The 230,686-nt window shown below is 65.9% G+C and carries 207 protein-coding genes, 3 tRNA genes and 4 pseudogenes (2 of these 214 only partly in view); 92 read left to right on the top strand and 122 right to left on the bottom strand.

What is annotated here, in order from left to right; translation table 11 throughout:
- Positions 1-740, bottom strand: partial view of an acyl-ACP desaturase gene (locus MNAB215_RS17030; protein ID WP_077082092.1) — the 5' portion only. It extends 88 nt beyond the left edge of the window; 740 of the gene's 828 nt are visible here — the first part of the coding sequence; the start codon lies at positions 738-740; its stop codon lies off the left edge, out of view.
- Positions 741-821: 81 nt separating this feature from the next.
- Positions 822-2,102: a serine hydroxymethyltransferase gene (gene glyA, locus MNAB215_RS17025; protein WP_077082091.1), complete on the bottom strand. Its 1,281-nt coding sequence runs from the start codon at positions 2,100-2,102 to the stop codon at positions 822-824.
- Positions 2,103-2,217: 115 nt separating this feature from the next.
- Between glyA and coaA the strand changes: the two genes are divergently transcribed.
- Positions 2,218-3,156 carry a type I pantothenate kinase gene (gene coaA, locus MNAB215_RS17020; protein WP_077079872.1) on the top strand — a complete coding sequence of 313 codons (939 nt, stop codon included), beginning with the start codon at positions 2,218-2,220 and terminating at the stop codon, positions 3,154-3,156.
- 105 nt (positions 3,157-3,261) lie between these two features.
- On the opposite strand, the gene MNAB215_RS17015 is transcribed toward coaA, so the two are convergent.
- Complete coding sequence (locus MNAB215_RS17015) at positions 3,262-3,678, bottom strand: hypothetical protein (RefSeq protein ID WP_077079871.1); 417 nt, start codon at positions 3,676-3,678, stop codon at positions 3,262-3,264.
- A gap of 169 nt (positions 3,679-3,847) precedes the next feature.
- Between MNAB215_RS17015 and MNAB215_RS30545 the strand changes: the two genes are divergently transcribed.
- Complete coding sequence (locus MNAB215_RS30545; RefSeq protein ID WP_281253331.1) at positions 3,848-3,976, top strand: hypothetical protein; 129 nt, start codon at positions 3,848-3,850, stop codon at positions 3,974-3,976.
- Positions 3,977-4,012: 36 nt separating this feature from the next.
- Here MNAB215_RS30545 and MNAB215_RS17010 read toward each other — a convergent pair whose 3' ends face one another.
- Together MNAB215_RS17010 and MNAB215_RS17005 are read right to left on the bottom strand one after the other, a co-directional pair.
- A complete protein-coding gene (locus tag MNAB215_RS17010; RefSeq protein WP_077079870.1) occupies positions 4,013-5,398 on the bottom strand; it encodes a hypothetical protein in 1,386 nt (461 codons plus the stop codon).
- A 44-nt stretch (positions 5,399-5,442) separates the two neighbouring features.
- A complete protein-coding gene (locus MNAB215_RS17005) occupies positions 5,443-6,231 on the bottom strand; it encodes a (2Z,6E)-farnesyl diphosphate synthase (protein WP_077079869.1) in 789 nt (262 codons plus the stop codon).
- A gap of 179 nt (positions 6,232-6,410) precedes the next feature.
- Here MNAB215_RS17005 and trhA point away from each other — a divergent pair, with 179 nt between their 5' ends.
- Complete coding sequence (gene trhA, locus MNAB215_RS17000) at positions 6,411-7,148, top strand: PAQR family membrane homeostasis protein TrhA (protein WP_077079868.1); 738 nt, start codon at positions 6,411-6,413, stop codon at positions 7,146-7,148.
- A gap of 4 nt (positions 7,149-7,152) precedes the next feature.
- Here trhA and MNAB215_RS16995 read toward each other — a convergent pair whose 3' ends face one another.
- From MNAB215_RS16995 to mca, 4 genes are read right to left on the bottom strand one after another with little or no spacing between them, the layout of a single operon-like run.
- Complete coding sequence (locus MNAB215_RS16995; RefSeq protein WP_077079867.1) at positions 7,153-7,548, bottom strand: nuclear transport factor 2 family protein; 396 nt, start codon at positions 7,546-7,548, stop codon at positions 7,153-7,155.
- 14 nt (positions 7,549-7,562) lie between these two features.
- Positions 7,563-9,575 (bottom strand): thioredoxin domain-containing protein, encoded by a 2,013-nt coding sequence (locus MNAB215_RS16990; protein WP_077079866.1) that lies wholly within the window; start codon positions 9,573-9,575, stop codon positions 7,563-7,565.
- The gene (locus MNAB215_RS16985; protein ID WP_077079865.1) at positions 9,562-9,852 is read right to left on the bottom strand and encodes a hypothetical protein; all 291 of its coding nucleotides are present in this window, start codon (positions 9,850-9,852) and stop codon (positions 9,562-9,564) included. Before MNAB215_RS16985 ends, MNAB215_RS16990 begins: the two co-directional genes overlap by 14 nt.
- On the bottom strand, positions 9,849-10,721 hold the full coding sequence (mca, locus tag MNAB215_RS16980) for a mycothiol conjugate amidase Mca (protein WP_077079864.1): 873 nt from the start codon (positions 10,719-10,721) through the stop codon (positions 9,849-9,851). Before mca ends, MNAB215_RS16985 begins: the two co-directional genes overlap by 4 nt.
- A 116-nt stretch (positions 10,722-10,837) precedes the next feature.
- On the opposite strand from mca, the gene MNAB215_RS16975 reads away from it, so the two are divergent.
- Positions 10,838-11,272 (top strand): DUF4307 domain-containing protein, encoded by a 435-nt coding sequence (locus MNAB215_RS16975; protein WP_077079863.1) that lies wholly within the window; start codon positions 10,838-10,840, stop codon positions 11,270-11,272.
- Positions 11,273-11,487: 215 nt separating this feature from the next.
- Positions 11,488-11,982, top strand: a complete 495-nt coding sequence (gene greA, locus MNAB215_RS16970; RefSeq protein ID WP_077082090.1) for a transcription elongation factor GreA — start codon at positions 11,488-11,490, stop codon at positions 11,980-11,982.
- On the opposite strand, the gene MNAB215_RS16965 is transcribed toward greA, so the two are convergent.
- Entirely contained in the window at positions 11,983-13,137 is a 1,155-nt protein-coding gene (locus MNAB215_RS16965) for a cystathionine gamma-synthase (RefSeq protein ID WP_077079862.1), read from the bottom strand.
- Between the two features lie 49 nt (positions 13,138-13,186).
- Positions 13,187-14,362 (bottom strand): acyl-CoA dehydrogenase family protein, encoded by a 1,176-nt coding sequence (locus tag MNAB215_RS16960; protein ID WP_077079861.1) that lies wholly within the window; start codon positions 14,360-14,362, stop codon positions 13,187-13,189.
- Positions 14,363-14,434: 72 nt separating this feature from the next.
- Between MNAB215_RS16960 and MNAB215_RS16955 the strand changes: the two genes are divergently transcribed.
- Genes MNAB215_RS16955 through MNAB215_RS16945 form a run of 3 tightly spaced genes read left to right on the top strand, consistent with a single transcriptional unit; the run spans position 14,435 to position 17,076 of the window.
- A complete protein-coding gene (locus MNAB215_RS16955) occupies positions 14,435-15,385 on the top strand; it encodes an NAD-dependent epimerase/dehydratase family protein (protein WP_077079860.1) in 951 nt (316 codons plus the stop codon).
- Positions 15,382-16,131: a hypothetical protein gene (locus tag MNAB215_RS16950; RefSeq protein ID WP_077079859.1), complete on the top strand. Its 750-nt coding sequence runs from the start codon at positions 15,382-15,384 to the stop codon at positions 16,129-16,131. Before MNAB215_RS16955 ends, MNAB215_RS16950 begins: the two co-directional genes overlap by 4 nt.
- Before the next feature lie 6 nt (positions 16,132-16,137).
- On the top strand, positions 16,138-17,076 hold the full coding sequence (locus MNAB215_RS16945; protein WP_077079858.1) for a TIGR03564 family F420-dependent LLM class oxidoreductase: 939 nt from the start codon (positions 16,138-16,140) through the stop codon (positions 17,074-17,076).
- A 9-nt stretch (positions 17,077-17,085) separates the two neighbouring features.
- On the opposite strand, the gene MNAB215_RS16940 is transcribed toward MNAB215_RS16945, so the two are convergent.
- The 3 genes from MNAB215_RS16940 to MNAB215_RS16930 form a co-directional block, all read right to left on the bottom strand.
- Positions 17,086-17,814, bottom strand: coding sequence for an RDD family protein (locus MNAB215_RS16940; protein ID WP_077079857.1), 729 nt, complete (start codon positions 17,812-17,814; stop codon positions 17,086-17,088).
- Between the two features lie 90 nt (positions 17,815-17,904).
- Positions 17,905-19,299 (bottom strand): cystathionine beta-synthase, encoded by a 1,395-nt coding sequence (locus tag MNAB215_RS16935; RefSeq protein ID WP_077079856.1) that lies wholly within the window; start codon positions 19,297-19,299, stop codon positions 17,905-17,907.
- Between the two features lie 97 nt (positions 19,300-19,396).
- Complete coding sequence (locus tag MNAB215_RS16930; protein ID WP_077079855.1) at positions 19,397-20,464, bottom strand: alpha/beta hydrolase; 1,068 nt, start codon at positions 20,462-20,464, stop codon at positions 19,397-19,399.
- Between the two features lie 242 nt (positions 20,465-20,706).
- On the opposite strand from MNAB215_RS16930, the gene MNAB215_RS16925 reads away from it, so the two are divergent.
- Both MNAB215_RS16925 and MNAB215_RS16920 read left to right on the top strand, forming a co-directional pair.
- Positions 20,707-21,672 (top strand): SGNH/GDSL hydrolase family protein, encoded by a 966-nt coding sequence (locus MNAB215_RS16925; protein ID WP_425436540.1) that lies wholly within the window; start codon positions 20,707-20,709, stop codon positions 21,670-21,672.
- 93 nt (positions 21,673-21,765) lie between these two features.
- Positions 21,766-22,983 carry an acetyl-CoA C-acetyltransferase gene (locus MNAB215_RS16920; protein ID WP_077079853.1) on the top strand — a complete coding sequence of 406 codons (1,218 nt, stop codon included), beginning with the start codon at positions 21,766-21,768 and terminating at the stop codon, positions 22,981-22,983.
- Positions 22,984-22,996: 13 nt separating this feature from the next.
- On the opposite strand, the gene MNAB215_RS16915 is transcribed toward MNAB215_RS16920, so the two are convergent.
- The gene (locus tag MNAB215_RS16915; protein ID WP_083746150.1) at positions 22,997-23,812 is read right to left on the bottom strand and encodes a helix-turn-helix domain-containing protein; all 816 of its coding nucleotides are present in this window, start codon (positions 23,810-23,812) and stop codon (positions 22,997-22,999) included.
- A gap of 92 nt (positions 23,813-23,904) precedes the next feature.
- Here MNAB215_RS16915 and MNAB215_RS16910 point away from each other — a divergent pair, with 92 nt between their 5' ends.
- Entirely contained in the window at positions 23,905-24,351 is a 447-nt protein-coding gene (locus tag MNAB215_RS16910; RefSeq protein ID WP_217348936.1) for an ester cyclase, read from the top strand.
- A 317-nt stretch (positions 24,352-24,668) separates the two neighbouring features.
- Here the strand turns inward: MNAB215_RS16910 and MNAB215_RS16905 are convergent, their stop codons facing one another.
- Positions 24,669-25,514, bottom strand: coding sequence for a Bax inhibitor-1/YccA family protein (locus MNAB215_RS16905; RefSeq protein ID WP_077082087.1), 846 nt, complete (start codon positions 25,512-25,514; stop codon positions 24,669-24,671).
- A 250-nt stretch (positions 25,515-25,764) separates the two neighbouring features.
- Here MNAB215_RS16905 and MNAB215_RS16900 point away from each other — a divergent pair, with 250 nt between their 5' ends.
- Genes MNAB215_RS16900 through MNAB215_RS16890 form a run of 3 tightly spaced genes read left to right on the top strand, consistent with a single transcriptional unit; the run spans position 25,765 to position 29,422 of the window.
- Complete coding sequence (locus tag MNAB215_RS16900) at positions 25,765-26,811, top strand: enoyl-CoA hydratase/isomerase family protein (RefSeq protein ID WP_077079852.1); 1,047 nt, start codon at positions 25,765-25,767, stop codon at positions 26,809-26,811.
- Positions 26,812-26,823: 12 nt separating this feature from the next.
- Entirely contained in the window at positions 26,824-27,606 is a 783-nt protein-coding gene (locus tag MNAB215_RS16895; RefSeq protein WP_077079851.1) for an enoyl-CoA hydratase, read from the top strand.
- Positions 27,607-27,616: 10 nt separating this feature from the next.
- Complete coding sequence (locus MNAB215_RS16890) at positions 27,617-29,422, top strand: alpha/beta hydrolase (RefSeq protein WP_077079850.1); 1,806 nt, start codon at positions 27,617-27,619, stop codon at positions 29,420-29,422.
- Here MNAB215_RS16890 and MNAB215_RS16885 read toward each other — a convergent pair whose 3' ends face one another.
- Positions 29,423-29,863, bottom strand: coding sequence for a rhodanese-like domain-containing protein (locus MNAB215_RS16885; RefSeq protein ID WP_077079849.1), 441 nt, complete (start codon positions 29,861-29,863; stop codon positions 29,423-29,425).
- Complete coding sequence (locus MNAB215_RS16880; protein WP_077079848.1) at positions 29,860-30,447, bottom strand: cupin domain-containing protein; 588 nt, start codon at positions 30,445-30,447, stop codon at positions 29,860-29,862. The genes MNAB215_RS16885 and MNAB215_RS16880 overlap by 4 nt, the downstream gene beginning before the upstream one ends.
- Before the next feature lie 173 nt (positions 30,448-30,620).
- Here MNAB215_RS16880 and MNAB215_RS16875 point away from each other — a divergent pair, with 173 nt between their 5' ends.
- The 3 genes from MNAB215_RS16875 (at position 30,621) to MNAB215_RS16865 (ending at position 33,867) form a co-directional block, all read left to right on the top strand.
- Positions 30,621-31,013: a lipoprotein LpqV gene (locus MNAB215_RS16875; protein ID WP_077082086.1), complete on the top strand. Its 393-nt coding sequence runs from the start codon at positions 30,621-30,623 to the stop codon at positions 31,011-31,013.
- A 93-nt stretch (positions 31,014-31,106) separates the two neighbouring features.
- Positions 31,107-32,159 (top strand): patatin-like phospholipase family protein, encoded by a 1,053-nt coding sequence (locus MNAB215_RS16870; RefSeq protein ID WP_245830342.1) that lies wholly within the window; start codon positions 31,107-31,109, stop codon positions 32,157-32,159.
- 373 nt (positions 32,160-32,532) lie between these two features.
- Positions 32,533-33,867, top strand: a complete 1,335-nt coding sequence (locus tag MNAB215_RS16865; protein ID WP_217348935.1) for an aminotransferase class I/II-fold pyridoxal phosphate-dependent enzyme — start codon at positions 32,533-32,535, stop codon at positions 33,865-33,867.
- Here MNAB215_RS16865 and MNAB215_RS16860 read toward each other — a convergent pair whose 3' ends face one another.
- From MNAB215_RS16860 to MNAB215_RS16810, 11 genes are all read right to left on the bottom strand, one after another.
- Positions 33,868-34,737: a patatin-like phospholipase family protein gene (locus MNAB215_RS16860; protein ID WP_077082085.1), complete on the bottom strand. Its 870-nt coding sequence runs from the start codon at positions 34,735-34,737 to the stop codon at positions 33,868-33,870.
- 23 nt (positions 34,738-34,760) lie between these two features.
- Positions 34,761-35,645, bottom strand: coding sequence for a class II glutamine amidotransferase (locus MNAB215_RS16855; protein WP_077079846.1), 885 nt, complete (start codon positions 35,643-35,645; stop codon positions 34,761-34,763).
- 58 nt (positions 35,646-35,703) lie between these two features.
- Positions 35,704-36,771, bottom strand: coding sequence for an NAD(P)H-dependent amine dehydrogenase family protein (locus tag MNAB215_RS16850; protein WP_077079845.1), 1,068 nt, complete (start codon positions 36,769-36,771; stop codon positions 35,704-35,706).
- A 29-nt stretch (positions 36,772-36,800) separates the two neighbouring features.
- A complete protein-coding gene (locus MNAB215_RS16845; RefSeq protein WP_077079844.1) occupies positions 36,801-38,432 on the bottom strand; it encodes a long-chain fatty acid--CoA ligase in 1,632 nt (543 codons plus the stop codon).
- A 137-nt stretch (positions 38,433-38,569) separates the two neighbouring features.
- A complete protein-coding gene (locus MNAB215_RS16840) occupies positions 38,570-39,733 on the bottom strand; it encodes a YncE family protein (RefSeq protein ID WP_077079843.1) in 1,164 nt (387 codons plus the stop codon).
- Positions 39,734-40,185: 452 nt separating this feature from the next.
- Entirely contained in the window at positions 40,186-40,524 is a 339-nt protein-coding gene (locus MNAB215_RS16835) for a P-II family nitrogen regulator (protein WP_077079842.1), read from the bottom strand.
- 15 nt (positions 40,525-40,539) lie between these two features.
- On the bottom strand, positions 40,540-41,955 hold the full coding sequence (locus MNAB215_RS16830) for an ammonium transporter (protein ID WP_077079841.1): 1,416 nt from the start codon (positions 41,953-41,955) through the stop codon (positions 40,540-40,542).
- A gap of 320 nt (positions 41,956-42,275) precedes the next feature.
- The gene (locus MNAB215_RS16825; protein WP_077079840.1) at positions 42,276-43,046 is read right to left on the bottom strand and encodes a DUF427 domain-containing protein; all 771 of its coding nucleotides are present in this window, start codon (positions 43,044-43,046) and stop codon (positions 42,276-42,278) included.
- Positions 43,047-43,052: 6 nt separating this feature from the next.
- A complete protein-coding gene (locus tag MNAB215_RS16820; protein ID WP_077079839.1) occupies positions 43,053-43,325 on the bottom strand; it encodes a DUF6295 family protein in 273 nt (90 codons plus the stop codon).
- 12 nt (positions 43,326-43,337) lie between these two features.
- Positions 43,338-44,093, bottom strand: a complete 756-nt coding sequence (locus tag MNAB215_RS16815; protein WP_077082083.1) for a dienelactone hydrolase family protein — start codon at positions 44,091-44,093, stop codon at positions 43,338-43,340.
- 117 nt (positions 44,094-44,210) lie between these two features.
- Positions 44,211-44,993, bottom strand: a complete 783-nt coding sequence (locus tag MNAB215_RS16810; protein ID WP_077079838.1) for a hypothetical protein — start codon at positions 44,991-44,993, stop codon at positions 44,211-44,213.
- A gap of 280 nt (positions 44,994-45,273) precedes the next feature.
- Between MNAB215_RS16810 and MNAB215_RS16805 the strand changes: the two genes are divergently transcribed.
- On the top strand, positions 45,274-45,609 hold the full coding sequence (locus MNAB215_RS16805) for a DUF732 domain-containing protein (RefSeq protein WP_083746149.1): 336 nt from the start codon (positions 45,274-45,276) through the stop codon (positions 45,607-45,609).
- Between the two features lie 134 nt (positions 45,610-45,743).
- Here the strand turns inward: MNAB215_RS16805 and MNAB215_RS16800 are convergent.
- A tRNA-Leu gene (locus tag MNAB215_RS16800) sits at positions 45,744-45,817 on the bottom strand.
- Positions 45,818-46,180: 363 nt separating this feature from the next.
- On the opposite strand from MNAB215_RS16800, the gene MNAB215_RS16795 reads away from it, so the two are divergent.
- From MNAB215_RS16795 to MNAB215_RS16780, 4 genes are all read left to right on the top strand, one after another.
- The gene (locus MNAB215_RS16795) at positions 46,181-47,095 is read left to right on the top strand and encodes a PE/PPE C-terminal domain-containing protein (RefSeq protein ID WP_077079837.1); all 915 of its coding nucleotides are present in this window, start codon (positions 46,181-46,183) and stop codon (positions 47,093-47,095) included.
- A gap of 66 nt (positions 47,096-47,161) precedes the next feature.
- Positions 47,162-48,319, top strand: coding sequence for a PPE family protein (locus MNAB215_RS16790; protein WP_077079836.1), 1,158 nt, complete (start codon positions 47,162-47,164; stop codon positions 48,317-48,319).
- A gap of 130 nt (positions 48,320-48,449) precedes the next feature.
- Entirely contained in the window at positions 48,450-48,746 is a 297-nt protein-coding gene (locus MNAB215_RS16785; protein ID WP_077079835.1) for a WXG100 family type VII secretion target, read from the top strand.
- A 49-nt stretch (positions 48,747-48,795) separates the two neighbouring features.
- Positions 48,796-49,080, top strand: a complete 285-nt coding sequence (locus MNAB215_RS16780; RefSeq protein WP_077079834.1) for a WXG100 family type VII secretion target — start codon at positions 48,796-48,798, stop codon at positions 49,078-49,080.
- Between the two features lie 126 nt (positions 49,081-49,206).
- Here the strand turns inward: MNAB215_RS16780 and MNAB215_RS16775 are convergent, their stop codons facing one another.
- Both MNAB215_RS16775 and MNAB215_RS29775 read right to left on the bottom strand, forming a co-directional pair.
- The gene (locus MNAB215_RS16775; protein ID WP_077079833.1) at positions 49,207-50,235 is read right to left on the bottom strand and encodes a PPE family protein; all 1,029 of its coding nucleotides are present in this window, start codon (positions 50,233-50,235) and stop codon (positions 49,207-49,209) included.
- Complete coding sequence (locus MNAB215_RS29775; protein WP_165691582.1) at positions 50,235-50,396, bottom strand: hypothetical protein; 162 nt, start codon at positions 50,394-50,396, stop codon at positions 50,235-50,237. Before MNAB215_RS29775 ends, MNAB215_RS16775 begins: the two co-directional genes overlap by 1 nt.
- 454 nt (positions 50,397-50,850) lie before the next feature.
- On the opposite strand from MNAB215_RS29775, the gene MNAB215_RS16765 reads away from it, so the two are divergent.
- The 9 genes and pseudogenes from MNAB215_RS16765 to MNAB215_RS16720 all read left to right on the top strand — a co-directional run bounded on the left by MNAB215_RS16765 (position 50,851) and on the right by MNAB215_RS16720 (position 61,955).
- Positions 50,851-51,621 carry a response regulator transcription factor gene (locus tag MNAB215_RS16765; protein WP_077079831.1) on the top strand — a complete coding sequence of 257 codons (771 nt, stop codon included), beginning with the start codon at positions 50,851-50,853 and terminating at the stop codon, positions 51,619-51,621.
- Positions 51,618-53,126 carry a sensor histidine kinase gene (locus MNAB215_RS16760; protein WP_077079830.1) on the top strand — a complete coding sequence of 503 codons (1,509 nt, stop codon included), beginning with the start codon at positions 51,618-51,620 and terminating at the stop codon, positions 53,124-53,126. The genes MNAB215_RS16765 and MNAB215_RS16760 overlap by 4 nt, the downstream gene beginning before the upstream one ends.
- Positions 53,127-53,263: 137 nt before the next feature.
- Positions 53,264-53,462 (top strand): annotated as a pseudogene (locus MNAB215_RS16755) (SpoIIAA family protein); the annotation flags it as partial.
- A 268-nt stretch (positions 53,463-53,730) separates the two neighbouring features.
- Positions 53,731-53,946, top strand: coding sequence for a K(+)-transporting ATPase subunit F (gene kdpF, locus MNAB215_RS30030; RefSeq protein ID WP_342743254.1), 216 nt, complete (start codon positions 53,731-53,733; stop codon positions 53,944-53,946).
- Positions 53,946-55,616, top strand: a complete 1,671-nt coding sequence (gene kdpA, locus MNAB215_RS16740; protein WP_077079828.1) for a potassium-transporting ATPase subunit KdpA — start codon at positions 53,946-53,948, stop codon at positions 55,614-55,616. The genes kdpF and kdpA overlap by 1 nt, the downstream gene beginning before the upstream one ends.
- Positions 55,616-57,766, top strand: a complete 2,151-nt coding sequence (gene kdpB / locus MNAB215_RS16735; RefSeq protein WP_077079827.1) for a potassium-transporting ATPase subunit KdpB — start codon at positions 55,616-55,618, stop codon at positions 57,764-57,766. Before kdpA ends, kdpB begins: the two co-directional genes overlap by 1 nt.
- Position 57,767: 1 nt before the next feature.
- Complete coding sequence (locus tag MNAB215_RS16730; RefSeq protein ID WP_077079826.1) at positions 57,768-58,691, top strand: potassium-transporting ATPase subunit C; 924 nt, start codon at positions 57,768-57,770, stop codon at positions 58,689-58,691.
- A gap of 10 nt (positions 58,692-58,701) precedes the next feature.
- On the top strand, positions 58,702-61,278 hold the full coding sequence (locus tag MNAB215_RS16725) for a sensor histidine kinase (RefSeq protein WP_077079825.1): 2,577 nt from the start codon (positions 58,702-58,704) through the stop codon (positions 61,276-61,278).
- Positions 61,275-61,955, top strand: coding sequence for a response regulator (locus MNAB215_RS16720; RefSeq protein ID WP_077079824.1), 681 nt, complete (start codon positions 61,275-61,277; stop codon positions 61,953-61,955). The genes MNAB215_RS16725 and MNAB215_RS16720 overlap by 4 nt, the downstream gene beginning before the upstream one ends.
- Positions 61,956-61,963: 8 nt before the next feature.
- Here MNAB215_RS16720 and MNAB215_RS16715 read toward each other — a convergent pair whose 3' ends face one another.
- The 8 genes from MNAB215_RS16715 to mfd form a co-directional block, all read right to left on the bottom strand.
- A complete protein-coding gene (locus MNAB215_RS16715; RefSeq protein WP_245830341.1) occupies positions 61,964-63,574 on the bottom strand; it encodes an MFS transporter in 1,611 nt (536 codons plus the stop codon).
- 175 nt (positions 63,575-63,749) lie between these two features.
- A complete protein-coding gene (locus MNAB215_RS16710; RefSeq protein ID WP_077079823.1) occupies positions 63,750-64,706 on the bottom strand; it encodes a Ppx/GppA phosphatase family protein in 957 nt (318 codons plus the stop codon).
- Entirely contained in the window at positions 64,700-65,188 is a 489-nt protein-coding gene (locus tag MNAB215_RS16705) for a DUF501 domain-containing protein (protein ID WP_077079822.1), read from the bottom strand. The genes MNAB215_RS16710 and MNAB215_RS16705 overlap by 7 nt, the downstream gene beginning before the upstream one ends.
- Complete coding sequence (locus tag MNAB215_RS16700; RefSeq protein WP_077079821.1) at positions 65,181-65,864, bottom strand: FtsB family cell division protein; 684 nt, start codon at positions 65,862-65,864, stop codon at positions 65,181-65,183. Before MNAB215_RS16700 ends, MNAB215_RS16705 begins: the two co-directional genes overlap by 8 nt.
- A gap of 11 nt (positions 65,865-65,875) precedes the next feature.
- On the bottom strand, positions 65,876-67,165 hold the full coding sequence (gene eno, locus MNAB215_RS16695) for a phosphopyruvate hydratase (RefSeq protein ID WP_077079820.1): 1,290 nt from the start codon (positions 67,163-67,165) through the stop codon (positions 65,876-65,878).
- A 91-nt stretch (positions 67,166-67,256) separates the two neighbouring features.
- Positions 67,257-67,988 carry a lytic transglycosylase domain-containing protein gene (locus tag MNAB215_RS16690; protein WP_077082080.1) on the bottom strand — a complete coding sequence of 244 codons (732 nt, stop codon included), beginning with the start codon at positions 67,986-67,988 and terminating at the stop codon, positions 67,257-67,259.
- Between the two features lie 149 nt (positions 67,989-68,137).
- The gene (locus tag MNAB215_RS16685) at positions 68,138-69,271 is read right to left on the bottom strand and encodes a nucleoside triphosphate pyrophosphohydrolase (protein ID WP_083746148.1); all 1,134 of its coding nucleotides are present in this window, start codon (positions 69,269-69,271) and stop codon (positions 68,138-68,140) included.
- 38 nt (positions 69,272-69,309) lie between these two features.
- On the bottom strand, positions 69,310-72,981 hold the full coding sequence (mfd, locus tag MNAB215_RS16680) for a transcription-repair coupling factor (protein ID WP_077079819.1): 3,672 nt from the start codon (positions 72,979-72,981) through the stop codon (positions 69,310-69,312).
- Positions 72,982-73,088: 107 nt separating this feature from the next.
- Here mfd and lysA point away from each other — a divergent pair, with 107 nt between their 5' ends.
- On the top strand, positions 73,089-74,441 hold the full coding sequence (gene lysA, locus MNAB215_RS16675; protein WP_077079818.1) for a diaminopimelate decarboxylase: 1,353 nt from the start codon (positions 73,089-73,091) through the stop codon (positions 74,439-74,441).
- A gap of 162 nt (positions 74,442-74,603) precedes the next feature.
- On the opposite strand, the gene MNAB215_RS16670 is transcribed toward lysA, so the two are convergent.
- Positions 74,604-75,197, bottom strand: a complete 594-nt coding sequence (locus tag MNAB215_RS16670; RefSeq protein ID WP_108637640.1) for a TetR/AcrR family transcriptional regulator — start codon at positions 75,195-75,197, stop codon at positions 74,604-74,606.
- Positions 75,198-75,383: 186 nt separating this feature from the next.
- Between MNAB215_RS16670 and MNAB215_RS16665 the strand changes: the two genes are divergently transcribed.
- The 8 genes from MNAB215_RS16665 (at position 75,384) to pth (ending at position 81,639) form a co-directional block, all read left to right on the top strand.
- Positions 75,384-75,455 (top strand) — tRNA-Gln (locus MNAB215_RS16665).
- A 100-nt stretch (positions 75,456-75,555) separates the two neighbouring features.
- Positions 75,556-77,067 carry a bifunctional UDP-N-acetylglucosamine diphosphorylase/glucosamine-1-phosphate N-acetyltransferase GlmU gene (gene glmU, locus MNAB215_RS16660; protein WP_077079816.1) on the top strand — a complete coding sequence of 504 codons (1,512 nt, stop codon included), beginning with the start codon at positions 75,556-75,558 and terminating at the stop codon, positions 77,065-77,067.
- 103 nt (positions 77,068-77,170) lie between these two features.
- A complete protein-coding gene (locus MNAB215_RS16655; protein WP_077079815.1) occupies positions 77,171-78,151 on the top strand; it encodes a ribose-phosphate diphosphokinase in 981 nt (326 codons plus the stop codon).
- Positions 78,152-78,508 carry an arsenate reductase (glutaredoxin) gene (arsC, locus tag MNAB215_RS16650; protein WP_077079814.1) on the top strand — a complete coding sequence of 119 codons (357 nt, stop codon included), beginning with the start codon at positions 78,152-78,154 and terminating at the stop codon, positions 78,506-78,508. It abuts the gene before it with no gap.
- Complete coding sequence (locus MNAB215_RS16645) at positions 78,505-79,155, top strand: LpqN/LpqT family lipoprotein (protein ID WP_077079813.1); 651 nt, start codon at positions 78,505-78,507, stop codon at positions 79,153-79,155. The genes arsC and MNAB215_RS16645 overlap by 4 nt, the downstream gene beginning before the upstream one ends.
- Positions 79,156-79,174: 19 nt before the next feature.
- Positions 79,175-80,044 (top strand): oxidoreductase, encoded by an 870-nt coding sequence (locus MNAB215_RS16640; RefSeq protein WP_077079812.1) that lies wholly within the window; start codon positions 79,175-79,177, stop codon positions 80,042-80,044.
- Between the two features lie 347 nt (positions 80,045-80,391).
- Positions 80,392-81,051 carry a 50S ribosomal protein L25/general stress protein Ctc gene (locus MNAB215_RS16635; protein ID WP_077079811.1) on the top strand — a complete coding sequence of 220 codons (660 nt, stop codon included), beginning with the start codon at positions 80,392-80,394 and terminating at the stop codon, positions 81,049-81,051.
- Between the two features lie 12 nt (positions 81,052-81,063).
- Positions 81,064-81,639 (top strand): aminoacyl-tRNA hydrolase, encoded by a 576-nt coding sequence (pth, locus tag MNAB215_RS16630; RefSeq protein ID WP_077079810.1) that lies wholly within the window; start codon positions 81,064-81,066, stop codon positions 81,637-81,639.
- Between the two features lie 15 nt (positions 81,640-81,654).
- Here pth and MNAB215_RS16625 read toward each other — a convergent pair whose 3' ends face one another.
- On the bottom strand, positions 81,655-82,509 hold the full coding sequence (locus MNAB215_RS16625; protein WP_077079809.1) for an AraC family transcriptional regulator: 855 nt from the start codon (positions 82,507-82,509) through the stop codon (positions 81,655-81,657).
- Positions 82,510-82,534: 25 nt separating this feature from the next.
- Here MNAB215_RS16625 and MNAB215_RS16620 point away from each other — a divergent pair, with 25 nt between their 5' ends.
- Complete coding sequence (locus MNAB215_RS16620; protein ID WP_077082079.1) at positions 82,535-83,797, top strand: amidohydrolase family protein; 1,263 nt, start codon at positions 82,535-82,537, stop codon at positions 83,795-83,797.
- Here the strand turns inward: MNAB215_RS16620 and MNAB215_RS16615 are convergent.
- The 5 genes from MNAB215_RS16615 to MNAB215_RS16595 form a co-directional block, all read right to left on the bottom strand.
- A complete protein-coding gene (locus MNAB215_RS16615) occupies positions 83,790-85,424 on the bottom strand; it encodes a fatty acyl-AMP ligase (RefSeq protein WP_077082078.1) in 1,635 nt (544 codons plus the stop codon). The genes MNAB215_RS16620 and MNAB215_RS16615 overlap by 8 nt on opposite strands.
- A gap of 277 nt (positions 85,425-85,701) precedes the next feature.
- Positions 85,702-86,661 (bottom strand): 4-(cytidine 5'-diphospho)-2-C-methyl-D-erythritol kinase, encoded by a 960-nt coding sequence (locus MNAB215_RS16610; protein WP_077079808.1) that lies wholly within the window; start codon positions 86,659-86,661, stop codon positions 85,702-85,704.
- A 59-nt stretch (positions 86,662-86,720) separates the two neighbouring features.
- Positions 86,721-87,662, bottom strand: coding sequence for a 16S rRNA (adenine(1518)-N(6)/adenine(1519)-N(6))-dimethyltransferase RsmA (gene rsmA, locus MNAB215_RS16605; RefSeq protein ID WP_108637777.1), 942 nt, complete (start codon positions 87,660-87,662; stop codon positions 86,721-86,723).
- Positions 87,635-88,762 (bottom strand): resuscitation-promoting factor, encoded by a 1,128-nt coding sequence (locus MNAB215_RS16600; protein ID WP_217348934.1) that lies wholly within the window; start codon positions 88,760-88,762, stop codon positions 87,635-87,637. Before MNAB215_RS16600 ends, rsmA begins: the two co-directional genes overlap by 28 nt.
- Before the next feature lie 145 nt (positions 88,763-88,907).
- Entirely contained in the window at positions 88,908-89,765 is an 858-nt protein-coding gene (locus MNAB215_RS16595) for a TatD family hydrolase (protein ID WP_077079805.1), read from the bottom strand.
- 19 nt (positions 89,766-89,784) lie between these two features.
- On the opposite strand from MNAB215_RS16595, the gene metG reads away from it, so the two are divergent.
- Both metG and MNAB215_RS16585 read left to right on the top strand, forming a co-directional pair.
- Complete coding sequence (gene metG / locus MNAB215_RS16590) at positions 89,785-91,353, top strand: methionine--tRNA ligase (protein ID WP_077079804.1); 1,569 nt, start codon at positions 89,785-89,787, stop codon at positions 91,351-91,353.
- 108 nt (positions 91,354-91,461) lie between these two features.
- Positions 91,462-91,824, top strand: coding sequence for a PAS domain S-box protein (locus MNAB215_RS16585; protein ID WP_083746147.1), 363 nt, complete (start codon positions 91,462-91,464; stop codon positions 91,822-91,824).
- Between the two features lie 23 nt (positions 91,825-91,847).
- Here MNAB215_RS16585 and MNAB215_RS16580 read toward each other — a convergent pair whose 3' ends face one another.
- Together MNAB215_RS16580 and MNAB215_RS16575 are read right to left on the bottom strand one after the other, a co-directional pair.
- Entirely contained in the window at positions 91,848-92,546 is a 699-nt protein-coding gene (locus tag MNAB215_RS16580) for a TetR/AcrR family transcriptional regulator (protein WP_077079802.1), read from the bottom strand.
- A 137-nt stretch (positions 92,547-92,683) separates the two neighbouring features.
- The gene (locus tag MNAB215_RS16575; protein WP_077082077.1) at positions 92,684-93,361 is read right to left on the bottom strand and encodes a TetR/AcrR family transcriptional regulator; all 678 of its coding nucleotides are present in this window, start codon (positions 93,359-93,361) and stop codon (positions 92,684-92,686) included.
- 653 nt (positions 93,362-94,014) lie between these two features.
- On the opposite strand from MNAB215_RS16575, the gene MNAB215_RS16570 reads away from it, so the two are divergent.
- Entirely contained in the window at positions 94,015-95,982 is a 1,968-nt protein-coding gene (locus tag MNAB215_RS16570; protein WP_077079801.1) for a hypothetical protein, read from the top strand.
- 73 nt (positions 95,983-96,055) lie between these two features.
- Here MNAB215_RS16570 and MNAB215_RS16565 read toward each other — a convergent pair whose 3' ends face one another.
- A complete protein-coding gene (locus MNAB215_RS16565; protein WP_077079800.1) occupies positions 96,056-97,921 on the bottom strand; it encodes a putative bifunctional diguanylate cyclase/phosphodiesterase in 1,866 nt (621 codons plus the stop codon).
- Positions 97,922-98,250: 329 nt separating this feature from the next.
- Between MNAB215_RS16565 and MNAB215_RS16560 the strand changes: the two genes are divergently transcribed.
- Genes MNAB215_RS16560 through MNAB215_RS16550 form a run of 3 tightly spaced genes read left to right on the top strand, consistent with a single transcriptional unit; the run spans position 98,251 to position 101,648 of the window.
- On the top strand, positions 98,251-99,447 hold the full coding sequence (locus MNAB215_RS16560; RefSeq protein ID WP_077082076.1) for an NAD(P)/FAD-dependent oxidoreductase: 1,197 nt from the start codon (positions 98,251-98,253) through the stop codon (positions 99,445-99,447).
- The gene (locus MNAB215_RS16555; RefSeq protein ID WP_077079799.1) at positions 99,444-100,343 is read left to right on the top strand and encodes an RNA polymerase sigma-70 factor; all 900 of its coding nucleotides are present in this window, start codon (positions 99,444-99,446) and stop codon (positions 100,341-100,343) included. The genes MNAB215_RS16560 and MNAB215_RS16555 overlap by 4 nt, the downstream gene beginning before the upstream one ends.
- A gap of 51 nt (positions 100,344-100,394) precedes the next feature.
- Positions 100,395-101,648 (top strand): aminodeoxychorismate synthase component I, encoded by a 1,254-nt coding sequence (locus MNAB215_RS16550; RefSeq protein ID WP_174604595.1) that lies wholly within the window; start codon positions 100,395-100,397, stop codon positions 101,646-101,648.
- Between the two features lie 113 nt (positions 101,649-101,761).
- Here the strand turns inward: MNAB215_RS16550 and rsmI are convergent, their stop codons facing one another.
- Positions 101,762-102,601 (bottom strand): 16S rRNA (cytidine(1402)-2'-O)-methyltransferase, encoded by an 840-nt coding sequence (gene rsmI, locus MNAB215_RS16545; RefSeq protein ID WP_077079797.1) that lies wholly within the window; start codon positions 102,599-102,601, stop codon positions 101,762-101,764.
- Positions 102,602-102,626: 25 nt separating this feature from the next.
- Between rsmI and MNAB215_RS16540 the strand changes: the two genes are divergently transcribed.
- Positions 102,627-104,183 carry a dolichyl-phosphate-mannose--protein mannosyltransferase gene (locus MNAB215_RS16540; RefSeq protein WP_077079796.1) on the top strand — a complete coding sequence of 519 codons (1,557 nt, stop codon included), beginning with the start codon at positions 102,627-102,629 and terminating at the stop codon, positions 104,181-104,183.
- Positions 104,184-104,197: 14 nt separating this feature from the next.
- On the opposite strand, the gene arcA is transcribed toward MNAB215_RS16540, so the two are convergent.
- Positions 104,198-105,409: an arginine deiminase gene (gene arcA, locus MNAB215_RS16535; protein WP_077079795.1), complete on the bottom strand. Its 1,212-nt coding sequence runs from the start codon at positions 105,407-105,409 to the stop codon at positions 104,198-104,200.
- A 94-nt stretch (positions 105,410-105,503) separates the two neighbouring features.
- Here arcA and MNAB215_RS16530 point away from each other — a divergent pair, with 94 nt between their 5' ends.
- Entirely contained in the window at positions 105,504-106,127 is a 624-nt protein-coding gene (locus MNAB215_RS16530) for an alpha-ketoglutarate-dependent dioxygenase AlkB (RefSeq protein WP_077079794.1), read from the top strand.
- 13 nt (positions 106,128-106,140) lie between these two features.
- Here MNAB215_RS16530 and MNAB215_RS16525 read toward each other — a convergent pair whose 3' ends face one another.
- Together MNAB215_RS16525 and MNAB215_RS16520 are read right to left on the bottom strand one after the other, a co-directional pair.
- Positions 106,141-106,794, bottom strand: coding sequence for a DUF5642 family protein (locus MNAB215_RS16525; RefSeq protein WP_174604663.1), 654 nt, complete (start codon positions 106,792-106,794; stop codon positions 106,141-106,143).
- Between the two features lie 30 nt (positions 106,795-106,824).
- Positions 106,825-107,496, bottom strand: coding sequence for a DUF5642 family protein (locus MNAB215_RS16520; RefSeq protein WP_077079792.1), 672 nt, complete (start codon positions 107,494-107,496; stop codon positions 106,825-106,827).
- Between the two features lie 46 nt (positions 107,497-107,542).
- On the opposite strand from MNAB215_RS16520, the gene MNAB215_RS16515 reads away from it, so the two are divergent.
- A complete protein-coding gene (locus MNAB215_RS16515) occupies positions 107,543-108,514 on the top strand; it encodes a linear amide C-N hydrolase (RefSeq protein ID WP_083746146.1) in 972 nt (323 codons plus the stop codon).
- A 15-nt stretch (positions 108,515-108,529) separates the two neighbouring features.
- On the opposite strand, the gene MNAB215_RS16510 is transcribed toward MNAB215_RS16515, so the two are convergent.
- The 13 genes from MNAB215_RS16510 to MNAB215_RS16450 all read right to left on the bottom strand — a co-directional run bounded on the left by MNAB215_RS16510 (position 108,530) and on the right by MNAB215_RS16450 (position 123,483).
- Positions 108,530-109,546: a GNAT family N-acetyltransferase gene (locus tag MNAB215_RS16510; RefSeq protein ID WP_174604594.1), complete on the bottom strand. Its 1,017-nt coding sequence runs from the start codon at positions 109,544-109,546 to the stop codon at positions 108,530-108,532.
- Positions 109,547-109,629: 83 nt separating this feature from the next.
- Positions 109,630-110,835: a hypothetical protein gene (locus MNAB215_RS16505; RefSeq protein WP_165691581.1), complete on the bottom strand. Its 1,206-nt coding sequence runs from the start codon at positions 110,833-110,835 to the stop codon at positions 109,630-109,632.
- 53 nt (positions 110,836-110,888) lie between these two features.
- Positions 110,889-112,298: a hypothetical protein gene (locus tag MNAB215_RS16500; RefSeq protein WP_077079789.1), complete on the bottom strand. Its 1,410-nt coding sequence runs from the start codon at positions 112,296-112,298 to the stop codon at positions 110,889-110,891.
- The gene (locus MNAB215_RS16495) at positions 112,295-113,023 is read right to left on the bottom strand and encodes an SGNH/GDSL hydrolase family protein (protein WP_077079788.1); all 729 of its coding nucleotides are present in this window, start codon (positions 113,021-113,023) and stop codon (positions 112,295-112,297) included. The genes MNAB215_RS16500 and MNAB215_RS16495 overlap by 4 nt, the downstream gene beginning before the upstream one ends.
- Entirely contained in the window at positions 113,010-115,877 is a 2,868-nt protein-coding gene (locus tag MNAB215_RS16490) for an MATE family efflux transporter (protein ID WP_077079787.1), read from the bottom strand. The genes MNAB215_RS16495 and MNAB215_RS16490 overlap by 14 nt, the downstream gene beginning before the upstream one ends.
- 4 nt (positions 115,878-115,881) lie before the next feature.
- Entirely contained in the window at positions 115,882-116,652 is a 771-nt protein-coding gene (locus tag MNAB215_RS16485; protein WP_077079786.1) for a hypothetical protein, read from the bottom strand.
- 58 nt (positions 116,653-116,710) lie between these two features.
- Complete coding sequence (locus tag MNAB215_RS16480; protein ID WP_077079785.1) at positions 116,711-117,961, bottom strand: WcaI family glycosyltransferase; 1,251 nt, start codon at positions 117,959-117,961, stop codon at positions 116,711-116,713.
- Between the two features lie 78 nt (positions 117,962-118,039).
- A complete protein-coding gene (locus MNAB215_RS16475; protein WP_077079784.1) occupies positions 118,040-119,014 on the bottom strand; it encodes a GDP-L-fucose synthase family protein in 975 nt (324 codons plus the stop codon).
- Between the two features lie 3 nt (positions 119,015-119,017).
- Positions 119,018-120,040 (bottom strand): GDP-mannose 4,6-dehydratase, encoded by a 1,023-nt coding sequence (gmd, locus tag MNAB215_RS16470; protein WP_077079783.1) that lies wholly within the window; start codon positions 120,038-120,040, stop codon positions 119,018-119,020.
- Positions 120,041-120,502: 462 nt separating this feature from the next.
- Positions 120,503-121,012 (bottom strand): YdcF family protein, encoded by a 510-nt coding sequence (locus MNAB215_RS16465; RefSeq protein WP_245830338.1) that lies wholly within the window; start codon positions 121,010-121,012, stop codon positions 120,503-120,505.
- A 133-nt stretch (positions 121,013-121,145) separates the two neighbouring features.
- Positions 121,146-122,594: a glycoside hydrolase family 71 protein gene (locus MNAB215_RS16460; protein ID WP_077079782.1), complete on the bottom strand. Its 1,449-nt coding sequence runs from the start codon at positions 122,592-122,594 to the stop codon at positions 121,146-121,148.
- 32 nt (positions 122,595-122,626) lie between these two features.
- A complete protein-coding gene (locus tag MNAB215_RS16455; protein WP_077079781.1) occupies positions 122,627-123,088 on the bottom strand; it encodes a hypothetical protein in 462 nt (153 codons plus the stop codon).
- A gap of 8 nt (positions 123,089-123,096) precedes the next feature.
- Positions 123,097-123,483 (bottom strand): hypothetical protein, encoded by a 387-nt coding sequence (locus MNAB215_RS16450; protein WP_077079780.1) that lies wholly within the window; start codon positions 123,481-123,483, stop codon positions 123,097-123,099.
- A gap of 182 nt (positions 123,484-123,665) precedes the next feature.
- Between MNAB215_RS16450 and MNAB215_RS16445 the strand changes: the two genes are divergently transcribed.
- Positions 123,666-124,835 (top strand): glycosyltransferase, encoded by a 1,170-nt coding sequence (locus MNAB215_RS16445; protein ID WP_077082073.1) that lies wholly within the window; start codon positions 123,666-123,668, stop codon positions 124,833-124,835.
- Positions 124,832-125,557, top strand: a complete 726-nt coding sequence (locus MNAB215_RS16440) for an FkbM family methyltransferase (protein WP_077079779.1) — start codon at positions 124,832-124,834, stop codon at positions 125,555-125,557. The genes MNAB215_RS16445 and MNAB215_RS16440 overlap by 4 nt, the downstream gene beginning before the upstream one ends.
- A gap of 16 nt (positions 125,558-125,573) precedes the next feature.
- Here the strand turns inward: MNAB215_RS16440 and MNAB215_RS16435 are convergent, their stop codons facing one another.
- From MNAB215_RS16435 to MNAB215_RS16380, 12 genes are all read right to left on the bottom strand, one after another.
- Positions 125,574-126,257, bottom strand: a complete 684-nt coding sequence (locus MNAB215_RS16435) for an acyltransferase (protein WP_077079778.1) — start codon at positions 126,255-126,257, stop codon at positions 125,574-125,576.
- A gap of 163 nt (positions 126,258-126,420) precedes the next feature.
- Complete coding sequence (locus tag MNAB215_RS16430) at positions 126,421-130,383, bottom strand: non-ribosomal peptide synthetase (RefSeq protein WP_077079777.1); 3,963 nt, start codon at positions 130,381-130,383, stop codon at positions 126,421-126,423.
- A 36-nt stretch (positions 130,384-130,419) separates the two neighbouring features.
- Positions 130,420-131,928 (bottom strand): sugar transferase, encoded by a 1,509-nt coding sequence (locus MNAB215_RS16425; RefSeq protein ID WP_083746142.1) that lies wholly within the window; start codon positions 131,926-131,928, stop codon positions 130,420-130,422.
- Entirely contained in the window at positions 131,925-132,527 is a 603-nt protein-coding gene (locus MNAB215_RS16420; protein ID WP_083746141.1) for a dTDP-4-dehydrorhamnose 3,5-epimerase family protein, read from the bottom strand. The genes MNAB215_RS16425 and MNAB215_RS16420 overlap by 4 nt, the downstream gene beginning before the upstream one ends.
- Positions 132,528-132,551: 24 nt before the next feature.
- Positions 132,552-133,901 carry a PPE family protein gene (locus MNAB215_RS16415; protein ID WP_083746140.1) on the bottom strand — a complete coding sequence of 450 codons (1,350 nt, stop codon included), beginning with the start codon at positions 133,899-133,901 and terminating at the stop codon, positions 132,552-132,554.
- Between the two features lie 393 nt (positions 133,902-134,294).
- The gene (locus MNAB215_RS16410; RefSeq protein ID WP_077079774.1) at positions 134,295-135,032 is read right to left on the bottom strand and encodes a TIGR03943 family putative permease subunit; all 738 of its coding nucleotides are present in this window, start codon (positions 135,030-135,032) and stop codon (positions 134,295-134,297) included.
- Complete coding sequence (locus MNAB215_RS16405; protein ID WP_077079773.1) at positions 135,029-135,991, bottom strand: permease; 963 nt, start codon at positions 135,989-135,991, stop codon at positions 135,029-135,031. Before MNAB215_RS16405 ends, MNAB215_RS16410 begins: the two co-directional genes overlap by 4 nt.
- A gap of 90 nt (positions 135,992-136,081) precedes the next feature.
- Positions 136,082-136,333, bottom strand: coding sequence for a hypothetical protein (locus tag MNAB215_RS16400; RefSeq protein ID WP_077079772.1), 252 nt, complete (start codon positions 136,331-136,333; stop codon positions 136,082-136,084).
- Between the two features lie 110 nt (positions 136,334-136,443).
- Entirely contained in the window at positions 136,444-137,418 is a 975-nt protein-coding gene (locus tag MNAB215_RS16395) for an aldo/keto reductase (protein WP_077079771.1), read from the bottom strand.
- Between the two features lie 28 nt (positions 137,419-137,446).
- Positions 137,447-138,682 carry a fatty acid desaturase family protein gene (locus MNAB215_RS16390; RefSeq protein WP_077079770.1) on the bottom strand — a complete coding sequence of 412 codons (1,236 nt, stop codon included), beginning with the start codon at positions 138,680-138,682 and terminating at the stop codon, positions 137,447-137,449.
- A 9-nt stretch (positions 138,683-138,691) separates the two neighbouring features.
- Positions 138,692-139,819, bottom strand: a complete 1,128-nt coding sequence (locus MNAB215_RS16385; RefSeq protein ID WP_077079769.1) for a ferredoxin reductase — start codon at positions 139,817-139,819, stop codon at positions 138,692-138,694.
- Between the two features lie 127 nt (positions 139,820-139,946).
- The gene (locus tag MNAB215_RS16380) at positions 139,947-140,711 is read right to left on the bottom strand and encodes an SDR family NAD(P)-dependent oxidoreductase (protein WP_077079768.1); all 765 of its coding nucleotides are present in this window, start codon (positions 140,709-140,711) and stop codon (positions 139,947-139,949) included.
- Between the two features lie 106 nt (positions 140,712-140,817).
- On the opposite strand from MNAB215_RS16380, the gene MNAB215_RS16375 reads away from it, so the two are divergent.
- Positions 140,818-141,219 carry a lipocalin-like domain-containing protein gene (locus MNAB215_RS16375; protein WP_077082072.1) on the top strand — a complete coding sequence of 134 codons (402 nt, stop codon included), beginning with the start codon at positions 140,818-140,820 and terminating at the stop codon, positions 141,217-141,219.
- Positions 141,220-141,229: 10 nt separating this feature from the next.
- On the opposite strand, the gene MNAB215_RS16370 is transcribed toward MNAB215_RS16375, so the two are convergent.
- Together MNAB215_RS16370 and MNAB215_RS16365 are read right to left on the bottom strand one after the other, a co-directional pair.
- On the bottom strand, positions 141,230-142,432 hold the full coding sequence (locus MNAB215_RS16370; RefSeq protein WP_077079767.1) for a tetratricopeptide repeat protein: 1,203 nt from the start codon (positions 142,430-142,432) through the stop codon (positions 141,230-141,232).
- Between the two features lie 45 nt (positions 142,433-142,477).
- The gene (locus tag MNAB215_RS16365) at positions 142,478-144,286 is read right to left on the bottom strand and encodes a molybdopterin-dependent oxidoreductase (RefSeq protein ID WP_077079766.1); all 1,809 of its coding nucleotides are present in this window, start codon (positions 144,284-144,286) and stop codon (positions 142,478-142,480) included.
- Positions 144,287-144,453: 167 nt separating this feature from the next.
- Here MNAB215_RS16365 and MNAB215_RS16360 point away from each other — a divergent pair, with 167 nt between their 5' ends.
- On the top strand, positions 144,454-146,001 hold the full coding sequence (locus MNAB215_RS16360; RefSeq protein ID WP_077079765.1) for a molybdopterin-dependent oxidoreductase: 1,548 nt from the start codon (positions 144,454-144,456) through the stop codon (positions 145,999-146,001).
- Between the two features lie 5 nt (positions 146,002-146,006).
- On the opposite strand, the gene MNAB215_RS16355 is transcribed toward MNAB215_RS16360, so the two are convergent.
- The 3 genes from MNAB215_RS16355 to MNAB215_RS16345 form a co-directional block, all read right to left on the bottom strand.
- Positions 146,007-146,207 carry a hypothetical protein gene (locus tag MNAB215_RS16355; protein WP_077079764.1) on the bottom strand — a complete coding sequence of 67 codons (201 nt, stop codon included), beginning with the start codon at positions 146,205-146,207 and terminating at the stop codon, positions 146,007-146,009.
- A gap of 178 nt (positions 146,208-146,385) precedes the next feature.
- Complete coding sequence (locus MNAB215_RS16350; protein ID WP_077079763.1) at positions 146,386-147,309, bottom strand: alpha/beta hydrolase fold domain-containing protein; 924 nt, start codon at positions 147,307-147,309, stop codon at positions 146,386-146,388.
- A 103-nt stretch (positions 147,310-147,412) separates the two neighbouring features.
- The gene (locus MNAB215_RS16345; RefSeq protein WP_077079762.1) at positions 147,413-148,990 is read right to left on the bottom strand and encodes a GMC family oxidoreductase; all 1,578 of its coding nucleotides are present in this window, start codon (positions 148,988-148,990) and stop codon (positions 147,413-147,415) included.
- An 84-nt stretch (positions 148,991-149,074) separates the two neighbouring features.
- On the opposite strand from MNAB215_RS16345, the gene MNAB215_RS16340 reads away from it, so the two are divergent.
- Both MNAB215_RS16340 and MNAB215_RS16335 read left to right on the top strand, forming a co-directional pair.
- Positions 149,075-149,686, top strand: a complete 612-nt coding sequence (locus MNAB215_RS16340) for a TetR/AcrR family transcriptional regulator (RefSeq protein WP_077079761.1) — start codon at positions 149,075-149,077, stop codon at positions 149,684-149,686.
- 157 nt (positions 149,687-149,843) lie between these two features.
- Positions 149,844-151,064, top strand: coding sequence for a cupin domain-containing protein (locus MNAB215_RS16335; RefSeq protein ID WP_077079760.1), 1,221 nt, complete (start codon positions 149,844-149,846; stop codon positions 151,062-151,064).
- Positions 151,065-151,149: 85 nt separating this feature from the next.
- Here MNAB215_RS16335 and MNAB215_RS16330 read toward each other — a convergent pair whose 3' ends face one another.
- The 3 genes from MNAB215_RS16330 to MNAB215_RS16320 form a co-directional block, all read right to left on the bottom strand.
- Positions 151,150-151,821 (bottom strand): ANTAR domain-containing protein, encoded by a 672-nt coding sequence (locus tag MNAB215_RS16330; RefSeq protein ID WP_165691580.1) that lies wholly within the window; start codon positions 151,819-151,821, stop codon positions 151,150-151,152.
- 492 nt (positions 151,822-152,313) lie between these two features.
- Positions 152,314-152,613 carry a sensor histidine kinase gene (locus tag MNAB215_RS16325; RefSeq protein WP_077079759.1) on the bottom strand — a complete coding sequence of 100 codons (300 nt, stop codon included), beginning with the start codon at positions 152,611-152,613 and terminating at the stop codon, positions 152,314-152,316.
- 44 nt (positions 152,614-152,657) lie between these two features.
- Entirely contained in the window at positions 152,658-153,020 is a 363-nt protein-coding gene (locus MNAB215_RS16320; protein WP_077079758.1) for a sensor histidine kinase, read from the bottom strand.
- Between the two features lie 129 nt (positions 153,021-153,149).
- Here MNAB215_RS16320 and MNAB215_RS30270 point away from each other — a divergent pair.
- Positions 153,150-153,334 (top strand): annotated as a pseudogene (locus MNAB215_RS30270) (hypothetical protein); the annotation flags it as partial.
- 234 nt (positions 153,335-153,568) lie between these two features.
- Positions 153,569-155,455, top strand: a complete 1,887-nt coding sequence (locus MNAB215_RS16310; RefSeq protein WP_077079757.1) for a PLL family lectin — start codon at positions 153,569-153,571, stop codon at positions 155,453-155,455.
- Positions 155,456-155,566: 111 nt separating this feature from the next.
- Here MNAB215_RS16310 and MNAB215_RS16305 read toward each other — a convergent pair.
- From MNAB215_RS16305 to MNAB215_RS16280, 6 genes and pseudogenes are all read right to left on the bottom strand, one after another.
- Positions 155,567-155,956: pseudogene (locus tag MNAB215_RS16305) on the bottom strand (recombinase family protein); the annotation flags it as partial.
- A 13-nt stretch (positions 155,957-155,969) separates the two neighbouring features.
- Positions 155,970-156,042: transfer RNA gene (locus tag MNAB215_RS16300), tRNA-Ala, on the bottom strand.
- Positions 156,043-156,091: 49 nt separating this feature from the next.
- Positions 156,092-157,102, bottom strand: a complete 1,011-nt coding sequence (gene sepX, locus MNAB215_RS16295; protein WP_077082070.1) for a divisome protein SepX/GlpR — start codon at positions 157,100-157,102, stop codon at positions 156,092-156,094.
- Positions 157,103-157,288: 186 nt separating this feature from the next.
- The gene (locus tag MNAB215_RS16290; protein WP_217348933.1) at positions 157,289-157,942 is read right to left on the bottom strand and encodes a GNAT family N-acetyltransferase; all 654 of its coding nucleotides are present in this window, start codon (positions 157,940-157,942) and stop codon (positions 157,289-157,291) included.
- Between the two features lie 21 nt (positions 157,943-157,963).
- On the bottom strand, positions 157,964-159,256 hold the full coding sequence (glp, locus tag MNAB215_RS16285; RefSeq protein ID WP_077079755.1) for a molybdotransferase-like divisome protein Glp: 1,293 nt from the start codon (positions 159,254-159,256) through the stop codon (positions 157,964-157,966).
- 102 nt (positions 159,257-159,358) lie between these two features.
- Positions 159,359-160,270 (bottom strand): UTP--glucose-1-phosphate uridylyltransferase, encoded by a 912-nt coding sequence (locus tag MNAB215_RS16280; RefSeq protein WP_077079754.1) that lies wholly within the window; start codon positions 160,268-160,270, stop codon positions 159,359-159,361.
- 76 nt (positions 160,271-160,346) lie between these two features.
- On the opposite strand from MNAB215_RS16280, the gene MNAB215_RS16275 reads away from it, so the two are divergent.
- The 4 genes from MNAB215_RS16275 to mscL all read left to right on the top strand — a co-directional run bounded on the left by MNAB215_RS16275 (position 160,347) and on the right by mscL (position 162,624).
- The gene (locus MNAB215_RS16275) at positions 160,347-160,961 is read left to right on the top strand and encodes a 5-formyltetrahydrofolate cyclo-ligase (protein WP_077079753.1); all 615 of its coding nucleotides are present in this window, start codon (positions 160,347-160,349) and stop codon (positions 160,959-160,961) included.
- 58 nt (positions 160,962-161,019) lie between these two features.
- Positions 161,020-161,367 (top strand): FmdB family zinc ribbon protein, encoded by a 348-nt coding sequence (locus tag MNAB215_RS16270; RefSeq protein ID WP_077079752.1) that lies wholly within the window; start codon positions 161,020-161,022, stop codon positions 161,365-161,367.
- A 65-nt stretch (positions 161,368-161,432) separates the two neighbouring features.
- Positions 161,433-162,101 carry an SAF domain-containing protein gene (locus MNAB215_RS16265; RefSeq protein WP_077079751.1) on the top strand — a complete coding sequence of 223 codons (669 nt, stop codon included), beginning with the start codon at positions 161,433-161,435 and terminating at the stop codon, positions 162,099-162,101.
- 64 nt (positions 162,102-162,165) lie between these two features.
- Positions 162,166-162,624, top strand: coding sequence for a large-conductance mechanosensitive channel protein MscL (gene mscL, locus MNAB215_RS16260; RefSeq protein ID WP_077079750.1), 459 nt, complete (start codon positions 162,166-162,168; stop codon positions 162,622-162,624).
- 11 nt (positions 162,625-162,635) lie between these two features.
- On the opposite strand, the gene MNAB215_RS16255 is transcribed toward mscL, so the two are convergent.
- From MNAB215_RS16255 to rpmF, 5 genes are all read right to left on the bottom strand, one after another.
- Positions 162,636-163,193 (bottom strand): MogA/MoaB family molybdenum cofactor biosynthesis protein, encoded by a 558-nt coding sequence (locus MNAB215_RS16255; protein ID WP_077079749.1) that lies wholly within the window; start codon positions 163,191-163,193, stop codon positions 162,636-162,638.
- Positions 163,193-164,707 carry a S1C family serine protease gene (locus MNAB215_RS16250; protein ID WP_077079748.1) on the bottom strand — a complete coding sequence of 505 codons (1,515 nt, stop codon included), beginning with the start codon at positions 164,705-164,707 and terminating at the stop codon, positions 163,193-163,195. Before MNAB215_RS16250 ends, MNAB215_RS16255 begins: the two co-directional genes overlap by 1 nt.
- Positions 164,708-164,788: 81 nt before the next feature.
- Entirely contained in the window at positions 164,789-166,336 is a 1,548-nt protein-coding gene (locus MNAB215_RS16245) for a HAMP domain-containing sensor histidine kinase (protein WP_077079747.1), read from the bottom strand.
- Positions 166,336-167,019, bottom strand: coding sequence for a response regulator transcription factor (locus MNAB215_RS16240; protein ID WP_077082069.1), 684 nt, complete (start codon positions 167,017-167,019; stop codon positions 166,336-166,338). The genes MNAB215_RS16245 and MNAB215_RS16240 overlap by 1 nt, the downstream gene beginning before the upstream one ends.
- Before the next feature lie 63 nt (positions 167,020-167,082).
- Positions 167,083-167,256, bottom strand: a complete 174-nt coding sequence (gene rpmF, locus MNAB215_RS16235; RefSeq protein ID WP_077079746.1) for a 50S ribosomal protein L32 — start codon at positions 167,254-167,256, stop codon at positions 167,083-167,085.
- A gap of 250 nt (positions 167,257-167,506) precedes the next feature.
- On the opposite strand from rpmF, the gene MNAB215_RS16230 reads away from it, so the two are divergent.
- From MNAB215_RS16230 to MNAB215_RS16200, 7 genes are all read left to right on the top strand, one after another.
- Positions 167,507-169,228 (top strand): acyclic terpene utilization AtuA family protein, encoded by a 1,722-nt coding sequence (locus MNAB215_RS16230; RefSeq protein WP_077079745.1) that lies wholly within the window; start codon positions 167,507-167,509, stop codon positions 169,226-169,228.
- Positions 169,225-170,373 (top strand): acyl-CoA dehydrogenase family protein, encoded by a 1,149-nt coding sequence (locus MNAB215_RS16225; protein WP_077079744.1) that lies wholly within the window; start codon positions 169,225-169,227, stop codon positions 170,371-170,373. The genes MNAB215_RS16230 and MNAB215_RS16225 overlap by 4 nt, the downstream gene beginning before the upstream one ends.
- Positions 170,370-171,965 carry an acyl-CoA carboxylase subunit beta gene (locus tag MNAB215_RS16220; protein WP_077079743.1) on the top strand — a complete coding sequence of 532 codons (1,596 nt, stop codon included), beginning with the start codon at positions 170,370-170,372 and terminating at the stop codon, positions 171,963-171,965. The genes MNAB215_RS16225 and MNAB215_RS16220 overlap by 4 nt, the downstream gene beginning before the upstream one ends.
- 5 nt (positions 171,966-171,970) lie before the next feature.
- A complete protein-coding gene (locus tag MNAB215_RS16215; RefSeq protein WP_077079742.1) occupies positions 171,971-173,953 on the top strand; it encodes an acetyl/propionyl/methylcrotonyl-CoA carboxylase subunit alpha in 1,983 nt (660 codons plus the stop codon).
- The gene (locus MNAB215_RS16210) at positions 173,954-175,120 is read left to right on the top strand and encodes an acyl-CoA dehydrogenase family protein (protein ID WP_077079741.1); all 1,167 of its coding nucleotides are present in this window, start codon (positions 173,954-173,956) and stop codon (positions 175,118-175,120) included. It begins immediately after the preceding gene.
- On the top strand, positions 175,120-175,917 hold the full coding sequence (locus MNAB215_RS16205) for an enoyl-CoA hydratase family protein (protein WP_077079740.1): 798 nt from the start codon (positions 175,120-175,122) through the stop codon (positions 175,915-175,917). Before MNAB215_RS16210 ends, MNAB215_RS16205 begins: the two co-directional genes overlap by 1 nt.
- Before the next feature lie 91 nt (positions 175,918-176,008).
- On the top strand, positions 176,009-176,611 hold the full coding sequence (locus tag MNAB215_RS16200) for a DUF1707 SHOCT-like domain-containing protein (RefSeq protein WP_077079739.1): 603 nt from the start codon (positions 176,009-176,011) through the stop codon (positions 176,609-176,611).
- A 34-nt stretch (positions 176,612-176,645) separates the two neighbouring features.
- On the opposite strand, the gene MNAB215_RS16195 is transcribed toward MNAB215_RS16200, so the two are convergent.
- The 7 genes from MNAB215_RS16195 to MNAB215_RS16165 all read right to left on the bottom strand — a co-directional run bounded on the left by MNAB215_RS16195 (position 176,646) and on the right by MNAB215_RS16165 (position 186,185).
- On the bottom strand, positions 176,646-177,926 hold the full coding sequence (locus MNAB215_RS16195; protein ID WP_077079738.1) for a glycosyltransferase: 1,281 nt from the start codon (positions 177,924-177,926) through the stop codon (positions 176,646-176,648).
- 197 nt (positions 177,927-178,123) lie between these two features.
- Complete coding sequence (locus tag MNAB215_RS16190; RefSeq protein ID WP_077079737.1) at positions 178,124-180,106, bottom strand: vWA domain-containing protein; 1,983 nt, start codon at positions 180,104-180,106, stop codon at positions 178,124-178,126.
- Complete coding sequence (locus tag MNAB215_RS16185) at positions 180,099-181,484, bottom strand: sigma 54-interacting transcriptional regulator (RefSeq protein WP_077079736.1); 1,386 nt, start codon at positions 181,482-181,484, stop codon at positions 180,099-180,101. The genes MNAB215_RS16190 and MNAB215_RS16185 overlap by 8 nt, the downstream gene beginning before the upstream one ends.
- Before the next feature lie 41 nt (positions 181,485-181,525).
- Complete coding sequence (gene purH / locus MNAB215_RS16180) at positions 181,526-183,097, bottom strand: bifunctional phosphoribosylaminoimidazolecarboxamide formyltransferase/IMP cyclohydrolase (RefSeq protein WP_077079735.1); 1,572 nt, start codon at positions 183,095-183,097, stop codon at positions 181,526-181,528.
- A 7-nt stretch (positions 183,098-183,104) separates the two neighbouring features.
- Complete coding sequence (gene purN, locus MNAB215_RS16175; RefSeq protein ID WP_077079734.1) at positions 183,105-183,734, bottom strand: phosphoribosylglycinamide formyltransferase; 630 nt, start codon at positions 183,732-183,734, stop codon at positions 183,105-183,107.
- Positions 183,735-183,743: 9 nt separating this feature from the next.
- Complete coding sequence (locus tag MNAB215_RS16170) at positions 183,744-185,231, bottom strand: cell division protein PerM (protein WP_077079733.1); 1,488 nt, start codon at positions 185,229-185,231, stop codon at positions 183,744-183,746.
- A 48-nt stretch (positions 185,232-185,279) separates the two neighbouring features.
- Positions 185,280-186,185, bottom strand: a complete 906-nt coding sequence (locus tag MNAB215_RS16165; protein ID WP_077079732.1) for a DUF5336 domain-containing protein — start codon at positions 186,183-186,185, stop codon at positions 185,280-185,282.
- A 273-nt stretch (positions 186,186-186,458) separates the two neighbouring features.
- Here MNAB215_RS16165 and MNAB215_RS16160 point away from each other — a divergent pair, with 273 nt between their 5' ends.
- Positions 186,459-187,307, top strand: coding sequence for an LLM class F420-dependent oxidoreductase (locus tag MNAB215_RS16160; protein ID WP_077079731.1), 849 nt, complete (start codon positions 186,459-186,461; stop codon positions 187,305-187,307).
- Between the two features lie 7 nt (positions 187,308-187,314).
- On the opposite strand, the gene MNAB215_RS16155 is transcribed toward MNAB215_RS16160, so the two are convergent.
- The 3 genes from MNAB215_RS16155 to sucC are packed head-to-tail and all read right to left on the bottom strand — an operon-like array spanning position 187,315 to position 190,932.
- The gene (locus MNAB215_RS16155; protein WP_077079730.1) at positions 187,315-188,841 is read right to left on the bottom strand and encodes an acetyl-CoA acetyltransferase; all 1,527 of its coding nucleotides are present in this window, start codon (positions 188,839-188,841) and stop codon (positions 187,315-187,317) included.
- 12 nt (positions 188,842-188,853) lie between these two features.
- Entirely contained in the window at positions 188,854-189,756 is a 903-nt protein-coding gene (sucD, locus tag MNAB215_RS16150; RefSeq protein WP_077079729.1) for a succinate--CoA ligase subunit alpha, read from the bottom strand.
- A gap of 12 nt (positions 189,757-189,768) precedes the next feature.
- The gene (gene sucC / locus MNAB215_RS16145) at positions 189,769-190,932 is read right to left on the bottom strand and encodes an ADP-forming succinate--CoA ligase subunit beta (RefSeq protein WP_077079728.1); all 1,164 of its coding nucleotides are present in this window, start codon (positions 190,930-190,932) and stop codon (positions 189,769-189,771) included.
- 318 nt (positions 190,933-191,250) lie between these two features.
- Here sucC and MNAB215_RS16140 point away from each other — a divergent pair, with 318 nt between their 5' ends.
- Both MNAB215_RS16140 and MNAB215_RS29960 read left to right on the top strand, forming a co-directional pair.
- Positions 191,251-192,288 (top strand): M23 family metallopeptidase, encoded by a 1,038-nt coding sequence (locus tag MNAB215_RS16140; RefSeq protein ID WP_245830337.1) that lies wholly within the window; start codon positions 191,251-191,253, stop codon positions 192,286-192,288.
- 1 nt (position 192,289) lies between these two features.
- Entirely contained in the window at positions 192,290-192,853 is a 564-nt protein-coding gene (locus MNAB215_RS29960; RefSeq protein ID WP_077079726.1) for a hypothetical protein, read from the top strand.
- A 3-nt stretch (positions 192,854-192,856) separates the two neighbouring features.
- Here MNAB215_RS29960 and pcrA read toward each other — a convergent pair whose 3' ends face one another.
- Positions 192,857-195,196 (bottom strand): DNA helicase PcrA, encoded by a 2,340-nt coding sequence (pcrA, locus tag MNAB215_RS16130; RefSeq protein ID WP_077079725.1) that lies wholly within the window; start codon positions 195,194-195,196, stop codon positions 192,857-192,859.
- Positions 195,197-195,655: 459 nt separating this feature from the next.
- Between pcrA and MNAB215_RS16125 the strand changes: the two genes are divergently transcribed.
- Positions 195,656-195,973, top strand: coding sequence for a chorismate mutase (locus tag MNAB215_RS16125; protein WP_077079724.1), 318 nt, complete (start codon positions 195,656-195,658; stop codon positions 195,971-195,973).
- A 110-nt stretch (positions 195,974-196,083) separates the two neighbouring features.
- Entirely contained in the window at positions 196,084-197,748 is a 1,665-nt protein-coding gene (gene pgi, locus MNAB215_RS16120; protein WP_077079723.1) for a glucose-6-phosphate isomerase, read from the top strand.
- A gap of 6 nt (positions 197,749-197,754) precedes the next feature.
- Here pgi and MNAB215_RS16115 read toward each other — a convergent pair whose 3' ends face one another.
- Positions 197,755-198,330, bottom strand: coding sequence for a TetR/AcrR family transcriptional regulator (locus MNAB215_RS16115; RefSeq protein WP_077082068.1), 576 nt, complete (start codon positions 198,328-198,330; stop codon positions 197,755-197,757).
- A gap of 96 nt (positions 198,331-198,426) precedes the next feature.
- Here MNAB215_RS16115 and MNAB215_RS16110 point away from each other — a divergent pair, with 96 nt between their 5' ends.
- Positions 198,427-199,752 carry an oxygenase MpaB family protein gene (locus MNAB215_RS16110; protein WP_077079722.1) on the top strand — a complete coding sequence of 442 codons (1,326 nt, stop codon included), beginning with the start codon at positions 198,427-198,429 and terminating at the stop codon, positions 199,750-199,752.
- 2 nt (positions 199,753-199,754) lie between these two features.
- Here MNAB215_RS16110 and MNAB215_RS16105 read toward each other — a convergent pair whose 3' ends face one another.
- The 4 genes and pseudogenes from MNAB215_RS16105 to cobF all read right to left on the bottom strand — a co-directional run bounded on the left by MNAB215_RS16105 (position 199,755) and on the right by cobF (position 202,202).
- A complete protein-coding gene (locus MNAB215_RS16105; protein ID WP_077079721.1) occupies positions 199,755-200,504 on the bottom strand; it encodes an SDR family oxidoreductase in 750 nt (249 codons plus the stop codon).
- 41 nt (positions 200,505-200,545) lie between these two features.
- Complete coding sequence (locus MNAB215_RS30265) at positions 200,546-201,013, bottom strand: zinc finger domain-containing protein (RefSeq protein ID WP_245830448.1); 468 nt, start codon at positions 201,011-201,013, stop codon at positions 200,546-200,548.
- Between the two features lie 153 nt (positions 201,014-201,166).
- A pseudogene (locus tag MNAB215_RS30260) lies at positions 201,167-201,409 on the bottom strand (DNA-formamidopyrimidine glycosylase family protein); the annotation flags it as partial.
- A gap of 43 nt (positions 201,410-201,452) precedes the next feature.
- Positions 201,453-202,202, bottom strand: a complete 750-nt coding sequence (cobF, locus tag MNAB215_RS16095; RefSeq protein ID WP_077082067.1) for a precorrin-6A synthase (deacetylating) — start codon at positions 202,200-202,202, stop codon at positions 201,453-201,455.
- Positions 202,203-202,375: 173 nt separating this feature from the next.
- On the opposite strand from cobF, the gene MNAB215_RS16090 reads away from it, so the two are divergent.
- From MNAB215_RS16090 to MNAB215_RS16070, 4 genes are all read left to right on the top strand, one after another.
- Complete coding sequence (locus MNAB215_RS16090) at positions 202,376-203,281, top strand: AurF N-oxygenase family protein (protein WP_077079719.1); 906 nt, start codon at positions 202,376-202,378, stop codon at positions 203,279-203,281.
- Positions 203,278-204,513: a DUF4873 domain-containing protein gene (locus tag MNAB215_RS16085; protein WP_077079718.1), complete on the top strand. Its 1,236-nt coding sequence runs from the start codon at positions 203,278-203,280 to the stop codon at positions 204,511-204,513. The genes MNAB215_RS16090 and MNAB215_RS16085 overlap by 4 nt, the downstream gene beginning before the upstream one ends.
- A 422-nt stretch (positions 204,514-204,935) precedes the next feature.
- Entirely contained in the window at positions 204,936-205,727 is a 792-nt protein-coding gene (locus MNAB215_RS16075) for an STAS domain-containing protein (protein WP_108637638.1), read from the top strand.
- A 93-nt stretch (positions 205,728-205,820) separates the two neighbouring features.
- Positions 205,821-206,687 carry an LLM class flavin-dependent oxidoreductase gene (locus MNAB215_RS16070; protein ID WP_077079715.1) on the top strand — a complete coding sequence of 289 codons (867 nt, stop codon included), beginning with the start codon at positions 205,821-205,823 and terminating at the stop codon, positions 206,685-206,687.
- A gap of 3 nt (positions 206,688-206,690) precedes the next feature.
- Here the strand turns inward: MNAB215_RS16070 and MNAB215_RS16065 are convergent, their stop codons facing one another.
- A complete protein-coding gene (locus MNAB215_RS16065) occupies positions 206,691-207,497 on the bottom strand; it encodes an enoyl-CoA hydratase/isomerase family protein (RefSeq protein ID WP_077079714.1) in 807 nt (268 codons plus the stop codon).
- Between the two features lie 52 nt (positions 207,498-207,549).
- Here MNAB215_RS16065 and MNAB215_RS16060 point away from each other — a divergent pair, with 52 nt between their 5' ends.
- On the top strand, positions 207,550-208,467 hold the full coding sequence (locus MNAB215_RS16060) for an SAM-dependent methyltransferase (RefSeq protein WP_077079713.1): 918 nt from the start codon (positions 207,550-207,552) through the stop codon (positions 208,465-208,467).
- A gap of 124 nt (positions 208,468-208,591) precedes the next feature.
- On the opposite strand, the gene MNAB215_RS16055 is transcribed toward MNAB215_RS16060, so the two are convergent.
- Positions 208,592-210,529, bottom strand: coding sequence for a fumarylacetoacetate hydrolase family protein (locus MNAB215_RS16055; RefSeq protein ID WP_077079712.1), 1,938 nt, complete (start codon positions 210,527-210,529; stop codon positions 208,592-208,594).
- Positions 210,526-212,778, bottom strand: coding sequence for an ATP-dependent DNA ligase (locus MNAB215_RS16050; RefSeq protein WP_077079711.1), 2,253 nt, complete (start codon positions 212,776-212,778; stop codon positions 210,526-210,528). The genes MNAB215_RS16055 and MNAB215_RS16050 overlap by 4 nt, the downstream gene beginning before the upstream one ends.
- A 130-nt stretch (positions 212,779-212,908) precedes the next feature.
- Here MNAB215_RS16050 and MNAB215_RS16045 point away from each other — a divergent pair, with 130 nt between their 5' ends.
- The 5 genes from MNAB215_RS16045 to ku all read left to right on the top strand — a co-directional run bounded on the left by MNAB215_RS16045 (position 212,909) and on the right by ku (position 218,965).
- Complete coding sequence (locus MNAB215_RS16045; protein WP_083746135.1) at positions 212,909-214,462, top strand: mannitol dehydrogenase family protein; 1,554 nt, start codon at positions 212,909-212,911, stop codon at positions 214,460-214,462.
- Complete coding sequence (locus MNAB215_RS16040) at positions 214,459-215,316, top strand: HAD family hydrolase (protein WP_077079709.1); 858 nt, start codon at positions 214,459-214,461, stop codon at positions 215,314-215,316. The genes MNAB215_RS16045 and MNAB215_RS16040 overlap by 4 nt, the downstream gene beginning before the upstream one ends.
- Positions 215,317-215,438: 122 nt before the next feature.
- A complete protein-coding gene (locus MNAB215_RS16035; protein ID WP_077079708.1) occupies positions 215,439-216,851 on the top strand; it encodes a mannitol dehydrogenase family protein in 1,413 nt (470 codons plus the stop codon).
- Positions 216,848-217,756, top strand: coding sequence for a carbohydrate kinase family protein (locus MNAB215_RS16030; protein WP_077079707.1), 909 nt, complete (start codon positions 216,848-216,850; stop codon positions 217,754-217,756). Before MNAB215_RS16035 ends, MNAB215_RS16030 begins: the two co-directional genes overlap by 4 nt.
- Before the next feature lie 303 nt (positions 217,757-218,059).
- Positions 218,060-218,965 (top strand): non-homologous end joining protein Ku, encoded by a 906-nt coding sequence (gene ku / locus MNAB215_RS16025; RefSeq protein ID WP_077079706.1) that lies wholly within the window; start codon positions 218,060-218,062, stop codon positions 218,963-218,965.
- A gap of 3 nt (positions 218,966-218,968) precedes the next feature.
- Here ku and pstA read toward each other — a convergent pair whose 3' ends face one another.
- From pstA to pstS (MNAB215_RS16005), 4 genes are all read right to left on the bottom strand, one after another.
- On the bottom strand, positions 218,969-219,895 hold the full coding sequence (gene pstA, locus MNAB215_RS16020) for a phosphate ABC transporter permease PstA (protein WP_077079705.1): 927 nt from the start codon (positions 219,893-219,895) through the stop codon (positions 218,969-218,971).
- A complete protein-coding gene (pstC, locus tag MNAB215_RS16015) occupies positions 219,892-220,890 on the bottom strand; it encodes a phosphate ABC transporter permease subunit PstC (protein ID WP_083746134.1) in 999 nt (332 codons plus the stop codon). Before pstC ends, pstA begins: the two co-directional genes overlap by 4 nt.
- 11 nt (positions 220,891-220,901) lie before the next feature.
- Positions 220,902-222,017 (bottom strand): phosphate ABC transporter substrate-binding protein PstS, encoded by a 1,116-nt coding sequence (pstS, locus tag MNAB215_RS16010; RefSeq protein ID WP_077079703.1) that lies wholly within the window; start codon positions 222,015-222,017, stop codon positions 220,902-220,904.
- 163 nt (positions 222,018-222,180) lie between these two features.
- Positions 222,181-223,293, bottom strand: a complete 1,113-nt coding sequence (gene pstS / locus MNAB215_RS16005) for a phosphate ABC transporter substrate-binding protein PstS (protein WP_077079702.1) — start codon at positions 223,291-223,293, stop codon at positions 222,181-222,183.
- A 226-nt stretch (positions 223,294-223,519) separates the two neighbouring features.
- Here pstS (MNAB215_RS16005) and MNAB215_RS16000 point away from each other — a divergent pair, with 226 nt between their 5' ends.
- From MNAB215_RS16000 to MNAB215_RS15980, 5 genes are all read left to right on the top strand, one after another.
- On the top strand, positions 223,520-224,311 hold the full coding sequence (locus MNAB215_RS16000; RefSeq protein ID WP_077079701.1) for an SDR family oxidoreductase: 792 nt from the start codon (positions 223,520-223,522) through the stop codon (positions 224,309-224,311).
- 24 nt (positions 224,312-224,335) lie between these two features.
- The gene (locus MNAB215_RS15995) at positions 224,336-225,412 is read left to right on the top strand and encodes an NAD(P)H-dependent amine dehydrogenase family protein (RefSeq protein ID WP_077079700.1); all 1,077 of its coding nucleotides are present in this window, start codon (positions 224,336-224,338) and stop codon (positions 225,410-225,412) included.
- A 31-nt stretch (positions 225,413-225,443) separates the two neighbouring features.
- A complete protein-coding gene (locus MNAB215_RS15990; protein WP_245830335.1) occupies positions 225,444-226,724 on the top strand; it encodes an Nramp family divalent metal transporter in 1,281 nt (426 codons plus the stop codon).
- Between the two features lie 390 nt (positions 226,725-227,114).
- A complete protein-coding gene (locus tag MNAB215_RS15985; protein ID WP_425436463.1) occupies positions 227,115-227,771 on the top strand; it encodes a PAS and ANTAR domain-containing protein in 657 nt (218 codons plus the stop codon).
- Between the two features lie 14 nt (positions 227,772-227,785).
- Positions 227,786-228,718, top strand: coding sequence for a maleylpyruvate isomerase family mycothiol-dependent enzyme (locus tag MNAB215_RS15980; protein WP_165691579.1), 933 nt, complete (start codon positions 227,786-227,788; stop codon positions 228,716-228,718).
- A gap of 10 nt (positions 228,719-228,728) precedes the next feature.
- Here the strand turns inward: MNAB215_RS15980 and MNAB215_RS15975 are convergent, their stop codons facing one another.
- Positions 228,729-229,001, bottom strand: a complete 273-nt coding sequence (locus MNAB215_RS15975) for a hypothetical protein (RefSeq protein WP_077079697.1) — start codon at positions 228,999-229,001, stop codon at positions 228,729-228,731.
- Positions 229,002-229,439: 438 nt separating this feature from the next.
- Here MNAB215_RS15975 and MNAB215_RS15970 point away from each other — a divergent pair, with 438 nt between their 5' ends.
- Together MNAB215_RS15970 and MNAB215_RS15965 are read left to right on the top strand one after the other, a co-directional pair.
- Positions 229,440-230,504 (top strand): poly-gamma-glutamate hydrolase family protein, encoded by a 1,065-nt coding sequence (locus MNAB215_RS15970; RefSeq protein ID WP_077079696.1) that lies wholly within the window; start codon positions 229,440-229,442, stop codon positions 230,502-230,504.
- A gap of 28 nt (positions 230,505-230,532) precedes the next feature.
- Positions 230,533-230,686 carry the beginning of an LLM class F420-dependent oxidoreductase gene (locus MNAB215_RS15965; RefSeq protein WP_083746132.1) on the top strand. It continues 671 nt past the right edge of the window, so only the first 154 of its 825 coding nucleotides appear in the window; it begins with the start codon at positions 230,533-230,535; its stop codon lies beyond the right edge, outside the window.

Raw genomic sequence — 230,686 nt, 5'->3', positions numbered from 1 at the left:
ACGCCGAAAATTCCGGCGTCAGCGACGTTTTGCACCTTGTCCGCGTAGGAGTCGATGTCGGCGCCGACAACTTCAAGATCGGCCGCGCGGGCGGCAATCGCGGCGATTGTCTCGTCGCGGGTGTATTCGAGGCAATGCGCGACGAGGTTGGAGAACAGGAGTTCGTGGCGCGCCTCGTCGCGGGCGATCCGGTCGATGAGTCCGGCCAGGATCGGCTCCTCGAGCTGAGCGGCCAGGTTGCGGCAGAAGACAGCGTGGGTGCGCTCGGTGAACGCCATATACACCAGGGTTTCGACCTGGGTGTACGTGTCGGCCCGATAACCCTTCATCACGTACTGGACCCGCGCCTCTTCGTTGGCGGTCGGGTCGACCTCGCGAGTCACCACCAGGTATTCGCGTAGCGCGATGGCGTGCAGATGCTCTTCCCCGGTCCACCGACCGAGAAAGCGGCCCCAATAATCCTCGAGGATGAAGTGGTCAACCAACTCGCGGTGGTGTCCGGCGAGGTTGTCTTTAAGCAGCAGCAGGATTTCGCACGCGTCGGTGAACTGCCTCGGCAACGTCGCCTGGGACGGATCCCAGTCGCGCCCACCGAGGAAGGCGAAGTTCTCGCCACGGTCGAACGGTACGAAGTCGTGGGCGAACCACGTCTCATCGGTGCCGAGGTGGCGCGCCATTTCCGCTTCGACGAGCGGCTCGAGTTCCAGCGTCAGCGCATTAGCGACAGGTTTCTGTGCCATGAAGTAACTGTAACCCCCGTACACAGGTTCTACGAAATTCGCCGCGCCGTGTCGCGGCGAATCGCGGGCCCGCCCGGCCGACTACCGCCCGACCAGGGACCAGTCCTCGAGTCCCTCGTAGAGCGGGAATTCTCTGGCCAGCCGGGTAACCCGGTCGCGCAGGCCCGAAACATCGGCCGAGGTGCCTGCCGCCAGTGCGGTGGCGATGATGTCTGCGACCTCGGCGAACTCGGCGTCACCGAAGCCGCGGGTGGCCAGCGCCGGTGTTCCGATCCGCAGGCCCGAGGTCACCATCGGCGGCCGCGGGTCATTGGGGACGGCGTTGCGGTTGACGGTGATGCCCGCCTCGTGCAGCAGGTCCTCGGCGGCCTGGCCGTCCAGCAGGGAGTTGCGCAGGTCGACCAGCACCAGGTGGACGTCGGTGCCACCGCTGACCACCGACACACCGGCCTTGGCGACGTCAGCGGCCTGCAGTCGCTCGGCCAGGATCCGCGCGCCGGACAGCGTGCGCTGCTGGCGCTCGGCGAATTCCGGGGTGCCCGCGATCTTCAGCGCGACCGCCTTGCCCGCGATGATGTGCATGAGCGGCCCGCCCTGCTGGCCGGGGAACACCGCGGAGTTGATGGACTTGGCGTACTCCTGCTTGCCCAGGATCATGCCGGAGCGGCCCCCGCCGAGGGTTTTGTGAATGGTGGTGGACACCACGTCCGCGTGCGGCACCGGGGAGGGGTGCAGCCCAACCGCGACCAGACCCGCGAAGTGCGCCATGTCGACCCACAACTTGGCGTCGACCTCGTCGGCGATCGACCGGAACGCCGCGAAGTCCAGAATCCGTGGGTAGGCCGACCAGCCGGCGATGATGACCTTGGGACGGAACTCGAGCGCCTGGGCCCGCACCACATCCATGTCGACCAGATGCGTGGTCGGGTCGACGCCGTAGAAGGCGTTCTCGTACAACTTGCCCGAGAAGTTGAGCTTCATGCCGTGGGTCAGGTGACCGCCGTTGGCGAGGTCCAGGCCCAGCAGCCGCTCGCCCGGCGACATCAGCGCGTGCAGCACCGCAGCGTTGGCCTGGGCACCCGAATGCGGCTGCACGTTGGCGAAGTCGGCGCCGAACAGCGCTTTGGCGCGGTCGCGGGCGATGTTCTCCACCACGTCGACGTGCTCGCACCCGCCGTAGTAGCGCCTGCCGGGCAGGCCCTCCGCGTACTTGTTGGTCAGCACGCTGCCCTGGGCCTGCAGCACCGAACGCGGCACGAAGTTCTCCGACGCGATCATCTCCAGGGTGTCGCGTTGCCGGCCAAGCTCTTTGCCGAGCAAGTCGGCGATATCCGGGTCGACTTCGGCGAGCGAAGCGGACATCAGGGACGAGGTGGTACGGGCGTCAGGTGCAGCGGTCACGGGCGCCAGTCTATCGAGCGACGGTTTTGCCCAGCCCAGCCGCCGGGCGTGTGTTCGTCCCTGCCACACTGGCACTATGTCGCGGCTGAGCGAGCCGAGCCCCTATGTGGAGTTCGACCGAAAGCAGTGGCGCGCGCTGCGCATGTCGACGCCTCTGGCCCTCAGCGAAGAGGAACTCGTCGGCCTGCGTGGTCTGGGTGAGCAAATCGACCTGCTCGAGGTCGAAGAGGTATATCTGCCACTGTCCCGGCTCATTCACCTTCAGGTCGCCGCCCGACAGCGACTTTTCGCGGCGACCTCGGAGTTCCTCGGCGAACCGCAACAAAACCCGGACCGGCCGGTGCCCTTCATCATCGGTGTCGCAGGCAGCGTGGCGGTCGGGAAGTCGACCACCGCCCGTGTGCTGCAGGCGCTGCTGGCCCGCTGGGATCATCACCCCCGCGTCGACCTGGTCACCACCGACGGCTTTCTCTACGGCAATGCCGAATTGGAACGGCGAAACCTCATGCACCGCAAGGGCTTTCCGGAGAGCTACAACCGCAGGGCGCTGATGCGGTTCGTGACCTCGGTCAAATCCGGTTCCGATTACGTGTGCGCCCCGGTGTACTCGCACCTGCGCTACGACGTCATCCCCGGGGCCAAGCACATCGTCCGGCACCCCGACATCCTGATCCTGGAGGGTCTCAACGTTTTGCAGACCGGCCCGACGCTGATGGTGTCGGACCTCTTCGACTTCTCGCTGTATGTGGACGCCCGCATCGAAGACATCGAGCAGTGGTACGTGTCGCGCTTCCTGGCCATGCGCAGCACCGCGTTCGCCGACCCGGAATCGCACTTCCACCACTACTCGGCCCTCAACGACACCAAGGCCGTCGCCGCCGCCCGCGAAATCTGGCGCTCGATCAACCGGCCCAACCTGGTGGAGAACATCCTGCCGACCCGGCCGCGGGCCACGCTGGTGCTGCGCAAGGATGCCGACCACTCGATCAACCGGTTACGCCTGCGCAAGCTCTAGCGTGGCAGGCCCCGAGCAGGCCTTCACAAGTGCCCCGAAACGGCCGATGCGGGGCCGCACTCCGCGGGGGTGAAGCGGAGGCGCCCCGCATCGGCGGGAACGGAGTTACGCCGTCGCCAGACGGCGCACCCCGAGGTACTGCAACCCCGCGAAGGTCGCGGTGTAGATGGCACTGGCCAGTGACGCGGCCACCCCGGTCGCGGTCAACGGCAGTGCCTCGGCGGCCACGATGGCGCCCAGCGTGCAGGCGACGTTGGCCGCGACGACGCCGACCCCCACGCTGCGCAGGTTCGACATCGCGGCCAGGCTGAACACGACCACCCCGTAGAGCACGAAGAAAGCGCCGAGGGCGTATTCGGTTCCGGACGTCAGACCGGTCATCGACGACAGCGGGTCGGCGGCGACGGCGACGGCCAGGCCGCACAGGCCCGTGACGGTGGCATCAGCACGCATGGCGAAACGCAGCAACGAGTCGGTCGAGTCGTAGAGGTGTCTGGTCGGTATGCCAGATACAGCGGACATGTGATTTCTCCTCGCAATGGCGGATTTTGTCGAACAGGTTTGAGCGTGCCGCCAGAGCACTGCCATATCGACGCGTGGCACTGCCAACTACTGCCACGCAAACTATGACCAGGGATTTCCTCGCCGTATTCCCGTGATCGGCGCCGAATCTGGATTTAGACGCCAGCCTGTGGCCCAGAGAGTCGCGATCATGCTCGGGGATGACGAAATCCATCAGCAACACGTGCTTGCCGGCCCCGGCCGCGATCCGCACGTTGCCGCCAGCAGCCGCCTTGCGACTGTGGTGTCGCTGGATTAGCTGTGGTGTCGCTGGATTAGCTGTGGTGTCGTTGGATTAGTCGGTGGGGACGGCGACGCGCCCGCGGAGGTCGGCGGCGATGAGCCGGGCCGCGGCGTTTTGCCAGTTGTGCAGCGAACGCTGCGGCACCTCGGTGACCAACCACTGCCAGGCCTGCCGGGCGGTGGGATCCAGACCGGAGGCGGTGGCGTTCTGCGCGTAGGCACGCACCCCGACGACGTACGGGAAGTACAGCGCGTTGTAGTAGCGCCACTGCTCGGTGGTTCCGAAATCGCCGCCATCGCGCGGCTTGAGTCGCCCGATGTGATCGGCCAGCACGGCCTTGAGTTCGTTGGCCCGCTCCAGCGGATGGTCGGGTGCACCCCGGGCGGCCAATCGCTCGTCGATCACGGGCAGCGCGGTCAGTGGGCTGGCGACCAGCTTGGTCAGGTCGCCATAGTGGCCCAGGGCGCGGCGGGTGAGCCTGGCGAAGGTGTCGTCGTCGACATCGACGAGCGGATCGTCGGCACGCAGCGGCAACGCCGCCCCGGTATGCCGCAGCGCGGCCCGATCAGCCCGCAACGCAGGCGATTTCGAGAACGCCAGCCGATCCAGCACCCCGGCCAGCGGATCGGCCAGTACTTGCACCGCCACCGCGGCGGCCAGCGTGGTGAACAACAGCACCGTCAGCGCGGTTTGTGCAGTGGACCCATCGCGGGTCAGCGCGAGGCCGATCAACACCTGCCCACCGAACAGCGACGCCACCGCCGAACAGCCGATGAACGAGCGCAGCATGTCGGCGCGCAACGCCTGGCCCTCGTCGAAGGCATCCGACAACGCCACCGCCACGCCCAGCAGCAGCACGTCGAATCCCGTCGACGCCAGCGCCAGCCAACTGGGTAGCAGCCCGAGCGGAATGATCAGGATGGCGTTGCCCAACGCGAAGAACAGCGTCGCAACGATGACCAGTCCCAGGCCGGGCCGGCCTGCCGACGTCTGCGGCACGGGCCGGCGCACCAGCGCAACACCCATCGCGCCGAGCGTGGAGATCGAGATCACGGCGAACATCAGCACGTGACCGGGGCGCAGTGGCCCGTCGACGCTGCCGGCCATCATCGCGGCAAGCAGGGTGAGCGCGCCGACGAAAGTCACCAGCAGCACCTCGCGCGTGCGCGCCCGCCAACGATCGCGAGGACGGGCGAGCTCGATCAGCACGGCAAACCACGCGACGCTGGGCAGTGCGACCAGATAGATCTCGAGCCGGCTCAGCGGACCGGCGTGGGTCAGGCTCGCGATGCGCACGGCGTCGAGGGCCACCACCAGCGCGAAGCCGCACAACCCGATGGCGGCCAACACCAGCACAGGCTTACGCGGATCACGGGATAGCAGGTATAACCCGAGCCACCCGCTCAGCGTGAAAACCACCGCCGACAGCGCAGCCATTCATCTAGTGTGGCACGCGCCACCGACAGCGCAGGCCCGCGAAGCTACTTGCCGTACCGGCGATGCCGCTGGGTGTAGTCACGCAGGGCACGCAGAAAATCGACTCGGCGGAATGCGGGCCAGTGCGCTTCGCAGAACCACATCTCCGAGTACGCGCTCTGCCACAACAGAAAGCCGGACAGCCGCTGCTCGCCCGACGTCCGGATCACCAAGTCGGGGTCCGGCTGCCCATAGGTGTACAGGTTTTCCGAGATGGCCTCGACGGTCACCGCCTCGACGAGTTCCTCGCCGGTCGCGCCGTTGGCGAGTTCCTTGCTCAGCAGTCCCCGAACCGCATCGACGATCTCCTGGCGGCCGCCGTAGCCGACCGCAACGTTGACGTGGAAAGGCGCCACCTCCGGCGTAGACCCCACCGCTCCGCGCAGCCGGCGCGCCGGTTCCTCGCCGAGCAACTCGAGATCGCCGACGGTGCGCACGCTCCAGCGATTGGCCGGGGCGCAGATCTCCTCGACGACGTCGGTGATGATCTCGATGAGCGCGGCCAGCTCGTCGGGGTCGCGCTGCAGATTTTCGGTAGAGAGCAGATAGACGGTGGTCATCTCGATGCCGGCTTGCTCGCACCAGCGCAGCATCTCGGCAATCTTTGCCGCACCCATCCGGTAGCCGTAGCTGACGTCGTCATAGCCCGCGTCGCGTGCCCACCGCCGGTTTCCGTCGCACAGCACCGCGATGTGGCGGGGAAGCTCGGACCTGGAGGCGGACAGACCCTGGCGCAGCCGCAGCTCGTAGACGCGATACAGCGGGTTTTTGAGCCGCGGCGGGATAACTTCCACGAAGATCCACCCTACTGCGGGCCGCGACGAATTCGGTTGTGCACTTCCAGCAATCTCACGGATATTTCGGCGTCGACAATTGGTCGACCCTTGGTCGACAATTGAGCGCGCCGCACTAGTGTTGAGCGATATCCGGCGCGGGCAGTTTCACCGCCTACCTCGACACGGCAGCAGGAGACATGAGCGGCCAGACCAGGACGGCCACCACCGACGAGCCCGAACCGCACGGACTCGCGGCCAACGCCACGCAGCACCTGGTCGACGGCGTCGCCCGGGTACTGACCAAACCCCGATTCCGCGGCTGGATCCACGTGTACGCGGCCGGGATCGCCGTCTTCGCCGGCGCTTCGCTGGTCGCGGTGTCGTGGGCGGCCGGATCGACCCGCGCCGGCCTGGCGACGCTGCTCTACACCGCGGCCACGATCGTCATGTTCACCGTCAGCGCCACCTATCACCGCGTGCACTGGAGATCGGCGACCGCCCAGAAATGGATGAAGCGGGCCGATCACTCGATGATCTTCGTGTTCATCGCGGGCAGCTACACACCGTTCGCGCTGTTGGCCCTATCGCCGCGCGACGGACACGTGGTGTTGTGGATTGTCTGGGGTGGCGCGGCGGCCGGGATCCTGCTGAAGATGTTGTGGCCGTCGGCGCCGCGCTGGGTGGGTGTGCCGCTCTACATCCTGCTGGGGTGGGTGGCGGTCTGGTACACCGGCGAGATCCTGCACAACGCCGGGGTGGCCGCGATGGTGCTGCTGTTCGTTGGCGGCGCGCTATACAGCATCGGCGGCATCCTCTACGCCCTGCGCTGGCCGGACCCGTGGCCGTCGACATTCGGCTACCACGAGTTCTTCCACGCCTGCACCGCGGTCGCGGCGATCTGCCACTACATCGCGATGTGGTTTGTGGTGTTCTAGCCCGCTACAGCTGGGTGACGTCGGCCGCCGACCAGTAGGCCTTCATCGCGCTGACCTTGCCGTCGTCATTGAAGACCATGGTGTCGATCGGCTCGATGCGGATCTTGCTGTCGCCGGCGGCCACGATCAATCGGAAATGAAAAGCCGCCTCGTTGCCGGCGACCCGCAGCGAGACCAGCTCGGCGGACCGGTCGACGTTGGCTTCTTGAAAACCGAGAGCCGAGTAGAACCCCTTGATCGCCTGGCTGCCGATGTGGACCTCTCCGCCGACCGGGTCCTCGACCGTGGCGTCGTCGGCGTACAGGCTGACCAACCCGTCCACGTCGCCGTCGCCGAGGAGCGCGATGTAGCGGTTGACCGTGTCGGTGATCGCTTGGACCTTGTCGTCGGCAGTCGGCATGGGACGCAACGCTACTACCCGGGCACCCCGAGGGCGCCGGCCAGTTCCGCTGCCGTCGTGACGGGCAGATCGCAGACCCGGCCGCGGCACACGTAGGCGGCGTCGGCATCGGCGATGCGGTTGCGGCCGGCCAGCGGCACCGACGAGTCCGCTTGCCCGCCGACGACGATCGCCCCGCCGGGGGCGAGTCGGCGCGCCTCGGCCAGCAGCGCCGACCGCGACGGGTCACCGGCGACGGCGATCTGCAGGGGCCCGCGGACCGCGGCTTCGGCGACGGCCAGCCAATGCCCAGCCGACCGCGGGGCCCCCGCCAGCAGCACCGAATGCGCTTGCAGCGCAACGCCCGCCGCGTGCAGGTAGCGCTGAGCGCGCTCGTCTTCGACCAGATGCGCCGCGGTCAGCAGCGCTTCGGTGATCGTCGACGCGCCCGACGGCGTCGCCCCGTCCACCGGGTCGGCGGGCCGCAGCATCAGCTGCTCGGCGTCGTCGGCGGTGTCATACCAGCGGCCGGGTTGGTGCGGGTCCGCGAAGTGCGCCAGCGCGGTGTCGAGCAAGTCGCTTGCCGCCGTCAGCCACGCCTGGTCGGCGGTGAGCTGATAGAGCGCAAGCAGCCCGCTGGCCAGCATGGCGTGGTCTTCGAGGATGGCGGCGCTTTCGCCGACCACGCCACCCAGGCTGGCCCGTCGCAGCCGGCCGGCGACGACGTGGCTGTCCAGCAGCGCCGTCGCGCAGCGCCTCGCGGCATGGGCGAATTCGGGTTCGTCCAGGGCAACGCTGGCCTCGGCCAGCGCGGTGATCGCCAGCCCGTTCCACGAGGTGATCACTTTGTCGTCGCGTCCGGGCTGAATCCGGATGCGCCGGGCGGTCAGCAGCGCGGCCCGGATGCGTTGCAGCCGTTGCTCGTCGACGTCTGCGGGGGCCTGCAGCACCGACGCCCCGTGCTCGAAGGTGCCGTCCTCGGTGACGGCGAAAACACCTGCGGCCCAACGGCCGTCGTCGTCACCGAGAACCTCGGTCAGCTGCTCGGGCGTCCATACGTAGGTCGAGCCCTCGCGGCCGTCCGCGTCGGCATCCAGGGACGAGACGAACAGGTCGCCGTCGGCCAGGTCGTCGAGCAGAAAGTTCGCGGTATCGCGGGCGACGCGGCGCGCCAACGGATCCGCGGTGCGCCGGGCCCAGTGCGCGTAGGCACGCAGCAGTAGCGCATTGTCGTACAGCATCTTCTCGAAATGCGGTATGACCCAGGCATTGTCGACGCTGTAGCGGGCGAAGCCGCCGGCAAGTTGGTCATAGATGCCGCCGCGTGCCATGGCGTTGCCGGCCTGGGCGACGGCGTGCAGCGCGGCCGGCGATCCGGTGCGCTCGTAGTGGCGCAGCAGCGCCTCGAGCAACGCCGACGGCGGGAATTTCGGCGCGCCACCGAAGCCGCCGTGCACCGTGTCCTGTTCGCGCAGCACGGTCGCGACGGCGTGATCACACAGCTCGGGAGCGACGTTCGGGCCCCCGGAAGGCAGACCGGCCGAGACCTTGCGCAACTCGCCGACGATGTGGTCGCCGGCCTCCTCGACCTCACCGCGACGGCTCTGCCACGTGTCGCTGACAGCCGAAAGAAGCTGCAGGAAGCCCTCTTTCGGGTAATAGGTGCCACAGAAGAAAGGCCGGCCGTCGGGGGTCAGGAAGCATGTCATCGGCCAGCCGCCGTGCCCGGTCAGCGCGACGGTGGCGTTCATGTACACCGCGTCGATGTCCGGGCGTTCCTCGCGGTCGACCTTGATGCAGACGAATCCCGCGTTCATCGCCGCGGCCACCTCGTCGTCCTCGAACGATTCGTGGGCCATCACGTGACACCAATGGCATGCGGCGTAGCCGATCGACAGCAGGATCGGCACATCGCGGGCGGCGGCTTGCGCCAGCGCCTGCGGCGTCCACTGCTGCCAGTGCACCGGGTTGTCGGCGTGCTGACGCAGATACGGGCTGGTGGCCAGCCCGAGGGTGTTGGTCGCCGACGACGAGTCAGCCGGGCTCATCGTCCGGCTTCCCCGGCGCCGGCTGCCCATTCGTCTGCCCGGGGTTCTGCCCGACCGTGTCGGTGCCCTCGTCGGCGGCTTGGTCGGGCTCGGGGTGCTGGGGGTCGAACGATTCGGGCACCTTTTTCAGTTGCCGGTTCATCGATCGCAGTAAGAACAGGGTGGCGATCAGCAGCAGCACGACCACCAGCAGACCCAGCGGGCTGGCCTTGCCGAAATCCGGCCCGTTGTTGTGCGGCGCCCCGTCCGCAATCACTGTGAGCAAAAGGTGACTCACGCGTTGTTCTCGATTCCGGCGAAGAGATCCGTCTCGGGTATGTGGGCCGGCACGCGGGATCGGGCCAATTCGTATTCCTCGGTCGGCCACAGCCGCTCCTGCCACGAAAGGGGAGCGGCGAAGAAGTCGTGATTCGGGTCGATCTGGGAGGCGTGCGCGCGCAGCGCGTCGTCGCGCTGGCCGAAATATTTCGAGCATTCGACACGGGTGGTCACCCGCGATGCGAACGGGTCGTGCGCGGGATCCCAGTGCTCGAGCCACTTCTTGAACGGGGCCTCTTGACCATGCTTGATGGCCTCGTCGTGCAGCAGCTGCATCCGCGCCCGCAGGAAGCCGTGGTTGTAGTAGAGCTTGGCCACCGCCCAGGGCTCGCCGGCGTCCGGGAAGCGGCAATAGTCGGCGGCCGCCTCGTAGGCCGCGACCGAAACCTGGTGGCAGCGAATGTGATCGGGATGGGGATAGCCACCGTTCTCGTCGTAGGTGGTCATCACGTGCGGCCGGAAGTCGCGAACCACCCGCACCAGCGCCTCGGCGGCCACCTCCAGCGGCACCAGCGCGAAGCAGTCCTCGGGCAGCGGGGGCGGCGGGTCGCCGGTGGGCAGGCCGGAGTCGATGAAGCCGAGCCAGGTGTGCTCGACCCCCAGGATCTCGGCGGCCTTGGCCATCTCGTCGCGGCGGATCTCGGCGATGTGCTCGCGCACGTCGGGCAGGTCCATTGCCGGATTGAGAATGTCGCCGCGCTCGCCGCCGGTCAGCGTGACCACCAGGACGCGATGACCCTCGTCGGCGTAACGGGCCAGGGTGGCCGCGCCCTTGCTGGACTCGTCGTCGGGGTGGGCGTGCACCGCCATCAGCCGAAGCTCGCTCACGTGCCCCCTTCATTGGTCTGCCGTTTCCGCGGGTGTGACCCTATAATTCCAGTTCCCGATCGTTACCATCCTGGCGGCCGGGGTCCGGCAGCCAACAGTGCGGTTGTGAAACTCCTATGACGCAGACTTCCATTCCACGTCCCGACGCCCGCTACGGGCGTACCCGGTTGTCGCGCCCGTCGCGGCGTCGGGCGGCGATCGTGCTGGGCGTGCTGGTCGTCGCGGCGGGCATGGCCGTCGCCGTCATCGGTTATCAGCGGCTGGGCACCAGCGATGTCTCCGGCTCCCTGGCCGGCTATCAGGTGATCGACCAGGAGACGGCGGCGGTGACAATCAGCGTGACGCGATCCGATCCGTCGCGGCCGGTGGACTGCATCGTGCGGGTTCGCTCGAAAGACGGCAGCGAAACCGGTCGGCGTGAGGTCCTGGTCGCGCCGTCCACCGCGGCCACGGTGCAGGTAACCACGACGATGAAATCGTCGCGACCGCCGGCGATGGCCGACGTCTACGGATGCGGCACCGATGTGCCCGGCTACCTGCGCGCGGCCTGAGTTCAAAACGAAGGCGGACCGCGAATGGCGTCATTAGCTGTTTCCACAGTGGTAACATGGGTGAATGCACGGTTCCTATTGGGACCGTGTATTGCTGCATTAAAGGCCGTGGGCGGACGGAACGGCAGCACCGGGTGGGACCCGGATACGCCCCGACGACGGGGCCCACAGGCTTACGCGGATACGCGGAACAACAAGACGAGGAGCACGACGACATGACCGACACTCAGGTGACCTGGCTGACCCAGGAATCACATGACCGGCTGAAGGCCGAGCTCGATCAGTTGATCGCCAATCGTCCCGTCATCGCCGCGGAAATCAACGACCGCCGCGAGGAGGGTGACCTGCGCGAGAACGGCGGTTATCACGCCGCCCGCGAGGAGCAGGGCCAGCAAGAGGCCCGCATCCGCTCGCTGCAGGACCTGCTCAACAACGCCAAGGTCGGCGAGGCACCCAAGCAGTCCGGCGTCGCGCTGCCCGGTTCGGTGGTGAAGGTCTACTACAACGGCGACAAGTCCGACACCGAGACCTTCCTGATCGCCACCCGCCAGGAGGGCGTCAACGAGGGCAAGCTCGAGGTGTATTCGCCGAACTCACCGCTGGGCGCCGCCCTGATCGATGCCAAGGAGGGCGAGACCCGCAGCTACACCGTGCCCAACGGAAACACCGTCGAGGTCACGTTGATCAGCGCGGAGCCCTACCACTCCTAGTTAGGCCAGCGCCCGTTCGAGATCGGCCAGCAGGTCGGCGATGTCTTCGATGCCGACCGACAGCCGCACCAGGTCGTCGGGCACTTCGAGTTGCGAACCGGCCGTCGACGCGTGCGTCATGGCGCTGGGCTGCTCGATCAGCGACTCCACCCCGCCCAACGATTCGGCAAGGATGAACACGCGGGTGCGCGCGCACAGCTCCTCGGCCGCGGCCCGGCCGCCGCGCATCCGCACCGACACCATGCCGCCGAAGCCGTTCATCTGCCGAGCGGCGACACCGTGTCCAGGGTGGCCGGGCAGACCCGGGTACAGCACCGTGTTGACCGCGGGGTGCCCGGCGAGGAATTCGGCTACGGCGGAAGCGTTTTCGCTGTGTCGCTGCATCCTTAGCACCAACGTCTTGAGGCCGCGGATCGTAAGGTAGGCGTCGAACGGGCCCGGCACCGCACCGGCCCCGTTCTGCAAGAAGGCGAAGGCCTCGTCCAGCTCTTCGTCGTTGGTGACCAACGCACCGCCCACCACGTCGGAGTGGCCGCCGATGTACTTGGTGGTCGAGTGCAGCACGACGTCGGCACCCAGCGTCAACGGCTGTTGCAAGGCGGGCGAGGCAAAGGTGTTGTCCACCAAGACCTTTGCCGCATTTGTGCCACCGATTTGGGCGATCGCCGCAATGTCGGCGATGGACAGCAGCGGATTGGTCGGGGTTTCCACCCAGATCAGCCGGGTCTTCGGGGTGATCGCGGCGGCAACGGCGTCCAGATCCGACAGTGCGACCGGTGTGTGCTCGACGTTCCACTTCGTGAAGACCTTGTCGATGAGCCGGAAGGTGCCGCCGTAGGCGTCGTTGGGGATGACGATGTGGTCGCCCGGCCGCAGGATGGCCCGCAGGGCACAGTCGGTGGCGGCCATCCCGGAGCTGAAGGCCCGGCCGAATCTGCCCTCTTCCACCGCGGCCAGCGAGGCCTCCAGCGCCGCCCGCGTCGGGTTGCCGGTGCGCGCGTACTCGAATCCCCCGCGCAAGCCGCCGACACCGTCTTGGGCGAAGGTGCTGCTCGCGTAGATCGGAGCGTTCACCGCCCCGGTCGCCGGATCGGGGCGATAGCCGGCGTGAATGGCTTTGGTGGCCAGGCCGGTGATTTCGTGGTTTTCGCTCATCGACGATCAGCTTAGTGAGTGGCCGGCGCGCCCATCGCCGGCCGTTGGCTCAACTTCTCGGTAGGCCCAGTAGCCGTTCGGCGATGATGTTGCGCTGGATCTCCGAGGTGCCCCCGGCCGTGGTGCCCGCGAACGTGCCGATATAGCGCGCGAACCAGCCGGCGGTGAACACCTCAGGACGGTAGGGGTTGTAGGGCGCCGTCATCGTCGGGTCGACAAGACCGTCGAGTCCGGCCGCGTCCAGGGCACAGCGAGCCGCGTTCTGCTCGGCCTCCGAGCCCAGCAATTTGAGCACCGACATCCCCGCCCCATTGCCCTCGCCCCTGGCTTCGCGGGCCAACGCCGCCGACCCCAACAGCCGCAGGGCCTGCGTATCCATCGCGATGGTGGCGTAGCGATCGCGGTCGACGGCCCGCAGCGGACGGAAGTCCTCCAGCAGGTCGCGGAGCCGGTCGGCGAACGCCATCCACATCAGCGTGCGCTCGTGCATCAGCGAGCCGTTGGCCACCTGCCAGCCGCCGTGCAGTGGGCCGACCAGATTCTCGGCAGGCACCCGGACATCGGTCAGGAACACCTCGTTGAAGTCGAGGTTGTCGCGGTCGTACACCGCGGGAAACGGGCGGCACAACACGCCGGGAGCGTCCCGGGGAATGAGCAGCACGCTGATCCCCCGATGCTTGGGCGCGTCAGGATCAGTGCGCACAAAAGTGAGCAGCACGTCGGCGTCGTGGGCGCCCGAGGTCCACAGCTTGTGTCCATTGACCACGAAATGGTCGCCCTCCGGGACGGCCCTGCTGCGCAGGCCGGCCAGGTCGGACCCGGCCCCCGGCTCGCTCATGCCGAGCGAGGCCGTCATCTCCGCCCGCAGAATCGGCACCGCCCATCGCCGCTTTTGCTCGTCGGTGCCGAAGGTCAGCAGAGACGCCACAACGGTCCCGACGCCCTGCGGGTTGAACGAGTGGTAAATGCGCCGCCGGGAGAGTTCTTCCCGGTACACGTAGAGCTGCAGAATGCCGGCGTTGCGGCCGCCGAATTCCGGCGGGTTGGCGGGCAGCAGCCAACCGTGGTCGAACAACAGGCGCTGCCACTTGCGCGCCCATTCCGGCAGGTGCGCGGTCGACCGCGACCGCTCGGCGGCGGCCGCCTCGTCGGGCAGGTGTTCATCGAGGAAAGCGACGAAATCGGCTCGGAATGACTCGACTTCGGCGCCGAACGTGAGCTCCATCGACCTCCATTTAACGGCTCGCGCGTAACAGTATCAAGAACTTGACATACAAGCGCCGGGCGGGAGAACCTACTGGGACGGCGAGCGCCCCAAGAGTGCCAACAAGGAGGGAAACCCCTGCGCGGACAAAAGGTTTTGATCACAGGAGCGACCGGCAAGGTCGCCTTCCCCATCGCCCGGGCGCTGGCGGCCGACAACGAAGTGTGGGGTGCCGCCCGATTGAGGAGCCCGGCCGATCGGGACAAGCTGACCGCCGCGGGCATCACGCCGATCGCGTTCGACGTCAGCACCGGCGACTTTTCCGGGCTCCCCGGCGACTTCACCTACGTCTTGCACGCGGCCGTCGATACGGGGACCGACGACTGGATCCGCTGCCTGCACACCAACGCCCAGAGCTCGGGCAACCTGCTGTATCACTGCCGCGCGGCCAAGGGCTTTGTGTTCTGCTCGACCGGTTCGATCTACGCCTATCAAGGCAGGCGTCCGTTGACCGAGAGCGATCCGCCCGGTGCGCCACTGCGGGCGAACTATTCGTTCTCCAAGGTCGCCGCAGAGGCGGTGTGTACCTGGATCGCCGAGCAGCACCGAATTCCGTTGACCATCATCAGGATCTGTTCCACGTACGGCCCCCAGGGCGGCGCCCCGGCCGACCGCCTGGAAATGCTGTTGGCGCACAAGCCAATCCGCTTGCACCCCGACGCACCGAACAACTACAACCCGATCTACGAGGATGATTACGTCGAATTCGGCATCCGCGCAATGGAAGTCGCGGACACGCCCCCTGTCGTGGTCAATTGGGCCGGCAGCGAAACCGTCAGCATCGAAGACTACTGCGCTTACCTGGGCAAGCTGGTCGGCGTCCAACCCGTCTTCGAATACTCGCCCAACGCCCACACCCCGTTGTGGCCCGACGTCACGCGCATGCACGAAATACTGGGGCGCACAAAGGTTTCCTGGCGCGACGGGTTCCGCCGAATGGTACAAAGTCGCCACCCCGAAATCACGCTACCGGTGACGGCGTGACGACGCACTTCCCCGGGACACCGTCGGATCAGGTCGACCAGGTGCTCGCCACCGGGCGCGGCGACATCACGACGGCGTTCGTCTCGATGGCGACCCGGCATCCCGACGGCACCGACGCCGAGTACCTGCGCTGGCATACCCTCGACCACCGGCCGGAACAGCACCGGCTTTCGGCGGTGCGCGCCTCGCTGCGGCTGGTGTCCACGCCGCAGTGTCGCGCCGCACGGGCCATCACCGGGGGCAGATTCGAGCCCGTCGATCACGTGATGACGTATTTCTTCAGCGACCTCGGCGGACTCGACGGGTTCAACGAACTGTCGGCCGCGCTCGGCGGTGCCGGACGAAAGCTGGCCCTGCTGCCACACGTCGAGCGCGGCGTCTACGGCGTGGCGACCAAAGTGGCCGCGCCACGGGTCAAGATCGGTGCCGACGTCCTGCCGTGGCGGCCGATTCTGGGCGCCTACCTACTGATCGAGGACGGTAGCGTCGCGCCGGCGGAGCTGACCGACGTCGAGGGCGTGGCCGGCGTCTGGTCCTTGGAGTCGCTGCGCGTCGACGAGCGGTTGGCGGGCGCGCCGCCGGGCCAGCTGCTGACCTACTGCTTCCTGGACGACGATCCGGTGGCCACCGCGACGCGGCTGCGGCCCGTGCTCGAACGCCGTTGGCAAAACCTCGGCATCACACCGCTTTTCGCCGCTCCGTTCCATCCGGTCGTCGCCTTCGAATGGGATCGCCATGTGCCGTGAGCCGCGGTGCGGATAGGCCTGATGCTGGGCACCGACAAGGATTGCCGGCCCGCCGAACGCCTGCCCACGCTGCTCTCCGCCGCGCGGTCAGCCGAGCAGCACGGCTTTGCCTCCTTCTGGTTCCCGCAGGTGCCCGGATATCTCGATGCCATGTCGGTGCTGGCGCTGGCCGGCCAGTGCACCGACCGCATCGAGCTGGGCACCGCGATCGTGCCTATCCAGACCCGTCATCCCATCGCCATGGCGCAGCAGGCGCTGACCACGCGCATCGCGTGCGCCGGACGGTTCACCCTCGGCATCGGGGCATCCCACCACTGGATCGTGGATACACAGCTCGGCCTTTCCTACGATCGTCCGGCCCGCCAGGTGCGGGATTACCTCGAGGTGTTGGGCGCGGCGTTCGCCGGACCGGGAACCGTCGACGTGGAGAACGAGACCTACCGGGTGCACAGCCCCATCGATGTCACCGGCGCGGGGCCGCCGCTGCTGCTGGCCGCGCTGGGGCCGACGATGCTGCGCCTGGCCGGCGAACACACCGACGGGACCATCCTGTGGATGGCCGACGAACGCGCCGTCGCCGAGCACGTCGTTCCGCGCATCAGCGCGGCCGCCGCCGGGCGCCCGGCCCCGCGGATCGTCGCGGGTGTGCCCGTCGCTTTGTGCTCCAACGGTGAGGTCGAGCAGGCGCGTGCCCGCGCCAATCAGGTGCTGGGCCATGCCGAGCTGTCACCGAACTACCTGCGGCTACTCGAGCGTGGCGATGCCACCGACGTGGGCGACACCATGGCCGCCGGAGACGAGACCGCAGTGCTGACCAGGTTGCGTCGCTACCGCGACGCCGGCGTCACCGACCTGGCGGCGCGCGTCATCGCCCTGGGCGAAAGCCCGGCAGCGCGCAACGAATCACGCCGCCGCACTGAGGAATTCCTCGCAACGGTGCGGTAGCACAACCGATCACTCGATCGGCAGGACCACAGTGGTCATGATCTTGTCGGCGAGGGTCTGCCGTTTGGCGTCCCACAGCGGAAACAGGAAGCCGATGAAGCAGATGATCCCATCGACGATGTGGGCGAGATCGCGCACGATCGCCAACCCGAAACCGATTGGCTGCCCGGTGTTTTCGCTGACCAGCTTGATCTTCATCACGGTCTTGCCCAGGCTCTGCCCGGTGGTGCCCTGACGGTAGCCGCGGTTCCAGACCCAGTACGCCAGGCCGACCAGCGTCGCCACCCACTGCAGCAGCTGACCGATCAGCGAAGGCTGTGAGGCGCACACCTGGCTGACCGAGTACTGGCTGACGTCGGTGACGCATTGCGACTGTTGGGTGGCGAACATCAGCCCCGTCCCGATGCCCTGCAGGACGGCGTACGGGAGGTAGTCGATGAGCAATGCCAACACCCGGGTGATCCACGACGCGTAGGACGCCGTCGGCAGGGCGCGCAGCGCCGGTCCGGGCGGAGGCGGTGCGTACCCACCGGACGACGGGGGCGGCGGGGGGGGGGCCCCCCCGCGCTCCACCGGCACCTCCCCTACCCTCTTCGTCGGCGGCGTCAGAGGGGTATAAGAGACAGCGCCGCCCGGGGGAGGCGGAGGTTCGTAAGCGCCAGATGGCGGCTCGTATCCGCCAGCAGGTTCAGGGGCGGGCGGCGGGTAAGACCCGCCGGGCGGCGGTTGATCGGTCATGGGACAACCTTCCACTGCGGGTTAGCTGAACTAGCGGCCTAACAGTACCTGAGAGGCGAGTCCGCGCGACGGAAATTTGACCCACGCGGGCTAACGTCGCCGGGACGGATCCGAGAGGAATCCCAGCAGGTCATAGCGGGTAATGACGCCGACTGGTTTGCCCTGCTCCACCACCATCAAGGCGTCCCAGTCGCGCAGCTCCTTGCCGGCGGCGCTGACCAATTCGCCGGCGCCGATCAACGGCAACGGCGGGCTCATGTGCTCGGAGACGGCGTCGGCCAATTTGGCGCGGCCCTCGAACACGGCCGAGAGCAGTTCGCGCTCGGAGACGCTGCCGGCGACTTCGCCCGCCATCACCGGGGGCTCGGCGCCGACCACCGGCATCTGGGACACCCCGTACTCGCGCAGAATGCCGATCGCGTCGCGCACCGTCTCGGACGGATGCGTGTGCACCAGGTCGGGCAGCGCCCCGGACTTGCCGCGCAGCACGTCGCCGACCGTGGGCTGCTCGGTCGAACCGTCGAGGCGACTGCGGAAGAACCCGTACGAGGACATCCACGCGTCGTTGAAGATCTTGGACAGATAGCCGCGGCCGCCGTCGGGCAGCAACACCACGACCAGGGCGTCGGGTCCGGCTTCTTCGGCCACCTTGGCCGCGGCCACGACCGCCATCCCGCACGATCCGCCGACCAGCAACGCTTCCTCGCGGGCCAGTCGCCTGGTCATGTCGAAGGAGTCGGAATCGGAGACCGCGATGATCTGATCGGGCACGCTCGGGTCGTAGGCGGCCGGCCAGAAGTCCTCGCCGACGCCCTCGACCAGATACGGCCGGCCGCTGCCGCCCGAATACACCGAGCCCTCGGGGTCCGCGCCGATGATGCGCACCGCACCACCCGACACGTCCTTGAGGTAGCGACCCGCTCCGGAGATCGTTCCACCGGTGCCGACCCCGGCGACGAAGTGGGTGACCTTGCCGTCGGTGTCGGCCCAGACCTCCGGGCCGGTGGTCTCGTAGTGGCTGGCGGGGCCTTGCGGATTGGCGTACTGATCGGGCTTCCAGGCGCCGTCGATCTCGCGGACCAGCCGGTCGGAAACGCTGTAGTAGCTGTCCGGGTGCTCGGGCGGCACCGCCGTCGGGCACACGACCACCTCGGCGCCGTAGGCGACGAGCACGTTGCGCTTGTCCTCGCTGACCTTGTCCGGGCAGACGAAGACGCACTTGTAGCCGCGGTGCTGCGCGACCAGGGCAAGACCGACGCCGGTGTTGCCCGAGGTGGGTTCGACGATGGTGCCGCCGGGCTTCAGCACCCCGCTGGCCTCCGCGGCGTCGATCATCTTCACCGCGATCCGGTCCTTGGAGCTGCCACCGGGGTTGAGGTACTCGACCTTGGCCGCGACCGTGCCCGCGCCGGGCGGGATGACCGAGTTCAACCGCACCAGTGGTGTGCCGCCGATGAGATCGCTGATGTGCTGCGCAATTCGCATGCGTTCATGGTCTCAGGCGATTTCGGGCCACGCACACCCGCTCCTGGTGCCATCGCCGCGGCCGGCGGCCGCAAGGTCGAGCCGCGAAAATCAATTGTCAGCCGGTGGCCTCGCGGATGTACTCCCCGATCTGGCGCAGCGAGCGCGCGGCCTCGGGCACCAGCGGTCCCGCCAGCTGGAAGTCGTGCACCTGGCCGGGCCACACCCGTAGTTCGACCGGCACCCCGGCCGCGGCGAGCCTGCTGGCCGCTAGCTGCGCGTCGTGCAGCAACACCTCGGAGCCCGACACATGAATCAGGGTGCGCGGTAGTCCGGGTTTGATGTGTTCCAGGGGTTCGTACATTTCTTCCGGCTTGCCGTCGACGATGTTCTTCTCGGCGGCGCTGGCAACCAATTCGATGAGCGCATCGAACACCTTGGAGGCGAACATCGCGTCGGTCTTGATGTTGGGATGTGACTGCTTGTATTCCTTGGCCAGTTGCAGCAACGGCGAGATCGCGACCAGCGCCGCCGGCTCCTCGCCCTCTTCCTGCAGCCGCTGGGCGAGGGTCAACGCCAGGTATCCGCCCGCGGAATCGCCGGCCAGCACGATCTGGTCGGCGTCGTAGCCGCGCAGCTTCGCCCATTCGTAGCCGTCGCGGCAGTCGTCGAGCGCCATGCCGATCGAATGTTTAGGCAGCAGGCGGTAATTGACGACCAACACGGGCGAATCGGCGAACTTTGAGATGGCCTCGACGACACGGCCGTGTGAGTTCGCCCCACAAGTGAGGAACGCGCCGCCGTGGAAGTAGACGACCATGCGTCGACTGCCGTCCGCCGGCAACACTCCGGGCGCGCGGACCAACTGCGCCGAGGCATTGGCCAGCCGCACCGTGTCCCGGACGGTGGCCGACACCGGAAGCAGGGCCTTGGCCGCCAGATCGATCAGGCCCCACGGCCACGGCAGGGTGGGCGCGTTGCTGCCGGCCGCCAAGATCGGCCTGATGGTGAGTCGCGACGCCAGGGTGGCGACTCGGGCGGGGACGCTCGGCCCGGATTCGAGCACCTCGACGGGTGCGCCGTCGCTGGTCGCAAATCTGCGACTCTGTGCCTTGCGCGCCCTGAGGAGATCACGCGCGCGAACAGCCTCCCTCGGCGAGCCGGAAGCCCAACTAGGTGCACTCATGCCCAACACTTCCTACGTCGTTGTAGTCCGATACAGCATGCGGAGAGCTGACTAACTGTCAGTAACTTCCATTCACCGGGTTGTCCAACCCTCCCGTTAGAATCAGCTTCGCAGGCGTTTCTGAGTCCAACGTTTGAAGAGTCTGAATTGATACCACATTTGATTCACAACGTGACCACAACGTTTGCCAGCAGCCCACGCAAACGTCAAAGCAGTTCTAAACTGATCGCGTGACCATGCGGTTGCCAAGTCGCTCGACCCTCGCCCTTGCGGCAGCGGGTGCGCTTGCCTCGACCGGTACGGCCTATCTCGGCGCACGCAACCTGCTGGTCGGCCAGGCCAGCCACGCGCGCACTGTCATCCCCAAGGCGTGGGACATCCCGCCCCGCGCCGACGGCGTGTACAACCCCGGCGGCGGACCGGTGGAACGATGGCAGCGCGGCATGACGGTAGACCTGCACATGATGATCTTCGGGGATTCGACCGCCACCGGCTACGGCTGCATGAGCGCCGAGGAAGTGCCGGGCGTGCTGATCGCGCGCGGGCTCGCCGATCAGACCGGTAAACGAATTCGGTTGAGCACCAAGGCCATTGTCGGCGCCACGTCCAAAGGCGTCTCCGGTCAAGTCGACGCGATGTTCGTCGCCGGACCGCCGCCGGACGCTGCCGTGATGATGTTCGGCGCCAACGACGTGACGGCGCTGAACGGGATCAGCCAGTCGGCCCGGCGGCTGGGCAGGACGGTGACAAAGTTGCGCACCCGGGGTGCGGTGGTGGTCGTCGGCACCTGCCCGGATCTGGGCGTGATCACCGCCATCCCGCAGCCGCTGCGTTCCCTGGCGCACAGCCGGACTGTACGGCTGGCCCGCGCCCAGGCCGGCGCTGTGCGAGCGGCCGGTGGCACGCCGGTGCCGCTCGCGAATCTGCTGGCTCCCCAATTCCGGGCGACACCGGAGCTGATGTTCTCCGCCGACGGCTTCCACCCGTCGTCGAGGGCATACGCGCTGGCGGCGGCCCAGCTGCTGGTGGCGCTCTGCGACGCGCTGGGCCAAGAGGTGCACAGCCCGGTGCTCAACCTGGCATCGCGTGCCGGCGAGCCCGAGCTCGGGGCGGCCAACACGCGATTGAGCGCCGTGGCAAGGCTATGGCGGCGCCCCGCACCCAGTTCGTCTGGCCCGTCGTCCCACCAGCCAATGGGCCGTGACTAGATTTAACGAGGACTTGTTGAGCCCGCCTGCGTGGTGTGCCACCCGCGTGTCCGGCGAGCCCGCACTCATCCGAAGGATCTGAAGGGAACCGTCATGCCTGAAGCAGTCATCGTCTCCGCCGCACGCTCGCCGATCGGACGCGCCATGAAGGGATCGCTGGTCAGCATTCGGCCCGATGACCTGGCCGCCCAGATGGTGCGGGCCGCGCTGGACAAGGTGCCCGCGCTCAACCCGCACCAGATCGACGACCTCATCCTGGGCTGCGGCCAACCGGCCGGTGAGGCCGGCTACAACCTGGCGCGCGCTGTCGCCGTCGAGCTCGGCTACGACTTCCTGCCCGGCACCACGGTCAACCGGTACTGCTCCTCGTCGCTGCAGACCAGCCGGATGGCCTTCCACGCGATCAAGGCCGGCGAGGGCGACGCGTTCATCTCCGCGGGTGTGGAGACCGTCTCCCGATTCGTCAAGGGCAGCGCCGACTCCTGGCCGGACACCAAGAACCCGCTGTTCGGGGAGGCCCAGGAGCGTTCAACCGCGGCAGCGGCCGGCGCCGACGAATGGCACGACCCCCGCGCCGACGGGAACGTGCCCGACGTCTACATCGCGATGGGCCAGACCGCGGAGAACGTCGCATTGCTCACCGGCGTCAGCCGCGAAGACCAGGATCGCTGGGGGGTGCGCAGCCAGAACCGCGCCGAGGAGGCGATCAAGAGCGGCTTCTTCGAGCGCGAGATCACCCCGGTCACCCTGCCGGACGGCACCACGGTGAGCACCGACGACGGTCCGCGGGCCGGTACCACCTACGAGAAGATCAGCGAGCTCAAGCCGGTGTTCCGGCCCAACGGCACCGTCACCGCGGGCAATGCCTGCCCGCTGAACGACGGCGCTGCCGCGCTGGTGATCACCAGCGACACCAAGGCCAAGGAACTGGGCCTCAAGCCGCTGGCCCGCATCGTGTCCACCGGGGTCAGCGGCCTGTCGCCGGAGATCATGGGCTTGGGGCCGATCGAGGCTTCCAAGAAGGCGCTGCAGCGGGCCGGCCTGTCGGTCAGCGACATCGACCTGTTCGAGATCAACGAGGCCTTCGCGGTGCAGGTGCTGGGCTCGGCCCGCGAGTTGGGCATCGACGAGGACAAGCTGAACGTCTCCGGCGGCGCGATCGCGCTGGGGCACCCGTTCGGCATGACAGGCGCCCGCATCGCCACCACGCTGCTGAACAACCTGCAGACCTACGACAAGACCTTTGGCCTCGAGACCATGTGTGTCGGCGGCGGCCAGGGCATGGCGATGGTGATCGAGCGGCTCAGCTAGGCCTCAGCAAATCTCACGCTTCTCTTCGTAGTTGAGCCGGTGTGCGGCGCTTGAGACGGTTGAGCACCCGGGTCATATGCGCCTGATGGGCGAAGCCGACACTTTGGGCGATGTCGGCGATCGGCAAGTCCGTGCCTGTCAACAAGGCGACGGCCTGATCGGCGCGCAGCTGCAGCAGGTACTGATGCACGGATAAGCCCTTGGCCTGTTTGAACGCGGCAGCGAACGTGCGCCGAGGGAGGTTTACTTTGGCGGCAAGTCGATCGACCGTCCACGCTTCGGCCAGATGCTCTTCGACGTGGATAAGCAGTTCAGTAAGGGCCTCACCCGTTAGCGGTGGTCTCGGGTGGCTGGAGACAATCTGGCGGGCGAGGTCGAGCAGGTGGGCGAACATCAGCCCCAACGCCCACTGCTGGGCGGTGGCGGTGCGATAACCGCCGCATTCCAGGCGGCGCAGTATTTCGGCGATCACCTGGTCGCGCACCGGGCGGCGCAGCAGCGGATGCAGGTCCTGCAGCGTTCGGCCGCCGCTTTGGCGTAGAAGTTTTACCGCCGCGCGCGGCCTGATCTGTAGCAAGGTGAGCTCGCGGGCGTCTTCGCCGCGAAAGATGGTGGCCCGGTCACCCAGGGTGAGAAGGAGGTCACCGGGTCGGCTGAACACGCGGCGAAGCCCAAGCCCGAGATCGACGTCGAGGTAGGCACTTCCCCGCCGCACCAGCCGCAGTTGCACCAAACCCGTCGGCGGATGGCGGTACTCTTCGGCGGAAAAGAAGACTCGCGCAGCGGCCCACGGCTCGTCCGCGGGAAGCTCGGGATAGTCGGCACCCATTGCGGACTTGTCTACCACGCCACCCGACGCCGCACCCGCGGCGCATTATGCAACAACCGAAACAGGAAAGACGCACACGCAACGTGCGCACGATGCTGGCCGCAACGTATGCGGAGGAAACCATGACCGACCCGGCACGGCAGATGACCGATCCAGAACGGAATCGGCGCTTGGTCCTGCAGCACTTCGACGAGTTCGTCAACCAGAAAGACCTCGATGCGGTCATCCGCAACATGTCCGCGGACTTCTACGACCACGACGGTCCAGGGGGTCAACCGTGCGGACGCGACGGGGACCGCGCTCTGATGGCCGAATTGCATTTGCTGCTTCCCGACCTGCACGTCGATGTGCTCGATGCGCTGGCCGAGGGCGACAAAGTTGTGGTGCGGAATATTTGGACGGGCACGCACGCCAAGACGGGTCAGCGGATGGAGTTTCACGGGTTCGTGTTATGGCGGCTCGCCGGTGGCAAGATCGTCGAAAGATGGGCGACCGTCACACCGTTGAGCGAACTGCCGGCCGAGAGGCCGGAATGGTGACATGATCCTGGTCACCGGCGCCACGGGGAACACCGGCAGCGCAAGATGCTCTGGTCGGTTTGGGCCGCCAAGACGTTTGCGCGCTGGTGTGCTGTCCACAAGCCGACCCCGAAAAGGCCACCCGGCTCGTTGACTTTTGCTTCGAAGTCGTCGCCGATACAGTCTCGACGCTGCTGGGCCGGCCGGCCCAGCAGCTACAACCAGGGGCGCAGGCCCTCGTGTTGAGCAAGAAATGGTGATCGAGCGGCTCGGCTAGCCCTCAGCGCAGACAAAAGCCGGCACGCTTCTCAGCGTGCCGGCTTTTTCTGTCGAGCTTGCTAATCGTTCTGCAGATAACTGAGCAGACGCAGGATCTCGAGGTAGAGCCAGACCAGCGTCACGGTCAGGCCAAGCGCGATGCCCCACGCCGCCTTCTCGGGTGCTCCGGCGCGGATCATCTGGTCGGCCGCGTCGAAGTCGATGAGGAAGCTGAACGCCGCGATGCAGATCATCGCCACCGAGAACAGGATGGCAATCGGGCCGCCGCTGCGCAGGCCCAGCCCCGCGCCACCGCCGACACCGAACAGGCCCAGCAGGAAGTTACCGAGCATCAGGGCCAGCGCGCCGAACATCGCGCCAACCACCCAGCGGGTGAACTTCGGCGTGACCCGGATGGCGCCGGTCTTGTAGACGACGAGCATGCCGAAGAACACACCCAGGGTGCCCATGACGGCCTGCAGGATCAACGCACCGGCATTGGCATGCTGCACCTGGAAGTTGGCCAGGACGAACGAGATGGCACCGAGGAACAGACCCTCGAGGACCGCGTAGCTCAGCACGATCGCCGGGCTGTCCTGCTTGCGCCCGAAGGTGGCGATCAGCACCAGCCCCAGGCCGCCGAATGCACCGATCAGCGTCAGCGGCATCGCCAGCGCGAGGTTGGCCGAGACCAAGAAGTACGAAACGATCGCGGTGATCGTCAACACGCCCAGCGTGATGCCGGTCTTGGTGACGACATCGTCGATGGTCACCGGCCGGGAGGCTTTGGCCTCCTGGTACGGAGCCCTGTAGGGGTCGGCTTGGTAGTAGCCCTGCTGAGCCGGGCCCACACCAGTGCCGAATTGCGCGTATCCGCCGCTCTGCTTGGGCAGCGAACGAAATACCGGGTTGCTTGTCTCCCGCACCGTCGGATCCTCTCCTAAGACTGTGTTTCGCATGGCGCGAACACCTGATCAACGATCAGTCGCCGTTCCGGGTTCCCAGCGGAGCTGGGTATTTAACGACCTTTCCGGGCTCGGATGCTGACGTCGGGTTAAACATAATCCTTACCCGCTCCCACCGCTGCAGTAGTCACGATCTAGATTGCTGCTCAAGGCCCGGACGGCCAGCACGGCAACGCTTCGGGCATCGATTCCGGCGATGGGAGACTAGGGCGTGACCGACGGCGCGACTGAGGAATCCGAGGTCTTGACCGAGGTCGTCAATGGTGTCGGCTTGATCACGCTCAACCGCCCGAAGGCGATCAACTCGCTGAACCAGACGATGGTGGACGCGCTGCGACCCCTGTTGACCCGTTGGGCCGACGACGACGCGGTCCGCGCAGTGGTGCTCTCCGGGGCCGGCGAGCGCGGGTTGTGCGCCGGCGGCGACGTGGTCGCGGTCTATCACAGCGCCCGCAAGGACGGCGTCGAGGTTCGCAAATTCTGGCGCGACGAGTATCTGCTCAACGGCCAGATCGGCCGGTTCGCCAAGCCGTATGTGTCGTTGATGGACGGCATCGTGATGGGCGGCGGCGTCGGCGTCAGTGCGCACGGCAGCGTCCGGGTGGTGACCGAAACCTCAAAGTTGGCAATGCCAGAGGTCGGCATCGGATTCATCCCCGACGTGGGCGGCGCCTTCTTGTTGTCCCGGGCACCCGGGGCGCTGGGCCTGTACGCGGCGCTGACCGGCGCGACATTTTCCGGATCCGACGCCATCGCACTGGGATTCGCCGACCACTACGTGCCGCACGATGATCTCAAGGCGTTCACCGCGGCGATCATCTCCGACGGGGTCGAGACCGCCGTCGCTTCTCATGCCGTCGAACCGCCACCCAGTTTACTTGTCGCACAACGTGATTGGATCGACGAATGCTTCTCCGGTGACACCGTCGAGGACATCGTCGCCGCCCTGCGCGGGCTCGACGCCGGGCCGGCCAACGACGCCGCCGATCTGATCACCAGCCGCTCCCCCATCGCGGTGTCGGTGGCATTGGAGGCGGTGCGCCGCGCCGGCAAGCTCGAAACGCTGGAAGATGTTCTGGTCCAGGACTATCGGGTGTCGTCGACGGCGGCGCGCTCCCACGACCTGGTGGAGGGTATTCGCGCACTGATCATCGATAAGGACCGCAACCCGAAGTGGTCTCCGGCGTCACTGGCCGCGGTGACGGCGGCCGATGTCGACGCATATTTCGCACCGGTTGATGACGACCTAAGCTTCTAGAAAGGCGGTTCTGTGACTGACAAGGTGTACGAAACCATCCTGGTCGAGCGCGAGGAGCGCGTCGGCATCATCACGCTGAACCGGCCCAAGGCGCTCAACGCACTCAACAGCCAGGTGATGGCCGAAGTAACCACCGCCGCAGCCGAACTGGACGACGATCCCGGCATTGGGGCGATCATCATCACCGGCTCAGCCCGGGCATTCGCCGCGGGTGCCGACATCAAAGAGATGGCCGAGTTGAGCTTCGCCGACGCGTTCGGCGCGGACTTCTTCGCCCCCTGGGGCAAGCTGGCCGCCGTCCGCACACCGACGATCGCGGCGGTGGCCGGGCACGCATTGGGCGGCGGGTGCGAGCTCGCGATGATATGCGACCTGCTGATCGCCGCCGACACGGCCAAGTTCGGCCAGCCCGAGATCAAACTCGGTGTGCTGCCGGGCATGGGCGGCTCGCAGCGCCTTACCCGGGCCATCGGCAAGGCGAAGGCAATGGACCTGATCCTGACGGGACGCACCATCGACGCCACCGAAGCCGAACGGAGCGGCCTGGTTTCGCGGGTGGTGCCCGCCGACGACCTGCTGACCGAGGCCAAAGCCGTCGCGACCACCATTTCGCAGATGTCCCGCTCGGCCGCCCGGATGGCCAAGGAAGCCGTCAACCGCGCCTTCGAATCCACCCTCACCGAGGGACTTCTCTACGAACGCCGGCTGTTCCATTCGACGTTCGCGACCGACGACCAGTCCGAAGGAATGGCCGCCTTCATCGAAAAACGCGCCCCCAACTTCACCCATCGATAGGACGCCGGCGATGAACGAGACGGGCTCTGCGGCCAACACCGACACCGACGACGAAGCGGGCAGCGACCAAACGGCAGGCGTCGGATCCAGCGTCGCCGCAGACGAACTCGAATCCGAAGTCGCCGCGGACGAACCGGGAGCCAGCGTCGCGGCGACGGGCGTGGTCGCGCCCCATGCGGTCGAAACACCTTGGTGGGTACGCCATTACACCTTTACCGGCACCTCGGTCGGCCTGATCTTCATCTGGTTCTCCTTGACGCCGTCGCTGCTGCCTCGCGGCCCACTGTTCCAGGCGCTGGTCAGCGGCTTCTCCGGTGCCATCGGTTACGGGTTGGGCGTTTTTTCCGTCTGGCTGGTGCGCTACATGCGCGAAAAGGAGTCCAGCCCGCCACCGCCGGGGTGGGCGTGGAAGGTGCTGATCCCGATCGCCGCGGTGGGTCAGGTGCTCATGGCGATCTGGTTCCACGTCTGGCAGGACGACGTTCGCAACCTCATGGGCGTGGCGCACCTGCAGTGGTACGACTATCCGCTGACGGTGGTCCTGTCGGTGGTGGTGCTGTTCAGTCTGGTCGAGATCGGTCAGCTCATCCGCAAACTGGTGAGATTCCTTGTGGACCAGCTTGATCGGATCGCGCCGTTCCGGGTTTCCGCCACCATTGTGGTGGCGCTGCTCGTGGTGCTGACGATCACGCTACTCAACGGCGTGGTGGCCAAGTACACGATGCGGACCCTGAACAACACCTTCGCCTCGGTCAACAACGAGATGAGTCCGGACACCACACCGCCGAAAACCCCGCTGCGGTCGGGCGGCCCCGAATCTCTGGTGTCGTGGGAATCGCTGGGCCACCAGGGCCGCATCTTTGTCCGCGGCGGACCCCGAGTCGACGAGCTGACCACTTTCAACGGAGCCGCGGCCGTCGAACCGATCCGCGCCTATGCCGGGCTGAATTCCGCCGACGACATCAACGCCACGGCCGAGCTGGCGGCGCGCGAACTCCAGCGCGCCGGCGGCTTGCAACGCGACATCATCGCCGTCGCAACGACAACCGGCACCGGCTGGATCAACGAAGCCGAAGCCTCGGCGCTGGAATACATGTACGACGGCAACACCGCGATCGTGAGCATGCAGTATTCGTTCCTGCCCAGCTGGCTGTCCTTTCTGGTGGACAAGGAGAATGCGCGCCAGGCCGGGCAGGCGCTGTTCGAGGCGGTGGACCGGCTGGTTCGGCTGCTGCCCGAAGGCCACCGACCCAAGCTCGTCGTGTTCGGCGAGAGCCTCGGATCCTTTGGCGGCGAAGCGCCGTTCATGAGCCTCAACAACGTGGTGGCCCGCACCGACGGCGCGTTGTTCAGCGGACCGACGTTCAACAACACCATCTGGACCGACCTGACGTCGAGACGCGATGCCGGTTCACCAGAGTGGCTACCCATCTACAACGACGGCGCGAATGTTCGATTCGTTGCTCGCGCAAGCAATCTGGGCCGTCCCAGCGACGAGTGGGGACATCCGCGTGTGGTCTATCTGCAGCACGCGTCCGACCCGATCGCGTGGTGGACACCCGACCTGCTGTTCAGCGAGCCCGACTGGCTGCGCGAACAACGGGGTTACGACGTGCTGCACCAAACGCAGTGGATCCCGGTGGTGACGTTCCTGCAAGTCTCGGCCGATATGGCCGTCGCGGTGGACGTGCCGGACGGGCACGGTCACCACTATGTCGCCGATGTCGCCGACGGCTGGGCCGCGGTGCTGTCACCGCCCGGCTGGACGCAGGAGAAGACCGAGCGGCTGCGGCCGCTGCTGCACTCCAATGGGTAGTCAGATCCAGCGACGACCGGGCGTTCCGGCGTTTGCCAGTGCGCCCGGGGCGATCTCACCTCCGGCCAGCGTGGCCAGCACGCCGGCACCGGCCAGCGCGTGGTAGCCACCGATGACGTCGGTGGCGCGGTGCAGGCCGATATCCAGCAGCGCGGCCGCCGCCAGGCTGGACGTGTAGCCCTCCGAACACAGGATCACCCACTCGACGTCGTCACCGACGGCTTCGGGCAACCGGGCGTCGCTGGTCGGGTCGCAACGCCATTCCAGGACATTGCGTTCGATGATTAACGCGCCCGGCACCTCGCCCTCGCGGAAGCGCTGGGCCTGCGGCCTGATGTCGACGAGCACCGCTCCGCGCCGCAGCGCGTCGGGCACCTCGGCGGCGGGCAGCCGATGAAGCCGGCGGCGGGCGGCTCTCAGAACGAGATCGATGCGGCTCATCGCGTCCCTTCCGGTTGGTCAGTCAGCTCGGTGCGGTTCCGTCGCAGTGTATTGCGTTCGGTGACTTCGTAATACGACATTGCGGTCAGCGGCGGCGAGTAAGCGTGCACGCTCAGGGTCGGGGTCACCGGCCCCTGGATCCCTACCACCGGCTTCGGCACCGGGCGCGGTGCCCACACCACGTCGTGCACCCAGCCCAGCGGAAACCCGGCCTGATCGCCGGCATCGAGGCGACGGCGCCGCAATCCCATTCCATCCCAACGGAATTCGTTGAGCGATCCGGACAGCACCGTCAACGCGCCGAGCGAGCCACCGTGGTCGTGCAATTCGGTGGCGTGCCCGGGGACCCAGCTGATGAGCCAGATGTCCATTTCGTCGTCGCCTTGGATGCGGGTGAACCAGCGCCGCGATTGCGGTACGCCGGCCTCGGGCACCAGGTGGTCGCAGCGCCCGCTGAGCACATCGTCGGCGGCTCGATCGGTGGCGTGCAAAAGGTCGGGAACCCGCAGCCGCGTCGGCCCGGCGGACGGGGATGCGAGGGTTCGCGGGCGCAACGCAACGGAACTGGCGGCAGGTAAAGACATCGGTGAGCGCTCCAGAGAGTACGGATGGGCAAGCGGCGGCGAGTTAAGGCCGACAACACTCACAAAATCCGACGCGCTCGATCACGGCCGCCAGTGTTGCATAGATTGTCAGGGTGCGCTGGTGCAGTCGTCGGCCCCTGAAGTGGGGCGCGGTCGTCGTGGCGGTCGGCGTGATGGGTTTGTCCGGGGTCATTGCGTGCGCTCATGGTGCGCACAGCGGTACGGCCTCGTCGTCGTCGGCAGGGTTGTCAACCATTGCACGCGTCCCGAGTTCAGCGCCACCGGGCGCGATCGGGCTCTCCCCTACGGGTGTGACGACCAGGGTCGATGTCCCCGCGGAGTCGACCGAAGAGCAGTACTACCAGGCCTGTCATGCCGCAAAGGTGTGGATGGATGCCCAGCCCAAGACCGGTCAGTCACTGCTCGAGCCCTATTTGGCGATGGTTCAGGCGTCACCGGCGGGCACCGCGGGCAGCTGGAATGCCCGCTGGGCGGAGCTGACACTGGCCCGGCAGGCGGCCGTGATCACCGCCGCGCGCGCCGCGGCCAACGACGAATGCGAATAGCCGACCTTCGACCTCCCGCGCAATTGAGATCACGCGTGGAAAAAGTGCCCACCCGGGCCGACGGCAGCGGCGTGCGGCACGCAAAATGAAGGGGTGCCTGGCGAAGTCGTTCCGCGCTCCCGCGGCTCAGCACCGCCCCGGGTGGCAGTAGCGCTCGGCAGCGGTGGTGCCCGCGGCTACGCCCACATCGGGGTGATCGAGGCACTGACGGCGCGCGGCTACGACGTCGTCGGAATCACCGGCTCGTCGATGGGCGCGATGATCGGCGGCCTGCACGCCGCCGGACACCTCGACGAGTTTGCCGACTGGGCGAAATCTCTGACGCAGCGCACCATTTTGCGGCTGCTGGACCCGTCCATCACCGCCGCCGGGGTGCTGCGGGCCGAGAAAATTCTTGACGCGGTGCGCGACATCCTCGGCCCGATCACCATCGAGGAACTGCCGATTCCCTACACGGCGGTGGCCACCGATCTGTTGGCCGGCAAGTCGGTGTGGTTTCAGCGCGGACCGCTCGACGAGGCGATCCGGGCCTCCATAGCGATTCCCGGGGTCATCCCTCCGCATGAAGTCGGCGGGCGCTTGCTCGCCGACGGCGGCATCCTGGACCCGCTGCCAATGGCCCCGCTCGCCGCGGTCAACGCCGACCTGACGATCGCCGTGGGCGTCAGTGGTAGCGAGGTGATCGACAAAAGAGAGCCGGAGCCGGGGGCCACCGTTGAGTGGTTGAACCGTATGGTGCGCAGCACTTCTGCGCTACTGGACACCAGTGCCGTCCGTTCGCTGCTCGACCGGCCCACCGCGCGCGCGGTGTTGAGCCGATTCGGCGCGGACACCTGGTCGGAGGATTCGGACGAGGAAATGCGCGAGAGCGATGACGCACTCGTTGACGCGCGCGGAGTTCCCAAATTGGGCAGCTTCGAGGTGATGTACCGAGCATTCGACATCGCCCAGTCCGCGCTGACCCGACATATGTTGTCGGCCTACCCACCGAGCCTCTTGATCGAGGTGCCGCGTTCGACGTGCCGGAGCCTGGATTTTCACCGGGCGGCGGAGGTGATCGAGGTGGGTCGGGCGCTGGCCGATCAGGCCCTCGACCGTCTCGAAGCCCAGCCGGACACGACCGACCCGCCGGCCATCGAGGGCTGAACGGGACCTAAAATGCAAGGGTCCCGCAGATAGTCGGAATGCAAATAGCTTCCCATTCTTACCGGCGTAATTCATTCATTTGATTGAACCAATCACCCGCAGGGCCGTCGCCGGCATCACTAGCCGCGGCGTAATCGAGAAGCCTTGCGGAGAACCGGAACTGCTGAGCGTCAGCTCCCGGTGTGGCTGGTCGGGCATCATACGGATTAGCGTCCGCGATGCCGGGCTTTTGACAGCACGGTTCGACTTTCAGATCTGCGACCGCCGTTGTTAGGCGTCATTTACTGGACAATTCAAGATCAATTAAACACGCGCCAAGTAATCTACGAATCACCCCTCTGAACCCCCTCCGAACCACATCTCAGGAGCGCACGTGACCCTCACCGCGGGTATCAGCGAGGCGACCTCGGCCGCCAAGGCAGCCGACCGGGCAGCCCTGAGCGGCAGCGTCCACAACTTCCGAAACCTTAACGGCCACGACCTCATTCACCGCCTCGACGACTTCTACCGGTGGCAGGACCTGCGGCGGGCATTAGGCCTGTGGCCGTTCGGCCGCTCCACCGAGGCCGGCCCCAGACGACACGCCACGGTGCACGATGACAGCGGCCGCAAGATGGCCGGCGCCAATTTCGGTTCGCAAGACTATCTCTCGCTTTCCGGCCACCCCGAGATCAAGGCCGCGGCGCGAGCCGCCATCGACGAATACGGCGTCCACAGCGCGGGTTCGCCTGCGCTGGTTGGGAACACGTCGGTCTCTCTCACCCTGGAGCGTAGGATCGCCGAGTTCCTCGACGCCGAATTCGTCAGCCTGTTCCCCACCGGATGGTCGGCCGGCTACGGCGTCGTCAAGGGGCTGGTCCGGCCCAGCGATCACATTGTGATGGACCGCCTTTCCCACGCCTGTCTGCAGGAGGGCGCCGCGGCCGCGACTCGCAACATCCACCTGTTCGCGCACAACGATCTCACCGACCTTCGGGCAAAACTGGAAGCGATCCGTTCGGCCGACTCGGACCACGGCATCATGGTCGTGACCGAGACGCTGTTCTCGATGAACTCCGACACCCCCGAGATCGCGAAAATGCAGGAGCTGGCCAACGAATTTCGGGCGACGCTGGTTGTCGATGTCGCGCACGACCTGGGCTCGATGGGCCCGGGCGGGCAAGGCCATCTCGGGATTCAGGGCATGATCGGCAAGGTCGATTTGGTGATGGGCTCGTTCTCCAAAACCTTTGCGTCCAATGGCGGTTTCGTCGCCACCAAACATCGCAAGGTCACCGAATACCTGCGGTACTTTGCCTCGCCGCACACCTTCTCCAACGCGCTGTCACCGCTCCAGGCGGCCGTGGTGCTCAAGGCCTTCGAGATCGTCGCAAGCCCCGAGGGTGACGAGCTGAGGCAGAAATCCATGGCGAACATCCTGCAGCTGCGGGCACGCCTGGTAGACGCGGGCTTTGAAGTGTATGGGGATCCCTCGCCGATCGTCTGCGTCAAGATGGGCACCGAGGACGTCGCCCGGTTGGTGAGCCGCCAATTGCACGCGAGCGGGCTGGTGGCCAATCTCGTGGAGTACCCGGCGGTAGCCAAGGGCCAGGCGCGATTTCGGCTGCAGGTGATGGCGAATCACACCGAGCACGACGTAATGTGCGCGGTGGACAAGATTGCCGACGGCTACCGCGATGCGTGCATCGAGCTCGCCGAACTTATCTGATCAGACACCCAAAAACCTTGCAACAGAAGCCGCTTCGCGGCGTCCCTGTTCGCGTCCGGCCACGGCCGAGCTGATCCGGCAGCGCGGATCCAGCGGGTTGGGCCCGAACGCAGCCAGCGAATTTTCGTCGGCGAACACCGCGAACGATGTGCCGGGGAAGGCCGCGATCTCGGCGGGCGCCCCGGCACCGAACGGCGACGGGGTGTCCTCGCCGGAGGGCAGCAAGACGACGGCCACGTCGCAATCGTGGGCGACACCAAGGTTGACCGCGCTGGCCACTCCGCCGTCCATGTATCGTCGGCCGTCGATCGTCACCGGCGGCCACGCCCCTGGCACCGCGCAGCTGGCCGCGACAGCGTCGATGAGCTCAACCCCCGAATCCCGTTCGAAGACAACGAGTTCGCCGGTGGCGGTATCGATCGCGGTCAGGCGTACCACCCGCTGCGACCACTCGTGGGACGGCAACCGCTGCGCGATCACCTGGCGGCGCACCGCCTCGGCGACGGTTTTGGTCTGCAGCGCCACGGCGCCGATGCGCTGCATCTGCTCGCGGGTCCTATCGCCCGATGCCTCGTACGGCCCGGCCAGGGCGGCCAGGAAGAGCTCGGTGATGGTCTCGATGTCGACGCCGGAATCGATCTCGGCGGACGCCTCGGCGACTTGCCGATCGAATAGCGTCTCGAGCGCGGCGCCGCTGCTGAGCTGCGCGGCGACCGCCGAACCGGCGGACGTCCCGACCAACACGTCGGAATCGAGCAGCAGCCGCGCCGCCGCCGGTGACTCATCCGCGATGCCACGCAGAACACCTGTCTCCCAGGCGATTCCCGCTATTCCTCCACCGGCCAGCACCAGCGCGCGTTTGGTCGTCACGTCCAACACTCTGCCAGCCGGCCTCAAGCCGGCCGTCGGGTAGTCGGCAAGGCATGCTGGCCGTCCTGCACCGGTGTGCTCAGATCCTCGCGACGCAACAGATGCCGCGGCGGGTTGGGCAGCGCCAGGCTCCGGCCGATCTGCAGCGAGGCGTCGACGTGCACGAGTTCGCCAGGTTCCAACGGAGTCCACCGGGCGTCGTCATCCATCGGCTCGGTGGCGAACACCACCGACGACCGCGTGCACAGCTGATCCGAGCGTGCGTGAATTCGCCTGGTGCGCAAGTCGAATTTGGGGGCCAACGAACTGTCGGACCGGTCCAGCAGGTACAGCTCATGGGTTTGCGGGTAGCGCAGCGCCCACATCTCGGTGGCGGTGGCCAGCAGCACGTTCACCGCATAAATGGGCACGGTGTCCGCGAGCCACCGCATGGCGTCGACGAGCCCGGCGGAGATATCCCCGTCGTGGGCGCGTATCGAGGCGGTGATCAAGGCGAACACCCGCTCGGAGTCGGTGCGGCCCAGTACCAGGTCATCGGCACCGACCTCGCGCAGCCGCTCATCGAGGATATCGAGGCCCTCGAGTACACCGTTGTGGGCGAAGATTCGGCCGTCCTGCAGGAACGGATGGGTGTTGAGAACGTCGAGCGATCCGGTCGTCGCATAGCGCACATGCGCGATGAACGTCGTCCCGGTCATCTGGTGGGCCTCGGTGGCGAACTGGGCGTCCTGCCATGCCGCGATCGGCTCTTTGTGTAACTGGGGTTGGCCGATTGCGTCAAAAACACCCAAGCCGGTACCGTCCGGGTTCCGCCTGCTCTGTTCGGACAGGCTATCCGGCGCGTCCACCAGCCAAAAAGTGGCTGTGCAGACGTCGGTCCCGGCGTGCAGGCCGAAGAGTCGACACATGGGTGAGACGGTACCGAAGTCAGTGCGTCAGCATGGTCGAGTGGTCATGCAGCGTCTTTCAGCTGTCGGTGCGGGCCAGCGACGGCGCCGCCCGTCCGGTGATGAGCGGCAGATCGAAGAAACTTTGAATGCCCGCCGGGGCGGCGCAGGTCGCCGGGACCGCATTCACGCAATGCGCCGCGGTCGCGACAATCCCGGGGTTGCTCTGCAGGCCGGCCTCCACGCTCTCCGGCTGCCATCCCTTGACCGTCACAAAAGTGTCCGGATTCCCCAGTATCTCCATTTCGTAGCGCTCCCCGGCGGGCCCGAATGACCAAGGCGGGTCGAGGTTTTCCTCCCCCATCAACCAGTTCACGGTGATGCGCACCACCACGGTGCCACCGACGAGCGCCTCCCAGTGGAAGCGGCGTCCGGCGACCTGGCCGCGCTCGATGGTCCCGATCGGCGAGTCAATCGGCGCGGTCGCGACGGCCACCTCTTGCGAGGTGTGGATCTTGGGATCGGCGGCAAAGCCGAGCCGGTCGACGATGAGGCGCACGGATTGGATGAAGCCGCCGTCGAGCAGCTTTTGCATCGGCCCGGTCAACGCGCTGTCCGGCGTCCCGCCGAAGCCCATCACGTAGCGCAGCACGTCCGGTGCGCCGTAGGTCCGCAGATCGGAAAACTCTTCGGCGCGAACGAAAGTCACACCGGTGGACATCACCGACATCAACAGCGGGAACAGCTCGGTTGCGGCGCCGGGCCCGATGCCAGCGCCGTGCAGCGTCGCGTTTCCGGCCTGCGCGGCGACCTCCAACGGCGCGGCTTCCTTTTCGCTGGGGTAGAACCAGCCGAGCGGAGACACCACGTTCTTGCCCGACCGCAGCAGCGCGGCGACCTCATCGACGTTGGGCATCAACGGTGCGTAGATCACCGCGTCGGCATCCAGCGCGAGGATCTCGTCGATGCTGTTGGTCGCGGTAACCCCGAAGGGGGCGGTGCCGATGATCTCGCCGACGTCCTTGCCATTCTTGGCATCCGAATACACCCAGCAGCCCACGAGTTCGAGTTCGGGATGCTCGAGCACACCTTTGATCGCGGCCACACCGACCGACCCGGTTGCCCACTGAATGACCCGCAGGTTCATGGACTCGTTCTACACCACGAGGCCGGCCTTCAGTTGTGAACTTCGATCACCCAATAGCCGTGCTCGGCGTATCGCGACCGGATGGCTTTTTTGTCGTACTTGCCCACGCTGGTGCGCGGAATCTCGTCCGCAAAGGCCCACCGCTCGGGCAACCACCACCTGACGACCTTGTCCGCGAGGAACGCTCGCAGATGATCGGCGCTGACCGAAGCGCCTTGTTTCGTGACGACGACAGCGAGCGGCCGTTCCTGCCACCGCTCGTCGGGAACCGCGACGACCGCAGCCTCGAGAACGAGGGGGTGCTCGATCAAGCAGTTCTCCAGTTCGACCGAGGAGATCCACTCGCCGCCGGACTTGATGACGTCTTTGGCCCGGTCGGTCAGGGTGGTGAAGCCCTGCTCGTCGATGCGCCCGACATCGCCGGTGCGCAACCAGCCGGAGTCGAACTTGGACCCGTCGTGTCCCCGGTAGTAAGAGCCGGTGACCCACGGGCCGCGGACTTCGACCTCGCCCACGGCCTCGCCGTCGTTGGGCAACACCCCGCCCTCGTCGTCGACGATCCGCATTTCCACGCCGCACACCGGTTGGCCCACCGTCGCGCGGTACGCCCAGTGCCGGTCGTCCGGGGTACCCGGCGGCGGCCAGGCCATGGTGGCCAGTGGCGAGGTTTCCGTCATGCCCCACAACTGCTTGATCCGCACGCCGTACTTGTCCTCGAAGGTGCGCATCAGCGATACCGGCACCGCCGAGCCGCCGCAGGCCACCAACCGCAGCGACGACAGGTCATGATCGGGCTCGTTTTCCAGGTAATGCAGGACGTCGTTCCAGATGGTCGGCACGGCGCCGGCCACGGTGGGCCGCAGCTTCTCGATCATGTCGACCAGCGCTTGGGGGTTGAGATGGCAATCGGGTAACACCAAGTCGGCTCCGGCCGCCAGCGCGGCATACGGCAGCCCCCAGGCGTTGGCATGAAACATCGGCACGATCGGCAGCACCCGGTCGCTGGACCCTACCCCAATGCCGTTGGCGGTACACGCACCCAAGGTGTGCAGATAGCTCGAACGATGGCTGTAGACCACGCCTTTCGGGTTGCCGGTGGTGCCGCTGGTGTAGCACATTGCGGCCGCGGACTTTTCGTCGATCTCCGGCCAATCGAATTCGGTTGCCTCGCCGTCGATTAACTCCTCATAGCGCAGCACGGTCTTGCCCGAATCCTGCAGCGCCGACGTGTCGCCGTCCCCGACCGCGATCACGGTGTGCACCGTTTCCAGATTGGGCAGCACCGGCGCAAGCAGTTTGGCCAGTGACAGATCGACCAGCACGACCTGGTCCTCGGCTTCGTTGGCGACATAGGCGATCTGCTCGGGGAACAGCCGGATGTTGAGGGTGTGCAGCACCGCGCCCATCGACGGCGCCGCCAGGTAGACCGCCAGGTGTTCGGCGTTGTTCCACATGAATGTCGCGACGCGCTGGTCTCCGGTAATGCCGAGGCGTCGCAGCGCGTTTGCCAGCTGCGCTGCCTGTTGGCCCAGTTCGGAGTAGGTGATCTGACGGTAGCCGTCATCGGTGGCGGTGATGACGTTGCGGGCCCCGTGCACTCCGCAGCCGTGCCGCATGATCGCGGTGATCGTCAGCGGAAAGTCCTGCATCGTGCTGTCCATCGATCTACCGCCTTAGTGGGTCTTCGCTCGGCACCGCCAGTCAGTCGGGCGAAATGCTATCGCCGCACGGCGTCGGGGGAAATGGTTTCCCCGACAGCGCGCGTTGTCCCACCGAAGGTAGTCGGCCGCAGCTGCGGCTAGGTGAGTGCCGGTTCGTAGGCGATGAGCTCGGGAATCAGCCACGCCGGCGCCAGCTCGGCGTCGGCGTGGCTCTCGAGAGCCAGCGGGCCCGCAGAGGCGACCGGAGTGACGAGGATCGAGCCGGAGTAGTCGGCGATGTAGAGCTGCGTGCCGTCCGGGCTTTCCACCACGCACGACGCCTGGGACGTGATGCCCAGCGTGTCGATGACATCGTGGGTGAGCGTGCAGAGCACCGTCACCCGGTCGTCGCAAACCAGGTAGGCGCGATCGCCGTCGGCGCTCAGCGACAGTCCCGTGAGGATGCCGAGGTCGCCGAGCTTGCGGGTGGTGGCGATTTTGGTGGTCCGGGTGTCGATGACGTCGACCACCACGCCGACGTCGGGGTCGCCGCTGGCCACGTAGGCCAGCGCACCGTTGGGGCTGAGCGCGATGCCGCGGATGGGCAAACCGATCGCCACGGAGCCGACGACGCGCAAATCGGTTTGCTCGCCGTTTTCTCCCGCTGGGACCCGACGTCGTCGACGCCAGCTCGTCCGCGGTGCCGAAGTGGATTCGTCGGACTGCGCGGGCGCGCCGATCATGACGAGCCGGCCGCCGGAGGGTCCGTTGACGCCGACGTAGGCGAGATTTCCGTCCGGGCTGAGCCGCACGCATTCCGTCGTGGTCCCCGGCTCGGGTGAGTCGAGGTAGACCGTTTCGACCCGACCGGTCGCAACGTCCAGGACGGCCACGTCTGCGATCCCGGCGCCATTTCGGCTGGCGTAGACCCGCTGTGGGCCCACCGCCAGGTCGCTCACGCTGAGAGCCACCGGGTGCGTCTCGACAACCGTGAAGTTCGACGTGTCGATCACCGCGATCGAGTCGTAGGCCGGCGACACGGTGCTGACGAAGGCCCGATCACCCGCCGAGCCGCCGATGGCAATGGCGAACGGTTCGTCGACGCTGTCGACGGTCTCGATGACCCGGCACGTCTCGGTGTCGATCACCGAGACGCAGTTACTGCCGTAGTGGGACGCCATCAGTCGGCGGCCGTCACTGGTGACGGCGATGTCGCTGATCGGTCCGTTGCCGACGGCAATCTCGACGACTACGGGGGCGATCGGTGCGTCATCGAATTTCGAGGCTTCAGGGGCGGCCTCCCGGCCTTTGGCATCGCTCATGGTGCACCGCCTTTGCTGTTGTGGTGGGCCGCGCCTGCGCGCAACACATGATCGCTGCGCGCTGATCGACTAAGCCGTATCCAGCACCTAGTGCCGGCTTCGCGTCAATTCTAGTCATCGAATTTTTGCCCCAAGAATCCGAATTCCTCACTGTTGTCCATCTCACGTTCACGAATCGAACCGGCTGTTGTTGCTGTTAATTACCTAAGAGCAATCAACCGCCGCTGGCAAACCGTGTAACTCGCTTCAACTGAGAAGTAATACACCATAGCTAACTGTCTGCGGCTTCATTTATATAGAGTCTCGATAAGGAATTCTCAGGAAAGGGCACACAAAAGAGGCAAATGTCACATTCGGTAAATCGGCCGTGTCGGCACCCGGACTTTATTTGCTCATGGGCCGCTTGGGCGCCGTAATGGAGTGGCGCAGCTAACCGGTCGATGTCGCCGACGTCAGAGCGCGTTGTGATCGCGTTCGCCGGTCCGGATCCGGATCAGGCTCGCCACCGGAGAAACCCAGACCTTGCCATCACCGATCTTGCCGGTGCGGGCGGCCGCGACGATGGCATCGACGACGCGCTGGACGACCTCGTCGTCGACCAGAACCTCGACGCGGGCCTTCGGAACGAAATCGACCGCGTACTCGGCTCCCCGGTAAACCTCGGTGTGTCCACGTTGCCGTCCGTAGCCCTGGACCTCGGTGAGGGTCAAACCAAGTACGCCGGCGGACTCGATGGCATGCTTCACGCCATCGATCGTGAACGGCTGGACGATTGCGGTGATCAGCTTCATGGCGCGTTCATGACGTCAGTCATCGGATGCCCCAGCTGGTTCGGAGGCCGTCGACCCGCTGCGCAGCGAGGCCATTGGTTCAACTCGACGGCCGGATACGAGCCCTTCGTCGGGATACGCCTCTTCGTCGTGCACGCCGAGGTCGCCGGTTTCCAGGACCTCGTCGGGCAACCGCAATTTCATAAACAGGCCAAGGACTTTCAAGATGACGAAGGTGACGAGTGCATCCCAGACGATGACCGTGGCCGCGGCGCCGGCCTGGATCAATATCTGCTTGGGATGGTGTCCCCACAGCCAACCGGAGTAGGTCACGTCCTGGCCCCCGCTACCACCAAGGTAGACAACGATTTTCGGGTCGGCGAGCACCCCGACGAGCAGGCCGCCCGCGAGTCCCGCCACGCCGTGGGTGTGGAACACGCCCAGGGTGTCGTCGACCTTCTGGAACAGCCTCGTCTTGCCAAGCCAATTCCAGGACATCCAGACCAGTGACGAGGCGACGACACCGATGATCATCGCGCCGAAGCTGTTGACATAGCCGGCCGCCGGGGTGATCGCGACCAGGCCGGTGATCATGCCGTTGATGGCACCGAGGAATGTCGGCTTGCGCTGCTTGCTCGCGAAGATGTCCCAGAGCACCCAGGTGAGCAGGGCGACGGCGGTGGTCAGGTTGGTGTTGATCACGGCCAGTGATGCGTCGGCGCCGGAGAAGTACGGGTCACCGCCGTTGAATCCGTTCCAGCCCAGCCAGAGGACGCCGGCACCGACGGCGGCCAACGGAAGGTTGTTGGGCACGGCGCGTTCGCGGTCACGCGCCAGCCTTGGGCCGATCACCGCCGCAGCCACGAATCCGGTTGTCCCGGCGGCGAGGTGGATTACGTAGCCACCGCTGTAGTCCAGGGCTCCCGCCTGTGACCACCAGCCTCCGCCCCAGAGCAGGAAGGCGTTGACCGCGTAGGCGAACGTCGACCACAGGGGTACGAAGATCAGCCACACCTTGAAGCTGATCCGGCCGATCACGCTGCCGAGAAACAGCAACGGAGTGATTCCGGCGAAGACGAACTGGAAGTACGCCAGCGTTGTCTCCGAAAACCGGAATTTCGGCATGGTGCCGTCCAGTAGCGGGATGACGGCCTGCTCCTGGTTATTGCTGGACAGGATCGTGTGCGGGATCCCTACCGCGGCACGCAGGATGCCGGGACCAAGCTTGAGCGGATCCCCGAATCCCATCTTGAAAACCCATAGGACCCACACCACAAGCACGAGAGAGAACCCGGTGAAGGCCATCAGCATGGTGTTGACGGCCCACTTCTTCTGGACGATGCCGCCGTACAGCACAGCGATGCCGGGGATGCTCATCAGGCCGACGAGCGTCGCCGCCACCAACTGCCAGGCGTTGTCTCCGGGGTTTAGCCAATCGGGATAGGGCACCATGGTTCAGACACACCCCAATTCGAGCCAACGGGCTCATTGGAATCAGCTGCCGTGCGTATAACGGGTGGAAGCGTCGAATTTGAATGTTTCGGTGACGTGTTCAATGGTTTAAATATTCATTTCATTGCGCCGCATCTGCGCGCTACTCCCGATGAACAACGTTGCGCGCCAGGAAAATTGAGAAATGACTGGTGGTCACCTGCAAATTAGCTGCGAACATTTCTCAAATTGCCGTACGCCCGCTGCGGGGCCCGCACCAGCTAATTAGCTTAGCTGCATTGCTACCAGTTAAACGCCATCGGCGCGAGCCGACCGGACGGCTAGCTGAAATGGGTTTGCGGCCGGGGCGCGACGGTGCCGTCGACGGCGATGTCGAGCTTCTCGTTGTAGAAGGCCACCAGTCCGGCGATCTGGGCGACCGCGGGTACGGGATGGCGGTAGGTCCACGCGAGGTCCGGGTAAATCGCGTCACCTACCCGCACCGACCAGTAGCCCGTTGTCGTTCCCTTGTACGGGCACATCGTCTCGGTCAGACTGGGTTCCAGATGCTCGAAGGCGATATCGGTCGGATCAATGTAATACCTTGTGGGCAAACCAGTTTCGAAGAGCAAGACGGGAGATCTGCTATCGGCCAGCAGGACGCCGTCCAACTCGACCCGGACGTGCCGATGCGAGCGCAGCGCGTCGACCCGGGTGTAGGGACTGCGCGGGTGGACGTAGATCTGCTCGTCCTCCTCGAACCAGCGCAGCGCATTCCAGTCGAATCGCACGGTGCCGGCCACCGGGCTGTCGGTGCCGTCGTCGAACACTCGCGCGGCGGACTGGTGTAGCTGGCCGGCCCCGACCAGCGAGTGCAATCGCGACGCGCCGAATTGCACCTTCTGCGGGTGGTTCTCGTCGCGCAGGAACTCCATCCGCACGTCGGCCAGCGGCACGTAATAGGCTGGGTAGTAAGGGATTTCCCATACATAGCGGGCCGCGATGGTATCGAAAACCAGCTCGTGGCCGAGGTATCCGCGGACCCGACGGGGCGCAGGCTCCACCCTTCCGCGCGTGGTGGCATTCTCGGGGTAGTCACGCTCGGCGGCCATCAGCGACTACTGATCCTTGGACGCCAGCCCGGCGGGCGCATGCGAAATCGCTTTGCGGATGGCGTCGGCCAGCGCCAGCGCGCTCTCCTCGGTCAGTTCCAGAGCGACCCGCGCCGACGGGCCGAGTTCCGGGTTGAGCACGTCGATGTTGACCGTGTGGGTGTAGGGCGCGTGCACGGCGTGGTCGACGTACACGGTCGCGCGGTGGGCGCCGAACCACCCCTCCGGGCCCTTGCCGCTGCCGTCGATCTCGACGTGTTCAGTCAGATATGTGCACATGGCTTGGTGGACCTAGCCTTTCAGGTGGGTGGCGAAGAATTCGTCGATGCGGCGCCAGCCGTCCACCGCCGCCTCCGGCCGGTACGCGGGCCGGTCGACGGAGAAGAAGGAGTGGCCCGCGCCCTCGTACGAGTGGAACTCGTGCGCCTTGTCCAGCTTGGACAGCTGGGCGTCGAGTGCGGCCACCGCGGGTGGGGCCGGGAACTTGTCGTCGACCCCGAACAGGCCCAGCAACGGGCAGCTCAGGTTCGGCGCCAGATGCAGGATCGGTTGCATTGCCTTGGGCAGCCCGTCCGGCCGATCCTCGACGATGAAGGCGCCATAGCAGTCCACCGCGGCGTCGAACGGCAGCGAGCAGGCGGCCAGGTATGCGTGCCGCCCGCCCGAGCAGTGGCCGATGACGCCGAATTTGCCGTTGGCGCCGGGCAACGACCGCAGGTGCTCGACCGCGCCCGCCACGTCGCCGACCAAGCGCTCGTCGGGCACCCCACCGGCCGCGCGCACCGTGGCGGCCGCGTCGTCGGGGGCGGCGCCAGGTGCCTCGCGGGAATACAGGTTGGGGGCCACGGCGTGGTAGCCACTGACGGCGAGCCGGCGGACGAATTCCTTGGTTTCCCGGTCGTAGCCGGGCATGTGGTGGATCCAGACGATTCCGCCGTGCGATCCGTCGGCGAGTGGTGTGGCGTGGTATGCCTCGATCTCGTCTCCGCCGTGGCCGGTGATGGTGATCGTTTCCGCGCGGATGGCATCAGGGCTGAACGCGTTCATCGCGATGCTCCTCATTCGGCTTTCGGTGGAGCCCGACGGGACCAACGTATCCAAAACTACGGCCCGGTGGCTGGGGCGCTGGTCGCGCCCTGGCTCAGCCGAGCGGCGCGATCGCCGCTAGCTCGGACGGTCGCGCACTTTGTAGGTCGAGGGCCACGATTTGCGGGACTCATCGCCCGTCAGCGGGGTTCCCATACCCCCGACCTTGACGTTGTAGGCCTCCTTGCCCGGCCCGACCTCGCGGTTCGCGTGCTCCTGGGCGAGGTAGTACAGCTCGTCGATGGTGGCCTCGTCGTAGGCCACGAAAGAGGTTTCCCGGGCGACGTCCGCGATCCCGGCCAGCATCCGGGCCGGCAGCCAGCGAGACAACAGTGCCGCCAGGCCCAAGAACGAAAACGGAATCACCCAATAACAGAGGAAGGACAGCGGGGTCTTGGTGTCGAGGATGGTGGCATCACGGTCCACGGTCGGCGGGATCGCCGATGACACCGTCATGCCGGCGAACGCTGCGATCCACACCCAGCTCAAGACCTTGATGGTCCGGCCGAACAGCGCGGTCTTCACCACGTCGGCCGGCTGCTCGGCCGCGGCGAACTCACTGACGAACGGCTTGCCGATTAATAGGCCGACCACCGCGACCAGAAGGATGCCGGCGTTGCTCAACGGCTGAATCCAGCGCTGCATGAACGAGTCGCTGAGCGTGAAGGTCAGCACCGTCAGCACCGCGAACGTCGCGACGGCCCCAACCCCCAGAGTGCGTCCCGGCGCCCCGAGCCCGCTTCCGATGAAGAACGCGGCGACCGCGATCCACAGCGCGACGATGACGGCGGCGGCGAAAGGGACGTTGCCGACCAGTACCCAGTAGACGATCCACGGCGCGAAGCCAAACAGCATGCCCACGATGGGTCAGTGTATGAGTGGCGGTCCCCGGCGCCGCGACCGCCGCCGTATCGCGGGTTCGGCTGGATGTAATGCGTTGAACCCAAACATATTTGGCGCGAACGGCGAAGGAAGACCGATGGCCCCGGGTGCGCCGCTGACGTTGTGCCGATAGCGGGCAGGGGCAGGTCGTGACTAGATTCTCGCCGAATTCGGCCGATTAGGCCGCCGAGACATACTGTCGAGACATAGTTAGGATTCGGATCTTGCACGACGGTAATTCACATCGAGGAGTCATCGAATGAAGAACACGGCACGGATGGCCGGCCCGATCGCTGCCGTTGTGGCCGGTTTCGTTGTTGTCGCCGCCGCTCCGGCTGCGAGCGCCGACCCGGCAGATGACCAATACCTGCAAACGCTGCAGCAGCGCGGGCTGAGCTGGGCGGCCGGTCAGGACGGAACGATGATCAACGTCGGGCACGCGGTGTGCTCGGACTTTGACGGCGGGGACACCATGGCCCAAACCGTCGGCGACGTGAAGAAATCGCTCGGGATCAGCAACAACGGTGCCGGCAGCATCGTAGGTGCGGCGATTGCCGCCTACTGCCCGCAAAACCGCAGCAAGATGTCGGGCTAGCGTCCGCGCCTGCAGGCTCACCACACACCCCTTGGTAACGCCAGGGATCGACTCGCGAAAGCACTCGGCATCCAGGCCGCTGGGCGAGACTCATGCGCAACTCATATATATGAGGTGAACGGGCCAAAAAGCGGTGCCCCCAGTCGGACTCGAACCGACACTGTGCGGATTTTAAGTCCGCTGCCTCTGCCAATTGGGCTATGGGGGCCCCGGCGGCGAATCTAGCGCGCGCCCCCCGGATCTCCGACACCGCATCCCACCAGAATTCGGGCATTTTCTGGGGATGCGGACGGGCCGTCCCCGGCGTAGCATCCCGCCGCCCCGCGTCCTACCCCTGCTCCCGCGCCTGCGGCCAGATGACACACCCATGTCGCCCGGTAGCACCTTGTTAAAACTGCTGGCTTCTGCGTTAAAACGCCGTAAACGCCGTTCACCCTAGGCCTTTCGGTCGGGAACTTGGTCAGTGGGGAAATTAGCCTTACGCCGGTACACAGGGGCTCGTACGCCAACACCCAGGATCGGCCCAGACGGTTTTGGGGTCGACATAATTTCGACACTAGAGGAGCAATGGATGTCATTCCTGACAACAGTGACTTCAGAGTTGACTGCCGCACAGACAGTGCTGGAGGGGATCAATAGCAACCTGGCGGCGCAGAACGCGGGCGCCGCGTCGGCGACCACCGTCGTCGCTCCCGCGGCCGCCGATGCGGTGTCGATCCAGCAGGCCGCGATCTTCTCGACGTACGGCACCACGTACCAGACAACCGCCACCGCGGCTCAGACACAGTTGGAAACGTATGTGACCAACCTGGGAACCAGCGCTAACAGCTACAGCACCGCCGAGTCCAGCAACGCCGCTAGCGCCGTGGCGCAGGACTTGGCCGGTCCCGTGAACGCTCCCGCAGCAACGGCAACCGAGGGTCCCGGCGCCAGTCTTCTCGACTTTATCCAGTACCTCCTGGGCGGCACCGGCAACAACACCAACCCGACCATGCTCGGCGGGGTCTTCGGCCTGTCAAGTAACGGGGCCAATATTGGGAACATCGGCGCCGGCAACTGGGCGTCAGCCATGTCCGACCTCCTCGGTATGGCCGGTGGTGGTCTGCTCCCCGCCGGCAGCGACACCATCGGTGACGCAGGCGTCGCCGCCGCACTCGCCAGTGACACGACGCCCATGGCCGCCATGGGCAGCGGCGGCATGGTCGGTATGGGCGGGATGCCGATGGCCATGGGAATGGGTCAGGGCACCCTGGTCGGCAACCTGGCCGTGCCGCCGAGCTGGGCCGGCACGGTCACCCCGGTGGCCGCCGCCGCACCCTTGCACACCGTGGGCTGGACCGCCGCGGCGCCGCAGGCCGCGGCCGGAACGGGAATGGCCGGAATGCCCGGCATGGTCACGGGCGGCGCCGGACGCAGCTCCGCCGGCTTCGGTGCACCCCGCTACGGCGTCAAGCCCATCGTCATGCCCAAGCCGGCGACCGTCTAGGCGGCGGGCACCAGCGCGGTCGCGCGTACTTAAACCAATACAGACGAGAGGAAAAGGGACAAACAGATGTCTATCGATTTTTCCGGAGTGCTTCCCGAGGTTATATCGACTCAGATCTACACCGGTCCGGGCGCCATACCACTGATGGCCGCCGCAACGGCGTATGCCAACCTGGCCGCCGAGGTGAGCACCACCGCAACCCAATGGGAATCGGTCATCTCGCTGCTGACCACCGAGAACTGGACCGGTACTGGATCGGCGGCGGCCGCGACCGCGGCCCAGCCCATCATTGACTATCTGACGCAAACGGCGACCGCACTCGAGCAGGCGAGCGCTCAGGCGACGGCGTCGGCGGCCGCCTTTGAGACGGTGTTTGCCTCGGTGATCCCCCCTCAGGTGATCCTGGCCAACAGAGCCACCCAGACGGCGTTATTGCCGTTCGCCGTCATCCCGGTTGTCGCCGCGGAGATCGCGGAGTTGGACGCCGAGTACGCGGAATATTGGGCTCAGGACCTGGCCGCGGTAAGCACTTACCAGGCGTCCTCGGCGGCGGCCGGGACCCTGACGCCGGTGGCACCCCTGGCCGCAGCCCCCGTCGACCCGACCGCGCAAACGTTGTTGGCCCCGGTGTCGAATGCGACCAACGGTCCGATTACGCAAGCCCTCAACATTCCTGTTCAGAACACGAGCCTCCTCAATTCGATTGACAGCGCTCTCGGCACCCCAGCGATTTCGAACTCCATCAACGGTGCGGTCAACACCACGGCGTGGTTCATCGGTAACACCATCCCGACCGCCGTGTCGCTGGGCCACACGCTTGCCGGCGCTACGGTGCCGGCGCTCGCGGTCGGCGACGTGGTGCCCGATGGCAGCGCGGCCGGCGTGGTCGAAGGGACCATGGTTCGAGCGGTTGCGCCAGCCGGCGGTGTGGGCTTCGGAGGAGGCGCTGCGGCTGGTCTGGGCGAGGCGACCACCGTCGGCAAGCTCACGGTGCCGGCCACTTGGTCCGCGGCCGCCCCGGCGACGGAGTTGGCTTCGGCCACAGCCCCACTCGAGGGCTCGGGCTGGAACGTGGCCGCCGAGGAAGCTGGCGCTGGAGGCATGGGCGCCCCCGGTATGCCAGGGATGGTCGGCGGCGCCGGCGGCAAGGGCGCGGCGGGTGCTTTCGCAGGGCCGCGGTACGGCACCAAGCCCATCGTCATGCCCAAGTCGGTGGTGGTCTGATCACGGGAAAGAGGGGGCACGCGTAACGCGTAGAGGTCAGCAGTCAATACGGCAACCACTGCGCTGACACCAACGGACTTCGGATCATTGAAGTCCTGAAAAACAGAAACAAGACAAGGAGAAAACCAAAATGGCTACACGCTTTATGACTGACCCGCACTCGATGCGTTCCATGGCAGGTCGCTTTGAGATGCACGCCCAGACGGTTTCGGACGAGGCTCGCAAGATGTGGGCTTCCTCGATGAACATCGCCGGTGCCGGCTGGAGCGGCCAGGCCCAGGCGACGTCCTACGACACCATGGGTCAGATGAACCAGGCGTTCACCAACATCGTCAACATGCTCCACGGTGTGCGCGACGGCTTGGTTCGTGACGCGAACAACTACGAGACGCAAGAGCAGGCTTCGCAGCAGTCCCTTAGCCACTAGTCACGTAAACCCTTACTGTCCAATACTTTTCACATAGGAGGCATTAACCATGAGCATTAACTACCAGTTCGGAGATGTCGACGCCCACGGCGCCCTCATCCGTCAGCAGGCCGCCTCGCTGGAGGCCGAGCACCAGGCCATCGTTCGTGATGTGCTTGCTGCCGGCGACTTCTGGGGTGGCGCCGGTTCGGTCGCTTGCCAGGAGTTCATCACTCAGCTGGGTCGTAACTTCCAGGTGATCTACGACCAGGCCAACCAGCACGGCCAGAAGGTGCAGTCGGCGGGCAACAACATGGCCAGCACCGACAGCGCCGTTGGGTCCAGCTGGGCCTGACCAACGCCGTTTCCAGCGGGGCCGCACACCAATTGGTGTGCGGCCCCGTTGTTTTGGCTATGGTTCTTGTTATGCGTGACGTTGGTTGTGCGGCACTCAGACCTGCGCGACTTTGGTGGCGACCGGCTAGCCAGCCACCGACGTGCGGGGAATGACGATGCTGCGCAACCCAATTCGTTGGAGCAGGTTAACCGACTCGCGCCCGAACACGCCGCCCAACGGCAGCTTGGCGAAGCCGCGCCCTGCTGTCGGCGACCGCATCGCACCCCACCCGCCCGGCATTACGTTCGCGTCCAGCACGGGTTCGGGCGCAACCAATCCCAGCGCGTCGGCCCAACTCGGCGGCACCGACAAGGTGCCCAAGGTATCCGCTTGTCCGACCCCGGCCGCGGCCCCCTCGCCCACCGGTTGGTCCAGGCGCAGGCCCGTTAGTCCAGTCATGTCGCCGAGTGCACCGGAATCGGCGAGGGCTGCATGCCCGCCACCCACCGCGGCGTCTGACCCCGACGATCCGGGTGTGGACAGTCGCCGCAAGTCTTGCGGCACAGTGGAAGTCACGCGCGTCGCCGTCTTCTGGGAAAGGCCAGCAGCCGCGTGGGCTGCCGTCAGGACACCCGCGCTGGCGTGGCCGGCGATCGTCTGCGGCGGTACGTCGAATCTCGACAAGGACGACGCCGCAGCGGAATTGGCCGCGTACCTATACATCGCCGCCGCGTCCTGGGCCCACATTTCGCCGTACGCCGCCTCGGTGGCCATGATCTCCGCAGTGTGCTGACCGAGGGAGTTGGTGGCGATCAACGTCGTCAGCCGAACCCGGTTCGCCTTGATCAGTGGCGGAGGTACCATCGCGGCGAAAGCCGTCTCGTAGGCGCCGGCGGCGGCGGTGGCATTACGAGCGGCGTGCTCGCAGTGGCCGGCGGCGATCCGCATCCACATCAGGTACGGCATGACCGCAGCCACCATGGACATCGACGACGGACCGGCCCACGAGTCGTCGGTCAGACCCGAGATCACCGACTGATAGCCGCTGGCGGCGGTGTGCAGTTCGGCGGCCAGCGCGTCCCAGCCAGCCGAGGCGGCGAGAAAGGTCTCGGCCCCCGGGCCCAAGTACATCCGGCCGGAGTTGACCTCTGGTGGCAGCACCCCGAAATCCATCAGTTGTTCCTGTCCATGGTTTGCTGGGCCGCGCCCGAGCGACCGGCGGTGGTGATCGAGGGGTGCGGCGGCCCGGCGATTCGGCCGAGCTGTCGCCCCACGGCGGCCACTCGAGTTCCGATCCGTGGTCCGGGCGCCGCGACGGAGGTCCAGGCGTTCATCGAAAACTCACCGGCGGGCGGCTTGCCAGTGCCGCGAAATTGGCGTGTCGACGACGAATTCGCGCGCTTTGTTACGAAACGCATTGCCCACCGAGGACTCTCGTAACGTGGCGTAATGTTGCGTTAACAAATTGAGCGCCATTACCGCCTTCGGTCGTCGTGCGGACGTCGCGTGAGTCGACAGTAAGTGCCGCTGAACAGCGGTTTATGGTCAATCAAATCCATTCGTGCACAAGTTTTGAAATTGCTCGCATGCCGTGACTTGCGTCACGCGAATTGAAAGGCTGTAAATCCCATTATTTTTGGTGAGCGGCTCTTTCTCAACCCAAGGAATGGAACACATATAAAACACATATTTGTGCCGTCCGGGACGGAGAAGCCCCTGAGGACTCAGATTTGAGAACTCTATGAAGTCCGTGACAACTACATGTGTTCTTTGCAAGAATGCAGGAACATGACAGCGATGGGATACGCAGGCAGCGAGCGGCCGCGGCAGGCCATTCTTGGCCAGCTGCCCCGGATCTACCGCTCGGACGGAACGCCGATCCGGGTTTTGCTGGTCGACGATGAACCCGCGTTGACCAACCTGGTGAAGATGGCGCTGCACTACGAGGGCTGGGTCGTCGAGACCGCCCACAACGGCCGCGAGGCGATAGCCACGTTCGAAAGGGTCAACCCGGACGTGCTGGTGCTCGACATCATGCTGCCGGACGTCGACGGACTACGAATTCTGCAGCGGATCCGCGAATCCGACACCTACACGCCCACGCTGTTTCTCACCGCACGCGATTCGGTGATGGACCGGGTCACCGGGCTCACCGCCGGCGCTGACGACTACATGACCAAACCGTTCAGTCTCGAGGAACTGGTCGCCAGGCTGCGCGGGTTGTTGCGGCGCTCCAGCCAGCAGACCCCGCCCGCCGCCGAGGCACTCAAGGTCGGCGATCTGAGCGTCGACACCGCCAGCCGCGAGGTCAGCCGCGACGGCTCGCCGATATCGCTGTCGTCGACCGAGTTCGAACTGCTTCGCTTCCTGATGCGCAATCCCCGTCGCGCGTTGAGCCGCACCGAGATCCTGGACCGGGTCTGGAATTACGACTTCGCCGGGCGCACCAGCATTGTCGATCTGTATATCTCGTATCTGAGAAAGAAGATCGACTCCGGCAGAGAGCCGATGATCCACACCGTCCGCGGTATTGGATACATGCTGCGGCCACCGGAATGACCGGCGAGCGCAACACCCCGCGGTGGTTTCCCCGGTCGTTGCGCGGGCAAGTGCTCTTGGGTGTATTGGCTGTTGTCACAGTGGTTTTGGTGACCGTCGGCGTGGCATCGGTGCTCAGCCTGCGCGGCTACGTCACCACCATGACCGATGCCGAGGTCGCCAAATCGCTGCACGCGTTCAACAACTCCTACACCAGATACCGCAACGGCGAACACACGTCAGCACACCAGGGCATACCGCCGGTCTCGCAGGCACTGCTGGAGTTCACCGGACAAACGCCGGGAAACCTCATCGCCGTTCTGCACGACGGCGTCGTGATCGGCTCGGCAGTCTTCTCCGAAGACGAACCACGTCCCGCGCCGGATGACGTCGTCCGCACCATCCAGGCACAGAAGTGGCCTGACGGTCCCCCGTACACCCTGCGGCTGGGCAGCCTCGGCTCCTACCGGGTCGATTGCCTCATCGAGGGTCACGACATCCTGGTCGTCGGGGTGTCGCAGACCCTCGGCGACCGCATCATCGCGCGTAAAAACCTCACCACCACAGCGCTTGTCGCGGCCGCCCTGATAGTTACCGCGGGACTCACCGTCTGGGTGGTCGGGTACACCCTGCGCCCGCTGCGCCGCGTCGCCGCGACCGCCGCGGAAGTCGCCGCGATGCCACTCGCCGGTGAGGAGCACCGGATCAGCGCGCGGGTACGACCACAGGACACCGATCAAAACAATGAAGTCGGAATCGTCGGGCACACGCTGAATCGCTTGCTGGACAACGTCGATAGCGCGCTGGCGCATCGTGTCGAGTCCGACGTGCGGATGCGCCAATTCCTCACCGATGCCAGCCACGAGCTGCGAACCCCGCTGGCGGCGATTCAGGGCTACGCCGAACTGACCCGGCAGGACAGTTCGGCGCTGCCCCCGACCACCGAGTACGCGCTGGCCCGTATCGAATCCGAAGCGCGCCGCATGGCGTTGCTCGTCGAAGAACTGCTGCTGCTGTCCCGGCTGGGGGAAGGCGAAGATCTGCAGAGCGACGAGGTTGACCTGGCCGAGCTGGTCGGCAACGCGGTGAACGACGCGGCGGTAGCAGCTCCGACACACCACTGGGTCAAAAACCTGCCCGCCGAGCCGGTGTGGGTACGCGGGGACCATGACCGACTGCACCAGCTGGTCAGCAATCTGCTCACCAACGCCCGATTGCACACACCCCCCGGCGTCACCGTGACCACGACAATCACCTGCCACACCTTCCGGCTGGAATCGCCCTTCGCGGAACTGACCGTTGCCGATGACGGGCCGGGCATCGACGCGGATCTGCTCCCCCGGCTGTTCGAGCGGTTCGTCCGCGCCGACACGTCGCGATCCGACGGCTCCGGGATCGGGCTGGGCCTGGCCATTGTGACTTCGATCGTCAAGGCCCACCGCGGTTCGGTCACCGCCGAATCCAGCCCGGGCCGAACCGTTTTCCGGGTACAGTTGCCGTTGATCGAAATTGCGAGCAGCAGCTAGCGCCTTCAGCCGAGGCCGGAAACGATGGTCATCGCGCACCTCGGCGAGGGAAGGACACGTCAATGATCGAGCTGCTGCCGGACATGCCCGCGGGAGTCTCAACGGCGAGATCAGGATCGTGAGGTCATCGCATCCGTTACGAGGGCTTCGGGCCCGGCGGGTTGATTGAGAACCTGAAGCTGGGCTTTGGCACTGTCTTGCCGCATCATTCGGCCTACCAGCGAATCGCGATCGTATCCGACAAGGAATGGGTAACCCACGCCGCACGCGCTCGCATGGATGATCCCCGGCGAGCTCGCAGTGTTCGGGCTAGACGGGTTCGAACGCGCCAAGGTCACATTCCTTGTCGCGCTTCATGATTGGTACACGCCGAACTGCCTGCATGTGCGACGCCCCGCTGTAGGGCAGGGACGCCATCGGCTGATGCTACAGGCGGTCAGCACGCTCACGAGGCGCTGGCGCCTTTCGAACAAGCGGACGTAAAGGAAACGTAAAGGTGCATTGCGCCGTCGTTAGGAAACTGTCAACCAAAGGCCCTACCCGACTGGCCCCGTCTACTTTCAAGCTGACCTTGCCTCCGAGGACTGCAGTGTGGCTGACTTCGATGGGGTTTATCTGTATGCACGCGACCGGCCCGAAACGGAGACAAGATGGGCGTGTTGGTATTCATCGTGCTCACGATGGCAGTGTTCGCCGTGCTTGGCCTGGCACAGAAGTTGGTCGAGCGGCTGTGAGCTACGAAAACATTATTGGCTTGGCGCTTTCTGTACTTCTTGCTGTGTATCTCGCCGGCGCCCTGCTGTTCCCAGAGAGGTTCTAGTGAGCACAACAACAGCGGGGATCGTCTTCCTCGTCGTTCTCGTCGCGGCACTTGTGGCGGTGCATATCCCCCTCGGCGACTACATGTATCGGGTGTATACGTCGGAAAAAGACTCCTATGTGGAGCGCCTGATCTACCGACTGATCGGTGTCGATTCGCGCTCAGAACAGACCTGGGGCGCATATGCCCGAAGCGTTTTGGCGTTCTCCTCGATCAGCATCCTGTTCCTGTTCATATTCCAGCTCGTGCAGGGCAAGTTGCCGTTGCATCTGCATGATCCGGCTACCCAAATGACCCCGGCGCTGGCGTGGAACACCGCGATCAGCTTCGTCACCAATACGAACTGGCAGGCCTACTCCGGTGAGTCAACCGACGGTCATTTGGTACAGATGGCGGGGTTGGCGGTACAGAACTTCGTCTCCGCCGCGGTCGGCATTGCAGTCGCAATCGCGCTGGTGCGCGGGTTCGCCCGCAAGCGCACCGGTGAGTTGGGGAACTTCTGGGTCGACCTGGTCCGCGGCACACTGCGCATCTTGTTGCCAATCGCAGTCATCGGCGCGATCGTGCTGATCGCGGGCGGCGCGGTCCAGAACTTCCACCTCAACGACCAAGTTGTCAATACTCTTGGCGGCACCCAGCAGACCATTACCGGTGGCCCGGTGGCCAGCCAGGAGGTCATCAAAGAGCTCGGCACCAACGGCGGCGGTTTCTACAACGCCAACTCCGCGCACCCATTTGAGAACCCGACGACGTGGACCAACTGGCTGGAGATCTTTCTGCTGTTGATGATCAGCTTCTCGCTGCCGCGCACCTTCGGGCGCATGGTGGGCAGCCCGAAGCAGGGCTATGCAATCGCATCGGTCATGGCGACGCTGTACGGGATCAGCGTGACGTTCATGATGTGGTTCCAGCTGCAGCACCACGGCACGGTGCCGATGGCCGTCGGATCGGCGATGGAAGGCGTGGAGCAGCGCTTCGGCATCGCCAACTCGGCGGTGTTCGCCGACTCGACAACGCTCACCTCGACCGGTGCCGTCGACTCCTTCCACGACTCCTACACCAGCCTCGGTGGGATGATCGCGATGTTCAACATGCAGCTTGGGGAGGTCGCCCCTGGTGGCACCGGCTCCGGCCTCTACGGCATGCTGATCTTGGCGGTGATCACCGTCTTCGTCGCGGGTCTGATGGTCGGGCGCACCCCGGAATACCTCGGTAAGAAGATCAACCCTCGCGAAATCAAGCTCGCCGCAAGCTATTTCCTGGTCACGCCGCTGATCGTGCTGACCGGCACCGCGATCGCGATGGCGCTGCCGGGCGAACGCGCCGGGATGCTCAACGCCGGCCCGCACGGGTTGTCGGAAGTCTTGTACGCGTTCACCTCCGCGGCCAACAACAACGGGTCCGCATTTGCCGGGATCAGCGTCAATACCAACTGGTACAACACCGCCCTCGGACTGGCCATGGTCTTCGGCCGCTTCCTGCCGATCGTGCTCGCACTCGCGCTGGCCGGCTCGCTGGCCAAGCAGGGCCACACGCCGGAATCGCTCGGCACACTCCCCACCCATAGGCCCCAGTTCGTCGGAATGGTCGCCGGCGTCACCGTGATACTCGTTGCCCTCACGTTCTTGCCCATGCTCGCGCTCGGGCCTCTCGCTGAAGGAATCCACTAATGACCGCGACGATCGTCGATCCGGCTGAGCCGACACAGTCCGCGACCTCCGCAAGCACAAAACGGGTACAGGGCGGCTTGCTCGACCCGAAAATGCTGTGGAAGTCGACGCCCGATGCGCTGCGAAAACTCGACCCGCGCACGCTTTGGCGCAACCCGGTGATGTTCATCGTCGAAATCGGCGCCGCCTGGTCCACCGTCCTGGCGATCATCAACCCGACGTGGTTCGCGTGGTTGACCGTGGTCTGGCTCTGGCTGACCGTGGTGTTTGCCAACCTCGCGGAGGCGGTGGCCGAAGGCCGGGGCAAGGCCCAGGCCGAAACGCTGCGCCGAGCCAAAACCCACACCATGGCACGGCGACTCAAGAGCTGGGAGCCCGGTGCATCTGCCGTGGAGGAAGAAGTAGCGGCGCCGCTGCTGCAGCAAGGCGACGTCGTGGTAATCGAGGCCGGAGAGGTGATACCGGGAGACGGTGACGTGGTGGAAGGCATCGCGTCGGTGGACGAATCGGCGATCACCGGCGAGTCGGCGCCGGTGATCCGGGAGTCCGGCGGGGACCGGTCGGCGGTCACTGGCGGCACTACCGTGCTGAGCGACCGGATCGTCGTAAAGATCACTCAAAAGCCCGGAGAAAGCTTCATCGACCGGATGATTGCACTCGTCGAGGGTGCCAATCGGCAGAAGACCCCCAACGAGATCGCGCTGAACATCCTGCTGGCCGCGTTGACGATCATCTTCGTTTTTGCCGTCGCGACGCTGCAGCCGCTAGCGATCTACTCGAAAGCCAACAACCCTGGTGTCCCAAATACCGAGGCGCTCAACACAAACGGCGTCACCGGGATTGTCATGGTGTCGCTGCTGGTGTGCCTGATCCCCACAACGATCGGCGCGCTCCTGTCCGCCATCGGTATTGCCGGGATGGACCGGCTGGTGCAGCGCAACGTGCTCGCGATGTCCGGACGGGCGGTGGAAGCCGCCGGCGACGTGAACACATTGCTGCTCGACAAGACGGGCACGATCACCTTGGGCAATCGGCAGGCCGCCGCCTTCCTCCCGGTCGACGGAGTGTCCCCTGAACAGCTCGCCGACGCCGCGCAGTTGTCCAGCCTCTCCGACGAAACACCGGAAGGGCGCTCGGTTGTCGTATTCGCCAAACAATATTTCGGGCTGCGCGCGCGCACGCCAGGCGAACTCGCGCAAGCCCACTGGGTACAGTTCTCCGCCACCACGCGGATGTCCGGCGTGGACCTCGACGGACACCTACTGCGCAAGGGCGCGGCCAACTCTGTCGCGGACTGGGTACGCGCGCAAGGCGGCAAGGTTCCCCAGCAACTGGGCGAGATCGTCGACGGAATCTCCGCCGGCGGCGGCACCCCACTGGTCGTCGGGGAGTGTGTGAACGGCGAGGCGGCCGTCCTCGGGGTCATCCACCTCAAGGATGTCGTCAAGCAAGGCATGAGTGAGCGTTTCGACGAGATGCGGAAGATGGGCATCCGAACGGTGATGATCACCGGCGACAACCCGCTGACTGCCAAGGCGATTGCCGACGAGGCCGGTGTTGACGACTTCCTCGCCGAGGCGACACCCGAGGACAAGCTCGCGCTGATCAAGCGGGAGCAAGAGGGCGGCAAACTGGTCGCGATGACCGGCGACGGCACCAATGACGCGCCGGCACTGGCCCAGGCCGACGTGGGCGTGGCGATGAACACCGGCACCTCGGCTGCCAAAGAGGCCGGCAACATGGTCGATCTCGACTCCGACCCAACCAAGCTCATCGAGATCGTCGAGATCGGCAAGCAGCTGCTGATCACCCGCGGAGCATTGACCACCTTCTCGATCGCCAACGACATTGCGAAGTACTTCGCGATCATCCCGGCCATGTTCGTCGCGCTCTTTCCCGGCCTGGATCTGATCAACATCATGCGGCTGCACAGCCCGCAGTCGGCGATCCTTTCGGCGGTCATCTTCAACGCGATCATCATCGTCATGCTGATCCCGCTGTCGCTGCGGGGTGTGCGCTATACACCGAGCAGCGCGTCAAAACTGTTGAGCCGCAACCTCTACGTCTACGGGCTCGGCGGCATCGTCGCCCCGTTCATCGGGATCAAGCTCATCGACCTGATCGTCCAATTCGTCCCAGGGATGTCCTGACATGAAGTTGTCGAGTTTCGTCCGCATGCACTTGGCCGCCTTCCGCGCGCTGCTGGTGCTGACCGTGATCACCGGTCTCGCCTACCCGGTGCTCATTTGGCTGGTCGCGCAGATTCCCGGATTGCACGATAAGGCCGAAGGATCCATTCTCACCGTCAACGGGAAACCGATCGGCAGCCGGCTGATTGGCCAGCTGTTCACCGACAAGGACGGCAACCCGCTGCCGAAGTACTTCCAGACCCGCCCCTCAGCCGCCGGTAACGGCTACGACCCGCTGTCTTCGGGCGCGAGCAACCTCGGGCCGGAGAACATCATCGACACACCGGCCGATCCATCACAGTTGACAGCCGGAAAGTCCGCGTCTGATGCGGGCTTTAAGCCCAGCCTGCTCACTCTGGTCTGCACCCGCAGCAGCGCGGTGGGCCAACTGGAAGGTGTGGATGGGTCACGTCCGTTCTGCACCGGCGGCGGCGTGGGTGCCGTGCTTGCGGTGATCGGCCCACGGGACGCCCGTGGAAACGTCGTACACCCCACCGAGGTGGTCAGCATCAACGAACCATGCCAGACGACCCAAACGCCGTTTCTCACCATGTACGAGGGTGCACGGGTCGAGTGCGCCAAGTACGGCGAGGACTACTCGACCGGCCAGATCGTGCCCATCCGCGGCGCCGCTTCTGACAACCCCCAGGTTCCCGCCGATGCCGTGACCTCCAGCGGAAGCGGTTTGGATCCCAACATTTCACCGGCCTACGCCGACATCCAGGTCACCCGGGTGGCCAAGGCCCGACACGTCAGCCCGGATCAGATACGCGCGGTACTGGCGCAGTACCGCAGCGGTCGCGATCTGGGAGTTTTCGGTGAGCCCACTGTGAATGTCCTTGAACTCAACTTAGAACTCGACCGTCGATACCCTGTTACCGGTTAACGGCAGGGGGATGATGGTTGACGTGAGAGACGTCAGCCCTGAGGACCACCGCCCCAAACGAGGAGAGCTCCGCATCTACCTAGGTGCGGCACCGGGCGTCGGGAAAACATACGCGATGCTCGGCGAAGCGCACCGGCGTTTGGGACGGGGCACGGACATCGTGGCCGCGGTGGTGGAGACCCATGGTCGCCTGAAAACCGCGGAGATGATGGAGGGCATCGAGGTCATCCCGCCGCGCTACCTCAAATACCGTGGTGCCAGCCTCGCCGAGATCGACGTGCCTGCCGTACTAGCACGTCACCCTCAGGTGGTCCTCGTCGACGAGCTCGCGCACACCAACACGCCGGGCAGCAAGAACGCCAAGCGATGGCAAGACGTCGAGGAGCTGCTCGACGCCGGCATCTCGGTGATCTCGACGGTCAACGTCCAACATCTAGAGAGTCTCAACGACGTGGTCGCCCAGATCACCGGTATCGAGCAGAAGGAAACGATCCCGGACTCGGTTGTGCGGCAGGCGGCACAAGTTGAGCTCGTTGACATTACGCCGGAAGCACTGCGCCGCAGGCTATCCCATGGAAACGTCTACGCGTCGGAGCGCGTCGATGCGGCGTTGTCCAATTACTTCCGTCCGGGAAACCTCACCGCGCTTAGGGAATTGGCGCTGCTGTGGGTGGCCGATCAGGTGGACACCGCGCTGGCGAAGTACCGCGCGGATAACAAGATCACCGACATGTGGGAGGCGCGCGAGCGCGTCGTGGTGGCGATCACCGGTGGGCCGGAATCGGAGACATTGCTGCGGCGGGCATCCCGGATCGCGTCCAAATCCAGCGCTGAACTGATGGTGGTTCATGTGGTGCGCGGCGATGGGCTGGCTGGGCTGTCGGAGGTCCGGATGGCCAAGATCCGTGAGCTGGCGAGCAGTTTGGATGCCTCGGTGCACACCGTGGTCGGTGACGACGTTCCCACGGCGTTGCTGGATTTCGCCCGCGAGCTCAACGCCACCCAGTTGGTGATCGGCACCTCGCGACGATCGCGCTGGGCCCGGATTTTCGAGGAGGGCATCGGCTCGAACATTGTGCAGCGGTCCGGCAGGATCGACGTGCACATCGTCACCCACGACGAATCCAAGGGCGGCTTCCACTTCCGGTCGCTGGCGCCCCGCGAGCGGCGCGTCGCCTCCTGGTTGGCGTCCGTCATCGTCCCGTCGGTCGTCTGCTTCATCACGGTGGGCTTACTGGACCACTATCTCGACAACGCCGGTGAGAGCGCACTGTTCTTTATCGGAGTGTTGGCGGTAGGGCTGCTGGGAGGCGTTGCGCCGGCGGCACTTTCGGCTGTCTTGTCCGGACTTCTGCTGAATTACTATCTGATACCGCCGCGGCACAGCTTCACCATCGCCGAACCCAACAGTGCCATCACCGAGTTGGTGTTGCTCATGATCGCAGTCGCGGTCGCGGTTCTTGTCGACGGTGCCGCCAAACGTGCCCGCGAGGCGAGGCTGGCCTCACAGGAGGCGGAACTGCTGACGCTGTTCGCGGGATCGGTGCTGCGCGGCGCCGACCTCGAGACGCTGCTCGAACGGGTGCGCGAGACCTACGCCCAGCGTGCGGTCACCATGCTGCGCGAAGCGAGCGAGGAAGACCGCGCCAGCGGCAAGAAGAGCGAGGTTGTCGCCTGCGTGGGCAGAGATCCGTGTACTACGGTGGAATTTGCCGATACCGCAATCGAAGTCGGCGATGGCGAGTTCTGGATGCTGCTTGCCGGCAGGAAGCTCTTCGCACGTGACCGTCGGGTGCTGGGCGCGGTGGCCAGGCAGGCCGCGGGTTTGATCAGACAGCGTGAACTCGCCGACGAAGCCAGCCAGGCCGAGGCGATCATGCGCGCCGACGAGCTGCGACGCTCCCTGCTCGCGGCGGTCAGCCACGACCTGCGCACGCCGCTGGCCGCGGCCAAGGTCGCGGTGTCCAGCTTGCGCGCGGAAGACGTCGCCTTTTCCGCGGAGGACACCGCCGAATTGCTGGCGACCATCGAGGAGTCCATTGACCAGCTGACCGCACTGGTCGGGAATCTGCTCGATTCCTCACGGCTGGCGGCCGGCGTGGTCAAGCCCGACCTACACCGGGTGTATCTGGAGGAAACCGCGCAGCGCGCGCTGGTGAGTATCGGCAAGGGCGCCACCGGCTTCTACCGATCCGCCATCGACCGCGTGAAGGTCGATGTCGGTGATGTCGTGGTGATGGCCGACCCCGGGCTCCTCGAACGGGTGCTCGCCAACCTGATCGACAACGCGCTGCGGTACGCGCCCGACTGTGTGGTTCGGGTCAATGCCGGGCGCGTCGGCGACCGCGTCCTCATCAATGTGATCGACGACGGCCCTGGAATCCCGAAGGGGTCCGAGGACCAGATTTTCGAGGCATTCCAGCGGCTGGGCGATCACGACAACACCACGGGTGTTGGTTTGGGAATGTCGGTGGCACGCGGATTCGTGGAAGCCATGGGCGGCACGATCGCCGCCAGCCAAACGCCGGGCGGGGGGCTTACGGTGGTGGTGGATCTGGCCGCGCCGCAACGGGACGGTGCGCTATGACCCGGGTGCTGGTCATCGATGACGAGCCACACATCCTGCGCGCGTTGCGGATCAACCTGTCGGTGCGGGGCTACGAGGTGATCACCGCATCGACCGGGACGGGCGCACTGCGCGCCGCCGCCGAGCACAAACCCGATGTGGTGATCCTCGACCTCGGCCTGCCCGACCTTTCCGGGATCGAGGTCCTGGGTGGTCTGCGCGGCTGGCTCTCCGCGCCGATCATCGTGCTGTCGGCGCGCACCGATTCTTCCGACAAGGTTGAGGCGCTGGACGCCGGCGCCGACGACTACGTCACCAAACCGTTTGGGATGGACGAGTTTCTGGCCCGCCTGCGCGCCGCGGTCCGCCGGAACGCCGCGGCGTCCGAGACCGACGAACCGGTGATCGAGACTGACGCGTTCACCGTCGACCTGGCCGCCAAGAAGGTGACCAAGGAGGGCGCGGAGGTCCACCTCACCCCGACCGAGTGGGGCATGCTCGAGGTACTGGTCCGCAATCGAGGCAAGCTCGTCGGTCGCGAAGAACTCCTCAAAGAGGTGTGGGGTCCGGCGTATGCCACCGAAACCCATTACCTACGAGTGTATCTGGCGCAGCTACGGCGCAAACTTGAAGACGACCCGTCGCATCCCAAACACCTGTTGACCGAATCGGGCATGGGTTACCGCTTCGAAGCCTGAGTCGATGCTCACTGTCGTACCCGCACCGCGACGAAGTACTCGTGCTGCCGGGCGCAGTCGACGGTGTAGCCAATGGCCTTGTTCACGCCCTCGGAATCGTATTCCAGCCAGCGCTCGGTTCGTTGGCGCTCGAACTCGGTCCACGACGCCACGGTGAACCTTTCCAGGAGCGTGTCGGGTTGTCCGACGCTGTGATAGAGCCGCCAACTGTGGCCGCCCGTTCGCAGCCGCGATCGTCTGACCGCTTGCATTGCCTCGATGAACTCGTTGCGCCTCTCCGGCGGCACTTGATAGCGAACGGTGACCAACACCGGTCCGTCGTGCGGACACGGTTCAAACACCAGCGTCGGTGTCGGCCACGCACCGGAAACCTCGACGCTGAGCGTCCCGGTAGTCGGCCGCAACGGAAGTACCACGACGCTAAGGGCGACGACAATCAGCGCCATCGCCGAACCCAGCATCGCCACGTGCAGGCCCGCCCGGGTGGCGACGGCACCCCAGACATACGAGCCGATTGCCTGAGATCCCGTGGCGACCAGCAGATACACCGCCAACCCACGCGCCATCACCCAGCGCGGCAACGACAGCTGTGCTGCGGCATTCAACGTCGCTAACGTGATCAGCCACGCCATCCCCGACAACACCAGGAAGGGAGTCGCCGCGGCGAACGGCAGCGACACGATCGCCACGGGCGCCAGCGCGTACGCGGCGGCCGACGCCGCCAGCAGCGCGTTGTCGGACACCCGCCGGCGTAACCGCGCCGCGACCACGACGGCAAGCACCGCGCCCACACCGATGGCACCCAGCGCCACACCGTATCCATCCGCAGCCAGGTGCCATCTGTGGGCGGCGGCCACCGGCAGCAGAGCGAACACGCCCGAGGCGGGAAAGAGGAAGAGGACCGCGCGCACCAGGATCCTGCGGATATTAGGCCCGTTACGAACGAACATCAGCCCGGTGATCATGGCCTGGCCGAAGTGTTCTCGCTCGAGGGGCGCGCGCTGGGTGGGTCTCTTCCACGTCAGCAGAGCGACGATTATTCCGGCGAACGACACGGCGTTGATCGCGAAAACCGCTGCGGGGCCAGATAATCCCACGATAACGCCACCGATGGCCGGTCCGATCGCCCGGGCGGCGTTACCCGAGACGCTACCCAAAGTCGCTGCGGCCGTAATCTGCTCACGCGGGACAACCTCGGGCTGAATCGCCTGCCAGGCCGGCGCGGTGAGTGCAGACGCGCAGCCGATGGCCACCGTGAACCACAGCAATGCGGTCGGGCTGAGACGACCCAGGTAGGTCAGCACGGCCAGGGCCAGCGCTACCAGCACCGCATACGTCTGCAGAACTATCAGCAGGCGGCGCCGGTCGAACAGATCGGCGAGCGCGCCGGCGAACAATCCGAAAAGCAGCGTCGGCCCGAGGCTCGCCGTTTGGACGAGGGCCACGATGACGTCACTGCTGTGCTTCTCGATCAAAAACCATTGGGCGGCCACGCTTTGCATCCAGGTCCCGATGCTGGAGCCGAACTGCGCGGTCAACAAGTGGCGGTAAACGCGATTGCGCAACGGCGCCCACGCCGACGGTTGCCCGTTGGCATGTGCATGCACCTGATTCACCACGAAACCGACACTAAGCAGCCCATCCTGGCAAAACCAGCCGGAGAGTGAGATCGGACATAGCACGCCTTTCGCGTCGTGCAGGGCTAGTCGTGCGGCGCTAGTCGTGCAGGGACTAGGAGTCTAAGACAATCAGCCAACGCAGGCACGCCCAAGGAGACGCCGTGGAGGGCCGGGGTTATTCCGCGATCGAAAACACGATGCCGTCCAGGATGTCGTGTTCGCTGACGGTCAGTTCATCGATGCCGGCCCGGCCGCGCAGCTCGCGTGCCAATTCCTCGACCACGATCGCGCCGCCGCCGATTACGTCGACCCGGCCCTCGTGCATGGGCGGCAGCGCGGCGCGCTCAGCGCGCGTCATGCCGATCAGGCGCTCGCAGACCGCCAGCAAATCGCGGCCGGCGACGCGTGAAAGATGAATGGCCGCAGCGTCATAGGTTGTCATGTGGTGGGCCAGCGCAGCCAGGGTGGTCATGGTTCCGGCCAATCCGACCCAGGTCCGGGCCTTTTCGACGGGCACCACGGCCAGCGCGACCTCGAGCCGCTCACGAACCACCGCGCGGGCCGCCGCCACCTCAACCGCCGTCGGCGGATCCGAGTGCAAGCATCGTTCGGTCAGCCGGACGCAGCCAATGTCGGCCGAGTAGCTCGCCGCCACCCCATCTCCCCCGCCGAGCACGATCTCGGTCGAGCCACCGCCCAGATCGACGACGACGAAAGGACCTCTGGCGCTGTCCAGTTCGCCGACGGCGCCACGGAATGACAAGGCGGCTTCTTCGGCGCCACTGATCACCTCGGCGACCGCACCGGGGAGCACCGCCCCCAGCACGTCGGCCGTCATGCCAAAGAAGACGTCGCGATTGGAGACATCACGGGCGGCCGAGGTGGCCACCATCCGAACCCGTTGGGCGCCATGCTTTTTCAGCAAATCAGCGTAGTCGGCCAGTGCGGCCCGGGTCCGGGCAATCGCTTCGGGCGCGAACTCGCCCGTCGCGTCGACACCCTGCCCCAGCCGCACGATCCGAGTCTCGCGATGCACGTCGCGCAGCGGCGCGCCGGCCGGCCCCTCGTCGACGTCAGCGATCAGCAACCGAATCGAGTTGGTACCACAGTCAATTCCCGCGAGCCTCACCACTGCCCCGCCTCCAACAACGGGGCCATCTCCGGTTCTGCGGCCAGCAGCGCCAGCGCTTCGTCGCCGAAGGGGTTGCACCCGGGCCCCTTGGCCAGCGAATGCGCGATCAGCACATGCAGGCACTTGACCCGGTCCGGCATGCCTCCGCCGGAGAACGTGGTGCCTAGCGACTCGATCGCGTCACGCTCGGCCAACCACGACTCGTGAGCCCGCCGATAGGCGGCCGCCAGTTGTTCGTCGGATCCCAGCCGTTCGGTCATCTCCCGCATCAATCCCGTCGTCTCCAGCCTGCTCGCGGCCGCGGTCAACACCGGATGCGTCAAGTAGTACAACGTCGGAAACGGTGTGCCGTCAGGAAGTCTCGGCGCGGTCTTCACCACGCCGGGTTCCCCATTGGGGCACCGATAAGCAATCTCGAGCACGCCGCGCGGCTCGCGCCCGAGCTGGCGCGCCACCGCGTCCAGGTCCGCACGGTCAACCACCGGGGGCAGTGGGGTTCGCCGAAGCCGGCACCCCGGGGTCGGCCGGAGCCGGCGGAGCCTCCGAGGGGGCCAGGTTGGCCGGCGGCAGGTGCGGCGCGTCGGCGATGGTGTGCCACAGCGACGTGTACCACGGGTTGTTGTTAGCGGGTTTCGCCGCGTCTGCCGCTGGCTGCGGCGACGCTGCCGCCGCCGCGGGAAGCTGCACTTGAAACGGAATGTCGCCGGGCTTGACAAAACCCAACCGCTCGCGGGCCTGCGCCGCGATATACGCCGGGTCGCCGAGCTTGCCCTTCTTCTGCTCAAGGTCGGCGATTTGGCGGCGCAGCGCCGCTTCGGTGGCGGTCAACTGCGACATCTCCGTGCGCTGCGCGAAGTAGGTGCGCACCGGGCCGGCGATGGTCAGTGTCAGCACACAAATGACAGCGGCCAGCACCGCCGCGCGCCGCGCGGTGAAGCCCAGCCGCTGATCGGCCCGCTGCTCGGCGGACTCGGCGATCTGTCTCTTGATCGGTTCGACGACATGCTCGGCCGTTGTCCGCGTGGTGTTGCGAGCGGTCGCGGTCTGCACCGGCCTCGAGCCCCTCGCGGAGCGGCCGCGTCGAACCGAATCGCCGGGCTTGGCCGGCCGGGATGCCGGAGAGCGGCGCTTCGGATCTGGCCGTTTCGCGTCGGGCAACCGATTCCAATCTATTTGGGTTCCAGCGCAAAGCGCGGAAACGCCAGATCGCCTGCGTAGCGGGCGGCGTCGCCCAGCGCCTCCTCGATGCGCAGCAGCTGGTTGTACTTGGCGACACGCTCGCTGCGGGCGGGCGCGCCCGTCTTGATCTGTCCGCTCCCGACGGCCACCGCGAGGTCGGCGATCGTGGTGTCTTCGGTCTCACCACTGCGGTGGCTGATCATCGTGCGGTAGCCGCTGTGGTGAGCCAGCGCGACGGCGTCGAGCGTCTCGGTCAACGTCCCGATCTGATTCACCTTGACCAGCAACGCATTTGCCACACCCTTTTCGATGCCCTCCTCGAGGCGCTCGGGGTTGGTGACGAAGATGTCATCGCCGACGATCTGAACCTTGTCACCGATCGACGTGGTCAGGGCCGCCCATCCGTCCCAATCGTTTTCGTACAGCGGGTCTTCGAGGGACACCAGCGGGTAGGAGCCGACCAGCTTGGCGTAGAACTCGGTCATCTGGTCGGCGGTGCGAGTGCTGCCCTCGAAGGTATAGCCGGTGCCCTCCACGTAGAACTCGTTGGCCGCCGCATCGATGGCCAGCGCCACGTCGACGCCGGGTTTGAAGCCCGCCGATTCGATGGCCGAGCTGATCAGGTCCAGAGCCGCGGTGGTGCCGGCCACGTCGGGGGCGAACCCACCCTCGTCGCCCAGCCCGGTGGACAGGCCCTGCTTCTTGAGCACCGCTTTGAGTGCGTGGTACACCTCGGCGCCCCAGCGCAGCGCCTCGACGAAGCTGGGCGCTCCGATGGGCGCCACCATGAATTCCTGAATGTCGACTGCGGTGTCGGCGTGCGCCCCCCCGTTGAGGATGTTCATCATCGGCACCGGCAGGATGTGAGCGTTTGGCCCGCCGAGGTAGCGGAACAGCGGCAGCTCCGCGGAGTCTGCGGCCGCTTTGGCGACGGCCAGCGACACGCCGAGGATCGCGTTGCCACCGAGCCGGGACTTGTCAGGGGTCCCGTCGAGGTCGACCAGCGCCTGGTCCACCAGCCGCTGGTCGTCGGCGTTGAGCCCGATCACGGCCGGACCGATCTCGTCGAGCACGGCTTGCACGGCCTTCTGCACGCCCTTGCCGCCGTAGCGCTCCCCACCGTCACGCAGCTCGACGGCCTCGTGCTCTCCGGTCGACGCGCCGGACGGCACCGCTGCCCGGGCAAACGTCCCGTCGATCAGCGCAATCTCGACCTCAACCGTCGGGTTACCACGGGAATCGAGTATCTCGCGGGCCCCGACCTGCTCGATAATCGGCACTAGGTTCTCTCCTTGCCTTGTAGCTGATGGCGCGCTGCGGGCCAGCCCTCAAACAGGCCCAGCGTAAAGCCTGGGTCAGGGATTCATCCTTCTACAGCGGGCGACCCGCCGCATAGGCGGTTGCCCAGTCCCGGACGGCCCGCGCGTAGACGCCTGAGTTGTTGTAGGCGCGCAGCGCGGTGATCCATCCCCTGGGTGTCGCGAGATCCTTTCCGCGCCAGCACAAATAACCGGCGGCGGCGAGGGCGGCGTCGTCGATGTTGTCCGGACTGACGTGACCGTCGTTGTGAGCGTCGACACCGTACAACCGCCAGGTCTCGGGAATGAACTGCATCGGTCCCATGGCGCGCGTCACACCGGATCCGCCCGCGCCGGCGTCTTCGGCGGTGTCGACGATGCGCAGATTGCCGCTGGTGCCGTCGAGACGAACGCCCCGAATGGGCGGGCTCACATCCCCATTCGGGGCCAGTGTGGCGCCCCGGTAGGTGCCGTGGTGGCTCTCGACCTGCCCGATGCCCGCGAGGGTTGTCCACGCGATGTGGCACTTCGGGTTCTCCACCTCGGCGACGCGGGCGGCATAGGCGTAGGCCTCGAGCGCGATGACCGGAATCTCCAATGTCGCGGAGCGTTGCAGCGCCCAGTCCCGCAACTGATCCGCGGGCCGCCCGCTGGCGTGCGTGTTCACCGCCGGTACCTGAGCACCCGCGGGCGGGGGCACGCCATCGGGAATGAACATGCTGAGTTGCCAAGTGCAGCTGGACGCCATGAGCATCGCGGTCGCGCCGATGACGGCGGCCGCGCGCAACCAGCGCCTCGGCGACACCACGCTCCCCTTAACGTCCCCGATATCTACAATCACCACGATCATCGTCCCATGAGTTTTCGTACTCTTCGGCTGCTTCGCGGTCCAGGAGCGCGTTTCGCGACGGCCACCCGCCGAAATTTGCGTGACTCTATCGCCGGTCCGTGGCGCTAGTCGGACGCCTCGGTGCCGTCTTCGGCTTCGTCGACCACCTCGTCGGCGCCGACTTCGGCTTCTTCATCGACGCCGGCGTCCTCGTCGGTGTCATCGCCGGTGTCGTCGCCGGTGTCATCGCCGGTGTCGTCGGGAACGTCCGCATCGACCCCTTCGGAGGCGTCTTCGGACTCATCGGCCCGCACGTCGACTGCGAGCTCCGAGAACGGCCAGTGCTCGCGCCACTCGGCCTCGGTGACCTCGCCCAACGGAGTCACGTCGAACTCTTCCGGAACGTCGTCGCCGCGGCGAGTGGCGGCAATGGATCTCTCGACACCGCGGACTGTGTCGACAAACTCCAGAACCGCTGTGCGCAGCGTGCTCTCCGCATCGACATCGGTCAACACCGAGATTTCGACGATCTCGGACGGGATCAGGTCAGCAGGCAGCCCGGCCTTGGTGGCGCGCTGAATCACCTTCTGCGCCAACGCTAATGCCGGCTGACCGGTATGCACCTCGTCCATCGCCGACTTGCGCGACTTCTCGGCCGCTTTGCGCTCTTCCCATTGGGCCAGCTGATCTTCAAGCGAAATCGATTGTCCAGCAAGCACTCCCGGCACGCGATTGCCAAGCTTGCGCATCAGCGCGCTGGCGACATCGTCGATGTCAAAGGGAAACTGCGGCGCGTCTTCGGCGATGCGGGCGTGGAAAAGCACCTGCAGCAGCACATCACCGAGTTCTTCACGCAGCTGGTCGGCGTTGCCGCTGCGCACCGCGTCCAGCACTTCGTAGGTCTCTTCGAGCAGGAACCTGCGCAACGAGTCGTGGGTTTGCTCGCTTTCCCACGGGCCCGCGGTGCGCAGCTTGTCCATCATCGCCACGGCGTCCACCAGTCGTTCGCCCCGCGGTGTCTCCGGCGCAGCGATCAACCGGGCCCCGGCGGCCAGCCGGGCCGTGACGGCCGGGTGGTCGGGATCCGACGACAGCAACACCGGGGCGTCGTCTCCGGTATGCACCGGACGCGCCGCCGACAGTGACCAGGGCACCGCAACCGGCATCTCTTCGGTGTACTGCACCTCGCCGGCAAGGAACTCGATCGCTTCGACGGGCACCAGCGACGGACGGCGGGGGTCGAACAAGACGACGATCATCGCGCCTGCCGCTCCTCCCTGGTCATCGCCGAAGCTGCTTACCCGACTCCTTTACCGGCCGATCTGCGGCCAGGATCGTCATCGAGCGGCGCTGACGCACTCGTTATACCAATTTCTTGCTGCGGTTTCCCTTGCAGGGCCGTCACCAGGTTGGCCACCATCTGGACCAGCTCGACGTCACGGATGCGCGGCGCTCCCACCCCGCCGGCCCGCGGGATGGGAACCTGCACGGTGGACGTGGTGGCGCGGTAGTTCGCGGCCGGATACATCCGCTTGAGCCGCACCTGGGCCGAATCCAGCAGCGTGATCGGCGATAACCGCACGGTCGCCGCCGAGGGGGCCGATACCTCGAGGATGCCGGCGACGCGGCAGACCAGCCGCAACCGTGCGACCGCCACCAGCCGCTGGGCGGGTTCGGGCAGGGCGCCGTAGCGGTCGTTGAGCTCTTCGACGACCGCGTCGATGGCGGCGTTGTCTGCGGCAGCGGCCAGGCGCCGGTATGCCTCGAGCCGCAGCCGGTCGCTGGCGATGTAATCCGGGGGCAGGTGCGCGTCCACCGGCAGGTCGATCCGGACGTCTTTGGGTTCCTCGGCGGTGCTCACCAATTCGCCGTCGGCGGCCGCCTTGTACGCCTCGACGGCCTCGCCCACGAGCCTGACGTACAGGTCGAACCCCACCCCGGCGACGTGGCCGGACTGCTCGACACCCAAAACGTTGCCGGCGCCGCGGATCTCGAGGTCCTTCAATGCGACCGCCATGCCCGCACCGAGCTCGTTGTTCTGCGCGATGGTCGCCAACCGGTCGTAGGCCGTCTCGGTCAGCGGCACTTCCGGCGGATAGAGGAAATAGGCATAGCCGCGCTCGCGGCTGCGGCCGACCCGGCCCCGCAGCTGGTGCAGCTGGGACAGCCCGAAGGTGTCGGCGCGCTCGACGATCAGCGTGTTCGCGTTGGAGATGTCCAGGCCGGTCTCCACGATCGTGGTGCAGACCAGGATGTCGTGCTCGCGGTTCCAGAACCCCTCGACGGTGCGTTCCAGCAGTTCTTCGGGCATCTGGCCGTGCGCGACGACGACCCGCGCCTCAGGCACCAGCTCGCGCACCCAGGCGGCGGTCCGGTCAATAGAGCTGACGCGGTTGTGCACGTAGAAGGCCTGGCCGTCGCGTAGCAGCTCCCGGCGCAGCGCGGCGGCGATCTGCTTTTCCTCCTGCGGGCCGACGTAGGTCAGCACCGGATAGCGTTCTTCGGGCGGCGTCAGGATCGTCGACATCTCCCGGATGCCGGCCAAGCTCATCTCCAGGGTGCGCGGGATCGGGGTGGCGCTCATGGTCAGCACGTCGACGTGGGTGCGCAGCGACTTGATGTGCTCCTTGTGCTCGACGCCGAATCGCTGCTCCTCGTCGACCACGACCAGGCCCAGATCCTTCCAGCGCACCCCGGTCTGCAGCAGGCGATGGGTGCCGATCACGATGTCCACCGAGCCGTCGGCCAGGCCGTCGATCACGGCGCGGGACTCCGTTGTGTCGGTGAACCGGGACAGGCCCTTGACGGTCACCGGGAACCCGGCCATCCGGTCGGTGAACGTCTGCAGGTGCTGGTCGGCCAGCAACGTAGTGGGGACCAGCACGGCGACCTGCTTGCCGTCCTGCACCGCCTTGAACGCCGCCCGCACTGCGATCTCGGTCTTGCCGTAGCCGACGTCGCCGCAGATCACCCGGTCCATCGGGATCGGCTTTTCCATGTCCGACTTGACCTCGGTGATCGCGGTGAGCTGGTCGACGGTCTCGGTGAACCCGAACGCATCCTCCATCTCGGCCTGCCACGGCGTGTCCGGCCCGAACGCGTGGCCCGCGCTGGCCTGCCGTTTGGCGTACAGCGACACCAGCTCGCCGGCGATCTCGCGCACCGCGCGGCGGGCCTTGGTCTTGGTGTTGACCCAGTCGCTGCCGCCCAGCTTGCTCAGCGCCGGGGCCTGGCCGCCGACATAGCGCGACAGCTGATCCAGCGAATCCATGGGGACATAGAGCTTGTCGGCCTGCTGTCCCCGCTTGCTGGACGCGTATTCCAGCACCAGGTACTCGCGCCGGGCGCCGCCGACGGTGCGCTCGACCATCTCCACGAAGCGGCCGATGCCGTGCTGATCGTGCACCACCAGATCGCCTGCGTTCAGCGCCAGCGGGTCGACGGTGTTGCGCCGCTTGGCCGCCAGCCGCTTGCCCTCGACCGATGTGGCGCGGCTGCCGGTCAGGTCGGCTTCGGTGATGACGACCAGGTTGGCGCCGGGTATGACCACGCCGCCGTGCAGCGGACCCTTGAGCACTCCGACGACACCGCTTTTGGGAGCGGCGCCGGCGTCCAGCATGGCGGCCGGGGTGTCGGACTCGGCCAGCCGCTCCACGACACGGTGTGCCGTCCCGGCGCCTGGCGCGACGATCACGCCGTATCCGCCAGTGGCCACGTGCGCGCGCAGCATCGCGAAGATGCCCTCGATGTCGTGCTGATGCCCACGCGCCGACGGCGCAGCCTTGACGTCGAGCTCTACCGCCGACTCGTCGGACAGCTGGCTCAACGTCCACCACGGGTGCCCGGACCGGTCCGCGGCGGCCTGCACGTCGGCCAGCTCGGCGAATCCCGACCCGCCCAGCTGCTCGACGTCGACGGGCGCGTCGGTCCCCATCGCGGCCACCGACCAGGACGCCTCCAGGAATTCGCGGCCCGTCTTGATCAGGTCAGCGGCCCGGGTGAGCACCTTTTCCGGGTCGCACAGCAGCACCGGCGTTCCCTCGGCCAGCTGTTCGACGAGCAGCGCGTGGTCGTCGGGCCGCAGCACCGGCAGCAGCGCCTCCATGCCGTCGACCGGGATGCCTTCGGCCAGCTTGGCCAGCATGTCGGAGAGGCTGCCGCTGATCGCTCCCTGGCCCGTCGGGTGTTGTGCGATCAGCTCGGCCGCCCGCGCCCGCACGTCGGCGGTGAGCAGCAACTCGCGGCAGGCGACCGCGACCAGCGTCTCGACCTCGATCTCGGGGATGGAGCGTTGATCGGCAACCGAGAACATCCGCATTTCGGTGACCTCGTCGCCCCAGAACTCGACGCGCACCGGGTGCTCGGCGGTCGGGGCGAAGATGTCGAGAATCCCGCCGCGGACGGCGAACTCGCCGCGGCGGCCGACCATGTCCACCCGGGTGTATGCCAGCTCGACCAGCCGGGCAATCACGTCCTCGAAGCCGATCTCCTGACCGACGCGCAGGGTGACCGGCTCCTGATGGCCCAGCTGCGGCGCCATGGGCTGCAACAGCGAGCGCGCCGCCGTCACCACCACCCGCAACGGCGGGCCCAGCCGGGTGTCGTCGGGGTAGGCCAGCCGGCGCAGCACCATCAGGCGGGTGCCCACGGTGTCGACGCCGGGCGAGAGCCGCTCGTGCGGCAGCGTCTCCCAGGACGGGAAGACGGCCACCGCAGTGCCGAAGACGCCACGCAGCTCGGCGGCGAGGTCGTCGGCCTCGCGCCCCGTCGCGGTGACCACCAACAGAGAACCCTGCTGCGCCAGCGCGCTGGCCACGAAGAGCCGGGCGCTGGCCGGGCCGACCAGGTTCATCTCGGCGGGCCGGGCAGACGCGCTCTCGACGAGCTGCTGGAAAGTCGGCGCCGTCAGCGCCAATTCGACGAGCCCCGCGATCGGGGTTTCTGGAAGATCAGGCCCCGGTGCGATCATGATGCACCCATTCTAGGTGCGCCGGACGACGTCAAAATTGCACCCGACGCCGTCAAAGGATCGTAAGGATTGCCCATCCCGGGGTCAGGCGGGCGCACTTTGAAGTCATGACGTTGCTTGACATGCTGCCCTCCATTGGTCGGGCGGCACCCCGACGGCTGGATCCCGCGATCTGGCCCGTCACTACACATTCCGACGACGGGGGCCGACTGTGCGTCGGCGACGTCCCGCTGGTGGATATCGCCGACGAGTTTCACACCCCTACCTATGTCATCGACGAGGCCGACTTCCGTCAGCGCGCCCGCCGGTACCGCAAGGCGCTGCGCGGTGTCGAGGTCGTCTACGCCGGAAAGTCACTGCTGACCACGGCGGTAGCCCAGTGGGCGCGCGAAGAAGGGCTGGGCGTCGACGTCTGCTCCTCCGGTGAGCTGGCCGTCGCCCTGGCCGGCGGCGTCGACCCCTCCCGGATCGTCATGCACGGCAACGCGAAATCGCCTGACGAGCTGCGCGACGCGACACGCGTCGGGGTCGGCCGGATCGTGCTGGATTCCTGCATCGAGACCGCCTACCTCGCGGGCCTGGCGCGACGTCGCCAACCGGTGCTCGTCCGGGTCACCCCCGACATCGACATCCACGGGCACCGCGCGGTGACCACCGGCATCAGCGACCAGAAATTCGGCTTCACCCTCGAAGGCGACCAGGCCGCGGAGGCCGTCAAGCGGGTGCTGGCGCATCCGATCCTGGATCTGGTTGGGCTGCACTGCCATATCGGCTCGCAGGTCACCGACGCCGCGCTGTACGGCGAGGCCATCCACCGGATGATCGCCGCCATGGCCGACATCCGCGCCCAGCACGGCATCATCCTCACCGAGCTGAACATCGGCGGGGGCCACGCGATCCCCTACCGCCCGGGCGACCCCGAATTCGACGTCGACGGGCTGGCCAGGGTCATCGAGGATGCGGTCGACGAGGCTTGTGCCGCCGAGCATTTCCCGCGGCCGACCATCGTCGTCGAACCGGGCCGCGCCATCAGCGGACGCGCCGGTGTGACGCTGTACCGCGTCTGCTCGATCAAGACGCAGCCGGGTGGGCGCACCTTCGTCGCGGTCGACGGCGGCATGAGCGACAACCCGCGGGTGTCGCTGTACGGCGCGCAGTACATGGTCGCGCTGGCCAACCGGCATGCGGTGGGACTCAAACAGCGGGTCACCATCGCGGGCCGGCACTGCGAAGCGGGCGACGAGATCGCCCGTGACGTCGAGCTCCCCACGGATCTGCATCCCGGCGACCTGTTGGCCGTCGCGTGCACGGGCGCCTACCACCACAGCATGGCGTCGAACTACAACATGGTCTGCCGCCCGCCGCTGGTGGCCGTCAAGGACGGCCGGGCCCGCGAGCTGATCCGCCGCGAAACGATCGCCGACCTGTTGGCGCGGGACTGCGGGGTAGGCCAGAGCTGACGCGGCTGTCACATTGGTCGTCGAGCCTAACGGCACTGCGAAGAATCGAGCCAAATATCGCGCTGACGTTAGGCTCGCGGAGCGGGCGGTGCCCCCAGCTCGCGGAGCGGGCGGTGCCCCCAGCTCGCGCAGCGGGCGGTGCCCCCATCTCGCGCAGCGGGCCTACTCGTCCTGCAGCCGCGGATCGGCCTCCAGGTGCGTCAGGCCGTTCCACATCAGGTTGACCAGGTGGGCGGCGACAACTTCCTTCTTCGGCTCGCGGGTATCGAGCCACCACTGCGCGGTCATCGACACCGAGCCCACCAGAGCCTGCGCGTATAGCGGCGCGAGATCGGGATCCAGCCCCCGGCGGGCGAAGTCGCCGGCCAAGATGGAGCTGACCTGGCTGACGGCGTCGTTGAGCAGGCTGGAGTAGGTGCCCGAGCTGATGGCGGCCGGCGAGTCGCGGATCATGATCCGAAAGCCGTCGGTGCGTTCCTCGACGTAGGTGAGCAACGCCAGGGCGACCCGCTCGACGCGCACCCGGGACCGGTTGTTGGTCAGCGACGAGGTGATGCCGTCGAGCAACGCCGACATCTCGCGGTCGACGACCACGGCATACAGCCCCTCCTTGCCGCCGAAATGCTCGTAGACGACGGGTTTGGACACGTTGGCGCGCTGCGCGATCTCTTCGATCGACGCGCCCTCGTAGCCGCGTTCGGCGAACAGCGAGCGGGCGATGCCGATGAGTTGGTGTCGGCGCTCGCTACCGGTCATCCGGGCGCGCGGGGCCCGGACTTCTTTGTCCGGGGCTGCTTTATCCGGGGCTGCCACGCCACTCAGCGTATCGGTTTGAGCAGGTGAAGTTGGGCGACTTTCCCTGGGACAGCCTGCACGGCAGCGCACCGTCTAAAGTCTTCTTGGCGCGGTCGGTGGTCAACCCTGACCCGCCGCGGTACGCAGTCCGTCGTGGTGTAATCGGCAGCACCTCTGATTTTGGTTCAGATAGTTCAGGTTCGAGTCCTGGCGACGGAGCTTTTGGGTTTTGCCACCACTGCTCGCGAAATGACACTCTTGATGGCGTGTCGGGGCTTCTGCCTCCCGCCTGGCGTGGGACAAAGCAAGAGGAGAGTTGATGTCGTTTGGTGGTGACACAGCGGTCCTGGTGTTAGCGGCCGGGCCCGGCACCCGGATGCGGTCCGACACCCCGAAAGTGCTGCACGCCATCGCGGGGCGCAGCATGTTGGCGCATTCGGTGCATGCGACCAGCAAGGTCGCGCCGCAGCATCTGGTCGTGGTCCTCGGCCACGCCCACCAGCAGATCACGCCCGTGGTGGCCGAACTCGCCGACACCCTGGGGCGCCCGATCGAGGTGGCACTGCAGGACCGCCCCCGCGGCACCGGGCACGCGGTGCTGTGCGGCCTGACCGCCCTGCCGGACGACTACGCCGGCGTCGTCGTCATCACCTCGGGCGACACCCCGCTGCTGGACTCCGACACCCTGGCCGATCTGATCGCGGGCCACACCGCCGCATCGGCGGCGGCGACGGTGCTGACCACCACGATCGGTGAGCCGTTCGGCTACGGGCGCATCCTGCGATCCGCCGACAACGACGTGACGGCGATCGTCGAGGAAGCCGATGCGACGCCGGCGCAACGCGAGATTCGCGAAGTCAACGCCGGTGTGTACGCCTTCGACGTCGCCGCGTTGCGCTCGGCGCTGGGCCGGCTGAGTTCCAACAACGCCCAACAGGAGCTCTACCTCACCGACGTCATCGGCATCCTGCGCGGCGACGGCCTGACGGTGCATGCCCGGCACGTCGATGACAGCGCGCTGGTGGCCGGTGTGAACAACCGCGTCCAGCTGGCGCAAGTGGGTGCCGAGCTCAACCGCCGGATCGTCGCCGCCCACCAGATGGCCGGTGTCACCGTCGATGATCCCGCCACCACCTGGATCGACGTGGACGTGGCGATCGGCCGCGACACCGTCATCCACCCGGGCACCCAGTTGCTCGGACGCACGCAGATCGGCGGCCGCTGCGTCATCGGCCCAGACACCACCCTGACCGACGTCAGCGTGGGCGACGGCGCCTCGGTGATCCGGACGCACGCCGAGTCGTCGTCGATCGGCAGTGGGGCCGCGGTGGGCCCGTACACCTACCTGCGGCCCGGCACGGTGCTGGGCGCCGACGGGAAGCTCGGCACGTTCGTCGAGGTCAAGAACTCCACCATCGGCGACGGCACCAAGGTGCCGCATCTGACCTATGTCGGCGATGCCGACATCGGCGAACACAGCAACATCGGCGCGTCCAGCGTGTTCGTCAACTACGACGGCATGACCAAACGCCGCACCACCATCGGCTCGCACGTGCGCACCGGGTCGGACACCATGTTCGTCGCGCCGGTGACCGTCGGCGACGGGGCCTACACCGGCGCAGGCACCGTGCTGCGCGACGACGTTCCACCGGGGGCGTTGGCGGTATCGGCGGGTCCGCAACGCAACATCGAAGACTGGGTGCAGCGCAAGCGGCCGGGCACCCCAGCGGCCCACGCCGCCGAAAAAGCTGCCGAGAAGGCTGCCGAAAAAGCCGCGAAAACGTCTGCCCAGCAGGACCCGGCGGACGCACCGAATCCAGAATCCGAATAGACACCGCGAGTTTGTGGTCTGGCAACCCGGCCATATTTCCGTACCATTCGCTACGTACGATGGGCATTTCCAATGTCGACTCCGACACGGCGAGGGCAACACGGTGAGCCACGACTGGTCCGATAATCGAAAAAACCTGATGCTGTTCTCCGGTCGGGCACACCCAGAGCTAGCCGAACAGGTAGCCAAGGAACTCGACGTCCACGTGACCGCGCAGACCGCGCGCGAGTTCGCCAACGGCGAGATCTTCGTGCGGTTCCACGAATCGGTGCGCGGCTGCGATGCCTTCGTCCTGCAATCGAACCCGGCGCCGGTGAACAACTGGCTGATGGAACAGCTGATCATGATCGATGCGCTGAAGCGGGGCAGCGCCAAGCGGATCACCGCCGTCATGCCGTTCTACCCCTACGCCCGCCAGGACAAGAAGCACCGCGGCCGCGAGCCGATCTCGGCGCGACTGGTCGCCGATCTGCTCAAGACCGCGGGAGCCGACCGGATCGTGACCGTCGACCTGCACACCGACCAGATCCAGGGGTTCTTCGACGGGCCGGTCGACCACATGCGTGGCCAGACCTTGCTGACCACCTACATCAAGGACAACTACCCGGACGGCAACATGGTGGTGGTCTCCCCCGACTCCGGCCGGGTGCGCATCGCCGAGAAGTGGGCCGACTCGCTGGGTGGCGTTCCGCTGGCCTTCATTCACAAGACCCGTGACCCGCGGGTGCCCAACCAGGTGGTTTCCAACCGTGTCGTCGGCGAGGTCGAAGGCCGCACCTGCGTGCTGATCGACGACATGATCGACACCGGCGGCACCATCGCCGGTGCGGTGAAACTGCTGCGCGAAGACGGTGCCACCGATGTGATCGTCGCGGCGACCCACGGTGTGCTGTCTGAGCCGGCCGCCGAACGGCTGGCCGCCAGTGGGGCCCGGGAAGTCATCGTCACCAACACGCTGCCGATCGGCGAGGACAAGCGTTTCCCGCAGCTCACGGTGTTGTCGATCGCGCCGCTGCTGGCCAGCACCATTCGCGCCGTTTTCGAAAATGGCTCAGTCACAGGACTATTCGACGGGGACGCCTAGATGCCCGGTGGTCTCGGCAAGGCTGTCATCTTCCACAACCCGAGGTGCAGCACCTCACGCAAGACGCTAGACCTGTTGCGGGACAACGGCTGTGATCCCGAGGTCGTCCAATATCTCAAGCAGCCGCCGTCGCGCGAGGAGCTGGAAAAGCTGATCCACGACGCCGGGATCGATGTCCGCACCGCGGTGCGCAAGCGCGAGCCGCTCTACGCCGAACTCAACCTTGCCGACGCGGACGACGACGAGTTGCTTGACGCCATGACAGAACACCCAATCCTGATCGAGCGTCCGTTCGTCGTCACGTCGAAGGGCACCCGCTTGGCGCGACCGATCGACGCGGTCCGCGAGATTCTGTGAGACGGCTCGCAGTTGCGGGCGCAATCATCGCGCTGGCTGTGTCCGCGGTCGGCTGCGGGCCGAAATCGCCTGACTACACATCGGTTTGGACGACGAGTTCGGCGACGGCCACTACCACCACAACGACGGACAAGCCCGTCCCGTTGTCGCAGTATCTGGACAGCATCGGCGTCACCGGCCATCAGGTGGCACCGAGTGCGCTGAAGGATCTGACCGTGTCGATTCCGACGCCGGCGGGCTGGTCGTCGTCCACCAATCCGAACATCACGCCGGAGACGGTGATGATCTCCAAGGGCGGTAAGTATCCGACGGCCAGGCTCGTCGTCTTCGAGCTGCATGGCCCCTTCGACCCCGCACAGGTCATCAAGCACGGCAATGACGATGCCCAACTGTTCGAGAACTTCCATCAGCTGGACGCATCGGCCGCCCCCTTCAACGGTTTCCCGTCGTCGATGACCCAGGGCAGCTACGACCCCAACGGCCCCCGACTGCACAGCTGGAATCGGATCGTCACCCCCACGGGTAAGCCGCCCGCCGATCAGCGCTACCTGGTTCAGTTGACCATCACCAGCCTGGCCGATCAGGCGGTCACACAGTCGACGGATATCGAGGGGATCATCCGTGGATTCGTCGTCGCCGCAAAGTAACTAGAGGACACTGAGGGTCATGACTGACTGGACCGCCGCTGATCTCCCTTCGTTCGCCGGGCGCACCGTGATCATCACCGGCGCCAATAGTGGGCTGGGCGCGGTGACGGCCCGCGAGTTGGCACGAACGGGCGCCACGGTCATCTTGGCCGTCCGCACCCCGAGTAAGGGAGAGGCCGCGGCTCAACAGATGACCGGGGACGTCGAGGTGCGTCAACTGGATCTGCAGGATTTGTCGTCGGTGCGCCGCTTCGCCGACGGGGTCGACAAGCTCGACGTCTTGATCAATAACGCCGGCATCATGGCAACCCCCTACACCCTCACGGTCGATGGCTTCGAGAGCCAGATCGGCACCAACCATCTCGGCCACTTCGCACTGACCAACCTGTTACTCCCGAAGGTCGGCGACCGGGTGGTGACGGTGTCGTCGATGCTGCACTACGCGGGACGCATCAACCTCGACGACCTGAACTGGAAGTCCCGGCGATATTCGGCATGGCTTGCCTACGGCCAGTCGAAGCTCGCCAACCTGCTTTTCACCAGCGAGCTGCAGCGCCGCCTGGAGGCGGTCGGGTCGCCGTTGCGCTCGCTGGCGGCCCATCCCGGCTACTCGCAGACCAACCTGCAGGGGGCCTCCGGTCGCAAACTGGGTGATGCGGTGATGTCGGCCGCCACCCGGATAGTTGCCACCGACGCCGCCTTTGGCGCCCGGCAAACGCTGTACGCGGCGTCGCAGGACCTGCCGGGCAACACGTTCATCGGCCCCCGGTTCGGCCAGTTCGGCCGCTCCCAGCCCGTCGGGCGCAGCCGCGCGGCGCGGGACACGGCGACCGCCACCGCGCTCTGGGACCTGTCTGAGCAGCTCACGGGCACCAAATTTCCGCTTTGAGCGCCGCTGGCGCTCGCGGGCCGATGGCCTTTTGTCCGCCTCCGAGCGACAACTCAGTCACCTCCGCGCGACAGCTGCGTCACACCCCGCGGCGCATCGCAGAGTTGTCGCTCGGAGGTGGGCAACTCGGGTGCCTCCTCAGCCTTCGACCCGACTGGCGGATGTGACGGCCACCAGCAGCTCGATCAGCAATTTCCGCTCTGAGGTGCACATGCGCTAACCTTGCCGGGCGTCACGGCGAGGGTTGCCGGCGGTTCAGCCGGCACCGTTATCGACGGAGACCGACTCAACTGTCGTGATCCTGGCCGTGCCAAGAACTTAGGTACCGAGCACACAGGAGCGACACAATGGCCAAATCGGCAGTCAACAAATTGAAGGCCGTGGTACGAACCGAGACCGGCAAGGGCGCGTCCCGGCGGGCCCGGCGCGAGGGCAAGATCCCCGCTGTCATCTACGGTCACGGCGCCGACCCCCAGCACCTGGAATTGCCCGGACGCGATTTCGCAGCAGTGCTGCGCCACTCCGGCACCAACGCCGTGCTGACCCTCGATATCGACGGCAAAGAGCAGCTGGCGCTGACCAAGGCGCTCGACATCCACCCGATCCGCCGCTCCATTCAACACGCCGACCTGCTGGTCGTGCGTCGCGGCGAGAAGGTCGTCGTCGAGGTCAACGTCATCATCGAGGGTGAGGCCGGCCCTGACACCCTGGTCACCCAGGACACCCAGACGATCGAGATCGAGGTCGACGCAATGTCGATCCCCGAGCAACTGACCGTGTCGGTCGAGGGCGCCGCGCCGGGCACCCAGTTCGCCGCCGGACAGATCACGCTGCCCGCCGGCGTCAACCTGATCTCCGACCCCGAATTGCTGGTCGTCAACGTGGTGAACGCCCCGACCGCAGAAGACCTCGAAGAAGAGGGCTCCGGCGAGACCGCCGCGGCACCGGAAGCCGACGAGGGCGGCGACGCGGGCGGCGACGAGGCCGCTTCCGACGAGTCCGAGTAGGCGGCTCACGAGGTGGCCGAGCCCCTACTGGTGGTCGGCCTAGGCAATCCCGGAGACAACTACGCTCGCACCCGGCACAACGTCGGGTTCATGGTCGCCGACCTGCTTGCCGGGAGGCTGGGCTCGAAGTTCAAGGCGCACAAGCGCTCTGGTGCCGAGATCGCCAGCGGCCGATTGGCGGGACACTCGGTGGTGCTGGCAAAGCCACGCTGCTACATGAACGAGTCCGGTCGCCAGATCGGCCCGCTGGCCAAGTTTTACTCCGTCGTGCCCGCCGACGTCATCGTCATCCACGACGACCTCGACCTCGAATTCGGACGCATCCGGCTCAAGATCGGCGGCGGAGAAGGTGGCCACAACGGACTGCGCTCGGTGGCTTCCGCATTGGGCACCAAGGACTTTCAGCGGGTACGCATCGGGATCGGCCGTCCGCCCGGACGCAAAGACCCCGCGGCGTTCGTGTTGGAGAACTTCACGGCGACCGAGCGCGCGGAGGTTCCCACCATCTGCGAGCAGGCCGCCGACGCCACCGAGTTGCTCATCGAACTGGGCTTGGAGCCCGCGCAGAACCGCGTGCACGCCTGGTAGGACTGCCTACCAAAATCATTCCCTCACAACGTCATTGGTGCCCTGCCGATAGGCCGACGGTGTCTGGCCGCAGAACTGGGCGAAGGCGCGAGTGAACGCGCTCAGGCTGTCGAAGCCGACCGCCGTCGCAGTCTGCTGCACCGACTGGCCGGGCGCCGCAAGCAAAGCCATAGCGCGCAGCATCCGCGCGTGCAAAAGGTATGTGCGCCAAGGCATGCCGATCGCCTCGTCGAACTTGCGCCGCAACGTGCGCTCCGACACGGCGACCGCGCGGCTGACGTCGACGGCAGTCACCGACGCCAGGTGCGCCTTGGTATAGCTCATCGCGGCGGCCACGATCGGATTGGTCGAGGTCGGCAAGCTCAGCGGCGCTTCATGTTCCAGCGCCTCGAAGACCAGATGACCGAGGGTGTGGAAGAAGCCATCGGAAACCGGATCGCTGTCGGCACGGTCAATCGGCCAGCGCAGCGCGTAGATCATCATCTGACGGATCAGCGGCGAGACGGCCACAATCCGCATCCGCTTGTCGACCGGCGGCAGCAGCTCGGGATCGAACATCACCGCCACGCTGCGGACATCGGGGTTCATGGTGGCCTGGTGTTCCAGTCCGACCGGGATCCAGGCGGCCTGCTGTGGCGGCAACAAGTAATGGGCGGCCGCGGTCTCGACCTCGACCACGCCCCCGATCGCGTACTGAATTTGGTGCAGATCGTGCGAGTGCCAGCCAGTAACAAGCGGCGGCAGCCGATTCCCCTCGTAGAGGTAGCTGCCGCCACGGGCCCGTCCACCATGGCGCAGTTCGACCCGGCCTATCTTTTCGCGATTGGCCGATCCGGATAAAACCTTGGCCGAAGATGCGGAGACGGTCACGAGAGTCCAGGGTACAAGTGGAGTGGTGAATACCGACGACTTGATCCTGGTGAGCATCGACGACCACGTCGTGGAGCCGCCGGACATGTTTCTGCGCCACGTTCCGAGCAAATACAAGGACGAGGCGCCCATCGTCGTCACCGACGACAAGGGCGTCGACCAGTGGATGTACCAGGGCAGGCCCCAGGGCGTGAGCGGGCTGAACGCGGTGGTCTCCTGGCCGGCCGAGGAGTGGGGCCGCGACCCCGCCGGCTTCGCCGAGATGCGCCCCGGCGTCTACGACGTCCACGAACGCGTGCGCGACATGAACCGCAACGGCATCCTCGCGTCGATGTGCTTCCCGACCTTCACCGGCTTCTCGGCCCGCCACCTCAACATGACGCGCGAAGACGTCACGCTGGTGATGGTGTCGGCCTACAACGACTGGCACATCGACGAATGGGCCGGGTCGTACCCGGACCGATTCATCCCGATCGCCATCCTGCCGACATGGACTCCGGAGGGGATGTGCGCCGAGATCCGCCGCGTCGCCGCGAAGGGCTGCCGGGCCGTCACCATGCCCGAGCTGCCGCACCTCGAAGGACTGCCGAGCTACCACGACGACGACTACTGGGGCCCGGTCTTCCGCACGCTGTCCGAGGAGAACGTGGTGATGTGTCTGCACATCGGCACCGGCTTCGGCGCGATCAGCATGGCGCCCAACGCGCCGATCGACAACATGATCATCCTGGCCACCCAGGTCTCGGCGATGTGCGCCCAGGACCTGTTGTGGGGTCCGGCGATGCGGAACTACCCCGACCTGAAGTTCGCGTTCTCCGAGGGCGGCATCGGCTGGATCCCGTTCTATCTCGACCGCAGCGACCGGCACTACACCAACCAGAAGTGGCTGCGTCGCGACTTCGGCGACAAGCTGCCCAGCGACGTGTTCCGCGAGCACTCCCTGGCCTGCTACGTCACCGACAAGACATCGCTGAAGCTGCGCCACGAGATCGGCATCGACATCATCGCCTGGGAATGCGACTACCCACACTCCGACTGTTTCTGGCCGGACGCGCCCGAGCAGGTGCTGGCCGAGCTGGACGCCGCAGGCGCCGACGACAGCGACATCAACAAGATCACCTGGCGCAACGCCTGCAACTTCTTCAGCTGGGATCCGTTCGCCCGCACACCGCGCGAGCAGGCCAGCGTGAAGGCGCTACGAGCCAAGGGCGCCGACGTCGACGTGTCGATCCGCCCGCGCAAGGAGTGGGCGCGCCGCTACGCGCAGAAGCAGCTGGCGGCTACGTAACGAGGGTGACGGAGTTCGCCCGGCGCAGCTTGCCCGACGGCGTCTTCGGGATGGTCCCGGGGCCAAGCACCACCACATTGCGTGGGCGCATGTCTACTTCGCTGACGACCTCGTGCGCCACCTCGTGCTCGATGCGGCGCACCTCGGCGGGATCTTCGAAGGCGTTCGACTCGACCGCGACGGCGAAGGTCTCGCGCGAGTGTCCGGCATCGAGCCGCACGGCGACGGCGCAGCCCGGGCGGACACCCTTGACGCGGCCGGCGGCCCGCTCGATGTCGGTCGGGTAGATGTTGCGGCCGGCCATGATGATGACGTCCTTGACCCGGCCGCACACCACGACGTGGCCCTCCTCGGTGAGGTAGCCGAGGTCACCGGTGTCGTACCAGCCGTGCTCGTCCTGGGCCGGCATGAAGCCGCCCATGGTCAGGTAGCCAGGCGTCAGCGACTCGCCGCGCAGCTCGATGACACCGACCCCGCGCGCGGCCATCACCTCGCCGTTCTCGTCGATGATGCGGGCCTCGAGGTCCTTGAGCAGCGGCCCGAGCGTGGCCAGCCTGCGGGTGTTGCCCTTGGTGGCCGGCACGGCCCGGCGCAGGGCGGCCAGCAGGTCGGCGTCGACCTCGTCGACGACCAGACCGGCGCCGCACTCGGAGAACGACACGGCCAGCGTGGTTTCCGCCATGCCGTAGGCCGGCAGGATCGCCGCGGGCTGCAGACCGAACGGCTTGCCCGCATCCAGCAGGTCCTCGACATCGGCGGGCTCGACGGGCTCGGCGCCCGACAGCGCGAAGCGCAGGGTGGACAGGTCGAAGTCACCCGGCTTGGCCTGGCGCCGCAGCCGCTTGGCCAGCAGCGCATAGGCGAAGTTGGGCGCCGCGGTCATGGTGCCCTTGTACTTGTCGATGAGCTTGGCCCACAGCAGCGTGTCGCGCAGGAAGTCCATCGGCGTGACCTTGACCAGCTCCGCGCCGAAATACATCGGGATGGTCAGGAAGCCGACCATGCCCATGTCGTGGAAGCAGGGCAGCCAGCTGATCATGACGTCTTTGGCGATGTCGTACTCGGCGCCGATGAACATCGCCTCGGCGTTGGAGTGGATGTTGCGGTGGGTGATCTGGACGGCCTTCGGCGAGCCGGTCGAACCGGACGTCAGCTGCATCAGCGCCAGGTCGTCCTCGCCGACCTCGACGGGGTCGATCGGATCCGACGCCAGCAGGTCGGCAACGGTCAGGACCTTGATGTTCTTTTCCTCGAGGACCGGGATGGCCACCAGGAAGGGCTCGGACACGATCACGGCCTTGGCCTCGATCATGCTGATGACGGTCATGGTGTCCTCGGCCCACACGACCAGGTCGGTGCGCGGCGTGGGCTGGTGCAGCATGGTCAGGCTGGCGCCGCGCATCCACAGGCCCTGCGCGGTCGGGGCGATCTCCACCGGGAAGCCGGCCAGCACACCGACGGCGTCGCCGAGGCCGATGCCCGCGGCGGCCAGGCCGCCGGCGATGCGGCGGGCGCGCTCGTGAACTTCGCCCCAGGTGTGCCGGACGGGTTCGTGGGGTTCACCTGTCACCATGCCCGTCGTCGCCGTACGGGCGTTATGGAACATCTTGTCGGTAAACCTGCTCACCAAACCCTCCTCGGTTCCGGCAGTTCCCCCAAGGCTCGGAATTTCATAGTCCGCCTGCCCGGCGATGCTGTGTAGCAGGCGCGCGAGCACAGTTGGGGAGCGGTTAGGTCTCGAAACGGCGATTGGTGAGCAACCGGGTGTCCATGGACCAGCCGTCCGCCGAAGCATCCGGCGGACGACGTCATCGCGTGCTGCTGCTCAACACTGCTATTCACCGCCGATTATCTTAAGCTCCTCTTAAGTAACCGCCAAACTCCCGGGCGTGTTGAGTCCGACGTCACACTTCGGTCATCGGCGTAGGCACCACGCGGGCACCCGGCACTGGACCGCTGGCGACCCGGACCGTGCGGCAGACACCCGCCCCGGACAGTTGGGTGCCGACATCGACCGCCGCGACCGCCGAGGCGCACAGGAAGGCACACGTCGGGCCGGAGCCGGACACGATGCCCGCCAGCGCACCCGCATCCACACCCGCGCGCAGAGCCCGCCGCAGGGCCGGGTCCAGGCTCACCGCGGCCGCCTGCAATTCGTTGCCCAGCAGCGGCGCCAACCGCTCCGGATCGCCCGCGGCCAGGGCTGCCAGCACCGGCCCCGGCTCGTCAAGCCGCGGCGGATCCACGGCCTCCCTGAGCCGGTCGAGCTCCGCGAACACCGCACGCGTCAGCAGACCGCCGTCGGCGAACGCCAACACCCAGTGAAAGGTGTTGCGAGACAACACAGTTGCGAGTTCCTCGCCGCGCCCGGTCCCAAGCGCGGTACCGCCGTGCAGGGCAAACGGCACGTCGCTGCCCAGCTGCGCGGCGAGCAGCCGCAGATCGCGGCGCGGCAGGTTCAGATCCCACAGCGCATTCATGGCGACCAGCACCGCCGCCGCGTCCGCGCTGCCGCCCGCCATTCCGCCGGCCACCGGAATCGACTTGTCGATCATGATCGAGACATCAGGCGCGCGGCCGACATGCTCGGCCATCAACTCGGCGGCTTGCCAGGCGAGATTGCGCTCGTCGGTGGGCAGGGTGTTGGCGCCCTCGCCGACCAGCTCGAGCGACAGCACGTCGGCGTTGCGCACCGTGACCTCGTCCAGCAGCGAGACGGCGTGAAACACCGTCGTCAGCTCGTGATAGCCGTCGTCGCGACGATCACCGACCGCCAGGTGCAGGTTGACCTTTCCTGGCACCCGAACCGTGACCGACCCGGTGGGCACCCACTGCGCGGCGGTGTTGCCGTCAGATGCGGACACCGCAGAAGACTATCGCTGCACGCCGCCAACGACACAGAGCGACGCCCGGCGGCGCCGGGTCAGTTGGCAGACGCCGCCGTGGCGCTGTGTCCCGCGGCGCTGTCGCCGGAATCCGCGGAGCGTTGCAACAGCCGGACGAAATCGTCGACGGACAGCGTCTCACCACGGCGCGCGGGATCGATGCTGGCGGCCAGCAGTCGACTCGCCGACTCGTTGCCCGAACCCGCCCACTGTAGGAATGCATTGCGAGATGTCTTGCGGCGCTGGGCAAATGCGATGTCGATCAGTTCGAACACCTGTCGGCGGAATGCTTCGTCGGTGGGCCAGGGCGACGTCTCATACCGGTCGATGCGGACCAGGCCGGAGTACACGCGGGGAATCGGCCAGAACACCGTCGGCGACACCATGCCGCATCGGCGCACCCGGCCGAAGAACCGCGCCTTGACGCTCGGCACGCCGTACTCCTTGCCGCCCGGCTCGGCGGCGAGCCGCTCGGCGACCTCGGCCTGCACCATCACCGTCATGGCCTGGGTGGACGGGAATTCCGCCAGCAGATGCAACAGCGCCGGAACGGCGATGTTGTAGGGCAGATTGGCCACCACCGCGGTCGGCTCCGAAGGCCCCGAGGCAAGGTCGCCCCGGGTCAGGGTCAACACGTCGTGGTTGCACACCGTCAGCCGGTGGATGGCGCTGTGGGCGTGCTCGGCGATGGTCTGGGGCAGCCGGGCGGCCAGCACCGGGTCGATTTCGACGGCGGTGACGGTGGCGCCGCGATCGAGCAACGCCAGCGTCAGCGAACCGAGGCCGGGACCGACCTCCAGGACATGATCAGACCGGCCGACCCCGGAGGTCGAGACGACCCGTCGAACCGTGTTCGCGTCGTGAACGAAGTTCTGGCCCAGCGATTTTCGGGGCCGCAATTCGAGTTCTTTGGCCAGCCGCCTGATCTCGGTGCGCCCGAGCAGCTGGATGGTCAGCGTGCACCAGCTCTTCCGCTGCACACTGGCCACGCGCCCCAACCCTGACGCTCCCGGGTCACCTCGGCGACGGTGATCTGCTCCTCACGGCTGGCCAGGTCGGCACGGGAGGCGAACCGCAGCCCGCCATTGCGCTCCCAGGTGCCCTGATCGAATTGCACACCGCCGTAGTAGCCGTTGCCGGTGTTGATCGCCCAGTTGCCACCGGCCTCGCAGCCCGCGATGGCATCCCAGATCGATCCGTCGTTCACCGGCGGCACCTCGGTGCCTGGCTTGGTGCCGACTCGCACCACGGATTCGCGGGCCGGGGTGATCACCACGTTGGCGACGGGCAGACGTCCGGTCTCGACACCGTTGACGATGGCTACCGCGTAGGTCACGTCCTGCGTGCCCGGGCTACCCGGGTCCTCGACGACCTGCCGGCTCATGTTCATGTCCGGGTCCTCGACCCGACGCGCGTTCGGCGTCAGCGGGACTCGCTCGGTGACCCGCTCGATGCGGTTGCGCGTCACCTGGATTTCCATGCCGTCGACGATCGGCGAGCTGGCGCTGGGCGCGACCGTGTCGCTCTCCTGCAGCGGTGCGCCTGCGGCGCTCAACAGCCCGGCGACGTTCGGCGCGGGCAGGTGCACCGTGCGGACTACGCCGCCGTCGTTGATCTGGACGGTCTTGGCGCTGACGACAGGCAGCGCCATTCCGGCCAGTGGAACGCGACTGCCACGCGAGGCGGCTGCGGGGGCGGTGTCGGTCATCGCGAGCTGGGCGAGCGCTTCGTCCACCGTGGACGCCGTCGTCCATACCTGCTTGGTGTCGTGGCCGTCCAGCGAGATCTGCAGCGGCCGGCTGCGGCGCAGCACGATCTTGTCGGCGTCGTGCACCTGTACGTCACCGGCGGGGTACAGGTCGTCGCGCCCGTCGATGACGTAGCCGTTCTCCTGCACGATGTCGATCACTCGCGACTTCATCGTGGTCACCCGCATCGCGATGCCGTCGACGGTCAACGTGACCGTCTTGGATACCGAGACAGCGAAGCCGCCGGCGAATGTGAGTACTAAAAGCAGGCCTCCGACTACGAGGCGCAACATCGGTGAGGGGGTCTGATGAAGCTTCGCCAGTACAGTCAATTCCCGTTTACTCCGACCTCAGCAACCACTTCACCGACCTATCCAGCAGCAACGAACAAAAGGCTAGGAAGCCCAACGATTCGATCACAAGACGGTAACGAACCGGCCAATGTTGAGCAACTCCGCCACGACGGTGTTATCGAAATCACCCGGTCGGCGCGGCCAGTCCGTAGGTCCGGCAAGCATTGCCTGTGGTGATTACCGCCAATTCCTCGGCCGGGCGATCGATCAGTTCAGCGATAGCCCGCACAGTATATGGAAGACAGTAGGGCTCATTCGGAGCGCCACGGTACGGATGCGGTGTCAAAAAGGGCGCGTCCGTCTCCACCAGCAGTTGTTCGGCCGGTATCAGCGGAACCGCGTCGCGCAGTGCGCGCGCATTACGAAAGCTCACCGTCCCGGACAAGCTGAGAAACCACCCGGCGTCGACGCATTCGCGGGCCATCGCGCTGTCTGACGAAAAGCAGTGAAAGATCACGACGTCGGGGGCGCCCTCGGTGCGCAGGACGTCGAGCACCTCGGCGTCGGCGTCCCGGTTATGGATCATCAGGGGCTTTCCACATCGCTTGGCCAGGTCGATGTGCCACGCGAACGCCTCGCGCTGCACCGCGGGCGCGGCGCAGCCCTCGAGCCGGCCCGGCCAGTACATGTCCATGCCCGTTTCCCCGACGGCCACGACCCGCGGATGGGCTGCCAGTGCCTCGATCTCGGTCCGGGCCTCATCCGTGAGCGCGTCCGCGCGCGTCGGGTGCAGCGCGGCCGCGGCGTACACCCGCGGATCCCATTCGGCGGCCCGGGCCGCCCAGCGAGCCGAGTGCAGGTCGTCGGCGATGGTGACGACCGCGCCCACACCGACGGCGGCGGCGCGGTCGACGATGACGCGCACGTCCGCGGCATCCCGGGCGCCGCAGGCATCCAGGTGGGTATGCGCGTCGATCAGGGGTGTCAGCGCCTCCGGCGCGGGCGGGGCTTCGCGTTCTCGTCGGTTGGAGCTCACGCGCACACAATAAGGTGGACTCTCGATGAGGCCCTACTACATCACCACCGCGATCACGTACCCCAATGGCGATCCGCACGTCGGGCACGCCTACGAGTACATCGCCACCGACGCCATCGCCCGGTTCAAGCGGCTCGACGGCTTCGACGTGCGCTTCCTGACCGGCACCGACGAGCACGGCCTCAAGATGGTCGAGACGGCAGCGGCCGAAGGTATTCCGACCGCCGAGCTTGCCCGGCGCAACTCCGACGTGTTCCAGCGTCTACAGGAGAAGCTGAACATCTCCTTCGACCGGTTCATCCGCACCACCGACGCCGACCACCACGAGGCGTCCAAGGAGATCTGGCGACGGATGGAGGCGGCCGGCGACATCTACCTGGACTCCTACTCCGGCTGGTACTCGGTGCGCGACGAGCGCTTCTTCGTCGAATCGGAGACCGCGGTGGTGGACGGGACCCGGATCGCCGTCGAAACCGGCACGCCGGTGACCTGGACCGAGGAACAGACCTTTTTCTTCCGGCTGTCGGCGTACGCCGAGAAGCTGCTGGCCCACTACGAGGCCAACCCGGATTTCATCGGGCCGGAGGTGCGGCGCAACGAAGTGGTCAGCTTCGTCTCCGGGGGGCTGCGTGATCTGTCCATCTCGCGAACCTCGTTCGACTGGGGCGTGCAGGTGCCCGGTCATCCCGATCACGTCATGTACGTCTGGGTCGACGCGCTGACCAATTATCTGACCGGGGCCGGCTTTCCCGATACAGACTCGGAATTGTTCCGCCGGTACTGGCCCGCCGATCTGCACATGATCGGCAAGGACATCATCCGGTTCCACGCCGTGTACTGGCCGGCGTTTTTGATGTCGGCCGGAATCGAGCTGCCCCGAAGGGTTTTCGCGCACGGGTTCCTGCTCAACCGCGGCGAGAAGATGAGCAAGTCGGTGGGCAACGTCGTCGCCCCGGGGGCGTTGATCGACGCGTTCGGCGTGGACCAGGTGCGCTACTTCTTGTTGCGCGAGGTCCCGTTCGGGCAGGACGGCAGTTACAGCGAAGAGGCCATCGTCACCCGGATCAACAGCGATCTGGCCAACGAGCTCGGGAACCTGGCCCAGCGGTCGTTGTCGATGGTGGCCAAGAATCTGGACGGAGTGGTCCCCGAGCCCGCGGAGTTCACCGCCGCCGACGCCACGCTGCTCGAGACGGCCGACGGCTTGCTGGCACGGGTTCGGGCCAACTTCGACGACCAAGCCATGCACCTTGCGCTGGAAGCGATCTGGCTGATGCTCGGAGAGGCGAACAAATATTTTTCGGCCGAGCAACCGTGGGTGTTGCGCAAGGGTGAATCCGAGTCGGACCAAGTGCGATTCCGCACGGTCCTCTACATCACCTGCGAGGTCGTGCGCATCGCGGCGCTGCTGGTTCAGCCGGTGATGCCCGAGTCGGCGGCCAAATTGCTCGATCTGCTCGGGCAGACCGATGAGCAACGGACCTTCGCCGCCGTCGGCGCGCGGCTGGCTCCCGGGACGGCGCTACCGCCGCCCACGGGTGTGTTCCCCCGCTACCAGCCCGCTTCCGAAGCCGAGTCACCGACAACCAAGTGACCACCGGTCAGCTGCCGACGTCGGCAGAAAGTGTCAGGCATAGCCTCTGCCATAGGACATAATCGGCTCGTGGACCGACGACGCAACCGGCAACAGAGTCAATCGCCGATGACGACTCTGAAGCAGCTGCCCGCACTCGTGGTGCTAGAACGCATTCCGGTTCCCGTCCTGGCCATCGGACACGACGGCAGCATCTTGTTCACCAACAGCGCATTTGCCGAGATGGTGGACTACGAGGCGGACGAGGTTTTGTCACTGCGATTCCAGGAGCTTTTCCACGAGGCCCTGGCGTCGGACTCACTCCTGTCGGGCATCCACGCCCTCGCCAACATGGTGGTCGAGTTGGCGCACAAGGACGGCTCGGTGGTACGAGCGCTGATGAGCCGCTCCGCGGTGATGCGGGCCGACGACCAATTCGCCCTCGCCGCCTTCCAGGATCTGACCGAGCACCTGTGGGAAGAAGAGCGCTAGCGCGACGCGGCAATCAACCGGATCTAGGTGATTTCCTGCTTGGGGGCGGCGTCATTGTGGGAGTTGGCCCGAGCGTGTCGCATTGATTCGCGATACAGGAATTGCCGGAAGTAAGGCAGCGACGCTTCCGATACGAGCCCGGGAAGCAGAAGCTCCCATATCTGGCTCAACCGCTCGCTGACGAGGCCTCCGTCGGTGTCTTGGCCATACATCGCGTTGGACAGCATCCGGGTTCCGAACATCGCGCCGACGATGGACCGGCTGACCACATCCGGATCGAGATCGTTCCGCAGGTCTCCCTCGGAGATCGCCCGCCCCGCCTCGGTGGCCAACTCCGCCACGCACTTTACGTAGAAGCCCGAGGCCGCCTCATTGAAGCCATTGAGAGCGGCGGCCAGTTGCTCGGCCGCACGGGCCATCTTGTCCGAGCTGAGCATGTTCACGACCGCGAACGAGCCGTGGATGATGTTCTCGAGTGCCGGTGAACCCGCTCCACAACCATTGCGAAACGTAGCGATAAGTGTCTCCGAGCCTTCTTCGATGATGGCGGCCGCTAGCGGCTCCTTCGCGTCGAAGTGGTGATACAGGGCGCCTTTCGTCATGCCCGTGCGCTCGACGATCGTTCCCCAACCCGCCACCGTGTAGCCGACCTCGTCGAATACGTCGACCGCGGCGTCGAGAATCTTTCGCCGGGTCACCTCGGACCGCACCTGGCGCGCCATCGCCCCTGCACCTCCGGAGTTCCATCGATCGGCTGAGATTTATGACTGCGGTGTCTGATATTTCCTTATCAGGCGTCCTACCTGATAGTGGCCGCTACCGGAGTCTCGAACGATTGCGTTAATTGTTGCTGGTCTGGTCAGTCCGCGGTCGCGGGGGTAGACGCGGCGTTCAGCGCAAGCGCTGCGCGTCGCCTGAGGAATTCCCTGAAGTAGCCGACTCGGTCCGGTTCCAGGATCGCGTCCAGCAGTATCGCCCAGCTCTTCTCCAGGTCACCGAGGAACCGGGCCGGCTGGTCAAGGTCGCTGGTTTGCCGCAGGCCCATGTACACCGACACGACCATACGTCCGACGTCCTCGGGTTCATTCCGCTCGGCAACATCGCCCTCGGCGATCGCATCCCCGACAACGCCGGCAAAGGCCTGAATCCAGCCGTCCAACAGCTCGGCGTGCTGCTGTTCGGCCCGCCCGACGGCCTCCACGAGGGAATTTGCCGCCCTGGTCATGTCGTCGGTGATGTCCCGAACTGCGGTGGTGAACGAGAAATCGATGAGCGTTTCCAGGCCCGAAAGCTTTCGGGCGAGCCGGTCGTCGAACGCGGCGGTACTTGTGGCGATTTCTTCTTCGATGATCGCCACAGCCAGCGCATGCTTCGACCGGAAGTGGAAATACATTGCGCCCTTGGTCAGTTCGGCTTCGGCGAGGATGTCGTCCAGGCCGACGGCGTGGTACGCCCTCCGCGCGAATTGGTGCGCGGCGGCACGCAGGATCTGTCCCCGCGTGTTGTCGGCGCGTCCGCTCGTCGTCTGGGTCTTGATCGGACCTGAAACGCTCATGCGTTCGATGCCGAATGATCGCGACGCGGCGGCCTCACGGCACCATCGGAGCGGGTGCGAGCAGGGCCTGTGCTGACGGTCGTGTCGGGGCAGGCACTGTACATCGGGCTCATCGTCATTCGGGTGATCGCTTCACGTTGGCGATGCCTTCCTCCACCACACCGCACGCTGCGGTCCACAGCGGCACTGATCGGGCATGTCATCGGCGCCGCATTTGTGGGTTGACCTTTGGTCGAGCTGCAGAGTTCGCAAGTTTCCGCGCCCCATCATAACTCTTGAATGCCAGCGTCTAAATACTTTGAGTTAGGGATGATGCCCCACTCCATTCAAAAAGTATGTATGATTCGCGCATGCCAGCGCTCGAGTTCGCGTCGTTCGTCGACGTTGTGCGATCAATCGCAGGCTCCTACGCCCCTGCCAAGGCCGCCAATCCGGTGGCGGCCGGCTGACGAGAGAGTGTTCGACACAACAGTTTCGGCGACCGCGTCGCGCCTGGTGTCGACGCACCCTACTTTCGGCGCCTTGCCCGAAGTGTTCGACCTCGACCACGGACCAAACATGAAACCACCACTGAGGCAAAGCCTTCGCCACGCCGGCGAGCCGCTGCTCGGACGAGGGAAAGATATATTCCGGTGATGCGCGGGAAAATTGTGGGCAGGGTTATTGCGCTGGTCAGCGTGGTAGTGGTCGTGGCCATGAGCGCCCCGGCAGCCTGGGGTGCGCCCGGTGACCCGGGTGCGGACGCGAACACGCTGACCATGTCGTTAGCTGATCTCGGGTTGAGCCCGACCCTGGCGTTCTACGGCGCAGAAAGCGCACAACCGTTGACCGTGCCCGTGCTGCGCGGGCTTAAACCGACCACGCTGAACGCGACCGTCGAACTACCGCTCAACCTGCGGTCAGGGATTATCACCGTCACACAAGCCGACCACACGATCGCAAGGTTTGAAACCCCAGCCGCGGATCAGGCGCCGATCGTCATCCCGCTGGGTGCAACGGAATTGATCAACGACGCGGTGACGGTGATGGTGCGGGTCAGCCAGGTGCCAAAGGACGGAACCTGCTTCAACTTGGAAAGTCCCCTGCGTATGGTCAACCCAACGGTGAGCTATACGGGGGTCGAACAGGCGCCCAGCACCGTCGCTCATTTCCTGCCGTCAATTCTGCGTGCGCTGACCATTTTCGTGCCGAAATCGCCGTCGGAGGCCGAGTCCAACTCTGCCGTTCAGCTCGCCATCGCTACCGTCGCGCGGTACCGCAGTCACGTCCCCGACATCGACGTCGTCCCGCTGCCCGAGGGACAGGCCGCGCCGCCGACTCCGCCGCGGTCGATGGAACGCCAGATCGTCATCAAAGACGGACCGAACAGAGGGCTTTCCCTTCAGGGCCCCAGCGACGCGCCGTGGCTGCTGATCTCGGGACCCACGCGCACTGACGAATCAGACATCGCCGTGCTGTTCAGCGACGTGTCGGAACTCGTCGCCGCCCCCAAGGCTGTGGTGGGGTCGTTAAAATCCAGCCTCCAATTCCCCGGCAATAACACCACGCTCCGCGACTTGGAGCAGCCCTCGCTCAAGTCGGTAGGGCTGCAACCGCGGTTATCGGTCGGGTTGGACCAGACCCGATTCGGCAGATCCATCCACTCCGTACGGGTTCACCTGCTGGGGTCTCACTCTCCGACACCGGCCAATCTCGGCGGCGAGATCATCGTGTCGGCAGGCAACGAGACCATCGACCACTGGCCAACAGATGCCAACGGCAACATCGACCGCTGGATCGACGTCCCCGATCGGCTGCTGCAGCGATACACAAGCCTTGATCTGGAATTCAACGTGTCCGGCAACTTTGGCCCGTGCGGAGACTTCTTCACCGCCGGGGCTGGGAACCACCTCCTCGAGTTGACGATCAATGGCGATAGCAGCGTGCAGAGCAGCCCCGCCGCCCCCCCGGTGCCGGACGGCCTGCGATCGATACCCCAAGCGCTGATGCCGCGAATTCAGCTGGGCATCGAGCCCCACTCCTTCGGCGACACTGCGCGCGCGGTCGAGACGATGGTGGGCCTGCAGCGAATCAGCGGGGTACCGCTCGACACCACCGTGTCCGGTGTGCAGCAGGCGATAGACTCGCCGAATCCGGCGATACTGATCGCCGCTGACGGGTGGAACCATCCCGATATCGTGCTTCCGGTTTCCGCGGCGGCGAACGGCCCGATCACGCTCAACGGGTTGGGGTCCGACGGCAAGCCCGCGACGATCGAGTTGGACCCGCAGATGCGGTTCGCTTCTCTGCAAACGGTTCTCAACCGCGGGCGGTCGTTGCTGATTGCGACTTCCAACGGTGCGCCGGTGCAGCTCGACGCGCTGCTCAAATCGCTCGGCGGCGAGAATTCGCGCTGGCCAAGTCTCGGCGGTGTCGCGTTGGTGTCGGTACCCGGACAGGATGCGGTAACCGTCAGTCTGAAGAACCTGCCCGGCGGGGGAAACTCGGAGGGTCACTCGGGTCTGGGATGGCTGTGGTGGCTCGGTGGCGGCTGGCTTGTCGTGGCCGGCATTGGCGCAGCGGTGATCCTGTTGCGCAATCGGCGTCGGGCACCGCGCGCCTGATCCGCACATCGCGTCGATTTCTCGGTAGCTCGACTTTTGTTGTGGGACAGCGAAAGTCAGTCCACCGCCAGTGTTACATCGCACCCAGCGAGAGCGCTGCGCGATCAGCCAGGAACGGCATCGGCATCCAGCGCGCTGCCAGTAGCGCCTCCATCGCGTTGCCCGGAATGGGTCGCGACAACAAGAATCCCTGCGCACGGTGACAGCCATGCTGCATCAAAGTCAGTGCCGCAGCAGGGGTTTCAACGCCTTCGGCGACCAGTTGCAAGCCAAACGCCTCGGCGAGTCCGATGATTGCGCGCACGATCGCCAAATCGCCTGCATTAGTGCCTAAATCACGCACAAACCCGGCATCGATCTTGAGCATGTCGACCGGGAGCGACTTCAGATGCGACAACACCGCATAACCGGTGCCGAAGTCGTCGATAGCGATCTGGACCCCGACCTCCTTGAGCTCTGCCAAGGTTTTTCGCGTGGTCTCGATGTCGTGCACCACGGCACGCTCGGTAATCTCCAAACACACCGAGCTGCCGTCGATACCGAACTCCGCGATGGTGTCGGCGACGCTGCGCACGAAACCACGGGTGATCAGTTGAACGGGCGACACGTTGATACGCAGCACCGCGTTCAGCCCCACCCCGTTGGCTCGCCATCGGCTGAACTCGGCGCAGGCGCTGCGCATCACCCATTGACCCAATTCCCCGGCCAGGTTGGTGGATTCGGCAATCCCGATGAACGAATCCGGCAGCAGCAGACCCCAAATCGGGTGTCGCCAACGCACCAGCGCCTCGGCCGCCACGATGGCCCCGGTCCACAGATCGACCTCGGGCAAATAGTGCAGCAGCAGGGCTTCGCTATCGATATCGCCCTGCAGATGCAGCTCAATGTCGTTGCGGAAGGCGTTTTTCAGCGACATGTCATCGGTGGACACCGCAATTTGATTGCCGCCGCCGCGCTTAGCCGTCAAGACGGCCTCATCGGCTCGGCGCAGCAGATCGGTGCTGTTGTCGCGCCCCGGTGTGCCCGTGGCCAAACCGATGCTGACGGTGCGGGTGATCATGTGCCCGCCGATGGCCAGTCGCTCTCGCAGCATCGCCCCCACCCGACGGGCGAACGCCTCCGCGGTCGCCGTCGACATCGGCTCATCGGGGACGACGACGAATTCATCCCCGCCCAATCGGGCGATCATGCTCTGGCCGGCACATACCCGAAGGCGTTGCGCGAAGACCCTGATGAACCAGTCACCCGCCGTGTGCCCGAGATAGTCGTTGATCGGCTTGAGACGATCGAGGTCGAGGTACAACACCGCGACCGGGCCCGGGCTTGCCGCGGCGAGCCTTTCGGAGAGATGCGCGATCAACGCCCGGCGGTTGAACAACCCGGTCAGGTCATCGTGCTCGGCCAGGTAGCGCAGCTTTTCTTCCGCCGCCAGACGCGCCTGAAGCTGTGCGAACAGCGCGGCAACCGCCTCGAGCGTGTTGATCTCAACTTGTCGCCACCGGCGCGCACCGAACTTCACGAAGCCCAGCACGCCGGTGGTCACCTCGCCCGACACCAGCGGTGCTGCGGCCACCGACGGTGCGTCGCCCCCCTCGGCCGAACCCGGCCGGCGCCACCACGAACGCTTTGGCCTACCGGGCCCGACCACGACCGGTTGCCTGCCGTCCTCACATTGGGCCAGCAGCGTGTCGGTGCTGGTGAAGTGCACCCCAGCAGTTGAGTCCGAATCCCCGGCATCGGCCTGCGACAGCGGCCACTCCGCGACCAGCACCCAGGCTCCGATGTCGTGGTCGTGGTGGCGCAAAAAACTGGCGTCCACGTCGAACTGCTCAACGAGCTCCGCGAGTACCTTTTCGCTCACCTGAGTGGCCGTCGCCGCTGTAGCTTCCATCAACTGAGTGGCGACGGAGGTGACGACCAGATCCAGGCTGCGCGGCACGGGCTCCTCCGATGCGGGCAGACGTCCCGGCCGGGCGCCTGCCCAATCCGGAAGTAGTCGTCTTCACGGTTGCTACCTACATTGCACACAACGTGCACTGCAGAGCCCCAAACTTCGCGGCGTGTCTGGCTGTGAATCACCCGGGGCAAGTCACGAATTGGTGTACCGCAGCCTAGCATCCGCCGCACCTCTCACGCGGGGTTATGACGTGGTCAAACGCGATATTTGGACGCCTCGCCAGTGAGCCGGCTCACATTTCGGGGCAGAGCTGTCACGCTTCGCCGACCTGCGGTGTCTGGAGGGCACAACCCGCGAGAATGGAGACAGCAATGACCGAACTGCCCGACCCCAGAACTCATGTCGTCATCGTCGGCGGCGGATACGCCGGCGCGCTGGCGGCCAACCGTCTGCGCCAGCGCGCGGACATCGACATCACCCTGGTGAATGTCCGTCCGGTGTTCGTCGAACGAATCCGCTTGCACCAGTTGGTCGCAGACACCGGCGCCGCGACCGCCGATTTCGACTCGCTGCTGGGCGATGGAATCCGACTGGTCGTCGACACCGTCGCACAGATCCAGCCCGCCGCCCGGCGGGTGTCGTTGGCCTCGGGCGCGGAACTGACCTACGACTACCTGATCTATGCCGTCGGTAGCACCGGCGCCACGTCCACCGCGCTCGCCAAAGTGCCCGGCGCCGCCGAATTCGCCCACGCCATCGCTGACTTGGAAGGTGCGCAGCGACTTCGCTACGCGCTCGCCGACCTACCGCTCAACGCGCCCATCACGGTTGTCGGCGGGGGCTTGACCGGCATCGAGACGGCTGCCGAGCTCGCCGAGCGGGGCCGCCCGGTGACGCTGCTCTGCGGCGGGACGCTCGGGCCGTCGCTGAGCAAGCGGGGCCGTCGTTCGGTGGCCAAGCAACTGCGCAAGCTCGGCGTGACGGTGCTGGAATCCGTTGGCGCGAGCGAGGTTCGCCGGGACGCCACGGTGCTATCGGACGGCGCCGTGCTGCCCAGCGCCGCGACCGTGTGGACGGCGGGATTCGGCGTGCCCGATCTGGCTTCGCGCAGCGGCTTGACCACCGACTCCCTGGGCCGGCTGCTCACCGACGAGACACTGACCAGCGTGGACGACGATCGTTTGATCGCCGCCGGCGATGCGGCCGCACCGTCGGGCCGGCCGTTGCGGATGAGCTGCCAGGCCGCGGGGCCGTTGGGCGCCCAGGCCGCCAACACCGTGCTCAGCCGCATCGCCGGGACCACCCCCGCCGCGGTGAGCCAGGCGTTCGTGGGTCAGTGCATCAGCCTGGGCCGCACCTACGGCACCCTGCAGTTCTCGCGGACCGACGACACCCCGGTGAACATGGCCGTGGGCGGTCGCAGCGCCGCGAGCGTCAAGGAAGCGATCTGCAAGGGCACGGTCTGGGGTATCCGCCGCGAGGCCGCCAAGCCAGGCTCGTACTTCTGGCTCAAGGGCGGCGGCCGGCCCGCGCAGCTGTCGGTCGAGCAGCAGACGTCGCTGCGATGAAAGGTGAGCACGCGGAAAGGTTCACGCTGCTGCGGCCCTTGCTGTTCACCATTGCGTACGAAATTCTGGGCTCGGCAACCGAATCCGACGATGTGCTGCAAGACAGCTATCTGCGGTGGGCGGCTGTTGACCTCTCGACGGTCAGGGACACCAAATCCTATCTGGCCCAGCTGGTTACCCGTCAGGCGCTGAATGCGTTGCGGGCCGGGGCGCGCCGGCGCGAGGAGTACGTGGGCCCGTGGCTGCCCGAGCCGCTGCTCCTCGACGACCGGGATCCGTCGGCCGATGTTGTTCTGGCGGAATCGGTTTCGATGGCGATGCTGGTTCTGCTGGAAACGCTGAGCCCCGACGAACGCGCGGTGTTCGTCCTGCGCGAGGTGTTCGGTTTCGACTACGCGGAGATCGCCGGCGCGGTGGGCAAACCGGCGCCGACCGTCCGTCAGGTGGCACACCGGGCGCGCGAACACGTGCGCGCCCGGCGCAAGCCGCGGGGCGCTTCGCCAAGGATCGACCCGCAACGCAACGCCGAGATCACCGCCCAGTTTCTGGCCACCGCGGCCAGCGGTGACATGGAAGCGTTGATGGCGATGCTCGCACCGGACGCCACCTGGACCGCCGACGGCGGCGGCGTGGTGAGCGCGGCCCGCAAGCCGGTGGTCGGCGCCGAGAAGGTGGCCAGGGCCATCGCGGGGCTGATGCGCAGGGGCGGTGCGGCGTTGCGCGTGGAGCCGGTGACCTGCAACAGCGCACCGGCGGTGGTGTTCTACCTGGACGAACACCTCGAAGGAGTGATCACGGTCGAGATCGTCGACGACAAGATCACCAACTTCTACGCGATGCGCAACCCGGAGAAGCTGGCGGCCCTGGCGACCCCACGCGACATCAGCCGCGGCTAGCAGACACCAGCCCTGGGGTGCGAAAATCCGCCCTTCTGTCAAGCTAGGGCGATGCGGATCGAGCGGCTCGGCGACCTCGGCGAGGCACCCAGAGTGCTGCGCGCCGTGGGCGACGCCACCAGCCGGCTAGAGCTGCCGCCGCCGGCCGCGCTGACCGGCGACTGGTTCGATGCACTGGCGGTGATCGCGCCGAGCCTGGCGGCGCAGCCGGTGCCCGCGGCCGACGCTTTCGCGGTCCCGCTCGGCTCCCAGGCGCCGGAGCGTGGCGCGGTGGGTGGCGGCTGGGTCGGGTACCTGTCGTATCCGGATGCCGCGGCCGACGGGGGCGGACACCGCATCCCGGAAGCCGCCGGCGGCTGGACGGACTGCGTGCTGCGCCGCGACCGGGACGGGAAGTGGTGGTACGAAAGCCTTTCCGGGGCGCCGATGCCGGACTGGCTGTCCGCCGCGCTGGCTGCCGCACCCGCGCCGCCGCGCGCGTGCCGGATCGCCTGGGCGGCGGCCGACCGGCACGCACACCGCGGCGGGGTGCTGGCCTGCCTGGACGCCATCGGCGCCGGCGAGGTCTATCAGGCGTGCGTGTGCACGCAGTTCGCCGGGATGGTCGCGGGGGCTCCGCTGGATTTCTTCCTCGACGGCGTCGCACGGACGTCTCCGGCCCGGGCGGCCTACGTTGCCGGCCCGTGGGGTGCGGTGGCGTCGCTGTCGCCGGAGCTTTTCCTGCGGCGCCGCGGGACGGTCGTGACGTCGAGCCCCATCAAGGGCACCTTGCCGCTGGACGCGTGGCCGTCGGCGCTACGCGCTTCGCCGAAAGAGGTGGCGGAGAACATCATGATCGTCGACTTGGTCCGCAACGACCTCGGCCGGGTGGCGATCACCGGAACGGTGACGGTACCAGAGCTTTTGGTGGTGCGACGAGCACCCGGCGTCTGGCATTTGGTGTCGACGGTCTCGGCGCAGGTCCCCGTCGAGTTGCCGACTTCGGCACTGTTGGACGCCGCCTTTCCGCCGGCGTCGGTCACGGGCACGCCCAAACATCGTGCCCGCCAGCTCATTTCGCAGTGGGAACACGCAAGGCGTGGAATATATTGTGGCACTATTGGTTTGGCATCACCCGTGGCGGGGTGTGAGCTCAATGTCGCAATCCGCACGGTGGAGTTCGATACGCACGGCCGGGCGGTGCTGGGTGTGGGCGGCGGGATCACCGCCGATTCCAACCCGGACGCCGAATGGGCGGAATGCCTGCACAAGGCCGCTCCCGTCGTCGGGGTGCCGTACACCGCGACGGCCGCATCGGTGGGTTAGCCGTCGCGGCGCGACCACAGCACGGCATCGGTGGGTTAGCCGTCGCGGCGCGACCGCAGCACGGCATCGGTGGGTTAGCCGTCGCGGCGCGACCGCAGCACGGCATCGGTGGGTTAGCCGTCGCGGCGCGACCGCAGCACGGCATCGTAGAGCTGGCGCGACCGCACTCCAACGTTGGCCTCGGCGACCTCGCCGCACGCGTCCTTGACCCTGGCCCCTTCGGCGACGAGGCCCTCCACCTGCGCGACCAGCGACGGCAGGTCGGCGCTCGGGGTCGCCCCGCCCAGCACGACGGTGATCTCGCCGAGCACGCCGTCGGCCGCCCACCCGGCAAGGTCGTCGAGCGATCCCCGCACCACTTCCTCGTGGATCTTGGTCAGCTCACGGCAGACCGCCGCCGGGCGCGCACCGCCGAGTTCTTCGACGGCGTCGTGCAGGCACGCCGCCAACCGGCGCGGCGACTCGAAGAACACACAGGTGCGTCGCTCGTCGGCCAACGTGGCAAGCCAGGTTCTGCGGGCCCCGCTTTTGCGTGGCGCGAACCCTTCGAAGCAGAACTTCTCCGACGGCAGACCGGACACGGCCAGCGCGGTGGTCACCGCCGACGGCCCGGGCAGGCATTGCACCGGCAGACCGGCAGCCACACACGCCGTCACGAGCCGGTAGCCCGGGTCGCTGATCAGCGGCATGCCGGCGTCGCTGACCACCAGCACCGTCGCCCCAGCTGCGATCTCGTCGACCAGCGCGGGCACCCGCGCCGCCTCGACCTGGTCGAACATGCTGATCACCCGGCCGGTGATGACGACGTCGAGCGCCGCGGCGAGTGTTCGGACGCGCCGAGTGTCCTCGGCCGCCACCACATCGGCGTGGCGCAGCGCCTCGATCAGGCGTGACGACGCATCCGAGGGCTGGCCCAACGGGGTCGCACCGAGCAGCAGGCGACCATCGGACATGACGGACAGCCTACGATCGACACCGATGTCTGCCCCGCCCAGCGAACCCTCGATCGCCGTCGCGGAACGCGTCGTGCCCGTCGTCAGCCCCGGGCCGCTGGTTCCCGTCGCCGATTTCGGGCCCACCGATCGCGCGCGCGGCTGGATAGCGACCGTCGCCGTCACCCTGTTGGCGACGATCACGCGGTTCATCAACCTGGGCTCCCCGACCGACGCCGGCACACCGATCTTCGACGAGAAGCACTACGCGCCTCAGGCCTGGCAGGTGCTGCACAACCATGGCGTCGAGGACAACCCCGGGTTCGGGTTGGTGGTGCACCCGCCCGTCGGCAAGCAGCTGATCGCGCTCGGTGAGGCCGCCTTCGGCTACGACGGCGTGGGCTGGCGGTTTGCCGGTGCGCTGCTGGGCGTGGTCATGGTGACGCTGGTGATGCGCATCGTGCGTCGGATCAGCCGCTCGACCTTAGTGGGGGCCGTCGCCGGTGTGCTGCTGATCTGCGACGGCGTCAGCTTTGTCGCCGCGCGGACCGCGCTGCTCGACGGCCTGCTGACCTTCTTCGTGGTCGCGGCCTTCGGCGCGCTCATCGTCGACCGCGATCAGGTGCGCCAGCGGATGCACGTCGCGCTGCTGGAGGGACGCAGCACCGCAACGGCGTGGGGCCCGCGGCTGGGCGTGCGCTGGTGGCGCTTCGGCGCCGGGGTCCTGCTCGGATTGGCTTGCGGGACAAAGTGGTCCGGCCTTTATTTCGTGGTGTTCTTTGGCGCCATGTCGCTGGCGTTCGACTTGGTCGCGCGCCGCCAGTACCAGGTGCCGAGGCCGTGGCTGGGCACCCTGCGACGTGACCTGCTCCCGACCGCCTACGCGCTGGGCGTCATCCCCGTCGCGGTGTACCTGGCCAGCTATGCGCCGTGGTTCGCCTCGGAGACCGCGATCGACCGCCACGAAGTGGGCCAGACGATCGGGCCGCACAGCGTCATCCCGCTGCCCGACGCCCTGCGCTCGTTGTGGCACTACAGTGCGAAGGCGCTGGAATTCCATGCCGGGCTGACGAATGCGGCCGGCAACTACCACCCGTGGGAATCCAAACCGTGGAGCTGGCCGATGTCGTTGCGGCCGGTGCTCTACGCCATCGATCAGCAGAGCGTCAGCGGCTGCGGTGCGCAATCGTGCGTCAAGGCCGAGATGCTGGTCGGCACGCCCGCCATGTGGTGGCTGGCGGTCCCGGTCCTGTTCTACGCGTGCTGGCGGTCGTTCGTGCGCCGGGACTGGCGCTACGCGGTGGCACTGGTCGGCTACTGCGCCGGGTGGCTGCCCTGGTTCGCCGACATCGACCGGCAGATGTACTTCTTCTACGCGGCGACGATGGCGCCGTTCCTGGTGATGGCGATCGCGCTGATTTGCGGAGACATCCTCTACCGGCCGGCCCAAAGCAAGGAGCGCCGGACGCTGGGGCTCATCGCCGTAAGCTGCTATGTGGCCCTGGTGGTGACCAACTTCGCGTGGCTGTTCCCGGTGCTGACCGGTCTACCCATCTCGCAGCAGACCTGGAATATGGAGATCTGGCTACCCAGCTGGCGCTGATCGTGCGGCACCACCTAAAGCGGGTCGCGGGCGACCGGGCAAGACATGCACCGGGGACCGCCGCGGCCGGTGCCCAACTCGGACCCCGCGATGGTCAGCACTTCGATACCCGCTTCCTGTAGGCGGGTATTGGTCTGCACGTTGCGCTCGTAGGCGACGACGACACCGGGCGCCAAGGCCAGCGTGTTGTTGCCGTCGTCCCATTGTTCGCGCTCGGCGACGTCGGGGTCCAATCCCGTGTCGATGACTCGCAGCTTGTCGATCCCCATCGCCTTGGCCGCCGCTTCCAGAAACGACGTTTCGTCGCTGATCGCCACTCCGTCGGGCCTGCGCTCGATGGTGAACGCCGAAAGGTCGTCGACGACGTTGGCGTACATCACCACGGTGTCGGTGTCGACCATCGTGCACACGGTGTCCAGATGCATTTGCGCCCGCCGCTGGGCGATCGGCACGGCGAGCACGGTGTGGGCAAGATCATCGTCAAAAAGGCTGCGCGCCAACGCTTCTGCTCCCGCAGGCGTCGTCCGCTCCCCCACTCCGACCGCGACCACGCCCGGGGCGAGCAGCAGCACGTCACCGCCCTCGACCGGAGCGGTGCGCGATTCATAGGCGCGGCGCACGCCGGTGAATCGCGGGTGATGCGCGTAGATGATGTCGGTCAGCGACGCCTCACGAATCCGCGCCCGCAGCGCCAGCGACGGGATCACCACCCGGGGACCGATCCATATCGACGAGTCGCGGGTGAACACCAGATTCGGCAAGGGCTCGATGACGAAATCCGCGCCGTGGTGCATGCGAATCACCAGCGACACGTCGGTCCGGGTATCGGGGGGCAGCTCGTTGAACGTCATGCCGGCCATCAGCACCTGCGCGAGCCTGGCCGGATCCATGCCGCGTAGGTAGGCCGAAAGCTCTTGCGCCAGTGGCACACCCAGCCGGCGCGCATCGACGGCAGCGGCGACTCCCTGCATCCGGGCGGCCCCGCTGTGACTGAGCGCCTCGGTGAGCAGGTCGGACAGCAGCAGCACCTCAACGCCGCGGGAACGCAGTAGCTCAGCGAATGTGTCGTGCTCCTCCTGCGCACGGGCAACCCACGGCAAACCATCGAACAGCAGCTGGTCATTGTTGTGCGGGTTGAGCCGTCGCAACTCGGCGCCGGGCCGGTGCAGAATCGCCACCCTCAGCGCGCCGACCTCGGAATTGGTGCCCAATTCGACAACACCCACAGCTAAACCGTAGCGGCGCCGAACCCGACCGGCGCGTTGCACTCGAGGCGAGCCTGGTGGCGCGGCGAGTCCCATTTGTTCGAACGGATGTGCGATAGACTCTAGCGCGTGGGCGACCGCGGTACAGGGCTCGCTGTTCGAGCACACCGAACGCCGACAACTCGGCGACGGCGCATTCATCGAAGTCCGGGCCGGCTGGCTGGCGGGCGACCCGACGGTCGAAGAGGACCTGCTCGATGCCCTGCTGTCCACGGTGCCGTGGCGCACGGAACGCCGCCAGATGTACGACCGGGTGGTTGACGTGCCGCGGCTGGTCAGCTTTCACGACCTGACAATCGAGGATCCACCGCACCCCGCGCTGGGGCGGCTGCGCCGGCGGCTCAACGACATTTACGCGGGCGAGCTCGGGGAGCCGTTCACCACCGTCGGGTTGTGCTGTTACCGCGACGGCTCGGACAGTGTCGCCTGGCACGGCGACACCATCGGCCGTAGCAGTGCCGAGGACACCATGGTGGCCATCGTCAGCCTGGGCGCCACCCGAACGTTCGCGTTGCGCAGGCGGGGCGGCGGCTCGTCGTTGCGGCTGCCGCAGTCGCACGGCGATCTGCTGGTGATGGGCGGATCGTGCCAACGCACCTGGGAGCATGCGGTCCCCAAGACCTCGTCGCGCGCCGGCCCACGTGTCAGTATCCAGTTCCGGCCGCGCGACGTGCGATAGCCGCCCTGCCCGGTCAACCGCGGATAGCGGCCACTGCCTTGACGAGTAGGTCGCGGGCGCGCTGGGTGTCCACTTTGGCGACCGGCTGGTCCGGAATGACGAGCGGATTGGCGATGACGATCACCTGGTAGTCGCCAAATTGCGCGGAGTAGTCGTAGAGCTCGCCGGTGCGGGCGCCGCCCGGCGCCGCCGCCTGCAGCACGCGGTGCAGGCCGAGCGTGTGCGTGCCGTCGATGCGTGGGGCGTCGACCACCTCGAAGCCGCCGCGCAGCGCGGGACCGGAGAACGCCACTTTGGCGCAGTCCTTCCCGGGGTCGCCGATCGGCACCGGCTTGGAGGTCTCTATCGCGATGACGACGTAGCGGTCGCCGTCGCCCTCGGCGGATACCGCGGCCATGTTGCCTTGCAGGTCGGGTGGCATGTCTGGGCCCACCGCCACTTTCGCGCAGTTGGCGGGGTCGAAGTTCAGGCCCGCGGGCAGCTTGCGGGCGGCCAGCAGCTTGGGATCGATGGCCCTTTCGCTGATATCGGCGACCTTGAACTCGGGACCGAAGCTCGATTTCACGCCGACGACCTTGGCGATGTCGGCGTTTGTCGAGGCCGCGTTGGTGCCCGAAGAACAGCCCGCGAGCACGCACACCGATGCGATCGCAAACGCCCGCCTCAACACCGTGGCTAATCTACCCAAACTCGACGCTCAACTACGCAAGGTGGACACCGTTTTGACAAGTAGATCGGCGGCGAATTGCGGCGGCAGTGCCGGAACCGCCGACCCCGGATCGGTGGCCAGCGTGGTGAACGCATAGTAGTCGCCCAGGTAAGCGATGAATGTATATGTCCGCGAATCAATTTCGGTGCCCGACTCGACTGATGATTTGATGTCGGCGACCATGCCGACGGTTTCGGCACCGTCGATATGCGGGGGATCGGTCAACCGCACACGGATCGTGGTCTGCGCGGACGCCATGCTCCACTGGCCACAGGTGGCGACGACATCCTGGTCGAGAACCGCCGGCCCTGGCAAAGACACCACTATGGCGTCGATGACGCCGCCCGCACCCGACCCGGACACGCCTTGCGCGGACTGGTCGCGACCATCACCGGGGTCGGCGAGCGTGGCGCACTGCGGGGGCTTGACCGTCCCGTCGGTGTCACGGCTCCAAATCACCCTGGGCGACATCGCAGTGGGAATGCCCGTGGTCACCTCGTACTTGGGCGGCAGCTCACGAACGACCCGCTTGATGTTGGCCGGGTTGACGGCGGTGCGGTGCACCGACGACGTCGGCGCGGCCGACGGCATGGGCGCCTTGGAGTGGGCGCACGCGGTCAGCAACAGGGTTAGCATGACGCCAATCCAGAACGGCCGCATGCCCGTTCATAGCACGGTGGTTGCTACGTCAGGTAGCTTGACGCGTGTGTGCACCCGAGTTCTCTGGAACACAATCGACCTCGCCATTCTGGCCGGCCGTAGCATGGACTGGCCGGAGTCCACCGAGCCGTTAATCGTGGCCTTTCCCCGGGGACGCGAGCGCGACGGCGGCGCCGCGGCCGGCGCCACGGTCGTCGAGAAGAATCCGCTGCGCTGGACCAGCAGATACGGAAGCCTGGTCACCACTGTCTACGGCATCGGCGGCATCGATGGCATCAACGAGCGCGGCCTGGCCGTGCACGGCCTGTACCTGCAGTCGACCGACCTCGGCCCGCGTGACGCGTCGAAGCCGGGACTGCACGCCGGGCTGTGGGCCCAATACCTGCTCGATCAGGCCGCCACGGTCGCGGAAGCACTGAACCTGATGGACGACATCCAGTTGGTGATGATCAGTGCACGCGGCCGCGACGCGACCATCCACCTCGCCCTTGAAGACGCGACCGGCGACTCGGCGATCATCGAGTTCGACCACGGCCGCCAGGTCGTGCACCACGGCCGCGAGTACACGCTCATGACCAACGACCCCGCTTACAGCGATCAGCTGAAATTGCTTTCGCAGCAGGATTTTTCGCATCCCAGTCGTGACATGCCCTTGCCCGGCAACGTCAACGCGAGAGACCGCTTTCAGCGTGCGGCTTACTACCTTGCGCTGTTACCCGAGCTGGACAACGTCCGGCAGGCGGTGGCCGGCGTGATGGCAATCATGCGCAATGTGTCGGTGCCGTTCGGGGCGCCATACGGGGAGTTCGGCATCTACAACACCGAGTACCGCACCGTTACCGATCTGACCCGGCGAACCTACTTCTTCGAGCTCACCACCAGCCCGAACACCATCTGGATCGAACTCGACCGCCTCGATCTGACCGAAGGCGCGGATACGCTGGCGATAGACCCGTACGACGAATCGCTCATCGGCGACGTCACCTCGAGGTTCACCCCGCACCGGGCGGGCTTCTGAGCGAGCGAACCGAGATCAGCCGAGTGCTTCGACGACTTGGCGGGCAACGCGTTTGATCTCGTCCGCCAGCTCACGCTTGATGCCCAGGTCGCGGCGGCGGGGTACATCGATGACGGTGGTGATCACACCGACGTCGTCGCGCTGCCATTGCGCGCCATAGCGATCCATGATCGCGCGCATCGGGACATTGTCGGAAAGCATTCGCGCGGAGAACCTTTCGACCCCGTTGACCCTGGCGGCGATGGACAGCGCCTCGATCAAAAAACTGCCAATCCCGCGGCCCTGATAGGCGTCTGCGACCATGAACGCGATCTCGGCGACCGTCGGGTCGGACTCGTCGCGCACGAAGCGCGCGTCGGCCACCGGGTCGGTACCGTCGGTCACCACCCAAACGAAGTGATCGACGTAGTCGACCTGGGACAGGTAGTGCATCAACGCCGGGCTGGGCAGGCGCGCCGTCATGAACCGGCGATACAGCGTCTCGCTGGAAAATAGCACGTGGCCGTGCACGGTCCGCTCGTCGTCGCCGGGCAGAACCGGCCGCAGTAGCAGCAGCGTTCCGTCACGAACCCGGATCGGGATGGGCGAAATGAACGCGGCAAGGCGCTGGCGCACAGTGCGCAGCAGCCGTGGCATGACCCCCTGAATGTGCACCATCAGGGTGAAGGCGTCGTTGTCGCCGACCCAGCCGGTCAGCGGTTCGGCGGTGGTGACCGTCGCGATCCTCGGGATGTCACGCAGCAAGGCGATCTCCCCGACGATCTCGCCTGCGGACACCTGTCCGACGGCCACCACCTCGTCGGCGCCGGTGTGTTCGATCTCGGCGGTGCCCGAGGAGATGAGCAGGAACGAAACCGCCGGCTCGCCCTGCTGCATCAGCACCTGGCCGGCCGCGGCGCGCAGCGGCTGAACGCGGGCGGCCAACGGCACCAAGTCTTCGGTGGAGCACCCCTCGAAGATGTCCATCGCGGCGAGTTCTTCTGCCCGCCCTGCGGTCAACTTGGCCAACCCGCCGCCCTGTTCTCGTCCCATCCGCGACGGGCGTACAGCCCGTCTCGCGGTCCGATCGACTCAGGTTATGGCGTCTGCCGCTGATGCGGCAATAACCGCCGTCATTACAGGTAGTAGCCGTCGACCGTCGAGGACTCCTTCGCCATGGCGACCACGACGCCAAGCACGGGCGTGCCGAGCACCTTGATCGCAGCGACCAATTCCGACAGCGACGTCGTCGTGGTGACGATCGGCCGCACGACGATGATCACGGCATCCACCGAGCGCAGAGCCAGTTGCGCATCCGTCGACTCGTGAAACGGCGGTGCCTCGATCAAGACGATGTTGTTGCTCGGGCGCAGCGCATTCAGTTCGCGGCCGACGATCTCCGCAGTCAGTCCCGGGGTCACGCTGATCACGGTTGTCGCCGGATTGGCCTCGTCCCGGTACCCCGAACTCGCAACGGGAGCATTGGCCTCCGACTGGTGTCGCCCCCGGGCGAAGCGAACGATGCCCACTATCCGCCGGCGGTCGGCGTACGCCTGGGCGAGCGCCGACGTCGCGATCGCACCGCTATCGTCGCTGTGCCCGGCCACCACGGCGACCCGGGCAGGCGTTCCGACATTGGGCAGTCGTTGCAGCACCGACTCGACATTCAGGCTGAATCGCAATGCCGCCTGACTGAATTTTTCGGATCGCTGGAAGGCCTTGGCGTCCGCGACTTTGGGCAGCTTGCCCAGGATGTCGCTTCCGGTGATCTCCTCGACCTGGCGACGTGAGCTCACTCTGGTGTCGAAATGTTCGAGGAACCAGATCAGTACGCCGGCAACGAGCAGAGCCAGCCCGACGCCCGCGAAGGCGACCAGCCAGGTCGGCAATCCCGCCGGCTCGGTGGTGGCCGCATTAGCCTTGATCACGACATGGGCCAGCGGCGGAATGTTGGGGTCGTTGCTGACATTTTCCAGCCTGGCGATATAGGTCGGCAGTTCATTGCCGTATTCGTTGGCAATGTTGGAGGCGCGCTGCGGATCCCTATCGGTGACTGAAATAACCAGCAGCACAGTATCTTTCACCGGCGTCGCCGAGACACTGGGCACCAGCTGCCGTGGCGGCACGTTCAGGGCGAGCTTATCGATCACCAGCTGCGCCAGCTCGTCGCTTTGAATCGCGTCAGCGTACGTTTGCGCCCTTTGCCGAGAGAACAACTCGCCCTCGTACGCCGCAGAGGAGCTCTTCACGTCGGGGGCCCGCAGGAACACCTCGGTGGACGCGATGTACTTCCTGTCGGAGCCGACGTTGTACACCGCCACACCCACTGCGGCAATGGCCAAGCAGGCAAGCACGATTGGCCATCGCCGCCTGAAAATCGTCCAGCCTCTAGTGATTAACTCCATGGTTCTCCGTCGACGCCGGTTGATTGATTACTTACCGCGGTCCGTCGGCGATCGGACTGCGGTAACTCGACATCCTGCAAGAAAGCCCTGTCGACAATGACAACCCGGCCCAGGTATGTGCCCCGGGCCAACCGAAGTAGCCGCTCGCTTTCGCGAACCTGTGCGCCAGTGGTGAGCGCGACGGGGTCGACCAGAATCGATGCGCCGCACAGGCCTGCCATGTCCAGGGCATCGGTGAGCTCCAGCGTCCCCGAACTGACCACGATCACATACTGGTACCGACCGGCCAGCTCATTCAGCAGAAAGCGCATGTTCGCGCCCAACTGATCTGCCGGCGGGCCTTCCGATGAGTTTGCGAGCGCGATCCAGCTCAGGCCGCTGCGCTCGTCGGTCTGGATGGCCGCATCCACGGCCGCCGGCGCACCCACCAGATCACTCAATCTGACCGTCGAATCGCTCTGTCCCGCAGCGATGTCAGCACGCACGACGATGGTGGGTGAGTCCGCCTGACCCAACGCGACCGCAAGCCGATCGGCGACGATACCGGTCGTCGGAGTGGCCCGCGGCGATGTCATGGCCAACGATCGGACACCGGCCTCGGTCAAGCCGTGCGCGACTTCTATGCGCAGCAGTTTGGCGTCGACGTCGACTCCCCCAGCAAGTGGCTGCACGCCCGTGGTGAGCACACCGAGGGGCCCGGTGGGGGTAGCCGCAGGGGTGGTATCGCCGCCATCGTCTCCGCGAAATCGCGCCAGCCGCCGGGCTTCCCGGGACGTCGCATACCTGACCACAAGGGACAGCCCGAGGAGAAACCCGATGACCGCTCCACAGACGACGGTCAGCAACGTTCGCGGAGAGATGGGCCGTTTGGGAACGGACGCGGGTTCGAAGAGCACGGGTTGGACCGGCGGCACCGCATTATTCGGCGGACGCTCGATGGCCTTGATGACCTCGATGGTCCGTCGCGCGGCCATGTCGGCGATCGCCGCCGCCCTCGCCGGAGAGGAGTCTTGCGCATTGACTTGCAGCATCACCGTTTCGGGAACGGCGCGGCCGGTGAGCTTTTTGGAGAGGTCATCGCCGGACTCACCCAACCGCAGCTGTTCGGCAACGGTGTCGGTGACTATCGGCGTGCTTACCAGTCGTTCGTAACTGGTCATGCGCTGCTGGGTGAATTCGTCGCCGTACGCGAGGTTTTGGGCTCCACCCACGTTCGGGTCGGCGAGCGCGGTCGAGTCGTTCCAATACGGTGTCGCGATGAAGATCTTTGCGTTTGCCTCGTAGACCACCGGCACCAGCAGATTGATCCCACCGGCAGCTGCGGCACCCGCCAACGTCCAGATGATCAATACCAACAACTTGTCCCGTACGACGGCGAGCAATCCCTTCATGCCCGTCATGACGTGAACCCCATTTGTTTCAGGTTCTGGACAATCTTCTCCGCGTAGTAGTCCTGACCGGCGTCGTTGAGGTGGACGCCATCCCGCGCCATTAGCGGCCCCATATCGACGCCCCGAAACCATTGCTGCGCAACCGGATCGATGACCCGGGCACCGACCCTGTCGGCCGTGGCGCGAAGTCCGTCTGCGACGTCGGGATGATCCTGACCAGCGTCGGGCCCGAACGACGCGGGAAGCACGATGATGATCGTGGCGGCGGGCCACTTCGAACGAACGTCCTTGATGTACTGCTCGGCGGCCGCCACCACTTGATCAGGCGCTTCGCCGAGATCATTGAAACCGCAGTCGACCAGAACGTAGTCGACACGGTAGGTCGTCGCGGTCCGTTCGAGGCGGGGAACGAGGTTGTCGACCCCATGCACGAAGTCGGCGTGCTCTTGCGCGTAGGAGGCGAGGCTCCACCCCATTTTGTAGGTAACCAAATAGGGATAGATGACGCCGGGCGGGTCGCCGACGGCGAGCAACGTGGGCTGGTAGTCGAACATCGTCAACAACGACGGCGGCGACACCCAAGCGGCGATCTCGGACGACGGCGATGGTTTGCGCGGGCGGTAGATCGATTCCAGCTCAAAGTAGACCAGGGCGCCGACCGTCAACGCCAACGCCACGACGACGTTCAGCAGGACCCAGCGGCGCACGCTGCGCGCGATGTCAGGGGCTGGCATAGGCCGCCCTCGGCTCCATGCGGGTGGGGGGTGGTTGCGGACGCACATGCAGCGCACCGCGGCGGGTGTTCGCCTTCTTTCGCTGTGCGACAAACAACGAGAACGTCACGATAAAGAACAAAAACGCGGCTGCCTGCAGTAGTGAACCGCGCAGCAAGATGAGCATATAAAAAGGCAGGATGCAGCCAACCGGGCCGGGGATCCGGGCGACCTGGATCTGTGCCTCCAATCGCGTGTCCCAGCGATGCAGGCCATACCCAAGGGCAAACATTCCGACGACAAGCAGAACCCAGCCGCCGTTCAGGTAGAGCTCAATCCACAGGGGCGCAGAGAGATTGGTGAAGCCATAGCCACGCACGTTCGCGATGTGCACCCCGGTGTCGACGGGTTTGTCCTCCCACCACGCCCTGCGGAGCCAGAACAGGAGCACACCGGAGAACTGCTTCCCGACTGGGATCCCCTCGCGCGTGCCGACCAGATACCCGTTCATCAACTGCGCGAAGGAATCGTAGTCACCGGACATCAGCGAATCGACGGGGTTCGCCGCCTTGAACGAGGCCTTGAGGGTCGTGCGAAACGCATGGGTGAACGGGAAGATCGCCAGCATCGCGGCGAGGAGGCTGCAGGTAAAACCCCGGAACCGCCGGTGCGTGGCGAACAATCCGAAGGCTGTCGCGGCGCCGAATATTGCAGTCCCCGTGTGGTATCGGGCGGTCGAAATCGGATTCATGACGTCGGCCAAGAGGAGTCCGACGACAACGATCAGGAACAGGTTGCCGCGCCTGGCGCTCGGCAAGATGGTTGCGCCGCGCAGACTCGCCGCCTTGGCTTCTTGACGGCAGCGAACCAACGCGATGAAGGCGACCAGCAGTGCCATATACGTGCAGGGCAGCACCACCACGCCGGGACTGCCGACCGGCCATACCGCGTCGTAGGCCGCTCTCGCTTCCGCACGTCCGAGTAGAAATTGGAACCAGCCGACGTTGGAGAGGTAGTAGAGGGCGATCAGAATCGCAAACGTGGCAAGCAGCACGGCACGCTGATAGCTGATCGTAAATTTCTGCGCACCAGTGCCATTGGCGTCAGCGCGCTTCTGCGCCCCCTTGTCCCGGCGCAGCGACGTGGCGCCGTCCAGACCGGCTCCGGCAAGGAATGCGCCGAGGCCGAGGAGCACCATCAGGGTTGCGATACCAATCAACGTGTCATCGACGCGGGGAACTGTGATGGGCCAGTGATCCTGGCGAATCTGGGCCAACGGAGCCAAACCCATAAACGCATACGTATAGACCCAGAAGATCATTTCGAATAGCCGCCGGTCCCCCTTACCTACCAGCCAGGCGAGGCGTGCCGAGGCGATCACCACCGCCGGCAGCGGCCACAACCACGTCAAGCCGTCGGGAATTCCGGTGAAGCGGATGATCACCGCGGGGACGAGAAGGGCCAACACGGCAAACGTCCACAGCGTCATGAGCGGCTCGCCCAGCTGTGTCGGTGGGTGCAGGCGCAGCCTGGTCGCGAGTGGCATCGCCTTCGCCGCACCGACTTTCAGGAGCTGATCGCCAGCGTCGGTCGACACGCGCCCAGATGCGCTGGACGGCAACGGTTCCTGTTCCGCCGACGGCGGATGGTCGGCCGGGCCCTGCGATTTCCAAGGTTTGATCCGGATCAACGAGAACGCCGCATTGAACGTCGCCGCCGACGCCATGCCGACGACAACGCCCGCCGCGGTGTGGAAGAGCAGCCCCCCGCCGAACGCCATCGCGGGCATGACCAGCGCGTAAGTGAGCTTCAGCGCCAGCGCGTCGGCGCTTCGGTTGAAGGCGCGCAAAAAGAAGATGACCGCGACGGCCCACACCACGATCGCGTACTCGATCGCGACGATCGGAATGATCCCTCGCGCGTCGTCGAACGTGTCGCCGAGCAGGAGCTCGCCGAGCTTGCTGGGCAGAAAGAACAGCGCTGTGCCAAACAGAGCCGTTCCGCACGACGAGACCAAAGTGATGCGTGCCAAGGCATTCCACACCCGTTGTGGCGCCATGTTCTGGCGCCGGCTTTCCGGGATCACCACCAACGGAATTGCACTGGTCGCGATGGCGATGGGTGCCAGCAACGCCGTGGCGCCCCGCAGTGTGGCGCTGACGTAGGGGGTCAAAATCACCGAGGCGAACAGCAGCACGCCGAACACCGCTGTCTGCTCGAGTCCGTAGTCCGCGCCATAGCGCACCCGGTGCTGCCAGCCATCGGAGATCCACGCCCGGAAATTCTTGAACCGCGGGAAGACGCGAACACCGACCACCATTCCCGCCAGAGAGATGAGCGCCAAGGCGGTCCAAACACCCAGGATGTTGGTGGTGGTGGCCAGGGGAAGGCGCAACCAGGTTGCCACCAACAACGCCGCCGAACCGGCAAACCACACGCCGTCCCAGAGGGCCGCGATGTGGGGGCGGCCCAACGCGATGGCGACGAATCGAAGAACATCCTCCGCGAGCACGATCGGTGTCGCGACGATGATCAAGATCGCCTGCAGACCTATCCCCGCTCCCCCTACTGCCCACATGACGGCCCCGACTACTGGGCTGACCAACAGGGCGCTGGTGAACGCGAATGCCCCCTCCCGCCGGATGTCGGACGAGTCGCGCCCGGCCGTCAGCAATAGCGGTGTGCCCAAGGCGCCACGAAGGGCACCGATGGCCGCGGAGAGCAGCGTCAGGAGCAACGCGATCTCGCCGAAGTCGTCGGTTGCGGTCACCACGGCAACCGCGTAGATGATCAGGCCGTTGCTAAGACTGGAGAACACCTGGTCGGAGGCGCCCGAGATGGCGCGGACGGCACTCTTCGACAAATGCTTCGCCATGGGCTCAGTCCTTGTTGCCTGACGCCCAGATCTTCTGGAAGGCCCCGATCGAGTCGGTGGTTCCGTGATCCGAGTAGAGCTCGAATGTGGCGAAGCTCCCCTGCCATTCGGAAAAGCGCGGATCCGAAACGATTCGATGGGTTCCCGGCAGATCCAAGGTGACCTGGGCACCGTCGATGGTCACGCGCGCCTCGTAGGAGGTCACTCCGTCCTCGCGCAGCGGCTGCGGGAAAAAGTCGGCCGCGACGACGTCGAGCGTCGCATTGTCGCTACGCAGCACACTGATGTTCCAGTTGATCGGCGTCACCACCAGCTGGACCGCCAGCGGGTTGATCATCGGCGGAACCCGGTTCTCGATGCCCCGCGACACCACAAGCGCGATCGCACCCTGGGTGCCCGGACCCGCACCGCCGGAGGACCGGAAGACGAACCGCGCGCCCATGTTCTTGACCGACGAACCGAGGTCAGGGGTACTGAAAAAGGCGGCCGATCCCGCTGTCGTGGGCTGGTAGGTCAACCGGCCGTCCTGAACCTTTAGTGGGTCAGAACTGGTCACCACGGTCGCCGCCTGCCCACCCGCGAAGCTGTCAGGTGCCGGCCCGTTGGGCAAGGCGGCGAAATCTGCCGAAACCCGGATACCCCGCGCGGCCATCGGTGCATGCTCCCGCAGAAATCCCCACCAAAGCGCAACGGCCACAACAGCTGCCAGCACTAGGGCGAACGCGACCTGCGCGAAAGTGCGGTATGAGCGGCCGACGGCTCTGAGATTGGTCATTCTTCGACCCCTGCTTGCGCGTTTGCCCAATCCGACTCAACGCCACGACGCCTGATCATCAGCGTTGCACCACCTTGGACGGGGCGGAAGCCAATTCCTGGCACCAATTTTCGTAGCCGCGGATCGCGCTGTCACGGGAGAGTATCTCCTGTGAATAGCGTTTGCCCGATTCCCCAAAACGCTTGCCCGCAGCCTTGTCCCGGCCGATGCTCAACACCGCCTCGAGCAGGGCGCGCGGGTCGGTGGGCGCGACGATCACCCCGGCCCCGGCGGCTCGGATCTCACCTGCGGCCGCGCTCGACTCATCTGTTGCGGCCACCACCGGCTTGCCGGTCCGGAAGTAGGTCGTCAACTTACTGGGTACGGCCATGTCTTTGACGCCCGGCTTCTCGTTCACCAGAAGCACATCCGCGGCCTGAAGTGCAGCACGGAATGCCTTGTCGGGCAGGACCTTTATGAATTGAAGCACGGGAATCCCCGCACCGGCTTCTTCGAGACTTCGCCGCTGATTTCCGTCGCCGACCAAGACGAACCGAACCGTTCCCGCGGGAACTTCGCTGGCGGCGAGCTTGGCGGCGGCGACGACGTTCTCCAAACCCTGCTTGGCGCCCATGTTTCCGGCATGCACGACGATGATCTCATCGTCGCCCCATCCGTACTGTCGGCGGATCTCGGCGGCCTCACTGGGCGCCGGGTCTTCCGATGCATCGAGGTGTGTCCAGTTACGAATCACCGTCGAGGCCGCCTCATCGACGCCCACCTCGCCCAGCGCCGCCCGGAAACGGTCATGAATGACCGCCACCCCCGTCGCAGAGCGCAACACCCGCGCCTCGAATCGCACTGCGGCGGTAGCCAACTTGCCGCCCAACGCTCCGGTTTCGACAACCCCTTTGCCGTAGATGTCTTGGACGACAATTCCGACGGGCACGTTTCGTAGCCGCGCCTTGGCGACGACCGCGGCCGTCGACAAAAGTGTCGGACTGACGGCGATGACAACCGATGGCTGATCGAATCGTGTGCGCAGCAACGCCCTGGCGAAGCTGGCTTCCAACCGAACCCTGTTCCGCGCACTGGGGTTTTCTGCAACGTAGTGCCGCAACCGGTCGACCGTCACTCCGTTGATGATCTCCCGGTACGAGCGCGCGCCGCGATACTCGTCGTGGACCCGCCATTCCGGATAGTGCGGCAACCCGGTGATCACGCTGACCTCGTGCCCCCGGGCCGCCAAACCCTCGGCCATCCCGGTGGTGTAGGGCGCTATCCCAGTCACTTCCGGAAAGTAGTTTATGCCAACGATTGTGATCTTCATCGGCGCACGCTCGCCGACTTGTATTGCGGCGCACGAACGGGAACGGGGATCTGTTGTACCGATGCAGGCTCGGCCACGCTACACCCGTGCCGATGCGTGATGAGTTCGATACCAGTCAACGGTTTCGGCAATCCCGTCCTGCAGCGGTATCCGGGCTTCCCAGCCGCTTTCCCGTAAGAGGCTGACGTCCAGCAACTTTCGCGGCGTGCCGTCGGGCTTGCTGGTATCCCAGCGCGTCTCCCCGGTGTAATCGACTGCGTCCGCGACTATCCGGGCGACCTCGTGAATGGTGTGGTCGACGCCGGTGCCGACGTTGACTTGGCTTGGGCCGTCATAGTTTTCCAGCAGGTGTAGGCACGCCGAGGCCATGTCGTCAACGTGAAGAAACTCCCGCCGCGGCGCTCCACTGCCCCAGTTGGTAACTACCCGCTGCCCAGAGCTGGTTGCGTCGTCGTAGCGGCGGATCAACGCCGGCAACACGTGCGACGTGTTCTCTGAGAAATTGTCATGTGGCCCATACAGGTTCGTCGGCATTGCCGAGATCCAGGGCAGCTGATACTGCCGACGCACGGACTGGACTTGGATGATTCCCGCGATCTTCGCAATCGCGTAAGCGTCGTTGGTTGGTTCGAGTGCGCCGGTCAGCAGGGAGTCCTCGGTGATCGGCTGGTCGGCGAATTTGGGATAGATGCACGAAGACCCCAGGAACAGCAGGCGTTCGGATCGTTGCTCAACCGCAGCGTCGAGGACGTTGACTTGGATCTGCAGGTTTTCGGAGATGAAGTCGACGGGATAGGTGCTGTTGGCCAGGATCCCGCCGACCCGTGCGGCAGCAACAACAACGACCGCCGGCCGGGTTTCCCGGAAGAACGCGAAGGTCGCGGCCCGGTCCGTCAGGTCGAGTTCGTCGTGTGTCCGAGTGAGAATGTTGCCAAATCCGTTGGCCGCCAAGTGACGGCAGATCGCGGAACCAACCATCCCGCGATGGCCGGCCACGAATACCGGTGCATCTCGTTCCAACGGCCGAGGGGCGAAGAGCGCATTGGCGACCACTGCTCAACTCCAGGCCGGCAACATCGGCACGTCGACCACGGCGCCGTCCGGATGGTCCAGCGCCGCGATGTCGGCGTCGACCATGATCCGCGCGAGCTCCGGCGTCCGCACGGATGCCCGCCATCCCACCAGGCGTTCGGCTTTGCTCGCGTCGCCGACTAGCGCATCGACCTCCGTCGGCCGCAGGTAGCGTTCGTCATATTTGACGTGTTCGGTCCAGTCCAGTCCCGCATGGGAAAACGCCGCTTCGACGAAGTCGCGAACGGAGTAGGCTTCGCCGGTGGCCAGCACGTAGTCATCGGGCTGGTCCGCCTGCAACATCCGCCACATGCCTTCCACGTATTCCGGCGCGTATCCCCAGTCACGGACGGCGTCGAGATTTCCCAAGTAGACGTCGCGGGCAAGCCCTGCTTTGATTCGGGCCACCGCACGGGTGATTTTCCGGGTTACGAACGTCTCACCGCGCCGCGGCGACTCGTGATTGAACAGGATCCCGTTGACCGCGTATATCCCGTACGCCTCACGGTAATTTCGCGCAATCCAGTAGGCGTATACCTTCGCGGCGCCATAAGGGGAGCGCGGGTAAAAAGGGGTCTCCTCATTCTGTGGCGGCGGAGATGCTCCGAACATCTCTGAACTTGATGCCTGATAGAAGCGGCACTTCACTTTGCCGATGCGTACCGCCTCGAGGAGCCGGACCGACCCCAATCCGGTGGTGTCGCCGGTGTGCGCGGGTTCGTCGAAGCTGACCCTGACGTGGGATTGAGCGGCAAGGTTGTACACCTCGTCCGGCTCGATGGTCGACAAGAGGGTGACCAGGCGCGTGCCGTCCGCGAGATCGCCGTAGTGCAGGAAGAGCTTCGCGTCGGATTGGTGGGGGTCGACGTAAAGATGGTCAATGCGCCGGGTATTGAAAGTCGACGCGCGCCGGATCAGACCGTGTACTTCATATCCTTTTCGGAGCAACAGCTCCGCCAGGTAAGAGCCATCTTGGCCGGTGATTCCGGTAATCAACGCCTTTTTCATCCAGTTTTCCTCGTCCGCTTTATCTCTGCGGCGCCGTCAGACGGCATAGTTCGTCCGCCCCCTGCATTCTCGCCCCGGCCATGGGTCATCTAGCAGGCTCCCCTGTGGCGAGCACGGCTGTCAAAGGCTGCGCGAGGATCCTCACCAAATCGTGAGAGCTTTCCGCGGGCGGACCGCGAAGCGCGCGGCGCCGGGTTGAGTTCGCTGGTAAACCCCGGCAGCGCCACGCCACGGCCCACCCAATCCGTGTCACCGCCCAGCACTGCCGTCTCCTCGTCGCGCCGATCGGAACGGCACGTGTTTGTCTAACGGAAAATCTTCGCAGGGGCAATATTACATACTTATTGGATGATTGCTCGCCAGTATCAGACTTTTGGTATCTGGCATCCTTGCTGCAGCGCCCATCGGGCCGGCGCCCAGCACTCCGGGGCCACCTGGCACCCCGATCGAGGTGTCCGGATCTCAGCAACGATCCACAGTCATCGCCTTGGCAATTCCGGCGAACTGATAGAGATAAATGTATTGCCAATACCACTCGGGCACCGCGTAGCTGCGGGGGACCGCCCTCGCCGATACGGCGATCCCCATATTCGACAAGCACTGACGAAATACCAATCGGGCGCGGGGCAAATGATATTGCCAACTGACGACGAGAATGCTTTTCCAATGCCGCTCCAAAGCCAGCCGGCGTGTCATAAGCGCTTCCCCGCGAGTTGTCGCCGGATCGGGACTAAAGCAAATCACCTCGACCGAGTCGTCCCGACGCCGACAGATCCGGTTCATCACCTCGTCGGCACTGGCGTACGGATCCGAGAGCACCACTGTCGAGGCGAGTCCCTGGCGAGCCAGCTCCAGGCCGTAGCCCTCGCGCCCGTCGTGCTCGCCGCCCAATACGACCACGGCATCGACATGCGAGGCGGGGTTGTCGGCGGCATTGCCGAAGATGATAAAACCGGCGCAGGAGTTCAACACCACAAACACTGTGGCGAACGCCGTGAGGAAAACCGCGGTCCGCCGAGCGGTCCGCCAAAAGAAATTCACTCGACCGCCGGAGCGGGCACGAAATATATTAAGCCACAACGGTTTTCCGGGTAATCGCGGAACATTATCGCAATCCCCCCACGACGCGGTATTGCAAATCTTGTACATACGGCGTTGCGGTGACGTCAGCATTGGACCGCGCCGTGCCAACCACAACGCCATCTCGGAACAGAATGGCCGAGATCGATCCGAGGCTCAGCGGGAAAGTGCAGATTCCCCGGCCCGCGGGGACATCGCAGGAATAGATTTGGGTCCCCGCACCGAGGTAAATCTGCGATGGCTCGGTCGCGAATGACACCACCTCGATCAGGTCGCTGGGTGGCGCGCTTGTCGGCATCACGGTCATGAGCCAGGTTTCGGGATACACCGGAGGGACGCCGAACGGTTGCTTTCGGTAGGAGAGGAACAGTGCGTCGCGGACGATGCGCGGGGCTGAGCCGGTCTTGAACCGGGCGATGTCGTAGGCATTCATGTCGATAATGCGCCAACCGTGGACCGCCGACGGTGCCATTGCGGTCGATTCGGTGTAGTCGTTCCACGTGATCAACTGGACCCAGTCGGCCTGGCGTTGGTCGGCGAGTTGCCACCCCAACCGATTCGCCAAACCATTGGCGGATTCCTCGAAGGTTCCGCTGCGCGGCCGGCTGTCTTGGAAAGCAACGGGTTGCATCCACAATTTTCCGAGTTGGTGCGCCCGCCGGATGATGTCTGTCGGGGAACCGCGACCGCCGTCGTCGACGCTCATCTCACGCGGACTGCGCCCACCCCACATGCTGAATCCGTAGCTGAACGGGGCGAACTTCTCCAGGTTGTCGGCGACGTCAAGAAATGTCGGGACGAATGCGACAGCGAGCTTGAATTGGTCCCGAAGAATATTCAGAACACTCGACCACCACGCCGGCGGTTGCCGCTCTGCGGCGTACGCACCCAGCACCGGCCTGCCATCCAGAAGATGAAACGCGCTCGGCGTGCTCAGATATGGTGCGACATCGGCTGCGAAGTTCGCGGCGGTCATCGTCCCCAACGGGCCTGCGACGTCGGCGGTGATCATGATCGTGAAGTTCCCCGCCGCGGCCGTGGCCTGCAGTAGCCGATCCACGACATCGGACTGGGCGCGCGGCGCAAGCACATCAACCGCGAATCCGTCCACCCCGACGCTTTTGGCTTGCTGGATCTCAGTTTCCAGGTCCGCCAGTTGCCAATCCGGCTGATTGCTGTGGGCCCGCGGCAGCGGCCTGTCGCGCAATAGTCCGCCGTATGCGGCGTGTGCACCGGATTCGCCGTAGACGGTGAGGTACTGGGTTGCGTAGTAGTCTTCGGGCCCATTTTTGTTGTCGATCGATATCGGGAAGTTCGGCATGTAGTGGGCGAAGACCTTTCGTGGACTTTTGCCCACCAGGTCGAAGGGCAGATACGGCGTGACCGCCGCCCGCTGCGGGTCCAGCGGCCGGGTCCACTGCGGCGGAACTATCCACGGCACGCTCAGGATGGCGACAAGGATCAGCAAGCGCACCCAAGCAGACGAACGACGAACCCGGTGCGAACTCATGAGCCGCCACGAAGGACCGGACTGGGGGCGTGGAAAGGCCTCAGTGACAAAATGATCGGATCACCCGAGGGTTTGACTGTGCTCTCCTTGACGGAGATCTGGCGCACGCTTTCGACCAACATGAATCCCACGGTGGCGCAACTGACCCCGGACACCAAAGCGAGTGCGAGCGTAGCGGCGAGGTTGCGTCCCGCAGAAAATGCTCCGGCATGGCCGGCCGGCGCACGCGAACCCGACATGCACAACGTCAGCGGCGCCGCAGTGGTGAGAAGGCCGAATCCGGCCTCAATAATCGCCGGAACGTTGGTGTCCCTGGTCGCTGACAGCAAGGCGCCGAGCAGCCCGCAGGCAATACCGTTGAGCGCGAAACCCGTTGACCAATGTGGATGACCGCGGACAACCAACCAGGCGACCGCCGCGCCTACCGCGGACCCGAAGGCGAAAAGCAGCGACCCCATGGGGTCCCTCAGCGCCGTTCGTCTCGTTGCGGGTTTCGCGAGAACGAAAATCCCAGCAGCATTCCCAACAATGCGGAAGAAACCGCGGTGACAAAGAAGACCACAAGGTTCAGTAGTGCTGCTGCGGGCAATGCCGACGCGGACCGCGCCGCCACGGCGCTGATGCTGGCCGCGGCGCCTGCGGCGGCCAGCATCAGCGCCTTCGCCGGCGCTCGAATTGCTGCGGCAAGGGCGAAGCCGGCAATCCCTGCCGCAACCGCGGTAACAACGCACATCGACTTCAGCGGGTGACCGGGCCACGTCAGATCGACCCCGTGGCGTACGAGGCTGCCGGCGCAGCCCCCCACGACGGCCCATGCCAGTTCGCGCACAGGCGCTTTTTGCGACGTCACCACGACACCGACAGTAGACGAAGCGTCCCGTTGGGCCCGCCAATTACCGGCAACTCCACAGTGTTTGACCTGACTTCTGCGGTACAAGCCTTGGGCGTGGCGCTATAGGCTCACCCTGTGAGTTGTATGAGCCGCGTAGCGGGTGTTGTTGTCATCGAAAGCAAGAGCCGGTGACGATCCCGCCGATGCGATTGCTGCAAGTGACGGGCACGCTTGACCCGGCATACGGAGGTCCGTGTGTCGTCCTGAACGAACTCACCCGCAGCGTCACTGATCTGGGCCACGCGGTCGACGTGGTCACTCTGGATCCTCCGTCCGCACCGTGGCTCACCGATGTTTGCGGTAACCCCCGCGCCTTCGGCCCGGCACGCGGAAAGTACGGATATTCCCCGAGCCTGAGGCTTTGGCTGGAGCAACACGCACCTGGCTACGATGCGGTAATCGTCCACGGCATCTGGCAATACCAGAGCCGAGCGGTGCGTGCGGCGTGCCGCAAAACCGGAGTGCCGTATTTCCTTTTCGTCCACGGGGCGCTGGATCCGTGGTTCGAGCAGCGCTATCCGGTCAAGCACGCCAAGAAGGCGGCCTACTGGCGCCTTTTCGAGCATCGAAACCTTCGCGATGCCCGGGCCGTGCTCTATACCTGCGAGGAGGAGCGGCTGTTGGCCCGGACCTCGTTCAGGCCGTACCGGGCGAGGGAGGCCATTGTCACCGTGGGGATCGAAGCGCCGACCGGCGAGCCGACGCAGCAACGCGAGGCTTTTCTGGCGGCGTACCCACACCTTCGAGACAAACGCATCCTGCTCTTCCTCGGCAGGCTGCATCCGAAGAAAGGGGCCGACCTCTTGATCACCGCATTCTCCACAGTGTGCCAACGCGATGAGAGCCTGCACCTCGTCGTGGCGGGACCCGACGAATCGGGAACGGCGGCACAGCTGCAGGCGCAGGCGAAGTCGGTTGGCGTCGATGACCGTGTCACCTGGACCGGGATGCTCAGCGGCGATGCCAAATGGGGCGCATACAGGGCGGCCGACGCGTTCGTGCTGACGTCGCACTCGGAGAATTTCGGCATCGTCATCGCCGAGGCACTCGCATGCGGTCTGCCCGTCCTCATCAGCGACAAAGTCAACATCTGGCGCGAGATCGACAGCGGTGGGGCGGGTCTCGTCGAGCCCGATACCGTCGCAGGCGCAACCTCGCTGCTCGACCGTTGGTTGAGTTTGCCCGACGGCGAACGCGCAGGCATGCGCGAGCGGGCCAAGACCTGCTTCCTGGACAACTTCGAAGCAAGCGCCGCCGCACTAGTTTTCGTCACGGCGATAGCCGGGGCAATCGGGAAGACCGAAGCCGCATGAGGCGCCCGGCTAAACTGCTGGCCATTCTGCGAGTGACGTCTTATCGAAATGCCCTGTTGCGCAACGGAGTCGCTGCTGCCGTCGAACATCGGGAGGGCCTGCAGACGCTAACCCTACGCACGGTCGTCGATGTCGGCGCAAATCGCGGTCAGTTCGCACTCTTCGCCCTGCACACCTTCCCCACCGCGAACATCGTCTCGTTCGAGCCTCTTGAGATACCCGCCGCACGCTTCCGGCGCGTGTTTGCCAAGGAGCCGAGGGTCACGCTGCACCACGCGGCGCTGGGCCCAGAGACAGGACAGTCCACCATGCACGTGTCGGGTCACGACGACTCGTCGTCGCTGTTGCCTATCACCGCAACCCAGCGAGAGCTCTTTCACGGCACGGGCGAAGTGCGCACCGAGACAGTACGCACCGGGCCGTTAGCGGAGTTTCTCGACGCCGACTCCATCGAGGAGCCGGCGTTGCTGAAGCTCGACGTCCAGGGCTTCGAGCTGGAGGCGTTGCGGGCGTGTGGTGACCTGCTGAAGAAGTTCACCTACGTCTGCGCGGAAGGTTCGTTCATCGAGTTGTACGAGGGACAGGTGCTGGCCGACGATTTGATCGCGTGGCTACGCGAGCGCGGCTATGAGCTTGTACGCAGCTATGGCGGTTACAGTGACGAGCAGGGGCGAAAGATCCAGGAGGACATGCTGTTTCAGAGGGCCGTAAGTCGCTCGTGACCAAAGGTACGCTGTATCAGAACATGTAGCCGCGTTCGCGGTGGAAAAGCATGGCTTCCTCGGGCAACTTCTTGATCTCGCGTGCGGGCGTACCGCCGTACAGCCGCAGTTCCTCGACCAGCGGCCCCGCCACCGTGGCCCCGCCGGCCACGATGCTGCGCGGTGGCACCGAACTGCCGGCGAGCAACGTGCAGCTCGTGGAAACGAAGGAGTGGTGGCCGATTCGGACGGGCGCAGTGCGCTGGCAGCCGGCCATGTAGTCCGGGCCGTGGGTGACGATCTGACTCCGCAGCCCGGCCAGGATTGCGTACGGCTCGATGACTACCTCGTCGTCGCAGTACAGGATGTGACGGGTGACGATCGCGGCTTCGTCGCCCAGAATCAACCGCGGCTTTCGGTCCGGCGAGTTCGGATAGAGTTCGGCCGAACGCGGGGGCGAGGTGATCCAGTTCATCGGTCCGATCGTCGACCGCACACCGAGGCTCACCTCGTCGCAACCTTTAATCACGGTGAGGTGCCCCACCTTTGCGTCCTCGCCCGCGCTCAGGTGGTCGACGGCGATGATGCTGAGGCCGAAACGTGCGGTGGGGTGGATGTCCCAGCCGAGGATCCGTCGGTAGATGGCGTGCTTGATCGGCTGCGGTGCCGCTACCGCGAGCAGTGCGAAGATCCAGCGCAGGCGCCGCGACCTGACGGGCATCTGACTCCTTAGTCTTCTACCGCGGTTAGCTGAGCACATCTTCGCACACGTCTGATCGCACCAGGCCTAAACAGCGCAAGGCACAACACCCCCGGATCAGTGCTTGACGAGAATTTCGTTCCGCGGACAGTTGCCTGCGCTCGGCAACGTCGGCGCGACGGATTCAGACGCTGACGGCCGCCCTTGCGGCGCGCAGCGATTCGAGCATCGTCCGAGCGAGAGATTCGATGTTGGGTGGCTCGAGCATGCTGACATGGTCACCGCCAACACGATGGACCGTGAACGTTCCTTTGTGGAATTGGTCCCAACCCAGTCGATCTGACTCAGCGTTGGTCGCGGACACCTCGGTCACGAACAGGTCCATCGGCACGTCGTGTCCGAGCTGCTCATACTGGTAGACAAGCTCTGCGGCACCGCGATAGTCGAAGTCCTCCTGTGACTGCCACATTGAACCGGTCCGGAAAATCCGCCGCGCGACTTCGCGGTACTTGGCCCACTGTTCACGGATCGGCAGTTGGCGTATCCGGCGCAACCGCCACCGCAGTGTCAACTGCAATCGCACCAGATCCTTCAGCGAAGGCGCTTCGGTGTCCACGAGGCCCAACCACTCGACTTCCTGGCCGGATTCGATAGCCTGCCGGGCTATTTCGTACGCGAGGAGCCCGCCGATCGAGTAGCCGGCGAGCGCAAGAGGACCATCCGGCTGCTCGCGACGGATCGCCGAAAGGAATTGGCTGGCATGCTGTTCGATGGTCACCGAAAGGTCGAACCGGCCGTCTGGCTGTTGGGGGATCAACGCGTGTACCGACTGTTTGCCACCCCATTGCGCCGTAAGGTGCCGCAGACTCATGGCCGAGGACAGGCCGGAGTAGATGAAGTGCAGCTGTCGTCCAGACGCGACTCCATCAGTGCTTCCTAGGTCTCCCGCATCGAGCAACTTGGCAAGATCCGCAATGGTCCTGCCGTGGTCGATGAACGACGCAAGGGGCAACTCGACGTCGAAGGTCCGCTGAATCTCGGACACCAGCCGGGCAGCCATCAGCGAATGACCGCCTCTGTCAAAGAAATCGGAATGGACGTCGTTCACGGGCGTGGCGAACAGCTCGGCCCATATGCCCGCGACGCGCCGTTCGGTGTCGGTACGCGGCGGCTGTGCACCGGCGTCCGACGCCTGCCGCGACGGTGCCGGCAACGCGGCCTTGTCGAGCTTCCCGCTCGGGGTCGTCGGGAGCTCGTTAAGGTACACGAACGCGCTCGGGACCATGTATTCGGGCAGCCTACGGCGCAGCCAACCACGCGCCTCAGCTTCGGTCGGCCGCCCTGGCACACCGACGACATACGCGACTAACCCCTGCTCGCCGTTGGGCGCTTCACGGGCCATCACGGCGCAGCGCTGGACATCAGGATGCTCGGACAACACCGATTCGATCTCGCCCGGTTCGATGCGGAAACCGCGGATCTTGAGCTGATCGTCGTCACGGCCCAGGTGTTGTATCCGGCCGTCGGGCAACAACCGGCCCCGATCGCCCGTCCGGTACATGCGGCCACCGCAATGGAACGGGTCGTCTCCGAACCGGCGCGCGCGCTCATCGGTGACGTTGAGGTAGCCCCGGGCCACTTCGACGCCGCCGATGGTGATCTCGCCGGGGACGCCGGCTGGTTGGAGTCTTCCGCGGCTGTCGGTGATGTACACCCGCACGTTCGGCAAGGCCCTGCCCACGGTGATGACATCACCCTCGACCAATTGCGCGACGCTGGTCCAGACCGTGGCCTCGGTGGGACCGTAAGCGTTCCAGACCGATTCGCACCGTTGCAGCAGCGCCCGCGCCAGCCCGTCGCTGATCGATTCGCCACCCGTCATCGCTTTCAGACGAAGATCGCCACCCCAGCCGGCAGCGACGAGCGCCCCCCAGGTGGTTGGTGTCGCGCACATGTGGGTCGCGCCGCTGCGCGCGATCAGCCGACCCAACGCGATGGGATCCGCCGCCTGCGCGGTGGTGGCGAGCACCAGGCGCGCTCCACACGCCAGCGCGCAGAAGATGTCGCCCATCGCCATGTCGAAGCTGACGGATGCCAGCGACAGCACGGTGTCGGATCCAACGACACCGATCTCCCGGTACATGGTGCCCATCAGGTTGACGAGGTTGCGGTGCTCGATGAGCACTCCCTTGGGGCGGCCAGTGGAGCCGGAGGTGTAGATCACGTAGGCCAGATCGGCCGCGGTAACGATGCCTGACGGCTGATCGTGTTGTGGCGCCTGTGAATTCACATCACGGATGTTGACGACAGTGGCCGTGAGCTCATCCGCGTCGGCTAGCAGTTGACCCTCGGTCACAATGATGCTCGCGGCGGCGTCGTTGATGCAGAAGGCATTTCGGCTCACGGGCTGGCGGGGGTCCAGCGGGAGAAACGCCGCGCCGGATTTGAGAACCCCCACCAGCGTCGCTATCAGATCTGGTGTGCGCTGCAACAATACGGCCACGATGCCACCGGGCCCGGCGCCCGCCTGCATCAAGCGCGATGCGATGGCCGTCGCGCGATCGTCGAGCTGCCGATAGGTCAGCGTCGAATCCCCGACTTGCACAGCCACCGCGTCGGGCGTGCGTTCAACCTGCGCGGCGATGACTTCGTGCACGCATTGCCACGAAGTGCCGTGGTGGGTGGTCCGATTCGAGCTGAGCTGACGTCGACGCTCATCCGGCGTAATCAGATCATGTTCGGCCATCGGCTTTTCCGGTGCCGCGGCCACAACCTCCAGAATTCGGTGGAAGTGCCACGCCAACTCACGCGCCGTCTCACGTTCGAATAAATCCGTGTTGAACACCAGCGCTCCCGTGACGTGTCCGTCGGGCTGTTCGTCCAACTCGATGCTCACGTCGAACTTTGCCGATCCCACCGCGTCGCAGACATCGGCGTCGCTCATGTGCAGTGACCACTCGTCGGCCGCAGACGTCACCGACCGCCTAAACAGGAACATCGTTTGAAACAGTGGATTGTTGCGCGGATCTCGTGGTCTACCAAGGCTGGCCACCAGGGTCTCGAACGGCACCACCTCGTTGAGCGCCTCGTCGACCGCGCGACGGGTCCGCGTCACCAGCGTGGTGAACGGGTCATTGCTCGATATCTCGCACCGTAGAACCACCGCGGTCACGCAGTAGCCGACCACCGTCAGCAGGTCGTCGCGGCCGCGTAGGTCGTACGGGATACCGAAGACGACCTCGGTGGAGTCGACGTACAGATTCAGCCACCAGGCGTATGCGGCGGCCAGGGCGTCGACAAGACTGCCACCCGCGGTGTGCGCCGCGCGGCGCAACTCGTCCACGATTCCGTGTTCGATCGTCAGCCGGATCGTTCCGCCGGCCAGGGTCTGATGCGGCGGTCGCGGATGATCGAGCGGCAGCTCGGTGGGCGCGCTGCCGGCAAGTCGCTTGTGCCAGTTGGAAATTCGACTGGAAACCTGCGGTCCGCGGACCCAGTCGAGCTCCCACTTGGTGTAGTCGGCGTACTGCGCGGGAGGGGTGGCCAGCGACGAGGGCGAGCCCGTGACGTAGCTGCGATACAGCGCCGTCAGCTCCGGGAATACGGTGCGCCGCAGCGAGGTCTCGTCGAACACCAGACAATGCAGGCCGATGTAGAGCCGGTGGTCGTCCTCGGTGACACGGATCAGCCACGGGCGAATCAACGGCCCGTCGGCCATGGCGTAGGGACGCAACGTGTCGGTCACGGCGATCTCCGTGGCGCGGGCAATGGCACCTCTGCGACCCAGGCCCGAAAGATCGGTGAAGGGCAGGTCGACTTCCGTTGGCTCCCTGATAAATTGGTGCGGCACACCATCAAAGGTCTTGAAGGTGGTGCGCCAGGCCTCGTGCCTTGCGACGACGTCGGCGAAAGCGCGGCGTAGCGCTTGCACATCGAGAGAACCCATCTTGCGGATGGTGATCAACTCATTGCACACCGTTGAATTCGGCGCGAGACGGCTGAGATACCACGGCCCGGTCTGTGAAACAGACAGCGGTAGTCGACCCGATACCGACGCCGAGACGGGCGACCCGTTCTTCGTTCCTGGAGTGCTATCGGACGCCCCGCCAGGGACGTCCGCGTTGACCAATCGGTAGCTGGGCGTCATTACCAGCCCGCCTCAGGCGACATCCCGTCGAGCACCTCAGTATGCTCCGCGCCGGGCCAGAACCGCTCTGATCGTCTTGGCGATGATCAACAGATCGCCCGCCATCGACCAGTTGTCTACGTAGGACAAATCCAGGCGAACTGATTCCTTCCAGGACAGATCTGAACGACCACTCACTTGCCATAGGCCGGTGACACCCGGCTTGACGAGCAGCCGCCGCCGCACATCGCAGTCGTATCTCTCCACTTCTCGCATGAGCGGAGGTCGCGGCCCGACGACGCTCATATCCTGCTTGAGCACGTTGATGAATTGCGGCAGCTCATCGATGCTGAACTTCCGCAGCACCGTGCCCACGCGCGTGATCCGGGGGTCCTGCCGGATTTTGAAGAGCATCCCGCCGGGACTTCCGTTCAGGGGAAGCAGGCGATCGATTTGCTTATCGGCGCCGTCGACCATGGTCCGGAACTTGAGCATCGTAAACGGCTTGCCATCGATACCAATGCGTTCAGAGCGGTAGAGAACGGGCCCTCGACTGGTGAGCTTGATCGCGATGGCTGAGGCAATGAGTATCGGAGAGATCCCGAGGAGTGCGAGCGCCGCGAAGCAGACATCGAAGGCACGCTTCTGAAAGGACTGGGCCCCTTGATATTGCGGCTTTTCGACGTGCAGCAAAGGGAAACCGGCAACCGGCCGCAAGGCCAGCCGTGCCTCGCCAACGTCCATGACGCCGGGCGCAACCACCAGATCGACATCCATGGTCTCCAGCCGCCACATCAGCTGCCGGATTCCACGCGCGCCAAAACGTTCGGTTCCGGTCAACGCCACGGTATCCGCACCGCACGTGGCGATCGCCGCCAATGCGTGCGTCTCGTCGCCGAGAATGGGGACTTCCCCGCCGTGCACCATCAGCCTCTTGCCGCGCGAAGGCCCGTAGCCCGGAATGCCGACCCCAACCACGACGTAGCCGTCACGGGGATTGCGCGTTAGTTCCTCCACCAGGTGGGAGACCGCCATGCGGTCGCCGATCGCCAGGACCCTCGTCTGATATCCGCCGTTGGCACGCTTCCCGGCAACGTAGTAGTGCCACAATGCGCGGCTGGCCAGCAATCCGAGGAAGCCCACCGGAAGTGCGACTGCCAGGTAACCGCGGGCCAATGGAGTTCGCGCGAGAAGCGTTACCATCGCGATGATTCCGAAAGTCCAAAATGAGGCGCTGGCGATGCGCCGATATTCCTCGATACCGGACCCGATAACGCGCAGCGATCTGGTGTGAAACACCGACATACACATCAGCCACAGGGCGATGAACACCAGCGAGAACAACGTCATCTTCAAATGGTCCCGATGACCATAGATGCCGGCCGAATCACCGAACCGGACGTACTGCGCAAGCACAACCGAAACGCAGACGATCAGCGAATCGGTGATGAGCAACCACCGCGAGTACTGGCGCTGCCAAGCGCGTGCAGTTTCGCCTTCGAAAACCGGAACGGGCTGAGGGGTGACGTGCGTTCGGCCGTTCCCGTTGCCAAGCACCATGGTCATGGTTGACACTCCGGCATCAGAACGCCTCGCGGGCTAACAGCGTCGACGGCACCGGTGAGCGCCAGCTGGCGCCCCTTCAGGTAGGGCCAGCTTGCGTCCTGTTCGGAGATGACGGTAACCGGCAGCGGCCACTCAATGCCGAATTCCGGTTCGTTCCAACGGTATCCCTGTTCACCGGCCGGCTCGCGCGGGCCGCCGACCTGGTACATGACCTCGGTGTCGCCAACCAACGTCTGGAATCCGTGTGCGACATGGGCCGGCAGGAACAGCGCCCGGCGGTTGTCGGCGCTCAACTCCACCATGACGTGGCTGCCGTAGGCCTGCGACCCAGACCGAACGTCCACCGCCACGGCCGCAATGGCGCCGCGAGTGCAGCGCACCAGCGTCGACCCGACGTGCGGCGCTGGCTGACGGTGCAGACCCCGCATGGTTCCCCGGGTGTAGTTGAAGCACACGCTGGTTTGCGAGACATCGAAAGCCAGTCCGTACTTTGAGAATTCGTTGGTACAGAACGATTGGGAAACGAAGCCGCGATGGTCGCGGTCGGGCTCGATGTCGATCATCGTTACGCCGGCGACGGTCGTGGGCGTGTACTTCACAACGTCTCCTTCCGACACTTCCGCTTAAGCATTGGTAGGCACATGTGCGTTGTTCGGTAGATACACGATGGCCGGCGTATAACCGGGGGCCGGCGGCAAGCCGGCAGCGCCCGGGAAGGGCGCGGTTGCAGGCGATCCCGACTCCGGCCCGTATCCGGCCTCCGGAGAACGAGCTACGACGCTGGCTCGCGGCCCGTACGAGGCAACGGCTGCCCCGGCTGCGCCCGCCCCCATCGCCCGCGGTAGGCCGCCGATCAGCATTGGCATTCCCATTCCGCTGTTAAAGCCGGGGCCCGGCATCGCAAGGGGCACGGTGCCGAGCATGGACATCGGACTCGCCGACGCGAAGCCCCAGGTTGCCGGCACGGACAACCCGCCGACGGCGGCCGATTGACCAAGGCCCGCACCCAGGCCGGATAGAGCGCCGGCTCCCCCGGCGACACCCGATCCGAGCGCAGCCGGGACGGCGGCCGCGGGGGCGGCAGCGGCGGCCGCAGCGGCGGCGGGTACGAGCGCGGCTGCGTTGGCGTTGCTCATCGCGATGTTCATCGGCGTACCGATCAGGGGTCCAAGCGCGTCGCCCGCGATGAACATGCCGAACCACCCGGGGATGGTGGCGTAGGAGGCCAAGATGCTTGTGGTCAGGCCGCTGGAGTCGATGGTGGTGCCGCCCGGGCCGATGATCGTGCTGGCCGCCGTAGTCGTGCCCGACGTACCCGACGCCAGGGGCGTCGCGAGGTTGTTGAGGGTCGTGGGGGTCGTCGAGACCAGGTTCGCCAGCGTCGCCTGGGCGCCCGCGCCAGTCGCCTGGCTCGCCGAACTCGTTCCCTGGGCGGCAACCCCGGCGGGGTTGACCACCTCGGGCGGCGAGCTGTACTGCGTCACCTGCGTCGCCTCTGCGGACCCCGCGGCATACGAATACATCGCCGCGGCGTCCTGCGCCCACATTTCGGCGTACTGGGCCTCGTTGGCCGCGATCGCCGAGGCATTCTGGCCTAAGAAGTTGGTAGCGTTCAGCATCGCGAGTTGAAGCCGATTGGTCGCGACCGCCTCGGGCGGCACCGTCATCGCGTGGGCGGCTTCGTATACCTCGGCCGCGAGACTGGCCTGGCCGGCGGTCTCGGAGGCCCGCGCTGCGGCCCCGGCCATCCAGGCCACATAGGGGCCGAATGCTGAGGCCATCGCCAGCGACGAAGGGCCCATCCACCGTTCGGTGGTCAGACCCTTGACGATCGTCCGGTAGGAACTCGCGGTGGCTTGCAATTCGGCCGCCAACGAATTCCAGGCGGCCGCCGCGGCGTGCATCGACGCGGACCCAGGCCCGGCATACATCCGAGCTGAGTTGATCTCCGGTGGGAATGCCCCGAAATCCATGCCGTGACCTCAGCCTCCCAGCAGGCCGCTGGGGCCTGCCAAGTGGATCAGTGCCAGGCCTGTGCCCGCGGATACGAGCAGTTCAGCCTGGGTGGTCATGAACGACATGTGCTCCTCCTGCCGGGCGCAGGCCAACCGAGAAGCTGGCTGCGGTTACCGCATATTGGGCGTGTCATCGCGAGATATACCGACGATGCGCCAATATGCGAATATTACATACTTTTAGTCTAGTTGAGAACATGACACGCGACACACAGTATTTCTTCGGCCTCAACGCGTGCGCCTGCCCGGGATAACGGACTAGATCAGACTGCGGACCACACTGCGCGTTCGGGGGGCGAAGGCGACCATCGCATCACCTCGCGGGCGCGCCGCGAGGTGATGCCCCGCCGGTCAGGCGTACTGGTTCGCCGGGGCGCTGATGGGCGTGATCGTGACCACGTGCAGCGTCGGAATCGGCGGGGCGTTCGGCTGGCGCTCGGCCGGCGTCACCTCGCCCTCCACCCGCAACCAGGTGTTGTCGGCAAAGTGGGAGTCGCTGCTGCCGGCACCATCGCGCAGGTGGATGCGGGCCAGTTGCGCGTCGGCGGCACAACAGATGATCACGATGCGGGCGAGATCCATCCCACCGGGCTCGTTGAGGACGAAACCGGTGATCGTGATCAGCCGCTTGTTCAGCGACCCCGTGCTGTCGTTGGCCGCCCGCATCAGCACCTCGGGCAGCGAGACCTCGGGAGCCCGACCCGGCGGTAGCGGCGGAAATGCCTGGCGCAGAACGTCATTGGAGACGTTCGCCACCGAGCCGGTGGCGGCCTGTGGTCGCAACGCCGGAGGCGTGACGAAGATCAGCACCACGATGGGCAGCACCAGCAACCAGACGATGCCGCCGCGGTGGCTGTGTCCGTCGTCATGCTGTTCGTCGTCGTGCTGCCCGTGGCCGTGTCTGGGGCCGCCGCGGCGAATGTCTCCGACGATCGACACCAGCGCGAGGCCGGCCAGCAGCACGGCGGTGAGCGCCAGCCAGGGCAACAGCGAGGGCTTGACGTAGCGGGTGAACGCGCCGGTGAGCGTGATGAGCCCGACGCTGAGCCCCACCAGCAGTAACAGCGTGTTCTCGGTTTCGCGGCTCATCGCGCAGTGCCCAGCAACAGCACTCCGACGCCGGTCGCCGCCGCGATGGCGACGGCGAACGTGACCGGGGCGAACCGGGAGGCGAACGGCCGCCCGAACATGCCGGACTGCATGGCGAGCAGTTTGACGTCGACAGCCGGTCCCACCACCATGAACACCAGCCGGGGCACCAGCGGGACCATCGTCAGACTCGACGCCACGAACGCGTCAGCCTCCGAACACACCGCCAGCACCACCGCCAGCGCCGCCATGACGGCGACGCCGAAGACCAGGTGGGCACCCACGTGTTCGAAGACCTTCGGCGGTACCAACACGTGCAGCGCGGCCGCGGCGGCCGCGCCTACCACTAAATACGCAGCGGCCTGCAGAAAATCGTGGCGGGCCACCTCGCAGAACACCAGCCACTTGGATCGACCCCCCGGGCTGTGCGACTCGTTGGGTGGTAGCCGGCGGGTGATCCATTCCGAACGGCCCCACCGGGACCACAGCCAGCCCATCACCAGGGCTGTCAGCAACGACGCCGCGACCCTGGCGATCACCATCCTCGGCTGGCCGGGAAACGCGACGGCCGTGGCGACCACCACGACCGGGTTGATCGCGGGAGCGGCCAGCATGAACGTGAGCGCTGCGGCCCCTGCCGCCCCGCCGTCACCGAACAGCCGGCGGGCCACCGGGACCGAGCCGCATTCGCATCCGGGGAGCGCGGCACCGGCCACCCCGGCGGCCAGCACCGCCGCCGACGCACGCCGCGGCAGCCAGCGCACCAGCCGTTCCGGCGGCAGAAACACCGCAATCAGCCCGCTGACCACCACACCCAAGCCAAGGAAGGGCAGCGCCTGGACGAATACCCCACAAAACACCGTGCCCGCGGTGGCCAGCGTGTCGTTGCGGACCACCACGGCGCGCAGCCAGGTCCCGGCAAGGGCGAACGCCACCAAGCCGACGACCAGGATCTCCATCGACCCGACCCGCAGCCCGCGCGCGGCAGGTCCGTCATGTGTAGCCACCCGGCTATTCTCCCCGCCCGGTCGCCGGCATCCGAATCTGCGCTACGAGGCCGCTTTGCAGACGCCGACGATCCGGACGACCGGGGTGCCCTCTTCGCACTCCACGACCCAGGGATCGCCACCGTCGACGGGCTCCGAGGTGAGTGTGAACATCACCGGCTGCCCGATGCGCTGTGACATCTGCGTGCATTCGACCTGGAACAACCGGTAGTCGCCGTCTTCGTACACCGCCAGAGAGAAGCCCGGCTGGACGGCCTCCACCGGCACCTTCTGGACGTAGTAATTTGTCGTCATCCCCCCGACATTAGGACCGGTAGCGTTCCGAATACGGCGCCGCCACGCAGTCTTATGGAATGTTCAGCTACTTATTTGGAGGGCATCAGGCCGCAGGCGGCGGAGGCGCATCAGCGGTTGCGGTGGACCACGCTGGATATGTCGGTGAGGCGTTGCGTCTCTCCGGCGGTGAGCGCGACGTTCATCGCTCCCGCGGCCTCGGCGGCGTGATGGGGTTTGGAGGCGCCGGGGATCGCGATGACCGTGTCGCCGTAGTTGGTGATCAGCCACGCCAAAGCGACTTGGCTGATCGTCGCCCGGTGCACGCCCGCGATCTCGCGCATGGCCTCGATCAGCGGTGCGGTCCGGTCGAGGTTGTTGGCGTTGAATCCGTGCACGGTGCGCCGCAGTCGTGGCATGGCGTTGACCAGGTCGCGGTTGTCGTGGAATTTGCCGGTCAGCATTCCGCTGCGCAGCGGTGAGTAGGCGATCAAGGTGATACCCAGTCCACGAGCGGTGTCCAGGATGCCGTTCTTCTCGATGCTTCGATTCAGCAGGTTAATCTGAATCTGGTTGGAGGCCAAGGGGATTCCGTGCTCAGCGAGCAGCGCGTGAGCGGTGGCCATCTGCTTGGCGGTGAAATTACTGACACCGACGGCGCGAATCTTGCCCGCTGCCACCAGCTGCGCCATCGCCTCGACCTGCTTGCGCACCGGCGAGAGCCCGCCAAAGCCGAAGTGGATCTGATGCAGGTCGATGGGGAAGGGGTTCAGCGCGGCGATCCGGTCGCCGATGGTGCGACCGACGCTTCCTGCCGTGCGTCCCACCGGGCGCCACTTGGTGGCCACGGTCACTTCGCCGGGCGCGATGCCCGCGTGGGTCAATCCGGCGGCCAGGCGTCGCTCCGACTCGCCTCGCCCGTAGAGCTCGGCGGTGTCGAACAGGGTGATGCCGCCGTCGAGGGCCGTCTTGACGATGACGTCGGCGTCAACCTGCGACATCGGCGAAAAGAACCCCGACAGGATTCCCTGCGCCGAGAACTGCATGCAGCCCAGCCCGATGGGTGACGTGTGAATGCCGGTGCGGCCGAGCTCGCGGGTAGCCATCAAGCGACGACATTACCGCGCCGAATGTTCAGGCGGCTGCGTTGCCTTTGCGGAGTTCGCGCACCGCGGTGCGCAGTCCGCGCCGTTTGCCGGAAACAGGCTTGGCGCCATTGCTTTCAGGCAAGCCGGACCAGCCCCGGAACTTCAACTCCGAGTTCGTTTCCGGTGCGTCGTCGGGTGTCCCCTTGAGGTACTTGTTCGGCAATGCCAGCTTCGCGATAGTCCAGAACGACTGTCCATATTGGCGCCAAAGCGATCCCGTCGTGTAGGGCAGGTCGTACTTCTCGCAGAGCGCCTTGACGCGCTCAGAGATCTCGGCGTACCGGTTACTCGGCAGGTCGGGGAACAGGTGGTGCTCGATCTGGTAGCACAGGTTGCCGCTCATGAAGGCGAGCAACTTGCCGGCCCGGAAGTTCGCCGAACCGAGCATTTGCCGCAGGTACCACTCGGCCTGGGTCTCGTCCTCGAACTCCTCGGGCGTGAACTTCTCCGCGCCGTCCGGGAAATGGCCGCAGAAGATCACCGCGTAGGACCAGTAATTGCGGATCAGATTCGCCACCGCGTTGGCCTGCAGTGTCCGCTTCCAGCCGCGGCCGGCCAACGCGGGAAAGACGACGTAGTCCTTGCCGACCTGCTTGCCGACCTTCTTGGCGATGATGCGCAGATCCTTGCGGACCTCCGCATAGGTCTTTTCGTGCCTGCGGACATGGGACAGCTCGAGCCCGTGGGCGGCGACACCCCACTCGAACAGGGTTCCGAGCAGCACGTTGTACAGCGGATTGCCGAGCATCCACGGGGCCCAGGGCTCATCGCGGGTGACCCGCATGATCCCGTAGCCCACATCGTCATCCATCCCGACGATGTTGGTGAACTTGTGGTGAATGTAGTTGTGGGACTTCTTCCAGTGCACGCTCGGCGAGGTGGTGTCCCACTCCCACTCGGTGGAATGAATTTCAGGATCGTTCATCCAATCCCACTGACCGTGGGTGATGTTGTGTCCGAGTTCCATGTTCTCGATGATCTTCCCGGCACCCAGCATCGCGGTTCCCGCGATCCACGCGTACTTATTTCGGCTCGCCATCAACACAATTCGACTGCCGACCACCAGGGCGCGCTGCAGCTGGATAGAGCGACGGATGTAGCGGGCGTCCCGCTCGCCGCGGGACTCCTCGATATCGGTCCTGATCGCGTCCAGCTCGCGCCCGAGCGCCTCGACGTCCTCGGCGCTCAGATGTGCGTACGCCTTGAGATCGGTGATTGCCATGGAGTCCCCCTAGATTTTGAGTGTGCAGTCGCCGGATGCCGCCGAGATGCACGTCTGGATGCGATCGCCCGCGCCGTGTTCGGTGCCGGATCGGAAGTCGCGGACGTGGCCGGATTCCAGTGGCAGCACACAGGATTGGCAAATGCCCATCCGGCAGCCGAAGGGCATTTGAATGCCGACCTTTTCGCCAGCTTCCAATAGCGAGGTGGCCCCGTCCGCCTCGACGGTCTTATCGGAGATCGCGAACGTGACAGTGCCGCCCTCGCCGCCCTTGTCGGTCCGCGCGATGACGAAACGCTCGGTGTGCAGATTGTCTTGCAGACCAGCCTCATTGAACACTTTGTCAATCGAATCGAGCATGGCCGGCGGTCCGCACGCCCACGTGGGGCGCTCCGCCCAGTCCTCGACGATGCTGTCCAACGACGCGAAGTCCAGATGTCCGGCTTCCCCGGTCAGATGCAATTGCAGCCGGTAGCCGACGAGCTCTTCGTCGAGCTTGCGCAACTCGTCGTGAAATATGACGTCGTCGGCCGACGGGGCGGAGTGGATGTGCACGATATCGGGACTCTCGCCGCGCACCTTCAGTGCACGCAGCATCGCCATGATCGGGGTGATGCCACTGCCCGCACTCACCAGGAGCAACTTTTCCGGCGGCGGATCCGGCAGCGCGAAATCACCCTTGGGGGACGCCAGTCGGACGATGGTTCCGGGCTCGACTCCGTTCACCAGATGCGACGACAGGAACCCTTCGGGGGTCGCCTTGACGGTGATCGATATCAACTTCTTGTCGCGTTGCGGAATCGAGGTGAGCGAGTACGACCGCCAGTGCCAGCGGCCATCGATGCGCAGACCGATCCCGACGTATTGCCCGGGCCGGTAGTCACCGGAGAACCCCCAGCCCGGTTTGATCCGCACGGTGGCCGAGTCCTCGGTTTCTCGCTGCACCGCTACCACCTGGCCGCGCAGTTCCCGGGCAGACCACAGCGGGTTGAGCAGCTTCAGATAGTCATCGGGCAGCAGCGGCGTCGTCGCCCGAGCCACCAGGCCGCGCACCATGTTCACCTGCGGGGTGGACGCAGTCTCCACATCCCGCGCGGGGGCAATGCTCCACCGCCGAAGACTTTGGATCGTCCCCATACATGTCCCCCACTTCTTGGCCCCGTGTGTTACCGGCGTCACACTGCCGACCACGGCTGGGTGTCCCATCCCGCGCAGGATCAAACATGTGAAAAGAGGGTCGCGCCCGCCGGCTGCGTCTGCAGGCCTATTGCCCGGCCAGATTCATGACGTGTTTGATGACGTTCGGATAGCGCATCATGTGCGCCCCGCCGTTGAGGTCGAGCACTTCGCCGGTGATCCACGACGCCTTCGACGAGCACAGGAAGACCACGGCGTCCGCGATGTCCTCGGGCGTGCCCGCCCGGCCCAGTGCGGTGTTCTCCACATATTCCTCGAGCACACCGGGAACACTCAAGACCGGCTCGGTGAGCGGGGTGTGCACGAATCCCGGGGACACGGCGTTGACCCGGATGCCCCGCGGCCCCAATTCCAGTGCGGCGACTTCGGTGAGCATTGCCAGCCCCGCCTTGGCCGAGCAATAGGCGCTCATTCCGACGGCGGGTTGGCGGGCGTTCAGAGAGGTGAGTGAGACCAGCGCTCCGCCCTCGCCCAGATGCTGGCCGGCATGCTTGATCACCAGAAACGCGCCGACCAGGCAGGTGTCGATCACGGCGCGGAACTGATCGGCCGGTAGCTCGGTGATCAGCCCGACGCCGCCGAATCCGGCACAGTTCACCACGACATCGACACGGCCGATCTGCTCGAAGAGCTGTTGCACCGAGGCCTCGTCGGTGACATCCACCGTCACCGCATTGTGTTGATCACCAAGCTCTTTCGCGCGAGCTTGGGCGCCTTCGGTGTTGAGGTCGGCGATCGTCACCGTGCAGCCCTCGGCTGCCAGTGCCTTGGCGGTGGCCCACCCGATGCCGGAAGCACCACCGATGACGACGGCAATTCGGCTCGTACTCATAGGTTCCCAACGGCTCTCAGCACGGACGCTGACGTTACGGTAAGTAATCCAGTATGGTCAACGACCGACGCTCGCATGGCCCAGCCACCCGAAGGGGATGAAGCCCATGAACCCGACTCTGCGCGATGCCGTCGTCGGCGCGTGGGAACTGGTGTCGTTCGTCGCCCGTGACGAGACCACCGGCGAGGACCGTCAGCCGCTCGGTACGGCACCACGGGGCCTGATTTTGTATACCGCCGACGGCCACATGTCGGCGCAGCTGGCCGAAGCGGACATGAGTGGCTACGTCGCATACGGCGGACGATTCTCCGCCGACGAGGACACGTCGACGCTGCACCACGACGTCACCGTGTCGATGATGCCGGAACTGCTGGCGCAGCCGCAGTTTCGGCATGCCAGCGTCGACGGTGACCTCCTGACCCTCTCGGCGTCCAGGACCGACGACACCGGCGCGAGGACGCGCAGCACACTGGTATGGCGGCGGGCGACGCCGGCAACGGAGCTGTAGGTCTAGGTAGTCACCGTGTGGCGCGTTGGAAGAGGAACGTCAAATTCCTTCGCCGATTGGTGAATCCGCGCTTGAACGTGAACCCGTCGGTTTGATGAAAGAGGTGTCCTTCGAACAGGACCGCCCGGTTCGCGCGGTAGGGAACAACGGTCGGCTCAGCGTTTTGACTCCGCAGGAACTCCCGCACGCGCTCTCCCCCGGAGTTGTAGTCGTCGAAGCTCCAGTCCTTCGGCGGGCGCTGGTTCCACACTTTGATGCCGCCCGTGCTCGGGTCGAGGTTCGCGGAATCGGGGGTGATCCACAGGTTCAAGGTGACGTCGGCATCGTCGGCGTGGATATCGGTTCCCGGCAGCTTGGCGTCGTAGGCGAATCCCCACCATTGCGAAAACCGATGTCCCTCGAGCGCTTTGCCAGCAGCTTCTTGCAGCTCTTCGGCGATGGCGAAGAGCGAGACGCTGGCGAATCCGTCTTCGGGAAAGGCGCCCAGGTAGCCGAATTCGTATGGGTGGCGCCAGACGGTGGACTCCAGGCAGAACTTCTGCACTTGCTCCAACGCGGCTGGGGTGAGGAAATCGTCGATAACCTGAATCTTCTGCCCACCGGTCAGGAAGGCCTCCTGGATGTCACCGTAATCGACATCGGGGTTCAAGTACCGTGGCAGCTTCTGTTCGAAAGCCCGCACGTAGGGCAGGTCTGCGAGGACCCGGCCGTTGCGGCCACGTACGGAAACCTTCGGCGCCTTGGCTTTTGCCCCGTCGATGATGTCGGTGAGCTGACGGCCCAGGCCTTCAATTTCGTCGGTCGAAACATCGGGGAAGCCACGCACATCGCCAGCGCCGATGGCTCTCAGATAATCAAGCTGTTCGATGTTGTGCAGGGCGAAGTGCGCTGGAATCGAGTACTCCTCCGGCGGATGCTCTTGACGACGGAGCTCGGCCGCGGCGACGAAATCCGACAGTGCGCGGCGGTAGTGCCCCAACGCCACGTTCACCCTCGCCAACAACGCTCGGGCCGGCGCCGCAGAGGGTTCCGATTCCACCGCGGCCCAGGCGTGCCGCAGTGCTGACTCATGTTCTCCGAGTTCGAGATACGACGAAGCAAGCAGGCACAGTGCTTCGAAAGTCGGCGCCTGCTCAACTACCCGCTCAAGCACTTCGACTGCCGACTGGTAATTCCCGCTGCGCATCAAACGCTCGACTTCGGGAAGGCTCACGGACGCGACGTTACGGCCACCGGCCCGTCGCGCTCAACGGCTGGGCTAGATCGGCATCCGGTACCCGTAGAACTCGTGGTCTTCGTTGTATCCGCCCTGCCCGAACCCCAGGTGGGCGAAACTGTCCACGAACTCGATCGCTTCGATCCACTTGACCTGCTTGAAACCGATCTCGCGCTCATTTCGCAGCCGCAGCGGGGCGCCATGGGCTTCGTTGAGCGGCTCGCCATTCATCTCGTAGGCGAGCAGACACGTCGGTTCGTGCATGTGCTCGATCTTGTGACAGTCGTAGTACCGGCCCTCGAGCGCGCCGCCAGCTCCTTCGGCGAACGAGTAGAACACCACCCAGCGAGCCGATGGCCGGGGGTGCACCAGATCGAGGATGTCCGACATGCGGACGCCGCCCCATTTGGCGACACCGGACCACCCTTGAATGCAGTAGTGCTGGGTGATCTTCTCGTGCTTGGGCAGTGCGCGCAGTTCGTCGTAGGTCAGCGTGACCGAATTCTCGACTAGTCCCTCGATCCGCAGCGAGTAGTCCTTCCAATTACCGGCTTGCAGGCGGCGATAATCGTCGGACGTGGGCAGCGTGCCATTGGGCCAGAGATACGGCGAGATGTCTTTTTCGGAATAGGTCGCGTTGGGATGCAGCCGCTCCAGAAAGTCCTTCAGCCACCCCACCATCGAACGACCGACCACCTGGACCACACCGGGATAGCGCAGCGTGATGGGAGAAGCGCTCAACCACATGGTGACGATAATGACCATCGCCGCGAGGTAAACCACCAGTGGCCAATAGGATTTCGTGTCGGTGCCCAACACGATGTGGTTCAGGTTCCCCACGAGTCCGGTGGTGAACACCATCACCGTGTGGACGAAGATGAAAAACACCATCCAGACGAGAATCGCGAAATGCACGGTCCGTGCGACCTGCCGATTGAACACGCCCCGGCCGAAACCGAACCGCGCCGCGACCGCCGGAGCCTGTAGCAACCCGGTGAGGAAGGCCAGCGGCGCAGCGACGAAGACAGTGGTGAAGTAGGCGATGATCTGCATCCCGTTGTAGTTCGTGAAGCCCTGGTTCGACGGGAAATCGAGGGAGGCGTACTGCACCGCCGTGGACAGGGCATTGGGCAAGACATCCCACGATGTCGGGACAATCCGTCGCCACTGGCCCGTGGCGAAAAGCAACACGTAAAAGATCAGGCCATTCACCAGCCACAAGAGATCGAAGCTGAAGTGCCACCACCGCGCCAGCCCGATCGTGTGCCGGATGCCGGGTATGCCGAGCCATTTCGGGAGGGCGACCGCGTCATCCTTGGCCGTCCACACGTGCGCCGCGTCCTCTTGGTCCATGCGGTCGGGCGGGACCGGATCGCGCATCCGGAACCATTCGCTCCCGGGGCGACAGCCCGAATTGAGATACAGCCGCGGATGGTCGGCGAGAATCTGAATTCCCGCGCGAATGATGAACATCATGAAGACGATGTTGAACAGGTGCTGCCAGCGCAGCCATGCCGGAAATCCCGAGGTGACCGGCGCCGCATACGTTGTCGACGTTCCGGGATAGGTGTCGAGGAAGCTCTGCATCCAGCCGTAGTGGCGCAACTGCTGCCCCAGCGCCACCGCGACCAGGAGCCCGGCCAGGCCGATGGGGAGCAGCCACAGGGTGTTGAACCAGCGCCGATTGATCCGGATCGCCGGCACCCGTGCCTGTTCCTGCGTTATCCCTCCAGCCCAGTCACTGAGATCGACGCGGCGTTTCAGCACGGGCGGGCGCCTACGCTGATCCAGCAGTGATTCAGGGAAGGCGTGAGCGGCCGTGTCCCTATCGGGTGGTGGATCGCCAGTCATACCGTGTCCCCTCTGGTTCTTGCGCTGAGACGACTTCGATCACAGATGGCACCGTGTAACCAAACAAGTTACGTGCCGTGGTCGGGTTTGCGCAGCTGAACGCCCGGTTCGCCTGCACGGCAAGGTTTTTGCAACCCCGGCGATGAACGGCGAGTACAGTGGCTGCGATGGCTGCCGCCCCGTCGAACGAGCGGATGATCGCCGGGGTTGCCGCGGCGTCGATCTCGCTCGGGGTAGCCCAGCTGGTCGGCATCCCGTTCGGGGCGCGGGCCGACGCGCGAGCCGCGGTCGGCTCCATGGCCGTCGACCTGACACCCGGGCCCGTCAAAGAGTGGGCGATTCAGACCCTGGGCTCGCTGGACAAACTCTTCCTGTCCGTCGTCGTTCTCGTGGCAATCGCGACGATCGCGGCAATCGCCGGGAGCCTCGAGACTCGGCGCCGCCCAGTCGGCAGCGCCGCGATCGTCGCGGCAGGCGTCCTCGGCAGCCTCGCAGTGCTTGCGCGGCAGGGTGCGACGGCGATCGACACGATCCCCACCGTCGTCGGCACCGCCTGCGGCGTGGCCGTCCTTCGCTGGCTCACCCGCCGTTTCGGGCCCGGCGGCAACGACGACGAAGCCGGCCCCGATGATGACGATCCGGATGCCGGCAGGCGCCGCTTGGTCGTGATCGGTCTGCTGGGACTCGGAGTGGTGAGCGGGGTTGCGGGCGCCGTCATCACGCGGCTCGTGCATTCGGTCGCCGGTGACCGCAACAGCCTCACGCTTCCCCGACCACGGGTGTCGGCGCCCCCGATACCCGCCGATGTGCAGCCGAAAGGCGTTGTGCTACCCAGCTTTATCACGGCAAGCGCCGACTTCTACCGGGTAGACACCGCACTCAGTATTCCCCAACTCAGTCACGCTGACTGGCGGCTGCGCATCCACGGCATGGTGGACCGCGAAATCACCTACAGCTTCGGCCAACTCGCCGGCTTCGACGTCGCCGAAATGGTGATGACGTTGACCTGTGTGTCGAATCCCGTTGGGGGAAATTTGATTTCGACGGGTGTGTGGACCGGTTACCGGGTGGCCGATCTGCTGGCGGACGCCCACGTGCACCCAGATGCCGACATGGTGCTGTCGACGTCGATCGACGGATTCACGGCCGGCACACCAGTTGAGGCGCTGACCGATGGCCGCGACGCGCTCCTGGCGGTCGGCCTCAACGGTCAGCCCCTCCCTATCGCGCATGGCTACCCGGCCCGGCTGGTGGTACCCGGGCTCTACGGGTACGTGTCGGCCACCAAATGGGTCGTCGACTTGGAGCTGACCCGCTTCGACAAAGCACAGGCGTACTGGACACAGATGGGCTGGGCGCCGCAAGCACCCATCAAGACCGAGTCACGCATCGACGTGCCGAAAGGTGGCCAGACGCTGCCGCGCGGGCCCGTGGTGTTCGGCGGTGTCGCGTGGGCACAGAATCGTGGGGTGCGCGCCGTGGAGGTTCGCATCGACGACGGCGGGTGGCAGCCCGCCGAGCTGGGCGCCAGCTATTCCAACGCGACATGGCGGTTATGGAGCTTCCCGTGGCAGGCGAAAAGTGCTGGGAAGCACACCATTACGGTGCGCGCCACCGACAACACCGGAGCCACCCAAACCGCAGATCGGGTCGGCAGCGTGCCCGATGGCGCCACCGGCTGGCACACGGTGGACTTCAGCGTCGCGGAGAGCTAAGAGCGCTACTTGGCGGAGAGTTTCCGCCAGCTGAATACCGCGATCACGACACCGATCACCGCCGTGATCGGGCCGATGATGGACCAGGTGGTGGTGTTGCTCATCGGGCTACCAAGGAGCACTCCGAATCCCTGCAGCGCCCAGATCAGACCGAACACCGTGACGAGCAACCCGAACGCGAATGTGACGACGAAAGCCCTTCTCATATGGGGATCGTAGGCGCCCTTCGCAGGGTCTCTCGATTCGGCCGGTACCCGATCATGCCGGCGCGGGCTGGCCGCGGACGAGTCGAGTGGCAGGCGTAACACCCTGCTGGGCCGGATGGTTGGTCAGACGGGCGGATTCTTGAGCGATGGTGTGTCGTCGTTCTGGTGTGCGCCGCCGCTAGCGCGCGGCCGCGCCAAGTCCGAGTTTCGATCGCACCCAACTGCCCATTTCTGCGATGGCTTGGTCTACTTCAGGCACCCTGCCTGCGGCGACAATGAAAGAGTGCTGGCCTGCGGGGACCGATCGCAAAAGGACGTCGTTGCCTGCCGCTTCGGCTCGCTTTGCGAGTTCGGTGGCCTCGCCGGCGAGCAGCTCGTCGGTGCCGTAATAGATCGCGGTCGGGGGCAGACCAGAGAGATCGGCGGCGAGCAGATTGACGCGTGCGTCGTTCCATTCGACACCCGTGCCATCGAGCCACAGACCTCGAAACATCTCCAGCAAAGGACGTGTGAGCAGTTTGTCGGCGGAGGCGTTGCCGTCGATGGTGGGGTTGGAAATCGTCATATCCACCCAGGGAGAGATGGCCAAGATGGCGGCAGGCACCGGGGCTCCGCTATCGCGCAGTCGTAGCGCGAGACTGACGGCGAAGTTGCCGCCGATCGAGTGACCGACGCTGGCGATGTTTTGCGGCCGATAACCCTGATCGAGCAACCAGTTGTAGGCGTTGTCGACATCGTCGATCTGTGCAGGGAATTTATTCTCGGGTGATCGCCGATAGTTCAGCACCAGAGCTGGCACTCCCGCTGCCTTGGCGATGTGCGCGGCGGCTTTGCGATCAGAATGCATCGATGCCACGACGGTGCCACCCATATGGTTGTGCAGAAGCACTGCGCTCTCGTCGCCGCCCGCAGGCTTGCACCAAAGCGCTTCGACCCCACCAACATTCGCTTCGACGTAGCTGACCCCTTCCGGCTCCTTGCTGGCCAGATGAATCGACTCGATGATGTCTCGGATCATCGGCAGATCAAGATGAGGGTCTGAGGATCGCGTGCGCAGTGTCGCTAGGAAATCCGCGGATTCGATTGCTTCGCTGCTTGCCATGTGGTTTGCCCTTCTGTGATTCAGTGGTTTTCGCGTTGTGCGTTTGAATTGCTTTGTGCTCGAGATCAATTTGTGTTGTGAAGCTCCCCGTATGCGAGGCCGTTCAGAGCCGACGGTCCGATTTGATGAACTGCGCGGCACGTTCACCGATGACCACGCACGGGGCCATGGTGTTGCCGGCGGTGATTCGAGGCATGATCGACGCGTCGGCGACGCGCAGATTGGCGATCCCATGAACTTTCAGCTGTCCATCGACCACCGACATTTGGTCGCGGCCCATCTTCGCCGTCCCCGATTCGTGCCAGTAGGTGGTGACGGCACCGCGGAGGTAGCTTTCAAGTTCTGCTCCTGCCAGGTCGCCTGGCATGACCTCCCGTTCGACGAACGGACGAATCTCCGCTGAATTGCCGATTTCCCGAAGAACTTCGATGCAGGCGATGGCTGATTTGCGGTCATCGGGGTGCGATAGCGCGTTGGCTTCGATCCGAATAGGGTCCGACGGATCCGGGCCGGATAACCGCAATCGACCACGGCTATTCGGGTGTGTGGGCGACCCGAAAAGGCACCAACTGTTTTCTGGCAGACCGAATTTGGCGACATTTTCCGGAGTTGACTTCGGAAATGGCCCCAGGCACGCGAACAGGTCCGGCCCCTCGACGTCCGCCGCCCCTGAGTCCCAAAACAGCGTCGACCCCACCTGGGTGCTGCCTGGTACGGTTTCCGGAAACTGCCACACACAGTCGAAGCCGAAGTGGTCTTGGAAGTTACGGCCGACACCCGGCAGATGCTGCCGGACCGCAACGCCGACGCGACGCAGCTCGACTTCATCGCCGATGCCGGACTGCATCAGCACCTTCGGAGTGTGGATCGCGCCGAGGGACAGCACGACCTCGTCCTGCGCGGTGACCGTGTGCAGGCCGCCACCATGAATCAACTCGACACCGGTGGCTCGGTCGCCCTCGAAGAGGATCCGTGTCACGAGCGCGTTCGCGACCACCGTGAGGTTGGGTTTGTCCAGATACGGGGTGATGTAGGTGCGGAACACCGAGAGGCGCTTACCGTCACGCCAGCGCAGGTCGGTGATGGAGGCGCCGCGGTTCTCTTCCATCATGCGGCCGTTGGGACTTTGGTAAGTCGGAATCCCCACCGCCCTGGCCGCATCGACGGTCGCCACGGCCAGCGGGTGCACCTCGGGCGCGGGCTGCACGAAGACTGGTCCGCCGCTGCCGCGGTGATTCGGCTCGCCGACGCCATGCCAATCCTCGATCGATCGATACAAATCGAGCACCGGCCCATATCCCCACGATGGCTCGCCGGATTCAACAGCGAAGTGCTCCCAGTCGCTCCGATGTCCCCGCGCCCAGATCATCAGGTTGATGCTCGACCCCCCACCCAGCACTTTGCCCATCGCAAACGGGATCGAGCGGCCACCCAACGACGGGTCGGGCTCGGAAGCGAAATTCCAATCACGCTCGCCGCCAAGGTTCCTCGGCCACTGGGCCGCCTCGGTGACGGCAGATATCTCATCGGAGCCTCCGGCCTCCAGGAGCAGCACCCTGACGTCGGGATTCTCGGCGACCCGCCGCGCGATCACCGATCCAGACGACCCCGCCCCACACACGATGACGTCGTAGGCAGGCCCCAATACGCCCACGACGTGCGCAGCCCGGTCACGCACCATCTACTTCCTCCATCGGATCGTAGGATCACGATCGTTATATAACGCACGCTATCCTATGATTGTCGGGAGCGTCAAGGAGGACCAGTGAGATATCCGGCCGACCAGAAAGCGCGAGCGCGCGATGCATTGCTGCGGGCCGGTGCCCGCACGTTGAAGACCCGCGGCTTCAACGGCGTCGGCGTGGACGGCCTTGCGGCCGCCGCGGGCATGACATCTGGCGCGTTCTATTCGAACTTCCCGAACAAAGAGGCCCTGCTCGAAGCCGTCATCGACGCCGGGTTGGGCGAACCCTTGCTGACCGATACGAACTCGACCACCCGAGCGCAAGGGCGGGCCCGCCTGATCAGCTTTGTCAACGACTACCTCAGCGCGGACCACAGCATCGACCCAGCGGAGGGGTGCGTGATGCCCACCTTGAGCGCCGACGTCTCCCGCGCCGAACCACCAGTCAAAGACGCCTACCAGCGCAAGATGACCGCACTCGTCGCTCGCATCGCCGAACTACTGGACGGCGACGAGGCCGATCGACAGCGACGGGCGTGGAGCATCGTCGCCCTCCTGGTCGGATCGATCCTGATCTCGCGCGGCATCCCCGAACACAGCGAATCCCGCTTCGCGCCAATCGAGTCCGCCGCCGACACGGTGGCCACGCTGATCGGCTCTGACGTTCACGACGGGGACGCCGGTAGCGGTTAGCCCCTCGGCCGCATTCGTGCGCGTTTGGTGGCGTAGGTATGCGTTGATGCCTTTTGTCGAAAAGGTACTTAAACAGGCACACTGGTCGAACACTTTGGCGCTAAACAAGCGAACGCATGACCAAAGAACGGCGGCCAGAAGACGGAAGGCACGGCCGATGCAGCAACGCTTCTCGGGCGCTGGTCCCGAGCCGTCGTTGGCCTGGTTGCTTGATCCGCTGACCGTCGAGTCGTTTCTCGCCGAGGTGTGGGGTGCGACGCACTACCACGTCAGCCGCCACCGCCCGGAATACTTCGATCGCCTGCTGGACGGTTCGGCGTCCGTCGACGAGCTGGCCGGCCTGTTTCGGCCAGATCTATCACTGACGTGCATGGTCCGAAAGGACGACACGAAGGACCGGCACATCTACCGGCTTGCCGGCGGCAGTTTCGATGCTGTAGCCCTCGGCAAGGACTTTGGCGATGGCTACACGGTCGTCCTGGAGAGCATTCAGCGATATGTGCGCACGCTTGCCTCGCTCGCGCACTCCATCGAGGTCGAGTTCAACTTCGCGACGCAGGTCAACGCCTACTTCACACCCCCTGGCTCGCAAGGCTTCACCCCCCACGCCGACGACCACGACGTCCTGATCCTGCAGATTCGGGGATCCAAGATCTGGCACCTCTACGACGGCGCTGATAGAGCACCGCACGACATGTATCGCAAGGAACCAATTGCCATCGCCTCGCTCCCGTCGCCGACCGACGTGCATATGGAGGTCGGCGACGTGCTCTACCTGCCACGCGGCCGAGTTCATGCGGCCGAGGCCACCTCGGAGGTGTCGGTCCACTTGGCCGTCGGCCTGCACGCACCCACGCTCCTCACGCTCATCACCCGCGCGCTTGATTCCCTCAGCCACTCCGATGACCGCGTCCACACCCAGTTGCCGCCGCGCTACCTGAACGACCCCGACGTCCGTCCCAGGCTGGGTGCCCTCGCGCGTGACGCCATCGAGGCCCTCGAAGAGCCCGGCGTCATCGCGGAGGGTCTCAGTTCGCTCTCGGATGACCTGGTCAAACGCGGCCAATGCGCGCCGGTCGGACAGGCGATCTCGGACGCCATCGGGATCGATGGCCGCACCCGCGTGATGAAGTACCAGCCGCTATATTCGCGGGTAACGGACACTCCCGACGGCGTCGCGCTGAACTTCGCCCAACTTGAAATAAAAGCCGCTCCCGACCATGAGGACGCATTGCAATTTCTGTCGAAAAGCACTGAGCCGTTTCGGGTTTGCGACCTACCCGGGCTGTCTGCTGAGCAGCAGACGGAACTGGCCAGATCGCTGATCATGGCTGGATTTCTTGTTCGGCTGCCAGACGCGCCGGGCTCAGCGCCCTGACCTGCCGACCTTGGTGGAGCTAAGGGCATTCGAACCCCGGTTACTCAACGGCCCAGGCGAGCGTCCTCTGACACCGACGGCGCGGTTACGTGCGCGGATGGTCGATTTCGATGAGCTTCTCGGCAACGTGCGCCAGTCGGGTATTCGAGTCCTGTGACAGCCTCGTCAACAGGCTGAACGCCGCCGCCGAGTCGACGTCGAAACGTTCCATGAGCATGCCCTTGGCCTGGCCGATGACGTCGCGAGTTTCAAGAGCAGACCGAAGTTGCTCGTTCTCCCGGGCCATCGCCTGCGCATAGTCCCGGTCCGCGCGCACGGAGGCGGCCAGGGCAGACAGCACGTGGAGTTGCTCGGCGACACCGAGTGTTGCACCGCCCGCGATGTTCTGCGACAACGCTGACAACGCCTGGTCAAGTGAGGTGATCTCGGCTACGTGGAGCAGCACTCCGATCTGCTCGCCGCCATCGTCGACCGAGGTGCTCTTGCACGTCCACAGCTTCGCAACGAAGACGTCAGGATTCCGCGGATCGGCAATGTCGTATCGGAAGATCGGCATGGTATCGGTTCCGCGCCTGCGCATCGCGGCCTCGACGGACACGAGAAGCTGAGACGAACCGCTGGCCTGCGGATCCTTCGGGTCGTCCGGGAACACGTCGAAGACGAAGTCACCGAGCATCTCCTCGCGCTGCCGCATGGAGACCGCTTCATAGGTCGCATTCGCGCCGCGGATACGAAAATCGCGGTCAAGCAGCATCACACCAACAGCGGAAGGTTCGGCCACTACTGAGCCCGCAAGCGTATCCAAGCGATGCTCGTCAAGCATTCGCGACATCCGCCCGTTCGAGGTCACAACCTTTTTTACCCCCCTCTGCCCCCGACGGAAACATTTAACTTTCTGAATTTTTATCCGGCCGGACGGTGAGCGCGACTAGGGCTGCCCGTTTCGGATGGCGGGTCGGCTTCGACAAACGATTCGGGTGGCGCCCATGCGCGGACGGTAGAACTTCGTCCTTCGCGCTACGACAGCTAGCCTGGAACGCAGCGACGGATTTAGGGCCGGTTGCGTCCGCTTGTCCGCCGTCAGACGACCGTTGGTGCAACTGTGATGTTAAGCAGCCAGCATTAGACTGGCCGCCGTCGGATTCGCTGTGTAGACAGACGCAGCCAAGGGCCAGGGTCGTGTCGGCGAGGGAGCTTTACCGCCGGCGGGTTACGGAACCGCTGCTCTCGCAGACTTACTGCGTGCCTTCTATCGGGGTGGACCAAACGGAGCGGTCCAGTTCACTGCGGTGCCGCCTCCTGGTGGTGTTGTCAGGTGGCAGTCACCGCCGATCTGTTCCGCGCGAGACGCCATGTTGGCTACTGCACTGTGGCGCTCGTCGTCCGCGCTGATACTGCAGCCGTCATCGGTGATCATGACGTTCAGTTCGTCGTCAACAGTCACTGCGACGGTCAAATGTGTTGCCCCAGAGTGTCGGACGCTGTTGCCAATCACTTCTCGAATGACCGACTCAGCGCGATCAGCCACGTCGTCGCCGATGACGCTCATCGGTCCAGACATCCGCAGTGTCGTGGCAATATCGCGGTTTTCGGTCAGGTCGCTGACCGCGACCCGAACCCGCTGCCCAAAGCCGATCCGCTGTGCCCCGTTGACGTGCAATTCGAAGACGGCGGTGCAATGTCCTCGATCACGGCCTGCAGGTCACTGATGGACCGGTTCAGCCGAGCGGTGGTCTCACTGGACCGGGACCGGGCGACGGTGCCCTGCAGATCCAAACCGACAGCGAAGATCCGCTGAATCACATAGTCGTTCAGATCATGCGCGATCCGCTCACGGTCGGCCAGCACCGTTTGATGACGGGCATGTTCTAGGGCGCTGCCGAACTCCGGTGCCACTGCGGCGTGGTCGGCGGCGTCGCTGACGGGGTTGACATCTTCAGCTCGAAAGGGGTTCATGATGTCCCCTGTATGCGGGTATCAGCGGTGTGTCCGGCGTGAGCGTCTGCTCGTGAGGACAGCGGCGGACAGCTGACCGAATCCCGGACTGGCTGAAACTCTCAGCATCGCCAACCGTACACCTGGCAGCTGAGATCTGACGCGGTGTATTTGCTTGGGTTGGATGGAGCGGCTGGCACCACCTTGGGTACTAGGCTCCGTGGCCAGGTGAAGCGGAACGAAATAGGACCCGTTTACTGGACGACGTGCCGCGTCACCGCATGCGAGCGGGGCGTGAGTTCGGCTTCAAGGTTGTTATAGGCTCTGCTGCGGTCAAGATTTGCACTTCTTGGCTGCCACTCCGTCGTGTCTGCTTCCTGGTTCTGCCGGTCATGTTTGGCCATGCCGCATCTGTAGTGCGGTCGATGCTGACATCGCACGTACCCACGGCGTTTCCATCGCTTTCACTTCGCATGCCTACCGTATAACTCCGACTGAAAGTCAGCCCGGTTTGCATTTAGCGGCGGGGGGACGTCGATGCAACCTATCACTTGAAAGTTGAGGTTGCTATGAGTGAACATTCGCCGATTTCCGGTGCGACGCAAGATCTGGGGCCTGGGCTGTGGCTAAACAGCGTTCCCATCCCCAATACGGCCGCCGCGGCGGGGACAGGTCCAAGCTACCTCTACATGGTCGACGCCAATTGGTTCTACCTTTTCTATAGGGGTACCGACAACAAACTCATGTGGTGCCAGAAGGAGTTCGGCGCCCAATGGTCGCCGGGCAAGGCCCTCAAAGAGAGCGACCCCGGACTCGTCACGGCGTTTTCTCCGGCTGCGGCTGCGTGGCCCGTGCGCGGTCCCGAGCCGAGCTTGCTCTACGTCTTTTTCGTTAGGCCCAACGACTCCAAGAACCAAATCTGGTTCACCGTGTTCGACGGTGCGAACTGGTCGCAGGGCGAGCCGCTAGTAACCCAGGACGGCCAAACACAGAGCACACCCACCAGTCCGGCGGCGATTCACGTCAACGACAAGCTGTACGTCTTCTTCAAGGCCGACGATCCCTCGAACAGGATCATATATACGTTTTTCGACGGTAAGAACTGGGCGCCCAGCAGGTACATAAACGACGTCGAGGACCACACATCCGCCGCTCCGGCCGTGGTCTTCTTCAACGGCGGCCTGTACATCTTCTTCAAGGGAGATGGCAACAACCAGGTCGCGATGTGTAAGCCCTCTCCGGACGGTAGGTGGTTGCCGTGCCAAGTACTCAACGACGCCAGCGGCCCAATCATCACAAGCCCCGCTCCGGCCGCGATGGTGCTCAGAGGCCAGCTCTGTGTCTTCTATACGCCCAACTCGAACAATCCGATGAAGTACTGCCTCGGCACCCCTGACCAAACACCATGGACAAGCTGGGACATCAACGACGTCGACCACCCCAATTCGACGCCGGCCGGGGGGCCGGCGTCTGGGCACCGTAACGATCAGCGCATTTGGTTCGTTCCCGCCGTCGCGGGCACGTCCGAAATCCGGGAAAGCATGCACAAAGATGACCCAGATCCAAAGAAATTTCTGGATAATTGGAACTGGGCGGCAACAGATCCCACATGGAGCGATGACTACCTTAATACTTGCCCTGGCGGGAATCCGTTCATCACGTGGCAGGGCAGACAATGGTGGATCAATTACTGGTGGGACACGCTGAGTGGGACCTGGCAGGGGAGCGGTTATCAATCCAACTTCGACCCAACGCGGTTTTTCACACCCGGACCCGGGCAAGATGAACTTACGTTGTGTACCTTCGATCCTAATAGGCCAGGCGACGACCCGAAAGAGGCGTGCATAACTGCTGAAATTGTCCTTGCAGACCTTCTCGGGTATGGCGACTACGTTCTGACCGTACGAGCCAATGAGCCTAAACAATTTGGGGCTTTCGAACCCAATGTCTGCTTTGGGGCTTTTACCTACCAGTTTGGAATATCCACCGAAGAGACGAATCAGCACCGGGAAATCGACATGTTGGAAACGCTGTCATATGGTTCTCAACTGCGCAAGCCGGGTACTAACGCTCAATTCACATTGCAACCTGCTATCGATACTGTAATCAACCGATTCCCAATCCCGGCGGATTGTTCCGTTGTCACTCTGTGGTTGCGACGCCAAGACCCTGAAGTTGTTGGTAGTTGGGATACAGGTTTGTTTATCTTCAATGGCAGCTACAGCCTTGAACAAATCAGGTCGGGTAAGATTCCGCAGTCTATTCACAACTGGCTTCCGACTACCTCGGCGGGAGGCAAGGAGCGCCTGCCACATCACACGCCGGAAAGCCGTGAGCGACTTCATATCAACCTCTATTTAACGTCTACACAAGTCCCCTCACATCCCGCCGGCTTCCCGCCACAAAACCCACATTCGGTCATCCTCACTCGCTTCGAGTTCGCGGAGCTACCTTGATAGTTGCCGGCGCCCAAGACCTCATCCCGCAAACGTTGGACATGCGCAGTTCGCCTCTAGGTGCAAAAATATTGCCCGCTGAGCAGACAATTCGCCTCCCGCAACCAAGGGCTATTCGCTCAACTTGCTCTCCGACAACACCCGGTATATCGCCGCTTCACTCACCCCAACGGCGTTGGCAATTGTGCTGGCCGACGCGCCACTAGCGTGCACGCGCTGAACGAGAGCAGCCTTCTTGTCATCGAGGGCTTTTGGCCGGCCAATGTGCTGACCTCGTGCCCTGCGGGCTTCGCGGGCTGCTGAGCGTCGTTCACCACCGAGTTCAAGCTCAAGCTCAGCGAGACTGGCGAAGACACCGGCAACCATCCGTCCCGTGGCATTCGACGTGTCAATCGCCTCGCGCAGGGAGCGCAGCACGATGTCACGCTGGTTGAGGTCGCGGATCGTCGTCGTAACCTCAGCGGCATTGCGTCCCAAGCGGTCGATACCAACCACCACGACTGCTCAAACGTTGTGGAGCTAAGGGGATTCGAACCCCTGACCTACTCGATGCGAACGAGTCGCGCTACCAACTGCGCCATAGCCCCTGATCGCTAGCAGGTTACCAGTTCCAGCACCCCACCCTGACCGTCAGGACTACTGACCGACGGCCCGGGGCAGGTCGCGGGGCCAGCCGTAGTTCTGCTGCGGCATCGCGTAGTCGAGGTGCTCGAAGATGGGGTCCTCGTCGTCGATCTCCAGGACCACCGCGCCCGGGCGCCGCAACCGCGAGGGGACGACGTCGTACTCGCGGTCGTACGAGTTCTCCACGCCGAGCCGCGCGCGCTCCATCCGCTGCATCCGGCGGCGGCGTACCTTCTCCTCGATCCGCGTCTGCCGGCGCAGATAGCCCAGGTAGAGCAGGGTGACGGTGGTGGCGCTGCCACAGACCCACCAGGCCGTCGGCGTGATCTCGAACGCCGCGGTCGCGGTACCGACCAGAATGACGGCCATCACCATCAGCACACGCTTGCGTTGGGCGTATTTCCGGGCGCTGATCTCGGCGGCGTGCTTGGGGTCGAAGCGCCGGCGACGCGACCGGGCCGCGACGATCGCCCGCGTATCCGCGTCGTCATACTCGTCGTCCGCCTCGGCCTCCAGACCCGACGAATCCTCGACGTATTCGTAGCGGTCGGACCGGTCGGCCGCTGCGTCGTCGTCCTCGTCCTCGTCAACCGCGGCGCTGGCGCCGACCGGGAGAGCCGCCGAATCTTCGATGACGTCGACATCCAGGTAGTCGGGCTCGGTCTGCTCGACGGGGGCAACCCGTATCACGACCGGGCGCGCGGGCTGCGGATCGTCCGCCTCGGCCTCGTGGTCGTGCTCCTCGTCCAGCTCGTCACGATTGTCCTGGTCAACGTCCTCGTCGAACTCGTCCTCGGCCGGGTCGTCCGCGTGCTGCCAGTCCGGGTCACTGCGATGGCCCGCGGCCGGACCGGTGCGCTTGAGCAACCGCGCGTTGGCGCCTCCGTTGAGGACCCGGCTGGCCAATGCGACATCGCTGGTACGCCGCACCGCGTCGCGTTTGCTGATCAGCATGGGAACGAGCACGAACAGCCAGAGCACCACGAGCGAAATCCACAACAAAGACTGCGGGATGCTTGGCATGATGACCTGCTCCTTCTGGTCGTGATCCCCGCAAGGTCCTCGTGGCCAGCGCGGCCGGATCACAGTGACCAGCACAATTACACACCTGTAATTTCGCTCTCACAAGCACCAAACGTCACTCGTGTCGCGCTAGCCACATGGTGTCGTCCGCGGCTACTCCCAAAGGCACCGGCAAAGCGGAACCGGTCACACCCAACTTGCAAGGCCCGCGCGCACCAGGGTCGATGCGACGGAGCCGTAGACCTCTTCGACAGTGATGGCCATCAGCAGGTGGTCGCGCCACGCGCGGTCGACCTCGAGGTAGCGGCGCAGCAGGCCCTCTTCCCGGAACCCGACCTTGCCCAATACGGCCCGGCTGGCGGCGTTTTCCGGGCGCACGGTGGCTTCCACGCGGTGCAGCATGACCGGCCCGAAGCAGTGGTCGAGACCCAGCGCCAATGCCCCGGTGGCCACACCGCCGCCGGTGGCCGAGCTCGGTACCCAGTAGCCGATCCAGGCCGATCGCAGCGCGCCGCGGGTGACGTTGCCGATGGTCAGCTGACCGCAGAAGCGTCCGTCGAGCTCGATCACGTAGGGCAGCATCCGGCCGTTGCGGGCCTCCGCGCGCAATCCCGAACACAACGCCGGCCAGGCCGCCACGGTGTGCCGCATCGTCCAATCGCCCTCAGTGGAGGGCTCCCACGGCTCGAGGTGCGCGCGATCGGCCAGCCGGGCCCTGCTCCACTGGGTGCCGTCGCGCATCCGCACCGCCCGCAACCGGATCACCCCGGCGGGGACTCGCAGTGGCCCAACGGTCATGGGCCAACCGGGATGCCGGGAATTGGAACGCAAGAGGTTCACGTGTGTGCGCAGTCGTGTCGCTCAGCCGCGCTGAGCCAGGAAGGCGACGTCGACGATCTCGCCGGTGCGAATCTGTTCGGCCCCACTGGGAATCACCACCAGGCAGTTGGCCTCGGCGAGTGTGGCCAGCAGGTGCGACGACGCCCCCGGCGCTCCGCCCAGTGCCTGTACCAGGTACTCGCCGCTGTCCTGATCACGCATCAACTGACCGCGAAGGTAGCCCTTGCGGCCCGCCACCGACGTGATCGGCGAGAGCGTGCGGGCCTGCACGATGCGCCGCATCGGCTGGCGCTTGCCCAGCGACAGCCGGATCAACGGCCGGACCATCACCTCGAACACCACCAGGGCGCTGACCGGATTGGCCGGCAGCAGGAAGGTCGGCACACCATCGCGACCCAGCTGGCCGAAACCCTGGACCGATCCGGGATGCATGCCCACCCGGACGACCTCCATCTCGCCGAGCTCGGAGAGCACCCCACGGACCGCCTCGGCGGTCGAGCCCCCGACCCCGCCTGCGATCACCAACACTTCGGCGCGATTGATCTGGCCCTGAACGATTTCGCCGAACTCTTGCGGGTTGTTGGAGACGATGCCGATGCGGTTGACCTCCGCCCCGGCGTCCCGGGCCGCGGCGGCCAGGGCATAGGAGTTGACGTCGTAGACCTGTCCGTTGCCGGGAGTCCGGGAGATGTCCACCAGCTCGCCGCCGATGGCCATCACCGAGACCCGCGGGCGCGGATGCACCAGCACCCGCTCACGGCCGACCGCGGCAAGCAGCCCCACCTGAGCGGCACCGATGATCGTCCCGGAGCGCACCGCGACGTCCCCGGGCTGGACGTCGTCCCCGGCGCGCCGCACGTAGGCGCCCGAGGGCGCCCCGCGCAGAATCCGCACCTTCGACGTTCCGCCGTCGGTCCAGCGCAACGGCAGCACCGCGTCGGCCAGCGTGGGCAGGGGAGCTCCGGTGTGCACCCGGGCGGCCTGCCGGGGCTGCAGCCGGCTGGGGGTGCGCGTGCCGGCCTCGATGGTTCCCATCACCGGCAGGACCAGCCCGTCGCGCGCGTCCTCGTCGGCGATCGGATCGCCGCCTTCGTCCAGGACGGCATCGCCGCCGACCTCACCAACGCCCAGCACATCCACACTGCGCACGGCGTAGCCGTCGATCGCGGCCTGGTCGAACCCGGGCAGTGGCCTTTCGGTGACGACTTCTTCGGCGCACATCAATCCCTGCGCCTCGGCGATGGCGACACGTATCGGCCGCGGGGCCACCGCGGCGGCCGTTATCCGAGCCTGCTGCTCCTCCACAGAACGCACAACCGCGCCTCTCTGCCGTCAAGCCGTGCCGGGCGAACTGCGCCCGGTCCCCGACTCGTGCCGTGGCCCCCCAAGCTCGCCGGGCCCGGCGTCATCGGCCGGCTACTGCTCGGTCAGGCCCAATCGCTCCACCAACCATCGCCGCAAGTCCGGGCCGTAGTCGTCACGATCCAATGCAAAGTCAACCGCAGCCTTGAGGTAGCCGCCGGGATTTCCCAAGTCGTGTCGAGATCCGTGGTGCACGACGACGTGTACGGGGTGACCCTCTTTGATCAGCAGCGCGATCGCATCGGTGAGCTGGACCTCGCCGCCGGTCCCGCGCTCGATGCGGCGCAGCGCGTCGAAGATGGCCCGGTCGAGCAGATAGCGGCCGGCCGCGGCATACATCGACGGGGCGTCCTGGGCCCTGGGCTTTTCGACCATGCCGTTGACCTTCAGCACGTCCGGGTGGCCGCCGGGAACAACCTCAACGTCGAAAACGCCGTAGGCACTTATCTCTTCGCGGGTGACCTCGATGGCGCACAGCACGGTCCCGCCGTACTGGGCACGCACCTTGGCCATCGTCTCAAGCACCCCGGTCGGCAGCACCAGGTCATCGGGCAGCAGCACCATGACGGCGTCCTCGTCGGGTGTCAGCGTGGGTTCGACGCATCCGATGGCATGTCCCAGCCCGAGTGGCTCGGCCTGCACCACCGACTCGACCTTGATGAGCGCAGGCGCCCGGCGCACCTTGGCCAGCATGGCGTGCTTACCGCGCGCTTCCAGCGTGCCTTCGAGCACCAGGTCCTCGACGAAATGTGCGACGACGCCGTCTTTGCCTTCGGAGGTGATGATCACCAAGCGGCCGGCACCGGCCGCGGCCGCCTCGGCGGCGACGAGCTCGATGCCCGGCGTGTCGACGACCGGCAGCAACTCCTTGGGCACCGTCTTGGTCGCCGGCAGGAAGCGCGTGCCGAGACCAGCGGCGGGCACGATCGCCGTGTACGGAATCGGAACTTCATCGGGCCGTGACATCGTTCACACCATAGCGCTCATGGGGTTTGACGCCTCTGCATGGCAGGCCGAATACCCAACCTGCCATGGTTGACGCATGGCAACGGCGAGCAAGGCCGCGTTGCGGGAACAGCTTCTCGCGGCCCGCAGCGGCGTTGCCGAAACCGTCCGTGCGGCCGAGGCCAGGCGGCTGTGCGAGCACCTGGAGCCCACGGTGAGCAGCGGCAGCATCGTGTGCGCCTATGTGCCGGTGGGCACCGAACCGGGTTCGGTGGAAATGCTAAATGTGTTGCTGCGACGGGCGGCCCGTGTACTGCTGCCGGTTGCGCGCATGAGCGGTGACGACGCTCCCCTGCCGCTGCGCTGGGGCCCCTACCGCCCGGGCGAGCTGGTCCGCGGCCCCTGGGGGCTGCTCGAGCCGCCCGAGCCCTGGCTGCCCGAGTCCGCCCTGGCCGAGGCCACCCTCGTGGTGGTCCCGGCGCTGGCCGTCGACCGCCGGGGCGTGCGCCTGGGCCGAGGCCGAGGCTTCTACGACCGCTCGCTGGACGCCAGAAAACCGCAGGCACGCCTGGTCGCGGTGGTGCGCGACGAGGAGCTGCTCGACGAGTTACCCGCCGAACCGCATGACGTTCCGATGACGCACGCGCTCACCCCGCGGCATGGGATGATCGCCGTGACACCCAGCGGTGGGGGAATGAGAACGCTGCTCTGACGGTTTTAGCACTCGGGCATAGTAGAGTGCTAACAAACTTGATTCACGGAGGTTTTTAGTGCCGACCTACAGTTACGCGTGCACTGACTGCGGCGATCGCTTTGACGTTGTGCAGGCCTTCACCGACGACACCCTGACCACGTGCGAGAAGTGCTCCGGGCGGCTGCGCAAGCTTTTCAACTCCGTCGGCGTGGTGTTCAAGGGCAGCGGCTTCTACCGGACCGATAGTCGCGAGTCGGGCAAGAAAGCCACGGCCGCGACCAACGGCTCCTCGACCAAGGAGTCGGGCTCGAGCGAGAAGTCGGGTTCCAAAGAGAGTTCCAGCTCGGGCTCGGGCGAGAAATCCGGATCGAGCGACAAGTCGAGCAGCAGCTCCACCGCGTCCGCCGCGACGACGTCCAGCTAACGGGTTATCCACAGCGCTGCCCCTGACCGTCGGCGGTCTCGATGCGATGCCCTTAGCGTTGCGGCGTGGGCGGGCCATCGCTGAATCCAACGATATTGAGCCGGGCGGCGACGCTGTTGCGCCCAGACTGGACCCGAACCGTCGCGGCCCGGCGGGTGGCCGCGGGCGGGCTGGTCGTGTTGGCCGCCGTGGCGGCGGTGCGCTCTGATCCCGACGACGATCGCGCCGAGGTGGTGGTCGCCACCCACGACCTCAGCCCCGGCGCCGCCCTGACCCCCGACGACATTCATCTCGAAAAGCGTTCGGCTACAACACTTCCCGACGGCGCCCGGGTCGACATCGGCGCCGTGCTCGGTTCGACGCTGGCCGGCCCGACGCGACGCGGCGAGGTGCTCACCGACGTCCGGCTACTGAGCAGCCGGCTGGCCGAATCGACCGCAGGGCCCGGCGCCCGGATTGTGCCGCTGCACCTGGCCGACGGTGCGCTGATCGACCTGGTCCGCGTTGGCGATGTCGTCGACGTGCTGGCCGCCCCGGCCACCGATGCGGACCCCGGCAAGCAGGCATCCAGTCGAGTGGTGGCGGCCGATGCCGTCGTCGTCCTCGTGTCGCCCAAGCAGAAAGTCCAGGCCAACGACACCGACCGCGTAGTGTTAGTCGCGCTGCCGGCTCGCGTGGCGAACACGGTGGCAGGTTCGGTGTTGGGCCAGGAGGTGACCCTCACTCTGCACTGAGCGCCTGGCCGCTGTTCTCCGATGGGGTCCGCAGCAAATCTCGCCGGCCCAGAAAGGATATTCAATGCTCAAGGGGTTCAAGGAGTTTCTCTCCCGCGGCAATATCATCGACCTCTCCGTCGCCGTGGTCATCGGTACCGCGTTCACCGGGTTGGTCACCAAGTTCACCGAGAGCATCATCACGCCGTTGATCAACCGGATCGGCGTCAACCAGAAGTCCGATGTCGGCATCCTGCGGATCGACATCGGCGGCGGCAACACCATCGACCTGAACATCGTGCTGTCGGCCGCGATCAACTTCATCCTGGTCGCCGCGGTGGTGTACTTCCTGGTCGTGCTGCCCTACAACAGGCTGCGCAAGCAGGGCGAGGTCGAGCAGGCCGACGACGCGCAAATCGTCTTGCTCACCGACATCCGCGACCTGCTCGCGCAAACCAACGGAGACTCATCCGGCCGACACGGTGGGTCCGTTAGTACTCCCCCGCCCGCCCACGGACCCCGCGCGGACGCCGAGTCGCAGTGACCCGGACCTGCTCAGATCTCGAGGCTGGATAGCTGCCCGATGATCTGAGCGGCCAGCGGATTCAGCGTCGCCATGCCGTCGCGCACCGCGTAGCGAGAACCGGCGAGGTTGACCACCAGCGTGCTGCCAGATATTCCGGCCAGACCGCGCGACAGCCCGGCATCGATGATGCCCGCGGACAACCCGGAAGCGCGGATGGCCTCGGAGATGCCGAGGATTTCCCGGTCCAGGATTTCGACGGTGGCCTCTGGAGTGACGTCGCGCGGCGTGACTCCCGTGCCACCCACCGAGACCACCAGGTCGACTCCGCCGATCACCGCCGTGTTCAACGCGTTGCGGATCTCCACCTCGTCGGCCAGGACCGCCACCACCCCGTCGACGACGAATCCCGCCTCGGTCAGCAGCTCGGTGACCAGCGGCCCACTGTGGTCCTCGTCTCCGTGCGCAGTGCGGTCGTCGACCACCACGACGAGAGCCCGGCCGACCACCAATTCCGCACCCGTTCCCATGGGTGCAACCGTATATCCGAGTTCCGACAGGGGCTCGTTCAGAGGCTCGTCGACTCTCATCACTGGTCCGCCTTGCCCAGGGTGACCTGCACGGTACGGCTTCCACCGCCGGGATCCTGGTACGTCAGCGTCACCTTCTCGCCGGGAGCCTTGGACCGCACCGCCGCGACCAGTGCGTCGGCGCTGTTGATCGGGCGGTCGTCCACCTTCGTGACGACCACGTTCTTGGGCAGACCGGCACCTGCGGCCGCACCACCCTGGATGACGTCGACCACCTTGGCGCCCGGGGTGCCCTTGTCACTGGTCACCTGTATCCCGAGCGAGGCGTGCGTCGCCTTGCCGGTGCTGATCAATTCGTCGGCGATGCGCTTGGCCTGGTCCACGGGAATCGCGAAGCCGAGGCCGATCGATCCGCTCTGAGCATCGGGCGAATCCGCGCCCAACGTGGCGATCGCCGAGTTGACGCCCACCAGCTGACCGTTCATGTTGACCAGCGCGCCACCCGAGTTACCGGGGTTGATCGCGGCATCGGTCTGAATCGCGTCCAGCACCGTGTTCTGGTTGCCCGACTCCCCGGTGGTGGACACCGGGCGGTTCAGCGCGCTGATGATGCCCGTGGTCACCGTGCCCGACAGGCCCAGCGGCGACCCAATCGCCACCACCGGCTGGCCCACCTTGAGATCCGACGAGGAGCCCATGGAGACGGGGGTGAGGCCGTTAACGCCTTGCACCTTGATCACCGCGATGTCGCTGGTGGGGTCGGCGCCGACGACGGTGAACGGTGCCGTCCGGCCGTCGGAGAATGTCACCGTGGTTTTCGGTGCCGGGCCCGCGGGCCCGCCCGGAGCAGGCGGAGGGCTACCGGGCAAGCCGCCGGGCCCACCAGGGCCTTTCGGCGGAGCGGCGGCGGTCGCGACGACGTGGTTGTTGGTCAGGATCAGCCCGTCGGCAGATAGGACGATCCCGGAGCCCTCCTCGGACTGGCGCCCCAGATCGGTCTCCAGCATGACCACGCTGGGCACCACCTTGGATGCGACCCCTTCGACGCTGCCCGGTGGCATGTTGGCCGCCGGGACGCTCGGGGCGGCCCCGATGATGCGGCCGCCGTTGCCACCGGCGACATGGGTGCCCAGTTCGACGACCGTTGCCGCGGCGCCGCCGATACCGGCCGACACCACCGCGATCGCCACCGCACCCGCTACCAATATGCCGGTGCGGGAACGCTTTTCGGGCACCATCCCGGGCGGGGGTCCCATCGGGGGCAACAGGCCCACCGGACCGGTGCCGGTGCCGCCTGGGATCGGGCCCGCCCCGGTGCCCCCGGGGATGGGGCCGACGCCGGTGCCGCCGCCGGGAATCGGGCCTGGCCCGGTACCGCCGAACGGCTCGTAGGGCCGGCGGTACTGCGAGGCCGGTGTCGACTGCGTGTGTTGCGACGGTTGGTAGCGCCAATCGAATGGCTGGTTATACGGCTGCTGAGGGCCCTGTCCATAGGTGCCGGGCGCAGGCTGGTTAGGCGCGGGACGGTATCCCTGCTGCTGCGGCGGTGGCGAATACCTCGGGTCATTCGTCATGTCGCTAAGTCGCTCTTCTCTACTTCGTTATAACTGCGGGTTGTTGGCTCGACTTGGCTCGAATTCCAACAGTAACTGCAACTACCTTGCGCGCGCGGACTGAGAGTCCACTGAGATTACGTTCGCCGAATCCCGAGAGTTCGCCCCGTTGTCACCGGCCTGGCCATCCGCGGGCATCGCCGGGTCTGCGGTGGTTTCGCCCTCGTCCGTCGGATAGGCCGAATCCGGCATCGGCCGGCCGGGCAGCAACACGTAGACCGAGGTCCCCGGAGGCTGACCGCCGGGCACCGTGTCTTCCACCCGCAACAGACCGCCGTGCTTGAGCACCACCTGCTTGACGATCGCCAGCCCTAGTCCCGAACCGGGCAGCGCCCGTGCGGTCGTCGAGCGGTAGAACCGCTCGAACACCAGCCGGCGTTCGTGCGGCGGAATGCCCGGCCCGTGATCGGAGACCGCCAGCTCGGCGTGCGACGGGTCGAGCTGCTTGAGCTTGACACTTACGTGGCCGCCCGGTGGGCTCCACTTGGCCGCGTTGTCCAACAGGTTCAGCACCGCGCGCGAGAGCCCACTGGCGTCGCCGAAGACCTGCCATCCGGTCACTTCGACGTCGAAGCGAATATCGTTGCGCCGCCGCCTAACTCGTTCCAGGCTTCGATCGATGACCTCTGACATGTCGATCTGCTCGTGCACGATGGTCCCGGCGTCGTCTCGGCTGAGGTCCACCAAATCGCCCACCAGAGTGGACAATTCCTCGATCTGCGCCAGCACATCGGCACGCAGGCCCACCATCTCCTGTTCCGGTAGCCGCGGCGCCCCCGGTTCCAGCGACGCCATCAGCAATTCGACGTTGGTGCGCAGCGACGTCAGCGGCGTACGCAGCTCATGCCCGGCATCAGTGACCAATCGGGCCTGTCGCTCCCGAGATTCGGCCAGCGCCCGCAACATCAAGTTGAATGCCTCAGTGAGCCTTGCCAATTCGTCACTACCGAACACCGGGATGGGCCGCAGGTCGTCGGTGCGGGCGACCCGCTCGGCCGCTTCGGTCAGCCGGGCCACCGGCCGCAATCCGGCGCGGGTGACCATGCCGCCGGCCACCGCGGCGACCGCGACGCCGATGCCGCCGACGATGAGCAGCACCCAGCGCAATCTGGTCATGACTGCTTCGGTCGGCTTCAGACTCTTGGAGATCAAAAGTGAGCTGCCGTTGGGCAGATGGATGGCAAGGATGCGTTGATCCGCTTCGGTGCGCCGCGACATGAACAACTCGCCGCGGATGACGGCCTTCTCAGCCGGCCCGACCGGCAGCGTCTGGCCGGGCTGCTGCGCGGTGTAGATCGAGTGGCCGGGGTTGACCAGCATGGCGTTGACATCCGAATAGGCCGTGCCCTCGATGGCCTTTCCGGGATCGGCGGCCAGCGAACCGCTGGCGATCAGCAGCTGGGCGCGGCTCTGCAGCTGGTTGTCGATATCGCTGTACAGCGCCGCCGAGATCACCGCATACACGGCGAACGCCATCAGGACGACAACCATGGCCACCATCGACATCGCCAGCAGCATCACCCGCCATCGCAGCGACAACGAGCTGGGGGCACGCAGTGGTGCGGGCCGGCGTCGTTGGGACCCAATCATCAGGGAGGCGTCTCCCGAAGGACATATCCGACTCCGCGCACGGTGTGAATCAGCCGCGGCTCACCGTCGGCTTCGGTCTTGCGGCGCAGGTATCCGACGTACACCTCGAGCGCATTGCCCGAGGTGGGAAAGTCGAAACCCCACACCTCCTCGAGGATGCGGCTGCGCGTCAGTACCCGCCGCGGGTTGGCGATCAGCATTTCCAGCAACGAGAATTCGGTGCGGGTCAAGCTGATTCGGCGTTCCCCGCGGGTGACTTCCCTGGTGACCGGGTCCAGCGCCAGATCGGAGAACTTCATGGCGACCGACTCGCCGTCGTCGGGTTTGGTGCGGCGCAGCAGGGCCCGCATGCGGGCCAGCAGCTCTTCGAGGGCGAACGGTTTCGGTAGATAGTCGTCGGCGCCCGCGTCCAGGCCGGCGACCCGCTCGGACACCGAATCACGCGCGGTCAGCACCAGGATCGGCAGATCGTCGCCGGTGCTGCGGAGCTGGCGGCAGACCTCCAGGCCGTCCAGGCGCGGCATCATCACATCCAGGACGAGCGCGTCGGGGCGATCGCTGGCCACCTTTTCGAGGGCTTCGACCCCGTCATGGGCCAGCTCGACCGAATAGCCATTGAAGGAAAGCGACCTACGGAGCGACTCGCGCACCGCACGGTCATCATCGACGACAAGAATCCGCACGGCCACTAGTTTCGTCCTAGGGCCTGAGAGCGGCCTGAGAGGCGCGCCGGGTATTTAGCGAGATTAACGCTTGTCCAGGTCGATGAGACCCAGGCGAGCCGCCTTGAGCAGTCGCCGGGGCACCTTGTGCTTCTGGCCCGCCACGTTCACGCCGACGAGCTCGGTCTTGGTGGCCTTCCACTGCGCGCGACGGCTTCGGGTGTTTGAGCGCGACATTCTGCGCTTGGGTACGGCCATGGTCGGGCCTTCTCCTCGATCTGGGATTCGGGTCGGTGCGTCACGCGGCATGGCCGGTGGGCCGAACGGCGACGATTGCCCATAAGAATAGTCGGTGACCTGCTGGTGACCAAAACAGGCCGTGCGGCCTGCAGGACTGGGCCGGCAACGCGGCGGCGGGCATCCTTGACGTGACACCGGCGGTACCCGCTAACCTACCGGGTGGTTGGTTGGGTTGCGCTCACCGGTAATCGCTGAATGGAGGACGCCGATGACCTCTGCTTCTGGGCGCTCCGGTGCTGTCCGGATCGCGAACTGCTCGGGGTTCTACGGCGACCGGCTGTCGGCCATGCGCGAGATGCTGACCGGCGGCTCGAATGATCCAGTGGACTACCTCACCGGCGATTACCTGGCCGAGCTCACCATGCTCATCCTGGGCCGCGACCGGATGAAGCATCCCGACCGCGGCTACGCGAAGACGTTCCTCACGCAGCTCGAGGACTGCCTCGGCGAGGCCCATGACCGCGGCGTGCGCATCGTCGCCAATGCCGGTGGCCTCAATCCCGCCGGCCTGGCCGCCGCGATACGCGCCCTGGCCGAGCGGCTGGGCATCGGCGCCCGGATCGCCCACGTCGAAGGCGACGACCTAGCGCCGCGCGCGGCCGAACTCGGCCTGGGCACGCCGCTGACGGCCAACGCGTACCTGGGTGCGTGGGGGATCGTCGACTGCCTGGGCGACGGCGCCGACGTCGTCGTCACCGGCCGGGTCACCGACGCCTCGGTCATCGTGGGAGCGGCGGCCGCACACTTCGGCTGGGGCCGCACCGACTACGACCAGCTCGCCGGCGCGGTGGTCGCCGGCCACGTGATCGAGTGCGGCGTGCAGGCCACCGGCGGCAACTACGCGTTCTTCACCGAGGTTCCCGACCTGTCCTATCCCGGTTTCCCGCTGGCCGAGGTCTACGCCGACGGCTCGTCGGTGATCACCAAACACCCCGGCACCGGCGGACTGGTCAGCGTCGACACCGTCACCGCGCAGCTGCTCTACGAGATCACCGGTGCCCGCTACGCCAACCCGGACGTCACCGCCCGGATAGACACAGTGGAGTTGTCTTCCGACGGCCCCGACCGGGTGCGCGTCAGCGGCGTGATCGGCGAGCCCCCGCCACCCACGCTCAAGGTGTCGCTGAACAGCATCGGCGGCTTCCGCAACGCCATGACCTTCGTGCTCACCGGACTCGACATCGAGGCCAAGGCCGAGTTGGTCCGACGGCAGCTTGAGTCCGCGCTGACCGTCAAACCCGCCGAGCTGGAATGGACACTGGCGCGCACCGACCATGTCGATGCCGACACCGAGGAAGCCGCCAGCGCGCTGCTGCGCTGCGTCGTGCGCGATCCGGATGCCGCCAACGTCGGACGCCACTTCTCCTCGGCGGCAGTCGAATTGGCACTTGCCAGCTATCCAGGCTTCCATGTAACCGCCCCTCCCGGCGACGGGCAGGTGTATGGCGTGTTCACCGCCGGCTACGTCGACGCCGCGACAGTGCCGCACATCGCGGTGCACGCCGACGGCACTCGCGTCGACATCGGTTGCGCGACAGATACTTTGGAGCTGGCAGCCGCCGACAACCCGCCGCTGCCGGAGCCGCTTTCCGAAGGCCCGACCCGGCGCGCCCCGCTGGGCCGGATCGCCGGGGCCCGCAGCGGCGACAAGGGCGGCTCGGCGAACATCGGGGTCTGGGCCCGGACCGAGGACCAATGGCGTTGGCTGGCCAACACATTGACCGTCGAGCTGGTCAAGGAGCTGCTGCCGGAGGCGGCCGAGCTGGCCGTGGCCCGTCATGTGCTGCCCAACCTGCGGGCGGTGAACTTCGTCATCGACGGCATCCTCGGTCAGGGCGTCGCCTACCAAGCGCGGTTCGATCCACAAGCAAAGGGCCTGGGCGAATGGCTGCGCAGCCGACACGTCGACATCCCCGAAAGCCTGTTATGAGCATCTGGACCACGCCGGAACGCGAACAGCTGCGAAAAACGGTGCGCGCGTTCACCGAACGCGAGATCGTGCCAAGCATCGACGAATGGGAGCGCAGCGGCGACCTGCCGCGTGACCTGCACCGGCGGGCCGGGGCGGCCGGGCTGCTCGGTGCGGGCCTTCCCGAAGCGGTCGGTGGCGGCGGCGGAGACGGCGCCGACTCGGTCATCATCTGCGAAGAACTACACCAGGCCGGCGCGCCGGGCGGTGTTTTCGCTTCGCTGTTCACCTGCGGTATCGCGGTGCCCCACATGATCGCCTCGGGGGACGCGCGGCTGATCGAGGAGTTCGTGCGGCCGACACTGGCCGGCGACAAGATCGGCTCCCTGGCCATCACCGAACCCGGCGGCGGCTCGGACGTCGGACACCTGACCACCAGCGCGGTCTTGGACGGGGATCACTATGTGGTCAACGGCGCCAAGACCTACATCACCTCCGGGGTTCGTGCCGACTACGTCGTCACCGCCGTGCGCACCGGAGGGCCTGGCGCCGCAGGGGTTTCGCTGCTCGTCGTGGAGAAGGGCACGCCCGGGTTCGAGGTCAGCCGCAAGCTGGACAAGATGGGCTGGCGATCCTCCGACACCGCCGAGCTGTCCTACACCGACGTGCGCGTTCCGGTAGCCAACCTGATCGGCGCCGAGAACAGCGGCTTCCTGCAGATCGCCCAGGCATTCGTGTCCGAACGCATCGGCCTTGCCGCGCAGGCATATTCGAGCGCACAGCGCTGCCTGGACATCACCGCGCAATGGTGTCGCGACCGGGAGACGTTCGGCCGGCCGTTGATGTCGCGCCAATCGGTGCAGAACACGCTGGCCGAGATGGCCCGCCGCATCGACGTCGCCCGGGTCTACTCGCGCCATGTGGTGGAACGCCAGCTGGCCGGTGAGCCCAACCTGATCGCTGAGGTGTGTTTCGCCAAGAACACCGCGGTCGAGGCCGGTGAATGGGTTGCCCACCAAGCCGTTCAGCTCTTCGGCGGCCTGGGCTACATGTCCGAATCCGAAGTCGAACGCCAATACCGGGATATGCGAATCCTGGGCATCGGCGGCGGAACCACCGAAATACTCACCGCACTGGCCGCCAAGACCCTGGGGTATCAATCATGACCGTCTTGAAGTCCACCCTCGACCCCAAGGCCGACGCCTACACCGCGGCAGCCGAGGCCATGGCCGCCAAACTCACCGAGATCGACACCGAGCACGGCAAGGCACTCGCCGGAGGCGGCACCAAATACGTTGAGCGCCATCACTCCCGGGGCAAGCTCACCGCACGCGAACGCATCGAACTGCTGCTGGACGCCGACTCACCGTTCCTGGAACTGAGCCCGCTGGCCGCCTACGGCAGTTCCTTCACCCTGGGTGCGAGCGTGGTGGTGGGCATCGGCGCGATCGAGGGCGTGGAATGCCTGGTCGTCGCCAACGACCCGACCGTCAAGGGCGGCACCAGCAACCCGTGGACGCTGAAGAAGATCCTGCGGGCCAACCAAATCGCTCTGCAGAACCGTCTTCCCGTGGTGTCGCTGGTGGAATCCGGCGGCGCCGACCTGCCCACGCAGAAAGAGATTTTCGTCCCCGGTGGGCAGATGTTCCGCGACCTGACCCGGCTCTCGGCGGCAGGCATTCCGACCATCGCGCTGGTGTTCGGGAACTCCACGGCCGGCGGCGCCTACATCCCTGGCATGTCCGATCACGTGGTGATGATCAAGGAGCGCTCGAAGGTGTTCCTGGCCGGGCCGCCCCTGGTGAAGATGGCCACCGGCGAGGAGTCCGACGACGAATCGCTGGGCGGCGCCGAAATGCATGCCCGCACTTCGGGTCTGGCCGACTACTTCGCCCACGACGAGGTCGACGCCATCCGGATCGGGCGTCGCATCGTGGCCCGGCTGAACTGGCGCAAGCAGGGACCGGCACCGGGACCGATCGTCGAGCCGCTGTTCGACGCCGACGAGCTGATCGGCATCGTCCCGGCTGACCTGCGCATCCCGTTCGACCCACGGGACGTGATCGCACGGATCGTCGACGGCTCGGACTTCGACGAATTCAAGGGAATGTACGGCTCGTCGCTGGTGACCGGCTGGGCCCGGCTGCACGGCTACCCGATCGGCATTCTCGCCAACCACCGCGGCGTGCTGTTCAGCGAGGAATCGCAGAAGGCCGCCCAGTTCATTCAGTTGGCCAACCGCTCCGACACGCCATTGTTGTTCCTGCACAACACCACTGGATACATGGTCGGCAAGGACTACGAAGAACGCGGCATGATCAAGCACGGCTCGATGATGATCAACGCCGTGTCCAACTCGACCGTCCCGCACATCTCGCTGCTGCTCGGCGCGTCATACGGCGCCGGCCACTACGGCATGTGCGGCCGCGCCTACGACCCACGGTTCCTCTTCGCCTGGCCCAGCGCCAAATCCGCGGTGATGGGCGGCGCCCAGCTCGCGGGTGTGCTGTCCATCGTGGCGCGCGCTGCCGCCGAAGGCCGCGGCCAGCAAGTCGACGAGGACGCCGATGCCGCGATGCGCGCCGCCGTCGAGGGCCAGATCGAAGCCGAGTCGCTGCCCCTGGTGTTGTCGGGGATGCTGTACGACGACGGGGTGATCGACCCACGAGATACCCGCGCGGTCGTGGGAATGTGTCTGTCCGCCATTGCAAATGGCCCGATCAAGGGGACGTCGAACTTCGGCGTCTTCCGGATGTGAGCCCCATGGGAATCACTCGAGTGCTGGTCGCCAACCGCGGCGAGATCGCCCGGCGGGTATTCGCCACCTGCCGGCGGCTGGGCCTTGGCACCGTCGCCGTCTACACCGATCCCGACGCGGCGGCCCCGCATGTCGCCGAGGCCGATGCCCGGGTCGGGCTGCCGAAACCCAACGACTATCTCAACGCCGAGGCCATCATCGCCGCCGCACGTGCCGCCGGTGCCGACGCGGTGCACCCGGGCTACGGATTCCTTTCGGAGAACGCGGCCTTCGCGTCCGCCGTGCAGAGTGCGGGCCTGACCTGGATCGGGCCGCCCGTGGACGCGGTGCGCGCGATGGGCTCCAAGATCGAGTCCAAGAAGCTGATGTCCGCGGCCGGGGTGCCCGTGCTCGACGAGCTCGACCCCGAGACGGTCACCGAAGCCCAGCTGCCGGTGCTGGTCAAGGCTTCGGCGGGCGGCGGTGGGCGCGGGATGCGGGTGGTGCACGAATTATCCTCCATACCAGACGAAGTCGCAGCGGCCCGACGTGAGGCGCAGTCGGCGTTCGGCGACCCGACCGTGTTCTGCGAGCGCTACCTGCCGACCGGACACCACATCGAGGTGCAAGTGCTCGCCGACTCGCACGGCACCGTGTGGGCCGTCGGCGAACGGGAATGCTCCATTCAGCGCCGCCACCAAAAGATCATCGAAGAAGCACCGGCGCCGTTGGTCGAACGCACACCGGGAATGCGGGCCAAGCTCTTCGACGCGGCCCGGCTGGCCGCAGGCGCCATCGGCTATACCGGCGCGGGCACGGTGGAGTTCCTCGCCGACGAAGACGGCGAGTTCTACTTCCTCGAGATGAACACCCGGCTGCAGGTGGAGCACCCTGTCACCGAGGAGACCACCGGACTCGACCTCGTCGAGCTGCAGCTCCTGGTGGCCGACGGCGGCCGACTCGAGTCCGAACCACCCACGGCCACCGGGCATTCGATCGAAGCCCGGCTCTACGCCGAGGATCCGGCACGCAACTGGCAGCCACAGGCCGGACAGGTGCACACCATCGACGTACCGGGCGTGCGGACGCAATTCGACACACTGGGACAGCGGACCGGGATCCGGTTGGACTCCGGCATCGCCGACGGCTCGGTGGTGTCGATCCACTACGACCCGATGTTGGCCAAGCTCATTTCCTACGCCCCGACGCGACGGCAGTCGGCGCTGGTGCTGGCCGATGCGCTGGCCCGTACCCGCCTGCACGGGCTGCGCACCAACCGCGAGCTGTTGGTCAACGTGCTGCGGCACCCGGCATTTCTCGACGGCGCCACCGACACCGCGTTTTTCGACACGCACGATCTGGCCGTGCTGTCCGCGCCGCTGGCCGACGCCACCGCGGTCCGCTGGTCGGCAGTTGCCGCGGCACTGGCCGACGCCGCGCACAACCGGGTGACGGCGCAGGTGTTCGGCTCAGTGCCCAGCGGCTGGCGAAACCTGACCTCGGGCTATCAGGTCAAGACCTATCGCGACGACGACGACAGCGAACAACGCATCGAATACCGCTTCACCAGAACGGGGTTGGAGTTCGCCAACGACGAGGCCGCGCACCTCATCTCGGCGTCGCCGGATGAGGTGGTACTGGCCGACGACAACGGGGTGGCCACCAGTTTCGCCGTCGCCCGCTACGGCGAGGACATCTATGTCGATTCGGCACGCGGCCCCGTTCACCTGACCGCCGTGCCCCGGTTCCCCGAGCCGGGCGCGGGCGTCGAGAAAGGCTCGCTGGTGGCGCCCATGCCCGGCAACGTCATCCGGCTCGGCGCACAGGTCGGAGACAGCGTCACCGCCGGCCAGCCGCTGATCTGGCTGGAAGCGATGAAGATGGAACACACCATCACGGCGCCGGCCGACGGCGTGCTCACCCAGCTCGATGTCGCCACCGGTCAACAAGTCGAAGTCGGCGCCATCCTGGCCCGCGTCGAAGTGCCTGGAAATGAAGGAGATTCGTAAATGTCCGATACCAGCTTTATCGAGAGCGAAGAACGCCGGGCCCTGCGCAAGTCGGTCGCCGCATGGGCGTCCAACTACGGTGCCTCCTACTACCTGGAGAAAGCTCGCGCCCACCAGCACACCGACGAATTATGGTCGGAGGCAGGAAAGCTCGGCTTCCTCGGGGTGAACTTGCCCGAGGAGTACGGCGGCGGCGGCGCCGGAATGTACGAGCTGTCGCTGGTGATGGAGGAGATGGCGGCCGCGGGCAGCGCGCTGCTGCTGATGGTGGTCTCCCCCGCCATCAACGGAACCATCATCAGCAAATTCGGCACCGAAGAGCAGAAGAAGCGCTGGATTCCATCCATCGCCGACGGCACCCTGACGATGGCGTTCGCCATCACCGAGCCCGACGCCGGATCCAACTCGCACAAGATCACCACGACCGCGCGCCGCGATGGCAGCGACTGGATCCTCAAGGGCCAGAAGGTCTATATCTCCGGCATCGACCAGGCCCAGGCGGTGCTGGTGGTGGCCCGTACCGAGGAGGCCAAGACCGGCAAGCTGCGTCCGGCGTTGTTCGTGGTGCCCACCGATGCTCCCGGATTCACCTACACCCCAATCGAAATGGAGCTGATCAGCCCCGAACGCCAGTTCCAGGTTTTTCTCGACGACGTCCGGCTGCCCGCCGATGCCCTCGTCGGTGCCGAAGACGCGGCGATTGCACAGCTTTTCGCCGGTCTGAACCCCGAGCGGATCATGGGAGCGGCCAGCTCGGTGGGTATGGGGCGGTACGCGCTGGAGCGGGCCACCGACTACGTCAAAACCCGCCAGGTGTGGGGGACCCCGATCGGCGCGCACCAGGGCCTGTCACATCCGTTGGCGCAGTGCCACATTGAGGTCGAATTGGCCAAGCTGATGATGCAGAAGGCGGCCACCCTTTACGACAGCGGCGATGACGCGGGCGCGGCCGAGGCGGCCAACATGGCGAAATACGCTGCGGCCGAGGCGGCGACGCGCTCCGTCGACCAGGCCGTGCAGTCGATGGGCGGTAACGGGCTGACCAAGGAGTACGGCGTCGCCGCGATGCTGGCCTCGGCCCGGCTGGGACGGATCGCGCCGGTCAGCCGCGAGATGGTGCTGAATTTCGTCGCGCAGACGTCACTGGGCCTGCCCCGAAGCTACTGATGGACACCCTCGTCGACTACGCGGGGCCGGCCGATACGAAAGGCCCGGTCGCCCGGCTGACGCTGAACTCTCCGCACAACCGCAACGCGCTGTCGACGGCTCTGGTCACCCAACTGCATCAGGGACTGCGCGAGGCCGCCGCCGACCCAGCGGTGCGCGTGGTGGTGCTGGGCCACACCGGCGGCACGTTCTGCGCCGGCGCGGACCTGAGCGAGGCCAGCGGGGGCGACCCCGCCGACACGGCCGCCGACCGGGCCCGGGAGATGGTGGCGTTGATGCGCGCCATCGTCGAATCGCCGCTGCCGGTCATCGCCGCCATCGACGGCCACGTCCGGGCCGGCGGGTTCGGCTTGGTCGGCGCCTGCGACATCGTGGTCGCCGGCCCGCGCAGCACCTTCGCGCTGACCGAAGCCCGCATCGGTGTCGCGCCGGCGATCATCTCGCTGACGCTGCTGCCGAAGCTGTCGCCGCGGGCCGCCGCCCGCTACTACCTGACCGGCGAGAAGTTCGGCCCGGGCGAGGCCGCCGACATCGGATTGATCACTATCGCCGCCGACGACGTGGACACGACCGTGACGAAGCTGGTCGCCGACGTGAGCAAGGGTTCGCCACAGGGTCTTGCGGCGTCCAAGGCGCTGACGACGGCCGCGGTGCTCGAGGGCTTCGACCGCGACGCCGAACGCCTCGGCGCGGAGTCGGCCCGGCTGTTCGTCTCCGACGAAGCTCGCGAAGGCATGCTGGCCTTCTTGCAGAAGCGCCCGCCCAGCTGGGTCTCGGGGGACGGCGAAGGCCGCTGAAGGCGGCTGTGGCTCAGCGCTGGCTAGGAGGAAAGTTGCAGTTTAGCCAACCCCCTTGCAGCAACACTGCGACGTCGTACGCTCGTGGGTGATGAGCAACGGGGCACAAAACGATGCGAAGAAGGCACGCGACGATTCGTCGCGCGCGGCCGACACCGATCGCATCCAGCTAGCCCAGTTGCTGGCCTACGCCGCCGAGCAGGGGCGCTTGCCGCTCAAGGACTACGAAGACCGGCTGACCAGGGCGTACGCGGCGACCACGTATGACCAGCTGGAAGAGCTGCGGGCCGACCTGCCGGGCTCGGCGGTGAGCCCCGTGCGTGGCGGCAAGCAGAACCCCGCGCCGTCGACGTTGCTGCTGGCCCTGCTGAGCGGATTCGAACGTCGCGGCCGATGGAACGTCCCAAGGAAGCTGACCACCTTCACCTTCTGGGGCAGCGGCGTGCTGGATCTGCGCTACGCCGACTTCACCTCGACTGAAGTCGACATCCACGCGGTGTCGATCATGAGCGCGCAGAACATCCTGCTGCCGCCCGAAGTCAACGTCGAGATCCGTGGCCGCGGCGTGATGGGTGGCTTCGACCGCACCATCCTCGGCAATGGAACCCCGGGGGCGCCCACGGTGAAGATCCACGGCTTCTCGCTGTGGGGCGGTGTGGGCATCAAGCGCAAAGCGCGCCGGCCGCGCGGCTAGCAGACCCACCACACGCAGGAGCTGAACAAACAGCTCAGGCGACACGCCTGACTTGGGCCAAATTCTCCAGGAGATCGGCTGCGTTGGTGACGCTGTCGGCGGGCTTGCTCATCCGGCTGGCGAACCGCCGGGCTCGACTGGCGTATTCCGGGGCCAGGATGGTCCGAAGGTCCGCGACCAGCGTTTCCTGAGTAGCGCTCGACAAGCGCCGGACGGTGCCCAGCCCCTGTCGTTTGAGCTGAGCTCCCCAGATCGGCTGATCGGGCAACGTCCACAGGATCGCCGTGGGGACTCCGGCGCGCAGACCCGCGGCCGTAGTGCCGGCGCCCCCGTGGTGAACGACCGCCCGGCACGCCGGAAAGGTCGCCGCGAAATTCACGACGGGCACCACCTTGACGTGCTCGAAATGCGGAACGTCGCTCAAGTCACCCCAGGTGGAGCACACCAGCGCCCGCTCACCCAACTGCTCGCAGGCCGCGGCGATCATGGCGACCGTCTCGGTGACGGAATCGACCGCGGAGCACTGCGGCATGCTGCCAAACCCGAAGTAAATCGGCGGTGTTCCGGCGGCGATCCACGACGCGACCTCGTCATCGGTGTCTGTCGGCAACTCCATCGTGAGAGAGCCCACGAAGGGCCGTTGGCCCTCCCATGCAGCCCACTCGGCCGCGAGCCCGGGAAAGCACGCCTCGTCGTAAGCCTGGATCTCCAGCGATCCGCGTTCGGCCCGTTGCCGCGATGAGCGGCCCGTTGCGCTGGGCAGGCCCAGTTCACCGCGCTGCTGGTCATCAAGTCTCTTCATCAGCAGCCCGACGAGCCACCAGACCATCGTCATGACGGAGCGGATCAACGCCGCCGGCACGCCCGGAACGAGGTGACCGTTGGCCCGCGCCGGGATGTAATGCAGTGTGACCAAAGGAATGTCGTAATACTCCGCGATGTTGGAGGCGGGCTGCTCGAAGGGCAGCCCAGTGAACATGAGGTCGGCCCCGTCCGCGAGTGACATCAGCGTCGTGCTCAGTTCCCCCCTGGCCCGGGTGACGTGCCGCCAGGCTTCGCGATACGCGCGGATCAGATTTCGGATCCTCCACGGGTGGCGGAACAAACACGTCCAGAAGTTGCGCAGCGCTTCCATGGTGGTCTTCATATCCAGGCCAAAAGCGACCGCCGCCAGTCCGACAGACTCGACGAAGCCGACCAGGTCGGGCGGGACCGCCACGTGCACCTCGTGCCCTCGGCGCTGCAGCTCACGGCCGACAGCGGCGCAGGGCTCGACATCGCCACGGCTTCCCCAGCTTGTCAGCACAAATTTCATCGCGGATCCTCGCTTCTGACTCCCCACGTGAGCGTCTTGCGACATGAAGGCGGGACTTGCGCCTTCTCAGCTCAGTCGCCGGGCAGTTTAACCTGGCGATCCCTAGGATTCCCGGCGAATCGAATTTCTCGCAGCTCAGGGATGAATTTTCGACACGTTGCCGTGCTCACATAACAGGGGCGCAGAATCCGCAGACCCTAGCGGCGGCGCCGCGACCGCAGGTAGTCGCCGACGACGGCCGCGCCGAGCCCGTCGAGGTCGGGCACCACGACCCGCCCCTCGACCCGCCGCGCGACCTGGTCGATGAATCGGGCGAGGCCGGGGTCGCTGCCCAGCCGGAAGATGGTGACCTGGGCGCCTAGCCGGGCCATGTCGTCAAAGCCGCGCACGGTGTGGGCGATGGTTCGCGGATGCGGCGGGTAGTCGAAGAACACCGACGTGCCTTCGCCGTCGAAGTCCTCCAGGTGAGCGGTCGGCTCACCGTCGGTGACGACCAGTACGACAGGCTGGGCGTTGGGATGCCGGCGCAAATGGCGCCCGGCGAGCGCGAGCGCGTGATGCAGATTGGTGCCCTGCTCGTACACACCCTCCAGGCCGGTAAGTTCAGCGGCCGTCACCGTCCGCGCATAACGGCCAAAGGCGATGATTTGCAAGGCATCCGACCGGAACCGCGTGCCCACCAGGTGGTTGAGCGCCAGCGCCGTCTGCTTCATCGGCAGCCAGCGGTTCTCCATGACCATCGAGAACGAGGTATCCACCAACAGCGCGACGGCGGACTGGGTGCGGGTCTCGGTCTCGGAGACCTCGACGTCATCGACGTTGATCCGCAGCGACGTTCCCGGACCGTCCAGCGTCGCGGTGCCCGCCTGCCGCAGCACCGCGTTGGTCAGCGTGCGGGGGATGTTCCACGGTTCGGTGTCGCCGAACTGCCAGGGCCTGGTCGCACCGGTCAGCTCCCCGGCCGCTCCGGCGCGCCGATGGTCGCGCTCACCCCGTCGGCCGGAAAGTTGTTGTGCCACATCGCGTAACGCTGTCTCACCCAGCCTGCGCATGGCCTTCGGCGAGAGCCGCCACTGGCCGTCGGAGCCGCGGTCCAAGAAGCCCTGGTTGACCAGCGCGCGTTCCAGTTCGGAGAGCGTGCGCGCGTCGATGGCCGCCTCGTCGCCGAGCTGGCGCGCCAGTGCGTCGAGATCGACGTCGTCCATGGTCGCACCCGGATAGCTCTGCGAAAGCTGGTCGGCGAGCTGCTCCAGCTCGGCGATGTCGGACAGCGCCTGGGCGCCTTCGCCCATCCCGAGCGGGTTGTCCCCGGAGAACTGCTCAGAGCCCGACCAGTCTTCGCCGGGCCGCGCGGCCTGCAGGTGCGCATCGAGGCGGCCCAACGACTCCATCAGCGCGGGAGATCCAAATGCCTGTTGCGCCAAGGCATCCAGTTCGGCGCGCTGCTCGGCACTCAGGCTGTTGCGGAACCGCTGGGCGGCGGCGGCGCGCTTGGCCAACGAATCAAGCAGCTCGTCGACATTGCTGGGATTCTCCGGGAAGAACTCACCGTGCTTGTCCATGAACTCGTCGAAGTCCTGCTGAGTGTCCTCACCGCGAGAGTGCTTGTCCAGCAAGTCGTTGAGGTCGTTCAGCATCTCGTTGACGCGCTGACGATCCTCGTCGGTGGCGCCCTGCAGCGCCTCCTTCATCCCGGCGAAGCGCTGGTCCAGCATCTCGCGGCCCAGCAAATCCTTGATCTGCTCGTACTTTTCGCGAGCCTCGCCGCTACGCCAGTTGTACTCGGACAGCTCCTGCACCGCCTTGGCCGGCGACGGCGGCAGCGCATCCAGTTGCAGTTCGCCGAAGCGGGCGTCGTCGTCGAGCGCACGGGCGAGTTCCTTGCGCTCCGCCAGAACCGCCTCGTCGAGCAGCTTCTTGATCTCTTGCAGAGTGCCATCTAAATTATTGCGGCGCAACAACTCTCGTCGCCGCCGATTGGCTTCGGCCGCCAATCGATCGGCGCCGCGCATATTCTCGGTGCCGCGGCGCAACAGCTCGGACAGAGCGCGCCGCGGTGAGGTGCCGGCCATCACATCCTGGCCGATCTGTTCGAGCGCCTCGCGCAGATCCACCGGCGGTGCCAGCGGGTCGGGCCCGCCGGAGTACGCCGAGTATCGCGACGAATGCCCTTTAGCCATAGACGGTTTGGCCCTCCCCAGACACCTTGTCGACGCGCTTGGCCAGATACAGCGCCTCAAGCGCGAGCTCGAGCGCGGCGGCCCGTTCACCCTCGGACTCGGCATGCAGCTTGGCGGCGATCGCGTCCACGACCGGCAATCCGGGAACCGCGGCCAGCACGTCCTTTGCCGATACCCGCTCGCCCGTCGTCACCGCGGAGCCGCCCTCGACGGCGCTCACCAGCGAACCCACGTCGAGACCGCCGAGCACCCGGGATGCCGTGTCGGCGGTCGCACGGCGCAGCAGGTGCTCGAGCACCGCTTGTTCGCGGCCTTCCTCACCGGACTCGAACTCCAGCTTGCCGCGCAGCACGTCGATCACCGTGCCCAGGTCGACGACCCGGGCCACCGGGTCGGTCTCGCCAAGAATCGCGCCACGATGCCGGGCGGAGGCCGCGACGGTTTCGGCCGCCGCGATCGCAAACCGCGCCGACACCCCGGAGCGCTGGTCCACGGAGTTGGATTCCCGCAGATAGCGGGCGAATCGGGCGATCACCTGCATCAGGTAGTCGGGCACCGCGGCGGACAGGTGCGCCTCCTGGACGATGACGCCCACCTCGGCCTCGAGTTCCAGTGGGTAGTGAGTGCGGATCTCGGCGCCGAACCGGTCTTTGAGCGGGGTGATGATGCGGCCGCGGTTGGTGTAGTCCTCGGGGTTGGCGCTGGCGACCACCAACACGTCGAGCGGCAGGCGCAGCGTGTAGCCGCGGACCTGGATGTCGCGCTCCTCCATGACGTTGAGCATCGACACCTGAATGCGCTCGGCGAGGTCGGGCAGTTCGTTGACCGCCACGATGCCGCGATGCGCCCGCGGGATCAGGCCATAGGCGATGGTCTCGGGGTCTCCCAGGCTGCGGCCCTGGGCGACCTTGATCGGGTCGATGTCACCGACCAGGTCGGCGACGCTCGTATCGGGGGTGGCGAGCTTCTCGGTGTAGCGCTCGCTGCGGTGCTTCCACTCCACCGGCAGGTCGTCTTGCAGCTGTGCGGCCTTACGGATCGACTCCGGGGTGATCGGCGTGTAGGGATGCTCACCGAGTTCGGCCCCCGCGATCACCGGCGTCCACTCGTCGAGCAGCCCGGTCAGCGCGCGCAGCAGCCGGGTTTTGCCCTGGCCGCGTTCGCCGAGCAGCACGAAATCGTGACCCGCGATCAGCGCCCGCTCCAGCTGCGGCAACACGGTGTCGTCGAACCCCAGGATGCCCGGCCAGACCTCGTCGCCCTCGGCCAGCGCCGTCAGCAGATTCTCGCGGATTTCCTGCTTGACGCCCCGTTCACGGTGACCGGCGGCACGTAGTTCGCCGACGGTGCGGGGCAGGTTGCTCGGTGAGGTCACCACTCCAAGTTACGCGTTGCCCGGAAACCGCACGCGCTCAACGGTCAGTGCGCAAAATGCCGGGCGCCGGTGAGGTACAAGGTGACACCGGCCCTGGCCGCGGCGGCGGTCACCTCGTCATCGCGCACGGAGCCGCCGGGGTGCACGATCGCCTTGACCCCGGAGTCGACCAGCAGCTCCAGTCCGTCGGGGAAAGGAAAGAATGCATCCGAAGCCGCCACCGCGCCCTCGACGCGGGGCCCGCCGCGCCGGACGGCCAGCCGCGCGGCGTCGACCCGGTTGACCTGCCCCATGCCGATGCCGACGGTCGCGCCCTTGGCGGCGATCACGATCGCGTTCGACTTCACCGCGCGGCAGGTGCGCCACGCGAAGGTGAGGTCGCGCAACCGCTTCGGTTTGGCCGGCTTTCCCGTGGCCAGGGTCCAGTTCAGCGGGTTGTCACCGTGCGCGTCGAGTTCGTCGCGCTGCTGGATCAGCAGTCCGCCGCTGACCGGACGCAGTTCGGTACCACCCGTCAATGGCTCGGAGGCCACCAACACCCGGATGTTCTTCTTGCGAGTCAGCACGTCGACCGCCCCCGGCGCGTAGGCGGGAGCCACGATCACCTCGGTGAAGATGGTGCTCACGTACTCCGCCATCTCCACGCTGACTTCGGTATTGGTCGCGATGACTCCGCCGAAGGCGCTCAGCGGATCGCACTCGTGGGCCTTGCGATGTGCGTCGGCCACCGAGTTCGACGAGATGGCGATCCCGCACGGGTTGGCGTGCTTGACGATTGCCACGCACGTCTCTTCGTGGTCGAAGGCCGCCCGCCAGGCCGCCTCCGCATCGGTGAAGTTGTTGAAGGACATCTCTTTTCCGTGCAGCTGCTCGGCCTGCGCCAGACCGGGCCAGGCACTCGGGTCGCCGTAGAGCGCCGCCTGCTGATGCGGGTTCTCGCCGTAGCGCAGCATCTCGGTGCGGCGCCAACTGTGGCCGAACCACTGCGGAAAGGTCGTCGGGGGATGCTCGGGCGCCAGCGTCGACTCCATCCAGCTCGCCACCGCGATGTCGTAGTCAGCGGTGTGCTGAAAAGCCAACGACGCCAGCCTTTTTCGCTGGGCGAGTATGAACCCGCCGTCGCGCACGGCGGCGAGCACACCGTCGTACCCGAGCGGGTCGACGACTACCGCGACGCTGGGATGGTTTTTCGCGGCCGCCCGGACCATCGAGGGGCCGCCGATGTCGATCTGCTCGACGCATTCGTCGATGCCCGACCCGGAATCGACGGTCTCACTGAACGGATAGAGGTTGACGACGACCAGCTCGAAAGCCGCGATGCCGAGCTCCTCGAGCGCGGCGGCGTGCTCGGGCTTGCGCAGATCGGCGAGCAGTCCGGCGTGCACCTTCGGGTGCAGGGTTTTGACCCGGCCGTCGAGCACCTCGGGGAAGCCGGTCACCTCCTCCACCGGCGTTACCGGAATCCCTTCGTCGGCAATGGCCTTGGCCGTCGATCCGGTGGAGACGATCTCGACGCCCGCCGCGCTCAGGCCCTGGGCGAGTTCGATGAGCCCGCTCTTGTCGTAGACGCTGATCAACGCGCGGCGAATCGCCCTTCTTGACTCGTCGGTGCTCATGCTGTGTTCATCCCAGGGTCGCCTTTCGTCCAATCCAGGTCACGCCACGGGTCGCGATCGCGGCCACCACGTCGGCCAGCAGCCGCCGCTCGATGACCTTGATGCGTTCATGCAATGTCTCTTCGGTGTCGCCGTCAAGCACCGCAACGGGCTCTTGCGCCAATATTGGTCCGGTATCCATTCCGGCGTCCACCAGGTGCACGGTACAGCCGGAGACCTTCACACCATAGGCCAACGCGTCGGGAACGGCATGAGCACCGGCGAAGGCGGGCAACAATGCCGGATGCGTGTTCAGCGTGCGTCCGCAGAATCGTGAAAGAAACTGCGGCCCAAGGATTTTCATGAAACCGGCTGAGACTATTAGGTCGGGTGAGTGGGCGAGGGTGGCTTCGGTGATGGCGGCGTCCCAGGCGTCACGGCTCGGGTAATCGCCGAGGCGGACGGTGAAGGTGGGCAACGACGCCGCCGACGCGATCTCGACGGCCGGGCAGTTCCGGTCGGCGCCGAGGGCAACCACGCGAGCCGGGTAGTCGCCGACGGTGGCCTCGAGCAGCGAGTTCAGCAGCGAACCGGTGCCCGACGCCAGCACGACCAGCCGCGCCGGCGCGCTCGGGGGCACGCGGATCGGTTCGACCATATCGCGAGCCTACTGGGCGTAATCCTCGGGATCACGCTCGGTGGCAGTGCCTTCGGGGTCCGATGCCGAGGGGCTCTCGTCGCCGCGTTCCCCGCGATCCGCGGAGTCACCGGCCGGCTCACCGCCGTCGTCGCCCGACGGCTCATCGAACGGCTCCGCGAAGCCCTCCGGCCCTGCGAAGTCCTCGGGTTCGCCGCCCGGCTCGGATTCGCCGAGGTCCCCTGGTGCGCCGAGGTCCCCTGGTTCGCCGGACGCCTCCGGTTCGCCGAACGGCGCGGATTCGCCGGCGACCGCATCGACGAGGTCGTCGTCGATCAACTCGTCGGCCAGCGGCGGCGGTGGCGGCTTGGGTCTGCGTCGCCGCGGCCGACGCCTGATCCCGCCGGTCATCACCACCGTGACCCAGCCGACGACGGCGAACCAGAAGAAGACGCCGACCAACAACGCGCCCTGGTCGACACCGACCTCGCCGAAGTTGCCCAGCTGCCCACTTCCGCCATACGCGAGCAGCGACATCGTCAGCGCCCCGGCCACCGATGCGGCCAGCAGCTTGCCCATCGCCGGTATGAGCGGCAGCGGGTGCCGCGCGCATTGTTGACCGACGGCCACGCCCGAGGACGCCCCGACGATGAGCAGCGCGACCCACACCGGGCCCAGCGGCGGCGTGGGGGCCGCGGCCAGGATCGGCAGCGCCGGGATGTCCCCGCCGAACACGGTGAAGGAGCTGAACGTCGCAAAGCCGAGGTGGGCGCTGGACCCGACCGCGACCGCCGACGTGCCGACGATGACGTTCGGTGCGTACAGCAGCGACAGCACGGTGATGCTGAACTGACCGAAGATGGAGTCGGTGATCCCGAAGAGGTCCTGCATCGTCGCCCAGTGCACAACCAGCGATCCCGCTGTGACCAGACCGGACAGCCCGACGAGCGCCAGGACTCCGGCCGTCGCGGCGCGCAGCGCGTCAGCGAGCCAATTGGGCAGCGGCGAAGCCGCCAGCGCGCGGCGCCCCACCCGCGACCACACGCCGATCGCGGCGCCGACGGCGTGCACCACCGCAACGCTGGTGAACGCCCGCAGCGCGCTGGGGGTCTGCAGCTCGGTGATCACCGAGGACGCGTCATGGATGACTGCCAGCGCGATCGCGGCCAGCAGCAGCGGGCCGCCCAGCGCCGAGGCGACAACCCAGCGAACGACCAGCCAGGACGAGTGGACCGAGGTGGCCCGCGCCGTGCTGCGCGCGGTTCCCCACACCATTAAAAGGATGGGCAGCAACGGCAGCACGCCCAACTCGCGTCCGCCGATCGAAATCGGCACCCGGTGCACGCCGAGCCAGATGCTCGCGATGGCGCCCGATGCGCCGGTCATGTCGCTGTTGGCGATCAGCAGCTGGAGCAGCGTCACCGCGGCGATGATGACGAGTGCCACCACGGCTGGGCCGAATGCGACCCTGACGAGGTCTCGCGCCTGGCGCGCGCCCGCTGCGGGGTTGTCCTCCACCCGTGTCACTCTTGGCGCACCTGCCCGACTAGGCGCGAGAGCCCACTGTTAAGACGGCGCCGGCCCAGGTGGCGAGGACGGCGACTGCTGCTCACCGGTTTGGTTCGAGTAACTGGCCGTGGGCGAACCGCCGTCAGACCCGGCGCCTTCCCCGCCCACCGACGGCGGGGGGCTGAAGCTCGGGAAGCCGGTCGGCGGCGTGGACGGTCCCTGCTGGGTCGACGGCTGCGGTCCGGTGTGCGACTGCTGGGCACCGAAACCGCCTGTCGTCGAGATCGCGCTCTGCGTCGGCCCCTGGTTGCCATAGCCCCCGTAGTGCGACCCGTACCCCTGTGGCGGCTGCGGCGGGTTGTGTCCCGCGTGCTGCTGGGGCTGTTGACCGTAGTAGCCGGGTTGGGCGCCGTACTGCCCGTACTGGCCGCCGTACTGTCCGTACTGCGCGTAGGGGTCGTACTTGGGCCGAGGCGCCGGCGCGGTGACGACGCCGGCTTCCAGCAGAATCGCGACGACGGCGGCGATGGCCTGCAGCACGCTGGCCGCCACCAGCGGCCACATCGCCCAGCCGATAGCGAAACCGGCCGGCGTGTTGATCGTCTCGGAAATCGCGATCAATGCGCCCAAAACAGCGACTGCCGCGACGACCCCGGCGTAGTTCTTCGCCTTGGGCAGCAGGCCCAGCCCGGCGAGCAGCGCGGCCAGCACGGCGACCACGACCGCGGTGCCGGCGTCACCAGCACGTCCACCGGAGGCCGCGCCGAGGTCGGCGCCGAGGGTGAACGTCGGGCCGAAGTTCAGCAGGTACACCGCCAGGCCGAGCACGACCACCGCGATGTTGAGGTACAGCGGGAGTTTGCTTTCGCCGTCGTCGGTCTTGGCGAACGACGGTGTGGCACCCGGATAGGAACCGCCGGGCTGCGATGGCGGATATCCGGGATTACCGGGCGAGTAGGTCATAACTCCTCCTGTTGCTTCCGGTGCCGTGCAGACACCGAGCGGCGCGCCACGCCACCGTTGCAGTGCCACGTCGGGCTCCCGGCTCCGTGTCACCGATGCCAAGATTTGCCCGCGCGTGCTTACGACGCGATCGAACAACCACGCTAGCGCACGTTCGGCCGCCCGTGCCGGAGCGACCGGCGGCGCTGCGCGACCGATACCGCACGCCGGCTTCGGCATCGTCTGCACCCACCCGCTTGCTCAGCGTAGGTAGAACACGTTCTAATTCTGTCCATGGATTACGGCCTTGTGCTTTTCACCAGCGATCGTGGCATCTCCCCAGCGGCAGCCGCCAAGCTTGCCGACGACCACGGCTTTCAGACCTTCTACGTCCCCGAACACACCCACATCCCGGTCAAGCGCGAAGCGGCCCACCCCACCACGGGTGACGAGTCGCTGCCCGACGACCGCTACATGCGCACGCTGGACCCCTGGGTCAGCCTCGGCGCCGCGTGCGCGGTGACGTCACGGGTGCGGCTGTCCACCGCGGTCGCGCTGCCGGTCGAGCACGACCCAATCACGCTGGCGAAAAGCATCGCCACCCTCGACTATCTGTCGGGCGGGCGGGTCAGCCTGGGCGTCGGGTTCGGCTGGAACACCGACGAATTGGCCGACCACGGCGTGCCGGCCGGGCGCCGCCGCACCTGCCTGCGCGAGTACCTCGAGGCGATGCGGGCGCTGTGGACGCAGGAGGAAGCCGAATACGACGGCGAGTTCGTCAAGTTCGGCCCCAGCTGGGCCTGGCCCAAGCCGGTGCAGCCGCACATCCCCGTGCTGGTGGGTGCCGCCGGCAACGAGAAGAACTTCAAGTGGATCGCGCGCAGTGCCGATGGCTGGATTACCACGCCGCGCGACTTCGACATCGACGAACCGGTGAAGCTGTTGCAGGACACCTGGGCTGCCGCGGGCCGCGATGGCGCTCCGCAGATCGTGGCCCTGGACTTCAAGCCGGTGCCCGAGAAGCTGGCGCGCTGGTCCGAGATCGGCGTGACCGAGGTGCTGTTCGGTCTGCCGGACAAGCCCGAGGACGAGATCGCCGCCTACGTGGAGCGATTGGCCGGCAAGCTGGCCGCGTTGGTGTGACGGGGCGTCAGCCCAGGGTGGCGCGGTTGTCCTTTGCCGTCGGCCGCACCACGATCGAAGCCCCGAGCGGCTCGCCGTCGCTGAGTAGCCCGACCAGATCGGGGTCCTCGGTCAAAGCCAGGAACCGGCTGCCGTCGTCGTCCAGCCGGCCCATGATGATGCCGGTGTGCACCGGCCAGTCGTAGCGCACGGTGTAGGTCTCGACGGTGGCGGGACCGTCGGCCTTGACCGTCACCGGCATCTTGGGACGAGCGGCGACCTCGGCGCGCAGGGCGGCACTGTTGCCGGGCTTCCAGTCCGACGGCGTCGTCGAGTACACCCCAACGGAGTACTTGCTCATGATTCCGCCGTTGGCCGCGACCAGGCCGAATTGACCTGGGCGGTCACGCATTTCGCTGACCGTCTCGGCGATGCCGTGCAGTGAGTAATTGTTGCCCGGTCCGCCGAAGTACGGCAGGCCGCCGGTGAGCGTCAGCCCGCGGGGATCGTCGGTGGCCAGACCCGTCCCGTCGCAGAAGTTGAACACCGGCACCGGGAAGCAGCTGTAGAGGTCGAAGGTCGAGACGTCGTCGATGCCGATACCGGCGCCGGAGAGTGCTTCCTGGACCGCCAGCACCGAGGCCGAGTTGTGGGTCAGATCGACCCGGTCCAGCAGCGGCTGGTCCACCATGTCGGCGTGGCCGTTCAGGTACACCCAGCGTTCCTCGGGGACGCCGAGCCGACGGGCGGCGGCCACCGACATCAGCAGCGCGGCCGCACCCTGGTTCACCTGGTCGCGGGCCAACAGCAGCCTGGGGTACGGATCGCAGATCATCCGGTTGGACGCGGTCACGGTGATGAGCTCATCGACGGTGCGCTCCACCGGGGAGGACGCGAACGGGTTCTTCGCGGCCACCTTGGTGAACGGGGCGAACAGCTCGCCCATCTGGCGGCGGTAATCGGCGACGCTCAAGCCCAGCCGGGCACGGCGCGCGTTCTCCAGCATCCCGTACTGAGCCGGCGCGCCGATGAGGCCGTGCGCGATGGTGTAGTCGTCGAAGAGGCCGTCGTAGCCGAAGCCCCGGTCCTCCAGCGACCCCTCGACCGTGTCGGAATGATCCGGCTTCTCCCGATCGGCGAAATACCGGATGCTGGAAGTGTTTTCGGAGCCGAAGATCATCACGACCTCCGCCTCACCCGCGGCGATGACGCCGGCGAACTCGGTCACCAGATGCTGGGGGCCCTGGCCGCCGATGGGCTCCAGAATCGCGCGGTCCGGTGCCGCGCCGATGCGCTTGGCCACCGACCGCGGGTAGTTGTTGGACTTGCCCATCGGCGCGGGCGTGCGCCCGGACAGCTCGAACTGCCGGATCCCGGCGACGGTGTCGATGGCCGCGGCGACCGCGGTGGCGTCGGCCCCGCAGTCGTGCAGTGCGGCCTGCGCCGCTGCCGTCGCCAGTTCCACCGACGACATGCCCCGGTAGCCGGAGTCCTCGATGCGTTCAGTGAACTGCCCGACGCCGACGACGACAGGGGTGCGTGGATCGAGAGTCACGAGCGCAAATCCCTACAGGCTCTTCAGGATCTCCCGGGCCAGCGCCGCCGTCTCCGACGGAGTCTTGCCGACCTTGACGCCGGCGGCCTCGAGGGCTTCCTTCTTGGCGGCCGCGGTGCCCGACGAGCCGGACACGATGGCGCCGGCGTGGCCCATCGTCTTGCCTTCCGGCGCAGTGAATCCCGCGACGTAGCCGACGACCGGCTTGGACACGTTGGCCTTGATGTAGTCGGCCGCACGCTCTTCGGCGTCACCGCCGATCTCACCGATCATCACGATGACCTTGGTCTCGGGGTCCTTCTCGAACGCCTCGATCGCGTCGATGTGGGTGGTGCCGATGACGGGGTCACCACCGATACCGATCGACGTGGAGAAGCCGAAATCGCGTAGCTCGTACATCATTTGGTAGGTCAGGGTGCCCGACTTGGACACCAGCCCGACCGGGCCGGATCCACTGATGTTGGCGGGCGTGATGCCGGCCAGCGCCACGCCGGGCGTGATGATGCCGGGACAGTTCGGCCCGATGATGCGCGTTTTCTGGCCCTTGTCGACGTTGTAGGCCCACGCATATGCGCTGTCCTGCACCGGAATTCCCTCGGTGATGACCACCAGCAGCGGGATCTCGGCGTCGATGGCCTCGATGATGGCGTCCTTGGCGAACTTCGGCGGCACGAAGACGACCGACACGTTGGCGCCGGTCTCCTTCATCGCCTCCGCGACGGTGCCGAACACCGGCAGCTCGACGTCCTTGCCTACCGGGTCCACGTGCGACACCGTGGTGCCGGCCTTGCGGGCGTTCACGCCGCCGACCAGGTTCGTGCCAGCCTTGAGCATGAGCGCGGTGTGCTTGGTGCCCTCACCGCCGGTGATGCCCTGGACGATGACCTTGGAATCTGCGTTCAGGAAGATCGACATTGGTTGGCTCCCTTACTTGTTCGCCAGCTCGGCGGCTTTGTCGGCTCCGGCGTCCATGGTCTCGGCCTGGATCACCAGCGGATGGTTGGCTTGGGCCAGGATGCGGCGGCCTTCGTCGACGTTATTGCCGTCGAGGCGCACCACGAGTGGCTTGTTGGCCTCGGCGCCGAGCATATTGAGGGCGGTCACGATCCCGTTGGCAACGGCGTCGCAGGAGGTGATCCCGCCGAACACATTCACGAACACGCTCTTGACCTGCTTGTCGTTCAGGATCACGTCCAGGCCCGCGGCCATCACCTCGGCCGACGCGCCGCCACCGATGTCCAGGAAGTTGGCCGGCTTGACTCCACCGTGCTTCTCGCCGGCGTAGGCGACGACGTCGAGCGTCGACATCACCAGACCCGCGCCGTTGCCGATGATTCCGACCGCGCCGTCGAGTTTGACGTAGTTGAGGTCGTGCTCCTTGGCCTTGAGCTCCAGCGGGTCGGTCGCGTCGCGGTCCTCGAATTCGGCGTGGCCGGGCTGACGGAAGTCGGCGTTGGCGTCGAGGGTGACCTTGCCGTCGAGCGCCAGGATCTGGTCGTCGGGAGTGCGCACCAACGGGTTGACCTCGACCAACGTGGCGTCTTCGGCGACGAACAGCTCCCACAGCTTGGAAATCGTGTTCGCCGCGGCGTCGAGCACCTCGGCAGGCAGGTGCCCCTGCTCGGCAATGGAGCGAGCGGTCGCCAGGTCGACGCCCTTGACGGCATTCACCGGCACCTTGGCCAGCCGCTCCGGCTTGGTCGCGGCGACCTCTTCGATCTCCATGCCGCCCTCGACCGAGCACATCGCGAGGTAGGTGCGGTTGGCGCGGTCCAGCAGGAAGGAGATGTAGTACTCCTCGGCGATATCGCTGGCCTCGGCAACCAACAGCTTCTTCACGACGTGGCCCTTGATGTCCAGGCCGAGGATGTTCTTGGCGTGTTCGTACGCGTCGTCGGGGGTTGCGGCGTACTTGACGCCACCGGCCTTGCCCCGGCCGCCGACCTTGACCTGCGCCTTGACCATCACCGGGGCGCCGACCTCGGTCGCGATTTCCTTCGCGCCCTCGGCGGTGTCGGTCACCCGACCGGGCGTGGTGGGCACATTGTGCTTGACGAACAATTCTTTGGCTTGGTACTCGAAAAGATCCATGGCTCCACGTCTTCGTATAGGCCTATTGGGTGTGCGGCACCGGATTCGGCGACTCGCACGGTGGAACTGTATCCACACACCCGACTACCGCTAACATCGCACCGGCCGATGTGGCACACCTCACGAGAACGATCAGCGGGTTAAACGTGATCCAGTTCACAATATGGACGGGATGGCGCCCCGAGGTTGCCAGCCCCATCGGCTAACCGTTACCTTCCTAGGGTCCAGATAACGGTATGGTCACGATACGAGGACATTTCAAGGTTGTCGCAGCATCGATTAGCTCGTTCGCCTGTCCTGGCTGGGACGCATCGTGCCTTGCGCGACCGCCGGGTCGCACTCCACCCCAATGAAGTCACCGAGATCCTGCCACTCGACGGGTTCGATCTCGACGACCTGGACTTCGCCGACGACAGCGTCGAACTGGGCGACCTCGACTTCAGCAACGACACCAGCTTCGACAACGCGGCGCAGGTGCTGCTGGCACCCGAACTCGACGATCTGGACGAGATCGACAATCTGATGCCGGTGCGGCTGGCGGCCCCCGCAGCCCATCGCGAGGTGCTGGTCCGGATGACCGCCCAGCTCGACACCGACCCGCTCTCCGGCGACCGGCACATCACCGACGTCATCGGTGTGGCCCCCCGCAGTGGACAGCACCGCAAGCAGCCGACCAGCGCCGCCCGCGGGCGCATGCTGATCTCGGCGATGGCCGCCGGTGCTGCCGCCGCGGCCGCGCACACCGCGACCAGTCACGCCGCGACGCCGGAGACCGAGACCGTGTTGACTGCCAACGCGTCGTCGCTCATGGGCGGCTCGGCCAGCGACGGCCCGCGCGGCGCCCAGGTGATCTCGGTCCAGCCCGCCGCGAACGTCGCGGTGCACAACGAGGAACTCGCCAAGGGCGTCGCCTTCGCCAACGACCGCGCCCAGCGCGAAGCGCGTCTGCAGCAGCCCCTCTACGTCATGCCCACGCACGGGATTTTCACGTCGAACTTCGGCTATCGCTGGGGCGTGCTGCACGCCGGCATCGACCTCGCCAACTCGATCGGGACACCGATCCTTGCCGTGTCCGACGGACTCGTCATCGACGCCGGCCCGACCGCCGGTTACGGAATGTGGGTCAAGCTGCTCCATGCCGACGGCACCGTCACGCTGTACGGCCACGTGAACACCACGCTGGTCAGCGTCGGTCAGCGGGTGATGGCCGGCGACCAGATCGCGACGATGGGCAACCGGGGCAACTCCACCGGCCCGCATCTGCATTTCGAGGTTTTGCAAGGCGGCAGCGAACGAATCGACCCCGTGCCGTGGCTGGCGAAACGAGGACTGTTCGTCGGCAATTACGCTGGCTAAGGTGACCGCGCCGAACGACCCACCTGATCCACCCGATCCGCCCTCCGAATCACGCACGCGGATCATTCGGCGTGCGCCCACCGGGCCGATACCCACCATTAAGACGACGCCGACGACGCAGATTCCGCGCCAGGTTCAGTCCGATCAGGACGCCACGCGCGCGGCTCCCCGCAGCGTTTCGCCCGCGCCGGCCGAGGAACCGAGCTCCAGGACTGCCGTCGCCGCCTGCGCGGTCAGCATCATCAGCGGCTGGGCGACGTCGGTGGTCGCCACGGACCTGATCGCCGGCTGGTGGCGAACCGATCGCCTGTTCTGCATCGCCGTGGCGTTTCTCGCCCTGGTCTTCGCGGCGGCCACGGTGTCCGGCGTCATCATGCTGTTGCAGCGTCGCGGCCTGGGGCGCTACCTGATCACAGCCGGCGCGGTGGTCGCGCTGCTCACCTACGGCGGCGTCTTCGTCGCCGGTGCCCGCGTCGCCTGGATCGTGCACGCCTTTCCCCTGCTGCCGATCGCCAGCGCGACGTTGGCGATGCATCCGCGCACCCGGCGCTGGCTGCGGGGCTAGCCCTTAGAGCTTGCTCACGGGGGCGTGGTTGTGCATCAGCTTGACCCGACCGGCGCTGCCGAAGTCGATCAGCGACATCGCCGATTCGCCGACGCCGGAGACCTCCTCGACCCGGCCCAGACCGTACTTGTCGTGGGTCACCCGATCGCCGGGTTGCAGAACCAGCGGCGGACGCTTGCTCGCCCCCGAGCGGGTCGGTGCGGCGCGCGGCGTCCCAAACCGGCCGGCACCGCTCACCGGCGCGCTGAACGACGGGGCCGGGGCGGTGCGCCGCCACTCGATCAGCTCCTGCGGCACCTCACGCAGGAACCGTGACTCGGGGTTGAGCATCGGCTGGCCCCAGGACGACCGGACGATCGCCCGGCTCAGGTAGAGCCGCTGTCGGGCCCGGGTAATGCCGACATACGCCAGCCGGCGCTCCTCGGAGAGCTCACGGGGATCGTCGAGTGCCCGCATGTGCGGGAACATGCCGTCCTCCCAGCCGGTGACGAACACCACCGGGAACTCCAAGCCTTTCGCGGTATGCAAGGTCATCAGCGTGACCAGTCCGGCGGCGTGATCGGGCAGGTCGTCGGTGTCGGCCACCAGCGATACCCGCTCCAGGAACGCCGCGAGCACACCGGTATCCGGCACATCTTCGTCAAACTCCGCCGTCTCGTCGAGCGCCGCCGCGTTGGCCTGATCGATGCTGAATTCGTGCGCGACACTGACGAGTTCGTTGAGGTTGTCCAGCCGGGCCAGCTCCTGCGGATCGGTGGACGCCTCCAGCTCAGCGCGGTATCCGGTGCGTTCGAGCACCGACTCGACCAGCCCGCCGAGGTCGTCGTCGAGGCGGCCGCGCAGCTCGTCGAGCAGCTCGACGAAACCCGTAATCGCCTTCTCGGCACGGGTATTCAGCATCGGCACTTTGCCTTCGGCGGCGGCGACCAAAGCATCGGCGAAGCTGGCGCCGGTGTTCTCCGCGTACACCGCCACACACGCCTCGGCACGATCGCCGATACCCCGGCGCGGCGTGTTCAGGATGCGCCGCATGCTGACCGCGTCGCCTGGGTTGTCCAGCACCCGCAGGTAGGCGACGATGTCACGAATCTCCTTGCGCTCGTAAAAGCGCACTCCCCCAACAACTTTGTACGGAATCCCGGCGCGGATGAACACTTCCTCGAAGGACCGTGAGGAGTTGTTGGTGCGATAGAAAACGGCCACGTCGTTGTAGGTGATCTCGCCGCGCTCGGCGAGCGCATCGATCTCTTCGGCGACGAACCTGGCCTCGTCGTGCTCGTTGTCGGCGACGTAGCCGACGATCAATTCGCCCGCCCCGGCGTCGGTCCACAGCCGCTTTTCGCGACGTCCGGAGTTGCGGGCGATCACCGAGTTTGCCGCGGACAGAATGTTCTGCGTCGAACGGTAATTCTGTTCCAGCAGAATGGTTGTCGCGTCCGGGTAGTCGCGCTCGAAGTCCTCGATGTTGCGGATGGTGGCGCCGCGGAACGCGTAGATCGACTGATCGGCATCGCCGACGACGCACAGCTCCGCAGGTGGCACATCGTCAGGTGAAGACTCTGATGACGCCTCGACGTCGCGTCCGACCAATTCCCGGACCAGCACATACTGGGCGTGGTTGGTGTCCTGATACTCGTCGACCAGGACGTGCCGGAACCGGCGCCGGTAGTACTGGGCGATCTGCGGGAAGGTCTGCAGCACCGCGACCGTCTCCCCAATCAGGTCGTCGAAGTCCAGCGCGTTGGCTGCCCGCAGTCGTCGCTGGTATTCGGCGAACACGCTCGCCACGGTGCGGGCCAGGTCGTCGGAGTCCTCGGACAGATTGGTCAAAGCCTGGTCGGGGTCGATCAACTCGTTTTTGAGATTGGAGATGGCATTGGACAGCAGTCGCGGCGAGTACCGCTTGATGTCCAGTCCCATGTCGCGGCCGATCATCTGCAACAGGCGGCGCGAGTCGTCGGCGTCGTAGATGGAGAAGTTGGAATTGAGGCCCTTGATCAGCGTGGCCTGATTACGAAGGATCCGCACGCAGGTCGAGTGAAACGTGGACACCCACATCGCGCGGGCGCGTGGGCCGACCAGCCGCACCACCCGTTCCCGCATCTCGGCGGCTGCCTTGTTGGTGAAGGTGATGGCCAGAATCTGACCGACCCCGACGCCTCGCGCGGCGATCAGGTAGGCGACCCGCCGCGTGAGCACCGCGGTCTTCCCTGAGCCCGCTCCGGCCACGATCAGCAGCGGCGAACCCTCATGCACCACCGCTTGGCGCTGTTGTGGGTTGAGTCCTTCGAGCAGCTGTTCTGCCTCGGGGGCGGGCTTGGCATCCGTCGCGTGCACACTCATGTCCGTCCAAATTTAGCGCCGCCCCCCGACGCGGGTTGGCCAAGGCCATCCGGCGTACCCGGGCCGACGGCCGAACGGCGTTCAAATGGCTTGCCGCATCCGGTGTTGCGCGCACCGGTCGGCCAGTGCCGAGACTACGGGGGTCGGGCACGAGTGGGCGGGACTTTCGCGCCCGCGGCGCTTAATTGTTCGTTTCCCTTACAACGGCGTGGGCGCGGTGCAATATCGACACATGCGGTCAGTTCGGGGGCGGATCGTTTTTGCGCCGATCCAGCCGTTAATGGCACACTCAAAAGGTGCTCAAGCTGCAGCGCCGTCGGCAAGTCTCCACTCGGGAGTGGGTAAGTCGATTTTTCTACGGGTACCGGTTAGCGGTGCCCGCGGTCTAGCTGCCTTCGTAGAGCCCCGTGGTCCGCTTCCGGATTCGGGGCTCGTCTCTGTTGTGAGGCCCGATAACGGATGAGACCAGAACCCCCACATCATGAGAACGCGGAGTTAGCGGAAATGAACATCGAAATGATCGATACCGAACAGCCGGCGAACATCGAAATGTTGCGCCAGGAAATCGATCGGTTGGACGCCGAGATTCTGGCGGCGGTAAAGCGGCGCGCCGAAGTGTCGCAGGCGATCGGCAAAGCCCGAATGGCCACCGGCGGAACCCGGCTGGTGCACAGCAGGGAAATGCAGGTCATCGAACGCTACAGCGAGCTGGGCCCGGAGGGTAAGGACCTGGCGATGCTGTTATTGCGATTGGGCAGGGGCCGGCTCGGCCACTAAATGCCCGCGCAATTTGCCGTTTAGGGCGGGCAGTTTTCGCGTCTCCGCGCGGAATTCTCACCGCACGCCAGCGCTGGCTCGTTCCCGGCGGACCGCATTAGGGTCGAACCATGACCTCCGCGCTCACCATCACCGATATCACCGCAACCCCGGCATGGGACGCCCTGCGCAGGCATCACGAACAGATCGGTGAAACCCACCTTCGCAAGTTCTTCGACGACGACCCGGATCGCGGGCGCGATCTGACCATCGAGGTCGGCGACCTCTACGTCGACTACAGCAAGCACCGGGTCACCCGCGAGACACTGCAGCTGCTGATCGACCTGGCCCGCGCGGCGCACCTCGAACAGCGTCGCGACGAGATGTTCTCCGGGGTGCACATCAACACCTCGGAGGATCGCGCCGTCCTGCACACCGCGCTGCGGCTGCCCCGGGACGCCGAGTTGGTCGTCGACGGCCAAAACGTCGTCGCCGACGTCCACGAGGTGCTCGACGCGATGGGCGACTTCACCGACCGGCTGCGCAACGGCGAATGGACCGGGGCCACCGGGGAACGGATCAAGACGGTCGTCAACATCGGCATCGGGGGATCGGACCTAGGCCCGGCGATGGTGTACCAAGCGCTGCGCCATTACGCCGACGCGGGGATCTCGGCGCGCTTCGTCTCCAACGTCGACCCGGCCGACCTGATCGCCAAGCTTGCCGACTTGGAGCCCGCCACAACACTTTTCATCGTCGCATCGAAGACATTCTCCACCCTGGAGACCCTGACCAACGCGACCGCGGCGCGCCGCTGGCTGACCGACACACTCGGCGACAGTGCGGTGTCCAAGCACTTCGTGGCCGTGTCCACCAACAAGCGTCTGGTCGACGACTTCGGCATCAACACCGACAACATGTTCGGGTTCTGGGACTGGGTCGGCGGACGCTACTCGGTCGACTCGGCAATCGGGCTGTCGGTGATGGCCGTCATCGGCCGGGAGGCCTTCGCCGACTTCCTGTCCGGATTCCACATCGTCGACGAACATTTCAAGACCGCGCCCCTGGAGTCCAATGCGCCGGCGCTGCTCGGCCTGATCGGCCTGTGGTACTCCAACTTCTTCGACGCGCAGGCGCGGGCGGTGTTGCCGTACTCCAACGACCTGGCCCGCTTTGCCGCCTATCTGCAGCAGCTGACCATGGAATCCAACGGCAAATCCACCCGCGCCGACGGCACACCGGTCACCACCGACACCGGTGAAATCTTCTGGGGCGAACCGGGAACCAACGGCCAGCACGCCTTCTACCAATTGCTGCATCAGGGAACCCGGATCGTGCCGGCCGATTTCATCGGCTTCAGCCAGCCCACCGACGATCTGCCCACCGTCGAGGGCACCGGCAGCATGCACGACTTGTTGATGAGCAACTTCTTCGCCCAGACCCAGGTACTCGCGTTCGGCAAGACCGCCGAGGAGATCGCCGCCGAAGGCACTCCCGCCAATGTGGTGCCGCACAAGGTGATGCCCGGCAACCGCCCGTCGACGTCGATTCTGGGCAACCGGCTCACACCGTCGGTGGTCGGCCAGCTGATCGCGCTCTACGAGCACCAGGTGTTCACCGAGGGCGTCATCTGGGGCATCGACTCGTTCGACCAATGGGGCGTCGAGCTGGGCAAGACGCAGGCCAAGGCGCTGCTTCCGGTCCTCACCGGCGACGCCTCACCCGCGCCGCAGTCGGACAGTTCGACCGACGCGCTGGTCCGCCGCTACCGCACCGAACGAGGGCGGGTCAGCTAGACGCTGTCAGAGGCTGCGGCTCATCACGTCGGAACCGAGTCGCCGCACAAAGGTGCGCAGACGTTCCACGGTCGCGGTCTCCGGGTCGCTGACGTGCAGGCGCAGCAGCTCACGTCCGGCGGCGTGCAGGATTCGGGCGGTGTACTCGGGATCGTGCACCTCGGGAGTTGTGCGCCGCAGTTCTCTGACAAAAAACTGGAGCACGACGGCCTCGGACTGGGCCAGCCGGGCATACAACTCGGGTGGAGCGCCCTGCGGGGGAAACAGAAACAGCCGCCACGTCGCCGGCTGAGCGTCGACCGCGGCCAGCACACCGTCGAACGCGACCACCAGCGACTGATCGTCGGCGACGGCATCGAGTCCGGAGATCGCCTCGGCGAACTGCGCGCCGGCCCGCGCCGCCTCGCGGTCGATCAGTGCGACGAACAGCCCGGCCGGGTCGCCGAACATCTGGTAAATCAGCGATCGATTGATGCCGGCCTGCGCCGCGATACGGTTCGGGGTTGCCGCGTGAAACCCCTCGGCATCGACGATCGCGTGTGTGACGTCGAGGATCTGCTCGCGCCGGCCCTCGGCGGTCATGCGCCGCTTCGGGTTGTCGGCAGTCATGCTTGACAGCATAACTAACAACTTGTGAGTATTACTCACTAAGTGTTAGTTATTGGGAGGTTGCTTACCTTGTCCACGGCCACGTACTACCCCGAACTCGCGCGGCGAGTCCGAAGCCAGCGCGAGCTGCAGCCGGACCTCTACGGTGACTTCGATTTTGACCAGCAGCCGGAACGCCTGGCCACGGAGCCGAACGTCGACTCGGCACTGCCGCCCTGGGCCGCGGACCGCGAGCTGATCCTGGAAGACGACCGCGTCGTCGAGTTGATGAGCACGGCCACCATGCTCGGCGACGTCGTCGCCGATCCCTATGCGGCCCTGATGAAAACGCACAGCGTCACGCAGCTGATCGACATGCTCAAGAGGGCGTGCCGCGAGGGCATCGAGGCGGTCCCCGAGGCGCCCCCCGAACTCGCGGCGTTCATCGCCGCCATGGAGGCCACGCCGGAGTGGATCGACTTCGACCTGGTCCGCGAAGGCGCTCGGCAGGAGCGCATTCCCACGGCGCTGGTGGCCCCCTTCATTACGCGCGGAGCCTTTATCGCGACCTTCACCAACTCCTACGCCGCGCTGCCGATGGCCCTGACCGGCGCGCTGTCGGGTAAGCGGGCCGCGCGGCGGGTCAACGAGACAGCCAGTTTTTTCACGGTCACCACGCTGCCCGGTGCGCTGGATCGCTACGGCCCCGGATTCGAAGCCGCCGCGATGGTCCGGTTGATGCACTCGATGGTCCGCTATAACGCCCTGAAGAAATCCGACAAGTGGGACGTCGCGATCTACGGCATGCCGGTGCCGCAGGTGGACCAGATGCCCGCGGGAATGATCGGCCAGTACCTCTTGGCCCACAAGGTGCGCAAAGAGGGCCGGACACAGTTCACCGCCGAAGAACGCGCCGTCATCGAATTCGCCAGGTATCGCTGCTTTCTGCTCGGTCTGCCGGAGGAACTGCTGCCCGCAGAACCCGCCGACATCGTCCACGTCATGCACGCGCGCTCGGCATTGCTGCGCCACGGATTCGACAGCATCTGCGAAGAACTGGTTCGCGGCACGATGGCGGCCTACCTGCGTCCGGGCACCAGCTGGTTCGACCGTTGCGCCGAAGCGGTCGAGAAGAGTTTCAGCAAGCTGACATTCGTCAAGACGTTCTGCAACGGCGACAGCGAGATCGCCGGGGCGATGGGCGTGACACTCGGGCCGACCGATCTGGTGCGCATCGCCCTGACCACGCCCTTCATCAGCGGACGGTTCGCCGCCGTGACCCAGGCCAGCCGCATCCCCGTGCTTCGGGACATCACCGACGCCTACGTCATCGGGCTAATCAAGCTCCGGCTGGCGACCTACGGAAAACCCGAATTCACTAGCGACGCAGCGCATTACACACCCGTCCCGCACTGACCTCAGGCGAAGGGCTTGGTCAGCGGCGGCGGCAGCACCCGCAGCAGCTGCACCAGCGGCGCCCACGGCCACCGCGGCACCACCGCCCGGCCGGGTTCGCGCTCGATGGCTGCGACGAGGGCCTTGACGCCAGTGTCGTTGTCCACCATCAGCATTGTGCTGTTCGACTTGGCGGTCATCTCCGACTCGATGTAGCCGGGCTCGATCACCGTGACCTTGATCGGGCCCCTCGCGTACTCGGCGCGCAACGACTCGCCAAGCGACGTCAGTCCCGCCTTGCTTGCGCAGTATGCGGCTTTGACGCCCGGCACTCCGGCGTTGCCGAGCACCGACGAAATCAGCACCAGATGCCCGGAACCGGTCTTGGTGAATATCTCCAGCGCGGTTTCGATCTGCACCAGCGCGGCCACCAGGTTGGTCTCGATGGTCTTCTTGTTCGCCCATAGCTTGCCGGTACCCAGCCGGGCGCCGCTGCCAATGCCGGCGTTGACGATGATGCGGTCGATGCCGCCGAGCTGGTCGCTCAGCTCGGAGAAGACCTTCGGCACCTGCTCGTGATCCCGGACGTCCAGCGTGGCGACCGCGATTTTAATCCCTGGATATTGTTGTGACAGCTCGGTTTTCAGTTCGTCGAGCCGCTCGGTGCGCCGGGCGCACAGCGCGAGGTCGCGACCTTTGGCGGCGAACGAGCGCGCCATCCCGGCCCCCAGGCCTGAACTGGCGCCGGTGATGAGGATCTTCTGGCGAGTCACCCGGGCAGCATATCGACACGCGTCAAGTCCCGGCCCGCCGGCTACTTGAGCAGCCGTGACATGCGCCGATCGGCCAGCACCTTGCCGCCGGTCTGACACGTCGGGCAGTACTGAAAAGACTTGTCCGCGAACGACACTTCGCGCACGGTGTCCCCGCATACCGGGCAGGGCAACCCGGTGCGGGCATGCACGCGCAGCCCCGAGCGCTTCTCCCCCTTGAGCGTCGCGGCGCCCTGGCCGACCGACCGGTTCACCGCGTCGGTCAATACCGAGATCATCGCGTCGTGCAGGGTGCTGAGCTGCTCGCTGGTGAGCTTTCCGGCGGTGGCGAAGGGCGAGATCTTGGCGACGTGCAGGATTTCGTCGCTGTAGGCATTGCCGATGCCGGCGATCACCTTCTGATCGGTGATGACGGTCTTGATCCGGCCGGTGTTGCCCGCCAGGACCCCTGCCAGGTCGTCGACGGTCAGGTCGAGCGCGTCCGGGCCGAGGGCCGCAATTCCCGGCACCTGCTCGGGGTCGTCGACCAGCCACACCGCCAACCGCTTCTGCGTTCCGGCCTCGGTGAGGTCAAATCCCGGCGCGCTGCCGGGGGTCCCCAGATGGACTCGCAGCGCGATCGGCCCCTTGCCCGGTCGCAGCGGCGCCGCGGCCAGCTTGTCGGACCAGCGCAACCAGCCGGCCCGCGACAGGTGCGCGATCAACAGCCACTTATCGGCCTGCAGCCCCAGATACTTGCCCCACCGGCTGGCCCCGACGACGGTCAGGCCGTTCAGGGCGCTGACCGGCGGATCGAAGGTCTTGAGCACCGACAGCGCCGCGACATCGACCCGGCCGATCGTCAACCCGACGGCATGGCGCCGCAGGTGATCGACCAGCGCTTCGATCTCGGGAAGTTCGGGCACCTGTCCAGTGTGCCGATCACCGCGCTCGAGTGTCCATCGCAGCTCAGGGCGCCCGCAATAAATAGGTATCCATGATCCAGCCGTGGCGCGCGCGGGCCTCGGCGCGCAGCGCCACGATGCGGGGTCCCACTTCGCCCACGGTGCCCGCGACGAGCAGCTCGTCGCGGGTGCCGAGGTAGGCGCCCCACCAGATCCGGGTGCCGGCGGGGCAGGCCGCAAACGAGCAGTCGGCGTCGAGCATCACCACCGCCGAGCCGGACAATCCTTGCGCGCGCAGCTGTCGGCCCGTCGTGATCAGCACCGGTTCACCGACCTCGTTGAGCGGGATGCGGTGTCGCGCCGTCAGCGCCTGGATGGCGGTGACGCCGGGGATCACGTCGAAGGTGAAGCCGACCTCGGCCACATCAGTCTCGATGGCGTCCAGGATCCGCAGCGTGCTGTCGTACAGCGACGGATCACCCCAGGCCAGGAAGGCCCCCACGCCGTCGGGCCCCAGCTCGGCGGCGATCGCCGCCGCCCAGATCCGGGCACGCTCCGCATGCCAGTCGGAGACGGCGTCGCGGTAATCACCGTCGGACGACCGCTTGGGGTCGGGCAGCTCGACGAATCGGTAGCCGGGTTCGGAGATGAAACGCTCGCAGATCTGCCGTCGCAGCGCCACCAGGTCGCTTTTTTGCTCGCCCTTGTCCATCGCGAAGAACACCTGGGTCGTGTTGAGTGCCTCGATCGCCTGGACGGTCAGGTAGTCGGGGTCGCCCGCTCCGATGCCGATGACGTGGATGTGACGACCCACCACCACCTCCTGACTCGTACTGTCGCCCTGGCACGTTGCCTGCAAAGATTAGTGCTGGTCAACCGAATTGAAACCAGCGAACGTCTGGTCGAGACCCCAGGTACCCAGTACCATTGGTATTGAGTAACTGTTGCGAGCCACCGTCTGAAACACCCGATGAAGGGACACCAGCGATGACCACTGCGGTGCGACCAGGTGGGCCGAGCCGTGAAGAGTTCTCGGAGCGTCTACTCAAGGGCTCGGTCAAAAAGTCCTACGAGCCCATCGTCGACATCGACTGGGACGCCCCTCTCGACCCGGACAAGTTCTACCTGCCGCCGCGATCGGTGTCGCTGTATGACACCCCGATGTGGGACGAGATGACCCGCGAGCAGCAGATCGAGCTGTCCCGGCAGGAATTGGTCAACACCTTGTCGGCCGGCATCTGGTTCGAGAACATGCTCAACCAATCGTTGTTGCGCACCATCATTCATGAGGACCCCACCAGCTCCTCGACGCATTACAAGCTGACCGAGCTGGGCGATGAAACTCGGCACATGGTGATGTTCGGCAAAGCCATCGAGCGTATCGGCGCCAAACCGGTGCGTCCGCGCCTGCTGCACCGGATGATCATCAACACCTTGCCCCTGGCGTTCCAGCGCGGCTCGATGCTGTGGATGGCCGCGCTGATCGGCGAGGAGATCTTCGACTCGCTGCAGCGGCAGATGATGGACGACCAGGATTTGCAGCCAATCATCCAGCGGCTCATGCGAATTCACGTCACCGAAGAGGCCCGACACATCCAGTTCGCGCGCGACGGCGCCCGCAAACGAGTGCAGGAAATGCCGCGTTTCAACAAGTGGTTCATGGCCAACATCAACGGCGTCGGCGGGTACTTCTTCCGCTACCTGTTCAGCAATCCGATTCCGTACGCGCGGACCGGACTGGATCCCAAACGGGCGCGCGCGATGGCGCGCAGCAGCGCACACCGTTACGAAGTGCAGAAGTCCGGTTTCGCCCCGCTGGCGGCGTTTTTGACCGAAGTGGGCCTGCTGGGCCCGATCGCACGGCGCACCTGGAAGCGCGCCAACTTTCTGTGACGCAAGCAGCGGTCGCGGCCATCCGCGACGTCGTCATCCTCGGCGACGGCAGCGCCGGCCAGGCCATGTCGAGTGAGCTGCTGGCCGCCGGAATCACCGACATCGCAAGGCCGATCGGCGAAGTGGCCAGCTCCCGGTTCGACGACGACGCCCACACCTGGGAGCTGCGCACCGCGCCCGGCGAGAGTGTGCGGGCTCGCGTAGTCATCGCGACAGACCCGTCGGTCTTTGTCGGCTGGACACCAGAGCTCTTGGGGTGCAACGACTTTCGTGGTGATTCGTTTCATGCGTCGCGGTGGCGGCCCGGTTTTGATCCGGCCGGCAAGCGCATCGCCGTCATCGGCACCGACGCCAGCGCCGGTCATTACCTCCAACAGTTGATCGAATCTGCTTGCACTGTCACCATCTTCGCGCATGCCCCGCGCCGGTTCGTCGCCGAGATTCCGTTGCCGTCCACCCGGGTCAAGCGCTGGCTGCGCCGCCACAACCCGCTGGCGAGCCGCGACCGGCGACCGCGGCCCGCGCTGGTGGCAGCGGCGATCAGCGCCATCACCGCCTCGGGCATCCGCACCGACGATGGTGTCGAGCACGACGCCGACGCCATCATCTACGGCACCGGGTTCACGATCGCGGATCACGCTCCCGACCTGGTCGGCACCGGTGGGCTGGCCATCAAGGCGGCCCTCGATGACGGCACAGAGCCTTTCCTGGGCGTCGCCCTGCACGGTTTTCCCAATTATTTCTGGGTCACCGGCCCCGATGTCGGCGCGCAAGCCCGCTATGTCGCCCAGTGCCTCGGGCTGATGGAAAGGACCGGCAGCACCCGCATCGAGGTGCGACGCAGCAGCCAGCAGGTGTTCAGCGATCGCGCTCACGTCGGTCCCGCGCAGCCGTTCCAGGTGTCATCGGCGTTCGACCTGTCGTCCGCCGCCACCCCCGACAACGAGACGTACGACGGCGAGGCCACGCTGACGATCGCAGGCGCGTGCCATCCGGTGCGCGTGCGACTCAGCGGCCACCTGGACCCGATCGACGGTCGCTACCACTGGCAGGGAACCGTCTTCAGTTCACCGTCGCAGCCCTTGACGGACGAAGTACTCAAGCAGTCGCGAACGGCCATGCTGACAGTCGGTGAGCGCACCGCGCCCGCGCGCATCACCGAGCAAACACCGTGGGGCACGCACTCGCTCGCGGGGGTGGGCGCCCCACCCTACGCGCTGAGCGGACGCTAACCGGGTCCGATCCGGATTCCCATTGATCGCACGGCGCGGGTCGTCACCGGCTCCCGTGGTGACTTGACGGCCGTTAAATGGGGTAGTCTCGCTAGGCTGATTTCAATCAAACATTGGAAGTGGCCACACGCGCGAAGAGGTTGGCTCCATGGATTTGCGCGCCGGCGCACACGACACGATAGATGAGAACAGCATGGTCGGGGTGGCAGCGGTCGATCCGTCGCAGGCGCACGGTCAAGGCGAGTTCCGCGCGGGCTCACGGCGGTCTCTGCTCGATGACGCTGCCGCACCCCGCATGATTCCTAGCCAGATCGTGACCTTGAGTTGCCGTTCGACCGCGTTACGATTCGGATGCCCCACCGGCACCGAAGACACCCGCACCCGCGCGGCAGCGGGTCAGGTGTCGCGATCAGCGAGGTTAGATGCCTGAACGGAAAGGACCGCCCGCGGTGAGTGCGCTCGCCGAGTCCCCTGGCTCGCTGGCCGTGGAGACCCGGACCGATCAGTCGGCCGCGATCCTGACCGTCGGGGGCGTTCTCGACGCCAGCAATTCCGCGGCGCTGCGCGACAGCATTCGCAAGGCCGCGCTCGACGCGCCGTCGGCCGTCATCGTCGATATCAGCGCCCTTCAGGTCCCCGCGGAGTCGGCGCTGTCGGCCTTCATCAGCGCATACCTGCAGCTGAGCATCGAGAGCACCGCGCCGATCGTGCTGGTCAGTGGTGATCGCGGTACCCGCGATGCGCTCGACCGCAGTGAGGTCACCCGATTCATGCCGGTGTATTCGACCGAGAAAGGCGCGACGAAGGCGCTCGCCAAGCTGACCCGTCGCACCGTCCACCGCAGCGACACCCAGCTGCCCGCGAACCTGACCAGCCTGCGCGAGTCGCGCCGCCTGGTGCGCCAGTGGCTCACCGAATGGTCGCGGCCCGCGTTCATTCCGGTCGCGCTGGTGGTCGTCAACGTCTTCGTGGAGAACGTGCTCGAACACACCGGCAGCATCCCGGTGATGCGCCTCGAGACGGACGGCGCGACGGCGACCATCGCGGTGTCCGACGAGAGCACCGCCCCGGCCAAGCGGCTGCCGTCGCCTGCGCAGGGCATCGATGTCTCGGGCCTGGCGATTGTCGACGCGCTGTCGCGCGCGTGGGGCAGCACACCCACCTCGTCGGGCAAGACGGTCTGGGCCGTCATCGGCCCCGAGAACCAGCTGTAGCCGCGGGGACCCAGGTCGGCGGGGACCCGCGCGTGAGCCAAACTAGAACACGTTCTAGTCTCGGATAACGGTCTCTCACGGAAGGCGGATGACGTGCGGTTTACGTATGCAGAGGCAATGACGGACTTTCGGTACTACATCCCGTTGGCCAAGGCGGCGGAGGCCGCCGGGTATCACGCCATGACGATCGCCGACAGCATCGCCTACCCCTTCGAATCCGACTCGAAGTACCCCTACACCCCCGACGGCAACCGCGAGTTCCTGGACGGCAAGGAGTTCATCGAAACCTTCGTGCTGACATCGGCATTGGGCGCGGTGACGTCGACGCTGCACTTCAACTTCTTCGTCCTCAAACTGCCCATCCGCCCGCCGGCGTTGGTGGCCAAGCAGATTGGCTCGCTTGCCGCAATGACCGACAACCGGGTGGGCTTCGGGGTGGGCACCAGCCCGTGGCCCGAGGACTACGAGCTGCTCGGCGTGCCGTTCGCCAAGCGCGGCAAGCGGATGGACGAATGCATCGAGATCATCCAGGGCCTCACCGCAGGCGACTACTTCGAATTCCACGGCGAGTTCTACGACATCCCCAAGACCAAGATGACCCCCGCCCCGACCAAGCCGATCCCGATCCTGATCGGCGGCCACGCCGACGCGGCCCTGCGGCGTGCCGCGCGACTGGACGGCTGGATGCATGGCGGCGGCGATCCCGAGGAACTCGACGGGCTGATCACCAAGCTCAAAAAGTATCGCGAGGAGGCGGGCAAGACCGGCCCGTTCGAGATCCACGTGATCTCGGCGGACGCGTACACCCCGGACGGCATCAAGCGGCTCGAGGACAAGGGCGTCACCGACGTCATCGTCGGCTTCCGCATCCCTTACATCATGGGCAAAGACACCGAGGCGCTTCAGGACAAGGTCCGCAACCTGGAGTGGTTCGCCGAGAATGTGATCGCGAAGGTCTAACCGTCACAGGGGATCCCACGTCGGGGCGCGCTTTTCCATGTGCGCCGTAGCGGCCTCGAGCGGATTATTGGTGAAGCCGCTGAGGATCTGGGTGCGGTTCTCGATTTCGATGGCGTGCCGCAGGCTGGGCGCGTCCAGCGCCGCGTTGAGGCCAATCTTGGTCTGCCACACGCCGTATGCGTTGTTCCCCGCGATCTCGCGGGCCTTTCGCAGGGCCGCCGCCATCAGCTCGTCGGCCGGCACCACCTCATGCACCAGCTTGATGCGGTAGGCCTCGTCGGCGTCGATGATGCGACCGGTCAGCATCAGTTCACGCGCGACGCCGGCGCCGACGATCTTCGGCAGCAGGTAGCTGGTGCCCATGTCCATCGACGAGAACCCCGCCTTGATGAATACCGACCCGAACCTGGCGTGTTCGGATGCGACCCGAATGTCGCTGACCAACGTGAAGGCCAGCCCGCCGCCGACAGCGACACCGTTGACCGCCGCGATCACCGGGATGTCCAGTTCGTAGATCCGGGTGTACAGATTCGCCAGCCGGACCTGGGAGTCGTAGTTGACCTTGAATGCCGGGGTCGACTCGCGGCTGTCCACCCACGGTTCACCGGTGCCACTGAGATCGGCGCCGGCGCAGAATCCGCGGCCCGCACCGGTCAGAATCGCCACTCGAAAAGCGCCGTCGTTCAGCGCATCCAGAGCGGCGTCGACTCCGTTGATCAGCGATCCGTCGATGGCGTTCAGGCGCTCCGGACGGTTCAGGGTGATGCAGGCGATGTTGTCGTCGAGGGTGTCCAGTTCTACTGCAGGCATAACGGAACCGTATGCGACTTGGCCGTTTACCGAGCAGGCATACCGTGGATTCATGACACGTACAGACGATGACACTTGGGACCTGGCCAGCAGCGTGGGCGCCACCGCCACCATGGTCGCCGCGGCACGAGCCGCCGCGACCAGGCGCCCGCAGCCGATCATCGACGACCCTTTCGCGGAGCCGCTGGTGCGCGCGGTCGGCATTGACGTGTTCAATCGGCTCGCCGCCGGCGAGCTCGACTTCGAAGCCGAGGACGGCGGCGTGGGCTTCCCGCGGATGACCGACACTTTCGCCGCGCGGGCCCGGTTTTACGACGATTACTTCAGCCAGGTCACGCAGGCGGGCATCCGGCAGGTGGTCATCGTCGCGGCCGGGCTGGACAGCCGGGCCTACCGGCTGTCCTGGCCGGCGGGCACGACGGTGTATGAGATCGACCAGCCGGAGGTGATCGAGTTCAAGACCTCGACGCTGTCGAAGATCGGCGCGACGCCCACCACCGACTACCGCACGGTAGGCATCGACCTGCGCGAGGATTGGCCGGCCGCACTTCGGGAGGCCGGCTTCGACGCCAGCCAGCCAACCGCGTGGCTGGCCGAAGGTGTGCTCATCGGCTGGCTGCCACCGGAGGCCGAGGTCCGGCTGATGGACGACGTCATTTCGTTGAGCGCCGCAGACAGCCGGTTCGCCGCAGATTACGGCTCGGTCGCCGGAACCTCGCCGGAGGCGCGCGAACAGGCCCAGCGGCTGGCCGAGACGTGGCGACGGCACGGCTTGGAACTGGATGTCGCCAATTTGGCCTACCCCGGTGAGCACACCGACATCGCGGCGCATCTGCACGCCCGCGGCTGGGACGTGCTTAGGTCCTCCCTCGCCGACCTATTCCTCGCCGCCGGTCTGCCCGAAATTCGGACGGCCTTTTCGGATCAGGTTCCGGCGGCCACCATCGGGTTCGTCACGGCGGTGCTTTAGGCCGCGATCGGCGTCGCGTGTGCGCCTAGGGCGTCGAGTGTGCGCCTAGGGCGGAAAAATGCCGAAATCTTCGCCCTGGCTGCACATTTGACGCCATCAGCGCACGCTTGATGGCGGCCTGAGCCTAGCCGCGTTTGGCTAACCACTCGGCCTGCATCACCAGCAGCGCCAGCACCTCGAGCTCGGGGGTGTCGGGGTCCAGTTCGCGGTAGCGCTGATAGACGTTGACGACGACGCGTTCGGCGTCCAGCCAGCTGGCGTACTCACCGAGGTCGATCGTGTCGGCGGCCTCCGACCAGGACAGGCCCTTGCGGTAGGCGGCCTCGGCCTGCTCGTCGACGTGCGCGAGATAGCCGCGGACCGCGCGGATGCCGTCGGGGTCGGTGACGGGGCCGTGGCCGGGCACCACGATCGGCGCGTCCAGCGCGATCATCGCGTCGCAGGCAGCGATCCAGTTGGCGATCGGGCCGGCCCACACGATCGGGGTGCAGCCGATGAAAAGCAGATCGCCGCCGAACAGCACCCCGGCGTCGGGCACATGCACCACGGAGTCCGCGGCGGTGTGGGCCGGGCCCAGGTTCAGCAGATCGATTCGCCTGCCACCGACGTCGATGGTGAGGTCGCGGTCGAAGGTCTCGTCGGCGTTGCGCATGGCGATGCCACTGAAGTCGAAGTGCCCGAACCGTTCTCGCGCATACGGCGTCGCGACCGGACCGAGGTTGCCGGTCTGCGTCATGGCCAGCAACTCCGGCGGCATTCCGTGCGCGATCTCCTCGGCGGTCTCCTTGGCGGCGAGGATCCGCACCGACGCGTCGAGCAGTTGGTTGCCGTGCGTGTGGTCGCCGTTGGAATGCGTGATCAGCGCATCGGTGATGGGTGCGCCGTCGGTGATCGGCTGCATAGCGGCCAGCATCTCGCGGGTCAGCGCCAGGTCGAACAGCGTGTCGACAAGCAACGTGGCGCCGTCGCCGGCGATCAGCCCGGCGTTGCTCCAGCCGTAGCCGCCGTCCGGCAGCGTCCATGCCCACACCTTGTCGGCGACCTTGTGCAGCCCGCGGGTGTAGGGCACCCGGGCCGGCGCCCGGTTGACCCGAACGGGCTTCGGCGGGGCATCCGGGTTGGGTCGCGCGGCCAACGGGTGCGGCGCGCGGCTGGCGCGCACGGTCTGCCGCGTCTCCCCCAGTCCCTGCACCCGCAACGTGACGACGTCGCCGTCGTGCAGCCAGCCGGGGAACGATTCCAGCGCGGTCAGGCTCAGGTGCTCGATGAGCGTGCAGGTGGGCACCGTGCCGGAGCCGAAAACGTCACCGGGGCTTAGTGTTACGCCGCGCGACGCGTAAGAGATGACTTCGGCGAAACTCCAATCCATCTGGTCGGTCGAGCCCGACCCGATCTCGCTGTCGTTGACCAGCGCGCTGACTTGCAGGGCAAGCTTGCCGTCGCGCCGGTAGGGTTCCAGCTCGTCGGCGGTGACCAGGTAGGGACCCAGCGTGACCCCGCTGTCCTTGCCCTTGGCCTGCCCGATCGCCAGCTGGCTTTCCAGCTGCTGCAGGTCTCGCGCCGACCAGTCGTTGAAGATCGTGTAGCCGATGATTGCCTGTTCGGCCTGCTCGACCGTCAGGTCTTTGCCCGTCGTCCCGATGACCGCGCCGATCTCCAGTTCGAAGTCCTGCCAAGCACTTCCGGGCGCAATCGACACGTCGTCGTAGGGGCCGAGAACCGTTGCCGGACAGGCGAAGTAGAACGCGGGAATGCGATACCAGCTGTCGGCGAGCTCGCGGCCGGCGCCTAGGACGGCCTGGCAGTTGCGCATGTGGTCCAGAAAGCACAACGAGTCGCGGATCGACGGCGGGCGCGGTATCGGTGCCAGCAGCGTGACGTCGTCGAGTCGCACGACGTCCGACGCCGAACGCAGCGCCTCCTCGCCGGCCTGCCGCAGCCCCTCGGTGCCGCGGCCGACCAGCTCCAGCAACGTCACACCCGGCGCCGCCGCGTAAATCTGGTCGCCGGAAAGCACCCCGGTCCGCTGCTCGCCGGCGCTTCGATACGTCACCCATTTCATTCGCGCACCACCTCACTCGGTTCCTTGTCCGACCGTAGCCCGCGCCAACTCGATTGCCGCAGGCGGCCATCCGGTGTCCATTCGCTGTAACGAACCTCGCCGACCAGAACCGGTTCGACGAACGTCACGCCCCTGGCGTCGCGTGAGGGAAGCGGAGCGTCGAACGGCGAGCGGTCGGTGTGCAGCGGCGCCAACGTCTTCTTGAGGTTGGCCAGGTCGCGTTCGGTGAAGCCGGTGCCCACCCGTCCCGCGAAATGCAGCCCGCCGTCGCTCGGGATGCCCATGAGCAGCGCGCCGATGCCACTGCTGCGCCCGCCCTCGCCGGCTTTCCAGCCGCCGATGACGATTTCCTGGGTCTTCCAGTGCTTGTCCTTGACCCAGGACGCCGATCGCCGCCCCGGCTGGTAAGTGGAGTCGCGCCGCTTGGCGATCACACCCTCCCAGCCGCGCTGCGCGGAACGGTCGAGCGCCTCGCCACTATCACCGGGCAACAGGTCGGGAACGATGAGACTGCTTGCCTGGGATAATGTTTCGAGAAGTTTGCGCCGATCGGAGTACTTGGCCCGCAGCAGCGAACGCCCGTCCAGGTAGAGCAGATCGAATGCCCAGTACTGCACGCTGGTGGCGCGACCCCGGTTCTGCATCTCGTTGAAGCTGGGCACACCGGAGGCATCGAGCGCGACGACCTCGCCGTCGAGCACGGCGTGGTGGTCGGTGAGATCTGCCGCCAGGGAGCGCAATTGGGGATACTCCCCGGTGACGTCGCGCCCGCTGCGCGACCGCAGCCGCACGGTTCCGTGGTCGGCGTCGACCAGCAGTCGGTAGCCGTCCCATTTGCCCTCGAAGGCCCACTGGCTGGGTTTCAGCGCCGCCACCGATCCCTCCGACGCGAGCATGGGTGCGAGCTCGTCGAACTCGAAGACCTTCTGGTCCTTCATCCGGTGGGCAAGCCACTGGTCGCCGTTAGTTTGAATCAGCGCGTAGCGCCCTGAGATTCGGCTGCCGTGCAGGGTGACGATGACCTCGTCATCGCGGAACTTCTCGGCCTCGTAGGTTCCGGAATCCCAGATGAGCACCTTGCCTGCGCCGTACTCCCCCTTGGGGATGGTGCCCTCGAAGCCGCCGTATTCCAGCGGATGGTCCTCGGTGTGCACCGCCAGATGGTTCACCGACGTGGTCTCGGGCAGGTTCTTCGGAACGGCCCACGACACCAGCACGCCGTCGCGTTCGAGGCGGAAGTCGTAGTGCAGCCGGCGGGCGTGGTGCTCCTGGATGACAAAGGTATTACCCTCGCCACCAACAGGTTTGGAGATCGGCACCGGTTCGGGGGTTTTCGACGCGTCGCGCATGTCGCGATATTTGGACAGCCGATCGGGGACGTGTACGTCGGCGTCCAACTGCGCCAGCAGGTCTCCGTCGCGCTCGACCCGCTGGAGCACTTCGTCGTAGCGCAGCTGGCGAAGCTTCTTGTCGTCGAGCTCCTCCCAGCTGCGCGGCGCGGCGACGGTCGGATACTCGCGGCCACGCAGCGAATACGGCGCAATGGTGGTCTTCGACCCGCTGTTCTGGCTCCAGTCCACGAACACCTTGCCCGCCCGCAGGCTCTTGGTCATGGTGGCCGTGACCAGCTTGGGCATCGACGTTTCCAATTGCTGGGCAACACGTTTGGCCAACGTCACCGCACCCTGGCTGCTGACCGGCTTGTCCAGCGGGCTATAGAGGTGCAGGCCCTTGCTCCCGCTGGTGAGCGGAAACGTGGTCAGGCCGATGTCGGCGATCAGATCCCGAACGGCGCGTGCGACCTTGGCGAGCTGCATCATCGTCACGCCTTCGCCGGGATCCAAGTCGAACACCAATCGCGTTGCCGGACCTGGTTTGAGTTCTTCGCCCTTGCGCGTCCACTCGGCGACGAACCGCCACTGCGGCACGTGGACCTCCAGAGCCGCCTGTTGCGCGATCCAGGCCAGCCCGTCGGCGCTGTCGATGATCGGATACGTCGTCGTGCCGGACCGGTGGGAAACGCTGGCGCGGGGCAACCAATCGGGCGCCGACGAAGCCAGCTGTTTTTCGAAAAACGAAGACTGCTCAACACCGTTGGGCCAGCGCTTGCGGGTCGCCGGCCGGCCGGCGATGTGCGGCACCATCACCTCGGCGATGCGGGTGTAGTAGTCGAAGATCTCGGACTTCGTGGTGCCGGTGGCGGGGTAGAGCACCTTGTCGGGGTTGGTCAACTTCACCCGCGGTGCCATAAAAGTCAACTTACGCGTTTCACGCGTGTTAACTGCCTTGACCACCGGTTATCGCCTGGCGGTCGATTTCATTTGTGACATGACCCACGGAAGGGTTAGACCGGCGGTCACATCGGGGCACAAGGACCGAATGTTTCAACTCGGGCAGAGAGAGACAGCGTTCGACATCATTTCGCTCCCCTGGCGTCCCAGCGGTGGGGTGCCATTGAGCGACGCGACGTTAGGAGTGCATTCACAGCGCGTCGACGTGCCGACCTACGATCGGTCGGCCCTGGGTAGAGGGGTCGTCCACATCGGTGCGGGCAACTTCCACCGCGCACACCAGGCCGTCTACTTCGACGACCTGGCTCGCAAGGGCATCTCCGATCAGTGGGGGGTCACCGGCGTCAGCCTGCGTTCCCGCGACGTCAAGGACCTGCTGTCGGCTCAGGACGGGCTGTACACCGTCGTACAGCGCGGCCATGACCGCCAGATAGCGCGGGTGGTCGGTTCGATCGGCTCGGTGCACTACGCGCCGAACGACGGCGCCGCCGTGCGCGCGGCCCTGGTAGATCCCCAGACCCGCATCGTCAGCCTGACCATCACCGGTAACGGATACTTCCTGAACCCGGTCACCGACGAATTCGACGCCGAAAACCCCGACGTGCGTGCCGACCTCGTCGCGTCCGACAACTACTCCACCGCATGGGGACACCTGGCCGAAGCTCTCGACCAGCGTCGACGCGCGGGAGTCGCGCCTTTCACGGTGCTCTGCTGCGACAACATTCCCGGCGACACCCAGCCGGCGAGGACCGCGCTGGTGTCGTTCGCGGCCCTGAAGGATCCCGGTCTGGCCCGCTGGATCGACACGCATGTCGCGTTCCCGTCGACCATGGTGGACCGCATCACTCCGCAGACCTCGAAGTCGGAGCGCAAGTTCGTCGAGCAGGAGTTCGGCGTCGCCGACAAATGGCCGGTCGTGACCGAGCCGTACCGCCAGTGGGTGATCGAGGATTCCTTCTGCAACGGGCGCCCGCCGCTCGACGAGGTCGGTGCCGAATTCGTCGCCGACGTCAGCGACCACAAGCTGATGAAGACCCGTCTGCTCAACGGATCCCACATCGCGCTCGGGTGTCTGGCCACATTGGCCGGTTACCAGCGCACCGACGAGGCGATGCGGGACCGCGTCATCTTCAACTACATCGAGACGCTCCTGGGCGACGAGATTCAGCCTCTGTTGCCCCCGGTCCCCGGGATGAACACCCCCGAGTATCGGGCCAGCTTGCTCGAGCGGCTCAGCAATCCGCGGATGAGTGACCAGCTGTCGCGGCTGGCTCGGCGGGGAACGAGCAAGGTAGCGCAGTTTGTGCTGCCGTCGCTGCAGGAGGCGATCGCACAGGGCAGGCCGCACACGTTGCTGATGTTGGCTGTGGCCGGGTGGGCCCGGTACATGCACGGCCGCGACCTCAAGGGCCGCAAGATCAGCCTCGAGGACTCGCAGGCGATTCCGGTGGTTAAGTTGGCGACCATGGCGACCAGCAACCCCGATCCGCTGTTGGGGCAGGAAATGTTCACCGAGGTGCGCGCGGTTCCCGGCTTCGCGGAGCGCCTGAGCGACATGATTGCCGACATCGACGAGCGCGGTGTGGTGCCCACGCTGCGTGACGCGATGCGCAACGGCGAGCGGGAGTTGGTGTCGCGATGAGTGACGGGCTGACCTTTGTGCGCACGTTCGACCCGGCGCCGATCACCACCCTGCTCCTGGACGCCGACGACAACCTGTTCGGGTCGGAGAGGCCGGCGTTCGACGCCTCGACCGAGGTGACGAATCGTTTCCTGGCCAGGTTCGGCGTGACCGCTCCGCTCAGCTCCGAGGAGTTGCGCAAGCGGGCCGTCGGGAAAAACTTCCGCACCACGGCCCTCGACCTGGCGGTCCAGTGCGAGGTGCCGCTCGATCCGACGCTGGCACAGGGCCGTCCGGCAGCGGTGGTCGCCTCGGCCGGCGACCTGGCGAGTGGCAACGCGTTGTCCGCCGACGAACTCGAGCAATGGGTGCGCGAAGAGCGCGAACGGGTCAGCGCTCATCTGGCTGTCACGTTGACACCCGATCCGCAGGTGCTGGAGCCGTTGCGGGACCTTGCGCCGCACTACGCGCTGGCGGCGGTCAGCTCCAGCGCCACCAAGCGGCTGCGCGCGTGCTTCGCCGCCACGGGTCTTGACGCACTGATAGCGGAGGCGGTGACCTTCAGCGCGGAGGATTCTCTTCCGGTGCCGACAAGCAAACCCGACCCCGCGGTGTATCTGCATGCCGGCCAAGTACTGGGCGTCGAGGCTCATCAAGGACTGGCCGTCGAGGACTCCGTCGCCGGGGTGAGCTCCGCGGTCGCCGCCGGCTACGCCACCGTCGGCAACGTGACGTTCCTGTTGCCCGACGAAAGGCAAAGCCGCCGTGCGGAATTGATCGATGCCGGCGCCGTCGCGATCACCGATTCGTGGCGTGCCCTCGCTGACGTCCTGCTGTTGTCGACGGCCACCAGCGCGGGATCAGGGCGCATCTAGGCGTCCTAGGACGTCCGGCGGCAGCGAGCGGATGGTGGTCCGCCCATACCTGCCGCCGTACTGTCGAAAGGTGTTGGGAGTCCGATGACGATCCGGGCCGTGCCCCGGGGAGGAGTTGGCCAATGGAGGCTAGCGCGATCAACCTGAACAATGCGTCGCTCGCCGCGCTGCCGATCGAGGCGCCGAACTACGACCGCAGCAGCGTGCGCGTCGGCATCGCCCACATCGGGACCGGTCACTTTCACCGGGCTCATCAGGCGATGTACATCGACAGGTTGCTGCGAAAGGGCCTCGCGCACGAGTGGGGCATCTGCGGGGTTGGGGTGATGCCCGGCGACTGGACGATGCGCGATGTGCTGACCGACCAGGACGGCCTCTACACGCTGATTCTGGAGAAGCCCGACGGCGGCCGGGACGCACACGTCATCGGCTCGATCATCGACTACCGCTACGCGCCCGACGATCCCGAGTCGGCGTTGGAACTGCTGGCCGCGCCGACGACCCGGATCATTTCGCTGACCATCACCGAGGGCGGTTATCGCGACCCGGACGGGCCGGCGTTCGCGTTGATCGTGGAGGCTTTGGACCGGCGACGCCGTCGCGGGATCGCCGCGCCGACCATCGTGTCGTGCGACAACATCGAGAACAACGGTGAGATCGCCGGGCGGGCGGTCCTCGCGAACGCCGAAAGCCGAGACCCCGAGCTCGCCGAGTGGGTGGGCGATCACGTTGAGTTCCCGAGTTCGATGGTCGACCGGATCACCCCGGCCACGACACTGCAGATGGCCGAAGAAGTGCGACGCGACTTTGGCGTGAACGACCGTTGGCCGGTGGTGGCCGAGCCGTTCGCCGCCTGGGTGCTCGAAGACAAGTTCGCCGATGGCAGGCCGCCGCTGGAGCAGGCGGGCGTGCTGCTGGTCGACGATGTCGCCCCGTACGAGTTGATGAAGCTACGCCTGCTCAACGCGGGGCATCAGTGCCTGGCCTACTTCGCTCATCTGTGCGGATTCGAGTTCGTCCACGAGGCGGCGAGCGACCCGGTTTTCGCCGAATTCCTGCTTGCCTATTTCGAATCCGAGGCTATCCCGACGCTGTTACCAGTGCCCGGGATCGACCTGCATGAGTTCAGCCGCACGCTGATCGAGCGGTTCTCCAATCCGGGTGTGCGCGACACGGTGTCGCGGTTGTGCGCCTTCTCGTCGGATCGCATCCCGAAGTGGCTGCTGCCGGTGATCAACGACAACTTGGCCAGCGACGGTTCGGTTCGGCTGGCGGCCGCGGCGGTGGCGAGCTGGGCTCGCTACGCCGAGGGCACCGACGAATGGGGTGAGCCATACGAGGTGGTGGATCAGCTGGCGGATTCGCTCATCCCGATCGCCCGCTCGCAGTACGACAACCCCACCGCGTTCATCGAGATCGCCGCGGTGTTCGGCGATCTGGCCCATCAGCCGCGCTTCGTCCAGGCATACGGCTGGGCTTTAGAGTCGTTGCACCACAAGGGGGCTCGGGCGACGCTGGAGGCATTGCTGCAATGACCCGCGGGCTGGTGGTCGGGGAGGCGTTGATCGACATCGTCGGCGGCGACGAGCATGTCGGCGGCAGCCCGCTCAACGTCGCCGTCGGACTGGGCCGGCTGGGCCGCGCCGTGGACTTCCTGACCTACATCGCCGACGACGCGTATGGCCAGCGCATCACTGACTACGTCGAAGCCGCTGGGGTGCAACTTATTTCAGAGAGCCGGTCGGCGAAGCGCACTGCGACTGCGCGGTCAACCATCGCGGCGGACGGGTCGGCCGACTATGTGTTCGATCTGGACTGGCGGCTTTCCGGAACGCCGCCGGTTGCCCCACCGCTTTTCGTCCACACCGGATCGATTGCCGCGGTGCAGGATCCAGGCTGCCTGGCGGTCGCGGCACTGATCGACACCTATCGCGTCTCGGCCACGATCACCTTCGACCCCAACGTGCGACCGTCGCTGATCGCCGACCGGGAGTCGGCCGTCGCACGCATCGAGCATCTCGTCGAACGCAGCGACATCGTGAAAGTCAGCGAGGAAGACCTGCACTGGATCGACCCCGCTCGCCCGCCCGAGCAGATCGCGCGGACGTGGCTGGGGTTGGGTCCCGCCATCGTGGCGGTGACGATGGCCGACCGGGGCGCGGTGGCTTTCTGTGCGGCAGGGGTCGCACGGGTGCCGACGCGCGCCGTGCGCGTGGTCGACACCGTCGGCGCCGGTGACTCCTTCATGGCGGGTCTGCTCGACGCACTGTGGGGATTGGGCCTGTTGGGCGGTGACCGGCGCACCGCGTTGCGTGGGATCGCGGTGGACGCGCTGACGGCCGCGCTCGAAGAGGCGAGCCTGTCGTCGGCGCTGACGGTCGCTCGCGCGGGAGCTGACCTGCCCGATCGGGCCGCGCTCGAGGCCGCGTCGCGTCGTTAGGCGTGCGGACCGCTCAATCCGCGGCTCCCCCTGGTCATTTCACCCGCCGGAAGCGGCGAGGAGGTCGTGATCGCCGATGCGACGCGATCGCCGCGATCCCCAACGATTTTCGCCGAATCGTCCACACTGACCCGGTACCTGTTTGCCCGCCTCACAGCGACAACCCGTAGCGGCATGACTCCATCACGAACCCCTCTAGTACGTTGTCGCTCGGAGGCGGGCAATCCGCACAATCCCAGCTCAATCCCTGCTTGCGGGCCTGCCGCACTGTTTTGCGACCGGTCCTATGGGCATACTGACTGCATGCGCTCCATCTGGAAGGGTTCGATCGCATTCGGGCTCGTCAACGTCCCGGTCAAGGTGTACAGCGCCACCGAAGACCATGACATCAAGTTTCATCAGGTGCACGCCAAGGACAACGGTCGCATCCGGTACCAACGCGTGTGCGAAGTGGACGGCGAGGTCGTCGAATACCGTGACATCGCCCGCGCCTATGAATCTGAGGACGGCCAAATGGTGGTGATCACCGACGACGACATCTCCACCCTGCCCGAAGAACGCACCCGGGAGATCGAAGTGCTGGAGTTCGTCCCCGCCAGCGAGGTCGACCCGATGATGTTCGATCGCAGTTACTTCCTGGAGCCCGACTCCAAGTCATCGAAATCGTATGTGCTGCTTGCCAAGACGCTTGCCGAGACCGACCGGATGGCCATCGTCCATTTCACGCTGCGCAACAAGACCCGGCTGGCGGCGTTGCGCGTCAAGGACTTTGGGAAGCGCAACGTCATGGTCATCCACACCCTGTTGTGGCCGGACGAGATTCGCGATCCCGACTTCCCGGTGCTGGACAAGGAGGTCGAGATCAAGCCCGCGGAACTCAAGATGGCCGGGCAGGTGGTGGACTCGATGGCCGAGGATTTCAACCCCGACCGCTACCACGACAATTACCAGGAGCAGCTGCACGAGCTGGTCCAAGCCAAACTCGAAGGCGGAGAAGCCTTTACCACCGAGGAAAAGCCCAAAGAGCTGGACGAGACCGAAGACGTCTCCGATCTGCTCGCCAAGCTCGAGGCCAGCGTGAAGGCACGCTCCGGCGGCGGTAACGCACCGGCGAAGAAGACGGCGGCGAAGAAGGCACCGGCCAAGAAGGCCCCGGCGAAGAAAGCCGCCGCCAAGAAGTCGCCGGCGAAAGCCGCGTCAAAGTCCTAGGTCTCAGGCCCTCAGGTATCGACGGACCCTGGTGGGTCGCTTCATCAGCAGCCGGATCGCCGCGACGGTCAGATATATCGCGGTCACCATGATGATCAGGGTCAGGGCCGCGCCCCACACCCGCTGGAAACCGGCGTGCTGGGGGTTGGTGAGTTCGGTGTAAATCAGCAGCGGCAGCGACGCCATGTTGCCGTGCAGCATGTCGAAGTTGATCGAGCGGGTGTATCCGACCAGCACCAGCACCGGTGCGGTCTCACCGATCACGCGGGCCACCGACAACAACACCCCGGCCGCGATGCCCGGCGCCGCCATGGGAACGACAATGCGCACGATGGTCTTCCACTTGGCAACGCCCAACGCGTAGCTGGCTTCTCGCAATTCGTCGGGCACCAGCCGGAGCATCTCCTCGGCCGAGCGCACCACCACCGGCAGCATCAGCAGGACCAACGCCAACGACACCGCAAAACCTGACTGCTGAAATCCCAGGGTGGCGATCCACAGGCTGAAAATGAACAGCGCCGCCACAATCGACGGCACCCCGGCGAGCACGTCGACCATAAAGGTGGTCACCCGCGCCAGCCGCGTAGAACCGTATTCCGCTAGGAATATCGCGGTCATCAAGCCCAGCGGCACGGCCATGATCGCGGCAATGCCGGCCTGCATCAACGTCCCATACAGCGCGTGGTACACGCCGCCCGCCAACTGTTCAGGTAGCACGCCACGCAGCGAGTGCGTCCACCAGCCCGACCGCGTCACGGCGTACCAGCCTCGGCTGACCACCACCGACAGCACCCAGACCAGCGGGACGAGCGCCACGATGAACGCTGCGAAGAAAAAGAGAGTCGCGATACCGTTCGCAAGCCGACGCCGAATCGCGACGCGCTCGAACACCGCCACTTTGACCGGCTTTTCCAGCGTATCCAGGTTCATCCGTTGACCTTCCCGCCCGCGATCGCGCGAGCGGCCACGTTGACGACGAACGTCAACACGAAGAGCGCAAGCCCGGCGGAGATGTACGCTCCCGTGGGTAGTCGTTCGCTGAATTCCGATGCGGCAGAAGCGATCTTGGAAGCAAACGTGTAGCCACCGTCGAACAGTGACCAATGCCCAGGGTGCGCGGAGGCACGCAGGATGATGAGCACCGCCACGGTCTCCCCCAGCGCCCGGCCCAATCCCAGCATCGAGGCCGCGATGACACCGCTGCGGCCGAACGGCAGCACTGTCATACGCACCACCTCCCACTTGGTGGCACCCAAGGCCAGGGCCGCCTCGATCTGCATCCGCGGGGTCTGCCGAAAGACTTCGCGCGACACCGAGGTGACGATCGGCAGGATCATCGCCGAGAGCACGACAGCAGCCGTGAAGATGGTGCCTCCGCCGGCCAGTGAAACGTTGCCGTGCTTGAACAGAAACAACCAGCCCAGGTTGCGATTCAGGAACTGCGCCAACGGCTTTAACGTCGGCGCCAGCACGAAGATGCCCCACAAGCCGAAGACGATCGACGGTACCGCGGCCAGCAGGTCGACCATGGCGCCAAACGGACGCGATAGCCGAGCCGGTGCGTATTGAGTGAGAAAGACGGCGATCCCGACCGCGACCGGGACAGCCAACACCAGTGCGGCCAGCGAGCTCAGCACCGTCACCATCAGCAAGTCCCGGATACCGAAGGCCAGGTGCTGCGGACTCGTCGTTTCGAATCTGGCGCTGGTGAAGAAGTTCGCCTGGTTCGCACTCAACGACGGGATGGCCCGAACCAACAGGAACACCGCGATCAGCACCACCGCTAACACCACCGTCGAACCGGCGGCGGACGCGATGGTCCGAAAGATCCGGTCGGCACGCCCCAACGCGCGCACATTCGCCACGGTGAGGGTCTGACCTTGTGCAGCCCGATTCACCGCACTAGCCGGTGAACTTGGGGTCATGACTTCCTCGGTCAGCTAATCGCGTCGACTGCCGCCGACAACCTCGACTTGAACGAATCCGGAATAGGAATATATCCATTGTCGGCCAAGCCATTCTGGCCCGCACCAATTGCGGCCTGCAGGAACGCCTTGACCGCCGTACCGACCTGGGCGTCAGGATATTTCGAGCACACCACCTCGTACGTCGCCAGGACGATCGGGTAGGAGCCGGGCTGGGCGGGCTTGTAGAACGACCCGGTGTCGAGCACCAAGTCGTTACCCTGCCCCTTGACGGCCGCCCCGGCGATCGTCTTGCCGACCGAGTCCGTGCTGATCGCTACCGCGTCCGGGCCCGCCGACGTAACGATTTTCGCCGTGTTCAGGTGCTGCGCCTGGGCGAATGACCACTCGTTGTAGGTGATCGACCCGTCGGTCGCCTTGACCGCGGCCGACGTGCCGTCGTTGCCCTTGGCGCCCTCCCCGACACCGCCCTTGAAGGTCTTGCCGGCTCCCTTGCCCCAGGCGTTGTTGGACGCGGCGTCGAGATATTTCTGGAAGTTGTCCGTGGTGCCGGACTCGTCGCTGCGGAACACAACGTGGATCGGCTGACTTGGCAAGCTCGCACCGGGATTCAGCGCCTGGACCGCGGGATCGTTCCACGTGGTGATGCTGCCGTTAAAGATCTTCGCCAGCGTGGGTGCATCGAGACTCAGCGAGTTCACCGCGCCGATGTTGAAGGTGACCGCGATCGGGCCGAACACCGTCGGCAAGTTCCACGCGGGCGAGCCGCCGCAGCGCTGTTGGGCGGCCGTGGACTCATCTTGGCTCAGTGGCGAGTCCGAGCCACCAAAATCGGTTTGGTTGCCATTGAATTCACGGATCCCCGCGCCCGATCCGTTGGGCGTGTAGTTCAACGTCTGGTCCGGGCAGGCCTGTTCGAATGCCTTGACAAAGCGGGTCATCGCGTTGGCCTGGGCTGTCGACCCGCTGGCTTTGAGCGTCTTCTTCCCGCCGCAGGCCACCTTCCCCGATGAAGCTCCCGTGGTCGCACTTGAACTGTTTGCGTTGTTGTCGCTACCGCACCCCGAGACCACGAGTGCTCCCGCAGCCACCACACCCAGCAAGCCGCCAAACCGGTTGACTTTCAATTCACTTCCTTACGTAGATGATTGACCGCCGCAGCCTGTAGCCGCAGTGCGCAAACCAACCGTCATCCTCGCGCCCGCGAAGCTACAGTAAGAACGGGTTAACGTTCGGCAAATTTGTCTTGACCGTCTTCTGTCAGACGAAGTGGCATGCCCCCTCTGACGATCACGAAATCGCGTTGACCGCGCTCGACAACCTCGACTTGAACGCGTCCGGTATAGGAATATATCCGTTGTCCGCCAAGCCATCCTGGCCGGCACCGATTGTCGACTGCAGGAAGGCCTTCACCGCCGTGCCGACCTGGGGATCGGAATACTTCGAGCACACAATCTCGTATGTCGCCAGCACGATCGGGTAGGCGCCGGCCTCGTTGGGCCGATAGAACGAGATGGTGTCCAGGGCGAGGTCGTTGCCCTTTTTCATAAAGTAGGCACTGGCGATCGTTCTGCCTACCGAGTCCGTGTTTATCTCGACGGGAACCGGGCCGGCCGACGTGATGACCTTGGCCGCGGTGAGGTGTTGCGCCAGGGCGAAGGACCATTCGTTGTAGGTGATCGCCCCCTCGGTGCCTTTGACGGCTTCCGACGTGCCCTCGTTGCCCTTGGCGCCCTCGCCGACTCCGCCCTTGAAGGTCTTGCCGGCGCCCTTGCCCCATGCGTCGCCGCCCGCGGTGTCGAGGTATCTCTGGAAGTTGTCCGAGGTCCCGGACTCGTCGCTGCGGAAAATGACCTGAATCGGCTCGGCGGGCAGGCTGGCAGCCGGGTTCAGTGCCTGGATCGCGGGATCGTTCCACCGGCTCACTGCGCCGTTGAAGATCCTGGCCGCGGTCGCGCCGTCGAGAATCAGCGACGTCAGTCCCTTGACGTTGTAGGTGATCGCGATCGGGCCGAACACCACCGGCAGTTCCCACGCGGGCGAGCCACATCGTTGTTGGGCCGAGACGTACTCGCTGGGAATCAACGTTGAGTCCGAGCCGGCGAAATCGGTTTGGTTTCCCGTGAATTCGCCGATTCCGGCGCCCGACCCGTTCGGCGTGTAGTTCACCGTCTGGCCTGGGCAGGCCTGCTCGAATGCCCTGACGAAGCGCGTCATCGCGTTGGCCTGCGCGGTGGACCCGCTGGCCTTCAGGGTCGGTTTGCCGCCGCAGCCGACCGGCGCCGAAGACTTACTCGGTGTCGCTTTGGGTCCGCTCGCGTTGTTGTCGTCGCCGCAGGCTGAGAGCACCAGAGCAGCAGTCGCCAGAGCGCTCAGTGCGGCGCCCAACCGATTGATCGTCAAACTTCCTCGCAGCCTTGGCGCTAACCGTAAGAAGATTAACCTTCCGCGAATTTGCCAGGCTATCGTCGCAGGCTGTCAGCGGGTTCGCAATCGCAACCACCATTTACCGGCCGCATCTGTCATGCCGTAGCGATATGCCAAACTAGAACCTGTTTCAGAAATGCCACGACCCGAGACGGCGAGGCTGCTACCGTTTCGGCCGACAGCTCAATGAAGAGAGGCCGCAATGATCCTTGACAGGTTCCGTCTCGACGACAAAGTCGCTGTAATAACCGGCGCTGGCCGTGGCCTGGGCGCGGCCATCGCGCTGGCTTTCGCCGAAGCGGGCGCCGATGTGCTCATCGCCTCGCGTACGGAATCTCAACTAGAGGCCGTCGCAGAACAGGTCCGCGCCACCGGGCGCAAGGCGCACATCGTCACCGCCGACCTGGCCCATCCCGAGGCCACCGCCCAGCTGGCCGGCCAGGCCGTCGAGGCCTTCGGGAAGCTGGACATCGTCGTCAACAACGTCGGTGGCACCATGCCCAACACCCTGCTGACCACGTCGACCAAGGACCTCAAGGACGCCTTCACCTTCAACGTCGCCACCGCCCACGCCCTGACGCTGGCCGCGGTGCCGTTGATGCTCGAGCACTCGGGCGAGGGCAGCATCATCAACATCACCTCCACCATGGGCCGGCTCGCCGGACGCGGCTTCGCCGCCTACGGAACCGCCAAGGCTGCGCTGGCGCACTACACGCGGCTGGCGGCGCTGGACCTGTGCCCACGCATCCGGGTCAACGCGATCGCGCCCGGCTCCATCCTGACTTCCGCACTGGACGTGGTGGCCTCCAACGACGAACTGCGCGAGCCGATGGAGAAGGTGACACCTATGCGCCGCCTCGGCGACCCCGTCGATATCGCCGCTGCGGCAGTGTATTTGGCGTCGCCGGCCGGTAACTTCCTGACCGGCAAGACACTGGAGGTCGACGGCGGCCTTACCTACCCGAATCTCGACATCCCTGTCCCGGACCTGTGACCCGCCAGGCTTAAGGAGCCAGTCATGCCCATCCCCGTCGTCCAGCTGGGCACCGGCAATGTCGGAATCCACGCACTGCGAGCACTCATCACCAACCCGGAGTTCGAGCTCACCGGCGTCTGGGTGTCCTCGGATGCCAAGGCAGGCAAAGACGCGGCAGAGCTTGCCGGACTTAAGGATTCGACCGGTGTACTCGCCAGCACCGATCTGGATGCGGTGCTGGCCACCGGGCCGCGGTGCGCCGTCTACAACGCCCTGGCCGACAACCGGCTGCCCGAGGCGCTGGAAGACTATCGCCGCGTCCTGGCAGCCGGGATCAACATCGTCGGCAGCGGTCCGGTGTTCCTGCAATACCCGTGGCAGGTCATTCCGGAAGAGCTGATCAAACCGATCGAAGACGCTGCACGAGAAGGCAATTCGAGCGTCTACGTCAACGGCATCGATCCCGGCTTCGCCAACGACCTGTTGCCGCTGGCCCTGGCCGGTACGTGTCAGAACATCCAGCAGATCCGGTGCATGGAGATCGTCGACTACGCCACCTACGACAGTGCCGCGGTCATGTTCGATGTCATGGGATTCGGTAAGCCGATCGACGACATCCCGATGCTGCTGCAGCCCGGTGTGCTCAGCCTGGCGTGGGGATCGGTGATCCGTCAGATGGCCGCGGGACTGGGCATCACGCTCGACGACGTCGCCCAGACCTACGTGCGCGTGCCGGCCCCCGAGGACTTCGAGATCGCTTCGGGGCACATCGCCAAGGGCACCGCGGCGGCGCTGCGGTTCGAGGTGTTCGGATTGGTCGACGGCGATCCCGTCGTCGTCCTGGAACACGTCACCCGGCTGCGCGATGACCTGTGCCCGGATTGGCCGCAGCCCGCACAGGAGGGTGGCTCCTACCGCATCGAAATCAAAGGTGAGCCGTCCTACGCCATGGACGTCTGCCTGAGCAGCCCCAACGGGGATCACAACCACGCCGGCCTGGTCGCCACCGCGATGCGGGTGGTCAACGCGATCCCCGCCGTGGTGGCCGCCGCCCCCGGCATCGTGACGACGCTGGATTTGCCGCTGATCCCCGGACGCGGGCTCTATGTTCCCGGGTGAGCGGTAGCCCCACGGTTCGCTACCGGCGGCGTTGGTTAACCTCACACTCACCGAGCGAGGTAGAGGATCGAGGGTCGATACGGTGGCGCAGGGCACGCAGGCCTCGCTGAATAACAGCTGGTATCTGCTCGGGCCGGCGTTTGTCGCCGCGATCGCCTATGTCGATCCGGGCAACGTCGCGGCCAACGTCAGTTCCGGCGCGCAGTACGGCTACCTGTTGCTGTGGGTCGTCGTGGTGGCCAATGTGCTGGCGGGCCTGGTGCAGTACTTGTCGGCGAAACTCGGGCTGGTAACCGGCCGATCGCTGCCGTCGGCGATCGGCAGGCAGATGAATCGCCCACTGCGGCTGGCCTTTTGGGCCCAGGCCGAACTCGTGGCGGTGGCAACGGATGCCGCCGAAGTCGTCGGCGGCGCGATCGCCCTGCGCATCTTGTTCGGTCTGCCGCTGCTGCTCGGCGGGGTCATCACCGGAGTGGTGTCTCTGCTGCTCATGTCCATCCAGGACCGGCGCGGGCAGATCATCTTCGAGCGCGTCATCACCGGCCTGCTCGTGGTCATCGCCATCGGTTTCGCGGCGAGTTTCTTCGTCGCAACCCCGCCGCCGGACGCCGTGATCGGCGGGCTGGTGCCACGCTTTCGCGGCGCCGAAAGTGTGTTGCTGGCCGCTGCCATCCTGGGCGCCACCGTGATGCCGCATGCGGTGTACCTGCACTCTGGTCTTGCCCTGGACCGGCACGGGCATCCCGAGGCCGGCCCGCCGCGGCGCCGGTTGTTGCGCATCACCCGGGTCGATGTCGTGCTGGCGATGGCGGTCGCGGGAACCGTAAACGCGGCGATGCTGTTGGTCGCCGCGATCAACCTGCAGGGCCAGACGGAAACGGCATCGATCGAAGGCGCGTACACGGCGATCCACAACACGCTGGGGACGACGATCGCGCTGCTGTTCGCCATCGGGCTGCTCGCCTCGGGCCTGGCGTCGTCGTCGGTGGGCGCCTACGCGGGGGCGATGATCATGCAGGGATTGCTGCACAAGTCGATACCGATGGTGCTGCGCCGGTTGATCACGCTGTGTCCGGCGCTGGCGGTGCTGGCGCTGGGCTTCGATCCGACTCGCGCGCTGGTGCTTTCGCAGGTCGTGCTGTCCTTCGGGATTCCGTTCGCAGTGCTACCGCTGGTGATGCTGACGAGCAGCCGCAAGCTGATGGGTAGCGATGTCAACCATCCCATTACGACGGTCATCGGCTGGGCGATCGCGTTATTGGTGAGCGTCCTGAATATGGTGCTGATCTATCTGACCGTGAAAGGTCACTAGCAAACGCGTCTAGCTCCCTCCTACCGGAACAGGCAGACCTTGCCGGCCTTTGAGTTCGTTGCTGGCATGATAAAAGTTAAGAGCGTGAACGTTTAAGTAGCGATGCCTAATCGCAAGGGGTAAGAATGTGGCGTGCGCCCGGAACCTGCGGACGAGGGATGCTTCACAGCATCGCTTCAATGCGAGATCGCGCCGAAACGGTGCACGCGGCGAAAGCTGACCCGTCGAAGTCGACGCTCGTCGGGCTCGCCACGACGCGTGCCTAGATTCGCGGGATGACTGAAGTAATGGACACCACCCGTGCCGTCACGTTGTCTTGTGGCCGCACCGATTTCCGCCTCACCCGAGGCGGCGGTAGATGACCTGCCGAGCCTCCTCAAGGAGCCGATAGTGACGGATAGCGACGATCCCTCAGCGGTCGAATTGTCTGCCGATGGCACTGCGCTTCGCGCGGGCTGGTTTCGCTTTTACTTCACCGACGGGCGGTGGGAATGGTCCCCCGAAGTCGACCAGATCCACGGATACGAGCCCGGCTCGGTCACCGTGACGACTGAACTGGTGATGTCGCACAAGTACCCCGACGACCGCCCGAAAATGGCCGCGCTCCTCGACCATGTGCAGCAAACTCGCTCGCCGATCAGCTCCCGGCACCGCATCATCGACACGCAGGGCCGCACCCGCGACGTGGTCGTCGTCGGTGAACAGCTCCACGACGACCTCGGCGAGGTCGTCGGCACCCACGGTTTCTACCTCGACGTCACCCCGACCCTGCAGGACGCAATCAGCGACGCTATCGCAGAAATCTCCCAAAACCGTGGCGTGATCGAGCAAACCAAGGGAATGCTGATGCTGGTCTATCGCCTCGACGCCGACAAGGCATTCGACATCCTCAAATGGCGATCACAGGAAACCAACGTCAAACTTCGCCCCTTCGCTGAACGGCTCGCCGCCGACTTCCTCGAACTGACCTACGACGACACCCTGCCCACCCGCAGCACCTACGATCACCTGCTCCTGACTGCCCACCAACGCGTCACAGCGGCCTAGCCAAACCTGCGATGGTGGCTGATCGCCGCTCCGCGCGCCCAGTCCGTTGGCTGCAGTGGCCGTTACTGCCGGGTCAAAGTGAAAAGCTCCTCGATGCTGATCTTATTGATACCTTATATTTCTCTTATTTTCCTTATTTTCGGGTAAGGTCGCTGCTCATGGGTGTGGAGAATCGCCAGAACCAGCCGATGGGTTACGCAGAGGTAGACGACCTTGTTGCACACTGCGGTCGGCGGCCCCAACTGCTGCCCAGTTCCGATGCCGTGGCGGCCTACCGCCTCGTCTACAGACGTATCGACGCCCTGCTGCGCGGCCGTGCCGATGTCGCTGAGCTGAAGGTGCCCGCCTGCCCTGCCTGGACCATCCGCCAGGCGGTTGCGCACCTGGCCGGCGTCGCAGACGACATCGTGTCACTCAACATGGAGGGAAAAGGCACCGAACAATGGACGGCTGCACAGGTAGATCGCCTGGGCAGCAAGAGCATTGACGACCTGCTGGACCTCTGGGGTCAGACGATCGATCCGGTGACGGAGCTGCTCAGTCTGGTTCCCGAAGGATCGGGCTGCCAACTTGTCTTCGATACTCTCACCCACGAGTACGATATTCGCGGTGCACTGAATGAACCGGGCTGCCGCACAGGCGATCTCGCGTTTGAGGTCGCCCTGGCGTTCATGACGACGACCTACGATCGTATGGCCCGACAGACTGGACTGCCCGCGGTTCGGTTGACCACTCCGACGATGGGGACGGTGCAGCTCGGCGACCCAGATACCGCGACAGATCGACTCGTGCTCCATGTTTCGGAGTTCGAGTACCTTCGTGCCTTTGGCGGACGACGCAGCGTCCGCCAAGTGATGGCACTCCCCTGGCACGGAGACCCGACCAACCTCTTGCCCGCCTGCAGCAACGACGCGACCCGACCACGCCGCAACGACCTCGAAGAATGATGCGGTCGATCTACGCTGTCTCGGCCGCTTCGGCTGCCGCGGTGAGCGCCACCGACAGCTTGCGCGCCTCGGCCGGTGTGATCTCGCCGGGGCAGTCGACAACGATCTTGCGCACCGTGCGGCCGTCGTCATATTGCACGCCGTGGACGGTGACATGAATGTCACCGTGGCCGTCGTGTACGGCGTGGGTGACCGCCCAGTCCCCCGCGTTGAAGCCTCGTGCGTGGCCATCCCATTCGCCGATCCATGTCGCGTCGATCGGGGCCCGTAGGTCTCTGATCATTGCGTCACCGCCCTATCTTCCCCGAAAGTTATGAAAGTTGCGGGGGAGGTTACGTCAGTTCGGTGACCATATGTAACACGCACGGTTACAAGCGATCTGGAAACTTGCCTGTCAGATCTTCTGCCAGGTTCCCGCAATCTCGGGTCATGAACGCCATACCGGTCGGCAAGATCCGCACCACCTGGGCGGCGGAGGCGGGGTAACGATAAGGGTCACCGTCTGGGTTGTCTGCGCCCGAGGTGACGGTGTGGTCGGTCCCCCCAACTGGCGAGGACGATCGCGGCCCCCGCGATGGCCGTTTTCTTTCCAGGCATGGCGGGTATTTTCCCGAACGCCATGGAGGACTGGGCACAGGGTCTCGGCGTGCCTCGCTCCGGCTCGATAGGCGCCAACGCATAATCTCAGCTAATGCCGACTCGCCGGACAGTAAGGAGCTGAATGCTGCCACGGCGACATCTGTATTTCGCGTACGGGTCCAATGTGTGCATCGAGCAAATGGCGCGGCGCTGTCCCGATGCCGTTGATCCCCGGCCGGCTGTTCTGTCCGATCACGATTGGCTGATCAACGAACGCGGTGTGGCGACGGTCGAGCCTGCCGCCGGCAATGAGGTGCACGGGGTGCTCTGGCAGCTCTCCGAGCACGATCTGGCCACCCTGGACAGCGCCGAGGGCGTTCCGGTGCGCTACCGGCGCGACCGGCTGACGGTTCATACCGACGACGGGCCGGCACGGGCCTGGGTATACATCGATCACCGGGTGACACCCGGTCCGCCGCGGCCCGGCTATCTGCCGAAAATCATCAACGGCGCCATCCACCATGGGCTTCCGCAGAGCTGGGTCGACTTCCTGCATCGCTGGGATCCGACGCATTGGCCGCGAGCGACATCGGCGAGACCGAAGTCTGGGCATGCGCCGCAATCACTTTCGGAGCTGCTATCCGAGCCGGATGTGGTGGAGGCCGGCCAACTGCGTTCGCGTTTCGGGTTTCTCGCGATCCACGGCGGCGGCCTGGAACAGATGACCGACGTCATCGCCGAACGTGCCGCGGAGGCCGCCGATGCGTCGCTGTACGTGGTGCGCCATCCCGACCACTACCCGCATCACCTGCCGTCGGTGCTATTCGATCCCGATGAGTCCGCGCGGCTCGCCGAGTTTCTCAACCACGTCGATGTGGCAGTGTCGCTGCATGGGTATGGACGCATCGGGCGCAGCACGCAATTGCTGGCGGGCGGCCGCAACCGCGCACTGGCCAGGCATCTGGCCCGGCACATCCAGGTGACCGGTTATCAGGTGGTCACCGAACTCGACCACATCCCCCGCGAACTGCGGGGGTTGCATCCGGACAACCCGGTCAACCGGGTGCGTGACGGGGGGACACAGCTGGAGCTGTCGGTTCGCGTCAGGGGTCTGAGCCCGCGCAGCCCGTTGCCGGGCGCTGACGGCTTGTCGCCGGTCACCACGGCTCTGATCCGGGGCTTGGCATCCGCGGCACTTTCCTGGTAAGTGTTTCTTGGGGGTCGTTTAACGGAGGTTGTTGGTGGCCAAGGATTTTCGCTTCGGCATGAGCATGCGCTTCATCAAGTCGCGCGAGGCCTTCGTCGACAAAGTGAAGCGCGCTGAGGATGTCGGATTCGAGATTCTTTGTGTGCCAGACCATCTCGGTGCGGCATCTCCCATTGCGGCAC

Origin of the sequence: Mycobacterium numidiamassiliense, from assembly GCF_900157365.1 — a bacterium.
Lineage (GTDB): Bacteria > Actinomycetota > Actinomycetes > Mycobacteriales > Mycobacteriaceae > Mycobacterium > Mycobacterium numidiamassiliense.
This window is presented reverse-complemented; position numbering and strand designations above follow the sequence as displayed.

What these genes read in the sequence shown, in the direction of transcription:
- glyA (WP_077082091.1), bottom strand. Translation starts at nt 2,102, where the DNA reads ATGTCCGCTTCGCTCGCCGAAGTCGACCCGGATATCGCCGACTTGCTC.
- coaA (WP_077079872.1), top strand. Translation starts at nt 2,218, where the DNA reads ATGTCGCGGCTGAGCGAGCCGAGCCCCTATGTGGAGTTCGACCGAAAG.
- MNAB215_RS17015 (WP_077079871.1), bottom strand. Translation starts at nt 3,678, where the DNA reads ATGTCCGCTGTATCTGGCATACCGACCAGACACCTCTACGACTCGACC.
- MNAB215_RS17010 (WP_077079870.1), bottom strand. Translation starts at nt 5,398, where the DNA reads ATGGCTGCGCTGTCGGCGGTGGTTTTCACGCTGAGCGGGTGGCTCGGG.
- trhA (WP_077079868.1), top strand. Translation starts at nt 6,411, where the DNA reads ATGAGCGGCCAGACCAGGACGGCCACCACCGACGAGCCCGAACCGCAC.
- MNAB215_RS16995 (WP_077079867.1), bottom strand. Translation starts at nt 7,548, where the DNA reads ATGCCGACTGCCGACGACAAGGTCCAAGCGATCACCGACACGGTCAAC.
- MNAB215_RS16990 (WP_077079866.1), bottom strand. Translation starts at nt 9,575, where the DNA reads ATGAGCCCGGCTGACTCGTCGTCGGCGACCAACACCCTCGGGCTGGCC.
- MNAB215_RS16975 (WP_077079863.1), top strand. Translation starts at nt 10,838, where the DNA reads ATGACGCAGACTTCCATTCCACGTCCCGACGCCCGCTACGGGCGTACC.
- greA (WP_077082090.1), top strand. Translation starts at nt 11,488, where the DNA reads ATGACCGACACTCAGGTGACCTGGCTGACCCAGGAATCACATGACCGG.
- MNAB215_RS16965 (WP_077079862.1), bottom strand. Translation starts at nt 13,137, where the DNA reads ATGAGCGAAAACCACGAAATCACCGGCCTGGCCACCAAAGCCATTCAC.
- MNAB215_RS16960 (WP_077079861.1), bottom strand. Translation starts at nt 14,362, where the DNA reads ATGGAGCTCACGTTCGGCGCCGAAGTCGAGTCATTCCGAGCCGATTTC.
- MNAB215_RS16940 (WP_077079857.1), bottom strand. Translation starts at nt 17,814, where the DNA reads ATGACCGATCAACCGCCGCCCGGCGGGTCTTACCCGCCGCCCGCCCCT.
- MNAB215_RS16935 (WP_077079856.1), bottom strand. Translation starts at nt 19,299, where the DNA reads ATGCGAATTGCGCAGCACATCAGCGATCTCATCGGCGGCACACCACTG.
- MNAB215_RS16930 (WP_077079855.1), bottom strand. Translation starts at nt 20,464, where the DNA reads ATGAGTGCACCTAGTTGGGCTTCCGGCTCGCCGAGGGAGGCTGTTCGC.
- MNAB215_RS16920 (WP_077079853.1), top strand. Translation starts at nt 21,766, where the DNA reads ATGCCTGAAGCAGTCATCGTCTCCGCCGCACGCTCGCCGATCGGACGC.
- MNAB215_RS16915 (WP_083746150.1), bottom strand. Translation starts at nt 23,812, where the DNA reads ATGGGTGCCGACTATCCCGAGCTTCCCGCGGACGAGCCGTGGGCCGCT.
- MNAB215_RS16910 (WP_217348936.1), top strand. Translation starts at nt 23,905, where the DNA reads ATGCTGGCCGCAACGTATGCGGAGGAAACCATGACCGACCCGGCACGG.
- MNAB215_RS16890 (WP_077079850.1), top strand. Translation starts at nt 27,617, where the DNA reads ATGAACGAGACGGGCTCTGCGGCCAACACCGACACCGACGACGAAGCG.
- MNAB215_RS16885 (WP_077079849.1), bottom strand. Translation starts at nt 29,863, where the DNA reads ATGAGCCGCATCGATCTCGTTCTGAGAGCCGCCCGCCGCCGGCTTCAT.
- MNAB215_RS16880 (WP_077079848.1), bottom strand. Translation starts at nt 30,447, where the DNA reads ATGTCTTTACCTGCCGCCAGTTCCGTTGCGTTGCGCCCGCGAACCCTC.
- MNAB215_RS16875 (WP_077082086.1), top strand. Translation starts at nt 30,621, where the DNA reads ATGGGTTTGTCCGGGGTCATTGCGTGCGCTCATGGTGCGCACAGCGGT.
- MNAB215_RS16855 (WP_077079846.1), bottom strand. Translation starts at nt 35,645, where the DNA reads ATGTGTCGACTCTTCGGCCTGCACGCCGGGACCGACGTCTGCACAGCC.
- MNAB215_RS16850 (WP_077079845.1), bottom strand. Translation starts at nt 36,771, where the DNA reads ATGAACCTGCGGGTCATTCAGTGGGCAACCGGGTCGGTCGGTGTGGCC.
- MNAB215_RS16845 (WP_077079844.1), bottom strand. Translation starts at nt 38,432, where the DNA reads ATGGACAGCACGATGCAGGACTTTCCGCTGACGATCACCGCGATCATG.
- MNAB215_RS16840 (WP_077079843.1), bottom strand. Translation starts at nt 39,733, where the DNA reads ATGAGCGATGCCAAAGGCCGGGAGGCCGCCCCTGAAGCCTCGAAATTC.
- MNAB215_RS16835 (WP_077079842.1), bottom strand. Translation starts at nt 40,524, where the DNA reads ATGAAGCTGATCACCGCAATCGTCCAGCCGTTCACGATCGATGGCGTG.
- MNAB215_RS16830 (WP_077079841.1), bottom strand. Translation starts at nt 41,955, where the DNA reads ATGGTGCCCTATCCCGATTGGCTAAACCCCGGAGACAACGCCTGGCAG.
- MNAB215_RS16825 (WP_077079840.1), bottom strand. Translation starts at nt 43,046, where the DNA reads ATGGCCGCCGAGCGTGACTACCCCGAGAATGCCACCACGCGCGGAAGG.
- MNAB215_RS16820 (WP_077079839.1), bottom strand. Translation starts at nt 43,325, where the DNA reads ATGTGCACATATCTGACTGAACACGTCGAGATCGACGGCAGCGGCAAG.
- MNAB215_RS16815 (WP_077082083.1), bottom strand. Translation starts at nt 44,093, where the DNA reads ATGAACGCGTTCAGCCCTGATGCCATCCGCGCGGAAACGATCACCATC.
- MNAB215_RS16805 (WP_083746149.1), top strand. Translation starts at nt 45,274, where the DNA reads ATGAAGAACACGGCACGGATGGCCGGCCCGATCGCTGCCGTTGTGGCC.
- MNAB215_RS16795 (WP_077079837.1), top strand. Translation starts at nt 46,181, where the DNA reads ATGTCATTCCTGACAACAGTGACTTCAGAGTTGACTGCCGCACAGACA.
- MNAB215_RS16790 (WP_077079836.1), top strand. Translation starts at nt 47,162, where the DNA reads ATGTCTATCGATTTTTCCGGAGTGCTTCCCGAGGTTATATCGACTCAG.
- MNAB215_RS16785 (WP_077079835.1), top strand. Translation starts at nt 48,450, where the DNA reads ATGGCTACACGCTTTATGACTGACCCGCACTCGATGCGTTCCATGGCA.
- MNAB215_RS16780 (WP_077079834.1), top strand. Translation starts at nt 48,796, where the DNA reads ATGAGCATTAACTACCAGTTCGGAGATGTCGACGCCCACGGCGCCCTC.
- MNAB215_RS16775 (WP_077079833.1), bottom strand. Translation starts at nt 50,235, where the DNA reads ATGGATTTCGGGGTGCTGCCACCAGAGGTCAACTCCGGCCGGATGTAC.
- MNAB215_RS29775 (WP_165691582.1), bottom strand. Translation starts at nt 50,396, where the DNA reads ATGAACGCCTGGACCTCCGTCGCGGCGCCCGGACCACGGATCGGAACT.
- MNAB215_RS16765 (WP_077079831.1), top strand. Translation starts at nt 50,851, where the DNA reads ATGACAGCGATGGGATACGCAGGCAGCGAGCGGCCGCGGCAGGCCATT.
- MNAB215_RS16760 (WP_077079830.1), top strand. Translation starts at nt 51,618, where the DNA reads ATGACCGGCGAGCGCAACACCCCGCGGTGGTTTCCCCGGTCGTTGCGC.
- kdpF (WP_342743254.1), top strand. Translation starts at nt 53,731, where the DNA reads ATGGGGTTTATCTGTATGCACGCGACCGGCCCGAAACGGAGACAAGAT.
- kdpB (WP_077079827.1), top strand. Translation starts at nt 55,616, where the DNA reads ATGACCGCGACGATCGTCGATCCGGCTGAGCCGACACAGTCCGCGACC.
- MNAB215_RS16730 (WP_077079826.1), top strand. Translation starts at nt 57,768, where the DNA reads ATGAAGTTGTCGAGTTTCGTCCGCATGCACTTGGCCGCCTTCCGCGCG.
- MNAB215_RS16725 (WP_077079825.1), top strand. Translation starts at nt 58,702, where the DNA reads ATGATGGTTGACGTGAGAGACGTCAGCCCTGAGGACCACCGCCCCAAA.
- MNAB215_RS16720 (WP_077079824.1), top strand. Translation starts at nt 61,275, where the DNA reads ATGACCCGGGTGCTGGTCATCGATGACGAGCCACACATCCTGCGCGCG.
- MNAB215_RS16685 (WP_083746148.1), bottom strand. Translation starts at nt 69,271, where the DNA reads ATGATCGTCGTCTTGTTCGACCCCCGCCGTCCGTCGCTGGTGCCCGTC.
- mfd (WP_077079819.1), bottom strand. Translation starts at nt 72,981, where the DNA reads ATGATCGCACCGGGGCCTGATCTTCCAGAAACCCCGATCGCGGGGCTC.
- lysA (WP_077079818.1), top strand. Translation starts at nt 73,089, where the DNA reads ATGACGTTGCTTGACATGCTGCCCTCCATTGGTCGGGCGGCACCCCGA.
- MNAB215_RS16670 (WP_108637640.1), bottom strand. Translation starts at nt 75,197, where the DNA reads ATGACCGGTAGCGAGCGCCGACACCAACTCATCGGCATCGCCCGCTCG.
- glmU (WP_077079816.1), top strand. Translation starts at nt 75,556, where the DNA reads ATGTCGTTTGGTGGTGACACAGCGGTCCTGGTGTTAGCGGCCGGGCCC.
- arsC (WP_077079814.1), top strand. Translation starts at nt 78,152, where the DNA reads ATGCCCGGTGGTCTCGGCAAGGCTGTCATCTTCCACAACCCGAGGTGC.
- MNAB215_RS16640 (WP_077079812.1), top strand. Translation starts at nt 79,175, where the DNA reads ATGACTGACTGGACCGCCGCTGATCTCCCTTCGTTCGCCGGGCGCACC.
- MNAB215_RS16635 (WP_077079811.1), top strand. Translation starts at nt 80,392, where the DNA reads ATGGCCAAATCGGCAGTCAACAAATTGAAGGCCGTGGTACGAACCGAG.
- metG (WP_077079804.1), top strand. Translation starts at nt 89,785, where the DNA reads ATGAGGCCCTACTACATCACCACCGCGATCACGTACCCCAATGGCGAT.
- MNAB215_RS16585 (WP_083746147.1), top strand. Translation starts at nt 91,462, where the DNA reads ATGACGACTCTGAAGCAGCTGCCCGCACTCGTGGTGCTAGAACGCATT.
- MNAB215_RS16580 (WP_077079802.1), bottom strand. Translation starts at nt 92,546, where the DNA reads ATGGCGCGCCAGGTGCGGTCCGAGGTGACCCGGCGAAAGATTCTCGAC.
- MNAB215_RS16570 (WP_077079801.1), top strand. Translation starts at nt 94,015, where the DNA reads ATGCGCGGGAAAATTGTGGGCAGGGTTATTGCGCTGGTCAGCGTGGTA.
- MNAB215_RS16560 (WP_077082076.1), top strand. Translation starts at nt 98,251, where the DNA reads ATGACCGAACTGCCCGACCCCAGAACTCATGTCGTCATCGTCGGCGGC.
- MNAB215_RS16555 (WP_077079799.1), top strand. Translation starts at nt 99,444, where the DNA reads ATGAAAGGTGAGCACGCGGAAAGGTTCACGCTGCTGCGGCCCTTGCTG.
- MNAB215_RS16550 (WP_174604595.1), top strand. Translation starts at nt 100,395, where the DNA reads ATGCGGATCGAGCGGCTCGGCGACCTCGGCGAGGCACCCAGAGTGCTG.
- rsmI (WP_077079797.1), bottom strand. Translation starts at nt 102,601, where the DNA reads ATGTCCGATGGTCGCCTGCTGCTCGGTGCGACCCCGTTGGGCCAGCCC.
- MNAB215_RS16540 (WP_077079796.1), top strand. Translation starts at nt 102,627, where the DNA reads ATGTCTGCCCCGCCCAGCGAACCCTCGATCGCCGTCGCGGAACGCGTC.
- MNAB215_RS16520 (WP_077079792.1), bottom strand. Translation starts at nt 107,496, where the DNA reads ATGCGGCCGTTCTGGATTGGCGTCATGCTAACCCTGTTGCTGACCGCG.
- MNAB215_RS16510 (WP_174604594.1), bottom strand. Translation starts at nt 109,546, where the DNA reads ATGGGACGAGAACAGGGCGGCGGGTTGGCCAAGTTGACCGCAGGGCGG.
- MNAB215_RS16500 (WP_077079789.1), bottom strand. Translation starts at nt 112,298, where the DNA reads ATGACGGGCATGAAGGGATTGCTCGCCGTCGTACGGGACAAGTTGTTG.
- MNAB215_RS16495 (WP_077079788.1), bottom strand. Translation starts at nt 113,023, where the DNA reads ATGCCAGCCCCTGACATCGCGCGCAGCGTGCGCCGCTGGGTCCTGCTG.
- MNAB215_RS16490 (WP_077079787.1), bottom strand. Translation starts at nt 115,877, where the DNA reads ATGGCGAAGCATTTGTCGAAGAGTGCCGTCCGCGCCATCTCGGGCGCC.
- MNAB215_RS16485 (WP_077079786.1), bottom strand. Translation starts at nt 116,652, where the DNA reads ATGACCAATCTCAGAGCCGTCGGCCGCTCATACCGCACTTTCGCGCAG.
- MNAB215_RS16480 (WP_077079785.1), bottom strand. Translation starts at nt 117,961, where the DNA reads ATGAAGATCACAATCGTTGGCATAAACTACTTTCCGGAAGTGACTGGG.
- gmd (WP_077079783.1), bottom strand. Translation starts at nt 120,040, where the DNA reads ATGAAAAAGGCGTTGATTACCGGAATCACCGGCCAAGATGGCTCTTAC.
- MNAB215_RS16455 (WP_077079781.1), bottom strand. Translation starts at nt 123,088, where the DNA reads ATGGGGTCGCTGCTTTTCGCCTTCGGGTCCGCGGTAGGCGCGGCGGTC.
- MNAB215_RS16445 (WP_077082073.1), top strand. Translation starts at nt 123,666, where the DNA reads ATGCGATTGCTGCAAGTGACGGGCACGCTTGACCCGGCATACGGAGGT.
- MNAB215_RS16440 (WP_077079779.1), top strand. Translation starts at nt 124,832, where the DNA reads ATGAGGCGCCCGGCTAAACTGCTGGCCATTCTGCGAGTGACGTCTTAT.
- MNAB215_RS16435 (WP_077079778.1), bottom strand. Translation starts at nt 126,257, where the DNA reads ATGCCCGTCAGGTCGCGGCGCCTGCGCTGGATCTTCGCACTGCTCGCG.
- MNAB215_RS16430 (WP_077079777.1), bottom strand. Translation starts at nt 130,383, where the DNA reads ATGACGCCCAGCTACCGATTGGTCAACGCGGACGTCCCTGGCGGGGCG.
- MNAB215_RS16425 (WP_083746142.1), bottom strand. Translation starts at nt 131,928, where the DNA reads ATGACCATGGTGCTTGGCAACGGGAACGGCCGAACGCACGTCACCCCT.
- MNAB215_RS16415 (WP_083746140.1), bottom strand. Translation starts at nt 133,901, where the DNA reads ATGGATTTCGGGGCATTCCCACCGGAGATCAACTCAGCTCGGATGTAT.
- MNAB215_RS16410 (WP_077079774.1), bottom strand. Translation starts at nt 135,032, where the DNA reads ATGAGCCGCGAAACCGAGAACACGCTGTTACTGCTGGTGGGGCTCAGC.
- MNAB215_RS16405 (WP_077079773.1), bottom strand. Translation starts at nt 135,991, where the DNA reads ATGGAGATCCTGGTCGTCGGCTTGGTGGCGTTCGCCCTTGCCGGGACC.
- MNAB215_RS16400 (WP_077079772.1), bottom strand. Translation starts at nt 136,333, where the DNA reads ATGACGACAAATTACTACGTCCAGAAGGTGCCGGTGGAGGCCGTCCAG.
- MNAB215_RS16395 (WP_077079771.1), bottom strand. Translation starts at nt 137,418, where the DNA reads ATGGCTACCCGCGAGCTCGGCCGCACCGGCATTCACACGTCACCCATC.
- MNAB215_RS16390 (WP_077079770.1), bottom strand. Translation starts at nt 138,682, where the DNA reads ATGGCAATCACCGATCTCAAGGCGTACGCACATCTGAGCGCCGAGGAC.
- MNAB215_RS16385 (WP_077079769.1), bottom strand. Translation starts at nt 139,819, where the DNA reads ATGGGGACGATCCAAAGTCTTCGGCGGTGGAGCATTGCCCCCGCGCGG.
- MNAB215_RS16380 (WP_077079768.1), bottom strand. Translation starts at nt 140,711, where the DNA reads ATGAGTACGAGCCGAATTGCCGTCGTCATCGGTGGTGCTTCCGGCATC.
- MNAB215_RS16375 (WP_077082072.1), top strand. Translation starts at nt 140,818, where the DNA reads ATGAACCCGACTCTGCGCGATGCCGTCGTCGGCGCGTGGGAACTGGTG.
- MNAB215_RS16365 (WP_077079766.1), bottom strand. Translation starts at nt 144,286, where the DNA reads ATGACTGGCGATCCACCACCCGATAGGGACACGGCCGCTCACGCCTTC.
- MNAB215_RS16360 (WP_077079765.1), top strand. Translation starts at nt 144,454, where the DNA reads ATGGCTGCCGCCCCGTCGAACGAGCGGATGATCGCCGGGGTTGCCGCG.
- MNAB215_RS16355 (WP_077079764.1), bottom strand. Translation starts at nt 146,207, where the DNA reads ATGAGAAGGGCTTTCGTCGTCACATTCGCGTTCGGGTTGCTCGTCACG.
- MNAB215_RS16350 (WP_077079763.1), bottom strand. Translation starts at nt 147,309, where the DNA reads ATGGCAAGCAGCGAAGCAATCGAATCCGCGGATTTCCTAGCGACACTG.
- MNAB215_RS16345 (WP_077079762.1), bottom strand. Translation starts at nt 148,990, where the DNA reads ATGGTGCGTGACCGGGCTGCGCACGTCGTGGGCGTATTGGGGCCTGCC.
- MNAB215_RS16335 (WP_077079760.1), top strand. Translation starts at nt 149,844, where the DNA reads ATGCAGCAACGCTTCTCGGGCGCTGGTCCCGAGCCGTCGTTGGCCTGG.
- MNAB215_RS16325 (WP_077079759.1), bottom strand. Translation starts at nt 152,613, where the DNA reads ATGAGCGTCATCGGCGACGACGTGGCTGATCGCGCTGAGTCGGTCATT.
- MNAB215_RS16320 (WP_077079758.1), bottom strand. Translation starts at nt 153,020, where the DNA reads ATGAACCCCTTTCGAGCTGAAGATGTCAACCCCGTCAGCGACGCCGCC.
- MNAB215_RS16310 (WP_077079757.1), top strand. Translation starts at nt 153,569, where the DNA reads ATGAGTGAACATTCGCCGATTTCCGGTGCGACGCAAGATCTGGGGCCT.
- sepX (WP_077082070.1), bottom strand. Translation starts at nt 157,102, where the DNA reads ATGCCAAGCATCCCGCAGTCTTTGTTGTGGATTTCGCTCGTGGTGCTC.
- MNAB215_RS16280 (WP_077079754.1), bottom strand. Translation starts at nt 160,270, where the DNA reads ATGTCACGGCCCGATGAAGTTCCGATTCCGTACACGGCGATCGTGCCC.
- MNAB215_RS16275 (WP_077079753.1), top strand. Translation starts at nt 160,347, where the DNA reads ATGGCAACGGCGAGCAAGGCCGCGTTGCGGGAACAGCTTCTCGCGGCC.
- mscL (WP_077079750.1), top strand. Translation starts at nt 162,166, where the DNA reads ATGCTCAAGGGGTTCAAGGAGTTTCTCTCCCGCGGCAATATCATCGAC.
- MNAB215_RS16255 (WP_077079749.1), bottom strand. Translation starts at nt 163,193, where the DNA reads ATGAGAGTCGACGAGCCTCTGAACGAGCCCCTGTCGGAACTCGGATAT.
- MNAB215_RS16250 (WP_077079748.1), bottom strand. Translation starts at nt 164,707, where the DNA reads ATGACGAATGACCCGAGGTATTCGCCACCGCCGCAGCAGCAGGGATAC.
- MNAB215_RS16245 (WP_077079747.1), bottom strand. Translation starts at nt 166,336, where the DNA reads ATGATTGGGTCCCAACGACGCCGGCCCGCACCACTGCGTGCCCCCAGC.
- rpmF (WP_077079746.1), bottom strand. Translation starts at nt 167,256, where the DNA reads ATGGCCGTACCCAAGCGCAGAATGTCGCGCTCAAACACCCGAAGCCGT.
- MNAB215_RS16230 (WP_077079745.1), top strand. Translation starts at nt 167,507, where the DNA reads ATGACCTCTGCTTCTGGGCGCTCCGGTGCTGTCCGGATCGCGAACTGC.
- MNAB215_RS16225 (WP_077079744.1), top strand. Translation starts at nt 169,225, where the DNA reads ATGAGCATCTGGACCACGCCGGAACGCGAACAGCTGCGAAAAACGGTG.
- MNAB215_RS16220 (WP_077079743.1), top strand. Translation starts at nt 170,370, where the DNA reads ATGACCGTCTTGAAGTCCACCCTCGACCCCAAGGCCGACGCCTACACC.
- MNAB215_RS16215 (WP_077079742.1), top strand. Translation starts at nt 171,971, where the DNA reads ATGGGAATCACTCGAGTGCTGGTCGCCAACCGCGGCGAGATCGCCCGG.
- MNAB215_RS16210 (WP_077079741.1), top strand. Translation starts at nt 173,954, where the DNA reads ATGTCCGATACCAGCTTTATCGAGAGCGAAGAACGCCGGGCCCTGCGC.
- MNAB215_RS16205 (WP_077079740.1), top strand. Translation starts at nt 175,120, where the DNA reads ATGGACACCCTCGTCGACTACGCGGGGCCGGCCGATACGAAAGGCCCG.
- MNAB215_RS16200 (WP_077079739.1), top strand. Translation starts at nt 176,009, where the DNA reads ATGAGCAACGGGGCACAAAACGATGCGAAGAAGGCACGCGACGATTCG.
- MNAB215_RS16195 (WP_077079738.1), bottom strand. Translation starts at nt 177,926, where the DNA reads ATGAAATTTGTGCTGACAAGCTGGGGAAGCCGTGGCGATGTCGAGCCC.
- MNAB215_RS16190 (WP_077079737.1), bottom strand. Translation starts at nt 180,106, where the DNA reads ATGGCTAAAGGGCATTCGTCGCGATACTCGGCGTACTCCGGCGGGCCC.
- purH (WP_077079735.1), bottom strand. Translation starts at nt 183,097, where the DNA reads ATGAGCACCGACGAGTCAAGAAGGGCGATTCGCCGCGCGTTGATCAGC.
- purN (WP_077079734.1), bottom strand. Translation starts at nt 183,734, where the DNA reads ATGGTCGAACCGATCCGCGTGCCCCCGAGCGCGCCGGCGCGGCTGGTC.
- MNAB215_RS16165 (WP_077079732.1), bottom strand. Translation starts at nt 186,185, where the DNA reads ATGACCTACTCGCCCGGTAATCCCGGATATCCGCCATCGCAGCCCGGC.
- MNAB215_RS16160 (WP_077079731.1), top strand. Translation starts at nt 186,459, where the DNA reads ATGGATTACGGCCTTGTGCTTTTCACCAGCGATCGTGGCATCTCCCCA.
- sucD (WP_077079729.1), bottom strand. Translation starts at nt 189,756, where the DNA reads ATGTCGATCTTCCTGAACGCAGATTCCAAGGTCATCGTCCAGGGCATC.
- sucC (WP_077079728.1), bottom strand. Translation starts at nt 190,932, where the DNA reads ATGGATCTTTTCGAGTACCAAGCCAAAGAATTGTTCGTCAAGCACAAT.
- pcrA (WP_077079725.1), bottom strand. Translation starts at nt 195,196, where the DNA reads ATGAGTGTGCACGCGACGGATGCCAAGCCCGCCCCCGAGGCAGAACAG.
- MNAB215_RS16125 (WP_077079724.1), top strand. Translation starts at nt 195,656, where the DNA reads ATGAGACCAGAACCCCCACATCATGAGAACGCGGAGTTAGCGGAAATG.
- pgi (WP_077079723.1), top strand. Translation starts at nt 196,084, where the DNA reads ATGACCTCCGCGCTCACCATCACCGATATCACCGCAACCCCGGCATGG.
- MNAB215_RS16115 (WP_077082068.1), bottom strand. Translation starts at nt 198,330, where the DNA reads ATGACCGCCGAGGGCCGGCGCGAGCAGATCCTCGACGTCACACACGCG.
- MNAB215_RS16090 (WP_077079719.1), top strand. Translation starts at nt 202,376, where the DNA reads ATGACCACTGCGGTGCGACCAGGTGGGCCGAGCCGTGAAGAGTTCTCG.
- MNAB215_RS16075 (WP_108637638.1), top strand. Translation starts at nt 204,936, where the DNA reads ATGCCTGAACGGAAAGGACCGCCCGCGGTGAGTGCGCTCGCCGAGTCC.
- MNAB215_RS16065 (WP_077079714.1), bottom strand. Translation starts at nt 207,497, where the DNA reads ATGCCTGCAGTAGAACTGGACACCCTCGACGACAACATCGCCTGCATC.
- MNAB215_RS16060 (WP_077079713.1), top strand. Translation starts at nt 207,550, where the DNA reads ATGACACGTACAGACGATGACACTTGGGACCTGGCCAGCAGCGTGGGC.
- MNAB215_RS16055 (WP_077079712.1), bottom strand. Translation starts at nt 210,529, where the DNA reads ATGAAATGGGTGACGTATCGAAGCGCCGGCGAGCAGCGGACCGGGGTG.
- MNAB215_RS16050 (WP_077079711.1), bottom strand. Translation starts at nt 212,778, where the DNA reads ATGGCACCGCGGGTGAAGTTGACCAACCCCGACAAGGTGCTCTACCCC.
- MNAB215_RS16045 (WP_083746135.1), top strand. Translation starts at nt 212,909, where the DNA reads ATGTTTCAACTCGGGCAGAGAGAGACAGCGTTCGACATCATTTCGCTC.
- MNAB215_RS16040 (WP_077079709.1), top strand. Translation starts at nt 214,459, where the DNA reads ATGAGTGACGGGCTGACCTTTGTGCGCACGTTCGACCCGGCGCCGATC.
- MNAB215_RS16035 (WP_077079708.1), top strand. Translation starts at nt 215,439, where the DNA reads ATGGAGGCTAGCGCGATCAACCTGAACAATGCGTCGCTCGCCGCGCTG.
- MNAB215_RS16030 (WP_077079707.1), top strand. Translation starts at nt 216,848, where the DNA reads ATGACCCGCGGGCTGGTGGTCGGGGAGGCGTTGATCGACATCGTCGGC.
- ku (WP_077079706.1), top strand. Translation starts at nt 218,060, where the DNA reads ATGCGCTCCATCTGGAAGGGTTCGATCGCATTCGGGCTCGTCAACGTC.
- pstA (WP_077079705.1), bottom strand. Translation starts at nt 219,895, where the DNA reads ATGAACCTGGATACGCTGGAAAAGCCGGTCAAAGTGGCGGTGTTCGAG.
- pstC (WP_083746134.1), bottom strand. Translation starts at nt 220,890, where the DNA reads ATGACCCCAAGTTCACCGGCTAGTGCGGTGAATCGGGCTGCACAAGGT.
- MNAB215_RS16000 (WP_077079701.1), top strand. Translation starts at nt 223,520, where the DNA reads ATGATCCTTGACAGGTTCCGTCTCGACGACAAAGTCGCTGTAATAACC.
- MNAB215_RS15995 (WP_077079700.1), top strand. Translation starts at nt 224,336, where the DNA reads ATGCCCATCCCCGTCGTCCAGCTGGGCACCGGCAATGTCGGAATCCAC.
- MNAB215_RS15975 (WP_077079697.1), bottom strand. Translation starts at nt 229,001, where the DNA reads ATGATCAGAGACCTACGGGCCCCGATCGACGCGACATGGATCGGCGAA.
- MNAB215_RS15970 (WP_077079696.1), top strand. Translation starts at nt 229,440, where the DNA reads ATGCTGCCACGGCGACATCTGTATTTCGCGTACGGGTCCAATGTGTGC.